The following is a 230,686-nucleotide window of genomic DNA, read 5'->3' as shown; positions in this document are numbered from 1 at the left end:
AATTTTTGATACTGGAAACTTTCCAAGCAGGTCTCAGTTGGATCACCGTTTTGCGAAAGCGGGACAATTTCAGGGAAGCCTTTGATTATTTTGATTATACCAAGATTGCCGAGTATGATCAGGATAAAATTGACGAACTTTTAAATGATGCGGGCATCATTAGAAACAAACTAAAAGTACACGCCACTGTTTCCAACGCCAAGGCCTTTATGGATGTCCAGAAAGAGTTTGGCAGTTTCAGTGCCTATATCTGGGGGTTTGTGGACGGTAAACCCATTAAAAATAGTTTGGAGAATTATAAAATGGCCCCTGCCACCACGCCTTTGTCCGACACCATTAGCAAAGACCTAAAAAAGCGAGGCTTCAAGTTTGTGGGCAGCACGGTCATTTATGCGCACATGCAGGCCACGGGCATGGTGAACGATCATGAAACGGCTTGTTTCAGGTACCATGAAGTATAGCTCGATCATATTGTTTTTTTTGTGCCTTTCCCATTTGGGTTGGGGACAGCAGAGCAAATACGAACAGGAATATAGGATAACGCAAGAACTATTTCCCCAGAAGGCCTATGCACTTCTATCAGAATATTTGGACCAAGCAAAACGAATTCGTTTTTACAAGGAAATAGACAGTACCAAGGAAAGTTATGAGGCCAAATTCAAAAAAGGCAGACTGAGGTACAGTGTTGAGTTTGACATTGACGGAACCTTGGAAGATGTGGAGTTTATCGTCAAAAAAGATGATGTACCAGAAGAAACATGGCATAATATCCTAACTCATCTTGATACACATTTTCCAAAATTTCGACTTAAAAAAATTCAACAGCAATATCCCTTAATCCATCAGGACCCCAAAAAGACCCTTCATGATGCCTTTCAAAATTTAATCCTGCCCCACGTTAATTACGAACTGGTTTTTTCCGCTAAAAAAGAAAACCGTTTTCAAACCTATGAGGCCTTGTTCAATTCAGAGGGCAAATTGGTCAAACTCCAAAAATCATTCCCCCCAAGTTATGACCATATCCAGTACTAAGTGGCTTTCCCTATTCTTTTTCTTTGGATTGGCAGTGGTGAGTGCCCAAGATAACTTTACAGGATATTGGCAGCCCCAGTTTGCCATAGATTATGATGTGACCCCACTCTATTCCCATAATTTTTCCGTGATCAACAGAAATTATGTGGTGCAGGAGGGTGAGTCCAAAATCAAAACCCGCCACTTGGATGTGGTCCATTTTTCCAAAATTAATGTGCAAAACAACCAGAGTATTGCATTGGGTGTCTTATACAGGTTCAGGGAAGCTTTTGAGGATTCTGAAAATGAACTGCGCCTCACACAGCAATTCAATCTTACTTCAAAACCCTATGTGGTTCGTTTTGGACACCGGATACGTTCGGAACAGCGCATAACAAAATCTACCACCGTGCATCGATTTCGATACAGATTTGCCGTTGATTTTCCCTTGAAGGGTGAAAATCTGGATATAGGGGAACCTTATTTTGTGGGAACGCTTGAAAATTTATTGAGTGTCGCTAGAAGTGCCTCTCCCCAGTACGATACCCGACTTACCGGTTTTATAGGGTGGCAATTGGATGCGAATCTAAAGCTTCAATTTGGTCTGGAGTACCGATTGGAAGAGTACACCTCGGGCTTGCCCCAAAATGTGGTCTTTTTACTAACCACTGCGCAATTATCTCTTTAAGATTTCCACAAATTGTTTTCTAGGGATCAATTCTGCGCCCAGGCTTTCCAGATGGTCGGTATGGACTTGGCAATCGATGAGATGATAATTTTTTTCCTGAAGTTCTTGCGCCATTTTCACAAAGGCAAACTTAGAGGCATTTGGTTTTAAGCTGAACATGCTTTCGCCACAGAACACATGTCCCAAATCCACTCCGTACAATCCCCCTACAAGAACGCCCCCTTCCCACACCTCATAGGATTTGGCCCATCCCTTTTTATGCAAATCAACGTAGGCCGATTTCATTTTGGGGGTGATCCAAGTCCCTTCCTGTCCCTTTCTCTCCATGCTGGCGCAGCGCTCCAATACCTCTGAAAAACAGCTGTTCTGGGTCAATTGAAACCTTCCATCACGCAACACCTTGCGCATACTTTTAGACACATTGATTTTATTGGGAAAAAGCACCATACGGGGATCTGGGCTCCACCATAGAATAAGGGCATCATCATTGAACCATGGGAAAATTCCGCTTTTATAGGCAAGTAGCAATCGCTCAGTGGACAAGTCACCGCCCACGGCCAAAAGCCCATCTTCGTTTGCCATATGCACAGGAGGGAACTCCAAACGGTCTCCCAGAAATGCCAGGGGAAAGTTGTTTCCGTTATTTTCCAAAGCGCTCTTTTTACTAAGATACGCAATAGGTTAAAAAATAAGAAGTCCGGCTATATAGATAAGACTTCCAATTACCATGAACAATAAGGTATAGGGTAGTATTTCCTTGGCTTTGAGTTTGGTAATCCCCAATAGAGGCAAAGCCCAAAAAGGTTGTAACATGTTGGTTACTTGATCTCCATAGGCCAAGGCCATAATCACTTTTGGCAACGGAACATTCAACTGTATGGCAGACTGAAGTACCAAAGGTCCTTGAATGGCCCATTGCCCTCCTCCACTGGGCACAAAAATATTGACCAATCCGGCACTGAAAAATGTAAAAATGGGCAAGGTAGTATTGGTACTGATAGAGGTAAAAAAGTTGGAAACCTCATTGATCATACCACTTCCGGCCATAATTCCCATAATCCCGAAATAGAGTGGAAACTGAATCAGAATACCTGCGGTATCCCCAATGGCTTCCTCCACAGCGATCAAAAAACGCTTAAAGCTCCCGTGTAACAGAATGGCCAGTCCCAACATAAAAAAATTGAGCATATTGGGGGTAAGGTTCAATGTTTTGAGTGCCGGGAGGTACTGTACCAAAAAGGCTGCCAATACCAATACCCCAAACAGGGTGGAAACCCAAGGGGAATAGTCCAACCTCTCGGCACCTTCGCTATTTTTTCGCTCCAGTGATGCAAACTCATATCGTTTCAGGTTCAGTGGAGTAGATTCCGTTCTTTTGCTCAAGTAATAAGCCAGTGCCACAATGCACAAGGCCACCAGTGCAAATACAATCAAGTTCCAATAACTGAAAATGGTGTAGGCGGTGGATAGCGTCTCCGGCAGTGTTTCCAAAACCTTGGCATCGGCCACTCCTTCCAACAAGCCTTTTAGATGTCCGGCCTCGGCGACTTTAAGGGGAGCCGAGCCGCTAATCCCTCCATGCCACACCATCAAACCGGAATACCCACACGCCCCAATTAGGGGATAGTTGATGGGTATGTTCTTCATTTGGGCATATTCCCCTACTTTCCGGGCCAAAATGGCCCCAAAAATCAATCCCAATCCCCAATTGAAGAAAGAAACCAAAAGCGTGGGCAATACCACCAACACGGTAGCACTGGACGTATTGGTCACCCATCCCGTGATGCGCAGGATCAATTTTTCCATGGGTTTACTTAGAACCAAAACATGCCCCAATACCAAAATAAGCATCATCTGGTAGGCAAACACTAACAGTGCATTGTTCCAAATGCCGTTTTCCCAATAGGATAGGATGGCAAAAAAATGGTTTCCACCTGAAGTGTTCTCCGTAAAGACCAGAGCCAACACCATGGTCAGAAGGGTAAGTAAAACCGCAATGGTGAAAGGGGAGGGCAAATACCTCCTAAAAATATGTTCTATGACCTTGGTAAGGCCCAATTTGGATTAGAATGGAAGATCGTCGTGATCCTCTTCATTGAGGTCATCTGCAGGTTCAAAGGCTTCCATGGGTGGGACCGGTGGCATATTCTCCCCTTGGGCCTCGGACTGTAGGTTTTCTATCCTCCATCCTTGTATGGAGTTGAAGTATTTGGTTTCCCCTTGGGGGTTGGTCCACTCACGACCGCGAAGGTTAATACTGACCTTTACCGGCTGTCCTACGGAATAATTGTTCAGCAAATCGCACTTATCCTGTATAAACTCCACCAAAATATGTTGGGGATATTGTTCTTCCGTGGTAATGACCATTTCCCTTTTGCGGAACCCATTGTTCCCAAATGTCTTGGTCTCATCAATCATTTTGATTTTTCCCTGAACTTCCATGTATGTTAATTTTCAATGAAATTCAAATGTACATAAAATGAAACCCATAAGAAACCCGTTATTTCAACTAACTATCAACATATTTTTTCTTTTCCGCTATCTTTAATCACAATTCAGCCTAAAAATGAACTTCAATCCCAAACGGAAAGCTTCCAACATTATCTTGCTGATATCGGCATTTGTGATTGTTAGCCTTATCCTTTGGAATACCAATAGTTTCTTTAAAAAGTTCAAGGAGGAAGAGCGATTGAAAATGGAGATTTGGGCCACGGCCCAGTTGGAACTTATCCAATCTTCCGTAGACCAAGAACTGGGCAACCTCACCCTAAAGGTCATGGGCAACAATACCTCTACCCCCATGATCCTGGTCAATGAGGAGGGCTCGTTCAAAACACACAACATTCCCAAGGAAAAGGTCACGGACAGTGCCTATATCCAAAAAAAAATCAGGCAGTTTGAAAGTGAAAATGAGCCCATACAGATTATTCAGGATGGGGAGCTTTTGGAGACGCTCTACTACGGGAATTCCGAAGTCCTGAACAAACTCAAATATTATCCCCTGGCCCTGTTGTTGATTATTTTCCTGTTTGGTGCCGTGATCTTCTTTTTCTTTAGGACCAACAAAGCCTCGGAACAAAATAAGCTCTGGGCCGGGATGGCCAAGGAAACGGCACACCAGATAGGTACGCCGCTGACCTCCCTCTTGGGTTGGAACGAGCTATTGAAGTCAGAGGACATCAATCCGGATATCACCAAGGAAATTGCCAAGGACATTGATCGGTTGCATACCATAACGGAACGATTTTCCAAAATTGGGTCCATCCCTGAATTGGGCAACCATGATATTGTGGCAGAAACCAAAAAAGCATACGACTATCTAAAACAGCGTAGCTCCAAATTGGTGCATTTTTCATTCAGCACCAATATTGATGAACTCATTGTGCCGCTGAATCCCCCTTTATACAACTGGAGTATTGAAAATTTGGTGAAAAATGGCATCGATGCCATGAAGGGCAAGGGAAACATTGGTATCCAGATTGAAAAAAAGGGGCAAAACGTCCATATTTTGGTCACGGACACAGGGCAAGGCATCCCCAAAAGCGATTTTCAGAACATTTTCAATCCCGGAGTGACCACTAAAAAAAGAGGTTGGGGATTGGGGCTGTCCTTGGTAAAAAGAATCGTTGAGGAATACCACAAAGGAAAAATTAAAGTATTTTCGTCCAGTAAGGAAGGAACAATCATGCAAATTTCACTGCGAACAAATGCATTGTGAGTCATGTCAAAGGAAAAAAAGATCATACTAAAGGAAGCCGAAATCACAAACAACTGCCCAGAGTGTTTTAACCAAGAGCTGATGCTCACTTTCTACCAGAAACATACTTTTGGTACATTTTTCCACGTCACTACCAACGAAGTGACCCATGAAATTAAATGCAAAAAATGCCAATCCATTATTTACCCGGTAAGCTGGACGCCGGATATTGAACGCGTTTTTGATTACTACAATAAGCTGGTAACCCCCGAAAGGTCTTCCATACGCTTTACCACCTTGTTCTTTGTGGTCTTGATAGTGGCCATTGGGATTGTGGCCGCAACGATATATTTATATCTAGAAGGACTTATCTAGTGCATCGCCAATTTTCTCTGCCAAAGCTTCAAACTCTTCGGCACTAAGGCTTTCCTTGTGTTGAAACGTGGCGTTTTTCATACTTTGAAGAGGAATGAGGTGTACGTGCACATGGGGCACCTCCAACCCTATCACGGACATGCCCACCCGCTTGCAGGGAACAACGGCTTCAAGGGCCTTGCCCACCTTTCTGGAAAAGGCCATGAGTTTCATATAGGCTTCCTCATCCAGGTCCAGTAGTTTATCCACTTCCTTTTTGGGGACACATAAGGTATGCCCCTTGGCATTGGGGTTGATGTCCAAAAAAGCAAAATTGTCTGCGTCCTCTGCAATTTTATAACAGGGAATCTCCCCATTGATAATCTTGGTGAAAATACTGGCCATGTTGATTTTGGTTTAAAAAAAATCCCATCAAGGGATGGGATTAAATATAGGGATTTTAGTGTCTTTTAGTGTCTGGTGATTTCCAAAACCTCCAACTTTAACGTTCCGTTGGGCACCTTGATCTCGGCCACATCACCGACAGATTTTCCCAGCAATCCTTTTCCAATGGGAGAGGTCACCGATATTTTGCCCGATTTCAGGTCTGCTTCACTTTCGGCCACCAAAGTATATTTCATTTCCATGCCATTGGCTTGGTTCTTTAGTTTTACCGTGGAAAGCACCAATATTTTTGAGGTATCCAATTGCGATTCGTCTATCAACCTAGCATTGGCCAAGGTTTCCTCCATTTTGGAAATTTTCATTTCCAAGAGGCCTTGAGCTTCTTTGGCAGCATCATACTCGGCGTTTTCGGACAAATCTCCCTTGTCCCTTGCCTCAGCAATGGCTTGGGAAGCTTTGGGACGCTCAACATCTTTTAACTGGTTGAGTTCATCCCTCAATTTTTTTAATCCCTCAGCTGTATAATAAGATACTTTACTCATATCGTCACGTTTTAATGCATAAGAACATTGAAGAAAATAAAAAATTTCCCCAATGGTCTCTTCTCTACAAATACAAAAATCCTCAACGAATTCCATGCCCCTGCATGGTTTTTTGCGAGGATTTAACGCAAATATAGGTAAATTTTGTTCAACTTTGTTGCGCTAACATTTTGAATTCCATACTATGAGGCGCTTTTTCGGTTATGCCTTTCTTATTTTCATAATATCCTGTAGTTCAGACAGTACCAATCGAAATCCATACCTTCAAGAAGTGAGCTTCAGGTTTGATTTAAACTTGAATCTACCGCTCTACAGTAAATTGAACAACATTGGCAATCCTGTTCTTGTGGACAATGATGGAGTGGGTACCCGAGGCGTCTTTGTGATGCGTGCCGGATTGAGTGGCGCCCAATTTGTGGCATGGGAGGCCAGTTGCCCCAACCATGCCCCCAATAGCTGTTCCACCATGGCCATAGATGGGCAGAATGTGGTCTGTGATTGTGAGGGATACACCTATAATCTGTTTACAGGACAACAACTGGATAGGCCCGATGATGGGGGGAGGTACTACGATTTACTTTTTTACAGGGCCACACAAAGTGGAAACACCGTGGTCATCTCCAATTAAAGATTACCCAAGATAGCATCCATGACCCAACTGGTATGCAAGCCTGTTTTTCCTATTGAGGGGTGCTTCCCCTTTCCCAACAAATGGTTTTTGATGTTTTCCACATGAAACTGTTGCACATGCACTGGATGTGGGATTTCCAAAATTTTATGTCCCGAAGCGTTTTCCAGTTCAATAGGCGCTTCATCCAGAACCGCAAAGCGTATACTTCCTTCCGAACCGAAGATTTCTACCTTATCCACCCTATGATGGGTGCCAAAATTCCAAAATCCAGCTCCTGTCACCCCATTTTCGTGCAACCAACTTCCCGTAACCGCATCATGGGCTGTATACAAACCTTGTTGGTTCAAGGCCATTCCGTTTGCTGTTTTGATATCCCCAAATAGAAAGTTGAACAAATCCAGACCGTGACTGGCCAAATCATCAAAATACCCACCAGGAGCTACTTTTTCTTCCGTCCGCCAATTGGACCCGCCATTTAAATCGACCTCATTGGGCGAAGCGGATTTTTGCCAATTTACATGCCTTACCGCACCTATCGATCCTTCATCCAACCATTGCTTCACTTTAAGGAATCTGGGCAAGGAGCGACGGTAATACGCAATAAAAAGAGGTATCTTCTTGGTCTTGAATGCCTCACAAATAGCCAAACTATCCTGATAATTGGGTGCCATGGGCTTTTCAATACAACAAGGCTTTCCCGCGGCGGCCACTTGAAGGGCGTATAATTTATGGGTATCCGGAGGTGTGGCAATATAGATGGCATCGACCTCTGGATTCTGAATCACCTCATCGGCATGGGTGGTCCAATGGGCAATTTGGTGCCTTTGGGCATAATCTTGGACTTTTTCTGCATCGCGGCGCATTACCATGTGTACTTTAAACTCTGGGATGAGTTGGTATGCTGGAACGCTTTTCTTTTCGGCCACACTACCGCAACCGATAATACCCCATCGGAGGGGTTTTTCTTCAGAAAAATTTAAATGGGATTCTGTCATGGTGTATAAAAGTACAGAATCCCATTTACTATTTGGTCATTAAAAATTAACGGTGGCCCCTATCAGAAAGTTGATTCCTGCCTGAGGGTAATATCCCGCTCCCTCAATGGTGGTAATGGTCCCAGGATTGGAATAGTCGTCATCAAAGGTGTAGAAATACCCGTTGGAAACAATATCGGCATCAAAAATATTGTTCACCAGTCCGGAAAGCACAATACTTTTCACAAACGAATTGGCCTCGATCACGTATTGTACATTGAAATCGGTTTGGGTATAACTGTCCAAAGTTGAATTTTCGGAATCGATGTTCCCCATATATTGCTTGCCCACAAACTTTGAAAGCAACGATACTTGAAGGTTTGTATGGGGTTGAAACGCCAGGATGTTTCCAGCAATCACTTGTGGTGAATACGCAATTTTGGTGTTCCCCAAGTTTTGGAGTTCCCCATCGCGTTGGAAGAAGAAATCAACATTTCGGTTATCGCTCAAGGCCACATTGGGCTGTAACCTAAACTTGCGCCCCAATCGGATGTTGGCATCCACTTCCAACCCCAAGCGGTAGCTATCCCCTACATTGGCCCGTAGCGGCGCACCCACATCATTGAGTTCACCGGTGAGCACCAACTGATCTTTATAACGCATGTAGTACACATTGGTGTTCAACTGGATGTCAGGGGAGACAAAACGCCATCCTAACTCATAATCGTTCAATTGTTCAGGCTTGGGGCTTCCGTTCTCATAGTCATTCCGATTGGGTTCCCTATTGGCCCTGGCATAGGACAGATAAAAATTGTTGTTGGGGTTCAAATTGAACGTAATCCCTGCCTTTGGATTAAAGAAATTGAAGGTATCATCCACTAATCCCGTATCTTCTCCATTGGCTTCATAACCAACCCTTCGGTATTGCATATCCCCAAAAACCGACCATTGGCCATCCAACTGATAATTGACCTTTGCATAGGTATTGAAATCCGTTTTAGTGGAATTGTCATCATAGTACCTATCCCTAATTTCACTACCACTTGCATAACTTGCCCAGATGATTTCCCCAAAGTGGTCTCCCTTGTACTCATTATATCCTCCACCCAAGATCAATTTCAGGTTTTCCTTGTTATACGTGGCCGAAAAAACGGTACCATAAAAGTGATTGTCCAACCATCTTCTACGAATCAAGTCGGTAGTATTGATGGTCTCCCCTCCCAAGCTAATGGGTTCCAAGCCATAGTCTGAAAAGTCATCATCTTCCCTATACTGCTCAAAGTATCCTCTTCCACGTGTATAGTGCAAGGCCAAATTGGTACTCCATTCCGGACTTAGGGTCTGGTTCCAATGCAATTGCACATGGTTTTGTTTGTAATTGTCCTCTTCACGGTCATGAAACTGTACATTCCCATTCTCATCGGTATATCTTCCTGCAGAATTATAGGTTCTATTTTCTTCCAATTCTTCAGCGGTGATGCCGTTCCAGGCTTGATAAGTAACCTCATGCCCTCCAAAAAGCAATGCCTTTAACAATGTGTTGTCACTGCGATATGTTCCTTGCATAAAATAGCTGTCCAGTTCGGAGCTGGCCCGGTCCACATACCCATCAGAGGTGATGCGCGACAACCTTCCCGAAAATTCAAAATGGTCGTTCAACATCCCCGTACTGAACTTTACATTGTTTCGCAGGGTATTAAAACTCCCCACAGAAGAGGAAATCTTGGCGTAGGCCTCTTCGGAAAATGCATCCGTCAATACATTTAGGCTTGCGCCAAATGCCCCTGCACCATTGGTAGAGGTCCCTACCCCGCGCTGCAACTGCAAACTCTGGGTCGAGGAAGCAAAATCGGGCATGTTCACCCAAAAGGTCCCATGGGATTCCGCATCATTGTAGGGCACACCATTAATGGTGACATTTACCCCCCTTGAGTCGGTCCCCCTTACACGGAAACTGGTGTATCCCACGCCAGCACCCGCATCTGAAGTAGTGACCACGGCCGGTAAAAAGTTCATTAAAATGGGAACGTCCTGCCCTAGGTTTCGGGAGGTAAGCTCCTCTTTGTTCAAGTTGGAAAAAGTAATGGGAAATTCCTTGGTCACCCGTACAGCTTGGACCAAGACCTCGTCCAATACCACTTTTTTTCCCTCCAAAGAATCTGTTGGTTCCTGTTGCGCACTCATACTCAGCGCCAGCCCGGAAACGGCCAATGTTGTGAATAAAGTTTTCATTCGTAAAAAATGTTACGAATAAAAGGGGCCATTATTCTTGTTAATACTTGATTTTGTTTCTTTAAAGAAACGATGAAATTCCAAGATGCGCCTTGCGCAATCCCTTGGCAGCATTACCCGCCCAGGTTCATTGGGTATAATCTCAGCCTTGCCATGCAAAGCACCCCTTTGAGATGGGCGCAAATGTACTATGCCGCTTTCATTTTTCATAAGAAACCCCAGAAATTAACTTTTGATAACAACTATGTGGTATACCTGAATGCGTATATACAATATCAAAGAATTGTGTATGACCCGTAAACCCAAGAACAGATTCACTCTAAAAATCATTTTCAGTTATTTGATTTTGGGAGCATTGGGGGTCTTGGCCGCTTTTTTTATCTATACTGAATTTAAAAGCTACACTACATTCCAAGACAAAAATGACGACAATCTTAAGCTTTTAAAAACCAATAGATTGCTTGCCAGTCTTTATGAGGCCGAGAATCTGTCCAAACTTGCCTTACAGACCAAAAGTGCCAAGAACCTGAAGGTCTATGCGCAAAAAGTGGATTCCATAAACATCTTGATCGATTCCTTAAAGCCCATGGTTTTTGCCCGGGATGTCAACCAAGTTTTCAAGTTGGACAGTGTACAGAAGCTGCTTCAGCAAAAGATGTACAACAGTGCCGAACTCCGAAAATTAAAAGTTGAAAACGAGAACACGGCATCCATAGATTCCATTTTGCAAGCATTCCACAAAATGGAGGTGGAGATGGGCCGAATCACCCCGGAGACCTTTGCTCCCAATTTTGATCAACTGTCCCCGGCAACCCAAAAATCCATCAGGGAATATGTGGCCATTCTCAACAAAAATATTCCAGACCCCAATGGAAATACCAATGCCAAAAACATAGATTCCATCCTTGAGGTCTCCAAATCGATTTTACAGAAAGCCAAAACAGAAACCGCCGCTGCAGAACGCTCGGTATCCCAAAAAGAACTTCAAATCTATAGAACCGATCTGGAACTTTCCCAAAAAATACGCAGTATCATCTCATCGTTTGAACGCGAAATCATTCGAAATACCTATTTGGACAACCTTAAACAAAAGAGGGTGTTGCAACGAAGCATTCGTATGGCAGCGGCGGCCATTGCTTTGGGGCTCTTGGGCATAATTTTGTTCACTTTTTTTATCTCCAAGGATTTTTGGAAAGTACAGCAATACCGGGAACGCTTGGAAAAGGAGAAAAAATACTCGGAGTCGCTCTTAAAAAGTAGGGAACAATTGATTTCCACCGTAAGCCATGACCTAAGGACACCGTTGAATACCATCAGCGGATATACAGAGCTGATGGAACAAAGTGGCCTCAACCAAAAGCAATCAAAATATCTCCATAATGTGAAATCCGCATCAAACTATGTGGAGAACCTCGTGAACGACCTATTGGATTTTTCAAAACTGGAAGCAGGAAAAGTACATATCGAGAAAGCCTCTTTTGTTCTTTTCGACCTTATTGTGGAAACAGCTTCCCATTTTCAGGAAACATATTCCAAAAAAGGGGTTGAGTTACATTTGAATATAGCCGAGGAACTTAAGAATCCCATTATTGGTGATGCATTCCGCATACGACAAATCTTGACCAACCTTGTTGGAAATGCCTTTAAGTTTACCCATACAGGTTTTGTAAAAGTGGAAGCCACCGCCAAGAAAAGTAAGAACCATTCCTATTTGAACATTAAAGTAGTGGATACCGGCATCGGCATTGAGCCCGAAAAACAGGAAATGATCTTCAAGGAATTTACCCAAGCTGAAGATTCAACCGAAAAACACTACGGCGGATATGGGCTAGGGCTCACCATCTCCAAAAAACTGACCGAACTGTTGGGGGGAACCTTAACGCTAAACAGCAAAATAAATGAAGGGAGCACCTTTACCCTACAGCTCCCCTTTGAGTTTTCCAAGGAACCATTGACCCAGGTTGAAGAGACCTTTATCTCCCAGGAGGGTTTAATGGTTTATGTTTTGGATGATGATGAAATCCTGTTGGAACTCTTACGTGAAATCTGCCAGAGGAACCATATCCATGTCAAAACATTTTCCAGTTATCGTACTCTAGCACAAACGGAAAATCCGAACTACGACCTCCTCCTTACGGATATACAAATGCCAGATACCGATGGATTTGCCGTACTCCAGAAATTACGGGAAAGGGATAACCATCTTTACTCAGGTCAACCGATAATTGCCATGACAGGGCAAAAAATCGTGGACAAGGGGAAATACACCAAAATGGGTTTTACCGACGTGCTGCAAAAACCTTTTTCCAGTCATGTATTGCTAAAAACACTTGGAGTTGTATCCAAAATCGATGTAGAACCCCAAGTTGCTTTACTCAATAGCATACCGGAATCCAATTCCCCCCTGTTCCGGATTACACAGATTTCGGCTTTCCTGGACAGTCCGAATGCAGTACGCGAGGTATTGGAGGTTTTTATGGAAAATACGCAAAAGAGTATGGAATTGCTTTTCTCGGCCATTGGGGATGCTGATTTTTCCTGTATTCGTTCCGTTTCCCATAAAATGCTGCCCATGTTTCGGCAATTGGAGGCACAGGAGGCCATTGAAACTTTGAAAAGATTGGAGCATCTGCCTGATGACTCCAATGGAGAAAAGGTTTTTGAAGAGCTCTCCAACTTAAAAACCCGTATTGACCAACTTGAAAAGGCCATTTGCCAATACTTGGCTACACCTCCATTTGGTACAGATTGATTTTATTGTAAAGTGTCTTTCTTGTCATTTGCAGCAATTTGGCCGCCTTGCTCTTATTGAAATTGGTCTGTTTTAGGGCATTTAGAATCCGTTCCTTTTCATACTCGGATTTTGAAAACTTTGTGGTGGTGTTCTTTTCAGCGCCATGGATCAGCTCATCTGGGAAGGCACTTGACATTATGGAATCCCCTTCGGTAAAAAGAACCGCCCGTTTTATCACGTTCTTCATTTCCCTAAGATTTCCCGGCCAAGGGTAGGCTTCAATATATTCTTGGGCCTCTGTTGAAAAATGGGAAACGTTCTTCCCCAGTTCTTCATTGGCCCCATCTAAAAAATAATCTGCAAAAAGCATGATATCCCCAACCCGCTCCCGAAGTGGCGGAACAGTCATGGAAAACTCGTTCAATCTATGATAAAGATCTTCCCTGAAGCTTCCTTCCTGAACCGCTTGGGCCAAATCTTCATTGGTGGCGGCAATGATCCGCAAATCCAAATGGATTTCTTTGGTGCTTCCCACCCGTTTTATCTTTCGTTCTTGGATGGCCCTCAATAATTGTATCTGGTGCTCGTAGGATAGGTTTCCAATCTCGTCCAAAAAAAGGGTCCCTTCGTTGGCGGCCTCAAAATGTCCCATTTTATCTTCAATGGCCCCGGTAAAACTTCCTTTCACATGCCCAAAAAACTCGCTGGTGGCAATCTCCTTGGGAATGGCACCACAGTCAACGGCCACGAAGTTTTTCTCCCTTCTTTTACTGGCATCGTGGATGGATTTTGCGGTTACTTCCTTTCCCGTTCCACTTTCTCCAATAAGCAAAACCGACATATTGGTAGGGGCAACCAAATTGATATACTGCTGCAGTTTTTGGGAGCTTTCACTCTTACCTACCAAAAATTGATTCGGCGCATCCTTTTTTTTGATTGAACTTTCATTTGACTTTTGTGTGTTGCCGAAAGTTTGAGTGTTCAGCGCATTGGTGATGACAGACAGAATTTCATCTGGCGTAAAAGGCTTGGAAATATAATCAAATGCCCCTTTTTTCATGGCGTTTACCGCTGTTTTTACCTCGGCATATCCCGTCATCAGAATCACTTGGGTATTTGGCGAAGCTTTCTTAACAGTGGACAAGAGGGCCAGTCCGTTACCTTTTGGGAGCCTAACATCAGATAGAATCACATCAAAATTGGAAGCACTAAGGTTTTCTTGAGCTTCTTTTATGGTATAGCTTGAGGAAACAACATACCCATGCTTCGTCAAAAACTTGGATAGCATTTGACAAAAAGCAGTATCGTCCTCGATGATCAAGATTTTGGGCATATCTCAGTAATATATACGATGCCCATTGCTATGAAGATGATGGGAGTTTGGTAAAATTATCACAAAAAAAGGGTTGCCGTAGCAACCCCTTTTCATCAAACCAACTAACCTAACAAGGTCTCATAAACTATTTCATAGCTCTATCCAGTTCCCTTCAGAATCGGCATAGACGGTTCCCTTGGTACCATCTTCCAAAGACAGTTCCAATTTGTATTGGTCCTTCTCATTCTTATAGGCCTTGTCCACTTTGGCCGTAGGGTAGTTCTTTTTCACTGCTGCCGTTACAGCTTCAGGAAGGTCAGAGACGTTGATTTCCTCAAAGTTCTGAACAACAAATACTGTTGCTTCATCTGTTTTCAATTCTGGGGTGTTCTCATTGGCGATAGCTGTAAGTCCTACAAATGATAGTGCGGTTGCGATAACTAAATTTTTCATGGTATATGATTTTATAATGTTAAACTCACCTATAACCATGAAAATCCGATGCCAAGATTTTCTTCAACCACAGTTCTTATACAACCCTCTAAAAAACTGTTCATTAGAAATAACAAGCATTTCAAGCTATTGTGTAAATCTGTTTACCTGAAGCAAAAAATGTATCCTTTTTATACAAAGAAAGGCTGCCGAAGCAGCCTTTCAAAAGTGCCAAATCATAATCCCAAGGAAAAAATTATGAATAGGTTGGCAACAACGGATAATACAATGGATAGTGTTTATATAGCATCATCCTGATTTTTTTTGTGCACTATTTTCTTACGACTTCTTAGATATGATATCAAAAGATATAGGACCATAGCCAATGAAATTATATTTAAGAGCACTACAATTCCTAATAACATTATTTTTTCGTTTCCACAGTAAACATTGCGCTAAAGAATTTTAAAAGAAAGCCGTACATAGTGTACGGCCTTCCAACCAAATCAACCAACCTAAAATCCAGATGGCCTAACAAGACCACCTCTCTTCTACGGTTACGTTATAAGCCAAAATTCTTTTATCAGCGTATCCGTTTCCATTATATCTTTTTGACACTCTTTTTATTTGGGGGTCACATAAAAGGCAAAAAAAAATCCGTTTCGTGGATTTGAAACGGATCTCATACATTATTTTCTTTTATACTAAGCTTGATGTGTAGGCTTTAAAAGGTCGTTCACGGTCTTAACGGGATTAAATGTCACCAAAGGCACTTCAACAAACAAGGTGTTCCAAAAGGCCATGGCCCCGTTCCACAGTCCGGGAAGCTCCAGCGCCTTTAGTTCCTTGCCTTCTTGGGTCTTTCCCGTGATAAACCCCTGTTTTGGATCCACAAAATCCAAAAGGTCATACTTTTCTCCCTTGTGGTTCCTTACCCCACATACCAAATCCACCGGATTGAAGTGGGTTGAATTTTTGAGTATGGCCTCCTGTTCCTGATCGGATAGATCAATCTGGGCAGATTCAATGATTTGAAGGGAAATATTTCCTTCTACATCTTTCACCCAAAAAGGACCTCCTCCTGGTTCACCTTCATTCTTTACCATTCCACAAATACGTATGGGACGATTTAATTTATCCTTCAGAATGACTAGTTGTTCGTTAACATCCAAGTCATCATAATTCTTGGGCATCCGAACATTGAGTTCTCTTTCCAAAAAGGATTTTATTTCATCCGATTTCTCTGGCGACACCTCATTATCGTCCAAAAGTCTGGCATAGTCAAAAGCCTTGGCCTGCACTTTTCTTAATACTCCCGCCAACATCTTTTTGCTATTGGCCACTTTTTCCAAATTCTTGTCGACCACCACATTGTCTATGTTTTTGATGAAAATGATATCGGCATCCTGCTCGTTCAGGTTTTCAATGAGGGCTCCGTGCCCTCCGGGGCGGAACAGTATGGAACCATCCCCGTTCTTGAAAGGTTGGTTTTCCATATCTACCGCTATGGTATCCGTGGATGGTTTTTGATTGGAGTACGAAATTAAAAACTGCGTATCGGTTGCTTCGGATATTTTAGGACCCACTTTGGACTCTTCGTCCTTGAACATTTCGTCATGTTGCGGAGAAACGGTAAAGTGCAGATGGGCCTTGCCTTCTGTTTTGGCGTATAATGCCGCTTCTTTCAAATGTTCCTCAAAGGGTGTTGCACTACCCGAATCGTACGCATGGAATGGCAATAGTCCTTTGGGGTAGAATCCGTAGTTCAACCTATCTTCTCCCAACATTTCCTTTACAAAAAGATAGGCTTCTTCATCTTTATTGGATGCGTTATCCTTGATACGGTTCATAATCAACCCATAAAAGGGCAACTTATGCATTTGGTCGGTAAACTTTTTTGCATCGGAATCGCCTGTTCGGTCCAAATATTCGGAAAGGGTCTCTTTTTTGGGATCAAAGGCATCCAAAAAGTTGAACATGGCCTTGAACATCCGAGAAGCGGCCCCAGAGGCGGGAACAAATTTCAACAGATCTAAATGACCTCTGTTCTGTTCAAAATATTGTACAAGTCCTTCTTGTTCCTTTTCCGAAAATCTTAAGATCCCATTGGAAATTACCGCGGCCTTCATCAAATCCACAAAGGGTATCCCTTCTTTGAAAGTTTCTATCTGATTTGCTACTTTTTCTTTGGAAATCCCTTTGTTTTCCAATTGTTCCAAGTCTTTTGAACTTAAATCAATCATGCGCCTTAAAAAGTTTATCGATTTCTTGTATTGCCGTTGAAAGCCGGAACACTTTGTCCCCCTTTAAAATAACAAAATTTCGGTCATATTTTTCCAAAGCTTCCTTGAAATACCTGAACATTTCCTCACGTTCGTCGGGTTTGTCCCTAAGATCGTCCGCTTCCCATGGGATGTCAATATAGGTTAACAAGTATAAATCGTATGTATTTTGGATAGCATACTTCTCCAGAATTGGATCACAACTTCCTGTGTAATAGGTTTCTGAGTATACTTTAGTTTCCAAAAGGTCTGTATCGCAAACCAAAATCTTGTTCGCCTTTTTTGCCAGTTGGTTTTCCAAGCGCATCTGTCCATAAGCTATGGGAACAAGGTCTTTGGGCTCGCAGGTTTTTTGTTCCCGATCCCATTTATCTTGAAGATATTCCCGGGCATATTCTGGCACCCACTCGGTTTGGTAGTGTTGGGCCAATTGTTGGGCCAAGGTGGTCTTTCCAGTAGATTCCGGCCCAAATAGAACTACTTTTATGAGGTTTGAGGGCTCTTGCCCAAGTCTTTCTTCCATGCTACATATCCCTGAATGGCCAATACGGTAAAAATGAGGTATTGTAATGAAAACATGCCCCATCCCCTATAGGCGTACAAAGGTACGGTTATTAAATCCCCCAAGATCCAAAGGGTCCAGCTTTCCAATTTTTTGTTGGCCATATACCACATGGCCGTAAAGAAAATGCCCGAGGTTATGATATCTACATAGTTGGTTGCCTTTATTTCAGCCCCAAAAGCCTTGTATACTCCAAAAGTAACCAGCAAAGTAATGGAGAACAGTGCAACCCCTATCCATTTTTCCTTGGTATTGGTACGGGAAATCTTTACAATAAATTCCCGGTCCTGCTTTCTTCGGGCCCAGTTCCACCATCCATAAATGCTCATGATGGAAAAGTAGAAGTTCATCATCATATCGCCCAACAAGCGATCTACAAAAAAGATATACGTGGTAATGGCCGTGGCAACCAACCCCGTTGGATAGACCATAATGTCTTCCATCTTGGCATAGACCACACTGGCTATTCCAAAGAAGAAGGCAGTGGCTTCAAGAATGACCAAGGAAAGTTCCCTGTCTTCGTACGGACCGAGAAAAAAATCAAAAATGGGGCTCATAGTCACTCCTATCGGATTTTACAACCTTCATCCCCAATACCACATGATCAATATTTTCAAAAGCTTCTTTTATCTCATCGGTCAACAACCCCATAACCCTATCATACTCCCCAAAGACTTGTGTACTTAAAGGATTCTCCAGAACGGTAAGCCCAGAAGACCTCAACTTTTTTATGAAATTGATAATAGGGGGTTCAAAATTATCTTGTAATGGAGTCAAGGTAAGCTCAACGGATATCTTCATGGGGCACTTTTGTATTGCGAAACAAATCTAGTAAAAACTACCTGTCATCCCCCCATCATCTTTAGGGCATATACACAAGTGAATCCCTCAAACTCCAAAAACTCAATATCATAATGGGATTTTTGGCCCTTGTAGAGGATTTCGGCTACGGTACGTGCATCTTGAAAGGTAAAGTCCATCACATCAATATGCCGTAAAAAACTCAACCCCTGCTGGGCATAGATTTTATAAAGTGATTCCTTGGCGCCCCACACGATGGTAAGTTTTCTAATAATGGCCTCGACATTGGCCAAGGTCTTGTACTCTTGAATGGGGGTAAACTTGTGTGCAATTCTCAGGATTTTATCACGCTGCATCTCAATATCTATTCCCACTTCGTCCGTTTCGCTGATGATGACCCCCGTAAAATTATGCGAATGGGTAATGGAAATATGGTTGCCATCCTTTAAATGGGGTTTTCCAAAATCGTCATAGTATAGGTCCTTGTCCACATAACCCGCTTTGGCCATTAAGTGTCTGATACTCAAAAAAGCCCTCCGGTGTGCTTCGGATTTCATCCCATCCATCCTATTTTGGCAATGCGGGGTAAGCTCTATCCCCTTGGACAATTCCTTCTCAGCCTCGGTAACTTTCCAGATATAGACCGAGGTGGTTGGTGAAACTGTTATGGTTTTGTAAATGGGCACGACTAATAGTTAGGTGTTTTTGTATCTTTGCTGCACTATAAAAGCTAAGCTACGAAAGTAAATTTATATACGTATGAGCACAAAGACAATTCCCCATGTACCCTATAAGGTGAAAGATATTTCCCTAGCTGCTTGGGGAAGAAAAGAGATTGAGCTTGCCGAGGCCGAAATGCCAGGACTAATGGCATTGCGCGAGGAATACGGAAAAGAGCAGCCCTTGAAGGGAGCCCGTATTGCCGGTTGCCTACATATGACCATACAAACCGCGGTATTGATCGAAACTTTGGTGGCCCTTGGTGCCGAGGTGACCTGGAGTTCCTGCAACATCTTTTCCACCCAAGACCATGCCGCCGCTGCCATTGCCGCTGCAGGAATCCCGGTTTATGCCTGGAAAGGGATGAACGAAGAGGAGTTCGACTGGTGTATTGAGCAGACTTTGTTCTTTGGCGAGGACAGACAGCCCTTGAACATGATCTTGGACGATGGTGGTGACCTTACCAATATGGTATTGGACAAATATCCTGAACTGGCTTCAGGCGTAAAAGGCCTTTCCGAAGAGACCACCACAGGTGTGCACCGTTTGTACGAGCGTATGAAGAAAGGTACCTTGCCCATGCCAGCCATCAACGTGAACGATTCTGTGACCAAATCCAAATTCGATAATAAATACGGGTGTCGTGAAAGTGCCGTGGATGCGATTCGTAGGGCCACAGACACCATGTTGGCTGGAAAACGAGTGGTTGTTGCCGGATATGGTGATGTAGGAAAGGGAACTGCTGCCTCTTTCCGTGGTGCGGGCTCCATTGTTACCGTAACCGAAATTGATCCCATCTGTGCGCTTCAGGCTTGTATGGATGGTTATGAAGTGAAAAAACTGGAAACCGTTGTTTCCAATGCAGATATTGTAATTACCACTACGGGCAATAAGGACATCATCCGGGAAGAGCATTTCCGCGCCCTGAAGGACAAGGCCATTGTCTGTAACATTGGGCATTTTGACAATGAAATTGATATGGCTTGGTTGAATGGCGCTTATGGAAATACCAAGGACGAGATCAAGCCCCAAGTGGATAAGTATACCATTGATGGTAAAGACCTTATTATTTTGGCAGAAGGTAGATTGGTGAACTTGGGTTGCGCCACGGGCCACCCCAGTTTTGTGATGAGCAACTCATTTACCAACCAAACCTTGGCCCAAATAGAGCTTTGGAACCACAGTGATAAATACGAAAACGAAGTGTATATGCTTCCCAAGCATTTGGATGAGAAAGTGGCCCAATTGCATTTGGCCCGTTTGGGTGCCGAATTGACCCAATTGAATGAGGAGCAAGCAGAATATATCGGTGTGAAGGTGGAAGGACCCTTTAAACCTGATTATTACAGATATTAATTTTCTGGACAACCTATAAAAAAAGGCCCCGATCATGATCGGGGCCTTTTATATTTTGCGAAACCTGTGCCTAGCCTTTTAGCCACGCCTTTCGCAATTCTTTTTGGGCTTCCGTTGCCTCTGGGTTTTCCAATAGGGTAACGGCTTTGGTATACGTTGGTGTGGTTGTCGTATCAATGAGGATTTCCTCTTCTCCCCGCAACAACTCCACCTTTATTGCTTTTCCGGAACTCCATGCATACACTTCCGCTAGAATTTGATTGGCATTGGCCAAGGTAACCCCTGTTCCATTGATGGATTTTATAAAGTCATTGGGCTGTACCCCATTATCCTTCCAAAAGCTGTTGTTCACCACAAGGTCGTTGAACTTGACGCCTCCCCTTGCCGGGTCTGCGGATAAGATCAGTTCGCCCGCATTCTGAATGTAGTTGGTCTCCACTTCGGCCTCAGCAAAATACAATCCAACCTTATCCAACATTTGGCCATAATCTATAGGTGTGTTTCCTACCACATGGGTGTTTAAAAATTCTCCTACCGCAGGATAGGTCATTGCTGTAATCTCGGCAATCAAGGCATCATCTTCAAAAGGTTTATCCTTGCCATATTTTACGGACAACTCTCCCAACAACGATCGTAGACTGCGCTGTCCATCGCTATTTTCACGCATTAAAATGTCCACACACATACCGATCAACGCCCCTTTCATATATACATTGGCATAGTTGTCTTTATATGGGTTCTCCAAGATGTTTTCACTCATTTGGGTAAAACTCATGGCGTCATCGTAATTGGACCTTGAGGTGTTTATCTTTTCAGTGGTCCTGGCATAATATTCCGCTGGATCTATCAAGCCCTCATAAACCTGAAAATGCTGTGCAAAATATTCGGTGACCCCTTCGTAAAGCCATAGGTGCTTGCTGAAAGTTGGGTTGTTGTAGTCAAAATAATGTACATCTTCTGAATGTACCGAAAGTGGGGTTACGATATGAAAGAATTCGTGGGCCACCACATCGATCATAGATTCCGCCAAAGCTTCTGGATCCATTTGTTCCGGTAAGACCACCACAGTGGAAGTATGATGCTCCAAAGCTCCAAAACCTTTTGGGGAATCTGGTTTCTGTGTATCGGACAAATACAGTAGGATGTCATACCGCGGGGTGCTGTTCAAATCTCCCAGATATCTTTTTTGGGCCTGCATCATCTCCGCCATGACCTCTTTGATTTCGGAAGCCTTATGTACTCCATTGGGCGAAAAAACACTCAATACAATCTTGATGTTCCCCACCATGAACTCTTCCACCTCGGTCTCCCCATACATCATGGGATTGTCCGTCACCTCAAAATATCGATTGGCCAAGAACACTGAATTCTTAACAGCACCATCCGCACTCAATGTGGATTGTATTTCGGTTAGGGGAGAGGTATACGTAAAGCTGGTAGGGGATTTGATATCAATCTGGTAAGCATTTCGCTTTAAGGAATCAAAATACCCCACAAATCCGTGCAGGTTCAGCATCACCTGCTTAGGTTCTATATTGGTGCCCGAAGGCGAAAAGGGAACTTCCTCACCAATACCTCCCTGTACTTCCTGATCAAAGGTATCGTTTACGGCATATTCTATTCTATCCAAATTCTTGGCATTGACAAAGGTCCAAGTGTTGGTATCCACTTGGGTGGCCTGCATTGTGTTGCCTTCATAATCAAAAGCTGTAATATTCTCTATATACCTGCCAAAATCGGATACGGCGTAGGTTCCCTGGACCACTCTTGGCAATCTGTAAGTGATGGTATCTTGGATAAACCTCCCCGGATCTATGACCACATTTACTTTATCATCTTGGATGTTGACCAAATCCAATTGTGCCCTTATAGGATTATCGGAAGCTAGATCATTTGTTTGATTTTTGACACCGCAAGAAAAAACCGTTGCAAGTACCAATGCATGTAAGGTTACCTTTTTTATCATGATTTACTGATTGTTTTTTGATATTGCCGACTAATATAGGATTAAAATATTTTCAACAGCAATAGGTCACGGAAATTGTTGTTTTGTTACGGACAAAGGCGCTTTTCCCGGTAAAATCCCCGTTTTGGAATATATTGAAAGTTTATCGCAACAAAAAAGCCATAGTTCTTACCATGGCTTTTGATGAAGTGCAATATTTTTAATCTGCCAATAGGCTTTCCGAATAATAGCAGGTCTTGCTCTCTTGTAGAATGGCCAACCCCTCTTGTCTGGTACTCATAGGGTCGATTTTAACTTGTTCCCCATTGGGCATATACACAATGTAGAATCCTTCCTCGAAAGAAGATAACTTTATAATCTCTCCATTTGGGCGAACGGCGTTCCAAGATTTTTCATCTGGCTTGTACACCAAATCGATTTTCTTGCCTTGTTTGGGTCCTGCGACCACACTCACCTGCACTCGGTTCTTTGTGGCCACCATTTTAAAGGTATTACCATCATGTTCCACCATTTGGGTCTCGGATTCCCCTTCCTTCATGGCAATAGGGTTAGATCCGGACCAAAACTCGATCACATTGAAGATTATAGCATCCCCGAGAAGGAACAATTCATACACGGGGACAATCCACAACCCCCAAAAAATCAGGTTGTCTACAAATTTACTGTCGGTTGCCCCTTGGTTCCAGTCCTTCAAATTATTGAACGCCTTGAACGACCCCAAACAGCTTGAAAACAAGATGGTAGACGACAATAACAAACAGCTAATGACTTTTTTCATGATAAATGGGTTTATAGTTAATGTACTTAAAGCTACAAAAAGAATTCAACTTCCTTTCGCACATAAATGAGTACCTTGTTTCCCAATTCAAACTAATAGGAACATGGCCCAAAATTGGTATGAAATCAAAAATGTGGATACGGTAGATTCCCCATCCATTGCCCTGTATATAGATCATCTGGAATTCAACATCAAAGAAATGCTTTCCTTGGTCAATGGGGATACCCAAAGGTTGATGCCCCATATCAAGACCAATAAAATGCCCAAGGTCATGGAGCGCTTGTTGGATGCGGGCATTTCCAATTTTAAGGGTTCCACCATTGCGGAAGCGGAAATTGCCGCAGAGGCGGGTGCCGATTTTGTACTGATCGCCCATCAACTGGTAGGGCCCAAAGTGGACCGTTTCCTTGAATTGACCGCCCATTTTCCTTCTACCCGTTTTGCCACGCTGATTGATGCTGTGCCCATGGCCAGATTATTAAATGAAAAAGACAAAACCAAAGGCTTGATCATTCCAGTTTATATAGACATCAACAACGGGATGAACCGTTCCGGAATCAAAATAGGAAAGGAACTCGATACTTTGATCGCCTCTTTGGATGAATGCAAATCCCTTCAGTTTGAAGGGTTCCATGTGTACGACGGACATCTTCGCGACCCCGACTTTTCGGAGAGGAACCAAAAAATTGAAGAGGGGCTGGAGTCCGTCACCGACTACTTCAACGCCTTAAAAAATTCACATCCAAACCTGAGAATGATTTGCGGTGGAACCCCTTCCTTCACTTCACACCGTATGCAAGAACACAGGATTACCAGTCCGGGTACCTGCGTGTTGTGGGATTGGGGATATGGTGAAAAATTAACGGAACAAAACTTTAAACACGCGGCCCTCGTGGTGACCCGCGTTATCTCCAAACCCACCGAAGGTATTGTTACCGTGGATATGGGGCATAAATCCGTGGCCGCTGAAAATCCAATCGACAAACGGATACAATTCCTCAATCTTGAGGATTACGAGCTACTTTCACAAAGTGAGGAGCACGGCGTGATCAAGGTAGCGGATTGGGATGCCCTGAACATCGGTGATGTGCTTTACGGCATCCCCTACCATATTTGTCCTACCATTAACCTACATGATGAAGTTTCCGTAATCAAAAACGGTAAAAAAACCGACACTTGGGAGATTACCGCTCGAAAACGAAAACTTACTATTTGAATTTTATTCCAGGTCCAACGCTTTCTTCAAATCGTAAAAATAAAAGTCCTTTTGGTCGTTCATTGCAGCAAAAAGACCATTGGAGAAGTTATCGTTCAAGGGTACAGTGACCACATCGCAACCGTCAGTTTCAGTGGTTGACAAGTTTACGGCCTTGATAAAACTATTGTCTTTTCTGGAGAAGATATTGAACTGTCCGCGTTGCTGGTCAGATACAATGATGTACCCTTCTCCGTTGGGGTATCTAGCAATGGCAATCCCCTCGATATCCTCCAAAAAGTGTTCTCCTCCAAAGCAGGCCAATTCTTCATTGCCCATACTAGGTTCCGCATAATATTTTTTAACGCATTCGCCCTCATCGGAATAATATACGTAGCCCATTTCGTTGTCCACGGCAATGGCCTCAATTTCCTTTCCTCCCGTAAAGCTTCCGAACTTTCGCACCAAATTGGCGGAAATTCCCATGCTATCCGATTCAAATTTATATTGGTACAAATACGAACCACTTGGTCCTATCTTTCTGCCAACAATGGCATACAGGGATGAATCTTTTGGCGATTTGTACAAACTGATACCCATGGCCAGACGTTGTTCCATATTCGATTCGTCTTCAAAAACAGGGAAACCTCCATCATCGAGCGGCTTCATATCTGGTACGGAAAACAATCTTATTTGTTGCTTTTCCCTTTCCGTGAAAGCAATTACATCCACAGCAACCGAATCGTTCAACTGAAAACCGTATTCCAAATCCACATTGTTGGGTCTTTGGATGTTTTTGATGGACTTTTCTTGAATGATCTTTCCATTGAGGTCAAAGGCATAAATACCTCCGTTGGTCTCTTTATCGGTTCCAAAAACAATACTTTTTGATGCATCATCCGGATTGACCCAAATGGCGGGATCATCCGTATCGTTTGGTGTTTTTTCAGTAATAATGTCCGGTGCTATGGCTGGAAGCTCACTCCCTTGTTTACAGGAAACCATACCTAGCACAAGCATAAAGGGTATATAGATTTTTTTCATAAGAATAGTTTAAAAAAAGAAGGCGTCATTTGGAGCGCCTGCCCAAATGTTAGGACAGGCACTCGGCATGACATTGTTCAAAATAATACTAGCTGCTGAAATTATTTTTTGAACAAATCGTACTTCAATCCAAAAGTGAATCGAATATCGTAGAACTCCATTTGTTGGGTTCTATCCTTTACTCCTTGAAAATAGCGCAAAGGCTGATTGGTGATATTGTTTACGTCTGCATACAATCTCAAATTACTATTGATGGCATAGCTAGCGTTGAAATCCAGGAAAAACTGGGTATCATAGTACCTGTCCTCAAAGGCATTCCCTCCGATTTCATCCACATACGAATCCGAAAAATTGGCGGAAAGTCTTGCACTGAAACGTTTGTCGGCATACCCCAATGATCCGTTGAACATGTTGGGAGCGGTATTGGGCAGATCCAAATCGGTTCGTTCATCACCATCTTCGTTACGGATACCATCTGCACTTGAGGTCAAGTAGGTATAGTTTAGATAAATGCTGAAATTACGTGCAAACCCAGGCAAGAAATCCAATTGACGCTGGAAGGAGACCTCCGCACCAAAAATGGATGCAGAATCCCCGTTCAAGGGTTGAAAAATATCGTATCCTGTGGTTCCTGTTCCAAAAGAATCATCTTCAGATTCTGTGATGAAGGTATAGATAAAATCGTTTATCCTCTTATAAAAAAGCCCTCCTGAAACAATACCTACGCTCTCAAAATAATGCTCCGCGTTCAAATCAAAGTTCATGGACGTTGTTGGGTCCAACTCTGGATTCCCAACGATGACCTCTGCATCCTCGTTCACAATCTCGGCCCTTGGAATCAAATCAACATAGTTGGGTCTGGCCAAGGTGTTGGTCCATGCAAACCTAAGAATGGTATTATTGGTTGCATCATATTTAAAGTGAACGCCCGGCAAGATATTGGTATAAGAGTTTTCATCCGAAACTTGTTCCACTTCAATACCTTCCTCAATACCGGCATCCTCATCTTCCTCTATATAAATGACACGGTTTCCATCTGACTCCAATTTGGTATTCTCTACCCTAACCCCGGCCAACACACTCAATTTGTTGGAAAGTCTTTGGTTGACCATGGCATAAGCTCCCAGAACATTCTCCTTTACCTCAAAATTTCCTGGTAGGAACTCATCTGGAATGGCCTCCCCATTTGAACTGTTCAAATCCAAAGAGCCCAACCACTCCTCACTGGCAAAATTCCCAGCTTGATACTTGCTACCCGCCAAAAAGTCTGGATCCGTATAACTCTTAACAGGCATATCGGCCAAGGTTGGATATAGATCCTCCAAATCATATTCAAAAAAATCATTGTTTCTTTCCTTGGTCTTGAACCTGCCCCTTGCACCAAATTTTATGGTCCCATTACCTTGACCAAAAAAGTCCGCAGGCAATTCAAAGTTGGCAAAGAAGTTTATGTCTTCTTCTTCGGTATATTGATTTTCATTGGTAACCTCACCAAATTCAAAGTTGCCCAAATCATTAAAATCCGAAGCATTGGCAGCCGTCATGATGGGGTATTTGGGATTGCTGTTATCGTTGTTTACAATGTATTCAGATTCGTATTCCGCATAACGCTCGTTCAAACGTTCCTCTGAAGCCTTGGCATAAGATCCCATCCAATCCATCTTTAACGACCCCAACAAATGGTTACCTCCAAGCGTATAGTTTTGCATCCGTTGGTCTTCCAAACGTCTATTCTTGTTGCGTCCACCGGCAATACCTCCCTTGGTCTGTCTTTTGATCTCTGCCGGGAAACGGGTAAGTCTTCCACTGGAAACTGTGAAATCCCCAACTTCAATATCCTCTCCGTCCAAGATTTCCTGCTCCAATCGGAAACGGTTCTCCCGATCATCCCGCCAGTTGTACATGGTTTTCAGGAAAATATTGTTCCCTGAGTTGATTTGAAAATCAAAGTTGGCCGCAAAGCTTCTTCGCACCCGTTGTACCAAATAGGTACGTTGTTCCGTTACATTGGTATAGGGGTCAACATCCATTTCCTCCAAAATGGGTTCACCTTCATCATCCTCAGCTCCGGTATTGTACTCAAATTCATCGGTCCATTCCGCTTCAATATTGTCCGACCCAAAATCATTATCGTTGATGGTTGCGGAAAGCATATACCCAAATTTGCCATCATTGGTGCGGTCCCCAACTAGAATGGATCCGTTCCAAATTCTTTTATCGGTAATAAAGTTGACTCCCGACCCGGCTGTGGCTGAAACCCGGAACCCTTGGGGCGCGGTACGGGTAACCAAGTTTACCGAACCTCCCAAGGCATCGGCATCCATATCTGGGGTAACGGCCTTGTTCACCTCAATGGTCTGGATCATATCCGAAGGAATCAAATCCATCTGAATGTTTCGGTTATCTGCTTCCGCGGAAGGAATCCGGCTACCGTTCAAAGTCACGGAGTTTAATTGGGGGGATAGACCACGAACAATGATATTCCGGGCCTCCCCTTGGTCTACCTGCATGGTAATCCCGGGAATTCGTTTTACGGCATCCCCAATATTGGCATCTGGGAATTTTCCAATCTGGTCCGTTGAGACTACATTGGTAATGTTCAAATTGGTTTTTTGGGTATTCAGGGCTTTCGCCTGCCCACTAAGTCCATAGGCACTTACCTGCACTTCGTCCAATTCTACATTGGAAGGGTTCAGTACAATGCTCACAGCAGTGGTTTGCCCGCCGGATACGGTAACCTCTTGCTCCACATCGGCATAGCCCAAGTAAGAAATATTCAGTGTATAGGTCCCTGCGGCTATTCCCACCAAGGTAAATCTACCATCAAAGTCGGTGATAGCCCCTTTGGATAGCGATTCAATATATACATTGGCCCCGGGAACATAAATTCCGTTCTCATCGGTAATGGTTCCTTGTATATTGCCTGTTTGTGCTTGTGCATTTAGGAGACCAAGCATCAAAAAAAGCGTTACAAAAAGTAGTTTTTTCAAGTTCATCGATTTCATTTTGGTTTACGTTAGTATGCATTCCAAAACTATGTATATCAACTCATTAAGGTTTAAATTAAAGGGAAACAAAAAGGAAACAAATCCCTAACACTGCGGAAACAAGAAGGCAACAATTACATTTTTTTTACATGGGGCTAACCTTTTCTAAAAAGTGGGGTAAAAAAGGGGTCAAAGCTCTATCATAAAGTTTACCAGTTCATCTTTTTGGTCTATGGGGAGTTTCTTCCGGAGTCGATGGCGGGCCACCCGAACACTATCAGGAGTCACCCGTAAAATGGATGCGATTTCCTTGGACGTCAGGTTCAGTCTCAGTAGCATCCCCAACCGAAGCTCCGCCGGGGAGAGGTTGTCTTGGGACATGGTGGAGAGTTTTTTGATAAATTCTGGGTGGATCTCCTTAAAAAAATTCATGAACTCATCCCACTCGTGCTCCTGTTGCAGATTAAAATCGATTTCCTTGACCAAGGCTTTTATTTTTTCCGAAGTGTCCATGTTCCTTCGCGAAGCAATGTTTCTCAAAGTATTGGCCAAATCAAGTAAGATTTTGTTCTTCTGGGATAGGTGTAGGCTGTACCGGGACAAGGATGCAGTCTTTAACTGTACTTCACGTTGCAAATTCCTTTCCTCAATGGCTTTTTTGTCCAGTTCCGCCTTAAGCATCCGCTGTTTGTATTCCTGTATCTTGATCTTGGCCTTCCGTTTTCTCCCCAAATAGTTGTATAGGATAGTAAGAATGGCGGCAATCGCGAACAGGGCCACCCAAAGTAGATTTTGGTTGGCAGCACTTACCTTGTTCTGTTCCTTCAGCAATTGTATTTCGGCCTCCTTTTTATTGGTCTCGTAAATGGTCTGCAGCACATTGAGCTGATTGGTGTTTTGGGCCATGAGCATGGCCCTGTTGTATTTTTCCGATTGTATCAGTTCCGCGTGGGCCTTTTCATAATCCCCCATGAATGCATAGGTCTTGGAAAGGTCTTTATGGGCGCTTTCCAACTGATGGAAGTCATTGAGTTTTTGGGCAATCCCCAACGCCTTTTGGGTATGTGCCAATGCCAAATCATAGTCACCAGTTTTCCGAAAGGAATCTCCCAGATTATTGAGTACGTTTACCTCCTCTATGGTTTCGGAATCCTTTACGTACCCGTATGATTTATCAAAATATTGATGGGCAAGGTCAAACTGCTCCAAATCTTCGTAAATACTTCCTATATTTTCATTGGTGATGGCTACGCCATGTTTATCTTCCAGTTGTTCAAACAACAACAAGCTTTCTTTTTGATAGGCCAACGCCTTATCATATTCTCCCTGCTTTTCATAGCAAGCTCCCAATAGGGCCATGGAATTGGCCCGGCCAACACTATGGTTAAGCTCCAAGGAACGGTTCATGGTATCCGTAAAATGTTGCTCGGCCAAGTCAAAATTGTTTAGGGAGAGATAGACCCTTCCAATATTGTTGTTCAATGTGATATATAGCGTATCCGAAAGGTCGGTCCCCATTTGTTCCAAAGCGCCATTGTATTGGTCCATGGCTTCCGAATACAATCCCAAAGCGTGGTAGTACTCTCCCAATCCAATATGGCTTTGTACAATTTCCCGGGGTTGGTCGGGATGCTTTTTGGAAGCTTCCAATCTTTTTTGAAATTCCAGAAAAGTGGAGTCGGAGGTTTGTGTTGGGCTGAGATCGGTTTGGAATTCTTGTCCCAGACCTTTTGTGTGGATAAGAGCTATCCCCAAGACCAATGTACAAAAGGCGCCAAAATTTGCTTTCATGGAACGTGACCCAAATTAAGAAGGGAACAATAAAATCAATTACTGCCGGTCACATATCACCATTAGGTTATTAAACCATTAAAAAATAAGTTGGGGGCAAGGGTAAAAAATAAGGCCCCGCAAAGCGGGGCCTTATTTTAATCGTTTAAACGGTGGTGTTATTATGCTTGAAAAGGCTCGATGGAAACAAAAGATTTTCCTCCAGTTTTCTTTTCAAACTTAACAATGCCGTCTACCTTGGCATGCAAGGTATGATCTTTTCCGGCATAAACATTGTCTCCAGGGTTGTGCTTGGTACCACGTTGTCTTACAATGATGTTACCGGCTACAGCGGCCTGACCACCAAAAATCTTAACCCCTAAGCGTTTCGATTCTGATTCTCTACCGTTTTTTGAACTACCTACACCTTTCTTGTGAGCCATGATATATAAATTTTAGTTCTGTGTCTTATTTGCTTAACGCTTCAATCAACTCGGCTTTCTTCATGGAAGAATATCCGGTAATGTCCTTGGCTTTTGCCATATCCCTCAATTCAGCTACCGTTTTGGAGCTTAAATCCTCGGTTGCCTTTGGGGCTTCTTTTTTGGGAGCTGTTGCTTTTTTAGCTTCTGCCTTTTTAGGCTCTGCAGCTGGTTTTTCATCAGCTTTCGCCTTTGCAGGAGCAGCTTTCTTGGCACCTTTGGCCACGATACCTTCAACAACGATCTCAGTCAGGTATTGTCTGTGTCCGTTTTTCTTTTGGTAACCTTTACGTCTTTTCTTTTTAAAGACGATCACTTTATCACCTTTAAGGTGTTTTACAACTTTGGCCTCAACAGCCGCACCTTCTATGACTGGGGCGCCAATGGTAACGTTACCTCCATCTTCCAAAAGAAGAACTTTGTCAAAAACGACTTTTTTACCTTCTTCTTCCTGCAAACGGTGAACGTACACTTTCTGGTCTTTTGCAACTTTAAATTGCTGCCCTGCCATCTCTACTATTGCGTACATAATGCGTTAATTAAAATTAATTTAGGTTCGCTTTGTCAAATTAGCGGGTGCAAATATACTGCTAAATCCTTAATCCACAAGTATAATCCCAAGCTTTTCCCCTATTATTTTTTGGGATTGTTGGAAGATTTGAAGAGTTGCATGAAAGATAGCGTCAAAACCAAGGTGGTGGCAAAACCCATAACGGCCACAGTGAAGAAAACAATTCCTTGGAAATTTTTATAATCCTTGGCCCAGACCTTGGAAAGTTCATCCAAAAAATGACTGTTGAGTTCAGTCGCGTAGAACGCAAAGAAAATGGTAAATAGGAGCGATGCGACAAACCCCGTGGTTATGCCCGCCGTGAAACCACTCCCATAGCTAAAACCCTTGCCCTGCCTTATCCGGGTATACTTGATGGTCTCATAAATGCCAAATCCCGTTATGATGCCATTGAAAAGGCTATAAAAAACATTGGTATGTTTTCCCATAAGGGACAAAATCAAAAAATAAGCAATGAGGATGGCACTGGTGACAATCCCAAAACGGATAGGAAGGGTTAAATTTTTCATCTCATTTTAGTTTTGAAATGATGTTTAATTTACTGAATGTTTACGACATATGCCACAGTTATCCCCAAAGACTTGTGTCATATTTATCTGACTTTCAAATTTTATCCTATATTTAGCGTAACATCAATCAAAAAATCCATACCAACCTCATCGATTACATCAACATAAAATAGAACATTATGGAAAGATTTCTGCTATCAGCACTTTTCATACTCTCTAGCGGCCACTTCATTTCAGCACAGGAGGTAGCTTTTGAAGAGTATGATCTTAACAACGGATTGCATGTTGTCCTACACCAGGACAACACTGCACCCGTGGTGACCACATCGGTCATGTACCACGTGGGCTCAAAGGATGAAGACCCACAAAAAACAGGATTTGCCCATTTTTTTGAGCACCTTTTGTTTGAAGGGACCCAGAACATTCCCAAAGGCGAATGGGACAAGATTGTGACCAGCAATGGTGGTCGCGGAAATGCCAACACCTTCTTGGACCGTACCTACTACTACGAGACCTTCCCCTCCAACAGTTTGGAAGTTGGATTGTGGTTGGAATCTGAACGGATGATGCACCCTATCATAGGACAAGTGGGGGTGGATACCCAAAAGGAAGTGGTTCAGGAAGAACGACGCCTCCGCGTGGACAACTCCCCTTATGGGGCGTTTTTTGAGCAGATGCTTAAAAATCTATATGTGGAACACCCTTATCGTTGGGGCGTTATCGGTTCCTTGGATCACTTGGCGAGTGCCACCTTGGATGATTTTAAAAACTTCAACAAGACCTTTTATGTCCCCAACAATGCCGTATTGGTCATTGCCGGTGATATCGACATCAACAAGACCAAAAAAATGGTCTCCGATTATTTTGGACCTATCCCAAAAGGGGCTGAAATTCAGCGAAAGCACATAGAGGATACCCCTATCACAACTACCATTCAGGCTACCTATCACGACCCTAACATCCAAATTCCGGCCATATTCTTGGCCTACAGAACCCCGGGACAGGCCAAAAGGGATGCGTATGTCATCAACATGATATCTACCTACCTCAGTGATGGGGAGAGCTCCAAGCTCTACAAAAAGTTGGTGGATGAGGAGAAAAAAGCCCTTCAGATTTTTTCCTTCCCCATTGATGCCGAAGATTATGGTGCCTACTTGGTTGGCGGATTGCCCGTTGGGGACAACACCATACAGGATATCAAGGATGGGATTGATGCCGAAATCTTGAAAATCCAAACGGATTTGATTTCCGAAAAAGACTATCAAAAACTCCAGAACAAGTTCGAGAACAATTTTGTGAGCGCCAATAGTAGTGTTGAAGGAATCGCCAATTCCTTGGCAGAAAATTACATGTTGCGAGGCAACACCAACCTCATCAACACTGAAATTGACATTTACCGATCCATTACCCGGGAAGAAATCAGGGAAGCTGCCAAAAAGTACCTGAAAGTGAACCAACGGGTGGAACTTGAATATTTACCAGAACAAAAAGACGCCAATTAAGATGAAAAAGTATATCGTATTGACGGTACTGTCGCTCTTTATGGCAGTATCCCACGCACAGATAGATCGTACCAAACAGCCCCAAAGAGGACCTGCTCCCGAAATAAATTTGCAGGAACCTGCCCGGTTTGAACTCATGAACGGACTTAAGGTTATGGTGGTGGAAAACCATAAGCTACCGCGAGTATCCATCCATTTGACCATAGACAATCCACCTATTTTGCAAGGGGACAAGGCCGGGGTTTCCGATCTCACTTCAAGCCTAATGGGAAAAGGGTCCAAAACCATTTCCAAGGACGATTTCTATGAAGAAGTGGATTTCTTGGGGGCCTCCATCAGCGTGGGTAGTCAAAGTGCATCTGCGAGTTGCCTTTCCAAATATTTCCCAAGAATACTGGAGCTTATGGCCGATGTATCACTGAACCCCAACTTTACGCAGGAGGAATTTGACAAGGAAAAAGACCGTATCCTGACCGGACTCAAGTCCCAGGAAAAAGATGTTTCCGCGATAGCCAATCAGGTTCAATTGGCCCTTGCCTATGGCAAAAACCATCCTTTTGGCGAAATCACCAGCGAGGAGACGGTCAATAATGTATCCTTGGTCGATGTAGAACAGTTTTACCGCAATTATTTTGTACCTGCCAATGCCTATTTGGTGGTCATTGGTGATATTGAGTTTGACAATGTCAAGGAACTGGTCACCCAGTATTTTACTCCATGGTCCAAGGCGGTTCCGCCATCCTTTAGCTATACGGAGCCTACCGATGCCCAATACACGCAAATCAATTTTGTAGATGCCTCCAATGCTGTTCAATCCGAGGTGGCCGTGGAAAACATTACCCATTTAAAAATGAAGGATGCTGATTATTTGGCCTCTCTTTTGGCCAATAGAATCCTAGGTGGAGGGTCACAGGCCAGACTCTACCAAAATTTACGGGAAGACAAAGGATACACTTACGGATCGTACTCTGGTATTAGAGACAATAAATACAGCCCCATGCGTTTTGATGCGTATGCCCAAGTCCGCAACGCCGTGACCGATAGTTCGGTGGTACAAATCTTGGAAGAAATCGATAAAATGATCCAGGAGCCGGTCACCCAAGAGGAATTGACCAACACCAAGGCCCTCTATGCTGGAAGTTTCGTGATGGCGCTGGAAAATCCGGCAACCATTGCCAACTACGCCTTGAACATTGAAACCGAAGATCTTCCTTCGGATTTTTATAAAACCTATCTGGAGCGCATTGAAGCGGTTTCCATTGCTGATATACAAAATGCGGCCAAGAAACACTTTTCCACCTCCAATGCCAGGGTCGTGGTCACCGGAAAAGGAAGCGATGTCCTGGAAAACTTGGAAAAAGTCTCCTTTAAGGGCAAAAAAGTTCCCGTGCTCTACTATGATAAGTATGCCAACAAAGTGGAAAAACCCAATTATAATGAAGCTGTTCCGGAAGGGGTCACTGCTGAAACCGTTTTGGAGAAATATATTGAAGCTATCGGGGGAAAGACCAAATTGGAGGGCGTGGAATCCTATGCCATGGTAGCCGAAGCCGTAATGCAAGGCATGACTTTGGAACTGGAAATGAAAAAAACCTCCAAGGACCAGTTCATGCAAGACGTAAAGGTAATGGGCAATTCCATGCAAAAACAGGTTTTGGATGGCGACAAAGGGTATATGGTGGTACAAGGACAACGAAAAGATCTATCACCGGATGAATTGGAAAAAATCAAGGAAGAATCCGCTGCCTTTCCTGAACTAAACTATCTGGCTGCCGGCAACATTGATTTGGAAGGGATAGAACGTGTAGGTGATAGGAAAACATACCGATTAAAGATTACCGATAAGAAATCGGCCTTCTATGATGTGGAAACCGGACTTAAGCTCCAAGAAGTGACCTTAGAGGAGGTTCAGGGCCAAGAAATGCAGAACACCGTGGGATACGACAATTACCAAGAAGTATCCGGAATCAAGTTTCCATTTAAACTGACCCAAGAAATGGGTCCCCAGAATTTTGAGTTCATGGTCAAGGAAATCAAAGTGAATGAAGGCGTGACACCCTCTGACTTTAAGTGATCCTGACGAACTATCAATAAAAAAGGCGCCTTATAGGCGCCTTTTTTATTTTACGCTCTAAAAACTGTATTGAACAAAGGCAGATAGGTTTCTCCCCGGGTCATTAATGGGCACCCTACCATAATCCGCTTGGTTCACAAAGGAAAAGTTCAAGTGGTTGTTATAGGTCTCATCAAAAATATTGGAGGCCGCCACGCCAAGAGTGAGATGTTCAAAAGGTTTCACTCCAAAACTTAAATCCACAACACCATAGCCATCCGTTGTCCTTTCCCCGAAAGAGGCGGCAATGTCCGTTTGCTTGGAAGTTAAGGTATAGGTAGCCCTGGCCCATATTTTTTGTTTTTCAAAACTAAGGTTCAGACGCGTCACCAAAGGTGGTGTCAGTGGAAGGGATTCGTCCAAATCCTGATTCTTGGCGTACACGTAGGACAATTCCGTTTTAAATGCAAAGTCATTCAAAAAGGCTAATTCCCCGAAAATCTCAAATCCTGTTTTGTACGCCTTATCCAAATTAGTAAACCTTTTCACTTCGGGTGGTTCTTGCATGGGCATGTATTTCTTGTCCAATGTAGGATCTATCACGGCAACAATATAATTGTCGTAGATGGAATAATAGATGGATGCCCCATAATCCAAACGATTGAAAGCAAAGCCCTCAAAATTGGTCTTCGCCTTCACTCCCAATTCAAACTGATTGTTCACCTCGGCATCCAAATAGGGATTGCCCATATATTCATACGGGTCTTGACCTACGGTAAAATGGTTGATGAACCTTTCTATCATATTCGCGGAACGCACCCCTCTGCCATAAGCCAATTCGAACAAAAGATTGGAGGTTGCCATATATTTCACGGAAGCGGTAGTACTTACATTATGCTCCGTACGGCTTCCCAAATTGGGATATTCCGCAACAAAATCATCTGCTGGCGCATCTATTTTGGAACGCACCATATCATACCTAGCTCCTATATTCAACAAAAACTTTTCAGACAGCGGATATTTTCCCTCCACAAATGCCCCATAGTCATCTATTTGGGAATCTTGCCACACTTCATCAACAAGGGTCATGGGCATTGGCAGTAGCTCCCCGGTCATCATATTCCGTTTTACCAAGCGGGTCCTGTTACCGGTTCTTCCTACGGAAAATGCATCTACCCCAGTATATAGTTTAAAATTTTCAACGGGTCTCCATTCCAATTCAATCCTACCTCCCAAGGTTGTTGCGTCAACTTCCGATACGGCTTCCATCATCATAAACGATGGTCTTAGCCCATTGGTCATGACATGATCCACTTTGGAACGGTACACTTTTGCATTCAACGTTTTTAATCCGTCGGAAATATTGTCCAATTTATAATCCACAGAAAGCACGTTGCTATCGTCTATCTCGGTATCCATGGGCAATCCGGCGTGCAGTACATCCCTTCCAAACGATTGGCGAAACCCCAACTGTATCCGTTGGTTTTCCGTGGGGTTATACCCCACCTGAACACCATAATCGGTGCTTTTAAAGGACGATGGCACTTCATTACCGTCCCCATCTTCGTAATTGCCAAAGTCCCGGAACCCAAAATTGAAAGTGGCATCAAATTGTTCACCAACATACTTCACATTGGCAAAACTGGTAATGGCATTGCCATTGTTCTCACCTCCAAAGTTTACTTTGCCATGATATCCTTTCTCTTGTTTTTCCACCTCTTGGGTCACGAGGTTTACAATGCCACCAAAAGTGGGGCCATACCTAAACGTATAGGGTCCTTTGACTACTTCCACGCGTTCTATCTCTTCAGGAATTACGTGGGTGGTAATGGGGTCCATTCTATTGGGACATGCATGCATCACCTTGGTTCCGCCATTGAACTGAACATTGAGTTGCTCATATTGTGAAGCCCTGAAGGAAGGGTCTATGGCATAATTTCCTCTTTTGATCAAGGCAAACCCATTGATATCCTTAAAAAGGTCGGCCACATTCTTGGATTGGACAATTTTTTTCTCCGGTTCACTTGTAAAGGTTGAAAAAACTGGGTCGGACTTACTTTTTCCCTCTACCAGAACCTCATTCAACTGTATGGGTTGTCTGGTCAGGGAATCTTGCACGGTTGAAACCTGCGCTAAGGACACACTGGTCCCAAAAAGCAAAACACAGAGTTTTGCCATTGCTCTTTTACTCATTTTTGTTTTATGTTTAAGATTATACAAGGACGGCAAAGGGTATCTTGCCGTTTTTATGGTAAAATCCTAAACCATAGGCGGTTTAATGAGCATTTCACTAAAGCAGTAAGAGTATGGATTACTGTAAAAAAATGTGCTTCTTTTTTCTGTGCTGTCTATTTGTATGTCATATGTTGGTAAATCCATGAAATAGACCAAAACCTGCTCCCAACCTATTACAGGCATTGGTTGTTCATCATCGGTTTGGGCTTGGAGCATTTTGGCCAACATACATTTCCCATTGCAATTAAGCGCTGGTCTATCCTTGTTCTCGCAAAGTCGCTCAATAAAATCTTCCCTATCCAAGCTGTAATACACATACATGGACGAAAAACGGAGGTTGCCCATCAATATCAAAAAGACAAAAAGGCAAACAAAAACTCCTTTTGAATCAAATATGTACCGTATTTGTAGCAACATAATTTATTTGAGAAACAAAGATAAAATCCGGTTCCCGCTATTTTTATGAGAATTATCATCTATTAATTTATTCTTGGACCATAACCATATGATGGTATTTGCCATATGCTTATTTTTGTGGATAAATAAAAGCCCATGAGAAAAATAGTTTCCATCATTATATGTGCCATTTTGTTCGCAGGAATCTCTTGTAAACAAGAAAAAAAGACCCCTGAAGGTCCAACGCAAATGCAGCAGGTCATGGCCATCCATGACGAGGTGATGCCCAAAATGGGAACCTTGGGAAAGCTTGTGGGTGAACTCAAGGCAAAAGTGGACACCACGGAAGCAGGCCAGAAATATGAAAAAGCCATGAAAGACCTTCAAGAGGCCAATATGGCCATGATGGACTGGATGAGAGGTTTTGGAGATCGATTTGATTCCGATGAAATCTTGAATGGAAAAGAGCTTACCGAACAGAAACAACTATGGCTCAATGAGGAAGAAGAAAAGGTAGAAGCCCTCAAAGAGCAGATCAATGGCAGTATAGAAAGGGCACAAGCACTTTTGGCCCAAGAGTGATCATTCTTTCCATCTTAGGCTCTCCATAATCCTACGGATATCGTTTTGGAGATACATGGCGGCCGGTAAAATGGAGTCGTAATTGGGCTTGGCATAAAAGTACAATGAGCCCGTTACAAAGTGATTGGTGCTATCGGTCACATAAAATTGGGATTGGGAAGCGGCATTACCACTCACTTCGTAGAACATCCCGTATACCTTTGCTTCCGAATCCACATATTCCTTAGGGGCAATATTGTCCGCTTTCACTACATGTTCATAGGTGAGTTTTTGGGCATCGATGAGTAATTCCCTGATATTTCCGTTCACCTTTTTATAGGTTAAAAAAATGGACCCCTTCATCATGGGATAGTCCAACTCTAGGGAACAATCCTTGTTTTCCTTTATGGAGGAGAGGGTGTTTTGGTCAAAAGTATAGACACAATCGGTGCCCGCTTTGGTGTACACCGCTTTGGGGTATTCCAAACGCAGCATCGCTTTAGGCTTGGGCAACACATCTTTTTTGCAGCCCACAAATACTATTGCAATCAGAAAACAAACCAAAGGACTATACTTCATGGGGCAAGGTAACTTTTATACGTTTCAATCTTTTCTTATCCAGACTTTCCACGATGAATTGATACTTATTGAAGAGTACTTTCTCCCCTTGTTTGGGAAAGCTTCCAGAAATTTCCAGAACAAACCCGGCAATGGTCTCTGACTCTCCTTTTTTGGCCTCGAACTCCTCATCATCATCAATCTTGGTCACCCGATAAAAATCCTTTAATGCCGTTTTGCCATCAAAGACGTAGTTGAGGTCATCCAATTTTGAAAAAATAAGGTCCTCGTCATCAAACTCATCACTGATATCCCCAACAATCTCCTCGATAATGTCCTCCAAGGTCACAATTCCCGAGGTACCTCCATACTCATCCACCACAACGGCCAAATGGTTCTTTTTTTCCTGAAACTCCAACAAAAGATCATCCAACTTTTTGTTCTCAGGAACAAAATAGGGTTCCCTGATCAGGGACATCCAACTGAAACTTTTTCGATCTATGTAAGGCAACAGGTCTTTTACATACAGGACCCCCAACACATTGTCCATGTTTTCCGAAAATACAGGCACCCTGGAGTAGCCATTCTTTTTGATTTCCTCGAGAACCTCGGGGAATTTCATCTTCTCGTTCAGGGCAAAAATATCGATTCGGGGTCGCATCACCTGCTTGGTATCCGTATTGCCAAAGGTCACAATCCCCTCCAATATTTTCTGTTCCTCTTTGGTGGTATCCCCTTCCGAAGCCAGTTCCAATGCTTGCGATAAATGATTTATGCTGAGATTGGATTTTTGTTTGCCCAATTTATCCTCCAAGTACAACGTACTGGAACGCATTGGTGCGCTCAATGGGGTAAACAAGGTGCTCAATATCTTTAAGGGCACTGCCATAAAATAGGAGAACTGCACCCGGTTCCTGTTGGCATAAATCTTGGGTAAGATTTCCCCGAACATCAAAATGAGAAAGGTGGCCACCACTACTTCCAACAAAAAACGAAGGGTGCCATCTATCCCTGCAAAAATGGTCTCCCCAATGGAGCTGAACAAAAGGACAATCCCTATATTGATGGCATTGTTGGCAATCAAGATCGTGGCCAACAGTTTCTTGGGCCTGTCTAACAACTGCACGAGTATCTTGCCCCGGGAGCTGTCTTTTTCCTGCATTTCGTTCAAATCTGTCTGGGACAGACCAAAAAGGGCCACTTCGGCAGCAGAAATCAAGGCCGACCCTCCCAACAAAAACAAAAGCACGATAACTTTTATGGTGAAAATACCATTAAAGGTGGTAAAGAAAAACGCCAAACAATGGGGCTCGGGATCCAAATTGTATTGCTTTAACTTATATTCTTAGAATGGCAGGTCATCCTCTTCCTCGGTCTCATCCATAGGTGCCGCAGGCCCAGAGACCTTCTGCGTTTCTTGTCTGGGAGAATTGTCCGGCATCTGCTGTGCATTATTGGCCAAACTCTCTTTCTTGGTGGTTAGGAAGGTGAAGTCCTGCACATGTACCTCTGTGGAATATCTGGTGTTTCCATCCTCACCCTGCCACTGTCTGTTTTTGAGCCTTCCCTCAACATATACCTTATCCCCTTTGCTCAAATATTTTTCACAGATCTCGGCAGCCTTGTTCCGCACCACAATATTATGCCAATCCGTATTGGTCACCTTTTCACCGGTCTGTCTATTGGTATAGGTTTCATTGGTGGCCAAGGGGAAGCGGGCAATGCAATTTCCTCCTTCAAAATAGTGGATTTTCACTTCGTCTCCCAAATGCCCGATCAGCATTACTTTATTCAATGTTCCGCTCATAACTCTTTAATTAGTCAAAAGTACTAAATTTTAAATGTCTGGATGAAATCCGCAATCAAAACTGGTACGGGAAATTCCACTATTTGTTCCCATGAAATTCCATTAGGTAAAAGCTCCTTGGTTTCAACGATCCAGAATCTGGTGTATAAATGCTGATGCGATAATTTGTGGACAATAGGCCTTTCATTATAAACGGACAAGGAATCCCCGGACGGAAAACCATTTTCTATACTTTGGGCCAGTTCCTTTTCATTGATTTCCTTTTCGGATTCCACCAAAGGAAACTGATAGAGGTTCTGCCAAATGCCCTTGCCTTTTCGTTGCTCCAACAGTGTGTTTTTTTTGCTGTCCAAGAAGACCAGATAATTAAAATATCGTGTCCTGGTCTTGGTCTTGTTCAATTTTACGGGCAAAACATCCACTTTATTCTCTTTCAGGGCCACACAACTCTCCTGTAATGGACAAAGCATGCAATACGGTTTTTTGGGTGCGCATTGCATGGCTCCAAACTCCATGATGCCCTGATTGTAGTCCCGGATATCATCAACATCCATTACTTTTCGTGCCAATTCCTTAAAATACTTGACCCCTTCAGAACTGTTGATGGGCATATCCACGCCATAATACCTTGCCAAAACGCGGTATACATTACCATCCACAACAGGTTCAGGGATATTGAAACAGATGGAGGCTATGGCACTGGCGGTATAATCCCCTATCCCTTTTAGGGATTTTAGGCCTTTGTAGGTTTGGGGGAATTCCCCATTCCATTCACTGACCACCATTTGGGCGGTTGCATGCAAATTTCTCGCCCTGGAATAGTACCCCAATCCCTGCCATAACTTCAATACTTTTTCCTCTGGGGCATTTGCCAGATCATAAACCGTTGGAAAATCCTCCAAAAATTTGTGGTAATAGGGAGTTCCCTGCACTACCCTGGTCTGTTGAAGTATGATTTCGGACAGCCAGATTTTATAGGGGTCCTTAGTGTTCCTCCAAGGTAGTTGACGTTTGTTTTGGCGATACCATTTTAAAATTTCTTGGGAAAAAGACATGTAAAAAAATACGATTGTCGGAATGTGTTAGTTTATATACTTAAAATTAAAGGCTTTAAACGAAAGATTAATTTTAATGTTTATATTTGCAAGCCAAAAAAATAAGAAAAATAATCAAGAGAAATGACGAAAGCAGATATTGTAACTAGAATCTCAGAGAAGTTAGGTATTGAGAAAGGAGACGTTCAGGCAACAGTTGAATCATTTATGGAGGAGGTAAAATCGTCCTTGGAGAATGGAGACAATGTGTATTTAAGAGGTTTCGGAAGCTTTATCATCAAGACGAGAGCGGAAAAAACAGGTAGAAACATTTCAAAGAACACTACCATCAAAATTCCTGCGCACAATATTCCTGCCTTCAAACCTGCAAAGGTTTTTGTAGAAGGCGTAAAAAGTAATGTACAAGTAAAATAATATAACTAACACTAAAGCAAGAGCCCTATGCCAAGTGGTAAAAAAAGAAAAAGACATAAGGTAGCTACGCACAAGCGCAAGAAGCGCAGAAGAGCTAACCGACACAAGAAAAAGTAGTTGTTGCAACTACTTTTTCATTTTACAACAACACGTTCTTTGACATAGAGATTCAAGAAACGAATTTCAATCGGTTTGAAATAGAACCGATACCATATATTGTTTAATCATTTATCCCATAAACACTAACTATCGGGATAAATTTAAAATCGATTCAGGTGAATAGAGAATTAATTGTTCGATCTAGTCCTGAAGCAGTCGATTTTGCCTTATTAAAGGATGGAAAACTTATAGAATTACACAAAGAGGAAGACAACAACAACTTTTCCGTAGGGGATATCTTTCTAGCCAAGATCAGAAAACCCGTTACCGGCCTCAATGCGGCATTTGTCAATGTAGGTTATGAAAAAGATGCTTTTCTGCATTATCATGACCTTGGTCCGCAACTGTCTTCCATGTTGAAATTCATCAAAAAAGCAAGAACAGGGAAGGTAAAGGATTATACCCTGAAAGATTTTCCATTTGAAAAAGACATCGACAAGAATGGCAGCATCAATGATGTGATCAAAGCCAATCAGTCATTATTGGTACAAATTGTAAAAGAACCCATTTCCACCAAAGGCCCCAGGATCAGCTCCGAGCTTTCCATAGCCGGGCGCTATTTGGTCATGGTTCCATTTTCCGACCGTGTCTCGGTATCGCAAAAGATAGCGAGCAAGGAAGAAAAGGACAGGCTCATACGTTTGGTCAAGAGCATTAAGCCCAAAGGATTTGGTGTTATTATCCGTACCGTTGCAGAAGGCAAAAAGGTTGCAGAACTGGACAAAGATCTTCAGAACTTGGTATCCAAATGGATAGCAATGTGCAAGAAATTGCCAAGAGCACCGCACCCCTCAAAGGTTTTGGTAGAGGTCAATAGGGCCTCCTCCATTTTGAGGGATGTTTTCAACGATTCCTTTACCGGAATTCATGTTGATGACGAAACTCTTTATAATCAGATCAAGGATTATTTACACGAAATCGCACCCGAAAAGGAATCCATCGTAAAGCAGTATTCCGGTTCCGCCCCTATTTTTGAAAAATTTGGAATTGAACGTCAGATCAAGACCTCTTTTGGACGAACGGCCTCCATGAGCCGTGGGGCATATCTTGTCATAGAACATACCGAAGCGCTCCACGTTATAGACGTGAACAGCGGTAACCGTTCCAACAAGGCCAAGAACCAAGAAGATACCGCTTTGGAGGTGAACCTACTGGCCGCATCGGAAATTGCAAGACAATTACGCTTGCGCGACATGGGAGGAATCATCGTTGTGGACTTCATAGATATGACCAGAGGTGAACACAGAAGAAAGTTGTTTGATCACCTACGGGAAGAAATGAAGGACGATAGGGCAAAGCACAAAATTTTGCCCCCCAGTAAATTTGGCCTTGTCCAGATTACCAGACAAAGGGTCCGTCCCGAAATGAACATCAAGACCAGTGAAGAAAACCCCAATGGCAGTGGTGCCGAAGTGGAAGCTCCTATTGTCTTGATAGACAAAATCCAAGTAGATCTTGAGCGAGTATTGAAAAGCAAGCAAGGGAACAATGGCATTATTTTAAATACCCATCCGTTCATAGCAGCTTATCTAACCAAAGGATTTCCATCCATACGGTCCAAATGGTTTATGGACAACAAAAAATGGATAAAGATCCAGCCAAGGGATGCTTACAAATACCTTGAATACCGTTTTAAGGACAAAGACGGCAAAACATTACATATATAAATAAGAAGCGGCTCCGCAATGGGGCCGCTTTTTTGTTTTATGTACATTTGGCAAATGCATCATATCAAGAGTTATACCCTCCCTGAGGCTACAAAAAAATTGGAGCGCTATTGTGCTTATCAAGAGCGTTGTCATTACGAGGTCGTGGAGAAATTAAAAGGGATGCGCATGATCCCCGAAGCCATAGACCATATTGTTGCCCACCTTATCCAAGAGAACTACTTAAACGAGGAACGATTTGCCAAGAGTTTTGCCCGTGGAAAGTTCAATATCAAAAAATGGGGCAAAAAACGCATTGTAAGGGAATTGCAGCAACGCCAAATCTCCACATTCAACATTAAAAGCGCCCTCGCGGAAATCAATGAGGAAGACTACCTTACCACTTTGGATGAACTTGCCAAAAAACGTTTGGACCAAATCAAGGAAAGTAACCTTCAAAAAAGAAAAAAGAAGTTGGCCGACTACCTATTTTACAGAGGATGGGAAAGTCATTTGGTCTATGAAAAGCTCCATGAATTGATCTAGCCCCTTATTTCTGGGCCACCAAGCGTTGCGTTCTTGCAATGGCTCTTTCATTTTTCCAATCAATCCATTTTTGCCCTTTTATTTTCCGCATAACATTGTCAAAGTGGCGCATAAAGAAAATATTGTACACCGCCTTGCCAAAGTTTTTGGGTTTTCGGGCAATGGCTCGTAGGCTCATTGAAAATCCCGGGGTTATGTACTTCATATGGTGCCAATACCCTTCGGGTATGTACAGCACATTACCATGCTCCAACTGGGCCACATGGCCTTTGGCATGTTGCAATGCAGGCCATTTTTCCAGATCGGGGTCGGCAAAATCAATATCCTCCCTTGTGATTAGGGAATGTGGGATTTTGTACAAAAATTTGGTTTCGGATTGTGCGTATAGGATGCATTGTTTCTTCCCTTCAAAATGAAAATGGAAGATATTGGCCAAATCTATATCGTAGTGCATAAAGGTGTGCGAATCACTTCCCCCAAAAAACAACATGGGCAGTCCCTTCATTAAACGCAATCCAAAATCGGGATACGAAAAATCCTTTTGCAACTGGGGCACTTCCTTTAAGACGTTCCACAGAAAAATACGGTATTTGGTTGGCTCCCTTTTTAAAAGGTCCACGTACTCGGCCATCTTCATCTTGGCATGTGGTTCATTGAAACCCTCGTCGTGCTTTACGGGACGATCATCATAGAGGGGGACCGTCTTTTCACCTGCCACCTCTTTCATATAGTCCAGGTTCCATTTGGAATACGCAGGCCAATCCTCAATAAAGCGCTCAATGACCACGGGCTTTTGGGGCTTGAAATATTTACGGATAAACTCTTTCTTGGAAAGGGTTTCCTCCCTGGGAATCTGTTCAAGGTGCAGCTTCAAAATTTCAATGAGTTTGAAACAACTAAATTAGCAAAAAGGTTTTAATTTAATTCTGAAACCTTACTCCTTTGAAGTCAAAGCCGCTTTTTGCTTGGCTGTTTCGTTACGCTCAATGGTATGTCCCGGTCTGCTCCATTTTGGTTTTTCACCCAAAGATCGGTGTTCAGACTCCGAAGCCTCCAAGGTTTTGGGTTGCGGGGCCTTTACGAAAGCCTTTTGTGGATTTAGCCCCAACTGTTTGAACATTTCCATGTCCTCGTTCACATCGGGGTTAGGTGTGGTCAATAGTTTATCGCCTGCAAAAATGGAATTGGCCCCTGCAAAAAAGCACATGGCCTGTCCTTCCCTGGTCATCTGGGTCCTTCCCGCGGAGAGTCTCACTTGGGTCTGGGGCATAACAATACGGGTAGTGGCCACCATACGGATCATTTCCCATATCTCCACAGGTTTTTGGTCTTCCATTGGGGTGCCATCCACAGCCACTAAAGCATTGATGGGCACCGATTCTGGTTGCGGATTCAAGGTAGAAAGTGCCACCAACATACCGGCCCTATCTTCTTCGGACTCCCCCATACCAATAATACCACCGCTACAAACAGTGACATTGGTCTTACGGACATTTTCTATGGTCTGCAAACGGTCTTCATAGCCACGGGTGGAGATGACTTCCTTGTAATATTCCTCTGAAGTGTCCAAATTGTGATTGTACGCATAAAGCCCCGCTTCTGCCAATCGTTTGGCCTGGTTCTCTGTAACCATACCCAAGGTGCAGCATACTTCCATATCCAACTTGTTAATGGTACGAACCATTTCCAAGACTTGATCAAACTCGGGTCCATCTTTTACATTTCGCCATGCAGCTCCCATACAAACCCGCGAACTACCGGATGATTTTGCACGAAGGGCCTGAGCCTTTACCTGCTGAACCGACATTAGGTCATTCCCTTCCACATTGGTGTGGTATCTTGCCGCCTGCGGACAATATCCGCAGTCTTCCGGGCAACCTCCCGTTTTTATGGAAAGTAAGGTAGAAACCTGAACCGTATTTGGATCGTGATGCTGTCTATGTACACTAGCTGCTTCGTAAAGCAACTCCATTAAAGGTTTATTATAAATGGCAAGGATTTCTTCCTTGGTCCAGTTGTGTCTTGTCTCCATCATAGGTCAAAAATAGTCTTTAACGCAGAAAAACCGAAGTTTGCACTCCGGTTTTCTTTAATTTCAATTGTTAATTGTAGGCTATTCCTCTTCTGAAGAATTTGTAGATTCATCCTTTTTAGGACTATCTGACGTTTGGCTTTCCGTTTTTACATCCTTGCCTTTTAAATATTCCGGCAGTTCCATACCCGCCATATTAAACATTTCCTGCAAAGGCGGTACAGACTTGTACATGCCCGAAATAAAATTGGCAGTTGAGCTTTTACCATCGGCAGATTGACTTCCTGAATCCCATACGGTGACCTTATCAATTTTGATATTTTTGATGGCTTCGGCTTGTTTTTCAACCAATTCTGGTAATTTATCGGCAATCAATAAGAGAACGGCATCCTTTGGATCATTACCGGCGGCTTGAACAATTTTATCCAAACCTTCCGCTTGTTTGGTCAATACCTCAAAAATACCTTTTGCTTCTGCCTGTGCCTTAAATAGGATGGCATCGGCCTCACCTTTCGCTCTTCTACGAATCATTTCAGCTTCAGCCTCGGCTTCAATTTCCACTTTCTGCTTATCTATTTGCGCCGGAACCACAATATCTGCCATTTGGGAGCTACGTTCTCTTTCGGCCCTTGCGACTTCCGCATCGCGTTCTGCAGAATACGACTCTTCCAAAGCCTTTGCTGCTTGTACTTTTTCGGAAGCGATTGCAGTTCTTTCTGCTTCAGCTTCCCGTTGACGACGTAAAGATTCAGAATTGGCTATGTCGATTTTCGCCAAGTTTTCACCCTCAACAGCCTTGGCATTTGCTGCCGCTACCTGACTACGTTCGTCTTGCAAGGCATTGGCCTCACCAATGGAACCATCCCTGTTTTTCTCCGCAACGGATTTTCTTGCTGCGTTAATGGCGTGGGCTGCCGCTTCTTTACCCAAGGCTTCAATATACCCAGACTCATCAACAATATCGGTAATGTTTACGTTGATCAGTTTAAGACCCACTTTTTTCAATTCCGATTCCACACTCTGGGAAATATTGGTAAGAAACTTATCCCTATCGGCATTGATCTCTTCAATATCCATTGATGCGACCACCAAACGCAACTGACCGAAAATAATCTCTTTGGCCAATTCCTGCACTTCTTTTAATCCAAGACCCAGTAAACGCTCTGCTGCATTTTGCATAACTCCTGGCTCAGTAGAAATACCAATGGTAAAACGAGAAGGTACATTTACACGAATATTCTGTCTACTCAACGCGTTGGTAAGGTCCACCTCAATAGAAATCGGTGTCAAATCCAAAAACTCGTAATCTTGGATAACGGGCCAAACAAAGGCGGCCCCTCCATGAATACACTTCGCTGAATTTCCAGTGCCCACCTTTCCATAGACCACAAGAATACGGTCTGAAGGACATCTTTTATACCTCCGAATAAAGGAGATAATAATGATAAAGAAAAATAGAATGGCGAAGCCGATGGCCAGCAATGTGGCACCTCCGCCCATCTGTAATGGTAGTGTTAGCATATGGTTATTTATTTAAAAGATTAACGATCAATATTCCGGTATCGGTTACTTCCTGTACTTTTACCACGTTCCCCTGTACCAAATCATGGTCCTCGTCCGTTAGTGCCGAAAGCTCGCGTAAAGTTCCTTGTACATTGACGGATACTTTCCCAATTCGAGTACGATTGGCCCCGATGGTCAGGTAGACTTCCCCAATTTGATTTACCGCATTGGACAATTTTAGTGTGCCGCTGCTCTGTAGTTTGGCCAAATAATAAAACAAGGAGGCCATGGCAAGCATCATTAATAGTCCGCATATCACCGATATTAAAACAGTAAGTCCTGTGGATACTTCATTTTCAATGCAAGCAATTCCAGTCCAACCAAAAATGGTGAAAAAACCCATCAAGTTTTTAAAGGACAGAAATTGAAAATCTATTCCTGTATCGGTCTCAATGTCAGTGTCCACATCTCCCAAATCATCTACATCACCTCCAATTAAGGTCATTATTACAAGAACCAAAAGGATGGCTGAACCAGCAATGGCAACAATCCAGTAGACTTTTTCAAACACAGTCAAAGCGGCAAACCAATTTTCCATGGTAATAAAATTTAACGTTGGTACTAGGTGTAAGATAAGACTTTGTGCAGAATTCCTGATAGCACTAAGGTTATCTTTTGGAAAGTAAAATCGATACCGCATTTCCACCAAAGCCGACAGCATTGACCATGACTTTATTGATGGTTTTTGGAAGTGCTTGGTAAGTAACGAACGGAATGGATATCGGCCTCTGGTGGTTAAGCATCAACACTGCCAATTCTAGGCTGAGTGAACCAGAAGCTCCGAAGGTGTGCCCTACTTTCCATTTATTAGTAGTTAAAAATGGAGTTTTGTTACAAAACACCTTTTGAATGGCATTGTACTCCGATATATCTCCTTTTATGGTTCCTGGGGCATGCATGACTATCACATCGACTTCGGAGGGATCTAGTTTGCCCAACGCCATTTGCATGGAATCTTGAAAACACTCTGCATCGGCACTTACGGAAACACTGTGTTGCAAAGGTTCCGTGGCATACCCAACACCCTCGATAAAAGCCATGGTATTTTCTTTTTCGCCTTTTTCCAAGCACGCCATTCCTGCAGCCTCTCCCAGAACCATGGTATTCTTGGTTTTATCCAAATCCATGGTTTTGCAGGGAAAATCATCTTTCGCCTCTGCTCTTGATGGCACTTTGGAATATACTTTCAATGCCTGCATTTGTGCAATGGTGAAAGGCGTCAAAGGGGCCTCACTACCCCCTACCAAAAATTTATCCGTCATGCCACTTTGAATCCACGCTACACCATTTAAAACTGCATGCAGGGCTGTTGAACAGGTAATGGAATGCGAAATATCCGGCCCTTTGGTTTTTAAGTCATGCGCTACCCATGATGAAATATTCCCCAAAGTAGTAGTTGGGGATGATAAGGTTGAGGGTTTTCCATCAGCTAAAAATTCTTGGTGGTATTTTTCAAAAAGAGAGGTAGCGCCACGCGACGAACCTATATTGATACCAAAATTGGAGTCACTTCCCCATCCTGCTTGTTCAACAGCTTTTCGCGAAGCATAAATAGCAAACAACACTGAGGTATCCAAATATTTGTATTTGATATCCGATTGGCGCAACTGTTCAATCGCCAATTTCACCGCTTGAGGTAATCGCGATGCCCATACGGTTTGATCACCAATTTGAACCTCGGATAAAAAATGATTTTCTGTTGTGTACGCTTCCCATACCTCATCCAAAGTTTCCCCCAAAGCGGATATGGATGACAATGCGGTAATGGAAATAGGCTCTTTCAACATAGGTGATCTTTAAATCGATTCAACAGCGGACCTGATGGCATCATATATCCTTTCCATTTGCTCCCTTGAAGTAATGAACGGTGCCAAAATATAAATGGTGTTCCCCAACGGACGTAAAAAGACCCCATTATCCATAAAGTGCTTAAAAAGTCGGTCTCTCAGGTTTCCGTAGCGTTCCATCTTCACATTGAGGTCCAAGGCATAAATCACGCCCAATTGACGCGTACCGCCCACTTTGGGGTGGTTTCGCATTTCTTTGTCAAACTGTTGGTGCCAATCGATGATGTTCCCGATATTCTCCTGAATTTCATCTGTTTGGAGCAATTCCAAAGCTGCCAACGCTGCTGTGCAGGCCAAGGGATTTGCTGTATAGGTATGCCCGTGGAAAAGGCCTTTTGCCATATCATCACTATAGAACGCCCTGTACACTTTCTCGGTGCACGTAGTTAATCCCATGGGAATCAATCCAGCGGTCAGGGCCTTTGATAAGCACATGATATCCGGTTTGGTAGTAAGGTAATCCGAGGCAAAATGCTTTCCGGTTTTACCAAAACCCGTCATTACTTCATCCGCAATAGTGAGCACATGGTGCTCTTTCAACAAAGCCAATATTTGATCCAGTCCTTCTGCATGGTGCATCTTCATGGCGGCGGCACCTTGAACCAAAGGTTCATAGATAAATCCGGCCAAGTCATTCTTCTTTAAGCGCTCCTTAAGTTGACTTAAAATTTGGTCGATATTTTCCTCAGTGGGAACAGGAATCCGCTCCACTTCAATAAAGAAATCCTCAAATGGACCATTATAGACCGACAAGCCAGAAACGGACATGGCACCAAATGTATCCCCATGGAATCCTTCCTCAAAAGCGAGAAGCACATTACGCTTCTCCCCACGGTTAAAATGATATTGCAATGCCATTTTTATGCCTATCTCCGTAGATGTAGATCCATTGTCTGAAAAGAACAGTTTTTCTTGGTTCCCCGGAAGTATTTTAATGAGCTCTTCGGACAACCGAACCGCAGGTTCGTGGGTGAATCCACTAAAGACCACCTGGTCCAAACGTTGCATCTGCTCCATGACCTTTTCCAAAATATAAGGATGGCAATGCCCGTACATACAGGTATACCAAGATGAAATACCGTCTACATATTCCTTTCCGTCCTCATCATAGAGGAGTGCTCCCTCCGCCCTGGCAATGGCCAACATGGTGGGATGCACCTTATGTTGGGTCAATGGGTGCCATAGATGTTTTTTGTCCCGCTCCGATAATTTTTCCACTGGTACTGTCTTACTCAAACGCCTCAATTTATCTATCTTGCAAAGATGACAATTAATAGCCAAAAAACTTAATCGGGACCGTGCTTAAAAAAATTACCAGCCTTGCCTCGCCCAACTACAAAAACCTGGATTGGAAAACCGTTTTTTTGATTTTATTCCTCGTAGCTTTCTTTATACGGTTTCCCTTTTTCTTCAGAGACTATGTGGACCGGGATGAAAGCACTTTCATTATCATGGCGCAGTCTTGGGTAAACGGACACCTGCCCTATACCCAACTTTGGGACCTGAAACCACCTGTTACCTTTTTGTTTTTTGCGGTCATCATCAAAATATTTGGTAAGAGTTTTATGGCCATTCGATTGTTCGGGACCTTATTGGTGGCGCTCACGTCCCTGTTCACCTACGGAATGGCCACCAAAATCACATCCAAAAAAGTGGCTTTTTGGTCCTCTGTGTTCTGTGTGTTCTTCCAAAGCTTGTTTGGGAGCCTACAAGGGGTAATGTCTGAACATATCTGCACCTTTTTCTTTGCGGCTGGAACATATCTTTTGCTTACCAAAGATCATGTAAAATGGTATTTTTTGACCGGAACCCTTTTTGGATTGTCCGTAATGTCCAAATTGAACATGGTCTATCCCGTTTTGGGACTTGGAATCTATTTTTTGCGGGAAGGATTTGCCATTAAACAGTTTGCAATGGTCCTGAAAAAAATGGTTTTCATGGGAATGGGTTTTTTGTTTGTATTGGCCCTCACAGCATTGCCATATTATCTTGAAGGCCATTTACAAGTGTGGTGGCAATCCATATTTGAGGCGCCTTTGGCCTATTCCGATTCCAAATTCCATTCTCCTCTCAAAGCATTGCCTTTTATTATTGGAATCCTTGGCCTACTTACCGCAGGGTTTGCCTCAAAAAAAATCGACTTTAAGTCAAGACCTTTACAAATATTGATGGTTATCGTCATTGCCGTCCTTGTTTCGTTTATGCAAACGGGAAAGGTGAATGGCCATTACATGATCCAACTTTATCCTTTTGTGTTGATTCCTTTTGGAATTATGATCGGTAAACTCATCCCTCCAAAGAAAATTTTTAAACCATTGGCCATTGTACTTTTGTTGTTGCTCCCCATGGAAGCTTATTTGGAGTACGTAAACATCGTTGGGAACAAGATGGAAAAAGGGTCTTTTTTCAACGGGGAGGGAGTAGATGTTCCCAAATATATTGAAGCCCATCATCTGGACACCCAAAACATCTTTTTTACCGAGTACCATATTGGGTATTGGGTACTTGGCGTTGACCCTCCTACCAAAGCCGTCACTCACCCCAGCAATATTGCCCGGGAGGAGTTATATCCCTACATGGAAAATCCTAGAAAAACGGGTATGGAGGAACTACACTACATCATGGATATCCTAAAGCCCAAGATCATAGTAGCACGCAAGGGTAAAAAGATATTTGATAAAAAATTGGTGGAGTACAATTCGTATATTGATGCATATTTGGCCAATCATTACACTTTACTGGCCACTGTGGACCGAGGTCTCATCTATCAACGGTTAGAATGATTCCAAAGCTGACCTCAATTGACCTGCATATTTCTTTATAGTCCCTTTGTCAAACTTTTGTTCCTCATTGATCCTTCCCAAAAAGGTTGCTCCGGTTTTCTTTAGTATAATGCTTTCCGTGGTTGGATGCTCATCCCCGCTAAAGATAATACCGACTTTTACTGATTTCTCTTGAAGCTTTTCAAGGGTCAAAAGGGTATGGTTAATGCTTCCCAAATAATGTCTGGAGACCACAATCACTTTGTAATCGGGCTGTATCAGGTCAAAAATAGTATCGGAATCGTTCAACGGAACCAAAAGTCCACCTGCACCCTCGATTACCAAATGGTTATCGGTTTCAGGAGGGATAATTGTATCCAAATCAATGGTAATTCCATCAATTTCCGCAGCGGCATGCGGACTCATCGGTGTTTGTAGGGCATAGCTATTGGGGTGGATGACCGTTTTCTTGTTGGATATAAAATCTTTCACTTTATGACTATCGGAATGGTCCAGATCCCCGGCCTGTATAGGTTTCCAATAATCCGCCTCTAGCGCTTCCACCACTATGGCCGAGACCACTGTTTTTCCTACTTCAGTTGAAATTCCTGTAATAAATAGTTTCATGAATCTTGGGGTCTGGTAATAAAATTACACTGCATACATCGGTACTTTGCCGACTCGAAAAACGGAAAAAGTTTAAGGAAAATCCCTTTTCTGGAATAATACTTCTCAGACTTGGCAGCCTTGCAGTTTGGGCATATGATCAAATTCCCGTTTTCATCCCTTGCATAATTTTTGATCTCTTCATAAATCTCCAAGGCCTCGTCTTTTTGTGATTTGTACACCTGTAGACGAATCCGGGAATAGCTGGTGGCCGTATGATAATTAAGGTTCTCCTCCCATATAAAGGCAGGAATTCCTTCAGATTCGAGCTTTGCCTTGACCATTTGGGCATCTGACTCCAGAAAAAACGAGTCAATTGTGTAAAATTCCTTTTTCACCGAGTATACGTTGTACAATATGCAAAATTCGTGATATTTCTTCTTTTGTGTTATGGGCATGCAAACAAAATCGCAACCGTTCCTCTCTCTCTTTTACCGTTGGGGAAAGAATGGGCTTTACCTCAAAGCCTTCCTCTTGTAATGCTGCAGCGATGGTCTTCACTTTCTCATTTCCTGGCACCAAGGCACATTGAATGGCAGAGTTGCTTTCAATGAAACAGTCTTCCAAATCCAAAAGGGACACTTGCTTCTTGAAGTAAGTGATATTCTCCAACAATCTTTCCGACAGTTCAGTCCCATTATCCCTTATATATTGGTATGAAGCCAAAATAGTGGCTACTGTGTGCGGTGGTAATGCTGTCGTGTAAATAAAACTTCGGGCAAAATTGACCAAGTAAGTCTTCAGCTTTTCAGGACCTAAAATAGCGGCTCCATGACACCCAATGGCCTTTCCAAAAGTGATGATCCGCGCAAAAACCTCATGCTCCAGACCCAACTGGCAGATCAGGTCTCTTCCCTCACCCAATACTCCGGTGGCATGAGCCTCATCAACCACCAAAAAACAACCCTCCTCGGTACAAAAGTTAGCCAAGACCTTCAAATTGGGTGAATCGCCATCCATGGAAAATACCGACTCGGTGACGACATAAACATCTCCCTCACTCCCCAGCTGCACTCGAAGCGACCGAAGCTTTCGCTCCAAACTGTCCAAATTGTTATGGGCAAACTTGTACCCTTTGGCATGTCCCATCTGAATGCCATCCCGGATACTGGCATGAATCAATTCATCATATAAAACTATATCGCCACGTTGGGGAACAGATGAGAAAAAGCCAATATTGGCATCGTAGCCCGAGTTGAACACCAAAGCCGATTCAGCTCGGTGATGCTGGGTCAAAAAATCTTCCAACTCCTTATACAACCCATGATTTCCGGTCAGTAATCTGGAACCGGACGAACCGTTTACGGAACGCTTTCCTTCCAAAAATCCAGTAGCAATCTGGGTCAATCCCTCATTCATTGCCAGACCCAAATAATCATTCGATGAAAAGTCCACCAAACCCGCACTGGATGGCAGCTTTCTAAGGGCATTATTGCCCAATCGCTCGGTAAGTTTGGATTGTAGTTTCTCAGGTAATTTCCCCATAGAACAAATGTAGCACTTACTGTTTTTAAACAGTATATTCGTTTCCACTAAACCTATTGAAAATGAAACTTGTTCTCTCCCTTTTTGCAATACTTTCCGGTTTGTGGTCCATGGCACAGACCAATTCCTATACCATTTCGTTTGCGAATGCCGTGCACCACGAGGCATCCGTCCATGCTACTTTCCCAAATTTGGACGGGGATACCATTTCCTTTCGAATGAGCCGTACTTCCCCAGGGAGATATGCCTTGCATGAGTTTGCCAAAAACGTTTATGGATTCAAGGCTTTTGACAGTAAGGGAAAGATATTGTCCGTTCATCGACCCAATCCTTATGAATGGCAAGTGACCGGTCATGATGGCTCCATTCAGATCCAATATACCTTGTTTGCCAATCGTGGCGATGGGACCTACTCCCAAATTGATGAAACCCATGCCCATTTGAACATTCCCGCCACCTTTATGTATGCTCCTTCCCTCAGCGAACGCAACATTGAAGTGACCTTTGATGTCCGAGAGGATCTCAACTGGAAAGTGGCCACCCAATTGCCCTTGGTTTCCGGTACAACCTATTCCGCACCCAACCTCTATTATTTTATGGACAGCCCTACTGAGATCAGTAATTTTATGCTCCGTTCTTTTGAGGTTGATGGGAAGACCATTCAGCTAGCCCTTCATCACAATGGAACCGAAGAGGAGGCCCACACCTATTTTGAAAAGGTAAAAAAGGTGGTCTTGGCGGAAAAGGATGTTTTTGGTGAGCTCCCCAATTTTGATCATGGCTCCTATACCTTTTTGGCTTGTTACATTCCCAATGCCTCCGGGGATGGTATGGAACACAGAAATTCCACTATCCTAACGAGCACTCGAAGTTTGGCCGGTGGGGGAATGGAACGCAATATTGGTACGGTGTCCCACGAGTTTTTCCATGCATGGAACGTGGAACGTATCCGTCCAAAGTCCTTGGAGCCTTTTGATTTTGAAGCAGCCAACATGAGCGGTGCGCTTTGGTTCGCCGAAGGGTTTACCAGTTACTATACCAATCTGATTTTGTGCAGGGCGGGCCTGATTTCCCCCGCAGCATATGTGGAAGGTATTACAGGCACCTTCAACTATGTTTGGAATTCCCCGGCCCGGCAGTTTTTCAACCCTATTGAAATGAGCTATCAAGCGCCTTTTGTTGATGCGGCCACTTCGGTTGATCCCGTGAATAGGGACAACACCTTTATTTCGTACTATTCCTATGGCAGCGTCCTAGGTTTGGCCTTGGACCTTTCTTTGCGTGAAAATGGTCTTGATTTGGATGATTTTATGAAGTCTGTTTGGCAACAATACGGAAAACCTGAAGTACCCTACACCCTAGAAAACCTTCATGATGCCCTCAACGCATTTGCCGGCAAAAAGTTTGGGGATGATTTCTTCAACACCTACATCTATAAAAGTGGAATGCCCAATTATGTTTCTTTGCTGAACTCCGTCGGGGTGCACTTGGAACAGCCTAAAACGGAACCTTATTTTGGAGCCTATACGTCCATGAGTCCTGATAATTCCGGGTATAAAATATTGAGAAATCCTGTAATGGGTAGCCCTGCTTACCTAGCCGGATTGGATAATGGCGATGTAATTCTTAACATCAATGGCGCTTCTTTTTCTGAAGAGCAAGACTTTTTGGATTACCTGAAGCAATTCAACATAGGGGACTCCCTAGAAGTGAGCTTTACCCGTTACGGGGTTCCAAAAACAACTTCACTGGTCTTACGTCCAAGTCCAGATTATTCCATCCATCTTATGGAAGACATGGAGCAAACCCCATCCAAATCAATGCTCCAACAACGAAAAAGTTGGTTAAAACAGGAATAGATGATTTACTATAAACAGACAAGTTCCCCAAAAGAACTGGAACAGATCCTTTCCCTTCAGCAAAAAAACCTGGCCAAAAGCCTAACTGTGGACGAGTTGGAAAACGAGGGTTTTCTCACGGTGGAGCATTCCATGGATATACTACAGGCCATGAATGAGGAATGTGGACACATCATTGCTTTGGAAGATGGTGAGGTCATTGGATATGCCCTTTGCATGCATCCCAAGTTTGCCGACTCCATCGAAGTTTTAAAACCCATGTTTGTTGAAATCAACAAGGCCGTGGCTGGCAAAAGCAACTATATGGTCATGGGGCAAATCTGCGTTTCCAAGAGCCATAGGGGAAAAGGTATTTTTAGAAATCTATACCTCACCATGAAGAATAAGCTTCCCGAAGGTTTTGATACCATCATTACTGAAGTGGACGGCAAGAACAAACGATCGTTGAGCGCCCATGCCGCGGTTGGTTTTCAAACATTGAAAGTGTATCTAGCCGGGGAAAAAGAATGGCATTTGATCGAACTGAAATAAAAAAAGCCGCCCAATTGGGCGGCTTTTTGTTTCGTGAACTTATTTGTTAATCGGCCAAGACAATTATTTTGTTGTCCTTCATCTCTATTGTCCCACTGGTAATGGACAGTACAGTTTCGCCGTTTTTCCCTGTGGAAAATTTATCCTTAAAAGCTTCATCAATTTTGATGTCCCCTTTTACCCTAACGCTCCCAGCTTGCAACAAGGAAACGATCGGGGCGTGATTTTCCAACATTTGAAACTCTCCATTTACACCAGGTACGGTAACCGCAGTTACGTCGCCTGAGAATAAAGTCGCTTCGGGTGATACTATTTCTAAATACATGTTATCTAGTTATGAGTTATAAGTTACGAGCTATGAGCTACTCTGAACTCCACACTCTTAACTCTTAACCGGTTTATGCTTCCGCCAACATTTTCTCTCCAGCCTCGATAGCTTCCTCAATGGTTCCCTTAAGGTTGAAGGCAGATTCTGGCAAGTGATCCAACTCACCGTCCATGATCATGTTAAATCCTTTGATGGTATCTTTAATATCTACCAATACCCCAGGGATACCAGTAAACTGCTCCGCTACGTGGAAAGGCTGCGACAAGAAACGTTGTACACGTCTTGCTCTACCTACGGCCAATTTATCTTCTTCAGAAAGTTCTTCCATACCCAAGATGGCAATAATATCCTGAAGTTCTTTATATCGTTGCAACAGCTCTTTTACACGTTGCGCACATCCGTAGTGTTCTTTACCCAAAATGTCTGGGGTCAAAATCCTAGAAGTAGAATCCAAAGGATCCACAGCTGGGTAGATACCCAACTCAGCAATCTTACGGGAAAGTACGGTAGTTGCATCCAAGTGGGCAAAAGTTGTTGCAGGAGCAGGATCCGTCAAGTCATCCGCAGGAACGTAAACCGCCTGTACAGAGGTAATGGAACCTCTTTTGGTTGATGTAATCCTTTCCTGCATGGCCCCCATTTCTGTGGCCAAGGTTGGTTGGTAACCTACCGCAGATGGCATACGACCCAAAAGTGCGGATACCTCAGAACCTGCTTGGGTGAAACGGAAGATGTTATCCACGAAGAACAATACATCCTTTCCTTGTCCGTCTCCAGCACCATCACGGAAATATTCTGCAATGGTCAATCCAGAAAGGGCTACACGGGCACGGGCACCGGGAGGTTCGTTCATCTGACCGAACACAAAGGTTGCCTTGGATTCCTTCATGGCTTTCTTGTCCACTTTGGACAAGTCCCATCCGCCTTCTTCCATAGAATGCAAGAAAGCATCACCATACTTTATAATTCCAGACTCCAACATCTCACGAAGCAAGTCGTTTCCTTCACGGGTACGTTCACCAACACCAGCAAACACGGAAAGTCCACCGTGACCTTTTGCAATGTTGTTGATCAACTCCTGGATCAATACGGTTTTTCCAACACCAGCACCTCCGAACAATCCAATTTTACCTCCTTTTGCATAAGGTTCGATCAAATCGATAACCTTGATTCCTGTAAAAAGAACCTCGGTAGAAGTGGAAAGGTCTTCAAATTTTGGTGCTTCCCTGTGAATGGGCAGTCCGTTGTCTCCAGTTTTTGGCAGTTCTTCCAAACCATCAATGGCATCACCGATTACATTGAAAAGCCTTCCATATACGTCTTCCCCGATAGGCATTTGGATTGGATTTCCGGTAGCTACTACCTCAACCCCTCTGCTCAAACCGTCGGTAGAATCCATGGAAATGGTCCTTACGGTATTCTCACCAATGTGCGATTGAACCTCCAATACCAATCTGGAACCATCCGCTTTAGCGATTTCAAGGGAATCATAAATCTTGGGAATCTCAGTTCCCGACTCAAACTCAACATCAATGACCGGGCCAATAATCTGGGCAACCTTACCTGTAACTTTAGACATTACTGTGTTTATTTTTAATTGAATACGAGGAAAAAACCGTTTTTTTTCCGGCTGCAAAGATATACTTTTCCCTTTGTAATCAGAAACTAAAAATCTTCTTTTTTAGCAATAAAAAAGGCACTGAAAAAATCAGTGCCCTTGAATATTTTTTTTGGTATTGCCTTATGGGTTGATGGTCCATGAAACATAATAGATGGACCCTATGTTTCCTGTACCCACTGCTGTAAAGTACTCATCTCCCAATATATTGGAGCCTCCAACCTTGAAAATGGATTTTATACTGGGAACGGCGTAGTTCAACTGCGCATCCAATACCGTAAAGGAAGGAATGTCGCCATCCGCGAAAGATGCTTCCCAGAAATAGCTGTCGCTCCATCTGTAGTTCACATTAAATCCAAAATTTGTGAAAAGCTCTGGGTTTCCAAAAGATGCCTTCACCTTATGTTTTGGCGTGTTGAAGTTTGTTCTCAAATCCGGGAATTTCCCTTCATCAATATCCAATTCGGCAAACGTATAGTTTACCCCTAGATCAAAGTTACCGAGTTTGGTATCGACCCCTACCGTTGCCCCGTAGGAGTTAATATCCTGGTCTGAGTTGGTATAGGTTTGATACACTTGGTAGTCCCCATTTTGAATAGCCAACAAGGACAATCCTCCATCCCCAGCTTCTCCATAGAACGGAACTGCTGTAGTAGTATTGGCCAAGAAATTCTTGTACTTGTTGTAGTACCCGCTTAAATCAATGGTGAACTTCCCAATTTGGGCCCTATACCCAGCTTCGTAAGCGGTAATTTCTTCGGGCTGCACCAAAGGTGTATTGACAGCTTCGGGTGCTCCAGCTTGTAGTGAAGCGGTAGAATATGCATTTTCATAGGCCGCTCGACCCACAATTTCCACCGTGGCCGGCATTCCAAGATTATCCTGAGCGGCTTGACTCACATCAAATGTCCTCACATCCCTGTCCAAGTTAGCTGGAGCCGAACCTACCAAAATAGCACGCCCTGCATTCAATCCAATGAACAAATCCTGGGTGGTAGGGTTTCTGAAACCTTGTTGTACCGATACCCTAAAATTGTGGTTCCTGTTTTCACCTGCCGTATAGGCCAATGAAACCCTTGGCGAAAGGAAACCGTCAAAAAATTCATTTTTATCATAGCGTGCAGAACCTGTAAACTTTAAACGCTCATCCATAAACTTCTTCTGCAACTGTAAGTATGCCCCGTATTCATTATAGGTAATGGGCCCGTCGATATCTGTAAAAATGGTCCCGTTGGAGTTCAATTCATATTCCCGGAACGAACCTCCTATTTGAAGGTCGGCCCAATCATCAATCAAATGGGCCAAATTATAGTTCCCATTTACGTGACGGAACTTGGTTTGGTCCACGAACTTGGCTCCTGTACTAAGGTTACCATCATTAATTACCTTGTTGAAGACACTTTCAAAAGCTGGGGTTCCCGGAATCAACCTTCCTTGGTCAGCGGCTTGACGCCCTGCGATATGTGCTTGGGCAGAAGACTGCTCAGGGGTAAGTCCACCCTGCTGTATCCCCCCTAAATAGGTGGGGATGTATGCGGCGGCATAATCCGTGAACCATTGCGTATCCGATTTCCATGCCCTATTGACATTGATAGCGGCGAAACGGGTGTCATAAGCGTCTCCAGAATTTTCGGAAACGATATACCCTCTAAGGAAGAAGTTATCATTCTTTATTTCCAAACGATGCTGTTGCATGGTGAACCCTGCAACGGCATAACGGTTGGCCCCTTGATAAATCGTGGTGCCACGACCAATCCTGCTGTTCAAAATAACCTCCAGGTCATTACCGAAAGGCCTATAATGGAATGCGAAATCTGCTTTTACACTTTCCGCATTGTAATTGGCCAGATCCGCTTCATCATACCCTGTTCGGGAAATCAAGGCAGAACCAACTGTCCCCGTAGGCAGGCCTGCAGCAGCATCAAAATTCAAGGTAGTTGAGACTTCGTCCCCATAAACATTTAAACCGTCATAAGCTGGATTGGAACGATCTGCCCCAGGATTATTCAAGTCTATGGTTTGATTAGCGTGCCAATCCTCACCCGTCAAAACGGAAAGGTTTGCCTTAACGGCCACTTTATCACTGAAAGCATGGGCCGCCCTAATACCAAAATCCTTATAAAAGTTACTGCCCGCGGCATCTTGCACGGTAACTCCTCCCTTGGCATAGGCACTGATTCCTTGAAAATCAAATGGGTTTTTGCTCCTCATGAACAGAATACCATTAAAAGCACCTGCACCGTACAAAGCGGAAGAGGCTCCGGGCAGGATTTCCACGCTTTGCACATCCAACTCGGACATCCCCACCAAGTTCCCCAACACAAAGTTGAGTCCAGGTGCGGTATTGTCCATTCCATCCACAAGCTGTAGGAACCTATTGTTGGCAAAAGTGGCAAAACCCCTAGTGTTAATGGATTGAAAGGTTAAACTATTGGTATTGATGTCCACTCCTTTCAAATTTTGTAATCCGCCATAGAAAGATTCTGCCGTGGTATTCTTTATCTCCTTCAAACCAAAACGTTCCACGGAAACCGGGGATTCAAAAATCCGCTCCGGGGTACGGGAGGCCGAGACTACAATCTCGTCCAAGAGAGTAGAAACCTCACCCAATACAATTGAAAGTGTTTGGTTGTTGGCCGTAACATTGGCTATAAATTCAGAAAAACCAATACTACTGACCCGTAGTCTGAACGGGGGTTCCTCTGATGTATTAAAAGTAAAGTTTCCATCAAAATCGGTAGTGGTTCCTTCCGCCTTTCCCATCAACACCACATTGGCTCCCGGGATAGGCTCATTATTTTCATCAACCACCTTTCCTTGGACCGTTGTTTGTGCGTATGCGACAATTCCAAAGAGCATGAGGGAAATACTGAATAGTCTTCTCATTGGTTTTGAATTAGAGTTAGATAAGTTTTAAGTGCATATTAAATAATGTAAGTGGAAGATACATTTTTTTTTATTTGCATTCCACAAATATGAAAAAAATTATGCATGCATAATACTTATTTATCAAAAAACCCCTTTAAAGACTACATATTTCATAAAAATGGCGCCATTTACGGCGCCATTTTATATTAAATTATGAATTTGGAAAGTTACTCCACGGTAACCGATTTTGCCAAGTTTCTGGGTTGATCCACATTACATCCTCGCATCACCGCAATATGATAGGAGAGCAATTGCAATGGTATGGTGGTCAACAGCGGAGAAAGACTTTCAGACGTTTCGGGAATCTCTATGACATGGTCTGCCAATTGCTTTACGCTTTTATCCCCTTCGGTAACAATGGCAATGATTCTTCCTTTTCTCGACTTGATTTCCTGAATGTTGCTGACCACTTTTTCATAATGGCCTTTTTTTGTGGCAATGACCACTACGGGCATTTGCTCATCAATGAGGGCAATGGGTCCGTGTTTCATTTCGGCCGCTGGGTATCCTTCGGCATGTATATAACTGATTTCCTTGAGCTTCAACGCCCCTTCCAAGGCCACTGGAAAATTATAGCCCCTTCCCAAATACAAACAATTGGCAGAGTCTTTATAAATTTCCGAAATCTCCTTTACCAAGGCATTGGATTTTAGGGTTTTCTCCACTTTGGCCGGAATAGATTCCAACTCCGTAAGGTACTCATGGAACTTGGATTTCGAGAATGTTCCCTTTTCTTGGGCCAATCTCATGGCCAATAGGGTCAAAACCGTAATTTGGGTGGTAAATGCTTTTGTTGAGGCCACCCCGATTTCTGGTCCTGCATGGGTGTAGGCCCCGGCATGGGTTTCCCTTGCAATGGATGAGCCCACAACGTTACAGACCCCAAAGACAAAAGCTCCTTTTTCCTTGGCCAATTTAATCGCGGCCAAGGTATCGGCCGTTTCGCCGGATTGGGAAATGGCAATCAGCACATCCTTATCCGTGATTACAGGATTTCTATACCGGAATTCGGAGGCATACTCGACCTCTACAGGAATCCGGGCCATGTCCTCAAAAATATACTCAGCCACCAGGCCGGCATGCCATGAGGTTCCACAGGCCACTATAATAATCCTGTTGGCATTGAGGAATTTTTCCAGATTCTGGTCAATTCCTGCCATCTTTATAATACCCTTATCAGCCAATAATCTACCTCTGTAGGTGTCCATGATGGCCCTAGGCTGTTCATAGATTTCCTTGAGCATGAAATGCTCGTACCCCCCTTTTTCAATTTCTTCAAGATTCAATTGAAGTTCAAGGATATTGGGGTAGGCAATGGCATCGTCTTTGATTTTGCGCATCTTGATTTCCTTCCCGATACGGACAATCGCCATTTCTTCATCTTCCAAATACACTGCGTTATTGGTGAATTCTATAAATGGAGAGGCGTCAGATGCAATAAAATATTCATTTTCCCCAATCCCGATGGCCAAAGGACTTCCCAGTTTGGCCACAACGATCTCGTCTGGCTTGGTGCGATCAAATACCGCAATGGCATATGCTCCCACCACTTGGTTCAAAGCTATTTGCACCGCTTTACCCAGCTTTACGCCTTCTTTCTTCTTCACCTCTTCTATAAGGTTTACCAACACTTCGGTATCGGTATCCGATGTAAAGGTGTAGCCCCTTTTGGTAAGTGCTGTCTTTATGGATTCGTAGTTTTCGATGATTCCGTTATGGATAATCACCAAATCCCCTGAATTTGAACAATGGGGATGGGAGTTTACATCGTTTGGAACACCATGGGTGGCCCACCTTGTGTGGCCCAAGCCCAATTTTCCTTTTGTTGGAATGGTGGCTTCCGTTCTGTTCTTTAGATCCTCAACCTTTCCTTTGGTCTTGGAAAGGCTTAGGTTTTCACCGTCGAAAAGTACCACACCGGCACTATCGTAGCCTCTATATTCAAGTCTTTGTAAGCCTTTTATCAATACAGGATAGGCATCTCTATGGCCTATGTATCCTACTATTCCACACATAAGATTGTTTTTGGGTTAATGATTATTTTGGGTTTAGGCCCATAAAATTATAATCTATTGCCCAAAAATAGATAAAACGACATCGCTAAACCGATGAACGACCCAAAATAAGCCACAAGAAGTTGTTTTTAATTGGCCTCGGTGTAGAAAATCTCCAATTTTAACCTTTTATCGCTTTCGGAACCCTCTACATTGCTTCCATAAAGCACTGTTCCCAAGGGGCTTATACTAGCTCTAATAGGAACGTCAATTGCTTGGCCGCCTTCTCCCATTCCTTCCTGAACTCCAGTGAAGAATATATTTGAAGTAGTGGTCAAGGCCAAAACGGCATTGGTGGAATCCCTGACGATGATATCATTTAAATGTTCGGTTATCCTAACTGTATACTGTACTCCCTTGCCGTTCTCCTTTTTGAGGATTCCGTCGTAATTAAGGAACAATCCCAATGGAGCACTGTTGGCATCCACTACATTAATGGCGTTCCTCTCCGTGTTGGGGTCCAATATGGGCAGATTGGTCTCCGCGTTGTACAAATACAATCTTGGTGGTTCCACTGCATCGTCTCCCAATGTTTCCCGATCTACATAAAAGACCAGATTGGCTTCGTTGATAATCCAGTTATTTGCCTTGATTTCGTTAATGACACTCGCCCCACCATTTACAACATCATCAAAAAGTCGTATTTCGGTAAGGGTCTTTGCCCCTTTCACATAGATCCTTGAAGCGTTTTCACCATTATCAAGTGCACCAGCAATATCCGGGGTAAGTTCCTCATCCTGAAAAACATTGACCGCATTGCCCAATGTAATTCCATTACTGCTCAGCAATAACCCCAATACAAAATCCCTTTCCGCAGTGACCACCTCTTCCTCATCGCTGTCGTAATCCTGATATTCGTAGGTAATGGTGATGTTGGCTTCGGTAAGGTCCAAAAGGAACATAAGTTCATCCATTCCCGTTCCCGTAATATATATCCCCCTTAAAAAGTCATTGAAGTTGGATTGGCTCAACAGCTCGGACTGCCCTTCTTTATCCAATATATTTTCTTGAAAAAAAGTAGGGTTGAGCGGTACGCGTATGCCCGGAGGGCGACGCGAAGCGACCACGGTTTCGGACTCATCAACATCATCGGTATCAGGGTCATCTTCAGCAAAAATGAGCACCTCCTTATTGTCAATGGTAATGGTTTTGTTATCTGCCATGGTCAGTTCTTCCCCTATAAAACTGGAAAAATCCTGATTGGAAAAATACTCTTGCGCCTCTTGAAAACCGGTATTGGGATCCAAATCCCTCAAAAAATAATTGGATCGGTATACCGAAATCTCAAAACTTGCGTCCCTGTCCCCATAAATACTGTCCAAATCAAAAGTCCTGCTAAAAATATTGGGTATAAAATCATCTGCCGTACCGTCTTCATCAGCATTAAATGGATCCGACCCAATATTAGTTTCTTCAATATCACTGACACCATCCCCATCCCAATCGGATGTTGGGTCATAAATATCTTCTTCGGTCCTTTCCAACGAATTGTCCACCCCATCTGCATCAGAATCCTTTGTTGTTGAAGGCGGAATCTGGAACGGGATGTTCAGATATACCTCTTTTACGGTTTCTTCCTCCGGTACAGTGGAAGCACTGCTATCAGAATCTGCAGTGTCTTCCGTTGCTTGGGACGAATCCCCAAAAACTGGATCACCCACCCTGTTGGGCAAGGATAGCTGCGAAAGAATACTGGCATTTCTTTTTCCATATATGGGATCGTTAAAGGTTCCCAATTGGTATAGGGGCAGCCTATTGGTCTGCACCGCGGTGATACCTTTATTATATGCAAAAACCTCAAAGGTCCTCTTGCCCGTTGTAAAGGGCTCCCCACCAACAACACCTTCACCTATGGTGTCCAGTTCGTCTTCACAAGAAGCGACCAGTAGAAACAAAGTTCCAACCCAAGCTGAAACCTTTACGATCTTGGAAAATCTCATGCAATTTATTTTAAAACTTCTGTTTTATAGAAATTTGTGTATGCTTCCTCCGCTTCCTGAAGTGAAACGTAGGGCAATACGGGTTTGGAAAGATTGGCAATGTGGTCTTTTATCTCCTCAGACACCTCTTCCGCGGCTAAAATAATGGCATCGGAATGATCTACGGCAACCTTTAACAAATTATTATAGTCGGGTTTGGCCAGTGCAGAAACGGTTTCTTTGTCTATCCCGTCAAAGGCAACTTTGTTGATCATTTCACCGTCCAGCTCCCCCTCAAATCCTTTGTTATAAATGGAGGTTATTATTTTACTGTCCGCAAATAAGGGCTCATCTGCGTAGTATTCCCTGAGGTATAATGGAACCATGGAAGCCATCCAACCATGAACGTGGATAATATCCGGGCTCCAATTCAATTTTTTAACGGTTTCCACCACGCCTTTGGCAAAGAAGATGGCCCGCTCATCGTTGTCGGGGAACAAATTTCCATCAGCGTCCGCGAAAGTCGCCTTTCTTTTAAAGTATTCTTCGTTGTCGATAAAATATACTTGGATCCGTTCCCTTGGGATGGATGCCACTTTAATGATCAAGGGCATATCCATATCATTGATCACCAAGTTCATCCCAGATAAGCGTATCACCTCATGCAATTGATGCCTTCTCTCGTTGATGTTCCCATATCTCGGCATAAATATGCGTATTTGACCGCCATTGCTGTTGACCATGCGGGGCGCTTCGTACGACATTGAGGAAACTGGATTCTCTGGGAGGTAGGGAACTAATTCAGAAGATACGAACAATATCTTTTTGCCATTCATAAACACTTTCTTTTGTTTATCCGAAAAACGTAGCTGCAAAAGTACAAAAATTATGCTGATTACCAGTATTTATAGTATTTTTGCACGCTTTTGATCCTTGTGATGCACCTATTTGACCGCAAAAAAGAACTGATTTCCTTTCTACAGGAAGAACGCGACAAAAACCGTACCGTTGGTCTGGTACCCACCATGGGCGCCCTTCACCAAGGCCATATTTCCTTGGTAAAAAAGGCACTTTTGGAAAATGACCTGGTGGTGGTGAGCATCTTTGTAAATCCAACCCAATTTGACAAAAAGGACGATCTTGACAAGTATCCCAGGAACCTTAATCAGGATATACGGATTTTAAAGGATGTTTCGGAAAAGATCATCGTCTTTGTTCCCTCAGTAGATGAAATATATGGCTCCAATATAGCATCCAAGCACTATGAGTTTGATGGTTTGGACAAGGTCATGGAAGGTGAGTTCCGGGAAGGCCATTTTAACGGTGTGGGCACCATTGTGGAAACCTTTTTAAGAACGGTCTCCCCCAACAAGGCATATTTTGGGGAAAAGGATTTTCAGCAGTTGCAGATCATTCGCAAAATGGCTGAATTGAGAAAACTGTCCTTTCAGATCATTGGCTGTCCCATAGAGCGCGAACCCCACGGTCTGGCCATGAGCTCCCGTAATGAACGCCTGTCAAAACCGACTAGAAAAGAAGCCGGTTTCATTTATGAAACCCTCCAAACTGCCAAATCTAAATTTGGCACGGAAAGTGCGCAAGATATTATGGATTGGGTAAAAGAGGAATTTCAAAAAAATCCCCTGTTTACATTGGAATATTTTCAAATAGCGGACGAAGACACCCTCACACCCATCCTAAAAAAACAGGAAAACAAAAAATATAGGGCGTTCATAGCCGTTTATGCCGATGATGTCCGCCTTATAGATAATCTAAGATTGAATTGATACATTTGCACCATGCAAGTAGAAGTTGTAAAGTCTAAAATTCACAGGGTAAAAGTAACCGGGGCCGATCTCAATTATATCGGTAGTATCACCATTGATGAAGATCTCATGGATGCCGCAAACATTATCCGTGGTGAAAAAGTACAGATCGTGAACAACAACAATGGCGAACGATTGGAAACCTATGCCATTCCTGGGCCGCGAGGCTCAGGGGAACTGACCCTTAACGGTGCCGCAGCCCGAAAAGTGGCGGTGGGTGACGTACTGATTCTGATCACCTATGCATGGATGGATATTGAAGAGGCCAAATCCTTCAATCCGGCATTGGTCTTCCCCAATGAAGCCACCAATCTACTGAACTAGTTTTGGGCACCTCCCTGAAAAAATTCCTAAAGATTTTTATTCCCATTGCCTTTGGGCTCTTTTTGGTTTGGTATTCCTACAATTCCACTTCCCCGGAGGAGCGCAGGCAAATCATTCATTATATTTCCAATGCCAACCCTTTTTGGGTTTCCATTTCCGTTCTCATTGGTATTCTCAGTCATATCTCAAGGGCTATTCGGTGGAAGTATCTACTGCAACCCATGGGGTACAATCCAAAGTTCGTCAACAGTGTTTTGATCGTGCTCATTTCCTATTTTGCCAATCTGGGCATCCCAAGATCAGGGGAATTTCTCAGGGCCACTGCCCTCACCACCTATGAAAAGGTCCCTTTTGAAAAAGGATTTGGGACCATTGTTACCGAAAGGGTGGTGGATTTGCTGATGCTTCTGGGCATTATCATGATCACCTTGGTGCTACAGACCGATTTTATTTTAGGCTTTTTGGAAGAAAAAGGGGTCAATATCATCGGGGCAGCCGGAATTTTAATTGTAGGAATCGTAGGGCTATTCGTGGGAACCTATATCATCCGAAAATCCAACTCGCCTTTTGCCCTTAAATTGAAAGGGTTTCTGACCGGCCTGCAAGATGGGGTGCTCAGTGTTTTCAAAATGAAGAACAAATGGCCGTTCATCTTTCACACCCTTTTTATCTGGGCAGCCTATTTTGGCATGTTCTGGGTCATAAAACACACCGTTGAAGAAACCATTACCCTAAGCTTGGGACAATTGTTGGTGGCTTTTGTGGGTGGCGCCTTTGCCATGTCCACAACCAATGGTGGAATTGGCCTATATCCCATTGCCGTAAGTGCCGCCTTGGGTATTTATGGAATCAGCTCCGTATCGGGCGATGCCTTCGGATGGATCATGTGGATTGCACAGACCCTAATGGTGGTGGTTTTTGGCACAATATCCTTTATTGTATTACCGTTATTGAATAGGAATCGGTAAACCCCAGCCACCAAATTCTTTTTTCATGAAAAACCGTCTACTATTTGTGTTGATAGGCCTCGTTTGCCTGAACCTTGGCGCTCAGGTAAAACACGAGATTTTCGAATCCTTCAAACTACAGGAAAGAAGAAACGTCTCCTATTATTTTCCCGAAGACTATACCGAAGAAAAAAAGTATCCCTTGATAGTGGTATTGGATGCCGAGTACCTGTTCGACCTAGTGGTATCCAATGTAAAGTTCCAAAGCCGATTGGGGCGTATGCCGCAGGCCATTGTGGTGGGCATCGGTCAAGGAGAAAATGATATTCGTTGGGACGATTGTGACTACGAAGAAGTCTCTGGTCTCCCTACGGATAAAGGAAAGATGTTCTACGAATTTTTGGGCACCGAGATCATTCCTTATTTGGCGACCACATACAAAATTGCCCCCTTTAAAATGTTCATTGGCTATGACATCACTGCCAATTTTGGGAATTATTTCCTTTTCAAGGATCGTTCACTTTTTAATTCCTACATAAGCATTTCACCCGTATTGGCCACCGAAATGGAAAACCGGGTCCCTGAACGACTATCTGCCTTGGACCAAGTGATCTTTTATAATGTCATTGTGGAAAAGGAAGCTTCGGACGATAGACAGCGTATCCTTCAGATGAACCACAGTGTCAATTCCATAACCAAGGAGTCCCTGCACTATTTCTTTGATGAATATGACAATGCAGACCATGTTTCCATCATCCCATATGGCATTGGGAAAGCGTTTGACAATGTCTTTAAAATATTCCGCCCCATCAGTCCCAAGGAGTATAAGACCGAAATACTTACTTCCACGGATCCTGCCTTTACTTATCTTGAGGACAGATATACCATGATCGAGCAATTGTTCGGTTTTGAAAAACCTGTGGAACTCAACGACATTATGGCCATTTATGCCGCCTGTAGAAAAAAGGAGGATGTTGAATCCTTAAAGCCCTTGGCCGAACTTTGCAAGAAGCAATATCCGGAAACCATGATGGGATTCTACTTTGAGGGTGAATATTACGAAGAGCTCGGCGAACCCAAAAAAGCCTTCAAAACCTTTGAGAAAGCGTTCCAAATGGAGGAAATCGACTTTTTGACCAAGGATATGGCCCTAGAAAAAATCGATGCCCTCAAGGCTGACTTCGGGTATTAGATTTGTAGATGGTTGGATTATTGGATTGATGGACGCCATCCATCCAAAAATCCATTTATCCAAGAGTCAAACAATCCATAATTCCATATCTTTAGGCCCCTCATTTAGTTGGAATGGCCAAGACCAAAACTGCTTTTTTTTGCCAAAACTGTGGCACCCAATATGCAAAATGGGTAGGACAATGTTCCGCCTGTAAGGAATGGAACACCATTGTGGAAGAGGTGGTCCAAAAAGAGGACAAAAGAAGCTGGAAGGCCAGCAGTGTTTCGGACAAAAAAGCCAACAAACCCCTTCGCGTTTCTGAGATTACCCATGAAAGTGAACTACGCCTCGACACAAAAGACCAGGAGTTCAATAGGGTATTGGGAGGAGGCCTGGTCCCCGGTTCCTTGACCTTGTTGGGTGGGGAACCCGGCATTGGAAAAAGCACGCTTTTACTCCAGATTGCCCTAAAACTCCCCTTTAAAATCCTATATGTTTCTGGAGAGGAAAGTCAACGGCAGATCAAAATGCGGGCAGACCGCATCCAACCCAATAGTGAAAACTGCTATATCCTTACTGAAACCAAGACCCAGAACATTTTTCAGCAAATTGCTTCGTTGGAACCGGATTTAGTGGTCATCGACTCCATCCAGACCTTACATACGGACTATATAGAATCAGCCGCGGGAAGCATTTCCCAAATCCGGGAGTGCACCGCCGAACTGATCAAATTTGCCAAGGAAAGCCATACCCCTGTTATTTTGGTGGGACACATCACCAAGGACGGTACCATTGCAGGACCCAAAATCTTGGAGCACATGGTGGACACCGTCCTGCAATTTGAAGGAGATCGGAACTATGTGTACCGCATCCTCCGTTCCTTGAAGAACCGTTTTGGCTCTACCGCTGAGCTGGGCATTTATGAAATGCAGGGCAGTGGTTTACGTGAAGTGAACAACCCATCGGAAGTGCTCATTTCCAAAAATGACGAAGACCTCAGCGGAACGGCCATTGCCGCCACCGTGGAGGGTATGCGTCCCCTCCTCATAGAAATCCAAGCCTTGGTGAGCACAGCGGTCTACGGAACACCTCAACGCTCTGCCACGGGATTCAATGCCAAACGCCTGAACATGCTCTTGGCCGTATTGGAAAAACGGGCGGGCTTTAAATTGGCCGCCAAAGATGTGTTTTTGAATATCACTGGAGGGATTTCGGTGGACGACCCCGCCATTGACTTGGCCGTTTTGGCCGCCATTCTGTCCAGCAATGCCGATATTCCCATTGAAAAAGGCATCTGCTTTGCAGCGGAAGTAGGTCTGGCCGGTGAAATTAGGCCGGTACAACGGGTGGACCAGCGTATTTTGGAGGCTGAAAAATTAGGTTTCTCAACCATTTTTGTCTCCAAAAGCAATAAAATCGGACTAAAAAATACCTCGATCCAAATACATAAAGTATCCAAGATCGAGGATATCGTCTCTTCTTTATTCGATTGATTTTTATGGAGAAGGATTGGGGATGGAATTGTGGATCTCATCAATCCCTTTCAATACCTCATCCGAAAGATCTAGCTCAATACTTTCAATATTTTCCTTGAGTTGTTCCATGGTGGTGGCCCCAATGATATTGCTCGTTACAAAAGGTCTCGAATTCACAAATGCCAAGGCCATTTGGGCCATGTTCAAATTGTGTTCCTTGGCCAACTCGGCATATTTTTTCGTGGCCTCAACCGCAGAAGGATTGCTATATCTATCGTATTGGGGGAATAGCGTTACCCTTGCCTTTCTGGGCGGGACATCCCCTAAATATTTTCCACTCAACACACCAAATGCCATGGGTGAGTAGGCCAAAAGCCCTATCTGTTCCCGCATGGATATCTCGGAAAGTCCAACCTCAAATAATCGGTTCAGCAAACTGTATGGGTTTTGGATCGTGAGCATACGGGGTAGGCCTTGATGGACTTTGCTCTCTTCCAAATATCGCATGGTGCCCCAAGGGGTTTCATTGGAAATCCCAACATGCCGTATTTTTCCTTCTGCCTTCAAATCCCGAAGGGTTTCCAATACCTGATGGATATTGTCCTCCCAACCATCAATGGCATGGGCATTAAACCCACGCTGACCGAAAAAATTGGTGTTCCGTTCCGGCCAATGCAATTGGTACAGATCAATATGATCCGTTTGTAATCGCTTTAAGCTTCCTTCCACAGCACCAATCAAAGACTCTTTGCTAAAACCTGTATCCCTGATTTCTTTCGCTGCATACCCCGGACCGGCAATCTTGGTGGCCAAAACCACCTTGTCGCGGTTTCCGGTTTTCTTGAACCAATTTCCAATAAGTTCCTCGGTCACGGCATACAGTTCCTTTTTTGGGGGAACAGGATACATCTCGGCCGTATCAAAAAAATTGACCCCTTGATCTAGGGCATAATCCATTTGTTCATGGGCTTCTTCTTCATTGTTCTGTCTCCCCCAGGTCATGGTGCCCAAACAGATTTTACTGATACGAATATCGGTATGCGGAATTCTCGTGTATTTCATCAAACTGAATTATTTAAAGGTCTAAGGTACGTAATCCGTATTTTAAGCTTTTAAGGGAATTGTTATGTTTCCAACTCCAAAAGAATGGGGCAATGGTCGCTATGCTTTGCATCGGCCAGAATCACCGAACGTTTTAAACGGTCTGCCAATGATTCGTTCACCATACCATAATCCAAACGCCAGCCTTTGTTATTGGCCCTCGCATTGGCTCGGTAGCTCCACCACGTATAATTGTCAGGTTCCTTGTTGAAATGCCGGAAACTGTCTATAAAGCCACTCTTGATAAAATTGCCGATCCATTCCCGTTCCACGGGCAAAAACCCCGAAACATTCTTGTTCCGTACCGGATCATGGATGTCGATGGCTTCATGACAGATATTGTAATCCCCACAAACCACCAAATTGGGGCGTTCTTTTCGAAGTTGGTCCGCATACTTTTGAAAATCGGCCATGTACGTCAATTTAAAATCCAAACGATCCATATTGGTCCCGGAGGGCAAATACATACTCATGATGGAAACATCGCCATAATCCACCCTGAGGTTACGGCCCTCATGGTCCATATAATCGATTCCCGTTCCGTACTCCACATGGTCCGGCTCTTTTTTGCAAAGCAAGGCCACCCCACTATACCCTTTCTTTTGGGCACTATACCAATAGTGGAAAGGGTATCCGGCTTCCTCCAAAAGGGCTGTATCCACCTGTTCCTCCATGGCCTTGGTCTCCTGCAGGCACACCACATCCGGATTTGCGGTCTTGAGCCAATCCACAAAACCCTTGTTCATGGCCGCCCTGATACCGTTTACGTTGTACGAAACTATCTTCATCTTTAAATTTTCCTTAAAAATAGCCATTGTGGTCGGCTCCTTAAAATTGAATTTATCAATATCCCCATTGATGAAAAGAATTGTGCCATAATAGCCTTCTTATCCGTAATTTCACCCTAAAACTTTTTGGTATGACGGCCTTGCTCTTGATCGATATACAAACGGGACTTCAGGAAATTGAATTTTACGGCACCGAGCGCAACAATCCCGAGGCGGAAACCAATGCCCAAAAAATATTGAATGCCTTCCGAAAGAAAGATTGGCCCATCTTCCACGTTCAGCATTGTTCCACAAACCCGGATTCACCCTTGCACCCATCTAAAAAGGGGCATGCCCTCCATCCCTTGGTGGCTCCCATTGAGGGGGAGCCTGTCATCCAAAAAAATGTGAACAGTGCCTTTATCTGCACCGATTTGGAATCCCGCCTCAAGGCCCAAAACATTTCAAATCTGGTCATTGTGGGGCTCACTACGGAGCATTGCGTGTCCACTTCGGTACGGATGGCCGCCAATCTGGGCTTCAATGTTACTTTGATTTCCGATGCCACTGCTGCCTTTGACAAAATTGGGGCGGACGGGATACGGTATTCCGCCGAAACCATCCACCAGACCAACTTGGCCGTCCTTAAGGACGAGTTTGCCCAAGTGGTCACTACAGCCACTTTATTGGAAAAGCTAGCGGATTAGTTCTTACTTTTAAGGCTAAACCCTTTTTTATTGCCTTATGTTACGTTCCGGATTTCTTTTGTTATTGTGTCTTGCTTTAAATGCCATTCCCACCTTCGCCCAAGAAAAACCGGTGCGGATCGGGGTGGCCGGACTCTCCCATGCCCACGTGCATTGGATCTTGGGCCGTGAAGATCTGGGCGATATTGAACTTGTGGGCATTGCCGAACCCAACCGGGAACTGGCCCAACGCTATGCGGAACAACATGGTTTTTCCATGGATCTGGTGTACAATACGCTGGAAGAAATGATCAACGCCACCCAACCCGAGGCCGTGACCGCCTTTGGATCTATTTTTGAACATCTGGCCGTCGTACAGACCTGCGCGCCCAAGGGCATCCATGTGATGGTGGAAAAACCCCTAGCTGTGAGCTTGGACCACGCCCAAAAAATGAAGGCATTGGCTGAAAAGCACAACATACATCTACTCACCAATTACGAGACCACGTGGTACCCTACCAATCATAAAGCCAAGGAATTGTTGGACGAAGGAAAAATAGGCGACCTGCGAAAGGTCATCGTACGCGATGGCCACAAAGGGCCCGTGAAGATTGGCGTCAACAAAGAATTTTTGGATTGGTTACAAGACCCCATCCTCAATGGTGGGGGCGCCATTACCGATTTTGGCTGTTACGGGGCCAACCTCATGACCTGGCTCAAAAAAGGGGCAAGGCCCAATACCGTTACAGCCGTGACCCAACAATTTCAGCCGGGGAACAACCCCAAGGTGGACGATGATGCCACCATTATCCTTACCTATGACGATTGCCAAGCCATTTTGGAACCTTCGTGGAACTGGCCCATTGGACGAAAGGACATGGAACTCTACGGCCTTACCGGGGCCATTTATGCCGATAACCGAAACGACCTCCGCATACGTATAGCCGAGGGATACGATGGCTACCATGAAGAAAAAATGACCTTGGAGGAGCGCCCTGCACCCAACAACGATCCTTTTTCCGTGCTGGCCGCCGTGGTGAGGGGCAAAATGAGCCTACAACCCTCCGATCTCACCGCATTGGAGAACAATATGGTGGTCATGGAAATCTTGGATGCCGCCCGCCAAAGTGCCAAAAAAGGGAGAACCATCCATCTAAAAAAATAAGTCGCCAAAATGGCATATGGACAAGGAGGGTTTAAAGGAGTAAGGTGCCAATAAACACATCCTATCAACTATCAACAACATTATAAGTAGAAATGAATACAATTGAATTTAAAAAACAATGGAATCCCGATGAATTTGACACATGGACAGAGTTTAATTCTGAGCAATTTAAAAGGACCCCGCTGACAAAATCGACAACCGAGTTTCTTACCGGTGGATTCCCCTATTCGGCTGCTCCATTTCTAGATTTTGGTTTAGAGCGTTATGACGGTGTGCTATATAACATAGCAGAATATTATTCTGGGACGGATGTCGTCAAAGGAGCAGAAAACTATTGGATTTTTGGTTCGGATAGTTCTGGAAATCCGATCTGTATGGACTGTTCCGCAAATGATAAAATAGTCTTGCTAGATCATGAGCTAGGTTTTGAACCTATTCAGGACATAAATAAAAATGTAATTGAACTAGCTTTATGCCTGTTGGAATTCAAGAGGTTTGTTGCCCAAATACAACTAGAATTTGGGGAAGACGGGTTTATGGACTCCAAATTCACAAAAAATCATCTTGAGGAACTTAAAAACAAACTTCAATCCATAAATCCAAACATTTTTATCGAATCGGACTTTTGGAAGAGTGAAATTGAAAACCTGTTTTCAGAAATCGAATAAAAACCGTCTAGGCATTTATTAAAGCTAACTAAAAACACCTAACAAATGACAACCAAGGACTTTTTTAGGCTTATCATAAAAGCATTTGGGATATATTGTTTTATCAACGCACTTTTTACATTGATTCCCAATCTATCTTATTCCGGTGGGTTTTTCACCTTTCACTTTGCAATGAACTTCGTTTATTTCATTGTAACCGGAGTCATTGTTTATATCCTCTTGTTCCAAACAGACCGAACAATAAATCTCTTTCACCTAACCAAGGGTTTTGACCATGAAAAAATTGAAGCCAAGGATTTAAACGCAAATGGTCTTTTCAAATTTTCGGTAATCCTGATCGGGCTTCTTTTGATCACCAATAATTTGGCCCAATTTTTAGACTATTGCTATTTGGCCTTTAAAAAACAGGTTTCTGCATATGGTTTGGGAGAGATTGAAGGTGCCATGTTGGACCAACATTTGGATTACAACTGGTGGGCCATCTCTGGATTGAATATCCTGATAGGAATCCTAATGTTGTTGAACTATGAATGGATCGCAAAACTATTCACTCCAAAAGGCAAATTGGATAAGGGTTGATTTCTCCCCTCCAAACAAAACAACATCACTATAATCACATTTATTCAAAAGCAAAAACTCCGGACAGCTTTGCCATAAGTCGTGCTTAACTCCTATATTTAAGGAAGATAGACATTACCCCTCCTCTATTTTACGCAAAAAGCACCTTCATGAATACAGCAGAGCATCGTATGGGAACACCGTTTGCAAGCCGGCTTGTTTTGCTGCCCAAAAAAATAGCCAAGGCGCTTTACGTGATCAAACTGCAGCTTGCCGGAATCTATTTTACGTTCTTTTTAAAGGCCTACAAAAAGGAAGGCATAACGCTCTACGTACCCTTTCATTTAACGGATTTGAAATTCCGGGGCAGGTTCCCCTTGAACCTTTATGAGGTGGAAGAGACCAAACACCTAAAAAAACATTTGTCCCCCCATGCCAAAGTTTTGGAATTGGGCTCCTGCCTGGGGTACACTTCGTGCATGATCAACACCATATTGCTAAACAAAAACGCCCATGTTGCCTTGGAGGCAAATCCGAACCTTATCCAATGGATCAAGAAAAACAAGCAAACCAACCATTGTGGTTTTTCTGTGGAAAATGCCATTGTCTCTCACAACAAGGAAAACACCTTCTACATCCATAAACTGATTGTTGGCGGTAGCACCGTGCGGAAAACACCTAAAAAAGTTACCGTTAGGGGATGGACCATAGATGAACTGAAAGAAAGGTACAACATGGACTTTGATACCCTGATCATGGATATTGAAGGAGGCGAACTGAACCTTTTTAGGGATTTTAAGGAGAGCCTATCCAGCTTTAAAACTATTTTTTTGGAGGTCCATCCGTTTGCCGGAATCTTGACAGAGGAGGAAGCCAAAGAATGTGAGGACCTCTTAAGTGAACTCCATTTTAAACTGGTGGTCAGGGATGGGCACTTTCAAATTTGGGAAAAATAACCTCCCACCACCATGGTAAAGGCTTGCCGCACTAGCCAGGAATTTTCCGCATTACCCGCTCCATGCCCTTTAAGGCGGTGACCACGTTCTGTATCTCCATTTGTTCAAAGGAATCCTTTTCCAGATAAAACAACATTTCCACGGCAAGGTCCAGATAGTGGGCCAAGATCGCCGGGCTGCCGTAGGTGTCGGTGATCCATGCATTGAGCTGGGCCATTTGTATTTGGTTCATATTTGGGACAACTTGGTTATGTTCAAATATAGAAAAGATTTTAAAATAACTACTAATTAGTAGTTACTTATTAATAGCGCACTTGATTTCTTTACTTTATGGACAAATCCAAAGAGATCAAGAAGCTAGCCAAGCGTATCAAATCCTTACGACTTCAAAAAGGATATTCAAGCTATGAAAGTTTTGCCTACGACAATGGCATCCATCGTGCCCAATATGGTCGTTATGAAACGGGTACAGATATGCAATACACCAGCCTTCTTAAAATTGCCCAAGCTTTTGACATGACCCTAGAGGAATTTTTCAGTGAGGGTTTTGATTAAACACAAGAACCGTCACCCTGAACTTGTTTCAGGGTCTCATAAACATGTTCAAAAATAATGGGATGTAAAAAAAGGGGTGTTCTGGCAGTGTCTACATTTCGACTGCGCTCAATGTGACATAGAAAACCCGGTTCTCGATACTTTTCCTTTGGAAAAACGCAAACTGACGCATTCATAAAATGTACTATTCCGTATCTTAGTCAAACTAGAACATTTTGTATGCCCAAGTTGGTCTTGATCCTATTGTCCTTGCTTATCTTGTCCTGTGCCGAAAAAGCACCGGAGGATGTCAGTTCCGTGGACCCCATAAACTGGAGTGCCCGTACCGTGACCCTATCCGCCAGTGATTCTTTGGTGAACGGGAGCAGTTATCTTTCGGTCTACTCGCAGGTGTACAGCGAAACGGAGCACCGCACGCACAACCTCACGGCGACCATAAGCATGCGCAACACCAACCTCATGGATACCATTTACATTCGCAAGGCGGAGTATTTTGACACCCACGGTGATGCCATCCGCATCTATTTTGATGCCCCCATCTACATAAAACCCATGGAGACGGTGGAAATCGTCATAGACGAAAAGGACCCAGCGGGGGGGACAGGGGCCAATTTCCTTTTCGATTGGAGCATTAAGCCCTCCTCACACGAGCCTTATTTTGAGGGGGTCATGATCTCCACATCCGGGCAACAGGGGTTGTCCTTTACCACAAAAGGCATTCGGGTGGAGTAGCAAATAAAATCATTTGTTTCCTATCCCTGTAAACTCAAACGGGGCATTCGTTAACCCAAACAGGGCATCCATCAAAGTTTGGGCAAAAATTCCGGAATATTTAGAATCTTAGAGGGCCCATGCACCAAACTTGACCCTTATGCACAAGATTCTTAACGTCTTTCTGTTGGTATTTTTATTGGGGTATGCACAATCCAATCAAGCACAGGCCATCAAAAAATATACGAATAGGCTAGAAAATACGCTTGTGAAAGTAGAAAAAGATGGAAAACCCGTCAATACCGTTGCAAATGGGGCCCATTACCTTAGAGAAGGTTCCTATAAGACCTCTTCTTCCTACTTTACCGAGGTAACATTGGCCAATTTCATTTCTGGGAACCTTACCCATACCATGGAGGTACATTTCAAGAACAAGGAAGGAAAAATTTATACAGGTGTGCTCAGTTATCCCTCCAATACTGATGGGCCACCACCAAAAAAGGTCAGAGGGAAAATGGATGTCATCAGCGACATATCCTTTTTAATCCACGAGCAAGATCAAAGTATGGTAATCGAGTTTTACCATCAAGGGGATTTTGCCGGAGTGCTGTTCATTGGACATAAGGATAAAGCGGTCCTAAAAAAGGAAGCCAATGACTTTGAAATTCCAGGTTCCGAAAGCAATGGCATGTACTTGGGCGAGGTACAGCGCCGAGAGGCAGGAAGGATCGTGCTATCTAAAACTGACCATCTATTCCACAACAACAAAGGCCCTTTTGCCCTAAAGGAATTTACCATAGGCGACAAATTGTATGCAAGGGCTTTTTACACCAGAATAAAGCCTCCTGTAGAAATATTACAAATTGAAGGCTTCCGAATCAGACGAGGTAGCAGCAGGGCAAAAATCATAAACGAATTTTATTTGGATGGAAAACTGGCCGTATACAACGAAGAAGGCCCTTTTCATGATAAGGACAAGGATATGATCAACAGTTGCACTTCAAATAGAGAGCCTGTTTTTATTTTAAAAAATGAAGGGATAGAAGGAAAATTTATGGAATATGTACTTAAAAACAACCTCCCCTCAAAGAAATATGGGTTTGAGTGGAAAAAATATGTAGCCCTCCCAGATTCTTCCCATACAGCATCCGCCAAAGTGCTTTTGGCAACTACCGGGCCAATAGCATTCAACATTACTGATGAAGGGTTAAAAAAACTGTGCTCCACTGAATTTGGCCCTCCAGTGGAACCCATCTATACCGATCGCAAAGCAAGAAAGTTACTGAATGTGCTAAAAAAATACGCCAAATCACAGGGTTGGATGCAGACTTTCACAAAAAATACCATAAGCAACAAAACCATATGGACCAAAGTATATGATGCATTTAATAACTATACCCACTCCAAATGCTCAGCTACGTTTAGAACGGAACATCCTTTGGAGGGCGACAGAAAATCCTATGGTATGATTTCGGCCTTGTTCCACAAATATCCCAATGGCTCCATAGAGGTGTTCAGCACATATGGTCAAAAATACATTCCTAGGGTCTGTAAACAGGATTTCTCCGATGAAAGACACCCATAAAGATTACAGTTTCTGCAACCAGTACCGCATATCCACTTCCTTGGAGATGATTTCCTTGACCTCGGAAAGCTTTACCCGGCTCTGTTCCATGGTGTCCCTATGGCGAATGGTCACGGTATCGTCTTCCAAAGTTTGATGGTCCACAGTAACACAGAATGGTGTCCCCGCAGCATCTTGACGACGGTAACGGCGGCCTACGGCATCTTTTTCATCATAGTCCACATTGAAGTCCCATTTTAGCTCATCAACAAGTTTTTGGGCCACCTCAGGTAGACCATCCCGTTTGAGCAATGGCAAAACAGCCACTTTGTTGGGGGCCAACACCGCTGGAATTTTCAGTACGGTCCGGGTGGAGCCGTTTTCAAGCTCTTCTTCTTGTAGTGAGTTGGAGAATACGGCCAAGAACATACGGTCCAATCCTATTGAGGTTTCCAGCACGTAGGGTACATAGCTCTTGTTTTCCTCCGGGTCGAAATATTGTAGTTTTTTTCCTGAATATTCCTCATGCTTGCCCAAATCGAAATCGGTACGGGAGTGGATGCCTTCCAACTCCTTGAACCCAAATGGGAACTTGAATTCGATATCAGCGGCCGCATCAGCGTAGTGGGCCAATTTTTCGTGGTCGTGAAAACGGTAGTTATCTGCTCCCATTCCCAAGGAAAGGTGCCATTTCATACGTTTTTCCTTCCAAGCTTCGTACCACTCCATTTGGGTTCCCGGCTTAATGAAGTATTGCATTTCCATCTGTTCAAATTCCCGCATACGGAAAATGAACTGGCGGGCCACAATCTCGTTACGGAAGGCTTTTCCGGTTTGGGCAATCCCGAACGGAATTTTCATCCTTCCGGTTTTCTGTACATTCAAAAAGTTGACAAAAATACCTTGTGCAGTCTCAGGACGAAGGTAGAGGTCCATGGCACTATCCGCAGAGGCACCCAACTTGGTCCCGAACATAAGGTTGAACTGCTTCACGTCCGTCCAGTTTTTGGACCCAGAAAGTGGACAGGCAATTTCCAATTCCTCAATAAGAGCTTTGACATCGGCCAAATCCTCGTTTTCCAAAGATTTTGCCATTCGTTTTAGGATTTCATCGGCCTTAGCCTGATAATCCATAACGCGTTGGTTAGTGGACAGGAACTGCTCCTTGTCAAAACTATCCCCAAAACGTTTGGCGGCCTTGGTGACCTCCTTGTCTATCTTGGCTTCTATCTTGGCCACATAATCTTCGATCAAGACGTCGGCCCTATATCTTTTTTTGGAATCTTTGTTGTCTATCAACGGGTCATTGAAGGCATCCACGTGGCCAGAGGCCTTCCAAGTGGTGGGGTGCATAAATATGGCGGCATCTATGCCCACAATGTTCTCATTGAGCTGCACCATGGCCTTCCACCAATATTCGCGGATGTTCTTCTTTAGTTCAGCGCCATTCTGACCGTAGTCATAAACTGCGCTAAGTCCATCATAAATCTCACTGGATTGAAATACATAGCCGTATTCCTTTGCGTGAGAGATAACCTTCTTAAAAATGTCTTCCTGATTTGCCATTGGGCAAAAATAGAATTTTACCCAAAAAGAAGTGTGTTATTTCAGCTGAAATTCTGTGGAAGCGAGCAATCTTTCGTCCTCAAAAACATTAAGGGTGTAAATTCCTTCGGCCAAGGAGCCTTCGGGTACGGTAATGGCATCACAAATACTGATTTCCTTTCCCGTATACACAATCTCCACTTTTTTGCTGTAGATGTTTCCACTGACCGATATGGTATTGGCATTATCCTCTATCACGGCCATATTGGGGTCCAAAAACTGTAGGTATACCACTTTTACATCGCCACGTTCGTTAGGGTCGCTCAAAATGGTAACACATCCCCGTAATTTTTCAATAGTGGAGGCCTTATTGGTCTTTATGGGTCTTCCGGCCCGCAATCGGAACCCACTTCCCTCGGCATCCTGCAATTTCAGATAGCTTTTAATGCGTAATTCCCGGGTCAGTTCCCGATTGGTCTCCCTAAGCAAGGATTCGGTCTGTTCCATGGAATTGGCCCTGCCCCTTAGATCTTCCAACTGCTTACGGGTTTCCTCATACTTACTGGCCAAAAGGCTATTGTTGTACCGCAGAAAGTTGTTCTTCAATTTAAGACTGTCAAAGCGTACCTCCAATTTGCGCAGCTCCTTTCGGGTTTCCTTGAGCTTGGTAATGCTAAAATTGAGCCTTCCCACAGAATCCAAGAGCTGTTGTACCCTGAACCTAGAGGTCTGCAGTTCAATATCGTTCACTTCGTTAAGTCCCGAAAGTCTGTCCACTTCGGCCTTCATCAAAGTAAGGTCCTTCACCAAAAGTGATTTTTCCTGCTCCAAGAACGACATTTGGTTCTTGGATTGGGCGTAACTATAGTAGAAAGCAATGAGAATCCCCACAATGACCGCAACCAGCGCGGCAAATATGATCTTGTAGTTGAAATGATTATCTTGGGGGCTCATGGGTTGACAGACTACTCTAACGCGTATAAGATTTGATACCAAAAAGGTTGGCTAAGATAATAAACGAGATTAACAACATCCTATTGCCACAGGTATGTTTTGGATGTAATGCCCAATTATTCAGAGGAGAAAGCATTTTGTGTGCCGTTTGTCGACATGAGATGCCACTCACCGATCATAACTTCTTGGATGAAAACACCGTAGATCGTATATTTTATGGACGAATTGCCATAAAAAAAGCAGCTGCCTTTGTTTTTTTCACCAAAAATGGGATTGTTAAAAATTTGCTGCATTCGTTAAAATACAAAAATCAAGAACAAATTGGCGGCTTTTTTGGGGATTGGTATGGTGCCCAATTAAGAAAAGAAATGGGTCTGGAAAAAATTGATGTTGTCATCCCGGTACCCTTGCATCCAAAAAAATTGAAAAAGAGAGGGTATAACCAAGTAGCTCTTTTTGCACAAAAAATTGCCGAGGCCATTGGTGCTGAATACAGGGACGATTTACTTCTGAAGACCTTAAACACCAAAACCCAGACGAAAAAGGATAGGCTGTTGCGCTGGGAAAATTCAAAAGAAGCTTTTCTGGTAAACCCTGTGGTAAAAACACATTTTGGGCATGTGCTGCTGGTAGACGACGTTATAACCACGGGAGCCACCATAGAATCTTGTGCCAAAGCCCTTCAGCAGCTCAAGCCCAAGGATATCTCAGTCCTCAGTATGGCTGTGGTTCCCTAGGGTTAAATTTTATTAATGCGTACCTTCAATTTTTAAATTAGTTGTTTCTTTGCCCCACATGGATTTTGGCATGGCGTACGTAAAAAAATTGTTGGGTTTTCTTTTTTTCGCCCTGATGGGCCTTGCCCTATGGCAATGTGCCAGAAGAGGTTCTCCTTCCGGTGGACCAGAGGATGTTACCCCACCAAAGCTTGTACGCGCAGAACCGGATAACTTCAGCATCAGTTTTGAGGGCCAAAAAATCCGACTTTATTTTGATGAGCTCATAAAACTCCAGGACGTACAGAACCAACTGGTGGTTTCACCTCCCTTGAAGTATCCCCCAGAAATAACGCCACAAGGCGGACCCAGAAAGTATATTGAGGTCATCATCAAAGACACCCTTCGTGAAAATACCACCTATACTTTCAATTTTGGGCAAAGTATTGTTGATAATAACGAGGGCAACCCCAACAGCTTTCTCACTTATGTTTTCTCCACGGGGACCTATATAGACTCTTTGACTTTATCTGGTGCAGTAAAAGATGCTTTCAATAAAAAGGCCGATCAGTTCATCAGTGTGATGCTGTATGAAATAGATACCGCTTATACCGATTCCACCATTTATAAAACCCCTCCCAATTATATTGCCAGTACGGGGGATAGCCTTCCGCTGTTTGAGCTTAAAAATTTGAGGGCCGGGAAATATGCCCTCTTTGCCCTAAAAGATGTGAACAAAAACAATCTGTTTAACCAAAAGCAGGACAAAATTGGATTTCTTGAGGACACCATCAGCATTCCAACGGATTCCACCTACTTGCTCAACCTGTTTTTGGAAGAACCGGATTATAGTGTTTCCGTACCCAGTTATTCGGCCAAGAACCGTATCATTTTTGGGTATCAAGGCAACCATGAGGACATAGAAATCCAAACCTTGACCCAATTGCCCGATTCGGTGCAAACCAAAATATTGAAAGACCGCGAAAAGGACACCTTGAACTATTGGATCACGCCTACAGATTTGGATTCCATCATTTTCACGGTCACCAATGACAAATTGGAGCGTATTGACACGTTTACCGTAAAGACCAGAAAACTGCCTTTGGATTCCTTGTCCCTAACCTCTGGCATTCGAGGAAAATTCAATTTTGAGGATACCTTCAGCATACTTGCCAATACCCCAATTGCCAATGTGGACACCACAAAAATTGGTTTGGTGGTAAGTGATTCCCTGTTGGCTCCCTTTAGTCATGTTTTGGATACCTTGGAAAACAAGGTTGAGTTTGATTTTGAGATAGAACCTAACCAGAGATACCGATTTTCACTGCTCCCAGGTGCCATTTCGGATTTCTTTGGTATGCAGAACGACACCCTGGACTATGCTATTTCAACCAGTGGTTATGCCGATTATGGCAATCTAAGAATGACCCTTGGTGGTGCCGTCCAATACCCCCTTGTATTGCAATTGACCAATGAGCAGGGAGAAATCCAACGTGAAATCATTGCTCCTGAATCAAGGATTTTTGAGTTCAGCAACCTGGACCCTGGAAATTATGTGGTACGGGTTATTTTTGATGACAATGGCAATGGTAAATGGGACACGGGAAGTTTTCTCAAAAAACTACAACCCGAACGGATCAGTTATTATCCTGATGTCATAGAAGTGCGGGCCAATTGGGAATTGGAGCAGAATTTCATTATTTCAGAGTAAAGTCGTCCCTATCCTCTAAAAATTTAAGTTTCTCCCTAGTGGATTCTATATGCGCTTTATCCAAGGTGGTATAAATAATCTCTTCCTTTTCTGAATATGCAATAGGGTTTCCCAGTGCATCATAAACTGCAGAATGCCCCGAGTATTCATGCCCCAGATTGTCCTGCCCGATCCTGTTCACCCCTATGGCATAAGCCATGTTTTCTATGGCCCTCGCCTTAAGAAGTGTGTCCCATGCTTCAATTCGAGGTTTCGGCCAATTGGCCACATAGATCAAAACATCATAATTTTCGGCATTACGGGCCCATACCGGAAACCGAAGATCATAACAGATCAATGGACACGTCTTGAATCCCCGAAAATCAACAAGTACTTTTTTATTGCCTGCGGTATAGACCTTATCTTCTCCCGCAAGGGTAAAAGTGTGTTTTTTGTCATAGGTTGAAAGATTTCCATTTGGCTGAACAAACCACAACCGATTGAAAAACTTGTCGTCTTCTTGAAATACCATACTGCCCACAATTGCCGCATCCTTCTTTTTGGCCTGATTTTGCATCCACTCCACTGTTTTGATGCCCTCTGATGTATCCAAATTGCCAGGATTCATGGTAAATCCAGAGGTAAACATCTCAGGAAGCACAATGACATCCACATCATTGGAAATGGAATCCATTTTCTCCTCGAACATAGTTCGGTTCTGCTGCGGAGCTTCCCAATGCAGTTGGGATTGAATCAAAGCAATTGTAAGGTGTTGTGACATTGGTTTGCTTTTTAATCAAAATACACTTTGGATTCCGTGGACTTTGCATTTTTAAACAATGCGTGTATCTGCTCTTCCAAAATCCGTTCCTCGGAAAGTTCGGGAAGTTGATCCAAAGGAAAAAAGCCAGTATCCAGCATATCGAACCCTGCTTGGAGCTCCCCTCCTCTCATTTGGCAAAGAAAAATCAGTTTATACACATAAATGGGGGCCGGAGGATGCGGGTGCGCTTGTTTGTCATAAACGGCCAATAAACGTATCGCCTCGACCTCAATCCCGGTTTCCTCCTTTACTTCCCTTACCGCCGTTTCCGAGGGTGTACTGCCAATATCTGCCCAACCTCCGGGAATGGTCCATTTACCATCAATACTTTCCCTAGCCATCAAGATTTCATCCTTTTCGTTCAACACAAAAGCACGCACATCCACTTTAGGGGTAGGGTAATCTTCTTGGGGCAGAAAAAAATCCTCCAAGGCTTCCATGGGCATGTTGCCCAACTGCGCCATCAATTTCAGGCTTATGACTTTTAGTTCTTCATACCGTTCACGGTCATAGAGGTCTTGGGCATACACCAATCCGGTTTCTGAAATGGCCTTGATGCGTTTGGCGAGATTGAGCTGCTCTTTGGAATCCATATAACATCTATGTGTTTTCTTGCAATAGGTTCGCCAATGGCTGATTCCCTTGCTCTTTGGCATGATCCAAGGCCGTATTTCCTCTGGCATCTTTCACAGTAATATCAGCGCCGTGCTCCACAAGTAGCTCTGCTATTTCCGGCCTGTTAAAGGTAACGGCATAAATAAGGCAGGTGGCACCCATGGCATTTTTTTGATTGACATTGGCCCCAGCATTGATCAATTGCTTGGCAATATCCACATATCCTTTGAAACACACCCCCATCAAAGCTGTATTTCCCGAACCGTCCTTGGCATCTACCTGAGCTCCTTTTTCCAAAAGAAATTGGGACAGCTCACCATGGCCATAATAGGTGGCGAGCAATAATGGGGTAGAGCCTCTTTGGTCCTTTACTTCCAACAATTTGGGATTGGAGGCAAGAAGCTGTGCAACTGCTTTGGCATCGCCACTTCTGATGTGATTAAAAAAAGATTCCACTTGATTCATACGTGAATGAAATTTATAAAAAAAACTGCCACAACCGTGAGGGTCATGGCAGCTTTGGCAATTAATTTTCCTTTTCTTCTAATTTTGTTACGCCAGATCAAAACGATCTAGGTTCATAACCTTGGTCCACGCCGCCACAAAATCCTTTACAAATTTTGTTTCTGACCCAGACTCTGCATATACTTCTGAAAGGGCACGCAAGATGGAGTTGGAACCAAATACAAGGTCGACCCGAGTACCGGACCATTTAAAATCGCCTGTTTTGCGATCAACCCCTTCATAAAGTGATTTCTCCTCATTGGCGGCTTTCCATTCAGTGGACATATCGAGCAAGTTCACAAAGAAATCGTTGCTCAACACTCCGATATTGTCTGTAAACACCCCATGCCTTGAACCGTCAAAATTGGCACCTAGTACCCGTAAACCACCTACAAGAGCAGTCATTTCTGGGGTAGTAAGCGTTAATAATTGTGCTTTATCCACCAACAAATGCTCTGCAGGAACTTTTACTCCTTTTACCACATAGTTTCTGAATCCATCATAAGGCGTGTTCAAATAGTCCACAGAATCAACTTCGGTTTGCTCCTGGGTCGCGTCATTACGTCCTGGGGTAAATGGCACTTCCGTAGGTACACCGGCATCACTAGCTGCTTTTTCAACCGCGGCACTACCTGCCAATACAATCATATCGGCCAAGGAGATTTTCTTACCTCCACTGGTATTGCCATTGAATTCATCTTTAATACCTTCAAGGACCTTTATGGTCTTATCAGTACCTTTATTTACTTCCCAACTTTTCATGGGCTCCAAGTTGATACGGGCACCGTTGGCACCACCACGCTTATCCCCACCACGGAAAGTGGCGGCAGATGACCAAGCGGTATACACCAAATCAGAAACGGAAACCCCGGAATCCAATACTTTAGTTTTCAAAGCTTTTATGTCAGAAGCATCCACCAAGGTATAATCCACTGCTGGAATGGGGTCTTGCCAAATCAACTCTTCTTTGGGCACTTCTGGACCTAGATATCTGGAAACAGGTCCCATATCACGGTGTGTCAATTTGAACCAAGCTCGGGCATACGCTTCGGCGAAGGCCTGAGGATCGTTATAGAATTTACGGGATATTTTTTCGTAAGCGGGATCAAAACGCAAGGATAGATCGGTTGTCAGCATCGTTGGCTTTCTGTTAGGGCCGCCAAAAGGGTCTGGAATAATGGCCTCTGCATTTGAAGCTACCCATTGGTGTGCTCCCGCTGGAGATTTGGTCAATTCCCATTCATATTCAAACAAGAACTTAAAGAAGTCATTGCTCCATTGTACAGGGGTAGAGGTCCAAATTACTTCCAATCCAGAAGTAAAGGCATCTGGACCTTTTCCTGAACCATTTTTATTCTCCCAACCAAAGCCTTGCGTTGCCAAATCTGCTGCTTCTGGATCTGCATCCATTTCGACTTTTGCGCCATCGCCATTACCGTGTGTTTTACCAATGGTGTGTCCTCCTGCAATCAATGCAACAGTTTCTTCATCGTTCATTGCCATACGCTCAAAGGTATCTCGGATATCATGCGCTGCGGCTACTGGGTCAGGGTTACCATCCGGACCTTCCGGGTTTACGTAGATCAATCCCATTTGCACTGCAGCCAAAGGATTCTCAAGATCACGTTCTTCCTTATTATGTGAGTATCGGCTATTGGGCGTATCACTCGTAGCCAACCATTCGGTTTCGTTACCCCAATATACATCTTGGTCTGGTTCCCAGACATCTTCACGACCACCTGCAAAACCAAAGGTGCGGAAGCCCGTTGATTCCAAGGCAACGTTTCCGGCCAAAATCATAAGGTCTGCCCAAGATATTTTCTGACCATACTTTTGTTTGATGGGCCATAACAAGCGACGGGCCTTATCCAAACTTACGTTGTCTGGCCAAGAGTTTAGAGGTGCAAAACGTTGTTGACCACGGCCACCACCCCCACGGCCATCTTGAACACGATAGGTTCCTGCACTGTGCCATGCCATGCGGATGAACAGTCCGGCATAACTGCCAAAATCAGCAGGCCACCAATCCTGTGAATCGGTCATAACATCCAAAAGATCCTTCTTCAGTGCTGAATAATCCAGTTTTTTGAATTCTTCGGCATAGTTAAAACCTTCTCCCAACGGATTTGATTTTTCCGAATGCTGGTTCAACAGTTCCAGCTTAAGTCGATTGGGCCACCAATCTTCATTTTGTGTACCCCCACCGGCAACTTCACTCAAAAAAGGGCACTGACTTGCATCTGCCCCGTTTGCCATTTCTTTACTCATGATAGTATGTTGTTTAAGTTATTTTTTATCCTTTATAAATTTACGAAAATGACCTCCATCGATATAGATAATTGATATTAAAATACTATTAAAACATAAACATTATCTATTTATGGCCATTCTGATCTTGCCGCTTCTTTTTACGGAAATAACCCCTTGATTTGGCATATTCACCCCCTTTAAGGGGCGTTATCATACCTTATCTTTATACTGTGGCTGCTTTTGTGCTCCGTAGCCACATACCATAAAAACATCATGACAACACCTTTAACCCTATAGATTATGAAAAAGTTGATTTTACCTTTTGCAGCATTGATACTTTTCAGTTTCAGTGCTGATACCACAAAGCTGAATGAGCAAGATCGTGAGTGGATGTTGAAGCATCTTACCGAGACCCGTAACCACATGATCCAGGTTTTGGAAGGTCTAACCAATGCCCAACTAAATTTTAAACCTGATGAAAACTCCTGGTCTATTGCCGAATGTGTTGAACACTTGGCCGTTACTGAAAATGGCTTTGGGGGATTGATACAGAAAACAGTTGGAGCTGGCCCAAATCCAGTCCTTAAGGATTCGCTGGTATTTAAGGATGAAGACATAATGACCAATATCAGTGACCGGAGCAATAAGGTAAAAACATCGGAAGCCTTTGAACCTAGTGGACAGTTTGAGTCTTTTGAAAATACCCTACAGGCCTTTTTGGAAAAAAGGAACGCCCATATTGAATATGTAAAAACCACCGAGGACGATCTTAGAAACCGGTATAGCAAGGATCTTCCGTTTGGCCCTGTGGATGGGGTACAATTGATCATCTTTGCCGCTGGCCACACCGAACGCCACGTATTGCAAATGGAGGAAGTTATGGCACACACCAAGTTTCCAAAATAGGTAAAAACAATAGGTTTTCCTTAACACTAATTGGCAAACCCTTTCCAAAATGGAGAGGGTTTGTTTTTTAACTTTGAGGAAACACTACAAAATGAACACTATGAAGACTTTAAAATCTATTGTACTGGTCGCTTTTTTAATGATTGGCACCAGTTTGCTTGCACAGAATAAAAAGGACCAGAAAATCATGGCCGATGCCAAGAAGGCAAAAACCGCCCTTTTGGAGGCTGCCCCCAACCTTGACGGCTTTTTTGACAATTCGGCGGGTTATGTGATCTTTCCCAATGTGGGAAAAGGGGGCTTTATCATTGGTGGGGCTTCAGGTAATGGAGTGGTCTATGAAAATGGCAATCCTATTGGAATGGCTGACCTTAAAAAGTTAAACATAGGTCTACAAGCAGGTGGACAGGCCATAATCGAGGTTATCTTTTTTGAGACAGACACAGATTTGGACCGCTTTAAGGAAGGGAAATTTCAATTTGCGGCAGAAACCTCGGCGGTTGCCCTGAAATCGGGAATTGCCTTTAACGCCAAATACAAAGATGGTGTGGCCGTTTTTGCCCTCCCCAAGGCCGGTCTTATGGCCGATGCCTCGGTAGGGGGACAGAAGTTTGGCTATAAAGCATTTTAAAAAAGCAACGCCCCTTTAAAGGGGCGTTTTTAGTTTACTTCCTAAAACTGGTATCGGATCCCGAGTCCCAGATCAAAATCGAAGCCATCTCCATAGGCATCCTCTTCGCCAAAACCAATTTCCGGTCTTACGTCCAACGACAAAAGCAGCGGGATCTTAAAATTATACTCCAGTCCAATATTACCGGCCAACAGGCCAAACGAGGCCGAACCTCCACCATCATAATCCACATTGCCCAAGCCTCCCCCTGCACCAACGTACCAGTGAAAGGATTCGTCCAAAGGCATCACCCACTGAAAAAGACCGACCACCTTGAACGCGTCGTACACATCTTTTTCTCCTCGGATTCCAAGATTTAGCTCAAGCCTATTGTTTTCTAAAAGGGCCCGTTGATAACTGATTTCCGCTCCAAAGGAATCAAAACCATCGTCATCGCCAATCCGTACCCCAATTGCATTTTTGGATATGCGCTGTGCCTCACAATGAAACCCAAGGGCAAATACTAATAACAAGGTCAGTACCAGTGTTCTCATAGTTGTAGTTTTTAAGGTTGTTGTTCAATTTACATCTTTTTTGCCAAAAAAACATTCGTAATAGATTGTATGTCAACTTCTTATTAGATACATCACAGGGCATTGTGGCTTACTCCTAATTCCCAGGTGTAAAATCCTCTGGGGCGTTTTGGGGTAAATCGGTGGTTCCTGAATCTCCGGTATCATTAAAAATGGTCCACTCACCAAAGGTGTAACTGGGATTTCCTTCCAAAATGTCCGGGTTACGCAAAGCCCTGCCGTCCTCAAACTCATGGTTGGTACCTGAACCGTCTTCTCCAACCACACCAAAAACATCTATGACCGTTCCAAAGGGGTCTACTAACTCTAAATTATCATCGCCGTTGGAATCTGCCGGACTGTTGGTGGAAACCCCTAGGTCGGGAGCAAATCCATACACCAACTCAAACTCCGCGGCGTTTGGCGAAATGACCAAGGTACTTTCCGCACCAATAATCAATCCCGATAAATCTATAGTTGAGCTTACCTCAGTATTGTCGTTGGTATAGCGGCGAAGGGTCCACAGATTTAAATCCAAGGGTTCCGATGCGGAATTATAGAGTTCCACAAAGCGTGCTCCGGCGTTGTTGTCCGGGTCTGCCAATTCTGAAATAAAGATTTGGGTCGATGTGAATTCCGTAATAATCTCTGGACAACGCTCTTGGGTAAAATCAATATCCTCCAAATCCCGGATGACCAATTGCAACTGTTTTCCATCTTTTACAAGAATCCCCGTAATGGAGCCATTGCCTTCAGGCAGGATTTCTGCCTGAAAATCGGCATACCCACTATTGAGCAATGTGAGTTCATTTTCAGCACAATCTTTTAGGATGTGTCCGGTCTCTTCTTCTGGAAGCGCAAAAGTCTGTCCCAGTTCTTCTTGCAAAAATTCAACCTCTTCCAATTGAACCAAGGTGTTCACCCTAGCATTTTCAATCTCGGGGATGATAATTTTTGTAGGCTGCATCTCGGTCAAATCATCACATGAAAGGAAAACATGCTCCATCACTTTCAAACCGGGCAATCTCCCTACAGAAACATTTCCGAAGGAAGTAAAGGTGCCTCCGAGTTTAAGGGTCTCACCACTTTTACCGAGATACAGTCCCTTCAGCTTTACCAAAACCCTGCTTCCTACATCAAAAAACAAATGGGATTCCCTAAAATCCATCTCAATAACAAGCCCGTGAACGGGATTTACCGGAGCATCTTGTATATGTAGCACTCCAAAAAAATTTCCTGATTTATCCGATGAGATCACATACCCCTCCAACACCAAATCTTCTTGGATTTGCACAGCTCCTTCTCCCAATAACCCTTCAAGTTCTGCAAAGCTGATATTTGCCTTGAGCCCTGAATTGCATGCTGTTTTTGGTTGATTAAATTCTGTGTTCTTTACGCAGGCCACAACCATGATCAATAGCAATAGCCCACTTATCTTGTTTGAATTTTTCATGTTTTTTGATTTAGACGCTTACGGCGAGATTTAAAAAATAGGTTCTCCCGTAGCCGTACCAGTATTTGGGCCCAAAGGATGGGGTGCCGCTTAGATTATCTTGCTGCAATTGGCCAAAATTGCCATTTCGGCTTTGTTCGTATCCCCCTGTTCTGAAAACACCATCAAAAAGATTACTGACACTGGCAAACAGACTGATGTATTTTTTGTTGACCAACCAAGATTTTCCGCCAATGAGGTTGAGCAAATAGATGTCTTCCAATTTTTTTTGCCTTAAAATTTTGGCCACATTTTCATCGGTGGCATCTGGAAAACGTTCCCCGGTTTCTGGGTCCAACAAAAAACTGGAGGTACGGGAAATAGTAGAGATGTTGATATAGTTATGGGTAAGGTAGTTGGCCGTTGCCCCAAACCACCAATAGTTGGGATTGCGGTACTCCACGCCCAAGGCAAGGGCCGTTTGCGGGCCTTGGGCCAGTTTTAGACCCTTTACCTTGGCAATCCCCAAATCTATATCCCCTTCTGGGTCGATAAGGTCCTCATCGGCTCCTGCGGTATCAAAATTGATTTGCACCGAAGGGTCACTGGCATACACATAATCGCCCAGATTCCCAACCAAAGTCAGCTTTACACTGGAGGAGGCTTCATATTCCAAACCCAGTTCCAGCCCTTTGTGCAATCTATCCAAACCCGTAATGACTTCTTGAACAAAGTCCGAGCCTAGCCCCGAGTCCACAAAAAAGAAGTTAATGTCCGTAGTATTCATGAACCTTGTATAAAAGGCTGTCAAACGCCCCGTCAAGTTGGGTAACCGCACAAAATAGCTTACATCTGTCGTGGTAATGGTCTCTTTTTGAAGCTCGGAAACGACTTCATTGTTCTCCCTTGGGTTTATAAAAATGTTCTGAAGTGTTGGCGACCGTTCCACCTTTGCCGCATTGGCAGTAAACCAATGGCGTCCTGAAAGAAAATAGGTGAGCCCACCCTTAAATGACATATGGGAAAAGTTGACTTTTGGACTTTCCCCCATTGAGTTTTCCAAAAAACGTTCATTGGCAAACAAACCATTTCGCTTGGCTTTATGTCCAGAAATGGATGCAGCGACAAAACCGCTCCACTTTTTCAGTGTGGTGGAAAGCTGGCCAAAGGCTTCAAATTGTGATGCATCCAAGGTGTAGTTGTAATTGAATTTATCGCCTGTTGACTTCTCCAGTTCCCCATTGACATCATTCAAGGTATTGGAGAAGGAATCCTTGTCTTCATGAAATTCCGCCCCCAACAAATCTTGGATTTCAGCATAGTTGTCTGAGGAAAGTGTTTTAAAGTTCCCTCCAAAACCCAGGTTTATGTTTTCATTGATATTGTACTCCATGCTGGTTGCCATGGTTGTCTGGGTGTCATCGGCAATATCGTTATAAAACACATAGGCCGCCTTGCCTTGGCTATTGCCATTTGTATTTGCTGTGTACAACTGTTCCCATGAAAGTTGTGGGTTCCTTAAAAAACCTTCGCGAGCCAAATCGGCATTTATAAAATCGGCACCAATGGAACTGTTGATAAAATAGCTGGGCAAATATCTGTAGTAGGTAGGATCTGGATTGGGTGCATTAAAGTACCCTAAACGGCTTCTGGTATTGGTTCCAAATTGATGGGCTACGCCCACGTTCCAACTAAATTTTTCTCTTTGGAGTTTGTAATTCAACAAGAAAATAGGTTCAAAAATTTCACGTTCCCGAGAATTTCGTAGTTCTCCATCCTGATTTCCCCAATAGGGATTGTATTGGTTTCCCTTGAGGTCAAACACCTCTTCGGTAAGTGCAGCGGAGCGTCCTCTTCGGTTACGGGCCAAAATTGTGGTGAGTGATAAACTACTCTTGGTATTGGGTTGAAACTCCAAAGCGCCAAAGAAAGAATAAGCGTCGTACAACGTTCCCTGTACATATCCTTCTTGGGCCCACCTGCGTGAAGCTGAAAATGAATAGGCCCATCCTTTTTGGGACGGTCCAGAATTGTAGGTTGCCATTAGCCTTCCCCTATAAGTTCTATTGGATGCGGAACTGGACAAACGAATCCCAGGCCGCATACCCGAAGGACGGACATTGATTTGGGTATTCCCCAAAATACCCCCAAAGGTATAGGCGTTTACCTCCAATCCGTGGGTATACTCCTGATTACGCTGCACATCATTGAGTCCGCCCCAATTGTTCCACTGGGGCCTCCCATCAAAGAATTTGTTCATGGGAATGCCATTGATCATCACCGTGCCATTACGGGAATCATAGCCCCGCACCTTAAAAAAGGCCTGTCCAAAATCAAAGGCAGCCCGGTTTAAAAAAACGTCCTTGGTGGATTGCAGCAGGCCCAGAGCCCCGGATACGGCTTCCCCGTCATCCAAAAGGTCTCCATCGGTAAGTGTGATCAGGTTGTCCGATTTTTCTTGGGTAATGTCTTTCTCCAAAAAAATGTTCCCTAAATCTATTGGTTCTCCATCACAAATGATTGCAAAGCGTTTTGGCAAAAAATCTGGGAAAGAAATCGCCAAAACGTGTTCTCCGTTTTCAAAAATCTGGATTTTAAAACGTCCGTTTGCATCCGTAAAAAAGGTTTGTGAAAGGGTTTCAATGGCAATGGCAGCATTCTGAACAGGGGTGTTGAGACCCATTGCTTGAACGCTACCCGAAATGACTGTTTCTTGTTGGCCGTATTGGGGGTTGACGCAACAGAACACAGCCAAGAGCAAAGTTGTCCTCATAGCTATTGGTAGGTTAATTAAACAAAATTGGGGCTATACTTCGCTCAGGTCTGTAAGATAAGTACACAATCTTATCCAATTTTAATGTAAAATCAAAGTATTTCAATAGCTATTGCCAGATCAAGATCAAATTATAAGAGTTTTCCTGTCCTAAAGGGACCACATAAAAATCATTCCATAAAAAAGCCAAGTGTTCCCCACACTTGGCTTTTCATCAAAAGTGAACTATTCAGTTATTTAAGTGCCCCTCCCCAGACATCCCGTTGTTTTCCGGTACCATCATATCTAAGAGGGCCATATTCATCATCTCCCTTATAGGCCTGGTATATTTTAAAGAATTGACTTGTCCATCTTCCATCCGGCCATTCCCCAACTAAGGCAAAAACAATTGTCCTTCCTGTTATTAACCCCGCAAAACTGCGTTTTACGTTATAATCACTGGTAATAATCGCTTTATGATATTTTTCTTTCCAGCCTTGGTTACGGGCATAATTCTGCATAAGCTTGAGCGCTTCTTCTTCCAGCTTTTTGTTTTTCATAAAGGGTTCTGGAATACCGTATTTGGGGATATGCTTGTTGATCAGTTCCAAGCCTTTATCAACATTGGTCAATAAAAACTGGCCTGAAGCCAACTCAAAGGCTTTCTTTTTCTCTTTTCTGCCCGGGGAGCTTCCGTCCACCACAGAAAACTTCAATCCTACTAGTATCGTATGGTCATCCTTGGTATTCACATATTTTTGATTGTTGAGCAAGGCTTCAATGATTTTTTCCTGTGTTAGGCTCATGTCAACACCCAATTCGTCGCCTTCGGGAATTACTTCTGATTCAAATATTGGGTACCTGGTCGATTCCCAAGTAATTTCATCTTCGGTAGGCTTATCCTTATAATAAAATCCAGCATGTATACTATCTAAATAATAATCATAACGTAAATGTAAATTCCTTTTGGACCTTGGGTTCTTTGCAAAGTTCTCATAGACTTTGTCCGGACCCGAATTCTGATTTACAAACAGCCGGCAAAATAGGTTTTCTTTAGCCAGCTCGGACATATCATAAGCTGTAACAAAATTATCTTCATCATCCCAATCCCTTTCAATGTTCTCATTGGCAAATACGTACTTTCCTAAATTGTTCTCATGAACGCTGCTAAAAAAAGTTGTACTCGCCAAATTACTTTTATCCACTTGGACGGGTGTCCAATAAAATGATGATTTTGAGATATCTTTTTTCGAACTATTGGAACATCCGTATAAGAGAAAAAAAACGATGATACATGCATAGGGTAATGTCTTCATGGTTAAGAATTTAGATTATTAAAAGATTTAATTGTTGCCAGTCTACAAAGGGCTGGTCATTCTGTAAATGTGAGGTTGAAATTTGATGTTTGGGCCCATACTCTTTCTGGCAAAAGAGTGATCAATACTATGGCCTAAAAACACAAATAGCCCATGCGATATCGCAGAGGCTATTTGTACAATACATTGCAATAATAATGAAATTTTAATTTCTGGGCAATGGCTAAACCCATCTAAACACCTAAAAGAGAACGGGTTTTGATTTTCCCATCACTTTTCTGGCAAACATTAATAAAAGGTTTATTACATTTAACCATGGTGAAATTACCATTGGTTTTTTTGCCTAGACCCCAAGTCAATAAAAATTATACCCATGCGATCATTAATATGCCTACTTGTATTAATATCGACCTCACTACATGGACAAAAGTCCAACACATATGCCCTAAGAACCATTGCGTTCTACAATGTTGAGAATCTTTTTGACATCAAAAATGATTCGCTCATCTTTGATGATGACCGTACGCCCGAAGGTAGTTACCATTGGACCCATGAGCGGTACAAGACAAAGGTTGACCACATTTCCAAAGTGCTTTCCAAGATTGGAGAGGAGACCTCCAAAACTTCCCCTGATGTCATTGGTCTGTGCGAAGTAGAGAACAGGCAAGTAATCGAAGATCTTATCCAACATCCCAACCTTTCTGGTAAGGGTTATGGAATTGTTCATTTTGATTCCCCTGATGCCCGTGGGATTGATGTGGCCCTCCTCTTTAAAAAGGAATCATACCTGCCTACTTCCTTTAAGAGCCATAGACTCCTTTTGTTTGATGAATTGGGCGAACGAGTCTACACCAGGGACCAATTGGTGGTAGGTGGCCTTTTGGACCAAGAAGACGTATATTTTATTGTAAACCACTGGCCCTCCAGAAGGGGTGGGGAAGCCATAAGCGGCCCCAAGCGGGTGCGGGCCGCCTTACTGAACAAGCGTATTATTGATTCCATACAAGAGCTGAACAGGAAAGCGAAGATCATTTCCATGGGGGACCTCAATGATGACCCAACGGACAACAGCTTGAAAAATATCCTGAAGACCAAGGGCAAACCACAGCAATTGGATAGTTTGGGGCTGTACAACCCCATGGAAAAATTGTATCGGAAAGGAATTGGTTCCCTGGCCTATCGAGACAAATGGAATCTTTTTGATCAGTTTTTTATGACCTCAAACCTCATCAATGCCGATAAAACGGAATTAACCTTTTGGAAAGCGGGTATTTATGCCCCTGCCTTTATTCGCACCCAAAAGGGCAAATACAAAGGCTATCCCCTACGGACCTATTCGGGGGGGAGCTATACCGGTGGGTACAGCGACCACTTTCCGTCCTATATCTTTTTGATAAAACAGATGACCCCATAGTAAATGATCATACCATGGGCTTAGATATATCCAAAGACAGGAAAACACATATTTCGGACACAGGAGATATTGCCCGAATCATGCAAAAGATATTGTGGCGACAAAACAGGCTTCATCGAAAAAAAGAATATTTCTGGACCATAGGTCTGAACACCGGTAACGATATTGAATATATTGAGTTGGTCACTATTGGTACCAGTAACAGGAACATCATAAAACCCGCGGAAGTATTGAGGATGCCCGTATCCAAAAATTGCAAGAAAATCATCCTTTGCCACAACCATCCTTCCGGAAAATTGGAACCCAGCGAAGCGGACCTTGAATTCACCGAAAAGATGAAACTTGCCGCAGCAATTATGGAAATTGAGGTGCTGGATCACATTATCATCACAGAGGTCAACTATGTGACCATTTGAGAAAAAGTATTCTTATTTAAGGAGAAAGAATGAGATTCCCGCCTACGCGGGAATGACACCTTATAGTATTATCCAAACCACTGTCCCCAAGGAATACGACTTAAGATGAGCACAAGACCAATGCCGTAGAAAATGGCAATGCTCTTGAACTTCTTTTCGCTTTCCATGAACTTTTTGTGACGGGACCAGCCTATGGTAATCAATACGATGGCTATAATGTTGGTAAAGGGGTGTTCCACGGCCAAGAGGCGTGCTGCGGAGTTCAACCCGCCCATACCCAAGGTCTGGATGGCCTTAAGACCACTGCCCGAGATAAAATACAGTACAAGCCCCACCAACAACTGAATATGGCTCAAGATCAAGGCAAATAGACTTATGCGAAGGTCTTTGTGCATGGTAAAGTCCTTTTTGCCCATCCAACCCATTAGGGCGTTGGCCACTGCAAAAATGAGCATCGCCAACACAAAATAGGCGAGGTACGAGTGTAATGCTTGAATCCATTGATAGGCGAGTCCTGAGTTGTCCATAGTTTTTGTTTTGGTGCCTAAAAATACGGATTTTGGAAATAAAAAACCCTGCCAATCGGCAGGGTCTTCCATCTATTTTTCAGCTTTGATTAAAAATCATAGCGAAGGGTAACGTTCCATGTTCTTCCCAATCCAAAATATCCTTGGTTGGAAACGGCGATACCATCATAGGTTTCAACGCCACCTTCAACAAAATCGGCAGTAGTCAACCTAGAAATGTATTCCTTGTCCAAAACATTGTTCATGTTGGCTCTAATCTTTAGGTTCTTGGTCTTGTCAATACCCACAGGGAAGTTAAAGGTAACCCCTGCATCCAATAGGTGAAAGGATGGCAATTCCAAGTTTTCCTTAATCGCACCTACATCGGAATACAGATTATCATAATATCTGAAATCGGAATCCACGGAAATCATATCCGTAATCCTGTAGGCAACCCCTAGTCCACCAGAGAGTTGGGCGGCACCACCTACTTTACCTCCATCAACATCCTCTGTCTCTGTGCCAATTACATTGCGTTCCTCATCAGTGACTTGGGTAACTACTTCACCCTTGTACTGCCAATCCCCAATGGAAGCAAAGCCGTTAAAGGAAAGTCCTCTGGTCGGTCTTACCTTAACATCCAACTCTACCCCAGAGTGCAACTGCTCCGTACCGAAGTTAGAGGTGTAGGTAACCACATCATCAACAACGTCGGAAGTGGTTTCCACACGATCCTTCCAAGAGGTTCTGTATAAGTTGATACTACCAGAGAATATAGAACTAGAGTAGCTATATCCAGCCTCAAGACCAAAAATCTTTTCATTTTCAGTCAACGGGTTCACCTGATTGGTAAAGTTCAGGTAAATGTTATCGTGGTACGGTTGACGGTTATAATAGCCTGTGTTGAAATAAAAGCTGTGCTCAGCAGTTGGATTATAGCTGAAACCGGCTTTGGCATTGTATCCAAAATTGTTCACTTTTTCGGAATCCACCCCATCGGTTATCCCCGCAGGTATAGGCTCATCCGTTCCTTGGGAAGAAGTCCCATTGATCAATGCTTGATCTGCATATTGGTAAGGGTCAAACCTTTGGTGGTACTGGTTGGATACCGATCCCTGGAAGAACGCGGAGAACTGGTCCGTGGCATACTCCAATTGGGTGAACAATCCACCATAGGAGATACGTTCATCATTGCTATAGGCAATCTTTTGATCCTCTGGGTAACTATTAAAAGCTGCTGCCCATCCGGAAGGTCTAAACGACTCGGTGGCAATCACTCTTTTATAGGTTCCGTAAGTACCATAGATTTCGTGGTTGTTGTTCTGATCCCGTAGCCTGATATCTTCTTGCCAAGACTTAAGTCCATGGAAATCTGAAACCACTCTAAAGTGTTTCCCGTAGTAGGTTCTCAAGTCGAATCCAACATTCCAGCTTAGATTGTCAGAAAGTTGCTTTTCAAAGTTGGAAATCAATCCATACCAGTTGTGCAAGTTCATGGATGCCCTGGTAACATAACCATTACCAGCGGCAAAATACCCTCCTGCTCCATTGGGCACACTATTGTTAAAGGCATAGATGGCATCATAATCTATACGCCCTTCAGCTGTTCTGATACGATTTCCACGATTACCGGTACCTCCACCATTACCCCAAGAGGCATACAAAACGGTAGATAGACTAGACGTATCATCAATAATCCAGTCCCAGTTCAAGTTGGCCACTGGCTTATGATAGAAATTCCTTCTCTCGGTCATGTATTGACCATTATATGTTCCCCAGTTGTTGTTATAACGCATACCATACTCCAAGTAATCTTCAATGGGCTTGGTAAAGTTCTGATCGTGGAACTGAGGAGCGCCGGTAATCAAAAAGTTAAAGTTATGGCTTGTATTGGGTCGGTAACCCAATGAGATAAAGTAGGTCTGGCCTTCACCAAACATTCCTTCATTGTAACCATCACCTTGCCAGTGGGAAAGCATAACGCTCAATCCCCATCCTTTATCGGACACCCCTGTATTGTACCCTGCTGAAGTTTTAATGTAGTTATTGTTGGCAACAGTGGCGTATCCAAATCCGCCTGCATCCATTTCAGTGGCCTTGGTCACAAAGTTCACAGTACCTCCAACAGAGGAAATGGCCAATTTGGAAGAACCTAGACCCCTTTGGATCTGAACCCCTGAAGCAATATCGTTAAGACCGGACCAGTTGGACCAATACATCAATCCGTCCTCCATTCCGTTGATAGGCTGACCATTTAAAAGGAAGGCCGTGTTATCTTGATCAAAACCACGCACCCTCATATTGGTATCCCCAAAACCTCCGGCTTGTCCTGATACATATACGGAAGGAGTGTTCACCAATGTCATGGTAACATCTTGGGTACCTATCTTTTCTTGAATAATTTTTACAGGAATGGAAGAAACCGCAATAGGTGTCTTTCTGTCGGCGGCAAGGTCAATAATCCCTGTACCAACAACCACTACCCCTTCCAATTCCTCTGCATCTGGCAATAGCGAAATTGAACCTACACTACCGGTAGTGCTGAACGCAATATTTTTAGTAACAAATCCAATGTAGGAAACAACCAATGTTCCTGAAGCTTGGTTGACTTCCAAAGTAAAGTTTCCATCAAAATCCGTTGAAGTACCAACTGAGGTTCCCTTTACCATAACGCTGGCTCCTGGAAGCGGGCCTCCAAGCTCGCCATCCACTACGGTACCAGTAATAGTTCCTTGTGAAAAAGCCATTGTGGTCATAAAAAGCGCCACAAAAGCGAAGTAGATTTTTTTCATCTTTTCAGTGTTTTAGTGTTTAATTTGCCCTGCAAAAGTGATGTATTTTTAAAACATCACGATTAAGTCAAGGTTAAATGAAGCTAATATAGTTAACACAAATTTAACAAGCAAAATCTGTTGACACGCAATTGGTTAGAGGAATTTTCAATTAATGTTAACTCTCTAATTTATCCCTTAAAAAACTGTAAAAGATTTAGTGTTGAGCTGTCATGTTTGCCAATTTCCGAATTCTCGATATCACTCAGGATAGTTTTGGCCAACTGTTTGCCCAATTCTACACCCCATTGATCATAACTATATATGTTCCAGATGATTCCCTGAACAAAGATCTTATGTTCGTAGAGGGCAATGAGGGCGCCCAAACTTTTGGGGGTAAGTTTCTGTATTAAAATGGTATTGGTGGGTTTATTGCCCTCAAATACCTTGAAAGGAAGTAAAAGCTCAAGTTCTTGATCGGACAATCCTTGGGCCTGCAGTTCATTTTTCACCTCATTGGGCGTCTTACCGTTCATCAATGCCTCGGTCTGGGCAAAGAAATTGGCCATAAGCTTGTTGTGGTGGTCCACATCGCCATGCAGTGATTCCTTAAATCCAATAAAATCCGTTGGGATAAGCTTTGTGCCTTGGTGCATCAATTGAAAAAAGGCGTGTTGTGAGTTGGTCCCGGGCTCTCCCCAGATAATGGTCCCGGTTTCGTGATCTACCTGCTTTCCAGCCCTATCCATACTCTTCCCATTGCTTTCCATGATCCCTTGTTGCAAATAGGCCGAAAAACGACTTAAATATTGGGTATAGGGGATAATGGCCTCGGTTTCGGCACCAAAGAAGTTATTGTACCAGACACTCAAAAGGGCCAAGACCACAGGTATGTTTTCTATAAAGGGCGCTTCCTTAAAATGTACATCCATTTCATGGGCCCCTGATAAAAGATCGTCAAAGTTTTGGTATCCTACTGAAAGGGCAATGGACAGTCCTACGGCACTCCAAAGGGAAAATCTTCCCCCTACCCAGTCCCACATAGGGAATACATTGTCGTCCGTGATACCAAATTCCTTGATTTTTTCAAGGTTGGTGGAGACGGCCACAAAATGTTGCGCAATATCCTTTTCCGAAGCTTTCCTTAAAAACCATTTTTTAATAGTGAGGGCATTGCTCAAGGTTTCTTGCGTAGTAAACGATTTGGAAACAATGACAAAAAGAGTGGTCTCTGGATCCAGTTCCTTTAGCACTTCATACACATGGTCCCCATCCACGTTGCTTACAAAATGTGTTTTTAGATGGTTCTTGTAGAATTTTAGGGCCTCGGTGACCATTACCGGTCCCAAATCCGAGCCGCCGATACCAATATTGACCACATCGGTGAATGCCTTGCCCGTATATCCTTTTCTGTCTCCCAAAATCACGGATTCGGAAAACAATCTGATTTTTTCCTTAACCGCTTGGACTTCCTCAACAATGTTTTCACCATCCACAAAGACCTCATCTCCTTTTTTGGCCCTGAGTGCAGTGTGCAATACGGCCCTACCTTCGGTCTGGTTGATCAGTTCTCCCCCAAAATAGGCATCCATGGCCTCTTTGAGCTTAACCTCCTCTGCCAACTCCTGCAAAAGTGAGAGGGTTTCATCAGTCACCCGATTTTTGGAATAATCCACCAAAAAATCTTCCCATAGCAAGGAAAACTTCTTCCCTCGATCAACATCTTGGGCAAAAAGTTCTCTAAGATGTGTGTCCTTGTTTTCTTGGTAGTGCGCTAAAAGTTTTTTCCAGGATTGGGTCGTTGTCGGGTCGATTTTGGGCAGTGCCATTACGGGTTGTATGAGATTAGGGTTTCTTCGGGTTCTGGGTTGGGGTTCACGAATTCTATGCAGTCCAACTGTTCTTTCAGTGGGTCAATGTGGGTCATATAATCGGTACGCAAGGAATCTGCAATGGGTTCCGCGGTGGGCAATTTTTCACGCAAGGGGTCTACCTGTCTTCCATTTTTCCAAAAGCGATAGCATACATGGGGACCGCCGGTGTTTCCGGTCATTCCGATCCATCCAATTACATCGCCCTGGCGAACAAAATCCCCTTTCCTTACTTTTTGGTTCTTCATGTGGAGGTACTGGGTGCTGTAAACACTATTGTGCTTGATCTTTACGTACTTTCCATTACCTCCCCTTCGGGTAGATTCGGTCACGGTACCATCTGCCGTGGCAATGATCGGAGTGCCAATGGGCGCAGCATAATCCGTGCCTTTGTGTGGCCTCACTTTATACCCATAATAAGCAATCCTTCGCTTTAGGTTGTAACGGGACGAAAGTCGGTACCCGAACTTGATAGGGGCTCTTAAGAAGGTACTTCTGAGGTTATTCGCTTCTTGATCATAGTAATCCAAAATATTCTTCAAGGAATCGGTTACATACGGAAACGCATAAATAGTCCTTCCCTTATGCTCAAACAAAGCGGCCTTGATGGGGCCACGGCCGGCATAAATACTGTCGTTGATGTACCGTTCGTCATAAATGACCTTGAATTTGTCCCCTTTCTCCAACCTGAAGAAATCTATGGTCCATGCATAGATTTCGGAAAGGTCTATGGTTACGTTATAGTCCACTCCAAGGTTGTCCAAGGTCTCGGAAAGGTTATTGGTGATCACACCTCCTACCTCGCGTTCCCTCAATTTTACCTTTTTCTGGCTTTTATAAGCGGTTACACTATCGCGAAGATCCACCACGGTATAATTGATCTTGTCATTCTGATAGATGAAAATCTCCGCTACTTCCGAAGTGTCCTTTGATTTAAGGATGGTATAGGGTTTTCCCACTTTGATTTTACGCACGTCAAAAGTGTCCCTAAAATTTTCTGAAATTGTGGCAATCTTAGGGTAGTCCACCTTGTTCCGAAGCATGAGTTCCCCAAAACTGTCCCCTCGTTTTACGGTATCATGGACCACATTGAATTCCTCAAGATTGAATCCAAAATGAGTGATGGGTGGCTTTTCAATGGTTTCAACCTTTACCAACTCATCCACTAAAACTTTATCCTGTTTGCATGACACCAAAACAATCATCAGTGCCAAGATTGCCCCAAAAAACTTTTGCATTTTATTTTTCCTTGTATTCTTTGTTTGCAGGGTTAAAAATATGATCCACCCATTGTTTTCCCCATGCATCCAACTCATTTTCTGAATACAAAGTTGGGAAAAATATTATTTTTTGAAAACTGGGTGGTAAAAACTGCTTCCAATTGGTGCCTCCCGTGGCATCCACTTCTTGGTTTTCCTTTCCCAAATACCGGTATGCGGAGCCCATGTGCATCAAGGGCCAATTTACATTGGCATTGACGTCCAAGTCCTTCAACGCCTTGATCAACGCTTCATTGTTCCTTGATGCTTCCGGCAGTTGAAGGTATTTTTGGTATATGGTGCTATCCTTTACTTGGTTGGCGATCCTGAGCAGTCTCGGGGTATACCGTATCTCAAATTGTTTCAAGGTCAAGGTCTTTTCCCCTGTGGCCTTGTCGGTGGCCCCTTTTTTCCAATAGATGTGCTCAAAGAGTTCCTCTATGCCATCTTCGGCCGAAAAGGAATCCCTTTCGGTATGGTGCACCAAATACTCCAATGGGGTGGCATAGATCTCTATCATCCTGTATTGGGCCGATTGGAATCCACTGGCAGGAAGCAATGCCATGCGATAACGAAGGAACTGTTCCCGCTCCATCCCTTTGATCATAATACTGAAGGATGATATCAGGGCCTTGAAATAATTGTTCATCCGGTTGACCTTTTCAATAAAGAATTTAAGGTCTTGGGACTTATCTTCGGTAATCTGTTTTTGTTCGTGGAGAATGAGCTTAAAATAGAGCTCGGTAATCTGGTGGTACATGATGAAGATTTCTTCATCGGGGAAATGGGTGCGTGGCACCTGGATGCTCAATAAGGTATCCAAGTGAATGTAATCCCAATACGTAAGATATCGTTGATAGAGAAGTCCGTCCAAATAAGAGCTCAGGTCCTGCCCCGAGTTTTTATACTTTTCCTCAAGCTTGTTGATCTGGGACTGAATTAGCTCATCATTCTTCATCAATGCTAGTCCATTATAATTTTAAACTGGTTTCTTAGTCCATTGTACCCATCCAAATCGGCTTTTAAGGAGCCTACGGCCAAATCGGCCTTGATCCGTATGGGAATTTTGTTCAGATCGTTGGATACCCAAAGGGTAAGACTCTCTTTTTCCTTAAAGACACGACCCGACTGAACCAATGGTCTAAATTTAAGACATTCCACCTTCCCAAACTTGGTTCGGATGATTTCTTTTCCCAAATATTTCAGTTTAAACTTAAAAACCCCGTCATCATCGAACAAAAGGTCCAAATCAATGGATTCGCCTTCCTTAAAATGATCAAGATCGTAGGCACTTCTTAAAAAATAGGATGCCGATATAAGATCCTGTATATCGTTATGGACAGGGATATCTTTTTGTGTACCATTCTTGTTGTCCTTTAGAATGGCTTTCTTTTTTTCGTAATCAAAGTCTATTTCAATATCCTTGGTATAGCCTCCTTCATCTATTTTACGGACAAATCTGTGCGGTTTTCCATCTTTACGACCAAAATAGCTTTCATAGGTATCGTCCACCTTAAAAAATATGCTGGCAAACCCTGTGGTCTTTCCCTCTCCCACCACATGGTACACCGGAACACTGTTCAGGGTTTCCGAAGTCAAATGCAAGGTGGCATAACTGGCATTGAGAAATCCGTAGTGTATGCGAAACTTCAACCATTCCCCAGGCTTGTACGCCGGCACCGATTTTTGGGAAATTCCAGGAAGTGCATATAGTGCGAAAAGTATAATAAGTATCTTTTTCATAAGCAGTTAGTTCAATGTAAAATTACTAAAAACGTCATCGAGGCTAATATCTTTACAATTACTTAAACAAAACTTGTTCCAAAATAGTATGTAAAAAAAAAGCCCAGTCTTAAAACTGGGCTTTTCCTAAATAACCAACCAAACTTTAAATTATGAAAAACCAATACTTAAAGTTATAAGGGAACCACCCCTTATTGGGTGTAAAGATACATTAAGCTTTTGTAGGAAAATCGGTTTTTAACGGACTTTAACTATACCTGCATCAGAATGGTGCGCAAACGCGTGTTTTTTTGCAAATTCTTAAGAAAAATGCTGGTTTTCATACATCTTCCTTCATCAGAACCAATAGCCCACACTAAAGAAAATACTGTCATTATTTATCTCTGGACTCCATGAATAATAAATTTGGATGGGGCCAATGAAAGATTCAAAACCGTAGCCCACCCCGTATCCGGAAAATGATGGCTCCGTAAACCAGTTCCCCGTTCTGAAAAGATCATCTTCCACATTGGCAAAATTGGCAGAGAGGAGCAAGTGGTTCTTAGGGGCAAACCTGTAATCCAACCTTCCATGCGCTTTCACAAAACTGTTTCCAATAAGGCTTAGAAAATCATACCCGAAAAAGGGAACAAAATTGTTCACAAAGTCATTCCCAAATCCTCCTAGCACAAAATCAAAGGAGGTTACTGCCGAAGTTCCCAGTTTCAAGCCTCCTTCGGCCTCAACATTGAAGCTAAGATTATGCGTTATGGGAACAACTGTTCCCAAACGGGCCTTACCCACGGAAAATTCCCTGAAATTGTTATTGAAATCCGAAGAAAAGAGATACAGATGAAAGTCACCGTCGAACAATAGCCCTTTGGTTGGGAAGTACTTATCATCATAAGTATCCAAGGTCAGCTTTCCAAATGCACTGAAATAATGGGAGTCTTCAAAATAGGTCCTTTTCGGAGAGGCCAACAAATCTTCTGAATTATCTGCCTCCACTTGGTTGATGGTGCGGGTACTGAGCCGAAGAAAACGATGTTCCACTCCCAATGTCCCGGCAAACTCTTCCTGTACAACGGTTTGCAGGTATATTTGGTTGGTCAAATCCGATACATCCAAATTGATTTCCCTGATGTTTGAGACTTCGGGCACATCAAAATTGGAGCGGATCAACGCAAAATTGATTTCCTCATCAAAATCGGTGAACTTGGAATTGATGCCAAAGCTCCAATAATAGCCCTTGTCCAGATAGTACTGCATATTGTAACGGATATGGTCCCCAAGTATAAAATCGAAAGAGGCCACATCGTCCCGCATTAAAAAGTTCTTCTTGGTGAGGTTGATCAATGCCGCGCTTTTGTACAGATCGTCATAGTGGGCGGACATTTTTATGAACATTTTGGTCGGATTCTCCTTGAGTTTTAGAACCAAGTCCGTTCCCAATCCATTGGAAATCAACTCATAACGTATAGCCTTGAAGTTGCCTGTGGCAGAAAGATTGTTGATTCCTTGTTTGAGTTTGTCGAATGCAATCTTTTCGGCCAGGTTAAACCTGAGCTTTCCTTTTATATACCCTCTTGTGTACTTATCATTTCCCCGTATGATCAGTCTATTCACAGTAAGACTGTCCATGGCATGAATCCTCTCCTTCTTTGGCTCAGGCACATAGTTTTGTTCCGATGCCAAGCTCTGTAGGGCATCCATCTTGGTTCTTGCCGCGGCTTCGCCACTGGCCACGATTTCCTTGCTCCGCCCAAAATCAATTACCGAGAACTCGTCAATATCTGGTCTTATGTAGATATCGGTCTCTTCGGATTTCTTCTTCATATCATTGACCGTTCGGTAATTGTTGATCTGAAGTAAAATCTCCGTGGCCGAGGACAGGGATTCCCTTGTGGAAAGATTGTGCTGTACATCCACCCCAATGATTACATCCGCCCCCAAGGCCTTGATCTTGTCAATGGGGTAATTGTTGACCACCCCACCATCAATTAAAATATCCCCATCGATTTCCGAAGGCTCAAACAAGGAAGGAAAGGTTCCACTGGCCATAATGGCCTCCGGAAGATAACCATGGTCCAAAAGAATCTCCTCCCCGGTTTCCACATTGGTGCCAATACACAAAAAAGGAATGGGCAACTTTTTAAAATCATGGACGTCCTTCACATGAAAAAGCAGCCGCACCAGTTCATTGTAAATGTTCTGTCCGCCAGAAATGGCCTGCGGAAAGGTCACACTAAAATTGGTGAAGGGCAAGCTCAGTGCATACCGTTCCGAATCTTCTTTTTCATAAAATGTTTTGGCTCCCCTGGGAACATTGTCTTGGATAAGTTTCGTAAAATCAGTGACCCTGAAAATGGAATCCAGTTCTTTGGCCGAATACCCAGAAGCATATAACGCCCCGACTATGGCCCCCATACTGGTGCCTCCTATATAGTCCACCTTGACCCCTGCTTCCTCCAATACTTTCAATGCCCCGATATGGGCCAATCCCTTAGCGCCACCCCCACTGAGCACCAGTCCAACCTTGGGAGGCACTTTCCTGTCATCGGTCTGGGACCAACCCAAAACTCCGATCAAAATAAATACCAGGGTAACCGTTATGCTCTTTATTCCTGTTTTCACTAGTGAAAGGATTTATAGATTTTCTGCGCTTTGGCCATTCCAACGGATGCTGCAAGACTCTCAACAGAGGCTTCCTTGATCCGCTTTACCGACTTAAAGCTCTTCAATAGCTGTTCTGCCGTTTTTTTTCCAATTCCCTCTATGCTTTCCAATTCCGTCCCAATGGCTCCCTTGCTCCTTTTGTTCCTGTGATGGGTAATGCCAAATCGGTGGGCCTCGTTCCTTAGTTGCTGTATGATCTTAAGGGTTTCGGACCTTTTGTCCAAGTACAAAGGTACCGGGTCATCAGGAAAATAAATTTCCTCCAAGCGCTTGGCTATGCCAACAATGGCAATCCTCCCCCGAAGGCCCAATAATTCCAAACTCTTCAGGGCCGATGACAACTGCCCCTTGCCCCCATCGATCACAATAAGTTGTGGCAAGGACTCTTCTTCATTAAGCAGTCTCTTATATCTTCTGAACACCACTTCTTCCATACTGGCAAAGTCATCTGGACCTTCCACGGTTTTAATATTGAAATGCCGATAATCCTTTTTGGAGGGCTTTCCATTCTTAAAGACAACACAAGCGGCCACAGGGTTGCTTCCCTGTATGTTGGAGTTGTCAAAACACTCTATATGGACGGGCTCTTCGGAAAGACGCAAATCCGCCTTCATCTGGGCCATGATCCGTTTGGTATGCCGGTCGGGGTCCGTGATCTTTATCTGTTTTAGCTTGTCTTGCCTGAAAAAGCGTGCATTGCGTTCGGACAACTCCAAAATTCTGCGTTTGTCCCCCAACTTTGGCAAGACCACCTTTAGATTTTCTTCCACCATTACTGGAAATGGCAGGTATATTTCTTTGGATGTTGAGTTGAACCGCTGGCGAATCTCCGTTATGGCCAATTGCAGCAATTCCTCATCCGTTTCATCCAATTTCTTTTTGATCTCCAGGGTATGTGACCGCACAATGGCCCCGTGGGAAAGCTGTAGAAAATTCACATAGGCATAGGTCTCATCGGAAATTATGGAGAATACATCCACATTGTTGATCTTTGGATTGACCACCGTGGATTTGACCTGGTAATTTTCCAAAATATCTATTTTATCCTTGACTCGTTGCGCCTTTTCAAATTCCATGTTTTCCGCAAAGTCCTTCATTTGTTGTTTAAAGGTCTGGAGCGAATCCTTGAAGTTTCCCTTGATGATTTCCCTGATATCCGCAATTTGCCCGTGATACTCCCCTTCGCTCTGGAAGCCTTCACAAGGTCCCAAACAATTTCCCAAATGGTATTCCAGGCAGACCTTGTATTTTCCCGACTCAACCTTTTCCCTTGACAAATCGTAATTGCAGGTTCGCAAAGGATAAAGTCCCTTGATCAAATCCAATAATGTCCTTACGGTCTTCATGCTGGTATACGGCCCATAATATTCCGAACCGTCCTTAATCAATTTCCGGGTGGAAAAAACCCTTGGGAAGCGTTCATTCTTAATACAGATCCAAGGGTACGATTTATCGTCCTTGAGCAGTACGTTGTACCTAGGCAGCAGTTTTTTGATCAGGTTGTTCTCCAACAGCAGGGCGTCGGACTCCGTGGCAACAACAATATGCTTTATGGAGTGGATTTTTTTTACCAAGACCCGCGTCTTGCCATACTCTTGTTTTTTATTGAAATAGGAGGAAACCCGTTTTTTTAGGTTCTTGGCCTTGCCTACATACAAAATCTTCCCATCGGAATCATAAAACTGGTACACTCCCGGATTATTGGGCAGCACACTTATTTGTACACTTATGGATGGGTTGGACATAGAGTTCTGGAAAATTGGCCCTTAACTGATCTTACCAACAAAGTTATATTTTAATTATAGTGTTTTTTGTTAAACTTGATCATTTCCTGTTCTGCATTGATCGATACGTACTTTCATTCCATGGAAATAAAAATACAATGGATTTTGGTCCATTATAATTACACACAAACCAAACTGGGGTTTTCCTATAAAATAACTATGGGAAATCTGCAATACTTTGGTTGAGGAATTCTCAAAAATGTTAAACTGTTACAAAAAACTGTGCATTTCATCGATAAAAAATGCATTTCGTGGTGAACTTATCAATTCTTTTACCTACATTTAACGGTATAAATACAATCCTATGGAAAACTATGTAATCGTTTTGGGAATGTACTTGATTTTGATGCTTTTCTTCAAAATCTTCTTCTCGGTTTCCACCAGAGGAGAGTAGGAATGTATTGCCCCAGAACACTACCCCAAATTTTCAGCATCTAGATGTTGAAACATGAACTAAGAAAAAAATACAAAAAAATGAGGGCCGAACTATCTGATGTATCGGCCTCTGATTTTAGTATACTTTTAGCAAATCATGTACTACAAATCCCTATTTGGGATTTTTTTTATTTCCATACGTTTTTGGGCATAGAAGAAAATAAAGAAGTGGACACTTTGCCCTTGATCACTCTTCTACAAGGAAAAGATAAAAACGTGGTGATTCCCAAGGTAAGTGGAGAACATTCCATGGAAAACTATCTGTTGACCGATAATACGGTCTTCCGGAAAAATAAATGGCATATTCCCGAGCCTGTGGATGGAATAGTGGTACCCGAGGACAAAATCGATGTGGTCTTTTTACCCTTGTTGGCTTTTGACGCACATGGCAATCGTGTGGGCTATGGAAAAGGGTATTACGATACTTTTTTGCACAAATGTCGAAAAGAAACCATCAAAATCGGACTTTCTTTCTTTAAGGCCGAGGAAACCCTGATCACTGATGTGCACGAAAATGACGTAACGCTGGACTATTGCGTTACCCCTGAAAAGGTCTATACATTTTAACTGGCGACTTCTTCGCCCGTCTCTTCCTGTTTTGGAAACGCTTTTTTATTGAAGACGATCAAAATCCCGACCCCCGTACTGATTGCGGTATCGGCAATATTGAATACAGGTTCAAAAAACCGGAACCTATTGCCCCCAATGGACGGAACCCAATCGGGCCATGTAGTATCTATCATGGGAAAGTAAAGCATATCCACCACCTTTCCGTGCAATAAACTTCCATAGGGTTCGTCAGAAAACAATGTGGCCACCTGTCCGCTGCTATGATCAAAAATGACCCCGTAAAAAACAGAATCGATAATATTGCCCAAGGCTCCCGCGAAAATCAGCGATACAGCCAAAATCAAAGTCCTTGGGGATTGTTTTTTAGTGATGTCCCAAAGCCAATAACCAATTCCAAAAACAGCGAAAATCCGGAAAACAGTCAAAACCAATTTTCCGGCAGATTCAGAAATGGGCAACAGATCGCTCAACTTGGTGCCCCAAGCCGCTCCCTCGTTTTCAATAAAAAGTATTTTGAACCATCCCAACACGTCCACCGATTCGCCTAAGACAAAACTGGTCTTAATGTAGATTTTGCTTATTTGATCCACGAGCAGGATCAAAACAATGATGAACAAGGATTTTTTTAAACTCATGTCTTTTAACGAAGTTGCAAAAATATGGATATTATTTTGTTTTCCTAAGATGGATGTTCCCTTCCACCGTCTTTAACACATATTGATGGTTCCCTTTGGGAATCTGGTTTTGTTCCACCTCACCATAAGCACTTTCTGCCATCACATTCCCGCTAAGGGCCGTCAACCAAATATCCCCGTTTTGGGTGTTGACCTGCACTATCTCCGAGACATTTTTCAGAATGCACCGCCCATCGGACAACTTTATGTTCAAATCACTGTACCTGCCCTCTACCTGTACCTCGCTATGGGTACCAAAAACCGATACATTTTTATACTCGGGAACGGTAATCTCCAAAGCAATGGAAATGACCTTGTGCGCACTCAATTTATCGTTTGGGTTTATAAAGTTGGGGTGAAAGCCTGAACTGACCCGTACTGTGGCCCCTTCTTCCTCAATGGAAACCAAAAGATCCTTGGCATACTCTCCCTCAATACTGGCGCTTACGTTGACCTCATTGATTGGTGCTGTATTCAAGGTAAGGGTGTAACAATTGGCAGCATCTATCTGGATGTAATCCGTTCGAGGTCCAACAAAGGCTTTCTTTACCAATTTCTGTCCTTGAAGCTGTACAAGGAAAAAGAAGCCCAACAAAAATACCGTTGCCCTCATAAACAAAAAACGCCCTAAGGCGTTTTATTATTTCTGCATGTTCTTCGCCTCAATGCTCAATGTAGCATGCGGAACCAGTTTCAAGCGCTCCTTGTTGATGAGCTTTCCAGTGACCCTACAAATGCCGTAGGTCTTGTTCTCTATCCTTAAAAGAGCGTTCTTCAGGTCCCGGATAAATTTCTCCTGACGGATGGCCAGCTGGGTGTTGGCCTCTTTGCTCATGGTCTCGGAGCCCTCCTCAAACGCCTTAAAGGTAGGAGAGGTATCATCCGTTCCATTGTTTCCATCATTCATATAGGAACTTTTCAAAAGCTCCAGATGGCTCTTGGCCTTTTCTATTTTTTCCTCGATCAAAGTTCTAAACTCCTCAAGGTCTTTATCCGAATAACGTACTTTAAGTTCTTCTGCCATTTTCTAATGCTTTTGGATAAACAATTTTGTATTGACTTCGTCAAAGGCTATTGCAACACCTTCGTCTAGTTGTTCCTCTAAATTGAGCTCTGCGGTCAGGGTCTCCGTTTTGATGTAATCCTCATTGCTGGAAACCGCACTTTCCACAAAACCGTCTTTCAGTATTTTAATATCGATCTTGTCGGTCACCTCAAATCCAGACTCCTTGCGTATGTTCTGGATCCTATTCACCAATTCCCTTGCAATCCCCTCTTTTTTAAGGGCCTCATCTATGGTAATGTCCAAGGCCACCGTCAATGGACCTGAACTTGCAACCAACCAACCTTCAATATCTTGGGAGGTGATTTCTACATCGGTTAACTGTAAAGTAACGCTTTTATTATCCAACTCCAGCATTAATTCTCCCTCTCTTTCTATTTTTTGGATATCCTCTTGACCCAATTGCCCCACTGCTGCGGCGATAGCTTTCATGTCCTTGCCAAATCTAGGGCCTAAAACCTTAAAATTGGGTTTTATTTGCTTTACCAGGATGTCCGAAGCATCATCCAGCAGTTCAATTTCCTTGACATTCACCTCGGATTTGATCAAGGTCGATACCGCCTCAATATCCTCCTTTTGGGTATGGTCCAGAACCGGGATCATTATTTTTTGCAGGGGCTGGCGCACCTTTATCTTTTCTTTTTGTCGGATGGACAACACTAAGGATGACACCTTCTGGGCCAATTGCATCTTACGCTCCAGTTTTTTGTTCACCATAGCGGGGTCATGCACTGGAAATTCTGCCAAATGCACACTTTCAAATCCTTCTTTTTGTGTTGTCGCGTTCAAATCCTTGTACAACTGTTCCATAAAAAATGGAGCCACGGGAGCCGATAGCTTGGCCACGGTATTTAAACAGGTATACAGGGTTTGATAGGCAGAGATCTTATCTTGTTGGTAATCTCCTTTCCAGAACCGCCTTCTGCTCAAACGCACATACCAATTGCTCAGGTTTTCCTGTACAAAATCCGAAATCATCCTCGTAGCCCTCGTAGCCTCGTAATCCGCATAGGCCTCATCCACATTTTGGATCAAGGTATGCAGTTCGGACAAGATCCACTGATCGATCTCCGGCCTATCCTTCAACGGAATATCAGCCTCGGCATAAGTGAACCCATCAATATTGGCGTAGAGCGACATAAAGGAATAGGTGTTGTAAAGTGTTCCGAAGAACTTTCGCTTCACCTCAACAATTCCATCAATATCAAATTTTAGGTTGTCCCATGGGTTGGCATTGGAAATCATGTACCAACGCGTGGCATCGGGGCCATGTTCCGGTAACACTTCAAAGGGATCTACGGCATTGCCTAGACGTTTGGACATTTTCTTGCCCTCCTTGTCCAGCACCAGTCCGTTGGAAACCACATTCTTGTAGGAAACCGTATCAAAGACCATTGTGGCAATGGCATGGAGTGTATAGAACCACCCTCGGGTCTGATCTACACCTTCGGCGATAAAATTGGCCGGAAACGCCACACCATCATCTATCAATTCCTTGTTTTCAAAGGGGTAGTGCCATTGGGCATAAGGCATGGAACCACTGTCGAACCATACGTCGATAAGGTCCAATTCCCGTTTCATGGGTTGCCCTGACGGAGACACCAAGGTAATTCCGTCCACAATATTTTTATGCAGGTCGATCTTGTCATAATTTGCCTCGCTCATATCGCCCACCACAAAATCGGCAAAAACATCTTTGTCCAGCACCCCAGCTTCAACGGCTTTGGCCATCTCGGCCTTGAGCTCTTGCACCGAACCAATGATCAATTCTTCCTTGCCATCCTCGGTTCTCCAGATGGGTAATGGAATGCCCCAATATCTAGAGCGGGAAAGGTTCCAGTCGTTGGCATTGGCCAACCAGTTGCCAAAACGCCCTTCACCGGTTGCCTTGGGCTTCCAGTTGATGGTCTGGTTCAACTCGAACATGCGATCCTTGACATCGGTGACCTTGATGAACCAAGAGTTCAACGGGTAATATAAAATGGGTTTATCGGTACGCCAACAGTTGGGGTAGCTGTGGACGTATTTTTCCACCTTGAAAGCCTTGTTCTCTTCCTTTAGTTTGATGGCAATCTCCACATCAACTGACTTATCGGGAGCCTCACCATCTTCATAATATTCATTTTTGACGTACTTGCCGCCAAATTCCTTCATCTCCGGTCTGAACCTTCCCTGTAGATCCACCAAGGGAACGGGGTTGTTGTTATCATCCAAGACAAGCATGGGGGGTACCTCCGGTTGGGCCTGTTTAGCCACCAAGGCATCATCCGCACCAAAGGTGGGCGCGGTGTGCACAATTCCGGTACCATCTTCCGTGGTTACAAAATCGCCAGAAATTACACGGAATGCATTTTCAGGATTTTGGTAGGGAAGTGCATACGGCAATAGTTGTTCGTATTGAATACCGACCAAATCCTTGCCCACAAAACTTTCTCCAACCCAATATGGAACTTTTTTGTCGCCTTCGCTGAAATCGGCCAATTCCGATTCGGTTTCCACTTGGGTGAATTTCCCTGCAAATTGTTTTCCCACCAAACCTTTGGCCAACACCACGGTTATGGGTTTAAACGTATACTGGTTGAAGGTCTTTACAGTAACATATTCAATTTTTGGTCCTACGGTCAATGCGGTGTTGGAAGGCAACGTCCAAGGTGTGGTCGTCCATGCCAAGAAATACAAGTCGCCCCCGATTCCTTTCAGAAAATCGGGAAGGGTTTCCTTTTTAGCTTTAAACTGGGCCGTAACCGTGGTATCCGTAACATCCTGATAGGTCCCTGGCTGGTTTAGCTCATGGGAACTCAATCCGGTACCCGCCTTTGGCGAATAGGGCTGAATGGTGTAACCTTTGTACAGCAAACCCTTGTCATAAATTTGCTTCAACAACCACCAAACAGATTCCATGTACTTGGGCTTGTAGGTGATGTAAGGGTCATCCATATCTACCCAATACCCAATCTTCTCGGTCATCTCGTTCCAGACATCCGTGTAGCGCATTACCGCTTTTTTACAAGCAGCGTTATATTCTTCAACAGAGATTTTCTTGCCGATATCCTCTTTGGTGATCCCGAGTTCCTTTTCCACCCCGATCTCAATGGGGAGGCCGTGGGTATCCCAACCGGCTTTACGTTTTACCTGAAAGCCTTTCATGGTCTTGTACCTCGGGAAAATATCTTTGATGGTACGGGCCATTACGTGGTGAATGCCCGGCATACCGTTTGCGGAAGGAGGCCCTTCATAAAACACATAGCTTTCCTTGCCCTCCCTAGTGGAAACACTCTTTTCAAAAATCTCTTTGTCTTTCCAAAAGTCCAGAACTTTTTCCGATACTTTAGGCAAATCCAATCCCTTATATTCCGCAAACTTCATATCTACTGCTACTCTTCTAGAATTCCAAGTTTGCAAAATTATAAATTTAGATGGAATTATACCCCTCCAAAGGAGGCATTAGTATTTCCTTAATATGCTTAATGTAAATATGATATGGTTTAAATCCCCATTTATGCCAAATTCCATATCTTAACCGGATTAACACTAAACCATGTAAACATGAAAAAAGTCTTTATTACCGTTATGGCCCTGTCCTTATCGATGTCTGTGTTGACTTCCTGCAAAGATGCGTCCGAAAAGGCTAAAGAAGCTTCTGAAGAAGCCACCGAAGCCCTTGAAGATGCTGGCGAAAGCCTTGAGGATGCCGCCAAAGATGCCGGCGATGCCATCAAGGAAGCAGGGGAAGAGGCCCAAGAAATGGGTGAAAAAGCCCTGGATAGCATTAAAAAAGCTGGAGAGGAAGCTATGGACAAAACCAAAGAAGCGGCCAAAAAAGCCATTGACAGTGTAAAAATCTAGTCAACAGCAACACCCATGAAAAAGGCACGGAATTCCGTGCCTTTTTGTTTTTAGAATACATACCCCAAACCCAAGATAAGATTGGTCCCTGGGGCCACAATACCCGAGGAATACATTCGGTACCGCTGGTTGGTCATGTTTTCCAGACCCAAGGTTGCCTTGAACGCATTGGATATTTGATATTGGGATTTAAAGTTCAGCGTGTACCATGAGGGAGCATACGGATTTCCGTTGGCATCACTGGCGTAGATATAGGTTTTGCCCTGTTCGGAAAGGGCCAAATCTTCATTACTGATCTCACCATTGTAATTTAAAAAGACATCCGCTTTTAGTTTTTGGTTCTGCCAAACCACATGCACGTCCCCAAAAGTAGGGGCGGCATGCCTCGCTGGACTATCGGTGCCATCATCATCTTCCTCGACTCCCTCGGTAAGGGTCAGGTTGGACACCAAAGACCAATGGTCATCCAAATAGGCTTCCACACCAAATTCAAAACCATACACATAGGCCTTGGCGGCATTTTGTATGGCTTGCACATTACTAGGTTCCCCATTGTATTCAATTTCTGTTTGCCCATTGAAGGTAAAATCCCTTCGGACCAAAGCATCCACCAAATAGGTATAAAAAGCGGCACCTTTCAAGACCAGTTTATCCTGAAAATTTTTCCGGATACCTATCTCCCCATTATAGGCATATTCCGGTTCCAAATCGGGATTGGGCACCACCACGGAGCCCGGTTCGGAGTCAAATATCTTTCCAATATCGTCAATGTTCGGGGCCCTAAACCCAGTTGAACCATTGAGGGTGACCTGCCAATCGGCCTTGGGAAACCAACTGATTCCCAAACTTCCGGTAAGTGCTCCCGTGATCAAATCGGCCTCATCAAACGGAAATGGGTAGAAGGTTTTTTCGAACTGGGCATCCACCCAAACCTGACTATACCTGATTCCCGACAATATCGTGACATTGGGCTTTAATTGATACTCGCCATTGACATACCCGGCAGCGGTCTGCCATGTGGCCCCATCCGGATATCGGGATGCTGTACGTTCGACCTCATCCGTCTGGATATTCCTTTGACTTCCTTTGGAATTTACCTTGTTGAGCACATATTCGCCGCCATAATATAGGTGCAGTTTGCCCATTTTTTTGTTCTCAAAATCCAAGTTCATCGAGAGGGCATCCACTTTCTCCTTGGTTGAAAACAACTCTACATCGCCAAAACCCCTATCGTGTCGGCTCTCTTCAAAAAATTGGTAGGCCGCGGTGAGCTTTACCCCATCATAGAATTTGTTGTTCCCCTTTTTAGTGACCTGAAAATTTCCCATAAACCATTTTTGGGGACCGTAGTACCATTCCGCAGAGCGTAGACCCTGCCCATCCCCTGTGGGACGAATCAATCTGTCGTACCTTGGGTAATCCGAAGTTTCCGAATAGTATAGTCCTAAATCGTAGTTCCAGTCATTGTTCGGCTTAAAGGTAAATTTTTGCAACATATTGATTTGATTATATCCTGATGCAATCTGTTTCTCGGGATTCTCATTGACCATCAAAACATCTGCCCCATTACGGCGCACCACATAATTATTGCGTAAATAGGAGTCCTGCCCATGTTTCCCCATCTTAAGGTCCCCGAAACTATTATAACTGATACTGGTATAGGATGCCCATTTGCGCTGTCCCAAATTGAAGTCCACATGGGCTGTGTTTTCGTTGTTTGCCGATGCGAACCTATATTGGGCCCCTCCCGAAAAGGCCAGGCTGTCCGTATATGAAAAGTGCGGATTCTGGGTATAAAAGTTCATTACACCCCCTATGGCATCACTACCATAAATTACCGAACCCGGGCCAAATACCACCTCGGTCTTTTTTATGGTGAATGGATCAATGGATATTACATTTTGAAGATTGCCCCCTCTAAATATGGCGTTGTTCATTCGCACACCGTCCACGGACAATAGCAGCCTATTGGTTGCAAACCCCCTGATCATTGGGCTTCCCCCGCCAAGCTGACTTTTCTGCACAAAAACCTTTCCGCTGTTCTGCAACAAATCCGCAGAGGTTTGTGGCGTGCTAAATGCAATGCTTCGGGCATCCAAGGTCTCTATCTTTTGGGGAATGTTCTTCTTCTGCTGTTCCCATTTGGAAACGGACAAGATCACTTCCTGCAATTCTTCTGACTTGAGGTACAAATACACCCGATTCCCTTTTTTGGCAATCTGGGATTTTGTGGTCACATACCGCTCATAACTGATGTGCTGAAAGGTGATTTTTTCGGTTTTGGAGAACATCCCCAAATCGCACTTGCCATTGGAATCTGAAACGGTTGCTTTTGACCGGTCTTTGTTGTAGATGGCAATGTTGTCCACCGGCACTCCGGTATCGGCATCCAAAACAGTGACTTCTTGGGCATAAAATGTAATGGAAAACAATACAAAAAATAGAATCAAGGTTGGTTTCCCCATATTATTGAAAAACTGCATTTAGTACGGCAAGAGACTTTGGTTCCCTGAATCCGTGCACGTGCAACTGGAAATAGAGAATGATGGTTTTTAAGAGTTCCCGCCTGTTGGACTTAGTTAGTTGTATTCCGTGTAATGCATCAAAATTCGTGCCTAAAAATTTCTTAAAACCCACCATTTTATCACTGTGAATCAAAGGGTTAAGAGATGGCTCCAAACAGAAACTCCCTTCCAAAAGATCAAAATACGGTTCATTGCCATACGATGTATCTGGGTAAAAGCCCAAATATTTGGTAAGGTTGATCAAAAAGAGGATATGGAAATTGGGCGAAAGCGGGTGTTCGTCCAACCAATGAAGACTGTATTCCAAATAATTGAAAAGCCCTTGGTCCTGTTCCTGTTCCTGAATGCTGTTGCCCAGCATTTCCGCCAAGAAAAGCACCACACTGTTCTTCAAAATATCCGTATGCAAAGTCTTGTAGGGCATGGCCACCTTTACTTCCCGGATACTTTCCAGTGTTCCTTTATTCTTATGGTAAGCCACCATTTCCAAAGGCATCAACGGTTGAAAATAGGCTGGTTTCAACTTTCCTCTTTTAGAGGACAGCACTCCTTTCAACAGATAGGATTTAAGACCATCGGATTCGGTAAACGCCCGAACTATAAGACTGGTGTCCCCATATTTTAGGGATGAAAGAACTATGGCCTTGGTGGTCACTTGCATGGGCTATAAAAAAAGAGGCAGTTACCGAAAGTATAAAAATAAATACTCCCTATGGTAACTGCCAACCAAAAACTATAGTCGATTGTACGGACTATATCACACCTTGGGCCAACATAGCGTCTGCAACTTTCACAAAACCGGCAATATTGGCGCCTTTTACATAGTTACAATACCCATTTTCCTCTTTTCCGTATTCTATACAGGCATTGTGTATATCTTCCATGATTCCCTTAAGTCTTTCATCAACTTCTTCACGGGTCCAGCTGATACGCAAAGAGTTTTGTGACATTTCCAATCCTGAAGTGGCCACACCTCCTGCATTGGAGGCCTTTCCCGGTGCAAATAAAATCTGTGCATCATGGAATGCATGGATGGCTTCTGGCGTAGAGGGCATGTTGGCCCCTTCAGCCACGGCAATACAGCCATTTTTGATCAGTATAGCGGCATCATCCCCATTTAGTTCGTTTTGGGTGGCACACGGAAGGGCCACATCACATTTCACTTTCCATGGGGTTTCTCCTTTATGGAACTCCGCTGATGGGTATTTGTCCACATATTCGGAAATTCGACCTCTCTTGTTGTTCTTCAGGTCCATGACAAAGGCCAGCTTTTCATTATCAATACCATCCTTGTCATAAATAAATCCGCCTGAGTCGGAAAGGGTAAGCACCTTACCACCCAATTGCAATACTTTTTCAGCTGCAAATTGCGCCACATTCCCTGAACCTGAGATTACCACATCCTTGCCTTCAAAAGATTCATTGCGGGTCTTGAGCATGCTATCGGCAAAGTACACGGTACCATATCCAGTAGCCTCGGGACGGATGAGGGAACCTCCCCAAGAACGTCCTTTTCCGGTAAGTACCCCGGTAAACTCGTTGCGTATCTTTTTATACATTCCAAAAAGGAACCCGATCTCACGAGATCCCACTCCAATATCCCCAGCAGGAACATCTGTATTGGGACCAATATGTCTGCACAGCTCGGTCATAAATGCATGGCAAAAACGCATGACCTCATCATCTGACTTTCCTTTGGGGTCAAAATCCGACCCTCCTTTTCCACCTCCCATGGGCAAAGTGGTCAAACTGTTCTTGAACACCTGCTCAAAAGCCAAGAACTTCAATACACTGGCATTAACGGTAGGGTGAAAACGAAGTCCACCCTTGTAAGGTCCAATGGCGGAATTCATCTGGATGCGGTATCCACGGTTCACATGGATCTCTCCCTCATCGTCTACCCAAGCCACACGGAAAGAAATCAATCGCTCTGGCTCTACCATACGCAATAGAATGTTCTTTCCATTATAAATATCATGTTTGGCAATGTAGGGAATTACCGTTTCGGCAACTTCTTGAACCGCTTGGATGAACTCGGGCTCATGGCCATTTCTGGCAATGATCTCATCCATAAATGCTTTGATTTTTGCTTCCATATAACGGATTAAAATTTGTTGTCCCTTAGAATTGTCTCAGGGTTGTTTTTTAGTGAATTTGTAATTTGAAGGCAAAATTATTGTTTTTCAATAATTTGAAATACGTTTTTTTAAAAATTTTTCAATATTGATCACCCAATGGCCTGCTCCAAGTCCGCTATAAGATCCTTCACGTCCTCTATTCCCACACTCAAACGGACCAAGGCATCCACCACTCCGCTTTTTTCCCGTTCCTCTTTTGGGATACTGGCATGGGTCATGCTGGCCGGATGTCCTGCCAAGCTCTCCACGCCTCCCAACGATTCGGCCAAGGTGAAGACTTCAAGTTTTTCCACAATTTGAATCGCATCGGCATAGCTAGCGCCCTTGGGAACAAATGAGATCATTCCGCCAAAATCATCCATTTGGGCCTTGGCCACCCCGTGGTTGGGATGGGTCTCAAATCCGGGCCAATATACCTTTTCAATCTTGGGGTGGTTGGCCAAATATTCCGCAATGGCCTTCCCGTTCTCGCAATGCCGTTGCATACGCACATGCAATGTTTTTATCCCACGGAGCGTCAGGAAACTATCCATGGGACCACATACCGCCCCGCTCGCATTTTGGATGAAGTATAATTTATCTGCCAATTCCTTGTCCTTGACCACCAAGGCCCCGACCACCACATCGCTATGGCCTCCCAGATATTTGGTGGCGGAATGCATCACAATATCCGCACCCAAATCCAACGGGCGCTGTAGATAAGGGGTAGCAAAGGTATTGTCCACTGCCAATAACAGTCCATGTTTTTTGGCCAGTGCGGATACCGTCTTTATATCAATAATGTTCATCATGGGATTGGTAGGGGTCTCCACCCAGACCAACTTGGTCTTGTCATTGATGTGCTCCTCAATGGCACCTGCCCCCTGCATCCCCACAAAATGAAAAGTGATTCCATATTTTTCAAAAATCTGTTTGAAGAGCCTGTAGCTTCCGCCATACAGATCGTTGGTGGAAACCACTTCATCCCCAGGGGAAAGCAGCTTAATGACCGCATCGATGGCCGAAAGACCACTGGCAAAGGCCAGACCGTAGTTTCCATTTTCTATACTGGCCAAGGAATTCTCCAAAGCGGTCCGGGTAGGGTTGGCACTTCGAGAATACTCAAAACCCTTGTGCCCTCCGGGAGTGGTCTGGGCATAGGTAGAGGTTTGATAAATAGGTGGCATGACGGCCCCATAAGCCTCATCGGGAAACTGTCCACCGTGAATGGTCTTGCTATTGAATCGTAAATCTTTCTTGCTCATTTTGTTAATATCTATACACAAATGTATCGTTATCTTTTGGAGTAGTCAATGAAGTCTTATTTTTGGAAAAGCATAATACCCCTTTTATGAAAAAGACCCCATACCTGATATTCCTACTTCTTATAGCCCTTGGTTGCGAAAATGAAAGCAACCTTACTTTTGAGCCCATGGAACTACAGGGCGAAAACTGCAAGGATTGCCCCACTATTGAAATCAATGTCCCCAAGGCTCTGGATGATACCGCTGTGGCCAAAACCATCAACCGGTCCTTGGAAGAGGAAATGATCTCCCTGCTTTCTTTTGGTGATGGGGAGGAGGAGATTACCGGAATCCAATCGGCCATGACTTCCTTTACCGATAGCTTTAAGGAACTGAACGAGCGGTTTCCCGATGAAACCCCAGGTTGGGAGGCCAAAATCGATGGAACCATTGTGTACGAAGACCCCCAAATGATCACCATACAGGTTGAATCGTATACCTATACCGGGGGAGCACATGGCTATGGCTCTACCTCCTACTTGAATTTTGACAAACAGAGTGGTACCGAACTGGAAAACTGGGAACTTTTTGACGATCTGGAAGGATTTCAAAAGTTTGCGGAGACCAAGTTCAGGATACAAGAGGATATTCCCCAGGACGAAAACATCAATGCCACAGGGTTTATGTTCGATGGTGATGTCTTCCACTTATCAAACAACATGGGCTATACCAAGGATGGTCTTCAACTGATCTACAACCAATATGAAGTGGCCTCCTATGCCGACGGCCCCATTGTATTGGTGTTGCCGTACAATGAGATCAATCTCTATCTCAAACAAAAAGTGAAGTCCTAGGAATCCCTTTCCAATACCTTTTTCAATGCGGTGATGGTACCCAAATGGATTCCTTCGTGCAGCAAATCATAGGCAATGGCGTCTTCCACCGAATTGAGTTCAATCTTGAGTGATGTCGCATAGGGCTTAAACGAATCAAAAACACCCGCTTTATAATCTTCCGCGGTCTTTTTGGGCAGTGAGAACATCAACTCGGAAACCTGTTCAATTTCAGCATCGCTTGGAATGCCATTGGGCTTGGTGCCTTTCCTATATTTTTCCACCAAGTCTTGGGGAGCCACCAATTGCTGGCCACTGAGGCCATAGATCAACAGCTGCTCGGAAACGACAATATGGGCAATGTTCCACCAAATGTTATTGTTGAAACCTTCAGGTATTTCGAACAATTTTTCCTTTGGGGTATTTTGTAAATGGTTGTGAAGTATACTTCTGTTCTTTAAAATAAGGTCGAATAGTTTTTCCATTCCCGGATTTAGTTGAAATTTAATTTAACATATCTATTTTTTTAGATATGTAGATATTTTATTTATATTTGCTGTATGGATGTGATTGAAATCAGCAAAGTTTTATCCAATAAAACTAGGGTTAATATTTTGAAATGGCTGAAAAATCCAGAGGTAAATTTTCCGCCCCACCAAGATATCGACCATTTTGATGATGGGGTATGTGTAGGGTATATCCAAGACAAGACAGGATTGTCGCAATCCACGGTTTCTACCTATTTGAATAGCATGCAAAATGCCAATTTGGTCATCCCTACCCGTCATGGGAAATGGACGTATTACAAAAGGAACGAAGCGGTGATCCAGGCCTTTGTTGAAACCCTGAAAAATGAATTGTAATTTTTTTGGAACACATATTGAGATTTAGCGAAATGTAAATATTATGGAAAACTGCATCAACTACAATTGCTGCCCCGAAACCCCAGTTTCAATGGGCACATCACAAATGATTGCCAAAAGAATCCGGAAATGGCTTACCTCTATTCGAGTGGAAGGGGCAGAGTATATGTCAAAAATCAAATAACAGATACATGAAAACTATTGGAATGATCGGGGGAATGAGCTGGGAATCCTCAAAAATGTACTATCAATTCGTCAATGAAATCATTCGTGAAAAACTGGGAGGTTCGCACTCTGCCAAAACCCTACTCTCTTCGGTGGATTTTGAGGAGATTGAACGATATTCCTTTTCGGGCGACTGGGACAAAATTGGTAATATCATGGCCCTTCATGCCAAAAAATTGGAAACTGCCGGGTCCGACATCGTACTGCTTTGCACGAATACCATCCATTTGGTAAGTCAGGCCATTACACAGGCCATTGACGTGCCCTTTTTACACATTGCCGATGCCACTGGGGAGGCCATCCGTGAAAAAGGAATGAAAAAAGTGGCCCTATTGGGTACAAAATTCACGATGGAAAAGGATTTTTACACCAAAAAACTGCGGGAAGACTATGGTCTTGAGGTTTTGACTCCCAATGAAGCGGATAGGGAACTTCTCCAATCCATGATCTATAATGAGTTGGTCAAGGGCGTCTTTACCGATGCCTCCAAGGCCGTTTGTCTGGACATTATCAACAAAATGAAAGCGCAAGGAGCCGAGGGGGCCATTTTGGGCTGCACCGAGTTGCCCATCCTTGTGCCGGACCATGAAGCCTCTATACCCACATTTGATACCGCCAAGATCCATGTCCAAAAAGCCGTTGAATTTGCATTGGCTTAATACCGGTTTGATCAAAAATCGGTTCCTTTGCACATACAGAGACCTATAGCATGAAAAAAATTTACCATTTGGGCAGCTGCTCAACCTGTAAGCGTATTTTAAAGGAATTGGAACCTCTACAGGGCGTACAGCTCCAAGAAATAAAGTCGGAGCCCATGACCTCCACCCAATTGGAGGAAATGGCGGCCTTATCGGGAAGTTATGAGTCCCTCTTCAGTAAAAGGGCCATGCTCTACCGTGAAAAGGGATTGCATGAAAAGCAACTTTCTGAAGACGATTACAAAAGTCTCATCCTTGAACATTATACCTTTTTAAAAAGACCTGTTGTCCTAGTTGATGGGCAAATCTTTGTTGGTAACTCCAAAAAAGTGGTCCAGGCCGCAAAAGAGGCCCTGCATCCATGAGTAAAAGAACCTTAGCCATTTTAGCCGCCCTAGGGGCTACTGCCATCTATGGCATTAACCATACCTTGGCAAAAGGGGTGATGCCCATGCACGTAAAACCCTTCGGGTTTATTATGTTGCGTGTTGGTGGGGCGGCGATCCTGTTTTGGGCCATCTCTTTTTTTGGCCCCAAGGAGAAAGTTGAAAAAAAAGATTGGGGCCGACTCTTGATCTGTGCCATCTGTGGAATGTCCGTGAACATGCTCTCCTTTTTTAAGGGGCTTCAACTCTCCACGCCTATCAACAGTGCCGTATTGATTACGATCACACCAATTATTGTGGTGGTGCTTTCGTCTCTTTTTTTGAAGGAAAAAATTACCCTCAATAAAAGTTTGGGCATCCTCATGGGATTTATTGGTGCCGTCGGATTGATTCTTTTCGGTGCCGAAATACGTCAGGATGCGCCAAACATTCCTCTCGGGAATTTTCTTTTTATCGTCAATGCCACATTTTATGGAATGTATCTTATCGTGGTAAAGACCCTTATTGAAAAATACCACCCCTTTACCTTGATGAAGTGGCTCTTTTCTTTGGCCTTGATCATCAATATTCCCATTACTTTACCAGAATTTTTGGAAATTGAATGGTCTTCCATGCCTCTTTGGGTCTATGGGTCCATCGCATTTGTGGTGGTGGGCACCACTTTCCTTACCTATCTGTTCAATGTATTTGCATTGACGCAGCTCAAGGCATCCACCGTTGGGGCCTTCATTTATGTGCAACCCCTGATTGGGATATTGTTTGCTTTAACGCTGGGGAAAGATCATTTGTCCTGGATAAAAATCCTCGCCACGGGATTGGTATTGGCAGGGGTATATTTGGCCAGTATGCGTCCTAAGCACACATAGTTATTTGCTGAAACATCCCATTCATCAACTCGTTCGTATCATCCGTCAATCGGAAACCTCCAAACCAAAAGTTTAGACCTTTTTTTGTTATGGATATGAAAAATTGGAACAGTCATGAACTTACTTTTAGGTATTATCGTTGGGGTACTTCTTTTTGCACTATTTCTTTGGATCAATAGAAAGCTTATAGAACTTTATAGGTTGAACCCCCTGTTGGGATTAGGGGGAATTTATTTTGCATTCTACATGGTAACGGAAAAAGCACATCAGCACCTTCCCCAATTTTTAACGACAAAACAAATTGACACTCCTTTTCAACTACAAGGCACATTAGGATTCTTCTTTCACCTAAAAGAGCCTAAAATGTCTCTTCTTGAGTTAATTTTATGTGTTTTTTATATGTGCCTGGTCGGTTATTTCATCTATGCATTCGGAATCAAAAAATCCAAATGGGGGGCACCCTAAAAAAGGCGGTCCCTACCAAAACAAATCAGGACAAAACGAGACTTAAAATAACCAGTTTCTATAAAATCATCCCAAATCTTTGGGCAACTGCACAAACTTTCGGGTGTCCTCTTTGGTCAAGGTCTTGAATCCTTCGGATTTTTCCATTTGGTTGAACGCATCCAGGAATTGTTGGGGCAGCCCTATGAGTTTTCGTTCCTTAAGGTCGATCCAAGCTCCCATCATCTGGCATCGGGCAAAGTTTCTTCCCTTGCTGTCATAAAAATCGTGATGGAACTCAAAGAACATCCCATCTTCACTCATCCCTTCAAAGCCCAATGAAACCTTTACGGGTTTTCCAGCAAACACCTCCTTAAAATAGTACATGTGCTCGTAAAAGACCACCGGACCTATATTGTGCTCGGCCATCCCTTTTTGGTCAAATCCCAATTGGCCCAAGTAAGCCATCCGGGTATGGCTCATAAAATTGATGTAGGCTGAATTGGCCAAATGCCGGTTGGCATCCAAATCGCTCCATCTAATATCAAATTCCTTAAAAAACATAGTGGGTTATTTTGTTATGCATGCATAATAATTGTAAAATTACCATAGTTTTCAGAACTGAGTCCCATAAAGTGCGATTATAAATCCTATTTTTAAACATAGTTTAACACAAACCTCATGAGTGAAAAAGCCGAATTTATCAAAGATCTTTCCTTACCCGTTATAGCCGCCCCCATGTTTCTAATCTCCGGTCCCAAATTGGTGGTGGAATGTTGCAAAAACGGTATTGTGGGAACCTTCCCGGCCCTTAACCAACGTACCAGTGAAGGTTTTGAGGAATGGCTCATCCAGATAAAATCGGAACTCGAACAATTTGAGAAAGAAACGGGCAAAAAGCCGGCCCCTTTTGGGGTGAACCTTATTGTGCATCCCACCAACCCAAGATTGGAGGCCGATGTAAAACTCTGTATGAAACACAAAGTCCCTTTGGTCATCACCTCCTTGGGTGCCGTGAGCCAAGTGGTCAATGCCATTCATAGTTATGGTGGTTTGGTGTTTCATGACATCATTAAAAAACGACATGCCGAAAAAGCGGCCGAGGCGGGTGTGGACGGACTTATTTTGGTCTCCGCCGGAGCAGGGGGACATGCAGGGAACATCAACCCCATGAGTTTGGTACACGAAGTCAAGAAGTTTTTCCACAAGACCATCATCCTCTCAGGTTGCATCAGTACGGGAAGGGATATCGCCACGGCCCTGCAAATGGGGGCCGATCTGGCCTATATGGGTACCCGTTTTATCAATGCTGAGGAGAGCAAGGCTCCCGAGGACTATCGGAAAATGATCATTGAAGCCGGTGCCAGTGATGTTGTTTACACCGCTGCCATTTCCGGGGTACATGCCAATTTTTTGGCAGCAAGCCTAAAGGCTGCCGGGATTTCGGAGGAAGATTTGAAAAAAGACCGAAAGATAGATTTTGGCAAGGAACTGAACACCGAGGCCAAGGCCTGGAAGACCATCTGGTCCGCAGGACAAGGGGTTACTTCTATTGATGACATACTACCTGTTTCGCAACTGGTGAAAAATTTAAAGCAGGAATTCAAAGAATCCATTGAAGCGCAATACCGGTTATTGGATACCTTTCCAAAGGAATGACCCCAGTAACTTTTCTTTTGTATTTTGGTAAGGCATAACCAACAATGACACTACCATGTACATCAAAAGAAACATCAGCTGGCATATCATTTTACTTTACGCTTGGAAAAATCTCATTTTCTTCATCTTATATGCTGGTATCATTTTTTATCTATATCATGCTTTGGGGTGGACCCATATTGATATTCCTTTTCAACCCCTATCGGTAATCGGTATTGCCGTTGCTTTCTACATTGGGTTTAAGAACAGTCAAAGTTATGATCGCTTCTGGGAAGGCAGGAAGATTTGGGGCGGTATTGTTAATTACTCCCGCACTTGGGCCAACAATGTGCTGAACTTGGTGGAGAATGACCGAAAAGCACAGGTTACCCTGATTTACAGACATATTGCTTGGATCAATGCACTGCGCATCCAATTGCGGCAGCCCAATAGTTTTTCATTAAGGGAAAACAGGGTCCTTGAACGCATTTTTGACAGACACGGGGAAAGGAACCCGGCTTGCGATGCAGCAGAACAGTTTTTGTCCATAGAGGAATTGACAGATTTAGAAAGTCGGAAGAATGTGGCCACACACCTCATTAAAAATCAAGGAAAACAATTAAAGCAGCTTTTAAAAGAGGGAAAAATAACAGAGTTCGACAAGCAAATCTTTCATCATGATTTGGAGGAAATGTACAACCTCCAAGGAATGTGCGAGCGCATCAAAAACACACCGTTCCCTAGGCAATATGCCTATTTTAGCACGGTCTTCACTTGGATATTTATCCTTTTATTGCCTTTCGGACTCCTCAACGTTTTTGAGACTCAGCTCCTAAGCGTGGATACGGCCCTTAACTGGTGGTATCTTGGACTTATGGTCTTCTTTTCGGTATTGATTTCCTGGATGTTCACCACCATGGAAAAGGTGGGCAGTAATAGTGAAGATCCCTTTGAGGGGCGTATCAATGATGTTCCCATGACCGCCTTGTGTCGCACCATAGAAATAGACCTTAAGGACATGTTGGATGAACAAGATCTTCCTGGGAAAGTAGAACCCCAACAAAATATTTTGTACTAATGTCCCAAGTTCCCGCCCACTATTCCCCTCCCATATTCTTCAAGAGCGGGCATTTGTCCACCATTTATTGCGGTCTTGTCCGTAAGGTGGATGGTGTGGTCCAAAAAAGGGAGCGAATCCGCTTATCGGACGGTGATTTTTTAGATCTGGATTGGAGCGATTCCAACACCCCAACAAGAAAATTGGTCATCCTGTTACATGGCCTCGAAGGCGATGGGCAACGCCCCTATATTACCGGTAGCGCCAAGCTGTTCAACCAAAACGGGTTCGATGCCTGTGCCGTGAATTTCAGAGGGTGTAGTGGCGAACCCAATACGTTGTTTCGTTCCTATCATTCAGGGGCTACCGAAGATCTGGAGGAAGTGATCACTCATATCCTCAACACCTATTCCTACTCGGAAATCTATCTGAATGGATTTAGTCTGGGCGGTAATCTTTTGCTCAAATATTTAGGTGAACGCAATACAGTTCCGAAAGAAATCAAGGGAGCGGTGGCCATATCTGTCCCCTGTAACCTGCGGAGTTCCTGCGAACAATTGCTTACCCCAAAGAACATACTATATGCCCAGCGTTTCAAAAAGCATTTGATTGCCAAACTCAGACAGAAACAACCCCTTTTCCCTGAACGTATCACGGATTCCGATATCAAAAACATTAAGACCCTTAAGGATTTTGACGACATCTACACCAGTAGGGCGCACCATTTTAAGGATGCGTTGGATTACTATACCCAATGCAGTTCGCTTCAATTTCTGCCAAATATTACGGTTCCCAGTCTCATCATCAACGCAAAAAATGATTCATTTTTAGGAGAGGAATGTTATCCTATTTTCGAGGCGGGGCAAAATGAGAACCTGTTCTTGGAAATCCCAAAATATGGAGGACATGTAGGTTTCTGGGGTAAGAATAATTGTACATATACTGAAAAAAGAAGCTTGGATTTTTTCAATTCCCACTAGATAAATCACATTCTTGGGAAAGATTGTAGCGGTAACTCCAAAAACCCATAAAAATTAGACCTTAAATGCCTATCTTAGTAGCTGCATTTACACAAACTACAATTACGTTCAGAATGAAAAAAATACTTGTATTTCTAGCATTGGGGGCCTTCGTGGCAAGCTGCGGTGGTAAAAAGGAAGAAAAAAAGGATGGTTTTGAAGTAAGCAGGACCAAAACTGAAGAGAAAAAAGTACAAGCCAGTGAAGGGGTTCCAATTGATATGGACAACAAAGGGGTTGGGCCAATAAAAAATGTTGATTTCGCAGCCGAGATCAACCAAGAAATGGCCGAACGAGGAAAAGCCACGTTCGAATCCATTTGTGTTGCCTGCCATATGGTCGATCAAAAGATGATCGGTCCGGCCATGAAAGGCATCTATGATCGTAGAAGCCCTGAGTGGGTCATGAACATGATCTTGAATCCTGATGGAATGCTTAAGGAAGATCCTATTGCCAAGGCCTTGCTCAAGGAAAACAACAATGCCATCATGCTCAATCAAAACCTTACGGAAGAAGAGGCAAGGGACGTTGCAGAATATCTTAGGACTCTGTAAGTACCCAACATACATCTTTGAAATGCTGTTGTTTTATTCCTAAGACAACAGCATTTTTGTTTTTATACCAAACTATGGATTCAGCATCAAATAAAAATAATGCAATAGCCTTTTATAAAATGGCGTATGAAGGAAACCCTAGGGCAGCCGTCCAAAAATATGTGGGGGATGTTTATATTCAACATAACCCAGATGTGGCCGATGGCATAGAAGGCTTTATTTCTTATTTTGAGAGAATGCAAAAGGAATACCCCCATAAATCCATCGAATTTGTACGATGTATTTCAGAAGGAAATTTGGTTGCCCTGCACACCCATCAAATCTGGCCAGACAATGATGAGTATGTCACCATGGATTTTTTCCGTTTTGATGAAAAAGGTAAAATATGCGAACATTGGGATGCCATCCAACAAATCCCAAAAAAATCTGCCCACACCAATAAAATGTATTGATCATGAAAAAAAACGTCTCATTTTTAATTCTAGGTATCTTTTTCTTCACCGCCGGCCTTGCCCAAAATCTAAATGGGGCATGGCAGACCACCCTCACCAACGATGATGGTGTTGAGGTGCAATATGTGGCCATTATTACCCATGGCTTTTTTTCTGAAGCTTTCTTTGAAAAAGAGAATGGAAAGTTCTTGGGCACCAAGGGAGGTCAATTTTCTTCCAACGATGACACGCTGACCTATACCTTGGAATTTGCCTCTTTTGACCCGCAGATGGTCGGTTCAACAAATTCGTTTCCCTACACCTACAAAGATGGAAAGCTTTATGTTGGGGAAAAAATCTGGAGCCGTGTGGATGACGGCACCCCCGGTGATCTACAGGGAGCATGGCTGATTTCGGGCCGTAAGCAGGATGGAGAAATTACTAAACGTGATACCTCAGGACCCAGAAAGACCATGAAAATTTTATCCGGCACCCGATTTCAATGGATTGCCTATAACACAGAGACCAAAGCTTTTATGGGAACCGGAGGGGGCACCTATACCACTGTTGATGGCAAATACACTGAAAATATCGGGTTTTTCTCTAGGGACGACTCACGCGTAGGGGCCAGTTTAGGTTTCGATTATGAGCTGAAGGATGGAGATTGGCATCACTCCGGGTTGAGCAGTAAAGGGCAGCCCATCTATGAAATTTGGAGTATCCGAAAAGAGTAAGAGTGCTTCTTATCATTTAATTAACCCTAGGGTTAGGGGTATTTAAGGCATTTTTTTAGTATTTTTCTTTGCATTAACCATTAATTTCCCACAAATGAAACGCTCAAGTATTCTTTGTTCCCTTGTTTTGATTTTAACCATTTCCTGTAATCCAAAATCGGATGCTCCCGCTGAATTGTTCGGTTCCACATGGGAATTGGAGTACATATCCGGCCCCCGTATTGCCTTTGACGGACTCTTTCCCAACAAAAAACCGCAGATCAGCTTTGATCAAGAATCTGGCAAGGTCTTAGGAAACGATAGCTGTAATGGCTATTCGGCAGAATATACTTTGGACGGGAATACCATTTCCTTTGGGGAACCCGGACCTACTACCATGATGTTCTGCGGTGGTGGTGAAAGACAATTTCTAACTATGATGCAAAAAATAGATGGGTTTGCCTTGGAGGAAGGAAAACTCAATTTATTGATCGGTGAAGTTCCCATGATGCGTTTTACAAAAGTTGAGCCATGAAAAAAATAATGATATCACTTTGTTTTGCACTGCTCCTTTCCAGCTGTGTGGAGAAGAAAAAAGAGGACAACACCAATAAGGAGGAAGTCACACAGGAAGATACCCTGCAAATAAAGACCGTTGAACCCGTTGCCATAAAAATGGACGATAGCTATTTCAAAGCCACTGGTACGGAACCCTTTTGGGGCCTTAAGGTAAAAGAGAACCGAGTGGAACTGAACATGATGGAGGATACCATCATCACACCGCATACCACGCCCATTAAGGCCCAAGATGCCAACATAAGTATGTACCGCATACAAACCGAGGCCGTTTCCATGGATGTGATCATTGCCCATAAGGAATGTACCAATGCCATGTCCGGTGAAAAATCGCCCTATACCGTCACCATTGCCTATAAATATACGGGCGAAGAGGAAACCCATGCCCTTGAGGGTTGTGGTTCCTATATTACGGACTATCGACTTCATGATATTTGGGTTTTGGAAGAAATGGATGGACAAGCTGTAACCAAAGATGACTTTAACGGAAGGGATGTTCCCAATATGGAAATCGACATTAAAACCAATCGCTTTTCGGGCTTTGCCGGGTGCAATAGGATGACCGGAGGGCTTTTCTTTGAAAAAGATCTGCTCCGATTTACCAATGCGGCCTCCACCAAAATGGCCTGCCCTAATATGGAGGCGGAGTCTACCTTCCTCAAAAACCTTCAAAGCGGTACTACCTACAAGATTGAAAACAATCGATTATATCTGTCCAATGGCAGCCAAGAAAATCTTCTCATTTTCAAAAAAATCGACTGAACATGAAAAAAATAGCATATATATTTCTTACCGCTATTTTGGTTTTTGGCTGTAAAACCAAAACGGAAAAAGAAAACAGCAATGGTCAGCCAGAGATCACTACGGTTGTTGAAGAGAAGCCAGCTCCATCTTTGGAAATAGGATGTTATATCTATGATGCCAACGGAAACCGCATTGTTTTTGAAATTACCGATGTCTCCACAACCGTACTTGGCAATCTCAGCTATGCCTTAAAGGAAAAAGATGGTAACAAGGGAACCTTTGCCGGTGTCATGAACGACAGCGTCCTTTTGGGCAAGTATACCTTTATATCAGAAGGAAAGGAAAGCACCCGTGAAATGGCTTTTTTGGTAGAGGATGCCCAACTCATTGAGGGGTTTGGCGAACTGGACAGTACCGGCACAGCTTTCAAGGATGTTGCTGTTCTTAGTTTCAGCTCATCCATGCCCTTGAGCAAAACAGAGTGCGACCTTGAGCCCTAAAATATCCTGATTCCCTTCTGCAAAATGTCACTTTTCCAAATTTGATGATAGGCTATTAATTTCTACACTATGAAAAACCTTTCTTTTGCCCAATTCGTTGGTTTTACCTTCTTTTTTATTTTCGCATTGAAACTACAAGCCCAAGACATGGAACTACCGTACCATCAAATTCCCGATCATGCCAAAACCTACAGCGCCGGCAATATTGTGTCACGAATGATCGATGGTTTAGGCTATCGCTATTATTGGGCCACAGAGGGTTTGACCGAAAAAGACCTGCAATACAAACCTTCGGCAGATGGACGCAGCCTCATGGAAACCATGGAACACATCTATACCATGTCCAACAATATTGTGTTGGCCCCAGATGCAAAGCCTTATGAAAGGCCCAAGGCCCCACTTAACTATTCTTATGAAGAGCTTCGTGAACTCACCCTTAAAAACCTACAACTGGCAAGCCGCAAGGTGTTGGGCAAAAACTCAGAAGACATGGAAGATTTTAAGGTGATCTTTAAACAAGGTGATAAACAATCCGAATTCCCATATTGGAACATGATCAACGGGATGCTTTCCGATTGCATTTACCATACCGGCCAAATTGTACTGATGCGAAGGGCCAGTGGAAATCCCCAAAATCCCAATGTGAATGTATTTCTAGGGAAAACCAAGGAATAAATCCCTATTTATCCACCACAACCTTATAGGTTGGGTCTTCCAGCACATTTACCTCGATAATATCATCGGCGTTGGCCAATAATCTTCTACAGTCCCGGCTCAGGTGTTTCAAGTGAAGTTTCTTTCCCACCTTGTTGTAGCGTTCGGTGATTTTGTTCACTGCCTCAATGGCGGACATATCCACCAAACGGCTTTCGGCAAAATCAATGACCACCTCATCAGGGTCATTGAGCACATCAAACTTTTCGGCAAACAAGGTGGTGCTCCCAAAGAAAAGAGGGCCATAAATTTCATAGTGCTTCACTCCTTCTTCATCTATATACTTTCTGGCACGGATGCGCTTTGCATTGTCCCAAGCAAACACCAAGGCCGAAATAATGACGCCTACCAAAACGGCCAACGCTAAATTGTGTAGGAAGATGGTCACCAATGTTACCAGTACCATGACCAACACATCGGATTTTGGCATACGGCGGAAGGTTTTTAAGCTCGCCCATTCAAAAGTTCCCAATGCCACCATGATCATAAGCCCCGTCAATGCGGCCATAGGGACTTTTTCAATGAGGCTTGAGCCGAACATGATGAACACCAATAACATCAAGGCAGCAACTATCCCGGATAACCTTGCCCTGGCACCATTGGAGGTATTGATCAAACTCTGCCCGATCATGGCACAACCACCCATTCCGGAAAAGAAGCCGGAAAGAATGTTTGCCGTACCTTGGGCCACGGCCTCTTTGTTGCCCCTACCACGCGTTTCGGTAATTTCATCCACAATATTCAAGGTAAGGAGGCTCTCAATCAACCCTACCCCTGCCACAATAGCCGCATAGGGAAATATGATCTGCAAGGTTTCCAACGTAAAGGGCAGATCAGGAATATGAAAAGGAGGAAAGGTTCCTTCAATGGAGGCAATATCCCCAATGGTACGGGTATCCAGACCCAAGAAAAACACAATGCCGAACACCAAAAGAATCGCTGCCAGGGACGCAGGAACCGCCTTGGTCAATTTGGGAAGTCCCCAAATAACCAACATGGTCAACAGTACCAATCCAAGAAAAATGAACAAGGTGCTCCCGGTCAGCCATTCGCCATCCACAGTTTTAAACTGACTCATTTGCGACATAAAAATGATGACGGCCAAGCCATTCACAAACCCAAAGATTACGGGATGGGGCACCAAACGCATCAATTTACCCAACCGGAGCAATCCGGCGGTCATTTGTAAAATTCCCGCAAGGACCACCGTTGCAAAAACGTATTCAACCCCATATTGTTTGGCCAAGCTCACAATAACCACGGCAACGGCACCTGTTGCACCGGAGATCATACCTGGTCTACCTCCCAAAATGGAAGTGACCAAGCCCATTACAAATGCGGCATATAATCCGGTCAATGGTGATAATCCTGCAATAAAGGCAAAGGCAATGGCTTCGGGCACCAAGGCAAGAGCAACGGTCAAGCCCGATAAAATTTCCGTGCGATAGTTTACTTTTTGGGAAAAATCAAAAAGGTTGAGATACTTTTTCATGGCTTCTTTCTTGAAGCGGGCAAAAGTAGTGTTATTAAACGCAAGACCCTAATAAGCTCCTTATTTTTAAGGATTTGATGATTTCTTGTTGGTCCGCCTTAAGACCTTTTCAGTCAATGGGTCTAATTTTGCAGTATCTTTTTTGGTCTGTTGACATTTCTCACACATTTTAGACTTCTAACCTTAATGTGATAGCTGTGGGAATAGCAGATATTTGAGCTATCTTGTTTTTCTTAAGAACCATGAAAACCAACCTTAAATTTATATCGATGAAACGATGGTCCATAGGAGCGGCTTTGGCAGCCGTACTATTTTTTGGGTGTAAGCCACAAGAACCCGCGGTACATACGTCGAGAGACACGATAATCTTTACTGAAATCCGAACCGATACGCTGTATAACAGCAAACAGGTCATCAATATTTTGGAGATTCCCGATCAGATGTTCAAGGACTATGAACTTCAAATGGCCTATGTGAAGAAAGGTCTTGAAAACACCAGTGTCCTTGCACAAAGGGCCAACGCCAAAGCAGCCATAAACGGTGGGTTTTTTAATGTTGATGAAGGAGGTTCGGTCACCTATTCCGAACGGAATGACAGCATAGTGAGTTTGACCTGCCCACCAGATGTTAAGTGGTGCATGCCAGAAGCCATGATCAATGGCGCCATTGTATTTACCAAGGATAATCAATTGATCGTTGAGCCTTTCAAATCGGAAACGTATTACCAAAACTCCAATAAGGAGGCCTTTGTGCTAAGATCTGGCCCTTTTTTGATAAAGGACTCGAAAAAATATATCCCAGAAAGTCCGTTTTCCGAAAAGCGCCATCCGAGAAGCTGTCTGGGCAAAACAAAAAACTCGGTTTTGTTGATTGCCATTAATGGACGGTCCGAAGAGGCCGATGGAATGAACTTTACCGAAGTCCAAGATTTCCTGTTGCAACTTGGGTGCACAGATGCCATAAACCTTGACGGTGGTGGCTCAACCACACTCTGGAGCAAAGAAAAGGGAATTGTGAACCATCCCACGGACAAAACGGGGGAACGACCTGTGGCAAATGCCTTGTTACTGGTGACAAAAAAATAAAAAAACCGCCCCTAGTTTACTACGCTAGAGGCGGTCCTTAACTAAATAACCAACCAAAAAACTTTTTTATATAGTCGAATACTATGTTTAGTCCTTACATTTTTCTTTGACGAACCACGTTCATTATGGGATTTTTAACTTTTGTCCGTTTTTTTCCAGTGTCATTCCCCGACTTCAAGTACTGCATATATCCCCTTCCGGAGAATTCATAAATCGTTCCACTGGACACATGGTACAACTCGATCGTGCTATCATCAATAACGTAAAGTTCAAAGTAATCATTGCCCAAATAGTCGTAATCCAGGGTTAAGGTCTTGAGCATGGCATCGTCTTGCACATCATAGACTTCGTAGTTTCCTTGGTAATCCCATTCCAAAGTATTCAACGGGATTCCAGGAGCATCAATGGAAGACCTAAAAGACCCATCGTAGTTTACTGGAAACTGCAGGTAGTTTTCCTCATCAAACTCATTGATGGCACCTACCTCACTGGTATAGGTCTTTTCCCATACCTGATATTCCTGCAGAAAATAATGGATGTTGTCATAGAATACCTGATCATAATCAAAATTCCTACTTTGGTATCCCCGTACCACATAAGAGGTATCGGAATAGGGGTTGTAAAGTTCCAGGGTGTTGCTGTTCAAGGCATACACTTCCAACAACCAAAGCCCGTCCGCATCATGGTCCACCTCAACCGCTCCGGAAAGTGTTCCATAAGACCCTACATCAATACCCATTCCATTTCCTGTCTTTCCCATCCCTACCAAGTTGTTGTTGGCATAAACCACCCCTCTGTCAAAGGAAATGGTAAACGCTCGTTGTAAAAAGGGAACTTCGCCGCTACCTTTGGTAGCGTTTATATCGATATACCATAAATCGTAGCTTTCCAAAACCAAGGCTGTGTTAATGGGAGATTCCGTGATATAATCATCTTCCACAATAACCTCGGTGTAACAAGAACTGGCCAAAAGGCCTATCAACACTATTCCAAAAAGTAGTTTTCCAATTTTCATAATCGAGGTTTTAAGATTCAACCTATATAGACCAAGCACTGTGCCAAAAATTATAATAATTTGATAATCAGCGGTTAATGTCTGCTCTGATATATTTTTTAGCTTTGCCCCATAAATGTTATCCATGGATAGTAGATTGAAATTTGGGGTTTTTGGTGGAGGAAGCTGGGGAACCGCCTTGGTTAAGATGTTATCGGAAAACCACGAAAAGGTAGGTTGGTATATGCGGAACCAATCCGCCATAAGGCATATCCGCAAAGAAGGCCACAATCCCAACTACATCAGTTCTGTGGAATTTGATGTGGACCAACTTGTGCTGAGCCATGATATCAACGAAATTGCCGAAGCTTCCGATGTGCTCATCTTCGCGATTCCTTCTGCTTTTTTGGATGGGGAACTCAAGAATCTCCATGTTGACATAAAGGACAAAATCATCTTTTCTGCCATAAAAGGGATTGTACCCGAAAGCGGTCTTATTGTGGGGGAGCATTTTCATAATCAATACGACATTCCATTCGAGAACATTGGGGTGATCACAGGGCCCTGCCATGCCGAAGAGGTGGCCTTGGAACGCCTTTCGTACCTTACCATTGCCTGCGCCGATGCCAACAATGCCAAGCTGGTGGCACAAGGGTTGAAGAGTGATTACATCCGCACCAAGATATCCGATGACATCATTGGAACGGAATACGCCGCCATGCTCAAGAACATTTATGCCATTGCTGCCGGTATTGCGCATGGATTGGGCTATGGCGATAATTTCCAGAGCGTTCTGATGAGCAACGCCATCCGGGAAATGAAACGCTTTATAGATCGGGTGTACAAAATGAAACGCAACATCAACAACTCCGCCTATCTGGGCGATCTGTTGGTAACCGGATATTCCACCTTTAGCCGAAATCGCCTGTTCGGCAATATGATCGGGAAAGGCTATACCGTAAAAAGCGCCATGATGGAAATGAACATGGTGGCCGAAGGATATTATGCCACCAAAAGTGCACACTTGCTCATGGACAAACTGGAGAAAAAATCCAAAACACCCATCATCAACGCAGTATATCAAGTGCTCTACAAGGAAAAGAACCCTAAAAAGGTCTTTGAGAAGTTAACCGAGAAGTTGGATTAATCCCTATCCAATGAAAAGTTGGAATGTTCCTCCAACTCTTCTTCCAAGGTTTTGTGGAATCCTGCTATTTGGTCATCCGTATACCCAAAAGCCTTTTGGAACTCATCCAGTACCGCATCCCTGTATTGGCGGACACTTTCAATATCAAAATACAACCGCCCGGTCCGTCTAATGAAAAAATCCATGGGATTCAGGGCCATTTCATGGGCAATAGCGAACTGGGCCTCTGCCCTGATCATGCGTTCATGCACATCAGGATTGGTGAGGGCTGCGTAGTGCTCTAGAACAGTTTCGGTCTGTTTGCCATAGGTAGTGACCAGATACCACGCGTCGTATTCAGAAAAACCACTGTCTTGGATACGATCAAAAATCAGCTTGATGTATTTTTTTACGTGCTTGAACTTTTTAAAATCGCTCCCGCAAAGCGGAATTTTATCCGTCATGCAAGGGTCCAATAAAACCCCATGGTCCTCTTCCACTTGCTTGGCGATGAGGTTCACGGTGCGTTCCGCCATTTTTCGATACCCAGTGAGCTTGCCTCCCGCTATGCTTACCAAGCCTGTATCCGACGTAAAGATCTCATCCTTTCGGGAAAGCTCCGAGGCCGACTTGCCTTCTTCATGGATCAAAGGCCTCAGCCCCGCCCATGACGAAATGATATCGTCCAACTCCAGATTGATGTCCGGGAACATATTATTTACGGCAGAAATCAAATAAATGGCATCGGCAATATCCGTGGTCACATGGTCTTTGTCCGAGTTATAATTGGTATCCGTAGTACCAATGTAGGTCACTTTTCCCCTTGGAATGGCGAACATCATCCTACCATCGGGGATGTCAAAATACACCGACTGTTTTACGGGAAGTTTTTCTTGGGGAAACACCAAATGCACCCCTTTGGTCAAATGCAGCCGTTTTCCTTTCTTGGAGTGGTTCATGCTCCTCAACTCATCTACCCAAGGTCCCGCCGCATTGATCACGTATTTAGATTTTATGTTGATTTCCTTTCCAGCCACTTCATCCTTTAGGGTTACCCCGGCCACTTTTTCATCATTATAGATAAAATCCGTGACCTTGGCATAGTTGAGCACTTGCGTTCCATAATGAAGACTGGTCTTGATGTTCTCCAAGGTCAATCTGGCATCATCGGTACGGTATTCGGCATAGTACCCAGCCCCGTTCAGTATCTTTTTCGGTAACAGGGGCTCCAGCTTCATGGCTTCCTTTTTTTCCAACATTTGCCGCTTGTCATCCCCTGTGACTTGGGCCAAGATATCGTAGACTTTTAGACCGATGGAGGTCAACCATTTTCCATAGGAACCGCCCTCGATCAGGGGCAGCAACATTTTCTCGGGAATGACCAAATGGGGGGCCAATTTATGTACAATGGCCCTTTCGGAGCCTACTTCTTTCACCAGCCAAAAATCAAATTGTTTTAAATAGCGAAGTCCCCCATGAATCAATTTGGTGGATTTGCTACTGGTGCCCGATGCAAAGTCGCCCTTTTCCACCAAAACCGTCTTCAATCCACGTGAAGAAGCATCCAAGGCTATTCCCGCCCCGGTAATTCCACCACCGATTACCACGAGATCAAAGGGCTCTTTGGCCAGTTTCTTTAGGATTTTATCCCTGTCCAGATTTGAAAAAGCAATGCTTCCCTCCATATCCTATTTGGTGAATTCATATTCGCGCTCCACTTTACAAATTCGGACTTTGTACCAAGAATACCAAGTTCTGATTCCTTTCCTTTGTGCTTCGCGATGTTCCATTTGGGCCTTCCAATGGGCAATGGCCTCCAAACTTTCCCAATAACTGATGGTCACGCCCAATCCATCACGGGCGCTTTCAAAGTCCAAAAAACCGGGTTGCTTTCGGGCCAATTCCTCCATGGCCACGGCCATTTCTCCATAACCGTTATCGCCATCGGTGCGCAAGCTTGTGAAGATAACTGCATAGTAAGGTTTCTGTAGTTCCATATTGGAAATCAATCAATATATTCCTTCTCCAAAAAATAGTTCACCAAAGCCTCTTTCATTAAAATGGCCTGTTCTCCCGATTTTAAGGGAGGTAGTTGTTCCTTGACCTTATAGTGGGGCCATCCATCGTCATCAAAAAAATCAAAATCGTAGTAGCCATAGGGTTCCAACAATCTGCAGATGGCAATATGCATAAGATTGATCTTTTCATCCTTTTTGAAACCTCTATGGAAACTGCCCAACTCCTGCACCCCCACCAAGTAAATCATCCCATCGATTTCCAAAGGGTCGCCATCGGAAAATTGCTGTGACAATCGTTCCACCAGAAGCTCCCATCTTTCCTTTAATTTCTCGTCCCTGGACATATCATTTGTGTGAATTCCAAAGGTACAAATCAATATTCTATATTTGTTAAAACCCGCGTATGAGCTTTTTGGATATTGTTATTGGGATTTTATTGGTTTGGGGCCTCTACAAAGGTCTTAGAAATGGTCTTTTTGTGGAGATTGCCTCTTTGGTAGCGTTGATTGCGGGAATATATGGGGCCATCCATTTCTCTTACATTACTGGGAATTATTTGGCCCAACACATGAACTGGAGCGAACAGTACATGAACATCGCGGCATTTTTGATCACTTTTTTTGCCATTATCCTATTGGTCAATTTTGCGGGTAAGTTTCTGACCAAAATTGCGGATTTTGCCATGTTAGGCCTTCTGAACAAGGTTGCAGGAGGCATTTTTGGTGCGCTCAAAGTCGCTGTTATCCTAGGTGCCATGCTCATCTTCTTTGAACGGCTTGCCACGCCCTTGAACCTGATCAATGAGGACACCAAAAAAGAATCTGTTTTTTATAGCCCCATAAAAGAAATCGGGGCATTTGTGTTTGCTTTGGTCCTGCCGGATGAAAAACCGGCGGAAGAACCGGAGTTCAACGGACAGACCATTTAAAAATCCAAACCTTATTTTTTTACTCCTTTCTTACCTGCTTTTTGCAATTCAACGTAAGAATCTGCCATCTGTGGAGAATTTATGGCCAGAGCGACTTGCTCCATTAGATTAGCTCACAGAACACTAGGGATTGTAGAACCGGTCCCCGAAAGTACCCCGAGGATGAAAAAATTGTATAGCGCAATGTTGCTTCTTGCAACGGTTGCCTTGTTGACCATGTGTAACTCCACATCAATTGAAGATGAGATTGAATATACCGAGGCTTCCATCGGAAATGAAAAAATTTCCATAGACCCCAATGGCATTGAAAGTAAGCTCATTGATATGGTGAACGAGCACCGGGCTTCCATTGGGAAGAATACTCTCCAAAATAGTCCATCTTCCTACAAATACGCCGAGGAGCATAACGATTACATGATTGCAAAAAACAAATTGAGCCACGATAATTTTGAATCAAGAGCTGAAAAGATAGCGGAAGAAACCCATGCTACCGGGATTTCCGAAAATGTGGCCCGATACTATACCTCCGCAGAGCAGACCATAGAGGCTTGGTTGGATAGTGATTCCCACAAAAAGGCCATGGAGGGAGACTATACGCACACCACGTTGAGCGTGCAGTTGGACAAGGAGGGCAGACCTTATTATACCCAGATTTTCATTAAAGTGGAATAGCATTTTTCCACATACATTTATATTAGTGCTGAAGACCTGTTTGCCAAGCAGGTCTTTTTTATGAAACACTATGTTCCCTCTCAGGTTTTTTTTACCTTTCCTGAAATCTTGAGATATGGCGATACAGGCTCCTTTCAACCTGAACAAGTGGATTGAGGAAAATAGGGATACCTTAAAACCTCCGGTCGGCAATAGAAATCTTTATAAGGAAGCTGACGATTATATTGTTATGATCGTTGCGGGGCCCAACGCCCGAAAGGACTATCATTATAACGAAACCGAAGAGCTTTTCTATCAACTGGAAGGCCATATTGAAGTCCATATCCAGGAAGGTGGCCAAAAAAAGACCATGAAACTGGGGCCCGGTGATATGTACTTGCATCCCGCCAAAGTCCCCCATTCCCCGGTACGCCATGAAGGGTCCATTGGACTGGTGGTGGAACGAAAAAGAAAAGACATGAAAGTAGATGATGGGTTGCTTTGGTTCTGTGACCACTGCAACAACAAACTGTATGAGGTCTACTTTACCTTGAACGATATTGAAAAAGACTTTTTGGCCCATTTTAAGTACTTCTACAGTTCTGAGGAACTGCGCACCTGTGACCAATGTGGAACGGTCATGCCCGTTGACGAACGCTTTATTGCCCAAGAAGAATGATACTCCTATTAGCTAAAATCGTAGTGGTCATTGTGGCTTTGCTCCACGTATATTTTTTATGGTTGGAGATGTTCGCATGGACCACAAAGGCAAAAAAGGTTTTTCGCCAATTCCCTGAAGATCTGTTCGAACCTACCAAAACCCTGGCCGCCAACCAAGGACTGTACAATGGTTTTTTGGCTGCAGGACTTTTGTGGTCATTGTTCATCCAAGACCCCATTTGGCAGATAAATATTGCCCTTTTCTTTTTGGGTTGCGTTGCCGTTGCCGGCATCTATGGTGCCCTTACGGCTTCCAAGAAAATATTGGTGGTACAGGGGTTTCCCGCCCTATTGGGAATTGCTCTATTCCTACTGCATCTTTTCCTTTGAAAATCTTCATTTTCCCTCCTAGATTATTCGTATTTTTGAAAAATATAACAATTCACGATTAAAAAGTTATAAATGTCAAACGTAGCAACTGCTTTTGGAATGGATGAAGCCCTAAAGGAACTGGGCCTAAGTGAAATAAATAATGGGACCTCCACAGGAAAAGATTGGTTTTCCAACGGACAGATCATCGAATCCTATTCACCAGTGGATGGCGCCCTTATTGGAAAGGTAAAAGCCACCACCCGGGAAGATTATGAAAAAGTGATCAGCACTGCACAAAAAGGTTTTAAGACGTGGAGAACAATGCCTGCTCCCCAACGAGGCGAAGTGGTTCGCCAGTTCAATGATGAACTTAGACGTTTAAAAGAACCCTTGGGCAAGTTGGTTTCCTACGAAATGGGAAAAAGCTACCAAGAAGGCCTGGGAGAAGTACAGGAAATGATAGACATCTGTGATTTTGCAGTGGGGCTATCCAGGCAATTGCACGGCCTTACCATGCACAGTGAACGTCCAGGTCACCGTATGTATGAACAATATCATCCGCTTGGCGTAGTCGGAATTATTTCAGCATTCAATTTCCCGGTTGCCGTTTGGTCATGGAACACGGCCTTGGCATGGGTCTGTGGTGATGCTTGCATTTGGAAAGGCTCCGAAAAAACCCCAATGACCTCCGTTGCCTGCCAAAATATTGCTGCACGGGTTTTTGCCAAAAATGGTGTGCCCGAAGGGATTTCCTGTTTGATTACCGGCGATTACACTGTGGGTGAATTGATGACCAAGGATGAGCGCATTCCATTGATTTCCGCTACCGGCTCTACCCGTATGGGGAAAATAGTGGCCAGAACGGTTGGGGAACGATTGGGAAAAACCCTGTTGGAACTGGGTGGAAACAATGCCATTATCGTTACCCCCGATGCCAACATAAAAAATACCGTGATCGGTGCCGTATTTGGTGCCGTAGGTACCTGTGGACAACGTTGTACCTCCACACGTAGATTGATTGTTCACGAAGATGTATACGACAAGGTGAAAAATGCCATTGTGGATGCCTATAAACAAATACGCATCGGAAACCCCTTGGATGAAAACAACCATGTGGGACCACTTATCGACAAAGATGCCGTGAAGAACTATTTGAATGCCTTGGAAAAAGTCAAGCAGGAAGGTGGGAAAGTTTTGGTGGAAGGTGGAGTACTCGATGGCGAAGGTTATGAAAGTGGATGCTATGTAAAACCCGCAATCGCAGAGGCCAAAAACCACTTCGAAATTGTCCAGCATGAAACCTTTGGCCCAGTTCTGTACCTCCTTAAATACAACGGCGACCTTGAAAACGCCTTGGAAATGCAAAATGGGGTTAGACAAGGGTTGTCCTCGGCCATCATGACCAATAATCTACGTGAGGCTGAACGTTTCCTTTCGGTGGAAGGATCAGATTGTGGAATTGCCAATGTGAACATCGGAACTTCCGGTGCGGAAATCGGTGGTGCCTTCGGAGGGGAAAAAGAGACGGGCGGTGGTCGTGAAAGCGGCTCGGATGCTTGGAAAATATACATGAGACGTCAGACCAATACCATTAACTATACCACAGAACTTCCTTTGGCGCAAGGCATTAAATTCGATTTGTAATGCGCTGGCAGTTCAACACATAAAAAAAGCCCGGAGGATATCCGGGCTTTTCTTTTTTATTGGGTCATCATTCTTTTGGCGCGATTTATAAAGGGTTTGAATTTCCTTTGCCATTATAAACAAAGTCGCCCATTTAGGATGAACACTAAACGGGCGATCTTAAAAAACCAACTTAACTAACTCAAACTTAGTTTGATTAAACCCTATTCCAATGCCGGAGCTTTGTCGGGAGAAATAGGGTTCCTTACCTAATATTTGTTGCAAATTTCCAACTATTCGGCCTATCCTTTTCAAGCTATCGTATCAGTGGTAGGAAAAAATGTGTGATTGGTTCTTTTAAACCTGTTTTCAGCTTCCTGATTCTATCAACTTTTTCCAGATAGTCTCCAAATAGCTCAAATTCTTGCCATTATCATAAAAAAATTAAGATTTTTTTAATATTTTGGATAGGACGTTTACAAACCATTACAACCTCAAAAAATGGATTTCCAAGATTCAAATACATGGTACTGGATCATCTTGGCACTAACGGGGATCATCTCGGGTATTTTGGGATACTTGTTTGGAAAGTCGGATATTCCATCTGCTCCCGACAATTTTAATGAACTGAGTAAGCTAGACATAGAAAACGCCAAACTCAGGGCCGATTTGAAGACCTGCAAGGAGCACTTGTCTGCCTTTAGTACTCCAAAGGCAAGCTCAAAATCATCTGTTAAACCTCAAAAAACCATTTCTGAATCGTTCAACCCTGTTGCCGCAAAGAGCGCATTGGGTAAAAAAGTAAACTTGGACGACCTTAAAATTGTCGAGGGTATTGGTCCCAAAATAGAGGGTCTTTTCCATAATTTCGACATTAAGACATGGAAGGCGCTTTCCGAAACATCGGCGGACACCTGCCAAGAAGTACTTGATTCCGGTGGAAAACGCTACAGAATCCACGACCCTGCATCTTGGCCCATGCAGGCCAAAATGGCCCACGAAGGACACTGGGAACAGCTTGCCCAATGGCAAGAAAAACATAGGGCCGGAAAATTCTAAGCTGCCTGATATTGTGTTAAAGCATTCCGTTGGCAGTGACCCACTTGAAGGTGTGTTGCTCTTCAGAAAATTTCATCCTTTCGGAGATACGCTGCAACCGTTCCGGAAGTTTCATGAGATAGTCCCGAGCTTTTTCAGCTGTGTCTGAAAGGGATTGCAAGCTGCCCAATTGCCAATAATCGTTCAACTTTTGTAGAATGTCAATGTAATCCTGGGCCGTATACACGCCCAATCGCTGTGCACAATCCGAAAATTGCTCAAAAGCCAAGCCTATACTACCTCCAGATTCGCGGAGAAAGTGTGCGGGCATCACTATTTTTCGTTTCATCATATCGGCAAAGGCCAAAACCATATTATTGGGATCATGCTCCAATATAATTTTCACAAATTCCCTATAGGCCAAATGGTGTCGCATTTCGTCACCTGCAATAATATTGCACATTTTGGCCAAGGATTTATTGCCCTTTTGCCGGGCCAACTTTCCTACACGCTTGTGGGAAATGTTGGTGGCCAGCTCTTGAAACGAGGTGTATACAAAATTCTTGTAGGGATCTCTGTCTGTTCCAATGTCAAATCCATCAGAGATCAAATGTTGGGTGGTTATTTCCACTTCCCGCATATTTACCCGACCAGACAGGTATAAATACTTGTTGAGCACATCGCCATGTCTGTTCTCTTCAGCAGTCCATGCCCTTACCCATTTGCTCCATCCATTTTCCTTGCCGTTGTGCTGATCGATCCCTTCAACATCCATCAACCACGATTCATAGGTGGGCAAGGCCTCTTCGGTAATGGTATCCGCAACCAAGGTCACCCAAAAATCGTATCCCAATTCTTTGGCTTCACCACGGATTTCCTCCACTTCATCAAAAAATTTGTCGCTTTGGGAATCTGGCAAGAAGTCTGTGGGTTGCCATATTTCTTCCGTAGGAATGAGAAACTCCTTCATAAATCCTTCCACTTTCGGTTCGATGGCTTGCATCACCTCCAACCGAATATTCTTTTCTGGCATAACCTAAATTTTTACAAAGATCTCCATTAAAATTTAAAAACGGATGGAATAGTTTTAATTTCTTCCCCTTTCCCCGGGATAAAATGTATGTACGGGATCACTTTGCCAAAACTCCTTGGTTTCCACATCCATCATAGTCAGGGCTCCCATAAATGCCGCTCCGGTATCCACATTCCATACATTTCCCCCATTTTTGGGCACCACTTCCTCTTTTTTGGAAATGGGGGTATGGCCAATGAAGACTTCTTTGTAATGGTTCAAGCGTTTGGGGAAATTTAAATCGTCTGGAGTAAGCTTGGGGTCCACGGCCATGGCAAGTTCCCATAGGGTCCGGTCCCAATAGAACGATTGTTCAAAATATTCAAAATCCACCCCTTTAAGATTGGTATATCCTGCATGGAGATAGAGCCTATTGTCCTCGGCCAAATAGTAATTCTCCAAGGTGGCGTAAAATTCAAGGTGGGTGTCCCAATTGTTCCTATTATCCCCCAAATACGAATCCCTTGTGGCGGTTCCTCCATGGGCCAACCATTGCGGGTTCTCCTTTTTGGTCAATAACCACTCCCTGCAGAGCTCATCGTGGTTGCCCCTGATAAACGTGCACTTATATTCCTCCTTCAAGGCCAATAGAAAATCCACGGTTTCCACAGCTGTGCTCCATGAATCCACATAATCCCCCAAAAAGATAAGATGGTCCGTTGGTGAAACTTTGGCACGTTGAAGAAGTTGTTCCAACGCCCTTACTCCTGAATGGATATCCCCCACAACCAATGTCCGCATACAAAAAAACTTTTGGCAATATTACACACAAAAGGCACGGTTCGTACTAAATTAAGGTAAAGTTTTGGGGCATATCTGACACAGATCTCCACAAAACCGTTATAATTTTTGGACAAGGCGCTTTTTTATATGTACATTGGGGATAGTACAAGGAAAAATGAAAAAAGTATTTTGTGTTGGGGAACTACTGATAGATTTTGTGGCTGAAAATCAGGGAAGCGATCTTTCCAAAGCCATAAAATTCTCCAAAAAGGCTGGAGGGGCCCCGGCCAATGTTGCTTGTGCCATTTCCAAACTTGGCGGAAGAGGTATTTTTATAGGTTGTGTTGGCGACGATCCCTTTGGGCGTTTTTTGCTCGATGTGCTCAAAGCCGAAAGTGTAGATATCTCATTGACCCAACTTTCCGATACGTTTACCACACTGGCCTTTGTCTCCTTGGCGGAAGATGGCGAACGCGATTTTGTCTTCAGCAGGGGCGCTGATCGGGAATTGGATTATGACCCCCTATTACGAAAGACCTTTAAAGACAATATTTTGCATTTGGGTGCGGCTACGGCATTATTGGGCGGTCCCTTGGAAAAGACCTATAGCAAATACCTGTTTGATGCCCTCACCAAGGAAATGTTCATCTCCTTTGACCCCAATTTTAGGGTAGATCTATGGAAAGATGAAGAAGAAACCTTCATTAAAAAATGTATGCCTTTTGTGGAAAAATCCCATTTGTGCAAGTTCAGTTTGGAGGAAGCCCAACTTATATCGGGCAAAACGGACCCTGAACAAGCTTGTGATTTTATGCACGAGGCAGGTGCCAAGATCATAACCATAACCCTTGGTGCAGAGGGTACTTTACTCAGTGCCCAAGGCACTAAAAAAGTTATTCCGAGCATATCCGTACAGCCCGTGGATACTACTGGTGCAGGGGATGCGTTCATGGGTTGTCTTTTGCACCAAATTTCGGACTTGGGCAATTTTGATCCTGTTTTTGAACAGTTTGACCTATTGGAAAAAATGGTCGAGAAGGCCAACAGGGCCGGTGCCCTGACCACCACCCAATATGGGGCCATTGCGGCATTGCCCACCAAGGAACAGTTGGAACTTTAAAAAATGACCCAAGCCCAATTACATCAACTTTTGCGTTCCCAATTAAAGGAAAACGACCCAAAGATCTTGTTCGACCTGAGATTGGCCACCAATGTAAGCTTGATCCAACAGCTTTTCTTTTCCCTTTACCCTGAGCAAACCCATCAACTCCATTTTGAAAAGTTGTTGAAACTGCTTCCCAAATTATTTGCTTCCCGTCCAGAAGCGTTGAAAAAACAGGATCTGCGGCGTTTAAAAGCAGGGAATTGGTATCAGTCCGAACAAATGGTCGGTATGCAACTCTACGTAGAGCATTTCAACAAAGACCTGAAAGGACTTCAAGAAAAAATACCCTATTTTAAAGAACTGGGCATCAACTTTATCCATATCATGCCCATCACCACAAGACCCAAAGGAGAAAATGATGGGGGATACGCTGTAAACAGCTACCATGAGGTGGATAAAAGGTACGGCACCAAGAAAGACCTGCTGGCCTTGACCGCTGAATTCAGAAAGCAGGGGATTTTCCTAATGCTGGATTTTGTGGTCAACCACACCTCCAATGAATTCCCTTGGGCCAAAAAAGCTGTTCAGGGCGATAAAAAGTATCAAGGCTACTATTACATCTATGAGGATGACACGATTCCGTTGGAGTTTGAAAAAAACTTGCCGGAAGTGTTCCCAGAAACCTCCCCGGGCAACTTTACCTATGTTCCAGAAATGGAAAAATGGGTAATGACCGTTTTCAACAGTTACCAATGGGACCTCAACTATACCAACCCCGAAGTCTTTCTGGAGATGCTCACCAATCTGGTGAAACTGGCGGATATGGGGGTGGATGTGGTCCGGTTCGATGCCCTCGCGTTCCTTTGGAAAAAAATGGGGACCATCTCGCAAAACCTTCCAGAGGCACATGACCTAATTTCACTTTTTAGAATGTGCCTGCAGGTGGTGGCTCCCGGCACCATTCTGCTAGCCGAAGCCATTGTGGCCCCAACGGACATCATTAAATATTTTGGGGAAGGGCCTACAAAAGGGAATGAATGTGAAATGGCCTACAATGCCTCTTTAATGGCTCTTTTATGGAATTCCATTGCCACCAAAAAAACTTCCTTGCTCTATAAAAGTTGGGGGCATGTTCCTCCAAAACCCAAAGATTGTACTTGGATCAATTATATCCGTTGTCATGACGATATTGGTCTGGGCTATGAAAACCATTTGATCCAAGAACTGGGATGGAACCCATCGCAGCACCGAAAATTTTTACTGGATTACTATTGCCAACGGTTGGATTGGTCCCCTGCAACGGGGCGTCTCTTTATGTACAACCCAAAGACCGGGGATGGTAGGATCACTGGAAGTGCTGCATCACTCCTGGGCCTGGAAAAAGGTCTTTCCCAAAAAAACGATTCCCTGATCGATCGGTCCATATCCAAAATCATCATGATGCATGGCATTATCTTGGCATTTGGCGGAATTCCACTTATCTACGCCGGGGATGAGATTGCCACCTTGAACGATTACAGCTTCCAAAATGACCCTTCCAAAAAAGACGATAGTCGCTGGTTAAACCGTCCTCTACAGGATTGGGAAACCATTTCAAAACTGGAAAATATTCAACTACCCTCTTCCAAAGTATTCCATGAGCTTCAACGATTGATTGCCATCCGAAAGGAAAATGTGGTTTTTGCAGACCAAAATGATGTGGCCCTCTACCATACCGGAAACGAGCACATCCTTGTTTTTGAAAGGACCAACAAAAAAGAAGGACTACTGGTGATCTGCAATTTTGATGAAAGCCCACAGGTTATGGAGACCTCTTGGGTAAAAAAGTTGGGGTATTTTGCCCAAGGAGACCCCAAAGATTTAGTGTCCGATTCAAAAATTAAAGTCAATAGCGGCCTACTGGAGGTAATGCCCTACCAAATCATCTGGTTGAAAAAAAATTAATTGTATCGCACCTTTCTGAGAATCCGTTGGGATTCTTTCAGGGATAGATACACACTCTGATCATACTCCTTCAACAAAGGCCGTGCCTGATCCATTTGTTCTTTGGCCTCTTCAAAACCGTTCAAGTAGCAAATAAGATACGTGGCCGGCAAATGGGTCAGGTCAATTTGTTCGGCATTGGTCAGCGCTATTTTCTTTTCCAGTTTTTGTAGGAGCGCGTTGTTGGAATTGTACACATGGTACAAAGTTTTTTTGTCGTATTGAGGGGGCTCAAAAATCAATTTGCTATTGATGGTGTATTTTCCATTATCGGAAAATGTGATGACCACTTCTTCCAAGGGATAGTACTTCTGCTGCACACCCAATCCCAACTGTACAAACTCCAAGGTGCTGAACGAATCATCATCATACGCAATGGTAATCTCATCCAAAGCGGAATAGAACAGTTTTACCTGCTCATTGATCAATTCTATATCCACTCGGGAATAGTATGTCTTGTTCTTGACTTTTTTCTTGTTTCCTGCCCAACAGACCACAAACTGTTCCTTAAAGACTTTGTAATTGCTCGTCAGATCAGGATGTCTGGTGTTCATGAAGTTGATGACAGCATCCAAGGTCAATTCAATATTGTTACGAGCGTGCTGTTCTATGGTGGCCACGACCTCGGAATTGATGTCCTTCAACTCAATATCAAAAGCCTTGGGCAAACTAATGCTCCCTTCCCTAAAGAAAACGGCTCCACCATAATACTTCCAAATATTCTTTCGAAGGGCACAGACCTTCCCATTAGATCGGATGGTGACCAACCCCACCACCTTACCTTCGGGTAAATGGGGAAACGGAATGTTCTCGTAAGAAATGATGGGTGGATTGTCCAAATAGGCATTCACCAAGTTCTGAATCTTGCTGTCATCGAAAAAATCGACCCCCACAATCTCATTGTCGGCATCCTCCACTCCAACCACAATAAAGGAATTGTTCTTGGGGTTACTGTTGGCCAAAGCACAAACATGCTTTAAAAATTTGGCCTTCCCTTCTTTTTCGCCTATGGATATAAAACGCTTCTTGTCGTAAAAACTGTTTTCGTCGTTGTGCGCTAAAAGATTCTTTACCAGTAGGCGTTTATTGATCATAGCTCCTTTTTCACGATGGTGCTGCTCGCTTGGGCCGTAGGCATCACCACCAAATCTGCAATGTTCACGTGATAGGGCCGGGTGACTACAAAAAGAATAATATCCGCAATATCTTGTGGCTTTAAGGGTTGAAAACCTTGATAGACTTTAGAGGCCTTATCGGCATCTCCCTTAAACCGCACATCGCTGAATTCTGTCTGGACCAAACCAGGATTGACTGCACCAACCCGAATACCGTAGGCATTGAGATCTATCCGCATCCCTTGGTTAATGGCATCCACGGCATGCTTGCTGGCGCAATACACATTCCCGTTGGGATACACTTCCTTGCCTGCCGTTGATCCAATATTGATGATATGTCCGGCCTTGCGTTCCACCATTTGGGGCAATATGGCCTTGGACATGTATAACAAGCCTTTTACATTGATGTCCAACATGGCTTCCCAATCATCAATACTTCCCTTGTCTATAGGGTCCAACCCGTGTGCATTTCCGGCATTATTGACCAAGATATCAATTTGGGCGAAAGCTTTGGGTAAACTTTCAACAGCTGCAAAAACAGCCTCCCTGTCCCTCACATCAAAGTTCAACGTATGGATTTCAACATTTTGCCCAAGCTTTTCCTTAAGTTCATCCAAGCGATCTTGTCTACGCCCGCACAAGACTAAATTAAATCCTTGCTTTGCAAAAATCTCCGCCGTTGCCTTTCCAATACCACTGGTAGCTCCAGTGATCAATGCCGTTTTCATCATTCTGTATTTTGGTTTACGGAACACCATGGCCTTGGCTTGCTTCCAAAAGAACAAACCAATCCTGTAGTTCCAAATCTATGTTTAGGGCCTTTTTGGCCAAGGTTATTCTCTCTTTGTTCGTAGTACCTATGACGGGGTATACAACAGCCGGATGCTTGAGGAGCCACGCCAAAAGCAATTGACTTTCATCCGCTCCATATTTTTCCATCAAGGGCACCATGGTCTTTTTGATTCGTTGGGTCTGTTCCGTTTCTTCCCGGAACAAACTTCCCAAAGGGCTCCAAGCCATGGCCATCCGATCATTGGCTATGCATTCATCAAATGTCCCATCGTACATGGGAGAATCACACGTCAGTGAAAACTCCACTTGGTTCCCGGAAACAGGGATGGTCTTTTCCAACATGGCTACTTGAGATGGAGTAAAGTTTGACACCCCAAACTGTTTGATCTTGCCACTTTGCAATAAAGAATCAATGGCTTCCGCTATTTCATGGGGTTCCATCAACGGACTGGGGCGATGCAACAAGAGCAAATCCAGATATTCCGTATTCAACTTTTTAAGGGATTGCTCGGCAGACCAAATGATGTAATCCTTACTGTATTCATAATGGTTAATGCGATTCTCCCTACCACGGGTTATCTGTATACCACACTTGGAAATCAGTTGGATATCCTCCCGTTTCACTCCACTTTCGGCATAGGCCTGGCCAAAATCGGCCTCGGTGGAATAGCTCCCATAAATATCGGCATGGTCAAAGGTGGTAAGTCCCAATTCAATGCAATGCTGCATCAAATCAATCATTTCGCTTTTGGAAAGTTTTTTGCCCCAACTTCCCCATGTCATGGTTCCAGCAATGATCCTGGAATACGTATCTCTCTCTTTCATATGGGATGAAAGTATAAAATTAAACCCTTAAATCCTTCATAAAACTAGGGGTTTACCGTTTTTTTTAACCATTAATTAACAGGTCAATTTTAAATAAATTTTCATTTTGCACCTCTTAGCATACACACTGACTTAAACATCTAACAATAAAGGTTTATATGGAAGAAAACACTACTATAGATATTAGTGCTGTGAATGAGAAAATTGCCCAAGAAAGTGCTTTTATTGACCTGCTTACCGGTGAAATGAACAAGGCCATTGTAGGCCAAAAACACATGGTGGAGCGGTTGCTCATTGGTCTTTTGGGTCAGGGCCACATTCTTTTGGAGGGGGTTCCCGGGCTTGCCAAGACATTGGCTATCAACACCTTGTCCAAGGCTGTCAAAGGTAGTTTTAGCCGTATCCAATTTACTCCCGACCTTTTGCCCGCAGATGTCATCGGGACGCTCATTTACAATATCAAGGAAAACGATTTCTCCATTAAAAAAGGACCCATCTTTGCCAACTTCGTCCTTGCGGATGAGATCAACAGGGCGCCGGCCAAAGTACAATCCGCTTTGCTGGAGGCCATGCAGGAAAAACAGGTGACCATTGGGGATGAAACCTTTAAACTGGACGCTCCCTTTTTGGTTATGGCCACCCAAAACCCCGTGGAACAAGAAGGTACCTATCCGCTTCCCGAAGCGCAGGTGGACCGTTTTATGTTGAAAACGGTAATAGACTACCCCAAGCTCAACGAAGAACAACTAATCATCCGCCAAAACCTCAAGGGTTCCTATGAGGAAGTAAAGCCCGTGGTAAGCATTAAGCAGATTCTTAGTGCCCAACAGGCAGTACGGGAGGTTTATATGGATGAAAAAATTGAAAAATACATTCTGGATCTGGTGTTTGCCACCCGATATCCTGAAAAATATAACCTTGAAAGCCTAAAACCCCTGATAAGTTTTGGTGCTTCCCCAAGGGGAAGTATCAACTTGGCCAACGCTTCCAAGTGCTATGCCTTTATCAAAAGACGCGGTTACGTGGTCCCAGAAGATGTAAGGGCCGTTGTACATGACGTGCTTCGTCACCGTATTGGCATCACCTATGAAGCAGAGGCAGAAAACATTACCTCGGAAGAAATCATAAACAAAATTGTAAACGAGGTAGAAGTACCGTAACGGTTCAATGTTTCTCGGTCAAAGTAGCCCTACTTTTAACCAACCCGAAAACCTATTTCTTGAACCCAATGGATACAAAGGAATTACTTAAGAAGGTACGTAAAATTGAGATAAAGACCCGGCGTCTTTCCGACCATATTTTTGGTGGGGAGTACCATTCTACCTTTAAAGGTAGGGGTATGACCTTCAGTGAGGTGCGCCAGTACCAATTTGGGGATGATGTAAGATCCATTGATTGGAACGTGACCGCCCGTTACAATGAGCCCTATGTAAAAGTTTTTGAGGAAGAACGCGAACTCACCATGATGTTGATGGTGGATGTGAGTGGATCGGAACTTTTTGGAACGGCCAACCAGTTCAAGAAAGAGATCATTACCGAAATTTCTGCAACTTTGGCTTTCTCGGCCCTGCAGAACAACGATAAGGTAGGAGTGATTTTGTTCTCCGATGAGGTAGAACTCTTTATCCCGCCCAAAAAGGGAAAAAGCCACGTGTTGCGCATTATACGTGAGTTGTTGGAATTCACTCCAAAAAGTAGCGAGACCAATATTGCGGAAGCCTTGAAATTCCTCACCAACGTGATGAAGAAAAAGGCCATTGTTTTTGTACTGTCGGACTTTATTGCCGATGATTATAACAATACCCTTCGCATAGTGGGGAACAAACACGATGTTACCGGCATCCGTGTCTTTGATGAACGGGAAGAAACCATTCCCAATCTGGGGATGGTCCAAATGATGGATGCGGAGACCGGGACCATGCAGTTGGTGAACACCCAATCCAAAAAAGTACGTAATGCCTATGGCCAGTTCCATAAAGACAAAGTCTCCTATTTCATGGATTCCTTTACCAAAAGTGGTTGTGGCGTCATCCATTGTAGGGTGGATGAAAGCTATGTGCGAAAATTGTTGGGTTATTTTAAACGAAGAGGATAATGCAAGTTGAAAATTCAAAATTGAAAATTCAAAATGTCCCGACACCGTTTGTGTTGATGACACTGCTATGCCTTTTTGTATTGCCCTTTACGGGATGGTCACAAACCGATTCCAAAATCTCCACTGATGTGGATACCCTTTCCATAAAAATTGGGGAGCAAATAAAATACACCATAACCGTGGAAACCGATTCCACCAATGTGGTCCACTTTCCAGAAGGACAGACTTTTTCTCCTTTGGAAACCGTGGAGGCCATCATTGGGGATACCATCAAAAACAACAATAGGGTTATCCTCCAACGCATATATGCCCTTACCCAGTTTGATAGTGGGGCCTATACCATTCCCCCGCAACGTATCGCCATCAATGAGCAACCTTTTTTCACGGACTCTTTTAATATAAAAGTGGCCGATGTGGCCGTGGATACCACCAAACAGAAAATGTACGACATCAAACCCTTGATGCAGGTAGAGCGCAGCAATGCCGAGCTCTGGAAAACCTTGCTTTGGGTTCTTTTGGGACTGCTTATTGTTGGTGGATTGGTATACTGGTTCTTCCTTAGGAAGAAACCCCTCACCGAAGAGGAAAAAGTAGCCTTGTTGCCCCCCTATGATCGTGCCCTACTAGAACTGAAAAACTTGGAAAATTCCCGATACCTCATCCAGGATGAATACAAGAAATACTATTCTGAACTGACGGATATCGTTCGATTGTATTTGGAGGACGAAGTACATGTGTCCGCCATGGAAAGTACCACCGCACAGTTGATGACCAAACTGGAAATGTTGAAAGATGCTGGGGAACTCAAATTGGACGATGAGACGCTGCGTCAGTTCCAAAACATATTGCAGACTGCGGATTTAGTGAAATTTGCCAAATCCAAACCCGCAACCGCGGAACAAGACCGGAAAATAGTAGAGCAAATTGTGGTCAAGACCCATGATGCCCTTCCCGAACCCACTGAGGAAGAGTTGTTGCTCAATGAAGAATACTTGGAAGAGCTTGCCAAGAAAAAACAACGCAAACGCATCTATTGGGCCGCGGCCATTTTTGCCGGACTGGTCTTTTTGGGAACAGGGGCCTCCATTGCCTACTACGGCTTTAAACAAGTGAGGGATACGGTTTTTGGCTATCCCACCAAAGATCTTTTGGAAGGGGAATGGGTGTCCAGTTCGTACGGATTTCCCCCTGTTGAACTGGAAACACCGGATGTGCTGGTACGCCAAGAGGTAAAACTGCCCCCAGAGACCGAAGAATTGGTCAAGGAACTTCAATCGTTTTCCTACGGAAGTTATGTTGGTATCTTCTCCGTATCTGCCAGTTCCGCCATCTATAAAGAAGAGAAAGACCCCGACTTTTCAGCGGCCGTGGGTGCCACCTTGGCCACATTTGAAGGGCTTGGACTTAAAAATATCATCACCAAACAAGAAGAGTTCACCACAAAATCTGGCGTACAAGGCCTAAAGACCTTTGGCACAGGAACCATTATGGGACCAAGTGAAAATCAATCCAAAAAGGCCAAGTACACTATCCTTTCCTTTGGCGGAAAAGGCTTTATGCAGCAGGTGGTCATCACATGGGAAGATGGGGATGCCTATGCTGAGCAGATCGTAGACCGAATATTGAACACGTTGGACGTAAAAACACAAGCATAAATGTTTGAGAATATAGAATTTGCAAATCCTCAGTTTTTCTGGTTGCTTTTATTGCTGCCACTGGCTTTACTATGGTATTTTTTCAAGCATAGGAATCAAACTGCAGCCTTGAGGATTTCAAGCATTAAAGGGTTTTCCATAAGCAGTTGGACTTCTAAATTGAGACCTATTCTATTTGTAATGCGGCTTTTGGCCTTGGCTGCCATTATAACCGCCTTGGCCCGTCCACAAACCGAGGATATTTCCACCCGTACCAAGACCACCAAGGGTATAGACATTGTCATGGCCATAGACGTTTCTTCCAGTATGTTGGCCCGGGACTTGAAACCCAACAGGCTTTCGGCCTTGAAAGAGGTGGCCGCGGATTTCATAAAACAACGTCCCAACGATCGCATTGGCTTGGTAGGCTATGCAGGGGAAAGTTATACCAAAACACCCATTACCAGTGACAAGGCCATTGTGTTGAATGCCTTAAGGGAAATCACCTATGGTGAATTGGAAGATGGAACGGCCATTGGCATGGGATTGGCCACCTCCGTAAATCGATTGAAGGAGAGCAAGGCCATCAGTAAGGTCATCATCCTACTGACCGATGGGGTGAACAATTCCGGTTTCATTGAACCCCAAACCGCGGCAGATCTGGCCGTTGAATTTGGCATCAAGACCTACACCATTGGACTGGGAACCAATGGAAATGCCCTTTCACCCGTGGCCTACAACCCCGATGGCACTTTCCGCTATGGGATGCGCCAAGTGGAGATTGATGAGGAGTTGCTGAAGGAAATCGCCCAAGTGACCGGTGGACAATATTTTAGGGCCACGGACAACGAGAAGTTGGAAGAAATCTATGATGAGATCAATAAGTTGGAAAAAACCGAAATAGAGGAGTTCAAATATTACAAGTACGAGGAAAAATTCCGGCCATTGATTTTTTTGGCAGGAGTATTGCTCTTATTGGAATGGGCCTTGCGCAATTCCATATTTAAAAGCTTTATCTAGCATATGGTTCAGTTTGATGAAAAAACATATTTCTATCTCTTGGGCATTATTCCCGTAATGGTCCTGGCGTTCTTTTTTCTTCAAATTTGGAAAAAACGGACCCAGCGTAATTTTGCGGACAACAAATTGCTGAGGCGACTGGCCCCCAATAAATCGAGTTTTAAATCTGCGGTGAAATTGGTTTTCCTTTTGGCAGGTTTGTCCCTTTTGGTTTTGGGATTGGTAAATCCTAAAATCGGAACAAAGTTGGAAACCGTGAAAAGGGAGGGTGTGGATATTGTTTTCGCAGTAGATGTTTCCAAAAGTATGCTGGCCGAGGACATTGCCCCCAACCGGTTGGAAAAGGCAAAGCGCTTGGTCTCGGAGATTATCAACCAATTGGCAAGTGACCGTATCGGTATCATTGCCTATGCAGGGCAAGCCTACCCCCAGTTGCCCATTACCACGGATTACGGGGCGGCCAAAATGTTCTTGCAGAGCATGAACACCGATATGCTGTCCTCCCAAGGAACCGCCATCGATGCCGCCATCGACTTGGCCACCACCTATTATGATGATTCGGAGCAGACCAACCGGGTACTCTTTATTGTTTCCGATGGGGAAGACCATTCGGAAGGAAATACCATCAACGCAGTGGAAAGTGCCGTTCAAAATGGCATCCGTGTATTCACCATTGGGGTGGGAAAACCCAAAGGCGCACCCATTCCCATCAAAAGAAATGGTGTGGTGGAAAGCCTAAAAAAGGACAATCAAGGTGAAGTGGTCATTACCAAACTTAATGAAGCTGTCCTAGCGGAAGTGGCGGATCGCGGCAATGGGGAATATATTGATGGCTCCAACACGGAACAGGCAGTCGACTACATCAAGGAACTCTTGAACCAGATGGATAAAACAGAATTTGAGGCCACACAGTTTGCCGAATACCAGGACCAGTTCCAATGGTTCCTTGGGGCGGCCTTTTTATGTCTATTTTTGGACATCTTCATTCTGGATAGAAAAACACAATGGTTAAAAAAACTAAATCTTTTCAATGAGCACGATGATGAATAAGATAAGATGGACGTTTACCCTGCTGCTTTGTACTGGCATTGCCTTGGCACAGGACGGAATAAGAGAAGCGGAAAAAGTGGCCGAAAAGGCCCTCAAGAGCTCAACCAACCTCACTTATGAGGCCAATGAAGAGCTTTCTTCCAATGATTTTGTTACTGCGGAAGCCAATTACCGCAGGGCCATTTCCAAGAGTGAAAAGAATGTGGCCGCTCCCTTCAATTTGGGAAATGCCTATTACAATCGGGAAAGTTTTGGAGAAGCCTTTGGTCGGTATAAGCAAGCAGGCGAAACTGCGGAAGACAAGTCTGGGAAGCATAAGGCCTTTCACAACATGGGCAATGTGTTCATGAAGAACAAGGAATACGAAAAGGCCGTTGGAGCCTACAAGGAAGCCCTGCGGAGCAATCCCAATGACGATGAGACCCGTTACAATTTGGCCTTGGCCAAAAAAATGTTGGAGAAACAGCAAGACGAGCAACAAAACGACCAGAACCAAGATAATCAGGACAAGCAAGATCAGCAAGACCAAAATCAGGATCAGAACCAAGACCAGAACAACGAGGGGGACAACGACAAGCAGGACGAAGGAAAGCAAAACGAAGACGAGAACAAGGACGAGGGCGATCAAGGAGATAATGGCAATGACAAGCCTGAGGAAAATCAAGAGGGGGACGGCGACAAGAAAAAGGAGCAGGAGAAAAAACCCAATCAAGGAGACCAACCTGAGGATCAAAAACAACAACCACGACCCAATCAGCTATCCGAACAACAGATTCAAAACCTTTTAGAGGCCATGCAGAACGAGGAGAAAAAGGTGCAGGAGAAAATGGAGGAAAGGAAAGTGAGGGGCAAGAAAATCAAAAACGAAAAAGACTGGTAATGTATAGGTTGAGGGGCAAAATTTTACTTTTTACCATCATCTCCCTTTTTGTGGGGATATCTTCCTATGCCCAAGATGAGGAGGTTACTTTTCAGATGAACCTCAGTAAGGAAAAGTTGGGCATCAACGAACGTCTTAGGGTAGAGTTCAGCATGAACAAGGACGGGGATAATTTCAGCCCCCCTCCCTTTGAAGGTTTCAAGGTTGTCATGGGGCCATCGCAATCCATCAGTTCATCCTGGGTCAACGGAAAACGAAGCTTTTCAAAAACCTACTCCTATATTTTGGTCCCAACGGCAAGGGGAAACTTCACCATCAAGCAGGCCACTATTGACATTGGTGGAGAAACCTACAAAACCCTTCCCAAAACTGTGGAGGTGACCGCTGCCGTGGATAAGCCCAGTGACCAAAAAACCGTGGATGACGTGGCGGACGAGAGTCTACACTTGGTGGCAGAGGTTTCCAAAGGAAATCCTTATCTCAATGAGGCGGTGACCGTGATCTACAAGCTTTACGTAAGTCCAGATATCAGTGTTACCAACTACCGCCCTTTGGACAATCCCACGTACAACAATTTTTGGAGTCAGGATATCCCTGTGACCCGACACACGGCCCAAAATGGCACTTATGAAGGCAAGCCCTATCGCTATGTGGTGTTGAAAAGAGTAGTACTGTATCCCCAAAAAACGGGAAGGTTGGAAATAGAACCGCTGTCCTTGGAAATCTTTGTGGACGTACCCACCAACCGAAGGGATTTCTTTGGCGGACGTATCTACACCCAGACCAGTAAAACGGTTTCGGCCGGAAAAAGGACCATAAATGTAAAATCTTTGCCCGAGGCAGGAAAACCTGCCAATTTTGGTGGTGCCGTGGGAGATTTTGAGTTTTCAGTGACCGCAACCAAAAAACAATTGAACGCCTCCGAGTCGCTACAGGCCATCGTAGAAGTTTCGGGCAAGGGCAACCTAAAGCTCTTTCAACTTCCTGAACCTGAGCTGCCAAGCGCCCTCGAAGTCTATGACCCCGAGCATGAAGAAAATATACAGACCTATAGTTCCGGAATGGAAGGGAAGGTTTCCAATAATTACACCATTGTTCCCTCATTTCGGGGAAAATATCCCATCCCCAGCATTTCGTTCAGCTATTTCAACCCAAGTACGGCAAAATATGTCACCCTTAATTCGGAGGAAATCAATATTGAGGTCTTGGAAGGACCGACCAGTGCTTTGGCAAACGATGCCATAGGAACGAACCCCAACAAGCAATTGGTGGTCCCAACGGGAAAACAGTTCCATTTTATAAAGATCAATCCCAACCTCAGCCCTATTGGTGTGAACTATTTTTTTGGTTCCAACACGTTTTACCTTTTGCTGTTCGGTCCGCTGTTGTTGATTCCGATCGCCATCTTTTCTTTTAAGAAGAGGGAGGCCATTGCACAGGATGTGGTAGGAAACAAAATCAAGAAGGCCAATAAATTGGCCAGAAAATACCTCTCCACAGCCAAAAAGGAGCTGGGCAACAAAGAAGCCTTCTATGTGGCTTTGGAAAAAGGATTACATAACTACCTAAAGGCCAAACTCAAAATTGAGACCTCCGAGTTCAGCAAGGAAAAGATAACCTCCATCCTATTGGACAAAAAAGTGGACCCTGTAGATGTAGATGGCTTTATTGATTTGTTGAAAAGTTGCGAAATGGCCCGTTACAGTCCCTTTTCAGATGTGCAGATGCAGAATGATTATGAAAAGGCCAGTGCGGTAATCTCTAATTTGGACAAGCAGTTATGAGTATGAAAAAATTAGTGCTTTACCTCTGTTTCCTTTCTTTTTCCTTTGGGTTTTCCCAAAACAAGACCCTTTTTGAAGAAGCCACCGAACTGTACAACAAAGGGGAATATTCCAAGGCCATTGAAAATTATGATCAAATCCTAAAGAATGGGGAGCATTCCGCCCAACTCTACTTTAATATGGGCAATTGCTACTATAAGTTGAATGCCATCGGGCCGAGTATCTATTACTATGAAAAGGCTCTATTATTAGATCCCAATGATGATGAAATCCTGAACAATCTGGGCTATGCCCAAAACATGAGGTTGGATGCCATAGAAAATATGCCCAAAACAGAAATAGCCCAATTCTATGAAAGTGTGGTAAGTCTATTTTCCTTTGATCAATGGGCCTATTTGGCCATTGCTTTCATAATCCTTTTTGTTCTGGGTTATTTGGCCTATTTTTTTCTTCGCTTTGCCAATCAAAAACGACTGGCTTTTATTGTGGGCATCTTTGCATTGGCACTAGGCGTCCTGTCGGTTCTTATGGCTTATCTGCAACGGCAGGAATTCAAAAGGGACAACCCCGCCATTGTCTTTAGTAAAGAGGTTAAGGTGTCCTCTGAACCCAATAACAACAGTGAAATGGTCTTTACCCTGCACGAAGGCACCAAAGTGAATGTTCTGGACCAATTGGACGATTGGAAGAAAATACGGATTTCAGATGGACAGACAGGATGGTTGTTAGGAGACAGCATTAAGCTGTTGAAAGACTTTTAAACATTATTTAACAAAAAAAAGTCCGTATCCTTATATTTTTGCAAAAAAAGAGTATAGTGCTAAGACTGTTGGCTTTTCCTTTTGTCTCGGTGATGTTGGTCACAATCCTTATGACCTCGCCCCTTGTCCCTTTATTGGGTAAGGAGTACTGTACCGCTATAATTCTTGGTTCCTCCGAGGAGGAAAACAACAGCAACGAAACCACGGGTAGTAAAAGTTTTGAGAGCAAGTATTTTTTGCTTCGGAATTTTTTTCCTGTGGACACTTCCTTTAATCAAGAACAAGACTTTAATTCTTTAGGGTATATATTCCCTGTTTTGGATTATACCGTTGAAATTCTTGACCCCCCTCCCAGAAGATTGATTTAATTCTCCGGAAAACACATCAAAAATCAATTTCTAACTGTCTTCAGCAAGCCTTAGATCCTGAAGGCAATCTTATTCTTTATTATTATGTTCAAGTATATTAAAAATGACTTGCCAGCCAGTATTGTGGTCTTTTTTGTGGCACTCCCCCTTTGTTTGGGAATTGCACTGGCCAGTGGCGCCCCTCTTTTTTCAGGCCTTATCGCTGGAATTATTGGGGGTATTGTTGTTGGCGCGCTCAGTGGTTCACAAATTGGCGTGAGTGGTCCTGCAGCAGGTCTTGCTGCCATTGTATTGACCGCCATAGGCACCTTGGGAGGTTACGAAAATTTCTTGGTGGCCGTAGTTTTGGGAGGTATCATCCAAATGGTATTTGGAATGCTAAAAGCAGGGGTGATCGCCTATTATTTTCCTTCATCGGTAATCAAGGGAATGCTAACGGGAATCGGAATCATCATCATTCTAAAACAGATTCCACACTTTTTTGGATACGATGCCGATCCAGAAGGGGATTGGGCCTTCTTTCAAGTGGATGGGGAAAACACATTCAGTGAAATTATAAATGCCATTAACTTTATTAGCCCTGGCGCTACCTTGATCGCAATAGTGGCTTTGGCCATCCTTATTCTTTGGGACAGGGTCTTGAGTAAAAAATCCAAAGTTTTCCAATTGGTCCAAGGACCTCTAGTGGCCGTGGTTTTGGGAATCCTATATTTTTCATTCACCTCAGGTGATGCCAAATGGGGCATTTCTGCCGAGCACTTGGTAAGTGTTCCCATTCCGGATGGTCTGGAATCCTTTGCCGGATTGTTCAGTTTTCCCAATTTTTCGGCCATAACCAATCCCGAAATTTGGATCACAGCCTTTACCATTGCATTGGTGGCCAGTCTGGAAACTTTGCTTTGTGTTGAAGCAACGGATAAGCTAGATCCACACAAACGCGTTACCCCTACCAATAGGGAATTACTTGCCCAAGGGGTGGGGAACAGCCTTTCCGGTTTGGTCGGTGGACTTCCCGTGACCCAGGTAATTGTCCGTAGTTCGGCCAATATTCAATCTGGCGGTAGAACAAAGGCCTCGGCCATTATCCATGGATTTTTATTGTTGGCCTCGGTAATCCTGATTCCCAAACTTCTCAACATGATACCTCTGTCCGTCTTGGCGGCAATCCTCTTTGTTGTAGGGTATAAATTGGCCAAGCCAAGTCTTTTCAAAACCATGTACAATTCGGGTTGGAAACAGTTTGTTCCCTTCATTGTAACCGTGGTGGGAATTGTTTTTACCGATCTATTGGTTGGAATTTCACTAGGTTTGGGGGTTGGAATTGTGGTCATTCTGATCAAGAGTTACCAAAACTCCCACTTCCTTCATATAGAGGATAAAAGCAATGGGGTCCACAAAATAAAAATGACCTTGGCCGAAGAGGTCACCTTTATCAATAAAGGAGCCATTTTAAAAGAGCTGGACCGACTTCCTGAAAATTCTTATCTTGAATTGGATGTTAGAAAGACGCGGTTCTTGGACAATGACATTGTTGAGATTTTGGAAGACTTCTCGAGCAAGGCAAAAACACGGAAAATAGACATTAAGATTATTTCCGAGAGAGGGGTTGTTGAAAACCCAAAAAGTTATATTGAATTTTTTAATCTAAGACCGAAAAAAACGGCATAGCCCTAATACTATGAAAGCACACACTAAAGAAACACAGGCCACAATGACGCCCAAGAAAGCCTTGCAGTTCTTGCAAGAAGGGAACGAGCGTTTTCAAAAAAATCTAAAGGCCAATAGAAACTTGCTACAACAAGTGAACGAAACCAAGGATGGGCAGTTTCCCTTTGCCACCATCCTTAGCTGTATTGATTCCAGGGTTTCTGCTGAATTGGTCTTTGACCAAGGTCTAGGAGACATTTTCAGCGTAAGGATTGCCGGGAATTTCGTCAATGACGATATCCTTGGAAGTATGGAATTTGCCTGTAAATTGGCAGGCACCAAACTCCTTGTTGTTCTCGGGCACACCAGCTGTGGGGCGGTAAAAGGTGCATGTGACCATGCGCGTTTGGGGAACCTTACCACCTTAATCAATAAAATTGAGCCAGCTGTAGAAGCGGTTTCCGAACCAAAAGACGAATCTTTGAGAAACTCAAAGAACTTGGATTTTGTGGATGCCGTTGCCGTTAAAAATGTGGAGTTGACTTTGGACAACATCAGACAGCAAAGCCCTATTTTGAAAGAAATGGAAGAGAAAGGTGAAATTGCCATTGTTGGTGCCATGTATGACCTTTCAGATGGCAAAGTATCCTTTTTATAACAAGATTTAAATCAAATTAATAAAAGGCCGATGATCTTGGGATCATCGGCCTTTTTTGTTTTCCAAAATTACTATCTTAATGCTGTATAATCTAATCCCGCTATATGTTCAAACATCTAAGAGGAGACCTTTTTGGTGGAATTACCGCGGGTATTGTGGCACTTCCCTTGGCCCTTGCCTTTGGCGTTAGTTCCGGGCTTGGTCCCAGTGCCGGACTATATGGTGCCATTTTCATAAGTTTTTTTGCCGCCCTCTTTGGTGGGACCAATACCCAGATTTCCGGTCCAACAGCGCCAATGACCGCAGTGAGCATGGTGGTCATTGCCGGTATTGTGGCCGTTAACGATGGGGATATCAACAAAGCGCTCCCGTCCATCCTGACCATTTTTCTTTTGGCAGGCTTCATGCAGATCGGATTAGGACTGGTTGGCTTGGGAAAATATATAAAATATATCCCCTATCCTGTGGTCTCTGGTTTTATGACTGCCATCGGGGTCATTATCCTGGTTACACAAATACTGCCTGCCGTAGGCTATTATCCCAAAGAAGATGAACAATTTGTAAATCAATATATGCCTGAATCCGAGGAAAAAATCTTGGAGAACATCCTGAGGGAGGAGGCCGGTGAGGGCATTTTGGTCCTAGAAGATTTTGAAGAGACCATAAAACGGGCAGAAGCTATCACGGAGGCAGATATGCTCAAGGAAGCCAGTACCTTGGCCGCCAAAGACGCTTCAGGTGTTTTGGGGACCTTTAAAGTGTTACCCAGAGCTGTTCGCAACATAAACTGGATGGAATTGGGGCTGGCCTTGGCCACCATTTTCATTATTTATGGTTTTAAACGCATTACCACTGCAATTCCCAGTACTTTGGTAGCCTTGGTAGTTGTATCAGGGATTGCATTTGGTTTTGGGCTGGATTATCGCCCCATTGAACAAATCCCAAGTGGACTGCCCATTCCAAATCTGGAAATATTTACCGATTTTAATTTGAGTTATATAACACCTTATATCTTCACAGCATTGACACTGGCTTTACTTGGGGCCATAGATTCTTTGCTCACCTCTGTCGTGGCCGATAATATGACACAGACCAAGCACAAGCCCAATAAAGAATTGGTAGGGCAAGGCATTGGCAATAGCATCGCGGCCATATTTGGAGGAATTCCCGGCGCCGGAGCAACCATCCGGACCGTGGTCAATATCAATTCTGGTGGTAAAACCAGACTTTCAGGTATGGTTGCCGGAGTGCTCTTACTGATTGTCTTGCTTGCCCTTGGCCCTGTGGCCTCGCAAATACCAGCTGCGGTATTGGCCGGTATCTTGGTCACTGTAGGTATCGGTGTAATGGATTACAGAGGTCTAAAAGCCATTCCCCACCTTCCCAAGGATATTAAGTTAGGACCGTTGAAATTGAGTTCGGAGGTAATCATTATGCTGGTAGTGATGGTTCTTTCCTCCATTTGGAACCTAGTATATGCCGTAGGTATTGGTTTGGTAATCGCATCATTGATGTTCATGAAAAAAATTGGGGATATAACCGCCCAAAGGTCTGATGTAAAACCCCTTAGGGAAGAAGCTTGGTCCGATGAAAAAAACCTGCCTGAAAATATTAAGGAAGAAATCTTTATCAAACATATAAAGGGTCCTCTCTTTTTTGGCTCAACCACTGAGTTTCAGCAGTTGGCCTCACAAATTCCAAATACGGCCTCTACCGTGGTCATTAGAATGGGACGCATGCAGTACATGGACCAATCCGGCCTATATGCCATGGAAGATGTCCTTCAAGATCTGAAACGAAAGAACGTAACGGTACTCTTGGTGGGGATACTGGACCAACCCAAATACATGATGGAACGTATTGATATTATCCCAGATTTAATTCCTCCAGAGCATATTTTTGACACCTTTAAGTCCTGTATGAATTGGGTGGGCAAAGGCTCCAAAAGTATCAATCCATAATCTTGAACTTTTCACCAACCCATGCTTTTTCTAAAATTTCCAAACGATTCCGGACCTATTTACCTAGAAACGTTGGATGGTAGATGGCCAGTGGAACCTTTTAACACCTATAGCAATCTTATCTTTTTGCTTATCATTATATATTGGGGCATACGGGTTTACAAGCATCCCAAGGAACATCTTTTTTTGGCCTGGGTACTTCCGGTGATCGCCATAAGTTATATTGGAGGCACCATTTATCACGCCACGCGTAGTCATGAGTTTTGGCTTAAATTGGATTGGATGCCCATTATGCTTCTTTGCGCTGCCTTGGTCATCTATTTCATTTTTAAGGTGGTCAGGACTTGGTGGCAAAGGCTTCTCCTTGTTTTTCTCCTCTTGGGAACCTCTTATATGTTGCGCATACTGCCCATTCCCCCTGGATGGCGGATTTCATTGGGTTATGTGATCACGGCAGCCACCATTCTGTTGCCCTTGGTTGGCTACCTCATTAAAACCCAAGGCAAGAATGCCATTCTTGTGATTACGGCCTTCACCATCTTTTCGGTGGCCATTCTGTTCAGGAGCATAGATAAGAGTCAATCTTTTTTTCCAATGGGCACGCATTGGCTATGGCATTTTTTTGGCGGTGTAGCAGTACATTTTCTTATTGCCTACATATTCAAGGACAATTTGCTAAATTTGTCGGCCAATACTGCCAGTAAAAATGATTGAGACCATAAAGGAGCACTTGGCTGAAGTAGAAAAATTCACTTCAACCTCAACAGAAGAGATAGAGAATTTCCGAATCAAGTATTTGGGAAAAAAGGGCTTGTTGAACAGTTTCTTTGCCGAGTTCAAAAATGTTCCCAATGAAGAAAAGAAAGAGTTTGGGCAGGTCATCAATCAATTGAAAAATTCGGCAACGGAGAAAGTCAACGAACTTAAGGCCGCCCTTGAGAACCAAGCGGAAACGGTTGGCAAGTTCGGAGATTTGACCCGTCCCGGTGAACCCATAGAAATTGGGGCCAGACATCCTATTTCCATAGTAAAAAACCAAATCATCGATATTTTCTCCAGAATTGGTTTCAATGTTTCGGAAGGCCCTGAAATAGAGGATGATTGGCACAACTTTACGGCTTTGAACCTCCCGGAGTACCATCCTGCCAGGGACATGCAGGACACCTTCTTTATCCAAACCGATCCAGATATCCTGCTGCGCACCCATACCTCATCCGTACAGGTTAGGTATATGGAAAGTAACCAACCGCCCATCCGGACTATTTCCCCCGGAAGGGTGTATCGAAATGAGGCCATTTCTGCTCGTTCGCACTGTTTTTTCCATCAGGTGGAAGGATTGTATGTGGACAAAAATGTATCCTTTGCCGACTTAAAACAGACCTTGCAATATTTTACTTCGGAGATGTTCGGAAAATCCAAAATCCGACTAAGACCTTCCTATTTCCCATTCACCGAACCCAGTGCAGAGGTGGATGTATACTGGGGACTTGAAACCGAAACCGATTACCGGATGACCAAGGGTACCGGCTGGTTGGAGATTATGGGATGTGGTATGGTAGACCCCAATGTGCTCCGCAATTGTGGTATAGATCCCGAAGTTTATTCAGGATTTGCCTTTGGTATGGGAATAGACCGTATTGCTTTGTTATTGCATCAAATCTCGGACATTAGGTTGTTGAGTGAGAACGATGTACGATTCTTGGAGCAGTTCAAAAGCGCTCTTTAACTATCTTATTTTCATTGTGTTAAATATAAATTTTATCTCTTGATGGTTTTTTAACACAAGTTTAAGTTCGTTTAGTTTGGTAACTTCCGAACCAACTGTAATTTTGCGGCGTTAAATCCATTTTATGGTAACTGCAAATCAACAACTTATAGAAACATTAGGCGTTCATCTGGAAGGGGAGTACAATTTACCTCCTTTAGCTGCTAGAATCTACGCCATACTTATTTTAACCGATGAGGACGGACTTACTTTTGAAGACTGTCTGGAAAAAAGAGGGGCCAGCAAAAGTTCAACCTCTACCTCGTTGAACCTCCTCCTAAACATGGGGATCATTACCTACTTTACAAAGCCCGGTGATAGAAGACGTTATTTCTCCATCGCCAAGCAGAAGACTTTTTTCCTTGCCAAACTCCAGGAGAATCTTAAACGGGTGGAGAAGGAAAAATCCATCATCACCTTGGTCCTGGAGCACCACAAAAAAAGTAGTCCAAAAAAACTCAAGGAGGGTCAAGAAAGAACCCATATCTATTTGGACTATGTCAACAAAAATGAAAAGCTGTTAAGAGAGTCCATCGAAAAGCTTGAAAAAATACTAGACTGAAAAAACAATGTTCATCCAACTATTCAAAAACCTTAACACCAGAAATAAAGTCATGAAAACAACGCATATAGCCTTAACCCTAGTGACTGCCTTGATCCTGTCCTCTTGTGGGGAAAAAGCCCAACAACGAACCGCTCCCCCACCACCTAGCTTAAAGGTGAGCAATCTAAAAAAACAAGATATTACCATTTATAAGGTCTATGCTACTTCCATGGAAGGAAAGCAAAACGTGGAAATCTGGCCAAAGGTTTCCGGTTTTGTCCAAAAAATATATGTGGAAGAGGGCCAAAAAGTCAAAAAGGGCCAATTGCTCTTTAAATTGGAGACCCAGACCCTTACCCAAGATGCCAATGCCGCCAAAGCTGCCGTGAATGTGGCCCAAGTAGAAGTGGACAAGCTGGTTCCCTTGGTAGAAAAAGGAATTATCAGCAATGTGCAATTGGAAACGGCAAAGGCAAGATTGGCCCAAGCGAAAAGCAACTATCAAAGTATTTCGGCCAATATTGGCTATTCCAACATCAACAGTCCCGTGGACGGGTTCATTGGTGAAATTCCCTATAAGGAAGGTGCACTGGTAAGCAATGCCATGACACAGCCTCTGACCGTCGTTTCGGACATCAGCAGTGTACGGGCCTATTTCTCCATGAATGAAAAAGAACTATTGGACATGAAACAACGAATGGCCTCCAATGGCAATTCCCTTACCACAGACACTGCTCCAGAGGTGGAATTGGTCATGATCAATGGCCAGACCTATCCCCAAAAAGGAAAAATAGCCATGGTGAACAACATCATCAATGGTGCAACAGGAAGTGTGACCCTTAGGGCGGACTTTGACAATCCAGACCAATTGCTAAGTTCCGGGAGTACCGGACAGATACGGGTTCCTTCAACCTATCAGAATGTGTGGGTAATCCCACAATTTTCAACGGTTGATCTACAGGGGAACAAAATGGTCTACGTCCTCCATGATGGCGATACTGTTTCTACCAAGCCGCTTAACATTGTGGCGCAAACAGATACGGATTTTATTGTTTCTGAAGGTTTGGATGAGGGTACTACCATTGTTTCCGAGGGAGTATCCAAGCTCAGGGACGGACAGACCATAAATCCTGTCAAGTAATAATCATATTGCCAACGTTTTTAGAAAAAAAATATGTTCCAAAAATTTATAGAACGTCCCGTACTTTCCACAGTAATTTCCATAATAATCGTGATTTTGGGAATTTTGGGACTCGCCACTTTACCGGTTGAACAATATCCAGAGATTGCTCCTCCCACGGTCCAAGTTTCGGCAAACTACACAGGTGCCAATGCCGAAACAGTATTGAAAAGTGTGGTAATTCCGCTTGAAGAACAGATCAATGGGGTGGAAGGAATGACCTATATGACCTCATCAGCCAGTAATGATGGTGCCGCCAACATAAGTGTGTTCTTCGAACTTGGCGTAGACCCAGATATAGCTGCGGTAAACGTACAGAACCGAGTAGCTCGGGCCAACAGTCTATTGCCCCAAGAGGTAATCCAGACCGGGGTAACCACGCGGAAGGCACAAAACAGTGCCTTATTGTTCTTTTCTATTTTCTCCAATAACGATAATTACGATGCCACTTTTGTGGAAAACTACGCCAAAATCAATTTGGTGCCACGTTTACAACGGATCAAAGGGGTAGGTAATGTAAACGTATTTGGGGCCAAGGATTATTCCATGCGGATATGGATTTCCCCAGATAAAATGGCCGCCTACAATTTGGTACCTGCAGACATACAAGTAGCGCTTCAAGAACAAAACCGGGAAGCGGCAACAGGAAAGATCGGTGAAAATTCGGAAGGTATCTTTGAGTATGTCATGAAATACAAAGGTCGACTTTCCGAAGTGGCCGAATACGAAAACATCATCCTAAAAACAACAGATGATGGTGGTTTTCTTCGCTTAAAGGACGTTGCCGAGATAGAATTGGGTGCTTTTAACTATGCCCGAAAAAACTACGGTATGGGAAATCCAGGTGTGGCTGTCGGGGTATATCAAACATCAGGATCTAACGCCAAGGATATTATTGACGAAATTGAACAAATTTTGGTGGAAAGCAAATCGGAATTCCCCAAAGGACTGGATTATGTGATCCCCTTCAATACCAAGGACTTTTTGGATGCTTCCATTGATCACGTGGTCAAGACCTTGATCGAGGCCTTTATCTTGGTTTTCATTGTGGTATTCCTATTCTTGCAAGACTTTAGGTCTACTTTGATTCCAGCCATTGCCGTGCCTGTGGCCATTGTAGGAACCTTTTTCTTCCTGCAGTTGTTTGGCTATTCCATCAACATGTTGACGCTTTTTGCTATGATCTTGGCCATTGGTATTGTGGTGGATGATGCCATTGTGGTGGTCGAAGCTGTCCATGCCAAATTGGAAGAAGGGGCAGATTCGGCAAAGACCGCGACCAAAAAGGCCATGGGAGAAATTTCGGGGGCCATTATTTCGATTACCTTGGTGATGTCTGCCGTATTTATTCCGGTTTCCTTTATCCAAGGATCATCCGGGGTGTTCTACCAACAATTTGGAATTACCTTAGCTGTGGCCATTTTAATCTCTGCTGTAAATGCATTGACCCTCAGCCCTGCATTGGCCGCGCTCTTCCTAAAACCCCACAATCCGGATAAAGAGCATAAATCAGGATTAATGACCCGTTTTTTCAAGGCATTCAATGTTGGTTTTATGGCCATTACCAATAAATATACCGGCGCCGTAGGCAACTTGGTCAAACGTAAGTGGATCACTGTGGCCCTACTTTTAGGTTTTAGTGCACTGGCACTTTACTTGTTCCAATCCACTCCATCTGGGTTTGTGCCCGATGAAGATAGGGGTATCATCTTTGCCAATGTGAGCATGCCTCCAGGGACCACTTTGGAAAAAACCGAAGAAACCATCATGAAACTGGATTCCATTTATGAATCCATGGATGTGGTTGAAGCGCGGATGAGTGTGGCCGGATTCAGCCTTTTGAACCGGGTAAGTGCGGGATCATATGCCTTCTCCATCATGAAACTGAAGCATTGGAACGAAAGAAAGGAAGATTCCCTTTCCGTAAGTGCCACCATGCAACGTTTGAATGCCACTTCGGCCCAATTTAAAGATGCGCAGATCATATACTTTACCCCTCCCAGCATACAAGGTTTTGGTACCAACTCTGGTTTTGAAGTACAGCTTCAGAACAAGGGAACGGACAACTGGTTGGCCATAAATGAGGTGAAGAATCAATTCTTGGCAGCCATGAATGCCAGACCGGAAATTCAATATGCCATTTCACAATTTGATCCCGGTTTCCCACAATACGATTTGGAAATCGATGTGGAAAAACTAAAAATGGCAGGATTCTCCACCACCGATGTGTTCAATGCACTTCAAGGATATTACGGTGGAATCTATGCAACGGATTTCAACAAATTCGGAAAGCAATACCGTGTTATGATTCAAGCAAAACCCCAAGACAGGGCCAATGAAAATTCATTGAACCAAATCTTTGTTCGAAACAGCACTGGGGAATCCGTAGCAGTTAGTCAGTTTGTAAATCTTAAGAAGATTTACGGTCCAGAAGTGGTAGAACGATTCAACCTATTGAGTTCTGTAAAAGTAAGCGGTGTACCCAATCCCGGTTACAGTACCGGGGATGCCATCAATGCCATTGAGGAAGTGGCTGCCCAAGTGCTGCCAACTTCATACACTTATGACTATTCTGGACTTACCAGAGAAGAAAGTAACGCTAGTTCACAGACCGTTCTCATCTTTATCTTGAGTTTGATCTTTGTGTACTTCCTACTAAGTGCCCAGTATGAAAGTTACATCGTACCACTTTCTGTATTGTTGTCCTTGCCTATTGGTTTGGCCGGGGCTATACTCTTTGTGAATTTGGGTGGATTGGAAAACAACATCTACTTCCAGATTGCCTTGATCATGTTGATTGGTCTTTTGGCCAAAAACGCCATTTTGATCGTGGAGTTCGCCTTACAACGAAGAAAGGCAGGGTTCTCCCTGTTCAATGCGGCCATTGATGGGGCACGGGCCAGGCTACGTCCTATTTTGATGACTTCCTTTGCCTTCATATTTGGGCTGTTGCCTTTGGCACTCTCAACAGGAATCGGTGCCATTGGAAACCAATCCATAGGATTAAGTGCCGTTGGGGGAATGCTCATAGGGACCATATTTGGAGTGTTCGTGGTTCCTGTGCTATTTGTCATTTTCCAAGCACTTCAAGAGCGAATTTCAGGAAAGCCGGAACAACTCAATGAAGCAAGCCATGCCTAAACATTCAATGACCGAACAAAGCATATCACCCATGAAAATTAAATCTATATACAAAATCACCCTGCTGTTTTCAGCGACGCTATTGATGCAATCCTGCTTTGTCGCCAAAAACTATTCCCGACCAGAAATGGAAACGGAAAGTTTGTACAGGACCGATAACCTTCCTACAGACAGCACTTCCATGGCAACCATCTCATGGAAGGACCTGTTCAATGACGAGCATTTGAAATCTTATATTGAAAAAGGTCTGGAAAACAATCTGGATATACGTATTGCCCTGGAAAATGTTACTGCTGCCGAAGCCTATGTTAAGCAAGGTAAGGCAGGATATTTCCCAACTCTTACCGGCAAAGCTAGTTTTACCCGGACCAAAAACTCGGGAAACAGCCAATTTGGAAGCTTTTTCACAAGGCCTTTGGAACAATATGAACTTTCTGGCGCCCTTTCTTGGGAAGCAGATGTTTGGGGCAAGATCCGAAGCAATAAAAGAGCTGCGGGTGCCTCTTATCTACAGAGTGTGGCCGCACACCAAGCTGTAAAGACCAATTTGGTAGCTGCCATAGCCAATACCTACTACCAATTAATGGCGTTGGACAAGCAATACAGCATTGCGGAACAGACCTTGACTGCCCGAAAAGGAAGTTTGGAAACTACCATGGCCCTAAAGGATGCAGGGCAACTGACCGAAGTGGCCGTAAAACAGACCGAAGCCCAAGTCCATACTACGGAAATTATCCTTATTGACTTGGAGAACAACATTAAACTACTGGAAAACACCTTCTGTATTCTATTGGGTGAGCCGCCCCATGAAGTGGAACGATCTCGTTTGGATGATCAATCCATAGAAAGCGACTTGCAAACTGGGGTACCTTATTTGTTGTTGGCCAATCGCCCTGATGTAAAACAAGCCGAGTTCGGCCTTATCAATGCCTTTGAATTGACCAATGTGGCCCGTAGTAGCATGTATCCTTCCTTGAGCCTTACCGCATCAGGAGGGTTCCAAAGCTTGGAATTTGACAACTGGATCGATGCCAGCTCCCTGTTTTCCCAATTGGTAGGTTCGCTAACACAGCCTATTTTCAACGGCCGTAGGCTAAGGACCCAAATGGAAGTCGCCAAAGCACAGCAGGAGCAGGCCTTGTTGTCCTACAAGAAAACCTTGTTGACGGCAGGAAAAGAAGTTTCGGACGCACTCTACAGCTATGATGCCGAAGCCCAAAAATTAGAGGCCCGTGCCAAGGAACTGGAAGCCTATACCGTTGCAGAAGACTACTCGGAAGAATTGCTGAACAATGGTCTGGCCAACTATCTGGAAGTACTTACCGCCAGACAAAATGCCCTGAACTCAGAATTGAGCTATGTGGATTCCCAATACGGGCAATTGAACGCTATAGTGGAGCTATATAGGGCCTTGGGAGGAGGCTGGCAGTAAAAAATAGGCCATGGAAAATAAAAAAGAATTACTGGAGTGTGCTTTTTCCAATTTTTCAAAATTTGGGAGCAAACGCTTTTCCATGGACGAGTTGGCCCATGATCTGGGTATTTCAAAAAAAACCATATACAAACACTTTCAAAGTAAGGAAGAGCTGGTCATGGAGAGTCTACAATGCTTTTTACAAAAAGTACGAAGCACCATTGATGACCATATGCAGGAGAATCCCAATGAGGACCAGCCCTTGCTTACCATTGTGTATATATACAAGTTGGGGGTTGGCCACCTGCAAGGGATAAGCCCCACTTTCTTTTACGGCATCAACAAGTACTATACAAAGGCGGCTCGGGTCTATTCCGAATTTAGAAAGGATATTGTTTGGAACGTGGTACACCCGTTATTGGTCAAGGCCAAAAAATTGGGGCAAGTCAGGCCCAATGTCAATGTGGAATTGGTCTGCGACCTTTTTTTATTGAGACTGGAAGATACCTTATATTCAAGAGTCAATTTGTTTGAACAATACAGCGCCCAAGAATTGCTGGACCATATCATTGTCAATAATCTTCGAGGGATCCTTACGTTGGAATATCTTCAAAACTGCCCCCACGAAAGCTATTAGTCCACAGCTTCTCTCTAACCACAACCCAGAAACACTTCTCCATATAAATGTGTACCTTTCTAAAAAACAGAAAGCCATGCATTTTAAACACTTAACCTCAGTACTGTCTTTTGTGGTATTGTTGGTCGGCATCTCCACAAATGCCCAAAAAAAGTCCTTTACGGTCAATCAAGATCGCCTGGAACATCGAATCTTTGACCTTGCAAACTTTGGACTACAGAAAAATGGGGAAACGGAACGAGTTGCTTTCAGTGATGCCGATATTGCTGCCCGGGAATGGGTAATTCAAACCATGAAAAGTTTAGGCTTGACCGTTACCGTGGATGTTGCAGGAAACATCATTGGAAAACGCCAAGGCTCTGATACCTCAAAAAAGCCCATTTCCTTTGGCTCACACATAGATCGGGTTCCCCATGGTGGAAATTATGATGGTTGTGTGGGTTCCATGGCTGCTTTGGAGGTCATGGAGGTACTTAAGGAGAATAAGGTGAAGACCAAGCATCCCTTGGAAGTCATTGTTTTTCCGAATGAGGAAGGTGGTGTCATGGGAAGTAGGGCCATGTCCGGGAACCTAAGCACTGCGGCATTTGGAGTGGTCAATTCCACTGGTTTTTCCATGGGAGAGGGCATAATGCGATTGGGAGGAGATACCACAAGGATTATGGAAGCCATCCGTAAAAAAGGAAGTATGGCAGCCTTTTTGGAACTTCATATTGAACAGGGCGGTATCTTGGAAAAAGAAGGTCTTAACATTGGTGTTGTGGAAGGTATTGTGGGACTGAAATGGTGGGATGTGACCTTTACCGGATTTGCCAACCATGCGGGAACCACACCTATGGATGCCAGGCAGGATGCCTTGTTGGCCGCGGCCAAATTCATTGTTGCCGTAAATGAAGTCACCAATAGTTTTGAGGGCAGTCAAGTGGGTACCGTGGGACGCATAAAGGCTGAACCCGGTGCTCCCAACGTTATTCCCGGAAACGTAGTGGCCAGTTTGGAAATCCGGGACCTCTCTTCCCAAGTCATTGAAAACGTTTTTCAGGCCATTCAGGCCAAGGCCAAGGAAATTTCAACCGATTCCGGTGTGGAGATCAAATTCAATCCCTTGGACACTACTGCAGATCCCGCCTTGACCGACCAAGGCATTCAAAAAGAAATAGAGAACTCTGCCAAAGATTTGGGACTTACTTTTAAATATATGCCCAGCGGCGCAGGACACGATGCCCAAGACATGGCACGGATTGCACCAACCGGGATGATCTTTGTGCCCAGTAAGGGAGGTATCAGCCATTCACCAAAAGAGTTCACCTCAGCCAAAGACATGGCCAATGGTGCCAATGTCTTGCTCAATACTATTTTGGTGCTGGACAAAAAACTGGATTGATTCAAACTAAGATTTCTTCCCTAAAGCAATGTTGTAGGCCGCATTGGCAATCAAAGCAATACTAAGCCAATACGTTACCAAAATAAGAACACTGGCATAGTCAAAAGGTGCTTTGAATTTATTAATGGCCAGCATGGTATCCGAAAGCATGAAAAATAGCACCGCCAATGCTATCCATAGGTATGCTTTTCCTTTGTCCCTTAGATATAAGCCTATTCCTTGCCATGCCATTGAAGTGATCACTAAAACATAGAACAGGACCGGTATCATAAAATCTCCTAAATCTGGTTTTAACCAAAAGAAAATGACTCCTCCAATCACAAAAAGTACTACAAAGGATATCCAATGGAACCAAAATCCTTTATGTTGGATAAATGCCACAATGAATAGAAGGTGTGCCAGTAAAAAAGCGACCAATCCAAAGACAAAATAGGCTGGATCAAGCAAAAGTACATCCCCCAGTAGGCAAAAAACCAAGGCCACAAGGATAAGCTTGGTAAACTTGGTGGATAATCCCCTCGGGATAAAAAGTAAGAGCGATAGTATTGAAATGGTAGTCAGTGGCTTCAAGAACACATAGGCCATTCTATGTCCCAAATACTCGGTACACATGGCAAGTATGGCCAATACCAGGCTTACCAGATTAATTGTTCTTTGTCTTCTACGGTCTACCATTGTGCAAATGGTGTTTGACTCAGTTGCGAATTGTAATATTCCTTCTGGCCGGTGACCTCTTCCCCCAACCAGCTGGGTCTCTCAAAAAATTCGTCTTCATGCTGAAGTTCCACTTCGGCAACCACCAGTCCCTTATTTTCCCCCAAAAATTCATCCACCTCGAATACATGGTTGCCCAAAGGCACCGTATAACGTACTTTTTCCAAGATCACATCCTTGCACAGATCGATCAGATTGGTGGCCTCGGCCGGGCTGATTTCGGTTTCCCATTCAAATCGGGAGGTTCCGGATGCGTTACTGGCTCCTTTCACGGTCAAAAAACCTTGGCTTCCCATAATTCGTACTCGTACCGTTCTTTGGGGGTCCGTACTCAAAAAACCTTGTGCTATGCGGACGCTAGATGAGGCTTCTTGCCGGTATGCATCTGAGGTCACCAAAAACTTTCGCTCTATTTCCAAGTGTTCCATCAAACTAAATATACCCTAAATTTGAGTATGGATTTTGATTTTCCCTTAAGAAAAATCATTCATGTGGACATGGATGCGTTCTATGCCTCAGTGGAACAGCACGATAATCCCGAGCTGAAGGGAAAACCCATTGCCGTAGGCGGCGGCTCAAAGCGGGGGGTAGTGTCCGCTGCCAGCTATGAGGCGCGTAAATTTGGGGTACGTAGTGCCATGGCAGGATCCATTGCCCAAAGAAATTGTCCGGATTTGATTTTTGTAAAACCCCGGTTTGATCGCTACAAAGAGGTTTCCTATCAAATTCGGAGTATCTTTTTCGAATACACAGACCTCGTGGAACCCCTTTCCTTGGACGAAGCCTACTTGGACGTGACCGAAAACAAAAAAGGAAATCCCTCCGCTACCTTGATCGCCAAGGAAATCCGGCAAAAAATCTTGGAGAAAACCGGGCTTACGGCATCGGCCGGAATCTCCATCAATAAATTCATTGCCAAAGTGGCCAGTGATTACAACAAACCCAATGGCCAAAAAACGGTGAACCCCGAAGAGGTCATCCAGTTTTTGGAAGATCTGGACATTCGTAAATTCTATGGTGTGGGCAAGGTTACGGCAGAAAAAATGTACCGCTTGGGTATTTTTACTGGGAAGGACCTAAAACAAAGATCTCTGGAGTTTTTGGATGAAAAGTTCGGGAAAAGCGGCACATACTACTATCATGTGGTCCGAGGCATACACCACAGTGCCGTAAAGCCCCATCGAATCCCAAAATCGGTCGGGGCAGAGCGTACATTTTTTGAAAACTTAAGCAGTGAAATCTTCATGCTGGAAAAGTTGGAAAACATTGCTGCAGAGTTGGAAAGAAGACTTCAAAAATCCAAAATCGCCGGAAAAACCGTGACCCTAAAAATCAAATACAGTGATTTTACCCTTCAGACCAGAAGCAAGACCCTCCCCTATTATATTGCAAGCAAAGACCTTATTCTGGAAACGGCCAAAGAACTTCTGTATCAATCCTCCCTAGAGAATTCAGTGCGGTTATTGGGTATCTCATTGGCCAACCTCAATACCGAAAAACAAGAGAAGGTTTCAGAAAAAAAAGTAGTTTCCGTGCAGTTGAGGTTCGAGTTTTAACTCCTACCTCACCGAAACGACCGTGACCCCATAAATGATCAGTGATGACAAAAATATCCCCAGGGCATTTGCCAGAAAGGCTTTTTTCTTTTCAATCTTCAGTAGATAAGAGGCAATGCTCCCCGCATAGACACCAGTACCCGGCAACGGAATCATGACAAAAAGTACCAATCCAAAGAAGCCATACTTTTGCACTTTATCCGCTGTGCCCGTCTTTGCCCTTCGGGCCACGAAGAGTGCCGATTTTTTATAAGGCCTCCATTTCGCCAAATGCTTATTGACGTTCTCCAAGAAAAACATCATCATGGGGAACACGAGCAGGTTGGACAGGAAACAAGCCACAAAAACCACATGGCTGTTCACTCCCTTGCCTATCCCATACGGGATTCCCACCTTGGATTCCCCAAAGGGAGACAGGCTCCAAAACATGGCTATTATTAAATCGAAAATCATGTAATTCCAGTAAACCGCAAAATTACTGCTGAAAATGGGTTGTAGTATACCCCTTTATGCTAAAAAATGATTAAAAAACCACTAGACAGACCGGTCTTTTGTCTACTTTTATGGGATGAAGACATCCATCCACGAGAAAATCATTGATACGGCGAGCAATCTATTCTATATCCATGGATACCATTCCACGGGAATCAATGAGATCATAGCTAAAAGCGGCATTGCCAAAGCCACACTTTATGGTCATTTTAAATCCAAGGAAGATATTTGCATCGCTTATCTGAACCACAGGCATGATGGCTTCATGAAATCCCTTGAAGAGTTCGTAGGACGTAGAAAAAAAGGAAGAAACCAGCTTTTGGCCATTTTCGATTTTCTACAAGACCTATACCGGGAAGACCACTTTTGTGGTTGTTGGGGGCTTAAGACTTTAGGAGAGTTGTCCCCTAAAGAGAAAAAGATACTTGAAGTGATCCAAAAACAGAAAAAGGAACTTTTGCTTTTTCTGGGCGAAGTGGTTGGGGCCAATATCGCCAATCTCTCCAAGGCGGAAATTGAAAGGATTTCCAGTGGGCTTTATCTTTTATACGACAGTGCCATAACCGAAAGCCACCTTTTTAAAAACGACTGGCCCATTTTTATGGCCAAAAGTATAGCTCCCTCCCTTTTTGCCGATTTGGATGTAGAATGAAAAAACCCTTCCAAAAATTTGAAAGGGTCCTTCTTCCTAAAACTAGTTTTAAGCTTCCACTTCTTCCAAAGGCTGTGCCACTGGAAAATCGATAGGGGCGTCAAATGTATTGTTGATATAGTTGGAAATGGTCTTGTCTCCCACCAACAAAATAGTGTCGATCAAGTTTTCCTTGGTCCATCCGGCAGCAAAGAAATTGTCCAAAACATTGGAATCGGTAGTCCCTTTGTTCTCCGTAATGTTTTTGGCCAATCTTGCCAAGGCATCCAACTTGGCATCAAAAGAAGCTTTACCCGCTCTCAGTTCCAAAATTTGGGCCTCTGTAAAACCGTTCATTTTTCCAATGGCCGTATGGGCCGATAGACAATACAGACAGTTGTTCACTTCGCTAACAGCCAAGTTTACCACTTCCTTTTCCTTGGCTTTCAAGGAGGTCTTACCATTGGCAAAGGTTAAATAATTGCCTAATGCATTCTCGGAATGTGCATAGGTGGCGTATAGATTGGGAACAAAGCCCAATGCCTTTTCCAAGTTGTCAAAAATGGCCTGATTGGCCCCGCTTACTTCTTCTCTTTTGGGTACATTAAATGTGCTCATGATCTAAAAATTTTAAATGAATTATTATTTTGATTATCTATTTTGTACAAATGGTCTTTCCGTATCACAATAGAAATCGTGATGGTGGTTTTGCTCACAATGATCGTTGGCAATGACAGTCTGGACCACTCTTCTTTGTGGTGTCCTAAAAATTTCGATAAGATTGAAAAGGGTTTTTCCTGTATGCTTCATCTTTGGTTTGTTTTAAATTACAGTGCAAAGATGTTGCGAAATGGCAGGTAGGTGTTAGGAACAATTTCCCGACGACTTGCCCATTTTTCCCTTAGGCCGGGACCAGCTGGTTTTCCCTATACTCTGAAGGGGTCATTTGGGTCATTTTCTTGAAGAATCGGCTAAAATGGGCAGGATCATTGAACCCAAGATCATAGGCAATCTCCTGATTTTGTTTATCCGTATAGTTTATGAGACGCTTTGCCTCCAAGACAATACGGTCCAAGATAATCTGTTGGGGCGATTTTTGATTATAGATGGAAAAGAGGTTGGAAAGGGTTTTGGGGGATTTGTACAACATTTCGGCATACTCGCTCACCTTTCTTTTGGTCTTAAAATTCAGGTCCACCAGATAATTGAACCTTCGGATAATGTCTATTTGATCGTTGCCCAAGGTTTTTACAATGAGTTGTTCCTTGGCCAAGCGGGTGGTCATAATGATCAACCGCTTTAAGAGCATCTGAAGCATTTCTCCTTGGATGTTGTCCGGGGTTGAAAATTCTTCCACAAACATATCGTACAACAGATTGAACTTGCGAAGCTCTTCTTTTTGGATGGTTACAATGGGCAGATCTTGGGTGCCAAAAAACAATATCCCATTACAGGAAACCTCACTGTCATGATCAAAGACGCAATAGAACTCCCTGTTGAAAAAAATGGCGGAGAGCGGCAACTCAGTTTTGCTATAGGAAACATGTTGCAGGTAGGTGACCGTTACCATTTGGTTGGGCAATAGCTCCAACGCCATTCCATCTATCACAATGGTCAGGGGAGCCTCATTCCTATTCCATAAAAATTTAATGTTGTTGGGTATCGGAGAGTGTTTTGGACAATCGGTTTTAATGTCTTCCACCAGTCGGAGCATGGCCCCTAATCTTGCATCCTTGAATTCGTATACCATGGGTAAGGTTGGACTAAAATGAGGTTATACTCTTTTTAGTCCCCTTATTTGCAGCATACTTACAGACTGGAAAGCAAAAATCCCAGATTCGGTGGAATCTGGGATTTTTCAATAAATTTTTACTAGGGTATGGGAATCCTTGTATTAAAACGAGCAGGTTTCTATCTCGCTCACCCGAAGGGTGTTCACCATTCCCTTGTCCTTAATGGGCATGGCCGCCAAACTAATGAGCATATCCCCCACATCCAAAAATCCTTTTTTGCAGGCAATTCGGTTTACATCCTCGATGGTTTCATCCGTGGAAACAAACCGATCATAATAAAATGCCTTAACGCCCCACAATAGGTTCAACTGGGTGAGTATTCTTTTGTTGGAGGTAAACACCAAAATATGGGCACTAGGCCTCCATGCCGATATCTGAAAAGCGGTATACCCACTATTGGTCAAGGTTGAAATGGCCTTGGCCTGAATCTCATTGGCCATCAGTGCCGCATGATAACATACCGATTTGGTGATGTATCGCTTGGTACGGATATGGGGAGGGGTCTGGGGAACCTTTATCAAATCTGAGTTTTCAACACTGGTCAGAATACTGGCCATTTTCTCAATCACCTGAACGGGATAATTCCCAACCGAGGTTTCTCCGGACAACATTACTGCATCCGCTCCATCCATAACAGAGTTGGCCACATCGTTCACTTCCGCACGCGTTGGTGTAAGGCTGGTGATCATAGTTTCCATCATCTGTGTGGCAATGATCACGGGAATTCTGGCCTTTTTGGCCTGAAGAACCAATTTCTTCTGGATCAAGGGAACTTCCTGGGCCGGAACTTCCACACCCAAATCGCCACGGGCCACCATAAGTCCATCACAATAGGCCACAATCTTATCGATGTTTTCAACTGCCTCCGGCTTTTCTATCTTGGCAATAATTGGAATTTTATGATCGGTATGCTTACTGATCAAGTCCTGAAGGTCTATCAAATCTTGGCTGTGGCGCACAAAAGACAGGGCAATCCAATCCACTTTGTGCTCAATGGCGTAAATGGCGTCCTTGATATCTTTTTTGGTAAGGGCAGGCAATGAAATATTGGTATTGGGAAGGTTCACTCCTTTTTTGGATTTCAATGGTCCTCCTTGTATCACCGTGGCTGTTACCTCATCCTTTCCGTTGGTGGATTTTACTTCAAAAATCAACTTTCCATCATCCAAAAGGATACGCTCACCCGGTTTTACATCCTGTGGAAAGCTTTGGTAGTTCATATATACCCGTTGTGCCGTTCCCTCAAAAGGCTCACCCGTGGCAAAAGTGACCTCGTCCCCGGGGACAACCACGGCCTCACCACCCATGACCCCGACCCTGAGCTTAGGGCCTTGTAAATCTGCTAGTATAGATGTATGTACCTCCAATTCCTCATTCAACTCACGTATCATGTTGATACGTTCCGTAACATCGTCATAGGAAGCATGGGAAAAGTTTATCCTGAAAACATCCACCCCTGCCTCTATCATTGCTTTAAGGGTTTCCTTAGTGCTGGTTGCAGGTCCCAACGTTGCTACAATTTTCGTCTTCTTTCTAGTTGGCATTTTTAAAAGATTAAATTTCTTTTTGATTTTAATGTGTGTGTTTCCAATGGGTATGCTGTTACCACCTTGGAAATTTTGTTGATGGCCTTGACTTTCTCTTGCAAGGCAATTTCATCGGCGCCATCGACCTTTAAAAAATAGTCTATTTCTTTTCGTTCCTTGACCAAGTGATTGGTCCTAAAAGAGGAAGTGCCTCCAAACAGACCATCGGATGGAACAGTTTCCTCAATCGTACAGGTATTGGAAATCAAGGTCCAATACACATCATTTATTTCATCCTCCCAATCAAATACGGAAAAAAAGAAACTTCCGTCCAAATGAAGATCATTTTCCATTCTCTTCAGATACAGCGAACAATTAAAATTGATGCCATATGCCAAGGCATAGTCCTCCAAATTGCTGTGGATGGCAATAAGCCCAAAACTGTCATCAAAAAAGTCTGCCGATATCTTGTGCGTTGTCAACATGCCTTTAACACGAAATGTAAATATACTCTTAATCCCTTTGACTGCCTAGCTGAAACGGTACAATACGTTCAGAAACCAAACGAAAACGTTTGAATTTACCTTTATTTAATCTTGTTGATTTTCGATTTTGTTCTGAAGGGCAAAATAGGCCCTTTTGGAGGCCTTTTCTTCCGCCTTCTTTTTGGAGGTGGCCCTTGCCTTCGCCAAAATTCGGTCGCCAATGGTCAGTTTTACGGCGAAGTGTTTCAACTCATCGTTCCCGGTGTCTTCATAGACGTTGTAATGGAACGACTTTTTTTGTTTTTGGCACCATTCTATGACCAAACTCTTGTAACTGATCACTTTTCCTTCCAACTGATCAATGTCCACATAGGGTTCTATAACCCGTTCATTAATGAACTTTTCGCAATAGGGATAACCACGGTCCAAGTAAATGGCCCCTACCAGTGCTTCAAAAACATTACCGTGTATATTCTCCCCGAAATGGGACTTGGGGATTCGGCTTTCCACAAACTGCAAAAGTTCCAAATCTTTTCCCAGTTCGTTCAGGTGCTTTCTGCTCACTACTTTGGAGCGCATTTTGGTTAGGTAACCCTCGTCACCTTCGGGAACCTCATTGTAGAGATGCTTAGAGATGATGGTCCCCAGCATGGAATCACCCAAAAATTCCAAACGTTCATAATTCATGGGGTTTCCATCCGTGTCCTTTTTGTTCACGGACCGATGTAAGAACGCCCTTTTGTAAATCTCAATGTCCCTAGGTTTAAACCCAAGTATCCTTTTGATCCCCAAAAAAAAATCCCCATCCGTATCTGGATGGGAATTGAATATTTTGGAGGTGAATTTCATCTTGAAACTACCCTAATTTTTTAAACAAAACACATGCATTGTGGCCTCCAAACCCGAAGGTATTGCTCATGGCCACTTTAACCTCACGTTCTTGAGCCTTGTTCAAGGTAAGGTTCAGTGAAGGATCAATCTGTTCATCCACCACACTATGGTTGATGGTTGGAGGGACCAAACTGTGTTCCATGGCCAAAATGGAGGCAATGGCCTCAATGGCTCCCGCAGCTCCCAACAAGTGTCCGGTCATGGACTTGGTGGAATTGATGTTGATCTTTGGAGCATGGTCTCCAAATACTTTGGATATGGCCTTTAACTCGGCCACATCACCCAAAGGTGTAGAGGTTCCGTGCGTATTGATGGCGTCCACATCTTCCGGTTTGAGTCCGGCATTTTCCAAACAGTTCTCCATAACCTTGACCACGCCAATCCCTTCTGGATGTGGAGCAGTCATGTGGTGGGCATCACTGGAAAGTCCACCGCCCAATACCTCCGCATAGATTTTGGCACCTCTGGCCTTGGCATGCTCGTACTCCTCCAAAATAAGGGCACCAGCACCTTCACCGAGCACAAATCCGTCACGAGTGGCATCAAATGGTCTGGACGCAGTCTCAGGACTATCGTTTCTTGTAGATAGGGCATGCATGGCATTAAACCCTCCCATACCGGCAATGGTCACCGCAGCTTCACTTCCTCCAGTAACAATGACATCACAATGCCCCAATCTAATATAATTGAGCGCATCGATCATGGCATTGGCCGAAGAGGCACATGCAGATACCGTGGTATAGTTGGGACCCATGAACCCATGCTTTATGGAGATATTTCCCGGAGCAATGTCCGCAATCATCTTAGGAATAAAGAACGGATTGAATCTTGGGGTTCCATCACCATTGGCATAGCCAATTACTTCGTTCTGGAAAGTTTCCAAGCCACCGATCCCGGCTCCCCAAACAACACCGACCCTAAATTTGTCCACATTGTCCAAATCTATCCCTGAATCAGCGATGGCCTCATCGGATGAGACAAGGGCATATTGGGCAAACCTATCCAGTTTCCGAGCTTCTTTTCTATCAAAGAAATCTCCTGGGTCGTACCCTTTGAGCTCACAGGCGAAGTTGGTCTTGAACTTCTCCGTATCGAAATATGTTATGGGGGCAGAACCGCTCTTACCGGTCCGTAGTCCTTCCCAATAAGCTCCCAAATTGTTACCAATGGGGGTCAACGCTCCCATTCCTGTAACCACTACTCGCTTTAACTGCATTGAACTATTTTTTACCCTTTGAAACCTAAATTATAAAAAAATTATCCATGCGATCAAACACCACATGGATAATTTATACTCTCTAGTAATATATCATGTAATTACTTCGCTTCTTCTATGTAGCTAATGGCTTGACCAACAGTTGCAATGTTTTCTGCTTGATCATCAGGAATTTGGATGTCAAATTCTTTCTCAAACTCCATGATAAGCTCAACAGTGTCCAAGGAATCCGCTCCTAAATCGTTGGTAAAGCTAGCTTCTGCTACAACTTCATTCTCATCAACACCCAGTTTATCAACGATGATAGCCTTTACTCTTGATGCAATGTCTGACATAATTATAGTGGTTTTAAAAATTTAATCGTTGGCAAAAATAAAAAACTTTGGATTAAATACACCATTTGTCGATAAAATGTGCCTTAAATTAAACATCTTTAGCTTCAGTACATTACTTTAGCCCTGTAAAGTTAATCGAAAATCCCTTCCATTCCTTACTGGATGAAACGAATAGTTATACTGGCCTCGGGCAGCGGGTCAAATGCAGAAAATATAATCAATTACTTCAAGGAAAGCCCTAATGTGGAGGTGTCCGCCGTGCTCACCAACAAACATACCGCCAAAGTATTGGAGCGATGCGATAGATTGAATACACCCGGTTTCTACTTTAACAGGGCCGCCTTTACGGCTTCCGATACCGTGGTTCAATTTCTTCAAGGATTGGAGGTCGATTTAATCGTCCTTGCCGGGTTTTTATGGAAAATCCCTTCCAATATCATTGATGCCTTCCCCGATAAAATCATTAATATACACCCTGCCCTGTTGCCCAAATATGGTGGAAAGGGCATGTATGGTGAAAAAGTACATCAGGCCGTAAAGGGCAATCTGGAACCTGAAACGGGCATCACCATCCATTATGTGAACGAACATTACGATGAGGGTGCCATTATTTTTCAGGCCAAAACCTTTCTATCCACGGAGGATGACACAGCAACCATTGCCCAAAAAGTACACCAATTGGAGTACGAACACTTTCCAAAGGTGATTGAAAAACTCCTTTTGTAATGGCAAAGAAGGCGAAGTTTTATGTGGTCTGGAAAGGAAAGCGTCCGGGTATTTTTGAATCTTGGGACGATTGCAAGGCCCAAATTGAAGGTTTTAAAGGCGCCCAATACAAATCGTTCCCAACCTTTGCCGAGGCAAAAAAGGCCTTTAACGGGAACTATTTGGAATACAAGGGCACATCCAAAGGGAAATCTGAACTTTCCCCGGAAGAGCTTTTAAAAATCGGCGACCCCAACTACAACTCCATCGCCGTGGATGCGGCCTCCAGTGGAAATCCCGGAAAAATGGAATACCGCGGGGTGGATACCAAAAGTAAAAGGGTGCTGTTCCACCAAGGCCCCTTTGCCGAAGGAACCAGCAATGTGGGTGAGTTTTTAGCCCTCGTGCACGGCCTTGCCTTCCTTAAAAAACAAAACAGTGACCGAATCCTATATTCCGATTCCCGCATTGCCATAGGTTGGGTACGAAAAAAGAAATGCGGCACCAAACTCAAAAAAGGTCCAAAGAACGCCACTCTTTTTGAGCTAATTGAACGGGCCGAGGATTGGCTCAAAAAAAACCGCTACGCTACGCCCATCGTAAAATGGGAAACCAAGGCTTGGGGTGAAATCCCAGCGGATTTTGGTAGAAAATAGGTTCAAAAAACATCAAATCCCCCATTTTTTAAAATTGCGCCCACCATAGTTTAAAATGGAATTGCTATACCGTATATTTGCACCAAAATTCACTGAATGGGCAAATTACTGATTGTTGGGAGCGTGGCCTTTGATGCTATTGAGACCCCGTTTGGCAAAACCGGCAAGATTTTGGGGGGCGCCGCGCCTTTCATTGGATTGGCTGCATCACAGTTCAACGTAGACGCTGCCATAGTTTCAGTTGTGGGGGACGATTTTCCCCAAGCCTATCTGGATTTGCTCAAAGATCGTGATATCGATATTTCGGCCATAGAAGTGGTACAAGGAGGCAAGACTTTTTATTGGGAAGGCCGCTACCACAACGACCTCAATTCCAGGGATACCTTGGTCACCGAACTCAACACCTTGGGTACGTTCAGCCCTGTTGTTCCCGAAAATTTCAAGGAGGCCGATGTGGTCATGTTGGGCAATTTGCACCCCAGTACCCAACTGAGTGTAATCAATCAGATGGAAGAACGACCAAAACTCATAGTTCTGGATACCATGAATTTTTGGATGGACAATACTTGGGATGAGTTGATGGAAGTCGTTTCACAAATCGATGTGATCACCATAAATGATGAAGAGGCCAGGCAAATGACCAAAGAGTATTCGCTCGTTAAGGCCGCTGCCAAGATTCAGGAAATGGGACCTAAATATGTGGTCATAAAAAAAGGGGAGCACGGTGCACTGTTGTTCCATAAGGAAGATATTTTCTTTGCCCCCGCACTACCTTTGGAAGAGGTCTTTGATCCCACTGGGGCCGGAGATACCTTTGCAGGTGGATTTTCAGGATATTTGGCCCAAACGGGTAACATCTCTTTTGAAAACATGAAGAACGCCATCATCCAAGGATCCAATCTGGCTTCGTTTTGTGTTGAACGTTTTGGAACCGAACGGATGGCCAAACTGGAGAAACAAGAGATAGATGCCCGTTTGATGCAGTTTAAGGAATTGACACAGTTCAATATTGAATTAACATAAATACCCGCCCTGAAAATTTTTCGGGGCTTTTTATTTGCTTTATTATGAGTGATGCCATTAAGCACGAATGCGGAATATCTCTGATCCGCTTGCTTAAACCCCTTGAGTATTACAAGGAGAAGTACGGTACGGCTTTTTACGGAGTCAATAAAATGTACCTAATGATGGAGAAGCAGCACAACCGGGGACAGGATGGTGCCGGTTTTGCAAGCATAAAGCTGGACATGAAGGCCGGGGAGCGCTACATGAGCCGGGTACGGTCTGCGCAACAGCAACCCATACAGGACATCTTTGAGCAAATCAATTCCCGGATCAATACCGCATTCGCCGAACATCCCGAGTACGAAAATGATGTCGCGCTTCAAAAACGTCATATTCCCTACATTGGTGAGTTGCTCATGGGACACGTACGTTATGGTACTTTTGGGAAGAACAGTATAGAGAGTGTACATCCCTTCCTGAGACAGAACAACTGGATGCACCGAAACCTTATTGTGGCCGGGAACTTTAATCTTACCAATGTTGACGAGCTCTTTGGCAACTTGGTGGAGCTTGGGCAACATCCCAAGGAAATGGCAGATACGGTCACCGTTATGGAAAAAATTGGTCATTTTTTGGATGATGCCGTGGCCAAACTCTATAAGCAGATCAAAAAAGAAGGATATAGCAAACGGGAAGCCTCCCCATTGATCGCAGAGCGATTGAACGTCGCCAAAATATTGCGAAAAGCATCCAAAAACTGGGATGGCGGATATACCATGGGCGGATTGTTGGGCCATGGGGATGCCTTTGTGGTACGTGATCCCGCAGGTATCCGTCCTGCTTACTACTACAAGGACGATGAGATTGTTGTAGTGGCCTCGGAACGTCCAGTGATCCAAACCGTTTTCAATGTATCCTATGATGATGTGCATGAGTTGGACCCCGGACATGCCATCATTGTAAAAAAAGGAGGTACGGTAGACCTCAAGGAAATCTTGGAACCCACCGAACGCAAGGCCTGCTCTTTTGAGCGCATCTATTTTTCAAGGGGAAGTGACAAGGAAATCTATCAAGAACGAAAGATGTTGGGGAAACTCGTATTTCCACAAATCCTTAAGTCCATTGATGATGATCTCTCCAACACGGTCTTTTCCTATATTCCCAATACAGCCGAAACCTCTTTCTTTGGAATGGTAAAGGAAGCCCAGAGCTACCTCAACAAGAAAAAAGAACAACAGATCCTCGATTTGGGGCCCAATATAACAGGAGAAGAGCTTCACCAAATTTTGGATGTACGCCCACGTATTGAAAAAGTGGCCATCAAGGATGCCAAACTACGGACCTTTATTACCCAAGACAGTAGCCGGGATGATCTTGTGGCCCACGTTTATGACATTTCCTATGGCTCTGTCAAGATAAATGACAACTTGGTCATCATAGACGACAGTATCGTTAGGGGAACTACCTTAAAGCGCAGTATCCTAAAAATCTTGGACCGACTTTCTCCCAAAAAAATAATTGTGGTCTCTTCTGCACCACAAATCCGTTATCCGGATTGTTACGGTATTGATATGGCCAAACTGGAAGATTTTGTGGCCTTTAAAGCTGCCTTGGCCTTACATGAAGACCTAGGTACTATGGACAAGGTGAAAGAAATCTATGAAAAGTGCTTAACGCAGACCAAGAACAAGGACAAGGATGTGGTCAACTATGTGAAGGAGTTCTACGCACCTTTCACCAACGAACAGATTTCAAAAAAGATTGCCGAAATCCTCAGTCCGGAGGGTATAAAGGCCGAAGTGGACATTATTTACCAAACTGTTGACAATTTACATGAGGCCTGCCCCAAGAATTTGGGCGATTGGTATTTTACCGGTGATTACCCCACTCCAGGAGGGAACAGGGTAGTGAACAGGGCCTTTATCAATTTCTACGAAGGGAAAAACGAACGCGCCTATTGACCTATATGTTTTAAACCCCAGCCCAGCTATGCATTTCATCGATGAAATGAGTAGATTAGCGGGTTTTTATACGATAGGTAAGCTGCAAACCTACTTTAGTGTTGCCATAGCATAAGTAGGTTAAGTTCATGGTAAGATTTGGGGCAAAAAAGGTGGAAGTCATTCCACCTTTTTTATTTTCCATCCATCCCAGATCATAAAAAATCAGTCTTATTTTCTTGACATTTATCAATAGGGTACCCCGGTTGTACACTTCAACCAATTAAAGTGGGTTTCATCTAAAAGCTTGTTGGTCAAAAGACCCCTTGGCGTACATTTGGAGGACCATAGCATAAGTAGGTTAAGTTCATGGTAAGATTTGGGGAAAGAAGGCGGAGCGTGCTCCGCCTTCTTTATGTTTGACAACCAAGGATTTATCCATTTTATCGACGAACTGCACGTTTTCTTTTTTCTTGAAAAAGCAAAAATTTCTCCAAAACCCTTTGTTATTTTACACAATACCAGTATTTTAGTCTCGCCATAGCATAAGTAGGTTAAGTTTATGGTAAGATTTGGGACGAAAACGGCAGGAGCTTTCCTGCCGTTTTCTATTGGTAAAAATCCACAACTAAAAAAAGGACGCCAACGGCGCCCTTTTCCTATTATGTTGCAGCCTTCTTATTTTACAAACACGGAGAATGCCTCGGAGGAGACACCACTATTATTAGCCATTTGGATTTCTTCAACTAGGTTTCCTTGCAAATCCAATATCCATAACATCGGAGTATAAATAAACTCTCCTTGGGAATGGTCTTCATGACCAACGGCATAAATACTGTCATCATGCACATAGACTCCATTTACCACGCCCGAGATACCCTCTTCAGTAAGCTTAACATTGTATCCGTCCAATCCTTGAATCCATACCCAACTCTCAAAAAGATTACTCTCATTTCTTATGTATCCTCCAACGACCACTAAATCCTCTTCATTACCATGTACCGCCAAAGCCCTTGCATCTGTCATTCCATTACTAAATTCTACATCTGTGTTACCATTATTGGTCCACATTTTTGCCACTGTTTTACCTCCTTCGTTATACTCGAATCCTGCTATGTGCTTTCCAGTTTCATCAACATAAATAGCTCGTCCAAATGACCCATAGGGAAATTGCGGTGTTCCAATATCCATAGCTGTACCCCCAACTTCAAATACTTGGCAGTTGGCCACATTTTCTATCCATTTCTCACCGGTTGCATATATCTTATCTCCATAGCTGTAGGCTCCACTGACCTCAGAAGAAGCCGCATCTATAAGATAATTGCTAGTACCTTCGGTAGTCCAGTACCCCGCAGCACGGTAGTTTCCGAAGGTATCATAGCCCAAGAAATGCACCCCATCACTGTTCTCGGCAATAGCATGGGCAGCAGAATAATTCTCACTTACGAAGAGATTAACGTCATTCTTCCATCCGGCCGCCTTTTCGGTATCACCATCTGCTTCTGTTACCGCCACATAAACATCCTTTCCTGTTACATGAACGGATTTGGCAATAGCTGATGCTGAGTATTCCCAATTTCCCACTGCTTCATGTGAAAACAGTTTATTCCCATTGATCCAAACTATGGCTTCATCTCCATCATATCCTGCAATAAAGACACTGGGCTCCACGGTTACAGTACATTGCGCAGTGAGCTCACCTATGGTGACCGTAACGGTTGCCGTGCCTGCTTGTAATCCAAAAACTTGTCCTTCATCGTCCACCTCTATTACATCAGAATTGTCCACTTCCCATACAACTTGCGGGCTGTCAAATTCACCAAGGTTGGTTATCTGAAGTGAAGTTAAACTGAACGTACTTAATGTCAACTCAGTTTGGCCGAGCGTTATCGCATCTGGTCCTGTATTTTCTTCCGTGACCGTAAAAGCCGTTGCGCTCGTGGCCGTTTTGTCGCCCACCTTTACCGTAATGTTGCCCGTAGTGGCCCCTTCGGGAACCGTTACCGTCAACTTGGTAGTGGTGGCCAATTGTACCGAGGCTACCTGCCCGTTGAACTTTACGGTATTGTCCGTGGTAGTGGCGCTAAAATTCTTTCCGCTGATCTCCACCGTGGTACCCACCGGGCCACTAGTGGGTGAAAAGCTGGTAATCTCGGGAGATTGCGGTGTCGGGGTGTCGGGGCCATCGTCCTTGCCGCAGGAGAAGACCGTTATGGCCAATGTGAGCGCCAATACTTTTAAGTAAGATATCCTTTTCATATTTCCTTTTTTATGGTTAATCCCTTAAAGAAAATGGAACTCCCCGAAAAAAACAGGGGCCAATTGACGGATGCCCCTTTTGGGTTGACGGATACCTCTTTTGACTACATATGAAACAAAAAAACCGCGCAAGATGCGCGGCTTTTCAATATATAATATGAATGCGGTCTTATTTTGCCGCTTCGTAGTTTTCGGATACTTTGTCCCAATTGATCACATTAAAGAATGCCGAGATATAATCAGGTCTTCTGTTTTGGTAGTTCAAATAATAGGCATGCTCCCATACATCCAACCCTAAAATGGGCTGACCATCGCACCCTGTTCCGGGCATAATGGGATTATCTTGGTTAGGGGTGGAGCACACTTCCAGCTTTCCGCCTTTGTGCACGCACAACCAAGCCCATCCAGACCCAAAGCGCGTTCCCGCAGCAGCAGCAAATTTTTCCTTGAAACCATCAAATGATCCAAAAGCTGCATCAATGGCCGCGGCCAAATCGCCACTGGGGGCACCGCCACCATTGGGAGACATTACTTCCCAGAAAAGGGAGTGGTTGTAAAATCCACCACCATTGTTTCGTACGGCACCATTGTTCATGTCCAAATTGGACAAAATGTCCTCAATTCCCTTCCCTTCCAAATCTGTTCCTGCAATCGCATCGTTCAACTTGGTGGTATAGCCATTATGGTGCTTGGTATGGTGGATCTCCATGGTCCTAGCATCTATATGGGGTTCCAATGCATCATATGCATACGGTAGTTTTGGTAGTTCAAAAGCCATAATTCTTTGTTTTTGTGTTATTACTTAATTCTCGTAAAAATAAGGGTTTTAACAAACATATTCATTTAAATCCGTGTTAAGTTCAGATCGATAATCCGTATTTTGCAATAAAAGTTTTCTTGGCAGACACCAGCTTTAAAATATACAGTGCTTCGGCAGGTTCGGGCAAGACCTATGCCCTGACCAAGGAATATCTGAAACTGTTATTGGCCAACGATTCCCCTGCCAAGTTCAGACAGATTTTAGCCATTACCTTTACCAATAAGGCCGTGGATGAAATGAAGACCCGAATTTTGGACAACCTATTCGCTTTTGGTCAGAAAACCATCCCGAAAAAACAGCAACCCCTTTTCCATACACTGTGCCAAGAATTGGCATTAAGCGAAATGGAATTGCAGCAACGCTCGCAAAGGGCGTTAAAGCGAATCCTGCACAATTATTCGTTCTTTGAGATTTCCACTATTGACAAGTTCAACCACAAGATCATAAAGACCTTTGCGCGCGACCTGCACCTATCTCAAAATTTTGAGGTGGAACTGGACATTGAACTACTCTTGGAAGAAGCCGTGGGACGATTGTTGGAACGCGCCGGCAGTGATGCGGAACTCACCGAAGTGCTCATTGCCTTTTCCCTTGAAAAAATTGATGACGACAAAAGCTGGAACATTGCCTACGACCTCTTGGAAATTGGAAAACTACTCTTCCAAGAGAACCATGCCGCACATGTAGATCCCTTGCGTTCCAAGTCCATTGGTGATTTTAAGGAAATTCAAAAAAAGCTTGCTTCGGATGCGACCCTTTTGGAGGCCAAAATTGTTGAAATGGCCCAAAAATCGCTTCAGGAAATGGATCATCAAGGTTTTGAAGCTTCGGATTTTCCCAGACAGACCCTGCCTAATCATTTTAAAAAAATGGTGGCCGGGGAATTCGACCCAAAAAAAATCTATACAAGCAAAACCTTGGAACCCAATCTGGTTGAAGGCAAACTTCTAAAAGCCAATGACAAAAGGGACGTTTCTGAACTGGCCATGACCCTTCTCAATACTTTTTTGACCCTCAAACAACACATTTATCGCAGGGCCTACCTCAAGAACATTTATGGCAACATGGTTCCCTTGACCTTGCTCAACGAGATTGCCAAGGAAATCAGGAATATTGAGTTGGACCGGGACATTATCCCCATTTCATCCCTCAATGCCATTCTCTCCAAGGAAATCAAGGACCAGCCTGTTCCCTTTATCTATGAACGGATGGGCGAAAAATACCGCCACTACTTTATTGATGAGTTTCAGGATACCTCCCAAATGCAATGGGAAAATCTGGTACCGCTTATTGGCAATGCCTTGGAAAGTGAGGACGAAAAACACCAGCGTGGTTCCCTTTTCTTGGTGGGCGATGTAAAGCAGGCCATTTACCGTTGGCGGGGCGGACGGGCCGAACAGTTTCTGGACCTTTTGAATGGCACAACAAAACCCTTTGTGGTGGAACCCAGCATTAATTCATTGGACACCAACTGGCGGAGTTATGACGAAATCGTCCAGTTCAACAACCGCTTTTTCACCACCGTGGCCCCGGTCCTCCAAAACGATGCGTACAGAAATCTCTTTCTACAGGACAGCCATCAAAAAACCAACAATAGACCTGGCGGGTTTGTACAGCTGTCCTTTTTGGAAAATGGCATCGAAAATAAAGAAGAAACCTACTGCTCCAAGACCTTGGAGACCATCCAACACCTTACTTCCGAGGGATATCCCTATTCGGATATCTGCATCTTGGTGCGCGATAACAAGAACGGAATGCTATTGGCCGATTTTCTGTCCCAGAACCATGTGCCCATCATCTCTTCGGATGCCCTATTGCTCAACAACAACGACAAGGTTACTTTCCTAATGGCCCTGTTGCGCATTATGCAGAACCCCCAAGACCGAGAAGCGGCTTATATGGCATTGCTATTTTTGGTGAAGGATGAAACGGACAAACATGGGGTCATCTCCAAGTATCTGGACCAAGTCAGAATTTATCTTTTGGAGCACTACGGTTTTGATATGGAACGATTACGGGGGCAATCCGTGTTCACCATTCTGGAAAGTGCCATAGTACAGTTTGAACTGGCCCATGATTCCACCGCCTACCTTACCTTTTTAATGGACGAGGTTTTGCTGGTGGAGAAACGAATGGGGGCTAGCATTCATTCCTTTTTACAGTACTGGGAGCAGAAAAAGGATTCCCTATCCATTGCCGCACCGGACAATGTGAATGCCGTGCGGATCATGACCATCCACAAGGCCAAGGGACTGGAGTTTCCTTTTGTGATCTTCCCCTTTGCCAATGCCCTATTGGATGACAAACGGAAGAAAAAGAAGTCTTGGGTTCCAGCGACCGCGTCAGAAACAGACCTGGGATTGAACGAATTCCTTATCAACATGAACAAGGACATGCTGGAATACAATGTGGAATCGGCTCGAATATATACGGATGAGGAACAAAAGTCCTTCTTGGATGCCATGAACGTTCTGTACGTGGCCCTTACCCGACCCGTGAAAGGACTCTATGTATTCACGGAAACCGGAAAGGAGTTGGGTTCCTTGGAAAGTGTTTCTTCGTATGCGGACCTTTTCCAATGGTATCTTCATGATCAAGGCATTCCAAAGAACGAAACAGGGCAGTATACGTTTGGCACATTTCCGAAAAATGCTGCTCCTTTAGAACCAAAAAACGATACCCACATTGCCTACGTAACACGGCCCAAGGGTGACCAAGGCTTTCTCATTTCAACCGCTTCGGGTCGTTTATGGGATGACGACGGGCGTATGGAGGCCATTGAAATGGGCAACCTGATCCATTATGCGCTAAGCCAAATAAACACTGCGAAAGATGTCCCACAAGTAGTTGTAAAGCTTCAACTGGCCGGGCACTTTCAGAAAGATGCTTCAGGGGAAATTCAACAAAAATTGATGGATGTAGTAACCCATCCCGATCTAAAGACTTACTTTTCCACCGCATTTGAAATTTTGAACGAACAGGAAATCCTGACCGTGGATGGTTGGTCCCTGCGACCCGATCGTATCGTTGTTTCCAATGGAAAGGCAACGGTACTGGATTACAAAACGGGAAAACCTTCCGCATCGCACAAAGAACAGATCATGCAATATGCAGATGCCCTAAAAGTAATGGGCTACAAAATTGAACATACCATTATTGTTTATATTGATCAAAAAATTAACCCCATATACATTTAATCAAACAGTCATGTACGGAAACATAAAAGAACACTTGGCCCAAGAGCTGCAAACCATAAAGGAAGCGGGGCTGTTTAAAAAAGAACGCATCATCACCTCGGCCCAAGGAGCCGTCATCAAAATTTCCACAGGGCAGGAGGTCATAAATTTTTGCGCCAACAACTATTTGGGACTTTCCTCCCACTCAGATGTAATCCAAGCCGCGAAGGATGCCATGGACACCCACGGGTTTGGAATGTCGTCCGTACGGTTCATTTGTGGTACGCAGGACATCCATAAAGAGTTGGAACAAAAGATTGCGGATTTTTACGGCACAGAGGACACCATATTATACGCTGCCGCATTTGATGCCAATGGAGGGGTGTTTGAACCTTTGCTCACCGCAGAGGATGCCATCATATCCGATTCCCTCAACCATGCTTCCATCATAGATGGTGTGCGTCTTTGCAAGGCCAAGCGCTACCGATATGCCAACAGTGACATGGAAGACCTGGAGCAACAATTAAAACAAAGCATTGCGGATGGTGCCCGGTTCAAGATCATTGTCACGGATGGGGTCTTCTCCATGGATGGACTTTTGGCGCCTTTGGACAAAATCTGTGATCTGGCAGATAAGTACGATGCCATGGTCATGATCGATGAGTGCCACGCGGCTGGTTTCATTGGAGAAACGGGCAGGGGCACCCTGGAGGAAAAGGGGGTCATGGACCGTATCGATATCATTACCGGAACCTTGGGCAAGGCCCTTGGTGGTGCCATGGGTGGCTACACCACTGGAAAAAAAGAAATCATTGAAATACTGCGCCAACGCTCTAGACCTTATTTGTTCTCCAACTCTTTGGCTCCGGCCATTGTAGGGGCATCCATCAAGGTCTTTGATATGTTGGACAAGGACACATCCCTCAGGGACAAGCTCCAAGACAATACGGAATATTTCAAAAAAGGCATGAAAGCCGCTGGCTTTGATATTATAGATGGAGATTCTGCCATTGTGCCCGTTATGCTCTACGATGCCAAGCTTTCACAAAAAATGGCGGATATGCTCCTAGAAGAGGGTATTTATGTGATTGGTTTTTTCTACCCAGTGGTCCCAAAAGAAAAGGCAAGGATCAGGGTACAGCTTTCGGCAGCCCATGAAAAGCATCATCTTGATCGGGCCATAAACGCATTCATCAAGGTGGGCAAAGCCTTAAAAATCGTTTAACGGTATAAAAAGTTCCATGTAATGCGTTAAAAAAAAAGAAAAATTGATTTTGTTAATAGTTCTTAACAACTTACATTTGCAGCTGATAAACACTTAAACTTAAAAATTTTGAGCATGAAACATCTTAGCAAATTATTGGTTGTTGCCCTTGTGTTTGTAGGGATTAACAACATACAAGCGCAAGACGAGAATAATCCATGGCAGATCAGCTTTGGAGTGAATGCTATCGACGCTTATCCAACCAATGACGAAAATAACCCATTCTCAAGTACTACTTTGTTTGATGAGTACTTCAACGTTTCAGACCACTGGAACATTTTGCCTTCCGTTTCCTATGTAGGAGTTTCCAAGTACATCGGTGATGGTTTCTCTATTGGTGCTCGTGGTTCCTTGAACAGAATCGAGAAAATTGGTGATGTATCTGTAGACGACCTTTCTCACTACGCTGTAGATGGTACCATTAAGTACAACTTCCTAAAAAACACTACAATCGATCCTTTTGCTGAGATTGGTGGTGGTTATACTTGGGTTGATGAAATCGGTGCTGGTACTGTTAACGGTGGTGTTGGTCTTAACATCTGGTTCTCAGAGAACATCGGTCTTACTTTGCAGACCCAATATAAGCACGCTTTCGAAGATTACTTGGTAAAGCACTTCCAACACATGGCAGGTCTTAGCATCAAATTTGGTGGTACTGATACTGACGGTGATGGTATCTACGACAAAGACGATGCTTGTCCAGAAGTAGCTGGTTTGGAAGCTTTCAACGGTTGTCCTGATTCTGACGGTGATGGTATCGAAGATTCTAAAGATAGCTGCCCTAACGAAGCTGGTTCCAAAGAAATGAACGGATGTCCTGATTCTGACGGTGACGGTGTTGCCGATAAAGATGACGCTTGTCCTAGCACTCCTGGTCTTCCTGCTCTAGCTGGATGTCCTGATACAGATGGTGACGGTGTTGCCGATAAAGACGATGCTTGTCCTAACGAAGCTGGTCCTGCTGAAAACAAAGGATGCCCATGGCCTGATTCTGACGGTGACGGTGTACTTGACAAAGACGATCAATGTCCTGAAATTGCTGGTACTGTAGCCAACAACGGTTGTCCAGAAGTAACTGAAGAAGTTCAGAAGCAATTGAATGACTACGCTAGAACTATCTTGTTCGATACTGGTAAATCTTCCATCAAAGCAGAGTCTACTTCTGTAATGGTTGACATCATCCAAATCTTGAACGAGTATCCTAACGCTAAGTTTACTGTTGAAGGTCACACTGACAGCGTTGGTAGCGAGAAATTGAACCAAGAGCTTTCTGAGAAAAGAGCTAACTCTGTTCGTGACTTCTTGATCGACAAAGGAATCTCTTCTTCAAGATTGACTGCTATCGGTTACGGTGAGGCTAAGCCTATCGCCACTAACAACACAAGAGCTGGTAGAGCACAAAACAGACGAGTTGAAATCAACTTGGTAAAATAATGAAATAGAAACTCAGTTTTCTTTTCGAAAAGGCCCTGCAATTGCGGGGCCTTTTTTATTTTTAATCCATGCATCAAAGTTTTCTGGAACATGTATTGGACCGTTTGCAAGAGAAGGACATCAACCCCTCCCAATGTACCTTTGTGCTCCCAAGTAAACGATCGGGAACTTTTTTAAAAAAGTTCATTTCCCAAAGGCTGCAGCAAAACACCTTTGCCCCGAAGATTTTCTCTATTCAGGACTTTATCGCGGACATCTCCGGCATGGACAAGGCCCCGAATCTGGAACTACTCCTAACTCTGTTCGAGAGCTACCAAAAATCCAATCTGGAAGAACACGATGACTTTCCAACCTTCATGAAATGGGGGCAGGTCCTCTTACAGGATTTTGATGAAATAGACGGGTATCTAATTCCTCCCAAGGATATCCTCAATTATCTGTCCGCTATCAAGGAACTCAACCACTGGTCCTTACAGAAAGAGAAAACCGAGCTCGTTAAAAACTATCTGCAACTGTGGAACAATTTGGAGTCTCTATACAATGGCTTCACCAAGACCTTGTTGGAACAGAAAAGGGGCTACCAAGGGCTCATGTCTAGAATGGCCGTTGATAACCTTGAGGCCTATGGGACCCTAACCAAAAACAATCTTTTTGTCTTTGTGGGCTTCAACGCCTTGAACAATGCAGAATCCAACATTGTCCAATATTTTCTGGAACAGGGAAATGGACTCATTTTTTGGGATATTGACACACATTTTTTGAATGACCCCATCCATGACGCTGGACTTTTCATCCGAAAATACCAGCGGGAGTGGCCTTATTATAAAAACAAAGATGCCATAGAGCCCCAAGACCATTTTCTCGCTTCCAAAAGAATCGAAATAACCGGGGTTCCAAAAAGTATCTCGCAGACCAAATATGTGGGGCAACTGCTGCAAAATTTAAACGACCGCAAAGAGATTGATCTAGCCAAGACCGCCGTGGTACTAGCCGATGAGACTCTGCTCACACCAATGCTCAAAGCCGTTCCAGCCGCCATTGAGAGTACCAATATTACCATGGGGCTACCCTTGGACAAAACCGTGCTCCACTCCTTTTACCTCAGCTTTTTAGACCTCAGCAGCATCGTATCTGAACGGGGATGGCTCTATAAAAATGTATTGGAATTCCTCTCCAATCCCTATACCTCGGTATTGTCCAAAAATCAACAACTGGATTTCGCCAAGGTCATCTCCAATGACATCAAACAGAACAACTGGCTGTACTTGGATTACAACACCTTGTCCAACTATGCCGATGCCTCCGAGATTCTAAAGATTATTTTTCCCGGCACAGCCATCAGCCCAGCACAGTGGGTAGATTGCTGCCTTTTGCTCTCCCTGCGCCTAAAAGCGCTGTTTCAAAAAGAGGGAAATGCATTGGAACTGGAGCAGCTATACCGCTTTTACACGCTCTTCAACCAATTGAAGCAGCACTTGGGCAAATTGGGGCATATCAAAGAACTTAGGTCCATCAAAAGTCTGTTCAGACAGTTGGCGAATATGGAGAATTTGGATTTTGTTGGCGAACCGTTGACAGGCTTACAGATCATGGGGATGCTGGAAAGCCGAAACCTAGATTATGAAACCGTCATCATTACCTCGGTCAATGAGGGAATCCTACCTTCGGGAAAATCCAACAACTCCTTTATTCCCTTTGATGTAAAACGCGACTACGGTCTGCCCACCTACAAAGAAAAGGACGCCATTTACACCTACCACTTCTACCGACTCATCCAACGGGCTAAAAACGTGTTTGTCATCTACAACACAGAGCCCGATGTCTTGGAAGGTGGTGAAAAAAGTAGATTGGTCTCGCAACTGCTCACCGATAAGGACGTGGTTCCTTTTGTGACCCATACCATCAGCACGCCACAGACCCAGATCACGGCCGAAACCCTCTTGCAGATCACCAAGGGCGAACAACTGCACAGGGACATCGTGGTTTTTGCCGAAAACGGTTTTTCCCCAACCTCCCTGACCAATTACATTAGAAACCCCATCGACTTTTACACCCGTAATATTTTAAAGATCAACGATGTGGAGGAAGTGGAGGAGAACATCGCCGCCAATACTTTTGGGACCATTGTGCACGATAGTCTGGAGGACCTATACCAACCTTTATTGGGGCAAGTGCTCACTAAGGAAAACGTATCCGCCGTAAAGCCGCAGATTGCCCAAACGGTGCAGCGACATTTCCATAAAAATCTGTCGGGGGTCGATGTTTCCAAAGGAAAATATCTTCTGGTCTACAACGTCATCGTAAAATATCTGGAAAACTTCATCGGTTTGGAACTGCAACAACTCCAACGGCATGAGGTAAAACTCCTCGCTCTGGAAGAACGGTACGAGTGCCAACTGCAAGTGCCCGGTCTTGACTTTCCCATAAAATTGAAAGGCACCTTGGACCGCGTGGACCAAATAGACGGCATTATCCGGGTGGTGGACTACAAGACTGGAAAGGTGGAACCCAAAAACGTAAAAATCACGGATTGGGAGGAACTCATCACCAATTACGACAAGAGCAAGGCGTTCCAACTGCTGTGCTACGCCCTGCTGTACAACAAAAAACACGGGGAACAGCCCTTGCACGCAGGCATCTATTCCTTTAAAAACCTGGGACAGGGATTTTTTCCCTTTTCCGAGGACAAAAACCCCTTAATCGATGCCAAGGTGCTGGAAACGTTTAACAGCTATCTGGAACAACTCATCAAGGAAATCTGCTCCACGCAAATCCCACTTACGGAAAAGCCCGTGTAATTACTTTAGATCGGGGCGGGTGGGCCGCACCTCTATTTTGCTGGGCAATGTTCTGGGGTGCATGGTAAGTAAATCTACCACCAATTTTCCAATATCTTCCGGTTGGATTTTCCAAGCGTCCTTCTCCGAGGGTTCGTTGCTATTAAAGTGCGAAGCCACCGATCCCGGCATGATCGTGGTGACCTTGATGTTGTATTTCCTTAAATCGAGCATGGCGGCCTGTGTAAAGCCCACTACGCCAAACTTGGTGGCATTGTAGCCCGCTGCGGTGGCAAAAAAGTTTGTCCCGGCCAAGCTGGCCAAGGTCATGTAATAGCCTTCGGTAAGTTTTAGGGCCTCTACAGAAGCCTTTAGCGTATGGAACACCCCATTCAGGTTGGTGTTGATCATTTGGCTCCAATCTTCGGGGTACATTTCATCAATGGGGGCAAAATGGCCCACCCCGGCATTGGCCATGACCACATCCAATCGCTTCCACGTTTTTAGAATATGTTCAACAGCATCTATTTCATCCTGTAATTCAACCACGTCCGAAACCACACCCAAAACATTGGTGCCTCCATTAAGTTGGTTTACGGCCTTATCCACACTGTCTCGACTACGCCCGCTAATGGCCACTTTCATGCCTTGTTGCAAAAGACTCTTGGCAATGCCCAATCCTATTCCTTTGGTGCCTCCTGTGATGTAGGCTACTTTTCCTTCTAAATCCATATTGATTTTTTATCCCCTAAAGTTCAAAAAGGAAATGGGCAAAAACAAAAAATCCATCCTAAAAGGATGGTAAATTTTAGGGCGCATGGTCTACCTTCTCCATCAACCCATGTCCGACCATAATAAAGTGGTACATTTATTAACGTGTAACAAGAACAAAGAGGACTTTCAATAAAACCAACTGTTGTCTCACTTATCCATGAATCATCTATGTTTTGGAACAAAAAGAACAAATTACCGATTACCGATGAAGATAAAGTTTGGGTTGATGAAGAACTGAATTGGTTACGAAATGAATTTGGGGAAGAATATTTCATGGAGACCCGAACGGTAACCCCCACAAAAGACTTCTATGCCCGTACGTTTGACGGAACGGAAAAAGATGCCGAATTTATTCTAGAGCGCACCATAGAGCTAATGGATATTAGAGATGTAAAGATAACGCTCGACTTTTTCTCCGACTCTCCGATTGAAATGGCGGATGGAACGATTTTGACAACACCGGCTGACTTGGACGGTAGCTGGGACAGTGCGAGTGGAACCTATCAACAATCTGAGAACGAAACCATTGTTTCAATTGAAAGAGGACAGCTAAAAAATCCCATTTCCTTAATTGCCAACATTTCGCACGAATTGGCCCACCAAATTCTATTGGGAGAAAATCGAATAGAGGAAAATGATGAGTTTTTGACCGACTTTACCGCAATTTATCACGGATTTGGAATTTTTATTGGTAATTCCCGGTTTCAATTTGTTTCCCAAGGCTTTGGTTGGCAATCGAGCAGCCAAGGCTATTTGCCTGAACAGATAATAGCTTACGCCATGGCTTGGTTATCCAAGGAAAGAAATGAAAAAACCGGTTATAGTCAATTCTTAAACAAATCGTTGAAGAAATACTTTGATCAAAGTTTGGAATGGCTGATAAAAAACTAAACATGAAAATTGGAGATTCATACAATTTCGAAAACAATCAGATTCGAATAATACTTTTTGACGATAAGGAAGTGTTTTATCAAACCATTAATGACGATAATTCTTTCGTGTATTCCAACTACAGAACTATAAATTATTATCGCACGTCATTAAAACATTTCTATGAGAATTCTCATTTCATTGAATCATTGGAACTAACAGAAAAAGAGTACAAAACCCATAGACCAGATTTACCATTGCGGTTAAATTGTTTTTCAGGGGTTTTTTGGGTTGCAAGCGGCTATGAACATGAAAACAATCTTATTGATCTCTTAAAATCTAAAGGAATAGATAAAAAAAAGATTCAGGGATTGAATTGTTCAAAAGTTGCGATATACCCCACAGGTCAACAACAATCCAATAAAAAACCAATTTTGTTGGAAAATAAAAACGGTCACTTTTCTGGATTAAAGTTGATAATGGAATGTTTTCGAATTCAAAGCGAATACGTTAACCCTGACAAACCTTACTTCTCAAGGTATCGACTAATTCCAAATGGAAGGGAAGAAAAAAGACTTTCAGGAATTGGAATGTACAGACTCGGCATAAAAGGAAACATTCCTTCCTATTATCTTGGTGGAGAAATTAGTATGATGGAATTGGAGTCCCAAAAAAGTTGCTTGGTTCAAAAATAATTGCTCCCACTACCGCAATATCAAATCTTGCTCCCCCCAACCCCACACCAAATAATTTCTTACTTTGCAGAGGTGAACAAATCTTTAAACCATCTACCTAAAACCAAGCAAGATGAGCTGGGCCGCCTCACCAACCTGCTCTCCGCCTTTAAAGAGGTGGAAATGGTGCTGCTCTTTGGCAGCTACGCCCGCGGCAACTGGGTAGAGGACACCTATGTAGAAAAGGGCATCACCTACGAATACCGGAGCGATTATGACATGCTCGTGGTGCTCACCCACGAAGATCTGCAACAAAAATTCCGGATAGAGGACAAGGTAAAGGCCGAACTCACCAGTACGGGCCACGTGCGCACTCCCGTGAACCTCATCTTCCACGGTATAAAACACCTGAACCATGCCCTGCGACTGGGCAATTACTTTTTTAAGGACATTAAAAAAGAGGGCATTGTGCTGTACGATTCCGAAAAGTGTAAATTGGCCACGCCCAAACTCTTGACGCCCCAAGAAAGCCAACAAAAGGCACAGGACCATTTTGACCAGTGGTTTACGAGTGCGAACAACTTTTTACTAGGGTGCAACGATTTTATTGCGAAGGGTATACTAAATGAAGCTGCATTTATGCTCCACCAAGCCACGGAGCGCTACTACACCACCATATTATTGGTGTTCACGGATTACCGCCCCAAGGACCACAATCTGGAGACCTTGGGCATAAAAAGTGGAAATGTGCGACAAGCGTTTTGCGGTGTTCCCCACCCAAACCGAGGAAGAAAAACGCCTCTTTGAACTCTTAAAGCGCGCCTATATAGATGCCCGTTACAAAATGGAGGAGTACCACATCACCAAAGCTGATCTGGAGTATCTGTCGGCCCGAGTGGCGGAACTACAACAACTGACCAAGGACATCTACCTTGAAGAAAATTAAGGGGATTGGGGAGGGGTGAATTTGGATTGGCCCTTTGCGTTTGAAAATATCACTCAACAACTTCCAAATTTCTTTTGATGGATACCGGGTTGCCATTCTCGGTAAACCCTTCCAGGACCAACTCATAGGTCCCCGTAACATCCGAAGTATAAAAAACAACTTCTTGCTCCCTGCCCAACAGATCCACCTTGGGCAGCCAAAGCAATTGGTATCTGTAATCTGGAACACGGGACCGATCATGATCCCCAACATACATTTGTTTAAAGTAGTGTTTCCGTTCCTCTGGCCTGAACAGCTCAATGTTCATGAGGTCCGGTGAGTAAAACTCATTGAAAAAATCCCCTTTGATCGTTTTAAGGGAAAGCACTCCTTGGAACATCTGCGAACCGATCAATACATTTTCCCTGGAGAAATTTATGGACTTCACTCTTTTTGCATTATACCCTATAATATCCTCATGATCTTTAACAAATAGGCCATCCACAAAAACCGCTGCAAAAAGTTTGTCGTTGGGCAGACCCACATTTGGGCGTACCTCAAAAACCCTAGATCCATTGTTCAAGGTCTTAATGGAAAGATGGTCCGTTACCTCTACTATGGTTTCTTCCAAGGTATTGAACCGGGTATAGGCATCCAAATCGTACACAATGGGTAAATCCCTATAAAAAGGAGTGATCTGTTCAACTGGAATTACAGAATCCATGCGTACTTCCCCATATGCATTCTCAATCTGGTTGTGTACGCTTCTTTGCAGGATCGGATTCTCCATGGCCCTAGGGATGGTAAACCCCGGAAAGGCCAAATCACTATGATTACCTTCCTTGGCATCCAATTTAACTTCATATTTGTCAACTGCATCGGACATAAGCTGCACCGCGGCCACCGTATTGCTATACTTTCTATCTAAAATAAAGCTGAATCTCCCCTTATCATCAGAAGTTGCCACTTTAAAAAGAAAGGCTTCCCCGGGCAAAGACAGGGATATTCTTTGGTTTTCCACAGGCATATCGGTGCCTTTTTCCAAAACAATGCCCGAGATGACCTCTCCCCTGATCTCTGGAACATACAGATTTGTGGTAGCCGAACGGTTGGTCACACTCTTGTTCCGGTCCATTAAAAAAGCTTCTGAAGACATAGGGGTTCCAAAAGAAACGGAGCCCTTCTTCCTTATTGAAAGCGAATAACTACCCCCTGTTGCCGAATTACTTGTTCTTTCTATGGTAATTGCCACTCTTTCCCGTTTTCCTACAGCTGTCTTGTCCACGATAACATTTACAAATGGACTGCTGTTGGATCGTGAAATGGTGTTCGCACTTTTGTGTTCCCGTGGCGAATTATCTTGAATTGAGTCTGTGGGTTCCTCTAAATAGGCCTCTGGTATGGTTTTATATGGGTTGATGATATAAACATCGGCTTGAAAAAAGGTTTCCCTTCCAAAATTTCTCATCCATTCCGTATATCCCAGCAATTTATAGGTGCCCGTGGAAAGGGCAACCGGCAGAAAAAAATCGCCTTCACCTGAACCGGAATCCAACCATAGCTTGTGGGAGAAAACAACCGCCCCATTATTATCGATCAAGGAAACGTACCCTATTTTACTGATTTTGGTGGGCTTTTTGGTGGAATTGTCCAGGCCATAGAATTTGTATAAAAGTTTTTCGCCCGTAAACAGTGTGGACTCATTGAAGTGAACATAGGCACTTTCTTGGGGAATGGACCGTAATATTTGTGTATTGGATTGTCCAAATAGTACATTTTGGGTCATGCACAAGAGGAATACCATAAGGATATAGCTGCTTTTCATAATCTTTATTTTAATCTGTCCAAAATTCAGGGACCTCGGCAGTGCCCAATACACTACAGTCCCCACAGACCCTAGGTGCTATCAGGTACGGTCCCTCACCATCTCCTGGGGAGATGTTGTCCCCAACAAATACAGCGGTACCACTTTCTAAGATCGGTCTTAAGACACATCCTCCCAAATTTTGAATCACTGGAGTACCCGGCCTACAATTTTCTATATAGGGCGGCAAGGGTTCTCCCGGGTAAAAATCTTCATAATTGAAAAAAATACGTTGCTCATCAACAGTGGCCACATCAAAATAGCCCAATACGTTCTCGTTTCTGCCTTCCATAGAGAAAACATTTCCTTGTAAAAACCCTGTTTGAATCTGTGAGAAAAGATTCTCCGAACCTGTGATTTCATCAAGAGTCTCAAAAAACGTATACGCCTCATTGGACAGGACATACTGCCTAACCAATATGCTGTACCTATGGGATATACTATAGTTGTCCCTATTAATGAACCGAACCATAAAATTGTTGACCCGGTCTTCCGCCAAATCTTTTGTTGAGGTCAGGACAATTTTATTGGAAAATAGGGTTGGGTAGCAGATCCGTTCGTCCGTTCTATTGGGCACCTCCAACACATTACAACCCCCTTGGGGGTCACCGATCAAACTGGTTTGGTTCCAATCTGGGGCAATCACCCGGAAGGTTTCCTCATATTCATAGCGATAGTTCAAGGAGTTTCCCGTAGAGTCAAAGCTGTCTACAAAAATTGCCATGCCATCTTCGCCAAAATCATTGGTTATCCGCTCTGCCCTAACTTCATCAATGGTGGTTTCCGCAGTAAGTCGGGCAGTTTCCGAACCATAGTTTCTACCGTCCTCGGTAGTAATGGAAAGCTGGTAATCCAACCCTTGTTGGGCAGCAAAAGCGGTAGTGGAAAGGTACGTACCGTTGCCAATGTCGCTGAAGGTATAGGTGTTTCCTTGCGAATCGGTCACGGTAACATTGGCATTGGATTCGGCCAAAGGCCCTTCTTCTTCAAATTCATAAGTTCGTGAGAGAAAAACCCGTTGTTGTTTTAATTCATTGGTAATGGTCGCCTCTATGACCAAAGCACTTTCAAAATCAAGAAAAGTAGCTTCAAAAGGTTCTATACATGAAATCACGGAAAACATCCAAAAGAACACTGCCGACACCCAAAATTTTCGTATTAACTGCATAAGTCTCAAAATTTGAAGTTGTAGGTTATGGTGGGTACAGGAATAGAGAATATGGAGCTTTGGTATGCCTTGATATTGCCATCCTCCGTCACAAAAAACACCGAGTACGGGTTATTCCTTCCCAAAACGTTATATATGGAAAAGCTCCAAAAGCTATGGGCAAATTTCTTGATCTTATGGTTTCCTTCCATTTGAAAGCTCAAATCCAAACGGTAATAATCGGGAATCCGAAACTTGTTCCGATCACTGTAAAACACGAATTCTGAGTTGTTGAACGCGAAACTTCCAATGGGAAAAGTTACCGGCCGACCTGTTTGATACACAAAATTGGCCGATACACTGAACCTTCGTGTAAACTTGTAATTCGCCACCATACTTATATCATGGGGCTTATCATAGTTGGAAGGAAAAAACTGCCCATTATTGATCCGTTCCTCATTGAACTCACTATCCAATCTTACAAATGACCGCGAATAGGTATACCCCAACCAACCATTCAGTTTGCCCTCATTTTTCTTGATGAGGAATTCTACCCCATATGCTTTTCCATCACCTTGTATCACTTCGGCCTCAATGGTCTCATTGAGCAGCAACTTGGCCCCTACTTTGTAATCCAATAGATTCTTTTGCTTTTTGTAATACCCTTCCAAACTGAGTTCATACTTATTCCCCTCAAAATTCTTGTAAAAGCCAAGAGAGGCCTGATAGGCTTCCTGTGGTTTTATATTGATGTCGGACAACTTCCAAGTATCGGTTGGGGACACGGTGGTATTGTTGGATAGGGTATGGATATACTGGAACGCATTGTTCAAGCTCGCCTTTACCGAAAAACCCGGGGTGATGAAATAACGTGCAGAAACCCTTGCCTCAGGGCCACCGTAGGTTTCGATCACCTCATTTTTATCAAATTCCTGCGTTTCTTGCAACGTGCCATCATTGCGAGGGGCGTTTTCTTCATATATACGCTGTACGCCCTCCCCCAATGCGGCATAGAAAGAATACCGCAACCCCACATCTACCAAGAGCTTATCATTTACCTCATAGCTATCGGAGAGAAAAATGGCAGATTCCAGTCCGTGTTCTTTGGGTATGGTCAGAGGGGATACATCAGAATCCGAACCCATGGGCTCAATGCTTCCCGGGCTCACTTCGTAGTATTTGCTGGACAATCCAAAATCCAACGTATGCTTATCACTGTGCAAATATTTTATCTTGAATTTGAATTCGGTCTCGTTGTTTTGGTATCCCAAATCAAAATCATCATTGGCCTGCCCATCAAATTCAATCCCAAATTTATATTGACTGTTGGCAAGTATTAAGCTGCTCGCGGTCTTTTCACTGAACTTGTGGTCCCATCCCAAAGAAATAAGTCTGTTGCTGTAATCGTAAATGGAATCTGAGGTAATACTGAATGCATCATGGCTAAAATACCCCGTGGCCTTGACCTCATTGTTCTCATTGATGGTATGGCTATACTTGGCCAGTACATCGTAAAAAGAAGCGGTGCTATTGCTGAGTTCCTTGTTGTCCAAAGCTCCCAAAATCCAATCGGAATAGGTAGCCCTTCCCCCTAACATCAATGCCGATTTATCCTTGACCACAGGGGTTTCCAAAACTATATTGCTGGTCACCGGCCCAATGGAGGCTTCTCCTGAAAATTTTTGGTCATTGCCCTCCTTGCTTTTAATATCGAAAACGGAGGAAAGACGCCCCCCAAACTCAGCCGGGATGTTACCCTTATAGATCTCTGCAGAACCTACGGTAAAGGGATTAATGGCCGAAAAAATTCCGAAAAAGTGTGAAGGATTGTAGATTGCCCCATTATCCAACAGGATAAGGTTTTGGTCTGTTCTTCCGCCGCGCACATTATATCCTGCCGCCCCTTCTCCCGCCGTGGTGATTCCCGGTAATGTTATCGCGGCCTTTAAAATATCCTGTTCGCCAAGTACCAAGGGGATGTTCTTGATTTTCTCCACTTCAATAAGGGTTACTCCGGTAATGGCTGTTTCAACATTACGGTTTTGGTTTCCCTGTACCACCACTTCATCCAAGGCTTCCACACTCTCGTTCAATTGAAAATCATAGGTTCCATCATTGTAGAGAATGATCTTGGTCCGTGAGCTCTCAATACCCAATCCCCTTGTTTGGAGGACACTCTCACCTATAGGCAAATTTATGCTGTATCGCCCGTTGGAGTCCGTGGAAGTTCCTTCATTGCTCCCTTCAACAATAATGGCCATATCTGGAATAGGCTGTCCATTCAATGCAACCAAGGCCCTACCGCTCAGTATAAAGGTTCTTCTGCCGCTGTTCCTGTTTTCCCTTCCAATACGGACCACTTGCATTGCTCTGGAAGTATTTTCTTCTTCATTGACAAACACTGGGGAAATTTCTTCGATTTCATCATAATTTGGCACGTCTTCGGTAATCACTTCACGTCCAAAGAAATCCTCGGGCAAGGCGTCGTAAATTTGATTGTTTTGAAGTAGGTAAACCTCATTTGAACCACCCATATGATAATTGATGACGGTATCTTTTAGAAGACTGTCCAATACCTCATTGACAGGGGTGTCTTGAAAAGTTCCTGAAACCCTAATACCCTCAATCCAGTGATCAAGGTAAAAAAAATGGAGTCCGGTCTTACTTTCAATGGTAGTCAAGGCCTCTTCCAAGCCAACATTGGTAAAAGAAACCGAAATTTTTGGGACGCTGTTCTGCGCAAACAAATATTGTATGCTCCAAAGGAGCATACATACAATGATGATCTTTCTCATTCCACAATGTTTTCGTTGGATTGGGATAAAAGAATTTCAATTCGTTTTGCCAAACTGACCATAAACCCATCGGGGTCTGCCTTGCTCTGTCTTATGGCCAAAGCATAAAAAGCCTTGATTTCCTTTTTTAGCTCGGGAAACAAGCCAATAACTTCTTTCTTGGAGTTGAACGAATGGTAACGGCCTCTATAAAATAGTGCATGCTTACTGGGGCCGTCCAAAAACTCGTAGTAGAGGACTCTTCTATCTTTCTTATCGAATTTTCTTTTGGTGTATTTGGTGTGAAGGGTAAAATAGGGGCCCTCCATGGAAATTGCATAAAACCCATGCTCTTTCAACAATGGTGCCTCTTTCTCCAAAATTTTCACAAAGCGCTCGCCATCCAAAACAAAGCCTTCCAGGTATTTGTTCAACAGCTGCATGGTGCTGCCGCCCGCTTCCGTGACCAAGCGCAAGAGGACCGCATCGTCATAGACATCGTACTTTATGTCAAGGTTGTAATACCATTGCCCATCATAATGTACACTTCCCAAGAAAAAATCCACTCCCTTATAAAAATGTACCCTTTCATTGATCGTCCTGTATTTTTCAACATATACGGTTCCTTGATAAAGCCCCGTATTTTCTATTCCCACTTCTTCATCAAAGACATTGTACATCGGTGCTTGGGACATATCCTGACCATAAAATGAAATGGTTCCAATAAAAAACAGGAATTTAAAAACGTAGTTGAGGTTATGTACCATGTATATTCAGAATTGAATTTTGGGCATGGAATGCACGTTCGAAAATAAAATTTATGTGGGGGGAAATTCTTATGACTTTCTAAATTTAAACTATTCAATTAAATAAGCAAATTATATTGGAGGTTTTACAAGGTCCATTTTTTCGCGTATAAACAATGGTTCTCACTTTGAAGAAACCGCACCCCCCGACCCCCACACCAAATAATTTCTTACTTTGTGTAGGTGAACAAATCTTTGGACCATCTACCTAAAACTAAGCAAGATGAGCTGGGCCGCCTCACCACCCTGCTCTCCGCCTTTAAAGAGGTGGAAATGGTGCTGCTCTTTGGCAGCTACGCCCGCGGCAACTGGGTAGAGGATACCTATGTGGAAAAGGGCATCACCTACGAATACCGCAGCGATTATGACCTGCTGGTGGTCTTGACCCACGAAGATCTGCAACAAAAGTTCAGGATAGAGGACAAGGTAAAGGCCGACCTCACCAGTACAGGTTACGTGCGCACCCCCGTGAACCTCATCTTCCACGGTATAAAACATTTGAACCAAGCCCTGCGACTGGGCAACTATTTTTTTAAGGACATTAAAAAGGAGGGCATTGTGCTGTACGATTCCGAAAAGTACAAACTGGCCACGCCCAAACTCCTCACCCCCCAAGAGAGCCAACAAAAGGCACAAGAACATTTTGACCAGTGGTTTACGAGTGCGAATGAATTTATGATTGATTTCAAAAACGCATTTGGGAGAGAAAGTTATCATAAAGCTGCCTTTGAACTCCACCAAGCCACGGAGCGTTACTACACCACCATATTGTTGGTATTCACGGACTACCGCCCCAAGGACCACAATCTGGAGACCTTGGGCATTAAAGTGGAAATGTGCGACAAGCGTTTTGCGGTCTTCCCCACCCAGACCGAAGAAGAAAAGCGCCTCTTTGAGCTATTGAAGCGTGCCTATATAGATGCCCGTTACAAGATGGAGGAGTACCACATCACCAAAGGTGATCTGGAGTATCTGTCGGCCCGCGTGGCGGAGCTACAACAACTGACCGAGGGCATCTGCCTTGAAAAAATTAAGGAGATTGGGGAGGGGTAAAAATTATACAACTCAACAGATATATTTGGAAAAAGCATTCTAAAAATCAATGAAAGACTTTATTGAAAAAATACTTTTGAAAGAATCATTTGAACTTAACAGTTCAACATTAGAATTGAAAGAACAAATTCGTTTAAAAAAGGAAAGAAAGTTTAATCTTGATTGGATTTCTGACAACGAATTTAAATTTCTTTCTAAAGTTTCAATAGGTACAATAATGCTCAATTATAATCCCGGATATTTTGACGGAATAAAAGGTTATGCAGTATTAACTGAGCTAAATAATGGAAATACAAAAATCGAATTAAGTACAAAACTACGGTTCGAAATGTACTTTTTGGGGATTCTGTTTATTGTCTTCCTACTACTTTTTTTATTTAATAAAGAGAATTTACCTATTTGGACTCTCTTTCTATTCCCTGTAATGATTATTTGGTTTTGGTTTGTATATCGGTTTCAAGAAAAAAGGCTCTTTGAAAAAGTAAAAAAATACTTGAAAACGGAATTAAAGACGTAATAATGGAATACATGGCCTTTAGAAGAATGTATAAAACCAATCAATAAGGAAATCCCCTTGAAAAAATTAAGAGGGTTGTGGGAAAATAAAAAACGTCATGCTGAATTTATTTCAGCATCTTCTGCTTTTGGTCGGAAATACTTTATGGGAACCTGAAACAAGTTCAGGTTGACGAAAATCGCACTTGATACAAAAAGTGATACATTTATAAATGTGATATGAGGATGTGCGAAAGTTTCTTCATATCCTATAGTTGGCAACAAGCTGAAAACAAAATGGAACGACAAACGATTATTATTTTTGGGTTTATATTCTGCATTATCGGGATTTTTATTGCGCCATTTCTATATGAAAATTCACAATACGGTGAAATTTTCTTTCTTATCATGTTCTATTTTATACCTGCTCTGATTTTGGCATATGTAAACGGATATTTGTTAAGGTTAACCGAACAAAAATCTTGGAATTTGATTCTTAAGATAGGAATGGGTTTTATTCCACTTCTCATTTTGACAATACTTTCAACTAGAAAAGAATCACCAATTCAATTCATAGCGACTTTCGGAATTATAGGAATTGGTGCTACTAATCTGATCTGGATTATCAAACTAATAAAAGAAAAACTAGCTGGTAACATATAATCATTGGGACGCCCTCCGCTGCCGCAAGATTATATCTTCTGGCAAACAACTCCATAAAAAAAGCACCTCAATTGAGGTGCTTTTGTTTTCGTGGAGAATACCGGATTCGAACCGGTGACCTCTTGCCTGCCAGCAAGAGGATTACCATATCAATCCAATACAAATAAATACATAATAAATTGTTTTTCAGTATTTTAAATAATTTCGTATTCATTTAATTTCAAATAAAATCACCCATTTGCGTGCAAATTGCGTGCAAATTTTTTTTACCTTTGATTAGGATGAATACCAATATAAAACTTTCTTTAGATACGCGTAGGAAGAAAAAAGATGACTCCTATCCTATTATTTTACGGTTAACCCATTTTCGAAAAACAACTTCCATAAGCTTAGGGCAATCAATAAAAAAGGAATTTTGGGATAATAAAAACGAGAAAGTTAAAAGAGCATTCAAAGGAACTTCATCAGTTAGTAAACTCAATAATCAACTCTTAAAAGAAAAGACCAGAGCGGTCGACATAATTAATGACCTGAACGAAAAGGACGAGCTTAACTTTTTATCCATTTTGCAGCTGAAGAAGAAGATTGTAAAAACCGCATCATTGGATTCATTTTTTAAGTTTAGCGAGGATATTGTCGATGAGTTAAAAGCAGCTGAACGTTATGGTAATGCAAACACATACTACGCGGTAATTAAGGTATTGGAGAAATTCGCTGATGGAAATGATATCAAATTCAACGAAATCAATTATGATTTTCTCAAAAGATTTGAGAACTGGCACTTTTCCAAAGGTAATTCTGTTAACAGTCTATCGACGTATATGAGAACAATCAAAGCGGTCTTTAACAAGGCCATTAAGTCTGATGTTGTTTCTAGAGATGCTTATCCTTTTACACATTATAAGATTAAAACTACTCCTACAGAAAAAAGAGCGCTTGACATTAAAAGCATCAAATCAATTATGCTTTTAAAACTGGAAGAAACGGATAGTCTGTTTCACTATAGAAATTACTTCCTTGCCTCTTACATGCTTTATGGTATTTCCTTTATGGACTTGGCTTTTTTAAGGGTTCAAAATATCATTGACAACCGAATTAAATTCCAAAGAAAAAAAACGTCAAAGCCTTATGATATTAACATCACGCCTCAGTTAAAGGAAATCCTCTCGTTTTATCTTAAGGATAAAGAGAGGTCTGAATTTATATTTCCAATCATTAAAAGAGCCACATTTGAACTTCAATATAAAGACGTCTTATGGGCACGGAAGAGATATAATAAAGGGCTTAAAGAAATTGCAAAAAAATGCAAGATAGAGCAGCGGTTGACCTCATATGTATCTCGTCATAGTTTTGCAACCCAAGCTATGCTGCAGGACGTTCCCTTACAAGCTATTTCTTCCATGCTTGGCCATAATCGACTATCAACTACTCAAATATATCTGAAGTCCCTGCCGAATAATATACTAGACAATTATAATCAGAAATTGGTTAAACTGTAACCTTAACCCTTCCTAGTCCCAAATCCTTACTCACAACTTCAGCGCATGGATCCTGGCCTATTTTTGCAGTGTTTGGGAAGATAAGCGTAAAGCAAAAATAGGATAGGGCGCTGTCCTACTTTTGGCCATTATCCTCCAGCCATTTTTGATATAGTTCCTTTGCCTCTGGGCTTTCTTCAAAGAATGTCCTGTAGTGTTCAATTGCATCATCTTGACCTTCTACATATGCAACCTGTTCTTTCTTGGATATCCTTGACACCTTGTAGATTGAAAAACCAAGGACCAAAAGGACCGTGACCAACAACCCCCAAGTAAGTTTTATGGCCCAACTGGGCAAGAGAACGGACCGCTCTACTTTATGAAGAATCCTTTCCATCAGTCTTTGTTGTTCCTTAATGTCGTTTTTTTGTTTGTTGCCATACTCTTTTAGAAGAGCATTTAATTCGCTGGTATCTGGCCTTAATGGAAGGTTTTTGAAATCCTCATGAACCTTTTCCAATCGGCCGATACTCTTTTCAAATCCGTTGATCTCCTCAGTCAACAGTTCCGCTATCTCGTCCAGTTTTGCCATATTGTTTTGTTTAGATTCCTATTCCAGTGTCCCTGACCACTTTGATGGCCAGTTTGATGGTCTTTTTTATGATGGTCTGGGTCAAACTTTTTGGGACATTCACTGTCCTCCCCAAAAGCTGCATGCTCTTGTCCTTGGCAATCCGCTGTGCCATGTTCCTTTCAAAGTTCATTTGACGGGCGATCCTGCCCATGGACATGGACCGGTGCACCTCGCTTCCCTTTAGGTTCGTTCCCTTATGCTCAAAACGGAAGCCCTGCAACTGGTTCTGCCTGTTGATGCTCGGGATGACTTTTACATTGTTCTGCTCCATCGATTTGATATACTGGTCAAAATCCCTTGGCCGTTCCTTGGCCATGACCTTTTCATGGATCTTCTGTATTTCCGATCGGACATATTGCATCCGGTACAGTTTTTCCTGCTGAACTTCCCTTACCGTGGTCAGGTCCATTTGTTTGGCCACCCTTTCCGCCACTTGTTGGCTCCGCTTGCCGATGAAGCTGTCGTTATAGGCCTTCCCCTGAAAGTTTATCCGGTTGGCATACAGGTGGACGTGCACGTGCTCTTTGTCCCTATGGACAAAGGCAATGGCCTGGTGCTGCTTGAGGTTCATTTCCTTGAGGAACCGTTCGGTCATTTCCTTGAGTCGTTCGCTTTCCAGTTTCCTGCCGTCCTCGATGGTGGGGCTCAGCACAAAGCTGAGCGTGTTCTTCCGGCAGAGTTCATTCTGTTCTTGGATGACCTTGAACTCCTCGGTGATCTCCCTCGGGGTCTCCCCGGCCAGATATTGGCTGTGGATAATCTCCGATCCCTTCTCCTGGTTCATCCCGTAGCTCATGGAGGCCGATGTGTGCGATATGGATTTGCCCATGCCTATCATTTCTTGAAATTTAAAAAGTGTTGTCGTATCTCTTTGGCCAACTGGGCCGTTTCCTCGGCCAATCTAGGGTTACGCTTGCGGAACATGTTGGTGATCAGCTTGAAGTTCCGTTGGTATTTGACCAATAGCTTATAGGCCTCTATCTGTTCGTCCGTCATCCTTTCAACTATCCTATCATCGAATGCGGCACGGCGGCAGTACTCACTGATGGAAAGACCGCTCTTCCGGGCCTTGATCCTCAGCAGTTTCTTCTCGTAGACCGAGCACCGGAACTGTACGAACTCTTTCTTCATTTTCACATCATCTTTTGCGACCTACGGGAGCAAAAGCAAGATTTGTCATGACAATGACACATCTTGAATTCGTTTCCGAACTTCATCCTTCGCGCTTTTTACCTTCCATTCGTTTATATCTTTAAAACCTTCATAGAGGAAGGATATATCCCTACTGTTCGGGCACTTTTCCAGTAACAGTTCCGTCATCCCCAATCCCGTTTTGTCCCTATCAAGAAACAGTTTTACATTTTCATAATCCTCTATTTCTTTTATCATCCGTTTTACAAAGGCAGTTGTGTTCAATACCAGAAGGTCATGGCTGTTTACGATATCCGCCATCAGCTCAATTAGGGTGAGCATATCGAACATGCCTTCTGTAATCGCCAATTTCTTTGATTTGTTCCCCATCATCGAAACATCCTTTGGCGAGGTGGAGCCTTTCCAATAGCTGTTCCGCAGTTCCCAGCCTCCAGACCTGTTTTGGAGTCCGATGCCAAAGTATGTCCGTCCTCCTATTCGATAATGGATTTCCTTGCAAAGTATTCTTGCGGTTTTGATCGAGATACTTCTGGAGCTTAGATAGTTTTGCAGGGCCCTGTGCTCGATTTCCTTTTCCTCGATGATTTCAATCGGGTTGACTCTATGTTCCGCTTTGGTTGGATTCGGCCGCCGGTGAAAAGAAAAATGGTCCATGTTCCCGGACAATCGTTCCAATGCCTCCTTTACGGAACAGTTCTCCATTTTCATGACCAGGTCTATGGTACTTCCCCCCTCAAAGGTTCCGAAGTCTATCCAATAGTTCTGTTTCAATGATACCTTGAAAGAGGCTTGGGTCTCGATCCGGAACGGGCTGAGGAACCAAGCTTCTTTTTCCGTTTTCCGGACTGGAAAGTGCCCCAACTTGGCCAGCGTGGAAACGATGTCAATGTTGCGGGCTTTTTCGCAGTCCATTCTTTTTTCTTTCATGGTTCTGTTTTTAATCGATTTTTGATGATTTGATGACAAACCTCTGGGAGGCCCTTTAAATACTGGTAGTTTCCCCGTCATCATTTTGTCATCGTTTCATCGTTTTTGTTTTTTTCTTCATAGTACCTGTCATCATTTTTTATTTTGATGACAGAATGATGACAAAGTGATGACAGCCTAAACCCTTATAAATACTGGGCTTATATCAATCTGTCATCAAATCATCAAAATTTTGGACCAAAAAATTCTTTTTTATGGTAAAGTACCTCCCTTTTGCGTCCTCGGTGTTGATCTCACCGTTGTTCCAGATGGTGATCTTTTGGTACTTGTTGGAATTGGGCTGGTTGTCCAGTTTCCAATCATTTTTCAGCAACCGCCTCAATTGGGTCAGGTCGGTCTTGACCCTTGTGCGGTTGAGCATGTGCAGGGCATCGATGGGACAAAGGTCCACGGAGTCCATCTCGAACTTTTCCATGGCACTGAGCAGTAGACTGGCCAGTTCCTTCTCCACCCTGTTCCGGTTATTGTTTACCAGTTTCTTCAGCGCTGGTGTATGCACCTGTTTTGGAGTGAACCACATTCGTGTTCTTTGCTTGGTACTGTATTCCCTTTTTGAAAGGAAATCCAAAAAAGCGGGCACCTCCCGGGCCAGTTGGTCCAAGAAATCGGTGTCCTCCCTTTTAAGGGATGGGATCTTCCTCACCCAGAACCGTGTCTCATGGGCATCGATCTTGATAAAACTGTCCTCGTTGTTGCTGCAGAGAATAAATTTTCCGAAGAATTCCACTTCCCGTTTGTCCTTGCCCTTGGCCTCAAGCTTGTTCCGGTTGGTGGTGCTCAGGTACTTGATTCGCTCGGTGAGTTCCTCCTTGTTGAACAGTACCTCGTCGACGCATATCAGCAACTTGTTGGCCCAGTCCGCATTGAACTGGCTTGCAAAGCTGTCGTTGGTCAGATAGGTCAGGTTGTTGCCAAAGATTTCCTTGAGCCATTTGAGAAAGGTGCTTTTCCCGGTGTTTCTTTCGGTGGATACCAGACAGAGGATGGGGAGCACCTGCACCGGTCTTTGGTACAGGAGTTTCAGATAGTCCAGTCCCAGCTCCAGTTGATTTCCGAAGATATGCTTCAAAAAGCCCCGTGTCCTTATTATACATCCCTCTTTCGGTTCATGCGTCAAAGGGGAATAGGTATTGTAGAAACCATGGTGTTCCTTTTTAAAATTCACATGGCAAGGAATACAGGCGAACCCGTCATATTTGGGCACCTTGCCCAGATAGTCCTTGCCATGGTCCTGCTTGATGATATGCTCGTTCCACGGAACCAGCTGCTCGTTGAAATGTCCCGAAATGGTAGGATACTTTACAATTTTATAGAAAGACGTGCCCACCCTTATATAAGGTACTATTTTCATATTTTGAAATTTTTGAAATCTTAGGGTTTCTATGAAATTATCGTGAGTCCACAAATAATTTAAAGAGGAATTCGACTAGGGAATCGAATCCCCGATCGTTTTGCTTTCCGGTAAAGGCTTCTGTTGGTTCTGCAGCAGCCAACGCACTATCTTTTTCCTTTCGAAGAAAATCAGTTTTCCATTGGGCTTGGAGTGCGGGATATGCCCCGCAGCGGTAAGCTTGTACAGATAGCTTCTTGATATGCCGGTATAGTCACAGGTCTCATCGAAGGTCAGCACTTCTTTATTGGCGATCAATAGCCTTTCCAAACGGTCGAGCCGTTCCAGTATTAAAAAATTGTCCATTTTATTTCTTTTTAAAGATTAGAAATGAACAAAAGCGCTTTTGTTTTCTTTTGAAGAATTCTTTGGATAAAGATAAAAATAAGGAGGAGGGAAAGTAAGATTGACCGATTGATTTTATTCACAAATAATTGATATACAGTTTTTTATGTTAAAATAGTTCAAATATAATGGTATTGATAAACCCTTAGTTTTATTTGGTTTCATTTGATACCAAATGGAACTGTTCTTATTTTGGGCAAATAGGTGGTTTAATGGAAGAAAGCAGAGTTATCAACAATTAAGACTAGGGGAGTTAGAAAATAGGCACTTTAAAAAAGCATGTTTTAATCTTTGGATTGTCTTAATGAAGTCTGATACTTTGATACTACTTTAAGAAAGTCTAGTGCTTTTTTGAAAAATACTGTCTTGAAAATCGTTCCTTTTAAAAAACTACGCTCAAAGCCATTCTTTGCAACCCAATTGCACTATAATTCTTTTACCTTTGCAAGGTGAAATTTTTTGCGATTATATTATCCATCTACTTTCTGGCACTCAATTTCGTGCCTTGTAGCGATGCCAGCAGTGTTGATGAAGGCACACAGGTCGTTTCTGTAATGGATTTCGATGGCGAACACGGACAAGACTGTGAACTGTGTTCCCCATTCTGCCAGTGCCAATGCTGTCATTCACATACCATCGATTTCCGTTTGGCTATTTTTGAACCCATCGAGCCTATCGTTTCGCTAGAAAATTTTATCCACTTCGATAGTTTGGGCAAGGATATTTCACTTTCCCTTTTACAGCCACCTCGGGCATAATCCAGTTTTCATAGGATAGCTATATCCTGTTTTGACGTGTCCATCTATTGGATTCGTCAACATTGTGCATTGCTTTTTATTCAATGTGCTCAACAAGAATTTCAACTGAATTAACATCCTTATCTATGATTAACAAAATCATTGATTTTTCAATCAATAACAAATTTATAATCGGTCTGTTTACATTGACTCTTATAGGTGTCGGTATCTGGTCAATGGCAACGGTAAATCTTGGGTCTGTGCCAGATATTACCAATAATCAAGTGCAAGTCATCACACAATCGCCCAATTTGGGAACGGAAGATATTGAACAGTTCGTAACCTATCCCGTAGAACTATCTATGGGTAATTTACCAGGCGTTACAGAAATAAGATCTATCTCACGCTTTGGCCTTTCCGTAGTTACTATCGTTTTTGAAGACGATATGGGAACCTATCTTCCTCGACAGCTGGTACAGGAAAAACTAAACGAACTGGGCGAATCTATCCCTGAAAAATTTGGAAGTCCATCTATGGGTCCCATCTCTACTGGTTTAGGTCAGATCTATGAATACACTATAAAGCCAGAGGAGGGTTTTGAAAACAAGTATTCGCCTATGGAACTGCGCACCGTGCAAGATTGGGTTATCAAACGACAACTCACATTACTGGAAGGCGTGGTAGAGGTCAACTCTTATGGAGGCAGTATTAAACAGTATGAGGTCGCTGTCAACCCAGATAAGTTGAATAGTTTGGGTATTAGTATTTCACAAGTGTATGAGGCTCTCGCTCGGAACAATGTGAATACAGGCGGTGCTTACATAGAAAAAAATAAAATGTCAAATTTCATAAGAGGTGAAGGTCTTATTCGCTCTTTGGAAGACATTAAAGATATTTCGATTATTAACGAGGGCAACATTCCCGTAACTATTGGAGATGTTGCAACACGCGTCCATTTTGGGAATCAGGTACGTTATGGTGCTTTTACGCAAGACGGTAAGGAAGCCGTGGGAGGAATAATAATGATGCTAAAAGGTTCAAACCCTAATGCGGTTATTCAAAATGTTAAGAATCGTATGGCAGAAATTGAAAAATCCCTGCCAGAAGGTCTCACTATCGCCCCTATCATTGATCGTAGTGAGCTAATTGCCAGAACGACCGATACCGTTAAAACCAATTTACTGGAAGGTGCCCTAATCGTGATATTTGCCCTTGTTTTATTGTTGGGTAGTTTAAGAGGTGGCATCATAACGGCCACGACCATACCGTTGTCCTTGCTTTTTGCCTTTATCTTAATGAAGCAATTTAATGTATGGGCAAACTTAATGAGCTTGGGAGCTATAGACTTTGGGATTATTATAGATGGTGCCGTGATTATTATAGAAGGAACGGTGTATGAGATCCAAAAACGGATTAGGTCTGGAAAGCTAAAATTCAATCAAGGCGTAATGGATAAAGTAGCCTATGATGCCGGAACCACGATGATGGGTTCTGCTTTTTTCGGGCAGATCATTATACTTATAGTTTTTACACCTATACTTTTCCTTACAGGTGTAGAGGGTAAAATGTTCAAACCGATGGCATACACCTTTGGTTTTGCTATGATAGGTGCAATTATTCTGTGTCTTACGTATGTCCCAATGATGTCTGCGCTTTTTATGAAACCAGTTCAAAACACCAAAAGCTGGTTTGGCAAATTTGAGCGTTGGCTTGAAAAGATAAGTGATAAAATTATTGGTGCTATACATAATGCTTATAAGCCATTATTAAAAGGCGCACTACGGCTTAAGCTTATCGTGTTATCATCTGCTGCTGTTCTGCTTATTATTGCTGGATTTATATTTTCTAATATGGGTGGAGAATTTGTGCCGCAGCTCGATGAAGGAGATATAGCAATGCAGGCGTTTATAAGACCAGGAAGCTCGCTCACAGAATCCATTGAAGTTTCAAAGAAAATAGAAACTATCCTATTAGAAAATTTTCCTGAAATTAAAACGGTAACAGCACGTATGGGTGTGGCAGATATACCTACAGATCCTATGCCTATGGATATTGCAGATATGTATATCATCCTTAATAAGGATATGGACGAGTGGACAACTGCTTCTACTAAAGAAGGTTTGATTGAAGCCATAAGGGATAAACTGGATGATGAACTCGTCGGGGTTAATTTATCATTTACCCAACCGGTCGAATTAAGATTTAATGAGCTTTTAGAAGGCGTAAGAGAGGATATTGCAGTAAAGCTATATGGCGAAGATTTAGAGGTGTTATCAGACAAGGTTCAGGAAATGGCAGCTATTATAAAGACCGTTCCTGGCGCGGGCGATGTGAGTGCAGAACGTACAGCTGGACTACCACAAATGACCGTAAAGTTCAGACGAGATAAAATGGCGCAATATGGACTGGATATTCAAAAAGTAAATGATTACATAAGTACTGCTTTTGCAGGTGGTACCGCTGGCGTCATTTTTGAAGGCGAGAAACGATTTGATCTGGTGGTACGATTTGATGAAAGCCATAGAAAAAGTATTGATGACCTGCGCACGATGTACATCGATCTTAAGGATGGAAGCCAGGTACCCATTATTGAAATAGCAGAGATTGAATACGTGCCTGGACCTATGCAAATCTCACGTGACAATACGTATAGAAGAACCTATGTAGGTGTAAATGCACGAGGCAGAGATGTGGAGTCTGTTGTAAAAGATATACAACAAAAGTTAGATGAAGAACTGGACTTGCCATCAGGATATTATATTACCTATGGTGGAGAGTTTGAAAACCTACAAAGCGCTAAGGATCGTTTAACAATTGTTGTGCCCATCGCCCTGTTCTTGATATTTGTACTGTTATACTTTGCCTTAAAATCCTTTTCACAATCGCTAATGATTTACATCGCGATTCCCTTGGCGGCCATTGGTGGTGTGTTTGCTTTATGGCTTCGAGATATGCCATTTAGTATTTCGGCAGGTGTAGGATTTATTGTGCTATTTGGTGTCGCAGTTCTTAACGGGCTGGTACTTATTAACCGATTTAATTCTTTAAAGGAAGAAGGTGTTACAAGCATAAAGGATAGAATATTTCAAGGGACTAAAGAACGTATTCGCCCCATTATGCTCACGGCTACCACAGATATTTTTGGGTTTTTACCTATGGCATTTTCCACATCAGCCGGTGCAGAGGTGCAACAACCGCTCGCTACGGTAGTTATTGGTGGGATGCTTACGGCCACCCTACTCACGTTGATAGTACTTCCTGTACTCTATATCTTTATAGAAAAGCGACGTGAGCGCAAAGACCAGAACAAGATTGGTTCGTTTAATCCGCAAGCATTGACCACGATTTTAATACTTGGTTTTATGTTAGGTGGTACCGCTTTGGCGAAAGCGCAACAAACACAAGCACCTGTGCCAGACCTCATTGTTCAGGATAGCATTACACCCATTACCTTATCTCGGGCTGTAGAAATTGCCAAAGAGAATTATCCAGCACTCAAGACGAGCCAACTCGAAATAGAAAGACAGAGCGCACTCACGGGCAATGCCTATGACTTCGGTAATACTAAAGTATTTACAGGTGGCGAAGAAGTGGCAGATGGTCAGGGCATTTATACCTTGATAGGTATCGGGCAACAAAATATTGATCTATTGGGAATAGGTGCCAAAAAACGCTTGCAACAACAACGCATCCAGTTAGCCGAAACAGCTTTTGACCTATCTGAAATCCAGATAGAACTGGAAGTCAAAAAAGCCTGGTCAGAAGCTTTTCAGGCAAAGAAGAAATTTGTTCTTTATCGAGAACTGGACAGCATTTATGGTCAATTTGCACAATCTGTAGAACTCAATTTTGAAGTCGAAGCCATTTCGAGACTGGAATATGCTGCTGCGCGCAATCAAGCGTTACAGATAACCAACAGGTTTCAGCAGGCAGAAACAGATTATTTAATCGCATTACAAAAACTCAATCTTTGGTTGACACCAGATACGATGTACACCGTAGCTGATGAATTTGAAGCTACCGAAATTTCGGTGTTAGAGACTGATGATACATTGGATGAACATCCCGAGTTATCGCTTTCGCGAAAGCGTATAGACGAAGCACAAGCAAGCTATGATGCAGCAAGGGCAAGCTTACTGCCCCAGTTTAATCTGCAAGGTGGCCTGCAACGTGTAAATGGCGATAGTGGTTTCTACACCTATCAGGCAGGGATTTCCATACCGCTGTTTTCTGGCCCAGACCGCAGCCGCGCAAAAGCTGCTAAACTGGATGCACAGATTGCAGAAACCAATGCCGCATTCAAACAACGCGAGCTGCAATCCCAATATACACAAGCACAGCAAAATTATACACGATGGCGAGATACTTGGTTTTTCTATAAAACCGAAGCTCTGCCACTTGCCATAGACCAGCGCAAAGGCGCATTGCTCGCCTACAAAGAAGGTGCGCTTGATTATGCAGCATTCACGCAAATTATACGTGATGCCATACAGACCGAAATGGATGCGCTGGACGCACTCGATAATTATTTAGAAGCCTTGTTTAAACTACAATATTTCCAAAACTAAAAAAAGATGAAAAAATTAAAATATATACCGATTACCACAATGCTTATGGCATTGACATTATTCAGCTGTGGCGAGTCAAAAACTGAAGATGGCCACGATGAAGCCACCCATTCTGAAACAGAAGAAAATCACTCTGAAGGGGAAGATGAAGAAGATAATATGGAAGGCGAAACTAAGGAAGTAATGCTCACGGCACAGCAGTTTGAAGCCTTACAGATGGAAATTGACACGCTCTCACAACGTTATATGAGCGGTTATGTAGAAGCAAATGGCACGCTGGAAGTACCACCCCAAAACGAAGCATCCATTACCGCCATAACAGGAGCAAATGTGGCATCCATAGAAGTAATAGAAGGTGATGAAGTGAAAAAAAATCAAGCGGTTGCCTATCTCTCACATCCCAGCATCATACAGATACAGAGCGATTACTTAAATGCACACAGCAACAGTCGGTTTTTAAAACAAGAATACGAACGTCAAAAAAGGCTTTATGAAGCTGGTGTGGCATCTGGTATGAATTTCCAAAAGGCAACGGCAGACTATCAGTCATCTACCGCAATGGTAAACGGGCTGGAAGCACAATTGCGACAGTACAACATCAATGTGAATGGCGTGCGCAATGGCACTATCTACCAGCGTGTTGCATTGCGCAGTCCCATTGCAGGGGTTGTAGAAAAAGTTTTTATAAAAACTGGACAATATGTGGAGCCACAGACCAACCTAATGGAAATAGTAGATACAGACCACGTACACGCAGATTTAATGGTTTTCGAAAAAGATGTTGATAGGGTAAAGAAAGGTCAACAAGTACGATTTAGCGTTCAATCAAGACCAGGAACGGAACTCGTTGCCGAAATTTATTCAGTAGGAAAAACCTTCGAGCAAGATCCTAAAGCGGTGCACGTACACGCAGAAATTGAGAACAAAGGTGGTGGTCTTATCTCAGGAATGTACATTAAAGGTAGGATTGAAGTTGATAACGATGAAACCGCTGAAACCGCATTACCAGAAAGTGCCATTATTACAGAAGGTGGTAGGGATTATGTGTTTAAAGCGCAAAGGGAAGGCAACACTTGGAGTTTTATACCAGTAGAAGTCACTACGGGCGAGAAGGATGGTGACTGGATAGCCATACGTTTTTTTGAAACCCCAGACCCAAATACTCATTTTGCCTTTAATAATGCCTATTACCTTATGGGAGAGATGAAAAAAGGGGAACTTGGTGACGATGATTAAAATGGAATGAAAGAAAAAAGAAAGAAAAACTTAAAA

215 protein-coding genes (2 of these 215 cut by a window edge) are annotated in these 230,686 nt (G+C 43.6%); 107 read left to right on the top strand and 108 right to left on the bottom strand.

Features of this window, described 5'->3' with window-relative positions; translation table 11 throughout:
- The 3 genes in view from ACPD8L_RS12485 to ACPD8L_RS12475 are tightly spaced (each overlapping or abutting the next) and all read left to right on the top strand, a layout consistent with a single transcriptional unit that may run on beyond the window.
- On the top strand, positions 1-461 hold the 3' portion of the coding sequence (locus tag ACPD8L_RS12485) for a DNA-3-methyladenine glycosylase I (RefSeq protein ID WP_421810230.1). Its footprint begins 103 nt before the window's first position; only the last 461 of its 564 coding nucleotides appear in the window; its start codon lies beyond the left edge, outside the window; it ends in the stop codon at positions 459-461.
- The gene (locus ACPD8L_RS12480; RefSeq protein WP_421810231.1) at positions 427-1,032 is read left to right on the top strand and encodes a hypothetical protein; all 606 of its coding nucleotides are present in this window, start codon (positions 427-429) and stop codon (positions 1,030-1,032) included. The genes ACPD8L_RS12485 and ACPD8L_RS12480 overlap by 35 nt, the downstream gene beginning before the upstream one ends.
- Positions 1,013-1,699, top strand: coding sequence for a DUF2490 domain-containing protein (locus ACPD8L_RS12475; RefSeq protein WP_423943623.1), 687 nt, complete (start codon positions 1,013-1,015; stop codon positions 1,697-1,699). Before ACPD8L_RS12480 ends, ACPD8L_RS12475 begins: the two co-directional genes overlap by 20 nt.
- Here ACPD8L_RS12475 and aat read toward each other — a convergent pair.
- The 3 genes from aat to ACPD8L_RS12460 form a co-directional block, all read right to left on the bottom strand.
- Positions 1,688-2,281, bottom strand: a complete 594-nt coding sequence (gene aat / locus ACPD8L_RS12470) for a leucyl/phenylalanyl-tRNA--protein transferase (protein WP_423943868.1) — start codon at positions 2,279-2,281, stop codon at positions 1,688-1,690. The two genes, ACPD8L_RS12475 and aat, sit on opposite strands and share 12 nt — an antisense overlap.
- A gap of 99 nt (positions 2,282-2,380) precedes the next feature.
- Positions 2,381-3,757 carry a short-chain fatty acid transporter gene (locus ACPD8L_RS12465; RefSeq protein WP_421810233.1) on the bottom strand — a complete coding sequence of 459 codons (1,377 nt, stop codon included), beginning with the start codon at positions 3,755-3,757 and terminating at the stop codon, positions 2,381-2,383.
- Between the two features lie 6 nt (positions 3,758-3,763).
- Positions 3,764-4,141 carry a DUF3127 domain-containing protein gene (locus ACPD8L_RS12460; protein WP_116216371.1) on the bottom strand — a complete coding sequence of 126 codons (378 nt, stop codon included), beginning with the start codon at positions 4,139-4,141 and terminating at the stop codon, positions 3,764-3,766.
- Positions 4,142-4,265: 124 nt separating this feature from the next.
- On the opposite strand from ACPD8L_RS12460, the gene ACPD8L_RS12455 reads away from it, so the two are divergent.
- The gene (locus ACPD8L_RS12455) at positions 4,266-5,417 is read left to right on the top strand and encodes a sensor histidine kinase (RefSeq protein ID WP_423943621.1); all 1,152 of its coding nucleotides are present in this window, start codon (positions 4,266-4,268) and stop codon (positions 5,415-5,417) included.
- Positions 5,418-5,420: 3 nt separating this feature from the next.
- The gene (locus ACPD8L_RS12450; protein ID WP_116216373.1) at positions 5,421-5,771 is read left to right on the top strand and encodes a hypothetical protein; all 351 of its coding nucleotides are present in this window, start codon (positions 5,421-5,423) and stop codon (positions 5,769-5,771) included.
- Here the strand turns inward: ACPD8L_RS12450 and ACPD8L_RS12445 are convergent.
- Together ACPD8L_RS12445 and greA are read right to left on the bottom strand one after the other, a co-directional pair.
- Positions 5,754-6,155 carry an HIT family protein gene (locus ACPD8L_RS12445; protein ID WP_129653616.1) on the bottom strand — a complete coding sequence of 134 codons (402 nt, stop codon included), beginning with the start codon at positions 6,153-6,155 and terminating at the stop codon, positions 5,754-5,756. The two genes, ACPD8L_RS12450 and ACPD8L_RS12445, sit on opposite strands and share 18 nt — an antisense overlap.
- A 65-nt stretch (positions 6,156-6,220) precedes the next feature.
- A complete protein-coding gene (greA, locus tag ACPD8L_RS12440; protein ID WP_116217577.1) occupies positions 6,221-6,697 on the bottom strand; it encodes a transcription elongation factor GreA in 477 nt (158 codons plus the stop codon).
- Positions 6,698-6,881: 184 nt separating this feature from the next.
- Here greA and ACPD8L_RS12435 point away from each other — a divergent pair, with 184 nt between their 5' ends.
- Positions 6,882-7,325, top strand: a complete 444-nt coding sequence (locus ACPD8L_RS12435) for a Rieske (2Fe-2S) protein (RefSeq protein ID WP_293304163.1) — start codon at positions 6,882-6,884, stop codon at positions 7,323-7,325.
- On the opposite strand, the gene ACPD8L_RS12430 is transcribed toward ACPD8L_RS12435, so the two are convergent.
- Together ACPD8L_RS12430 and ACPD8L_RS12425 are read right to left on the bottom strand one after the other, a co-directional pair.
- On the bottom strand, positions 7,322-8,323 hold the full coding sequence (locus ACPD8L_RS12430) for a Gfo/Idh/MocA family protein (protein WP_423943618.1): 1,002 nt from the start codon (positions 8,321-8,323) through the stop codon (positions 7,322-7,324). The two genes, ACPD8L_RS12435 and ACPD8L_RS12430, sit on opposite strands and share 4 nt — an antisense overlap.
- 39 nt (positions 8,324-8,362) lie before the next feature.
- Positions 8,363-10,534 carry a TonB-dependent receptor gene (locus ACPD8L_RS12425; protein WP_423943616.1) on the bottom strand — a complete coding sequence of 724 codons (2,172 nt, stop codon included), beginning with the start codon at positions 10,532-10,534 and terminating at the stop codon, positions 8,363-8,365.
- A 289-nt stretch (positions 10,535-10,823) separates the two neighbouring features.
- On the opposite strand from ACPD8L_RS12425, the gene ACPD8L_RS12420 reads away from it, so the two are divergent.
- Positions 10,824-13,286, top strand: a complete 2,463-nt coding sequence (locus ACPD8L_RS12420; RefSeq protein WP_423943614.1) for a hybrid sensor histidine kinase/response regulator — start codon at positions 10,824-10,826, stop codon at positions 13,284-13,286.
- On the opposite strand, the gene ACPD8L_RS12415 is transcribed toward ACPD8L_RS12420, so the two are convergent.
- The 7 genes from ACPD8L_RS12415 to ACPD8L_RS12385 form a co-directional block, all read right to left on the bottom strand.
- The gene (locus ACPD8L_RS12415) at positions 13,261-14,601 is read right to left on the bottom strand and encodes a sigma-54-dependent transcriptional regulator (protein WP_423943613.1); all 1,341 of its coding nucleotides are present in this window, start codon (positions 14,599-14,601) and stop codon (positions 13,261-13,263) included. The two genes, ACPD8L_RS12420 and ACPD8L_RS12415, sit on opposite strands and share 26 nt — an antisense overlap.
- Positions 14,602-14,733: 132 nt before the next feature.
- Positions 14,734-15,036, bottom strand: coding sequence for a hypothetical protein (locus tag ACPD8L_RS12410; protein WP_423943612.1), 303 nt, complete (start codon positions 15,034-15,036; stop codon positions 14,734-14,736).
- Between the two features lie 683 nt (positions 15,037-15,719).
- Positions 15,720-17,258: a DUF4301 family protein gene (locus tag ACPD8L_RS12405; RefSeq protein ID WP_423943610.1), complete on the bottom strand. Its 1,539-nt coding sequence runs from the start codon at positions 17,256-17,258 to the stop codon at positions 15,720-15,722.
- Positions 17,251-17,820 (bottom strand): AAA family ATPase, encoded by a 570-nt coding sequence (locus tag ACPD8L_RS12400; RefSeq protein ID WP_116216381.1) that lies wholly within the window; start codon positions 17,818-17,820, stop codon positions 17,251-17,253. Before ACPD8L_RS12400 ends, ACPD8L_RS12405 begins: the two co-directional genes overlap by 8 nt.
- Entirely contained in the window at positions 17,781-18,416 is a 636-nt protein-coding gene (gene pnuC, locus ACPD8L_RS12395; RefSeq protein ID WP_116216382.1) for a nicotinamide riboside transporter PnuC, read from the bottom strand. The genes ACPD8L_RS12400 and pnuC overlap by 40 nt, the downstream gene beginning before the upstream one ends.
- On the bottom strand, positions 18,400-18,660 hold the full coding sequence (locus ACPD8L_RS12390) for a YkoF family thiamine-binding protein (protein WP_423943608.1): 261 nt from the start codon (positions 18,658-18,660) through the stop codon (positions 18,400-18,402). Before ACPD8L_RS12390 ends, pnuC begins: the two co-directional genes overlap by 17 nt.
- Positions 18,661-18,704: 44 nt before the next feature.
- Positions 18,705-19,346: a 4'-phosphopantetheinyl transferase family protein gene (locus tag ACPD8L_RS12385; RefSeq protein WP_116216384.1), complete on the bottom strand. Its 642-nt coding sequence runs from the start codon at positions 19,344-19,346 to the stop codon at positions 18,705-18,707.
- Positions 19,347-19,419: 73 nt separating this feature from the next.
- On the opposite strand from ACPD8L_RS12385, the gene ahcY reads away from it, so the two are divergent.
- A complete protein-coding gene (gene ahcY / locus ACPD8L_RS12380; RefSeq protein WP_423943606.1) occupies positions 19,420-20,736 on the top strand; it encodes an adenosylhomocysteinase in 1,317 nt (438 codons plus the stop codon).
- A 70-nt stretch (positions 20,737-20,806) separates the two neighbouring features.
- Here the strand turns inward: ahcY and ACPD8L_RS12375 are convergent, their stop codons facing one another.
- Both ACPD8L_RS12375 and ACPD8L_RS12370 read right to left on the bottom strand, forming a co-directional pair.
- A complete protein-coding gene (locus ACPD8L_RS12375) occupies positions 20,807-22,702 on the bottom strand; it encodes a M61 family metallopeptidase (RefSeq protein WP_423943604.1) in 1,896 nt (631 codons plus the stop codon).
- A gap of 199 nt (positions 22,703-22,901) precedes the next feature.
- Entirely contained in the window at positions 22,902-23,480 is a 579-nt protein-coding gene (locus ACPD8L_RS12370) for a DUF3332 domain-containing protein (RefSeq protein ID WP_116216387.1), read from the bottom strand.
- Between the two features lie 103 nt (positions 23,481-23,583).
- On the opposite strand from ACPD8L_RS12370, the gene ACPD8L_RS12365 reads away from it, so the two are divergent.
- Entirely contained in the window at positions 23,584-24,696 is a 1,113-nt protein-coding gene (locus tag ACPD8L_RS12365) for a D-TA family PLP-dependent enzyme (protein ID WP_423943602.1), read from the top strand.
- 3 nt (positions 24,697-24,699) lie between these two features.
- On the opposite strand, the gene ACPD8L_RS12360 is transcribed toward ACPD8L_RS12365, so the two are convergent.
- The 6 genes from ACPD8L_RS12360 to ACPD8L_RS12335 form a co-directional block, all read right to left on the bottom strand.
- Positions 24,700-25,719: a phytase gene (locus ACPD8L_RS12360; protein ID WP_423943600.1), complete on the bottom strand. Its 1,020-nt coding sequence runs from the start codon at positions 25,717-25,719 to the stop codon at positions 24,700-24,702.
- A 101-nt stretch (positions 25,720-25,820) separates the two neighbouring features.
- A complete protein-coding gene (locus ACPD8L_RS12355; protein ID WP_423943599.1) occupies positions 25,821-28,724 on the bottom strand; it encodes a TonB-dependent receptor in 2,904 nt (967 codons plus the stop codon).
- A gap of 171 nt (positions 28,725-28,895) precedes the next feature.
- Positions 28,896-30,497 carry a tetratricopeptide repeat protein gene (locus ACPD8L_RS12350; protein WP_423943597.1) on the bottom strand — a complete coding sequence of 534 codons (1,602 nt, stop codon included), beginning with the start codon at positions 30,495-30,497 and terminating at the stop codon, positions 28,896-28,898.
- Positions 30,498-30,658: 161 nt separating this feature from the next.
- Entirely contained in the window at positions 30,659-30,919 is a 261-nt protein-coding gene (rpmA, locus tag ACPD8L_RS12345) for a 50S ribosomal protein L27 (protein WP_090291918.1), read from the bottom strand.
- A gap of 25 nt (positions 30,920-30,944) precedes the next feature.
- Positions 30,945-31,487 carry a 50S ribosomal protein L21 gene (rplU, locus tag ACPD8L_RS12340; protein WP_116216392.1) on the bottom strand — a complete coding sequence of 181 codons (543 nt, stop codon included), beginning with the start codon at positions 31,485-31,487 and terminating at the stop codon, positions 30,945-30,947.
- 104 nt (positions 31,488-31,591) lie between these two features.
- Positions 31,592-32,038 (bottom strand): DUF4199 domain-containing protein, encoded by a 447-nt coding sequence (locus tag ACPD8L_RS12335; protein WP_116216393.1) that lies wholly within the window; start codon positions 32,036-32,038, stop codon positions 31,592-31,594.
- Between the two features lie 179 nt (positions 32,039-32,217).
- On the opposite strand from ACPD8L_RS12335, the gene ACPD8L_RS12330 reads away from it, so the two are divergent.
- Both ACPD8L_RS12330 and ACPD8L_RS12325 read left to right on the top strand, forming a co-directional pair.
- Complete coding sequence (locus ACPD8L_RS12330; RefSeq protein WP_116216394.1) at positions 32,218-33,540, top strand: M16 family metallopeptidase; 1,323 nt, start codon at positions 32,218-32,220, stop codon at positions 33,538-33,540.
- A gap of 1 nt (position 33,541) precedes the next feature.
- Positions 33,542-35,614 (top strand): M16 family metallopeptidase, encoded by a 2,073-nt coding sequence (locus tag ACPD8L_RS12325; RefSeq protein ID WP_423943595.1) that lies wholly within the window; start codon positions 33,542-33,544, stop codon positions 35,612-35,614.
- 57 nt (positions 35,615-35,671) lie between these two features.
- On the opposite strand, the gene ACPD8L_RS12320 is transcribed toward ACPD8L_RS12325, so the two are convergent.
- Together ACPD8L_RS12320 and ACPD8L_RS12315 are read right to left on the bottom strand one after the other, a co-directional pair.
- The gene (locus tag ACPD8L_RS12320) at positions 35,672-37,786 is read right to left on the bottom strand and encodes a TonB-dependent receptor domain-containing protein (protein ID WP_423943594.1); all 2,115 of its coding nucleotides are present in this window, start codon (positions 37,784-37,786) and stop codon (positions 35,672-35,674) included.
- Positions 37,787-37,852: 66 nt separating this feature from the next.
- Positions 37,853-38,245 (bottom strand): hypothetical protein, encoded by a 393-nt coding sequence (locus ACPD8L_RS12315; RefSeq protein WP_423943592.1) that lies wholly within the window; start codon positions 38,243-38,245, stop codon positions 37,853-37,855.
- Between the two features lie 135 nt (positions 38,246-38,380).
- Between ACPD8L_RS12315 and ACPD8L_RS12310 the strand changes: the two genes are divergently transcribed.
- Entirely contained in the window at positions 38,381-38,806 is a 426-nt protein-coding gene (locus tag ACPD8L_RS12310; protein WP_423943590.1) for a hypothetical protein, read from the top strand.
- Here the strand turns inward: ACPD8L_RS12310 and gldD are convergent, their stop codons facing one another.
- The 4 genes from gldD to mutY are packed head-to-tail and all read right to left on the bottom strand — an operon-like array spanning position 38,807 to position 42,205.
- Positions 38,807-39,364: a gliding motility lipoprotein GldD gene (gene gldD / locus ACPD8L_RS12305; protein WP_423943588.1), complete on the bottom strand. Its 558-nt coding sequence runs from the start codon at positions 39,362-39,364 to the stop codon at positions 38,807-38,809.
- A complete protein-coding gene (locus ACPD8L_RS12300; RefSeq protein WP_423943586.1) occupies positions 39,354-40,664 on the bottom strand; it encodes a gliding motility-associated protein GldE in 1,311 nt (436 codons plus the stop codon). Before ACPD8L_RS12300 ends, gldD begins: the two co-directional genes overlap by 11 nt.
- Positions 40,665-40,688: 24 nt before the next feature.
- Positions 40,689-41,150, bottom strand: coding sequence for a single-stranded DNA-binding protein (locus tag ACPD8L_RS12295; protein ID WP_423943584.1), 462 nt, complete (start codon positions 41,148-41,150; stop codon positions 40,689-40,691).
- Between the two features lie 23 nt (positions 41,151-41,173).
- Positions 41,174-42,205 (bottom strand): A/G-specific adenine glycosylase, encoded by a 1,032-nt coding sequence (gene mutY, locus ACPD8L_RS12290; RefSeq protein WP_423943583.1) that lies wholly within the window; start codon positions 42,203-42,205, stop codon positions 41,174-41,176.
- Positions 42,206-42,328: 123 nt separating this feature from the next.
- Between mutY and ACPD8L_RS12285 the strand changes: the two genes are divergently transcribed.
- The 3 genes from ACPD8L_RS12285 (at position 42,329) to ACPD8L_RS12275 (ending at position 44,970) form a co-directional block, all read left to right on the top strand.
- The gene (locus tag ACPD8L_RS12285; RefSeq protein ID WP_036380395.1) at positions 42,329-42,619 is read left to right on the top strand and encodes an HU family DNA-binding protein; all 291 of its coding nucleotides are present in this window, start codon (positions 42,329-42,331) and stop codon (positions 42,617-42,619) included.
- Between the two features lie 275 nt (positions 42,620-42,894).
- Positions 42,895-44,445, top strand: coding sequence for an Rne/Rng family ribonuclease (locus ACPD8L_RS12280; protein ID WP_116216402.1), 1,551 nt, complete (start codon positions 42,895-42,897; stop codon positions 44,443-44,445).
- A 54-nt stretch (positions 44,446-44,499) separates the two neighbouring features.
- Positions 44,500-44,970, top strand: coding sequence for a regulatory protein RecX (locus tag ACPD8L_RS12275; RefSeq protein WP_421810253.1), 471 nt, complete (start codon positions 44,500-44,502; stop codon positions 44,968-44,970).
- Positions 44,971-44,974: 4 nt separating this feature from the next.
- Here the strand turns inward: ACPD8L_RS12275 and ACPD8L_RS12270 are convergent, their stop codons facing one another.
- The 6 genes from ACPD8L_RS12270 to bioA all read right to left on the bottom strand — a co-directional run bounded on the left by ACPD8L_RS12270 (position 44,975) and on the right by bioA (position 51,648).
- Complete coding sequence (locus ACPD8L_RS12270) at positions 44,975-45,844, bottom strand: cupin-like domain-containing protein (RefSeq protein ID WP_293304102.1); 870 nt, start codon at positions 45,842-45,844, stop codon at positions 44,975-44,977.
- A 60-nt stretch (positions 45,845-45,904) separates the two neighbouring features.
- Positions 45,905-47,005, bottom strand: coding sequence for a biotin synthase BioB (bioB, locus tag ACPD8L_RS12265; protein ID WP_293304100.1), 1,101 nt, complete (start codon positions 47,003-47,005; stop codon positions 45,905-45,907).
- A 78-nt stretch (positions 47,006-47,083) separates the two neighbouring features.
- On the bottom strand, positions 47,084-48,523 hold the full coding sequence (locus ACPD8L_RS12260; protein WP_116216405.1) for a flotillin family protein: 1,440 nt from the start codon (positions 48,521-48,523) through the stop codon (positions 47,084-47,086).
- Positions 48,524-48,527: 4 nt separating this feature from the next.
- Positions 48,528-49,103 carry a hypothetical protein gene (locus ACPD8L_RS12255; RefSeq protein WP_421810254.1) on the bottom strand — a complete coding sequence of 192 codons (576 nt, stop codon included), beginning with the start codon at positions 49,101-49,103 and terminating at the stop codon, positions 48,528-48,530.
- 70 nt (positions 49,104-49,173) lie between these two features.
- Positions 49,174-50,352 carry a beta-ketoacyl synthase N-terminal-like domain-containing protein gene (locus ACPD8L_RS12250; RefSeq protein WP_423943581.1) on the bottom strand — a complete coding sequence of 393 codons (1,179 nt, stop codon included), beginning with the start codon at positions 50,350-50,352 and terminating at the stop codon, positions 49,174-49,176.
- A gap of 9 nt (positions 50,353-50,361) precedes the next feature.
- Entirely contained in the window at positions 50,362-51,648 is a 1,287-nt protein-coding gene (gene bioA / locus ACPD8L_RS12245) for an adenosylmethionine--8-amino-7-oxononanoate transaminase (protein WP_421810255.1), read from the bottom strand.
- Positions 51,649-51,776: 128 nt separating this feature from the next.
- Here bioA and ACPD8L_RS12240 point away from each other — a divergent pair, with 128 nt between their 5' ends.
- Positions 51,777-53,195, top strand: a complete 1,419-nt coding sequence (locus ACPD8L_RS12240; protein WP_423943579.1) for an ArnT family glycosyltransferase — start codon at positions 51,777-51,779, stop codon at positions 53,193-53,195.
- Here ACPD8L_RS12240 and bioD read toward each other — a convergent pair.
- Genes bioD through ACPD8L_RS12225 form a run of 3 tightly spaced genes read right to left on the bottom strand, consistent with a single transcriptional unit; the run spans position 53,187 to position 55,325 of the window.
- Positions 53,187-53,801 carry a dethiobiotin synthase gene (bioD, locus tag ACPD8L_RS12235; RefSeq protein WP_423943577.1) on the bottom strand — a complete coding sequence of 205 codons (615 nt, stop codon included), beginning with the start codon at positions 53,799-53,801 and terminating at the stop codon, positions 53,187-53,189. The genes ACPD8L_RS12240 and bioD overlap by 9 nt on opposite strands.
- Positions 53,798-54,178 carry a putative signal transducing protein gene (locus ACPD8L_RS12230; RefSeq protein ID WP_423943575.1) on the bottom strand — a complete coding sequence of 127 codons (381 nt, stop codon included), beginning with the start codon at positions 54,176-54,178 and terminating at the stop codon, positions 53,798-53,800. Before ACPD8L_RS12230 ends, bioD begins: the two co-directional genes overlap by 4 nt.
- Positions 54,153-55,325, bottom strand: coding sequence for an aminotransferase class I/II-fold pyridoxal phosphate-dependent enzyme (locus tag ACPD8L_RS12225; RefSeq protein WP_423943573.1), 1,173 nt, complete (start codon positions 55,323-55,325; stop codon positions 54,153-54,155). Before ACPD8L_RS12225 ends, ACPD8L_RS12230 begins: the two co-directional genes overlap by 26 nt.
- A gap of 62 nt (positions 55,326-55,387) precedes the next feature.
- On the opposite strand from ACPD8L_RS12225, the gene ACPD8L_RS12220 reads away from it, so the two are divergent.
- Positions 55,388-57,184: a M61 family metallopeptidase gene (locus tag ACPD8L_RS12220; protein ID WP_423943572.1), complete on the top strand. Its 1,797-nt coding sequence runs from the start codon at positions 55,388-55,390 to the stop codon at positions 57,182-57,184.
- Entirely contained in the window at positions 57,185-57,715 is a 531-nt protein-coding gene (locus ACPD8L_RS12215) for a GNAT family N-acetyltransferase (protein ID WP_423943571.1), read from the top strand.
- A 46-nt stretch (positions 57,716-57,761) separates the two neighbouring features.
- Here the strand turns inward: ACPD8L_RS12215 and ACPD8L_RS12210 are convergent, their stop codons facing one another.
- From ACPD8L_RS12210 to ACPD8L_RS12185, 6 genes are all read right to left on the bottom strand, one after another.
- Positions 57,762-58,040, bottom strand: a complete 279-nt coding sequence (locus ACPD8L_RS12210; RefSeq protein WP_293304082.1) for a F0F1 ATP synthase subunit delta/epsilon — start codon at positions 58,038-58,040, stop codon at positions 57,762-57,764.
- Between the two features lie 73 nt (positions 58,041-58,113).
- Positions 58,114-59,622: a F0F1 ATP synthase subunit beta gene (atpD, locus tag ACPD8L_RS12205; RefSeq protein WP_116216414.1), complete on the bottom strand. Its 1,509-nt coding sequence runs from the start codon at positions 59,620-59,622 to the stop codon at positions 58,114-58,116.
- Between the two features lie 162 nt (positions 59,623-59,784).
- Positions 59,785-62,547, bottom strand: coding sequence for a TonB-dependent receptor (locus tag ACPD8L_RS12200; RefSeq protein ID WP_423943569.1), 2,763 nt, complete (start codon positions 62,545-62,547; stop codon positions 59,785-59,787).
- A 209-nt stretch (positions 62,548-62,756) separates the two neighbouring features.
- The gene (gene glmS, locus ACPD8L_RS12195; protein ID WP_116216416.1) at positions 62,757-64,604 is read right to left on the bottom strand and encodes a glutamine--fructose-6-phosphate transaminase (isomerizing); all 1,848 of its coding nucleotides are present in this window, start codon (positions 64,602-64,604) and stop codon (positions 62,757-62,759) included.
- 128 nt (positions 64,605-64,732) lie between these two features.
- Positions 64,733-66,583 (bottom strand): DUF4270 family protein, encoded by a 1,851-nt coding sequence (locus ACPD8L_RS12190; protein WP_423943568.1) that lies wholly within the window; start codon positions 66,581-66,583, stop codon positions 64,733-64,735.
- A 5-nt stretch (positions 66,584-66,588) separates the two neighbouring features.
- Positions 66,589-67,398, bottom strand: coding sequence for a glycogen/starch synthase (locus ACPD8L_RS12185; RefSeq protein ID WP_116217583.1), 810 nt, complete (start codon positions 67,396-67,398; stop codon positions 66,589-66,591).
- A gap of 102 nt (positions 67,399-67,500) precedes the next feature.
- Between ACPD8L_RS12185 and panC the strand changes: the two genes are divergently transcribed.
- From panC to radA, 5 genes are all read left to right on the top strand, one after another.
- The gene (panC, locus tag ACPD8L_RS12180) at positions 67,501-68,349 is read left to right on the top strand and encodes a pantoate--beta-alanine ligase (RefSeq protein ID WP_423943566.1); all 849 of its coding nucleotides are present in this window, start codon (positions 67,501-67,503) and stop codon (positions 68,347-68,349) included.
- 12 nt (positions 68,350-68,361) lie between these two features.
- The gene (panD, locus tag ACPD8L_RS12175) at positions 68,362-68,712 is read left to right on the top strand and encodes an aspartate 1-decarboxylase (RefSeq protein ID WP_116216419.1); all 351 of its coding nucleotides are present in this window, start codon (positions 68,362-68,364) and stop codon (positions 68,710-68,712) included.
- 2 nt (positions 68,713-68,714) lie between these two features.
- The gene (locus tag ACPD8L_RS12170; RefSeq protein ID WP_116216420.1) at positions 68,715-69,680 is read left to right on the top strand and encodes a lysylphosphatidylglycerol synthase transmembrane domain-containing protein; all 966 of its coding nucleotides are present in this window, start codon (positions 68,715-68,717) and stop codon (positions 69,678-69,680) included.
- A gap of 25 nt (positions 69,681-69,705) precedes the next feature.
- Entirely contained in the window at positions 69,706-70,851 is a 1,146-nt protein-coding gene (locus tag ACPD8L_RS12165; protein WP_423943563.1) for an alpha/beta hydrolase, read from the top strand.
- 113 nt (positions 70,852-70,964) lie between these two features.
- Entirely contained in the window at positions 70,965-72,326 is a 1,362-nt protein-coding gene (radA, locus tag ACPD8L_RS12160) for a DNA repair protein RadA (RefSeq protein ID WP_293304069.1), read from the top strand.
- Positions 72,327-72,329: 3 nt separating this feature from the next.
- On the opposite strand, the gene ACPD8L_RS12155 is transcribed toward radA, so the two are convergent.
- Positions 72,330-73,370 carry an NADP(H)-dependent aldo-keto reductase gene (locus tag ACPD8L_RS12155; RefSeq protein WP_293304067.1) on the bottom strand — a complete coding sequence of 347 codons (1,041 nt, stop codon included), beginning with the start codon at positions 73,368-73,370 and terminating at the stop codon, positions 72,330-72,332.
- 62 nt (positions 73,371-73,432) lie between these two features.
- Positions 73,433-74,197, bottom strand: a complete 765-nt coding sequence (locus ACPD8L_RS12150) for an exodeoxyribonuclease III (protein ID WP_293304065.1) — start codon at positions 74,195-74,197, stop codon at positions 73,433-73,435.
- A 131-nt stretch (positions 74,198-74,328) separates the two neighbouring features.
- Here ACPD8L_RS12150 and ACPD8L_RS12145 point away from each other — a divergent pair, with 131 nt between their 5' ends.
- The 5 genes from ACPD8L_RS12145 (at position 74,329) to ACPD8L_RS12125 (ending at position 78,209) form a co-directional block, all read left to right on the top strand.
- Positions 74,329-74,883: a cysteine hydrolase family protein gene (locus ACPD8L_RS12145; protein WP_423943561.1), complete on the top strand. Its 555-nt coding sequence runs from the start codon at positions 74,329-74,331 to the stop codon at positions 74,881-74,883.
- 37 nt (positions 74,884-74,920) lie between these two features.
- A complete protein-coding gene (locus ACPD8L_RS12140; RefSeq protein WP_293304061.1) occupies positions 74,921-76,027 on the top strand; it encodes a Gfo/Idh/MocA family protein in 1,107 nt (368 codons plus the stop codon).
- Positions 76,028-76,119: 92 nt separating this feature from the next.
- Positions 76,120-76,695, top strand: coding sequence for an SUKH-4 family immunity protein (locus ACPD8L_RS12135; protein ID WP_116216426.1), 576 nt, complete (start codon positions 76,120-76,122; stop codon positions 76,693-76,695).
- A 45-nt stretch (positions 76,696-76,740) separates the two neighbouring features.
- Positions 76,741-77,274, top strand: a complete 534-nt coding sequence (locus tag ACPD8L_RS12130; RefSeq protein WP_293304057.1) for a hypothetical protein — start codon at positions 76,741-76,743, stop codon at positions 77,272-77,274.
- Positions 77,275-77,423: 149 nt separating this feature from the next.
- Complete coding sequence (locus tag ACPD8L_RS12125; RefSeq protein WP_423943560.1) at positions 77,424-78,209, top strand: FkbM family methyltransferase; 786 nt, start codon at positions 77,424-77,426, stop codon at positions 78,207-78,209.
- Between the two features lie 31 nt (positions 78,210-78,240).
- Here ACPD8L_RS12125 and ACPD8L_RS12120 read toward each other — a convergent pair whose 3' ends face one another.
- The gene (locus ACPD8L_RS12120) at positions 78,241-78,441 is read right to left on the bottom strand and encodes a hypothetical protein (RefSeq protein WP_293304053.1); all 201 of its coding nucleotides are present in this window, start codon (positions 78,439-78,441) and stop codon (positions 78,241-78,243) included.
- A gap of 98 nt (positions 78,442-78,539) precedes the next feature.
- On the opposite strand from ACPD8L_RS12120, the gene ACPD8L_RS12115 reads away from it, so the two are divergent.
- The 3 genes from ACPD8L_RS12115 (at position 78,540) to ACPD8L_RS12105 (ending at position 81,060) form a co-directional block, all read left to right on the top strand.
- Complete coding sequence (locus ACPD8L_RS12115; RefSeq protein WP_116216429.1) at positions 78,540-78,764, top strand: helix-turn-helix domain-containing protein; 225 nt, start codon at positions 78,540-78,542, stop codon at positions 78,762-78,764.
- A 219-nt stretch (positions 78,765-78,983) separates the two neighbouring features.
- The gene (locus tag ACPD8L_RS12110; protein ID WP_423943557.1) at positions 78,984-79,496 is read left to right on the top strand and encodes a DUF3124 domain-containing protein; all 513 of its coding nucleotides are present in this window, start codon (positions 78,984-78,986) and stop codon (positions 79,494-79,496) included.
- Positions 79,497-79,635: 139 nt separating this feature from the next.
- The gene (locus tag ACPD8L_RS12105; RefSeq protein WP_423943555.1) at positions 79,636-81,060 is read left to right on the top strand and encodes a hypothetical protein; all 1,425 of its coding nucleotides are present in this window, start codon (positions 79,636-79,638) and stop codon (positions 81,058-81,060) included.
- A 3-nt stretch (positions 81,061-81,063) separates the two neighbouring features.
- On the opposite strand, the gene ACPD8L_RS12100 is transcribed toward ACPD8L_RS12105, so the two are convergent.
- Both ACPD8L_RS12100 and ACPD8L_RS12095 read right to left on the bottom strand, forming a co-directional pair.
- Positions 81,064-82,605, bottom strand: coding sequence for a glycine--tRNA ligase (locus ACPD8L_RS12100; protein ID WP_423943554.1), 1,542 nt, complete (start codon positions 82,603-82,605; stop codon positions 81,064-81,066).
- 36 nt (positions 82,606-82,641) lie between these two features.
- Positions 82,642-83,538 (bottom strand): hypothetical protein, encoded by an 897-nt coding sequence (locus ACPD8L_RS12095; protein WP_116216433.1) that lies wholly within the window; start codon positions 83,536-83,538, stop codon positions 82,642-82,644.
- 161 nt (positions 83,539-83,699) lie between these two features.
- On the opposite strand from ACPD8L_RS12095, the gene ACPD8L_RS12090 reads away from it, so the two are divergent.
- Together ACPD8L_RS12090 and ACPD8L_RS12085 are read left to right on the top strand one after the other, a co-directional pair.
- Positions 83,700-84,275 (top strand): ComF family protein, encoded by a 576-nt coding sequence (locus ACPD8L_RS12090; RefSeq protein WP_423943552.1) that lies wholly within the window; start codon positions 83,700-83,702, stop codon positions 84,273-84,275.
- Positions 84,276-84,345: 70 nt separating this feature from the next.
- The gene (locus ACPD8L_RS12085) at positions 84,346-85,965 is read left to right on the top strand and encodes an Ig-like domain-containing protein (RefSeq protein WP_423943551.1); all 1,620 of its coding nucleotides are present in this window, start codon (positions 84,346-84,348) and stop codon (positions 85,963-85,965) included.
- Here the strand turns inward: ACPD8L_RS12085 and ACPD8L_RS12080 are convergent.
- From ACPD8L_RS12080 to katG, 4 genes are all read right to left on the bottom strand, one after another.
- A complete protein-coding gene (locus ACPD8L_RS12080; protein WP_423943549.1) occupies positions 85,952-86,725 on the bottom strand; it encodes an amidohydrolase in 774 nt (257 codons plus the stop codon). The genes ACPD8L_RS12085 and ACPD8L_RS12080 overlap by 14 nt on opposite strands.
- A gap of 11 nt (positions 86,726-86,736) precedes the next feature.
- The gene (locus ACPD8L_RS12075; protein WP_421810276.1) at positions 86,737-87,360 is read right to left on the bottom strand and encodes an NUDIX hydrolase; all 624 of its coding nucleotides are present in this window, start codon (positions 87,358-87,360) and stop codon (positions 86,737-86,739) included.
- 7 nt (positions 87,361-87,367) lie between these two features.
- A complete protein-coding gene (locus ACPD8L_RS12070; protein ID WP_423943547.1) occupies positions 87,368-87,847 on the bottom strand; it encodes an ankyrin repeat domain-containing protein in 480 nt (159 codons plus the stop codon).
- An 87-nt stretch (positions 87,848-87,934) separates the two neighbouring features.
- Positions 87,935-90,154, bottom strand: coding sequence for a catalase/peroxidase HPI (gene katG / locus ACPD8L_RS12065; protein WP_423943546.1), 2,220 nt, complete (start codon positions 90,152-90,154; stop codon positions 87,935-87,937).
- 282 nt (positions 90,155-90,436) lie between these two features.
- Between katG and ACPD8L_RS12060 the strand changes: the two genes are divergently transcribed.
- Positions 90,437-91,042 (top strand): DinB family protein, encoded by a 606-nt coding sequence (locus tag ACPD8L_RS12060; RefSeq protein WP_423943544.1) that lies wholly within the window; start codon positions 90,437-90,439, stop codon positions 91,040-91,042.
- Positions 91,043-91,142: 100 nt separating this feature from the next.
- A complete protein-coding gene (locus ACPD8L_RS12055) occupies positions 91,143-91,673 on the top strand; it encodes a lipid-binding SYLF domain-containing protein (RefSeq protein ID WP_293304031.1) in 531 nt (176 codons plus the stop codon).
- A gap of 41 nt (positions 91,674-91,714) precedes the next feature.
- Here ACPD8L_RS12055 and ACPD8L_RS12050 read toward each other — a convergent pair whose 3' ends face one another.
- The 4 genes from ACPD8L_RS12050 to ACPD8L_RS12035 all read right to left on the bottom strand — a co-directional run bounded on the left by ACPD8L_RS12050 (position 91,715) and on the right by ACPD8L_RS12035 (position 97,724).
- Positions 91,715-92,206 carry a hypothetical protein gene (locus ACPD8L_RS12050; protein WP_116216439.1) on the bottom strand — a complete coding sequence of 164 codons (492 nt, stop codon included), beginning with the start codon at positions 92,204-92,206 and terminating at the stop codon, positions 91,715-91,717.
- A 115-nt stretch (positions 92,207-92,321) separates the two neighbouring features.
- Positions 92,322-93,677 carry a DUF5689 domain-containing protein gene (locus ACPD8L_RS12045; RefSeq protein WP_423943542.1) on the bottom strand — a complete coding sequence of 452 codons (1,356 nt, stop codon included), beginning with the start codon at positions 93,675-93,677 and terminating at the stop codon, positions 92,322-92,324.
- A gap of 10 nt (positions 93,678-93,687) precedes the next feature.
- On the bottom strand, positions 93,688-96,429 hold the full coding sequence (locus tag ACPD8L_RS12040; RefSeq protein WP_423943540.1) for a TonB-dependent receptor: 2,742 nt from the start codon (positions 96,427-96,429) through the stop codon (positions 93,688-93,690).
- A gap of 233 nt (positions 96,430-96,662) precedes the next feature.
- Entirely contained in the window at positions 96,663-97,724 is a 1,062-nt protein-coding gene (locus ACPD8L_RS12035; RefSeq protein WP_423943538.1) for a hypothetical protein, read from the bottom strand.
- Between the two features lie 373 nt (positions 97,725-98,097).
- Here ACPD8L_RS12035 and ACPD8L_RS12030 point away from each other — a divergent pair, with 373 nt between their 5' ends.
- On the top strand, positions 98,098-99,138 hold the full coding sequence (locus tag ACPD8L_RS12030) for an endonuclease/exonuclease/phosphatase family protein (protein ID WP_423943536.1): 1,041 nt from the start codon (positions 98,098-98,100) through the stop codon (positions 99,136-99,138).
- A 14-nt stretch (positions 99,139-99,152) separates the two neighbouring features.
- Positions 99,153-99,554 carry a JAB domain-containing protein gene (locus ACPD8L_RS12025; protein WP_116216446.1) on the top strand — a complete coding sequence of 134 codons (402 nt, stop codon included), beginning with the start codon at positions 99,153-99,155 and terminating at the stop codon, positions 99,552-99,554.
- A gap of 68 nt (positions 99,555-99,622) precedes the next feature.
- On the opposite strand, the gene ACPD8L_RS12020 is transcribed toward ACPD8L_RS12025, so the two are convergent.
- The 8 genes from ACPD8L_RS12020 to uvrC all read right to left on the bottom strand — a co-directional run bounded on the left by ACPD8L_RS12020 (position 99,623) and on the right by uvrC (position 112,104).
- On the bottom strand, positions 99,623-100,081 hold the full coding sequence (locus ACPD8L_RS12020) for a hypothetical protein (protein WP_116217589.1): 459 nt from the start codon (positions 100,079-100,081) through the stop codon (positions 99,623-99,625).
- 89 nt (positions 100,082-100,170) lie between these two features.
- The gene (locus ACPD8L_RS12015) at positions 100,171-102,852 is read right to left on the bottom strand and encodes a TonB-dependent receptor (protein WP_423943535.1); all 2,682 of its coding nucleotides are present in this window, start codon (positions 102,850-102,852) and stop codon (positions 100,171-100,173) included.
- A 170-nt stretch (positions 102,853-103,022) separates the two neighbouring features.
- Positions 103,023-104,660: a glucose-6-phosphate isomerase gene (pgi, locus tag ACPD8L_RS12010; protein ID WP_293304009.1), complete on the bottom strand. Its 1,638-nt coding sequence runs from the start codon at positions 104,658-104,660 to the stop codon at positions 103,023-103,025.
- On the bottom strand, positions 104,660-105,940 hold the full coding sequence (locus ACPD8L_RS12005; RefSeq protein ID WP_116216449.1) for a peptidoglycan DD-metalloendopeptidase family protein: 1,281 nt from the start codon (positions 105,938-105,940) through the stop codon (positions 104,660-104,662). Before ACPD8L_RS12005 ends, pgi begins: the two co-directional genes overlap by 1 nt.
- Before the next feature lies 1 nt (position 105,941).
- Positions 105,942-106,919, bottom strand: coding sequence for a tryptophan 2,3-dioxygenase family protein (locus ACPD8L_RS12000; RefSeq protein WP_116216450.1), 978 nt, complete (start codon positions 106,917-106,919; stop codon positions 105,942-105,944).
- A gap of 5 nt (positions 106,920-106,924) precedes the next feature.
- A complete protein-coding gene (locus tag ACPD8L_RS11995; protein WP_421810286.1) occupies positions 106,925-107,704 on the bottom strand; it encodes a DUF3108 domain-containing protein in 780 nt (259 codons plus the stop codon).
- A gap of 336 nt (positions 107,705-108,040) precedes the next feature.
- On the bottom strand, positions 108,041-110,317 hold the full coding sequence (locus tag ACPD8L_RS11990; RefSeq protein ID WP_423943533.1) for a patatin-like phospholipase family protein: 2,277 nt from the start codon (positions 110,315-110,317) through the stop codon (positions 108,041-108,043).
- Positions 110,317-112,104 carry an excinuclease ABC subunit UvrC gene (gene uvrC / locus ACPD8L_RS11985; RefSeq protein WP_423943531.1) on the bottom strand — a complete coding sequence of 596 codons (1,788 nt, stop codon included), beginning with the start codon at positions 112,102-112,104 and terminating at the stop codon, positions 110,317-110,319. The genes ACPD8L_RS11990 and uvrC overlap by 1 nt, the downstream gene beginning before the upstream one ends.
- Positions 112,105-112,581: 477 nt before the next feature.
- On the opposite strand from uvrC, the gene ACPD8L_RS11980 reads away from it, so the two are divergent.
- Positions 112,582-113,145, top strand: coding sequence for a 5-formyltetrahydrofolate cyclo-ligase (locus tag ACPD8L_RS11980; protein ID WP_116216453.1), 564 nt, complete (start codon positions 112,582-112,584; stop codon positions 113,143-113,145).
- On the opposite strand, the gene ACPD8L_RS11975 is transcribed toward ACPD8L_RS11980, so the two are convergent.
- From ACPD8L_RS11975 to ileS, 4 genes are read right to left on the bottom strand one after another with little or no spacing between them, the layout of a single operon-like run.
- On the bottom strand, positions 113,142-113,783 hold the full coding sequence (locus ACPD8L_RS11975) for a lipoprotein signal peptidase (RefSeq protein WP_116216454.1): 642 nt from the start codon (positions 113,781-113,783) through the stop codon (positions 113,142-113,144). The genes ACPD8L_RS11980 and ACPD8L_RS11975 overlap by 4 nt on opposite strands.
- A gap of 31 nt (positions 113,784-113,814) precedes the next feature.
- On the bottom strand, positions 113,815-114,435 hold the full coding sequence (locus ACPD8L_RS11970; RefSeq protein ID WP_423943529.1) for a DUF4097 family beta strand repeat-containing protein: 621 nt from the start codon (positions 114,433-114,435) through the stop codon (positions 113,815-113,817).
- 27 nt (positions 114,436-114,462) lie between these two features.
- Positions 114,463-114,846 carry a TraR/DksA family transcriptional regulator gene (locus tag ACPD8L_RS11965; protein WP_116216456.1) on the bottom strand — a complete coding sequence of 128 codons (384 nt, stop codon included), beginning with the start codon at positions 114,844-114,846 and terminating at the stop codon, positions 114,463-114,465.
- A 3-nt stretch (positions 114,847-114,849) separates the two neighbouring features.
- The gene (gene ileS, locus ACPD8L_RS11960) at positions 114,850-118,251 is read right to left on the bottom strand and encodes an isoleucine--tRNA ligase (RefSeq protein ID WP_423943527.1); all 3,402 of its coding nucleotides are present in this window, start codon (positions 118,249-118,251) and stop codon (positions 114,850-114,852) included.
- Between the two features lie 180 nt (positions 118,252-118,431).
- On the opposite strand from ileS, the gene ACPD8L_RS11955 reads away from it, so the two are divergent.
- Positions 118,432-118,731, top strand: a complete 300-nt coding sequence (locus ACPD8L_RS11955) for a hypothetical protein (protein ID WP_147300798.1) — start codon at positions 118,432-118,434, stop codon at positions 118,729-118,731.
- A gap of 50 nt (positions 118,732-118,781) precedes the next feature.
- Here the strand turns inward: ACPD8L_RS11955 and ACPD8L_RS11950 are convergent, their stop codons facing one another.
- From ACPD8L_RS11950 to ACPD8L_RS11935, 4 genes are all read right to left on the bottom strand, one after another.
- Positions 118,782-121,214 (bottom strand): TonB-dependent receptor, encoded by a 2,433-nt coding sequence (locus tag ACPD8L_RS11950; protein ID WP_423943525.1) that lies wholly within the window; start codon positions 121,212-121,214, stop codon positions 118,782-118,784.
- Positions 121,198-121,917: a DNA repair protein RecO gene (gene recO / locus ACPD8L_RS11945; protein ID WP_421810291.1), complete on the bottom strand. Its 720-nt coding sequence runs from the start codon at positions 121,915-121,917 to the stop codon at positions 121,198-121,200. The genes ACPD8L_RS11950 and recO overlap by 17 nt, the downstream gene beginning before the upstream one ends.
- A gap of 91 nt (positions 121,918-122,008) precedes the next feature.
- Positions 122,009-123,352 carry an NADP-specific glutamate dehydrogenase gene (gene gdhA, locus ACPD8L_RS11940; RefSeq protein WP_423943524.1) on the bottom strand — a complete coding sequence of 448 codons (1,344 nt, stop codon included), beginning with the start codon at positions 123,350-123,352 and terminating at the stop codon, positions 122,009-122,011.
- A 131-nt stretch (positions 123,353-123,483) separates the two neighbouring features.
- Positions 123,484-124,638, bottom strand: coding sequence for a cystathionine gamma-synthase (locus ACPD8L_RS11935; RefSeq protein ID WP_423943522.1), 1,155 nt, complete (start codon positions 124,636-124,638; stop codon positions 123,484-123,486).
- Between the two features lie 86 nt (positions 124,639-124,724).
- On the opposite strand from ACPD8L_RS11935, the gene ACPD8L_RS11930 reads away from it, so the two are divergent.
- Positions 124,725-125,471, top strand: coding sequence for a DUF3298 and DUF4163 domain-containing protein (locus tag ACPD8L_RS11930; protein ID WP_423943521.1), 747 nt, complete (start codon positions 124,725-124,727; stop codon positions 125,469-125,471).
- On the opposite strand, the gene ACPD8L_RS11925 is transcribed toward ACPD8L_RS11930, so the two are convergent.
- Positions 125,468-125,935: a DinB family protein gene (locus tag ACPD8L_RS11925; RefSeq protein WP_293303980.1), complete on the bottom strand. Its 468-nt coding sequence runs from the start codon at positions 125,933-125,935 to the stop codon at positions 125,468-125,470. The genes ACPD8L_RS11930 and ACPD8L_RS11925 overlap by 4 nt on opposite strands.
- Positions 125,936-126,064: 129 nt before the next feature.
- Between ACPD8L_RS11925 and ACPD8L_RS11920 the strand changes: the two genes are divergently transcribed.
- The 5 genes from ACPD8L_RS11920 (at position 126,065) to ACPD8L_RS11900 (ending at position 128,953) form a co-directional block, all read left to right on the top strand.
- Entirely contained in the window at positions 126,065-126,313 is a 249-nt protein-coding gene (locus ACPD8L_RS11920; RefSeq protein WP_421810294.1) for an ArsR/SmtB family transcription factor, read from the top strand.
- A gap of 191 nt (positions 126,314-126,504) precedes the next feature.
- Entirely contained in the window at positions 126,505-127,197 is a 693-nt protein-coding gene (locus ACPD8L_RS11915; protein ID WP_423943519.1) for an aspartate/glutamate racemase family protein, read from the top strand.
- A gap of 50 nt (positions 127,198-127,247) precedes the next feature.
- Positions 127,248-127,601 carry an arsenate reductase family protein gene (locus tag ACPD8L_RS11910; protein WP_423943517.1) on the top strand — a complete coding sequence of 118 codons (354 nt, stop codon included), beginning with the start codon at positions 127,248-127,250 and terminating at the stop codon, positions 127,599-127,601.
- Positions 127,598-128,488, top strand: coding sequence for a DMT family transporter (locus tag ACPD8L_RS11905; protein WP_423943515.1), 891 nt, complete (start codon positions 127,598-127,600; stop codon positions 128,486-128,488). Before ACPD8L_RS11910 ends, ACPD8L_RS11905 begins: the two co-directional genes overlap by 4 nt.
- A gap of 114 nt (positions 128,489-128,602) precedes the next feature.
- Positions 128,603-128,953 carry a hypothetical protein gene (locus ACPD8L_RS11900; protein ID WP_423943513.1) on the top strand — a complete coding sequence of 117 codons (351 nt, stop codon included), beginning with the start codon at positions 128,603-128,605 and terminating at the stop codon, positions 128,951-128,953.
- 66 nt (positions 128,954-129,019) lie between these two features.
- Here ACPD8L_RS11900 and ACPD8L_RS11895 read toward each other — a convergent pair whose 3' ends face one another.
- Positions 129,020-129,496 (bottom strand): acyl-CoA thioesterase, encoded by a 477-nt coding sequence (locus ACPD8L_RS11895; protein ID WP_423943512.1) that lies wholly within the window; start codon positions 129,494-129,496, stop codon positions 129,020-129,022.
- 117 nt (positions 129,497-129,613) lie between these two features.
- Between ACPD8L_RS11895 and ACPD8L_RS11890 the strand changes: the two genes are divergently transcribed.
- The 10 genes from ACPD8L_RS11890 to ACPD8L_RS11845 all read left to right on the top strand — a co-directional run bounded on the left by ACPD8L_RS11890 (position 129,614) and on the right by ACPD8L_RS11845 (position 136,839).
- Complete coding sequence (locus tag ACPD8L_RS11890; protein ID WP_423943511.1) at positions 129,614-130,591, top strand: NAD(P)H-dependent flavin oxidoreductase; 978 nt, start codon at positions 129,614-129,616, stop codon at positions 130,589-130,591.
- A gap of 55 nt (positions 130,592-130,646) precedes the next feature.
- Positions 130,647-131,648, top strand: a complete 1,002-nt coding sequence (locus ACPD8L_RS11885) for a bestrophin family protein (RefSeq protein WP_423943509.1) — start codon at positions 130,647-130,649, stop codon at positions 131,646-131,648.
- Complete coding sequence (locus ACPD8L_RS11880; RefSeq protein WP_423943508.1) at positions 131,648-132,607, top strand: YheT family hydrolase; 960 nt, start codon at positions 131,648-131,650, stop codon at positions 132,605-132,607. Before ACPD8L_RS11885 ends, ACPD8L_RS11880 begins: the two co-directional genes overlap by 1 nt.
- A 113-nt stretch (positions 132,608-132,720) precedes the next feature.
- Positions 132,721-133,200 carry a c-type cytochrome gene (locus ACPD8L_RS11875; RefSeq protein ID WP_421810301.1) on the top strand — a complete coding sequence of 160 codons (480 nt, stop codon included), beginning with the start codon at positions 132,721-132,723 and terminating at the stop codon, positions 133,198-133,200.
- Positions 133,201-133,274: 74 nt separating this feature from the next.
- Entirely contained in the window at positions 133,275-133,652 is a 378-nt protein-coding gene (locus ACPD8L_RS11870) for a nuclear transport factor 2 family protein (protein ID WP_423943506.1), read from the top strand.
- Positions 133,653-133,654: 2 nt separating this feature from the next.
- Positions 133,655-134,365, top strand: a complete 711-nt coding sequence (locus ACPD8L_RS11865) for a membrane or secreted protein (RefSeq protein WP_423943504.1) — start codon at positions 133,655-133,657, stop codon at positions 134,363-134,365.
- 94 nt (positions 134,366-134,459) lie between these two features.
- Positions 134,460-134,879, top strand: a complete 420-nt coding sequence (locus ACPD8L_RS11860) for an META domain-containing protein (protein ID WP_423943502.1) — start codon at positions 134,460-134,462, stop codon at positions 134,877-134,879.
- The gene (locus ACPD8L_RS11855; protein ID WP_423943501.1) at positions 134,876-135,682 is read left to right on the top strand and encodes an META domain-containing protein; all 807 of its coding nucleotides are present in this window, start codon (positions 134,876-134,878) and stop codon (positions 135,680-135,682) included. The genes ACPD8L_RS11860 and ACPD8L_RS11855 overlap by 4 nt, the downstream gene beginning before the upstream one ends.
- A 2-nt stretch (positions 135,683-135,684) precedes the next feature.
- The gene (locus ACPD8L_RS11850; protein WP_423943499.1) at positions 135,685-136,164 is read left to right on the top strand and encodes a hypothetical protein; all 480 of its coding nucleotides are present in this window, start codon (positions 135,685-135,687) and stop codon (positions 136,162-136,164) included.
- A 69-nt stretch (positions 136,165-136,233) separates the two neighbouring features.
- Positions 136,234-136,839 (top strand): DinB family protein, encoded by a 606-nt coding sequence (locus ACPD8L_RS11845; protein WP_423943498.1) that lies wholly within the window; start codon positions 136,234-136,236, stop codon positions 136,837-136,839.
- Positions 136,840-136,843: 4 nt separating this feature from the next.
- Here the strand turns inward: ACPD8L_RS11845 and ACPD8L_RS11840 are convergent, their stop codons facing one another.
- Entirely contained in the window at positions 136,844-138,370 is a 1,527-nt protein-coding gene (locus tag ACPD8L_RS11840) for a SulP family inorganic anion transporter (protein WP_116216479.1), read from the bottom strand.
- A 269-nt stretch (positions 138,371-138,639) separates the two neighbouring features.
- Between ACPD8L_RS11840 and ACPD8L_RS11835 the strand changes: the two genes are divergently transcribed.
- The gene (locus ACPD8L_RS11835; protein ID WP_423943496.1) at positions 138,640-139,455 is read left to right on the top strand and encodes a phosphodiester glycosidase family protein; all 816 of its coding nucleotides are present in this window, start codon (positions 138,640-138,642) and stop codon (positions 139,453-139,455) included.
- A gap of 94 nt (positions 139,456-139,549) precedes the next feature.
- On the opposite strand, the gene ACPD8L_RS11830 is transcribed toward ACPD8L_RS11835, so the two are convergent.
- On the bottom strand, positions 139,550-140,470 hold the full coding sequence (locus ACPD8L_RS11830) for a nicotinic acid mononucleotide adenyltransferase (protein ID WP_293303953.1): 921 nt from the start codon (positions 140,468-140,470) through the stop codon (positions 139,550-139,552).
- 124 nt (positions 140,471-140,594) lie between these two features.
- Between ACPD8L_RS11830 and ACPD8L_RS11825 the strand changes: the two genes are divergently transcribed.
- Positions 140,595-141,596, top strand: a complete 1,002-nt coding sequence (locus ACPD8L_RS11825) for an NAD(P)H-dependent glycerol-3-phosphate dehydrogenase (protein ID WP_423943494.1) — start codon at positions 140,595-140,597, stop codon at positions 141,594-141,596.
- On the opposite strand, the gene ACPD8L_RS11820 is transcribed toward ACPD8L_RS11825, so the two are convergent.
- Genes ACPD8L_RS11820 through ACPD8L_RS11810 form a run of 3 tightly spaced genes read right to left on the bottom strand, consistent with a single transcriptional unit; the run spans position 141,593 to position 143,937 of the window.
- Positions 141,593-143,260: a glycerol-3-phosphate dehydrogenase/oxidase gene (locus ACPD8L_RS11820; protein ID WP_423943492.1), complete on the bottom strand. Its 1,668-nt coding sequence runs from the start codon at positions 143,258-143,260 to the stop codon at positions 141,593-141,595. The two genes, ACPD8L_RS11825 and ACPD8L_RS11820, sit on opposite strands and share 4 nt — an antisense overlap.
- A gap of 3 nt (positions 143,261-143,263) precedes the next feature.
- Positions 143,264-143,572 carry an antibiotic biosynthesis monooxygenase family protein gene (locus ACPD8L_RS11815; RefSeq protein ID WP_272609224.1) on the bottom strand — a complete coding sequence of 103 codons (309 nt, stop codon included), beginning with the start codon at positions 143,570-143,572 and terminating at the stop codon, positions 143,264-143,266.
- Positions 143,573-143,580: 8 nt separating this feature from the next.
- On the bottom strand, positions 143,581-143,937 hold the full coding sequence (locus ACPD8L_RS11810; RefSeq protein WP_293303951.1) for a hypothetical protein: 357 nt from the start codon (positions 143,935-143,937) through the stop codon (positions 143,581-143,583).
- A gap of 59 nt (positions 143,938-143,996) precedes the next feature.
- Here ACPD8L_RS11810 and ACPD8L_RS11805 point away from each other — a divergent pair, with 59 nt between their 5' ends.
- From ACPD8L_RS11805 to ACPD8L_RS11780, 6 genes are all read left to right on the top strand, one after another.
- Positions 143,997-144,521 (top strand): CvpA family protein, encoded by a 525-nt coding sequence (locus tag ACPD8L_RS11805; protein ID WP_116216482.1) that lies wholly within the window; start codon positions 143,997-143,999, stop codon positions 144,519-144,521.
- A 183-nt stretch (positions 144,522-144,704) separates the two neighbouring features.
- A complete protein-coding gene (locus tag ACPD8L_RS11800) occupies positions 144,705-145,193 on the top strand; it encodes a CAP domain-containing protein (protein ID WP_423943491.1) in 489 nt (162 codons plus the stop codon).
- Positions 145,194-145,308: 115 nt separating this feature from the next.
- Entirely contained in the window at positions 145,309-145,851 is a 543-nt protein-coding gene (locus tag ACPD8L_RS11795; RefSeq protein WP_423943490.1) for a 3-hydroxyanthranilate 3,4-dioxygenase, read from the top strand.
- On the top strand, positions 145,848-146,222 hold the full coding sequence (locus tag ACPD8L_RS11790; RefSeq protein ID WP_423943488.1) for a DUF1304 domain-containing protein: 375 nt from the start codon (positions 145,848-145,850) through the stop codon (positions 146,220-146,222). The genes ACPD8L_RS11795 and ACPD8L_RS11790 overlap by 4 nt, the downstream gene beginning before the upstream one ends.
- A gap of 72 nt (positions 146,223-146,294) precedes the next feature.
- Positions 146,295-147,848, top strand: a complete 1,554-nt coding sequence (gene amaB, locus ACPD8L_RS11785) for an L-piperidine-6-carboxylate dehydrogenase (protein WP_423943486.1) — start codon at positions 146,295-146,297, stop codon at positions 147,846-147,848.
- Positions 147,849-148,328: 480 nt separating this feature from the next.
- On the top strand, positions 148,329-148,886 hold the full coding sequence (locus ACPD8L_RS11780; protein WP_116216487.1) for a hypothetical protein: 558 nt from the start codon (positions 148,329-148,331) through the stop codon (positions 148,884-148,886).
- 16 nt (positions 148,887-148,902) lie between these two features.
- On the opposite strand, the gene ACPD8L_RS11775 is transcribed toward ACPD8L_RS11780, so the two are convergent.
- Together ACPD8L_RS11775 and ACPD8L_RS11770 are read right to left on the bottom strand one after the other, a co-directional pair.
- Positions 148,903-149,898 carry an acyl-ACP desaturase gene (locus ACPD8L_RS11775; RefSeq protein ID WP_116216488.1) on the bottom strand — a complete coding sequence of 332 codons (996 nt, stop codon included), beginning with the start codon at positions 149,896-149,898 and terminating at the stop codon, positions 148,903-148,905.
- A 54-nt stretch (positions 149,899-149,952) separates the two neighbouring features.
- Complete coding sequence (locus ACPD8L_RS11770; protein WP_423943485.1) at positions 149,953-150,678, bottom strand: metallophosphoesterase family protein; 726 nt, start codon at positions 150,676-150,678, stop codon at positions 149,953-149,955.
- Positions 150,679-150,835: 157 nt separating this feature from the next.
- On the opposite strand from ACPD8L_RS11770, the gene ACPD8L_RS11765 reads away from it, so the two are divergent.
- Positions 150,836-151,780: a carbohydrate kinase family protein gene (locus ACPD8L_RS11765; protein WP_423943484.1), complete on the top strand. Its 945-nt coding sequence runs from the start codon at positions 150,836-150,838 to the stop codon at positions 151,778-151,780.
- 3 nt (positions 151,781-151,783) lie between these two features.
- Entirely contained in the window at positions 151,784-153,709 is a 1,926-nt protein-coding gene (locus tag ACPD8L_RS11760; RefSeq protein ID WP_423943482.1) for an alpha-amylase family glycosyl hydrolase, read from the top strand.
- On the opposite strand, the gene ACPD8L_RS11755 is transcribed toward ACPD8L_RS11760, so the two are convergent.
- Genes ACPD8L_RS11755 through ACPD8L_RS11745 form a run of 3 tightly spaced genes read right to left on the bottom strand, consistent with a single transcriptional unit; the run spans position 153,706 to position 156,480 of the window.
- Positions 153,706-154,842, bottom strand: a complete 1,137-nt coding sequence (locus ACPD8L_RS11755) for an ATP-binding protein (protein WP_421810319.1) — start codon at positions 154,840-154,842, stop codon at positions 153,706-153,708. The two genes, ACPD8L_RS11760 and ACPD8L_RS11755, sit on opposite strands and share 4 nt — an antisense overlap.
- Complete coding sequence (locus tag ACPD8L_RS11750; protein WP_421810320.1) at positions 154,839-155,594, bottom strand: SDR family NAD(P)-dependent oxidoreductase; 756 nt, start codon at positions 155,592-155,594, stop codon at positions 154,839-154,841. Before ACPD8L_RS11750 ends, ACPD8L_RS11755 begins: the two co-directional genes overlap by 4 nt.
- A 13-nt stretch (positions 155,595-155,607) precedes the next feature.
- On the bottom strand, positions 155,608-156,480 hold the full coding sequence (locus ACPD8L_RS11745; protein WP_423943480.1) for an aldo/keto reductase: 873 nt from the start codon (positions 156,478-156,480) through the stop codon (positions 155,608-155,610).
- Positions 156,481-156,638: 158 nt separating this feature from the next.
- Here ACPD8L_RS11745 and ACPD8L_RS11740 point away from each other — a divergent pair, with 158 nt between their 5' ends.
- The 20 genes from ACPD8L_RS11740 to ACPD8L_RS11645 all read left to right on the top strand — a co-directional run bounded on the left by ACPD8L_RS11740 (position 156,639) and on the right by ACPD8L_RS11645 (position 180,403).
- A complete protein-coding gene (locus tag ACPD8L_RS11740) occupies positions 156,639-157,640 on the top strand; it encodes an AAA family ATPase (protein ID WP_421810322.1) in 1,002 nt (333 codons plus the stop codon).
- Between the two features lie 68 nt (positions 157,641-157,708).
- Positions 157,709-158,575, top strand: a complete 867-nt coding sequence (locus ACPD8L_RS11735) for a DUF58 domain-containing protein (protein WP_293303943.1) — start codon at positions 157,709-157,711, stop codon at positions 158,573-158,575.
- A gap of 56 nt (positions 158,576-158,631) precedes the next feature.
- Entirely contained in the window at positions 158,632-160,230 is a 1,599-nt protein-coding gene (locus tag ACPD8L_RS11730) for a BatD family protein (protein ID WP_423943867.1), read from the top strand.
- The gene (locus tag ACPD8L_RS11725; RefSeq protein ID WP_293303941.1) at positions 160,231-161,229 is read left to right on the top strand and encodes a vWA domain-containing protein; all 999 of its coding nucleotides are present in this window, start codon (positions 160,231-160,233) and stop codon (positions 161,227-161,229) included.
- Between the two features lie 3 nt (positions 161,230-161,232).
- On the top strand, positions 161,233-162,279 hold the full coding sequence (locus ACPD8L_RS11720) for a VWA domain-containing protein (RefSeq protein ID WP_116216498.1): 1,047 nt from the start codon (positions 161,233-161,235) through the stop codon (positions 162,277-162,279).
- Positions 162,260-163,159 (top strand): tetratricopeptide repeat protein, encoded by a 900-nt coding sequence (locus ACPD8L_RS11715; RefSeq protein WP_423943477.1) that lies wholly within the window; start codon positions 162,260-162,262, stop codon positions 163,157-163,159. Before ACPD8L_RS11720 ends, ACPD8L_RS11715 begins: the two co-directional genes overlap by 20 nt.
- Positions 163,159-164,943 (top strand): BatD family protein, encoded by a 1,785-nt coding sequence (locus tag ACPD8L_RS11710; RefSeq protein ID WP_116216500.1) that lies wholly within the window; start codon positions 163,159-163,161, stop codon positions 164,941-164,943. Before ACPD8L_RS11715 ends, ACPD8L_RS11710 begins: the two co-directional genes overlap by 1 nt.
- 2 nt (positions 164,944-164,945) lie before the next feature.
- The gene (locus ACPD8L_RS11705; protein WP_423943475.1) at positions 164,946-165,704 is read left to right on the top strand and encodes an SH3 domain-containing protein; all 759 of its coding nucleotides are present in this window, start codon (positions 164,946-164,948) and stop codon (positions 165,702-165,704) included.
- Between the two features lie 56 nt (positions 165,705-165,760).
- On the top strand, positions 165,761-166,072 hold the full coding sequence (locus ACPD8L_RS11700; protein WP_147300799.1) for a hypothetical protein: 312 nt from the start codon (positions 165,761-165,763) through the stop codon (positions 166,070-166,072).
- Positions 166,073-166,156: 84 nt separating this feature from the next.
- A complete protein-coding gene (locus ACPD8L_RS11695) occupies positions 166,157-167,740 on the top strand; it encodes a SulP family inorganic anion transporter (protein ID WP_293303936.1) in 1,584 nt (527 codons plus the stop codon).
- Positions 167,741-167,750: 10 nt separating this feature from the next.
- Positions 167,751-168,377 carry a carbonic anhydrase family protein gene (locus ACPD8L_RS11690; RefSeq protein ID WP_116216504.1) on the top strand — a complete coding sequence of 209 codons (627 nt, stop codon included), beginning with the start codon at positions 167,751-167,753 and terminating at the stop codon, positions 168,375-168,377.
- A gap of 104 nt (positions 168,378-168,481) precedes the next feature.
- Positions 168,482-170,338, top strand: coding sequence for a SulP family inorganic anion transporter (locus ACPD8L_RS11685; RefSeq protein ID WP_421810329.1), 1,857 nt, complete (start codon positions 168,482-168,484; stop codon positions 170,336-170,338).
- A 21-nt stretch (positions 170,339-170,359) separates the two neighbouring features.
- The gene (locus ACPD8L_RS11680) at positions 170,360-171,052 is read left to right on the top strand and encodes a hypothetical protein (RefSeq protein WP_423943474.1); all 693 of its coding nucleotides are present in this window, start codon (positions 170,360-170,362) and stop codon (positions 171,050-171,052) included.
- Positions 171,045-172,064, top strand: a complete 1,020-nt coding sequence (gene pheS, locus ACPD8L_RS11675) for a phenylalanine--tRNA ligase subunit alpha (protein WP_116216507.1) — start codon at positions 171,045-171,047, stop codon at positions 172,062-172,064. The genes ACPD8L_RS11680 and pheS overlap by 8 nt, the downstream gene beginning before the upstream one ends.
- A gap of 124 nt (positions 172,065-172,188) precedes the next feature.
- Positions 172,189-172,665: a GbsR/MarR family transcriptional regulator gene (locus tag ACPD8L_RS11670; protein ID WP_116216508.1), complete on the top strand. Its 477-nt coding sequence runs from the start codon at positions 172,189-172,191 to the stop codon at positions 172,663-172,665.
- 52 nt (positions 172,666-172,717) lie between these two features.
- Positions 172,718-173,788, top strand: coding sequence for an efflux RND transporter periplasmic adaptor subunit (locus ACPD8L_RS11665; RefSeq protein ID WP_421810331.1), 1,071 nt, complete (start codon positions 172,718-172,720; stop codon positions 173,786-173,788).
- 33 nt (positions 173,789-173,821) lie between these two features.
- Positions 173,822-176,968: an efflux RND transporter permease subunit gene (locus ACPD8L_RS11660; RefSeq protein ID WP_423943472.1), complete on the top strand. Its 3,147-nt coding sequence runs from the start codon at positions 173,822-173,824 to the stop codon at positions 176,966-176,968.
- Positions 176,969-176,999: 31 nt separating this feature from the next.
- Positions 177,000-178,400, top strand: coding sequence for an efflux transporter outer membrane subunit (locus ACPD8L_RS11655; protein WP_423943470.1), 1,401 nt, complete (start codon positions 177,000-177,002; stop codon positions 178,398-178,400).
- A 10-nt stretch (positions 178,401-178,410) separates the two neighbouring features.
- Positions 178,411-179,019, top strand: a complete 609-nt coding sequence (locus tag ACPD8L_RS11650) for a TetR/AcrR family transcriptional regulator (RefSeq protein ID WP_116216510.1) — start codon at positions 178,411-178,413, stop codon at positions 179,017-179,019.
- A gap of 76 nt (positions 179,020-179,095) precedes the next feature.
- Positions 179,096-180,403, top strand: a complete 1,308-nt coding sequence (locus ACPD8L_RS11645) for a Zn-dependent hydrolase (RefSeq protein ID WP_423943467.1) — start codon at positions 179,096-179,098, stop codon at positions 180,401-180,403.
- A 6-nt stretch (positions 180,404-180,409) separates the two neighbouring features.
- On the opposite strand, the gene ACPD8L_RS11640 is transcribed toward ACPD8L_RS11645, so the two are convergent.
- Positions 180,410-181,078: a lysoplasmalogenase gene (locus tag ACPD8L_RS11640; RefSeq protein WP_423943466.1), complete on the bottom strand. Its 669-nt coding sequence runs from the start codon at positions 181,076-181,078 to the stop codon at positions 180,410-180,412.
- A complete protein-coding gene (locus ACPD8L_RS11635; RefSeq protein ID WP_423943465.1) occupies positions 181,072-181,545 on the bottom strand; it encodes a CYTH domain-containing protein in 474 nt (157 codons plus the stop codon). The genes ACPD8L_RS11640 and ACPD8L_RS11635 overlap by 7 nt, the downstream gene beginning before the upstream one ends.
- Positions 181,546-181,572: 27 nt before the next feature.
- On the opposite strand from ACPD8L_RS11635, the gene dinB reads away from it, so the two are divergent.
- Positions 181,573-182,673 carry a DNA polymerase IV gene (gene dinB, locus ACPD8L_RS11630; protein WP_423943464.1) on the top strand — a complete coding sequence of 367 codons (1,101 nt, stop codon included), beginning with the start codon at positions 181,573-181,575 and terminating at the stop codon, positions 182,671-182,673.
- A 3-nt stretch (positions 182,674-182,676) separates the two neighbouring features.
- Here dinB and ACPD8L_RS11625 read toward each other — a convergent pair whose 3' ends face one another.
- Complete coding sequence (locus ACPD8L_RS11625; protein ID WP_116216515.1) at positions 182,677-183,126, bottom strand: COG2426 family protein; 450 nt, start codon at positions 183,124-183,126, stop codon at positions 182,677-182,679.
- Between the two features lie 115 nt (positions 183,127-183,241).
- Between ACPD8L_RS11625 and ACPD8L_RS11620 the strand changes: the two genes are divergently transcribed.
- The gene (locus tag ACPD8L_RS11620; RefSeq protein WP_116216516.1) at positions 183,242-183,817 is read left to right on the top strand and encodes a TetR/AcrR family transcriptional regulator; all 576 of its coding nucleotides are present in this window, start codon (positions 183,242-183,244) and stop codon (positions 183,815-183,817) included.
- Between the two features lie 48 nt (positions 183,818-183,865).
- On the opposite strand, the gene ACPD8L_RS11615 is transcribed toward ACPD8L_RS11620, so the two are convergent.
- From ACPD8L_RS11615 to ACPD8L_RS11580, 8 genes are all read right to left on the bottom strand, one after another.
- Entirely contained in the window at positions 183,866-184,414 is a 549-nt protein-coding gene (locus ACPD8L_RS11615) for a carboxymuconolactone decarboxylase family protein (RefSeq protein WP_116216517.1), read from the bottom strand.
- 33 nt (positions 184,415-184,447) lie between these two features.
- A complete protein-coding gene (locus ACPD8L_RS11610) occupies positions 184,448-184,606 on the bottom strand; it encodes a hypothetical protein (RefSeq protein WP_165357310.1) in 159 nt (52 codons plus the stop codon).
- A gap of 91 nt (positions 184,607-184,697) precedes the next feature.
- On the bottom strand, positions 184,698-185,546 hold the full coding sequence (locus ACPD8L_RS11605; RefSeq protein WP_421810337.1) for a helix-turn-helix domain-containing protein: 849 nt from the start codon (positions 185,544-185,546) through the stop codon (positions 184,698-184,700).
- 144 nt (positions 185,547-185,690) lie between these two features.
- Entirely contained in the window at positions 185,691-187,133 is a 1,443-nt protein-coding gene (gene pyk, locus ACPD8L_RS11600; protein WP_116216519.1) for a pyruvate kinase, read from the bottom strand.
- A 2-nt stretch (positions 187,134-187,135) separates the two neighbouring features.
- Positions 187,136-187,600, bottom strand: coding sequence for an IPExxxVDY family protein (locus tag ACPD8L_RS11595; protein ID WP_116216520.1), 465 nt, complete (start codon positions 187,598-187,600; stop codon positions 187,136-187,138).
- Between the two features lie 105 nt (positions 187,601-187,705).
- Complete coding sequence (rnc, locus tag ACPD8L_RS11590) at positions 187,706-188,449, bottom strand: ribonuclease III (protein WP_293303923.1); 744 nt, start codon at positions 188,447-188,449, stop codon at positions 187,706-187,708.
- A gap of 7 nt (positions 188,450-188,456) precedes the next feature.
- Complete coding sequence (gene fabF, locus ACPD8L_RS11585) at positions 188,457-189,707, bottom strand: beta-ketoacyl-ACP synthase II (protein ID WP_116216522.1); 1,251 nt, start codon at positions 189,705-189,707, stop codon at positions 188,457-188,459.
- Positions 189,708-189,808: 101 nt separating this feature from the next.
- Positions 189,809-190,042: an acyl carrier protein gene (locus ACPD8L_RS11580; protein WP_009778413.1), complete on the bottom strand. Its 234-nt coding sequence runs from the start codon at positions 190,040-190,042 to the stop codon at positions 189,809-189,811.
- 162 nt (positions 190,043-190,204) lie between these two features.
- Between ACPD8L_RS11580 and purN the strand changes: the two genes are divergently transcribed.
- From purN to ACPD8L_RS11560, 4 genes are all read left to right on the top strand, one after another.
- The gene (gene purN, locus ACPD8L_RS11575; RefSeq protein WP_423943461.1) at positions 190,205-190,768 is read left to right on the top strand and encodes a phosphoribosylglycinamide formyltransferase; all 564 of its coding nucleotides are present in this window, start codon (positions 190,205-190,207) and stop codon (positions 190,766-190,768) included.
- Complete coding sequence (locus ACPD8L_RS11570) at positions 190,768-191,403, top strand: ribonuclease H1 domain-containing protein (protein ID WP_116216524.1); 636 nt, start codon at positions 190,768-190,770, stop codon at positions 191,401-191,403. The genes purN and ACPD8L_RS11570 overlap by 1 nt, the downstream gene beginning before the upstream one ends.
- 96 nt (positions 191,404-191,499) lie before the next feature.
- A complete protein-coding gene (locus ACPD8L_RS11565; RefSeq protein ID WP_423943459.1) occupies positions 191,500-192,426 on the top strand; it encodes a PfkB family carbohydrate kinase in 927 nt (308 codons plus the stop codon).
- Between the two features lie 44 nt (positions 192,427-192,470).
- Complete coding sequence (locus ACPD8L_RS11560; RefSeq protein ID WP_293303915.1) at positions 192,471-194,369, top strand: amidophosphoribosyltransferase; 1,899 nt, start codon at positions 192,471-192,473, stop codon at positions 194,367-194,369.
- Positions 194,370-195,026: 657 nt separating this feature from the next.
- Here ACPD8L_RS11560 and ACPD8L_RS11555 read toward each other — a convergent pair.
- A complete protein-coding gene (locus ACPD8L_RS11555) occupies positions 195,027-196,607 on the bottom strand; it encodes an IPT/TIG domain-containing protein (RefSeq protein WP_421810342.1) in 1,581 nt (526 codons plus the stop codon).
- A 169-nt stretch (positions 196,608-196,776) separates the two neighbouring features.
- Entirely contained in the window at positions 196,777-197,385 is a 609-nt protein-coding gene (locus ACPD8L_RS11550; protein ID WP_116216528.1) for a superoxide dismutase, read from the bottom strand.
- 119 nt (positions 197,386-197,504) lie between these two features.
- Here ACPD8L_RS11550 and ACPD8L_RS11545 point away from each other — a divergent pair, with 119 nt between their 5' ends.
- From ACPD8L_RS11545 to ACPD8L_RS11530, 4 genes are all read left to right on the top strand, one after another.
- A complete protein-coding gene (locus ACPD8L_RS11545; protein WP_423943456.1) occupies positions 197,505-200,624 on the top strand; it encodes a UvrD-helicase domain-containing protein in 3,120 nt (1,039 codons plus the stop codon).
- Between the two features lie 10 nt (positions 200,625-200,634).
- Positions 200,635-201,828 carry a glycine C-acetyltransferase gene (kbl, locus tag ACPD8L_RS11540; RefSeq protein ID WP_293303913.1) on the top strand — a complete coding sequence of 398 codons (1,194 nt, stop codon included), beginning with the start codon at positions 200,635-200,637 and terminating at the stop codon, positions 201,826-201,828.
- Positions 201,829-201,942: 114 nt separating this feature from the next.
- Entirely contained in the window at positions 201,943-203,301 is a 1,359-nt protein-coding gene (locus ACPD8L_RS11535) for an OmpA family protein (protein ID WP_293303912.1), read from the top strand.
- Between the two features lie 68 nt (positions 203,302-203,369).
- The gene (locus ACPD8L_RS11530; RefSeq protein ID WP_423943455.1) at positions 203,370-206,099 is read left to right on the top strand and encodes a PD-(D/E)XK nuclease family protein; all 2,730 of its coding nucleotides are present in this window, start codon (positions 203,370-203,372) and stop codon (positions 206,097-206,099) included.
- Here the strand turns inward: ACPD8L_RS11530 and ACPD8L_RS11525 are convergent, their stop codons facing one another.
- Positions 206,100-206,810 carry an SDR family oxidoreductase gene (locus ACPD8L_RS11525; protein WP_423943454.1) on the bottom strand — a complete coding sequence of 237 codons (711 nt, stop codon included), beginning with the start codon at positions 206,808-206,810 and terminating at the stop codon, positions 206,100-206,102.
- A 210-nt stretch (positions 206,811-207,020) separates the two neighbouring features.
- Between ACPD8L_RS11525 and ACPD8L_RS11520 the strand changes: the two genes are divergently transcribed.
- The 4 genes from ACPD8L_RS11520 (at position 207,021) to ACPD8L_RS11505 (ending at position 209,342) form a co-directional block, all read left to right on the top strand.
- The gene (locus tag ACPD8L_RS11520; RefSeq protein WP_421810346.1) at positions 207,021-207,743 is read left to right on the top strand and encodes a hypothetical protein; all 723 of its coding nucleotides are present in this window, start codon (positions 207,021-207,023) and stop codon (positions 207,741-207,743) included.
- Positions 207,725-208,417 (top strand): hypothetical protein, encoded by a 693-nt coding sequence (locus ACPD8L_RS11515; protein ID WP_423943453.1) that lies wholly within the window; start codon positions 207,725-207,727, stop codon positions 208,415-208,417. Before ACPD8L_RS11520 ends, ACPD8L_RS11515 begins: the two co-directional genes overlap by 19 nt.
- 72 nt (positions 208,418-208,489) lie before the next feature.
- Positions 208,490-209,203 (top strand): hypothetical protein, encoded by a 714-nt coding sequence (locus ACPD8L_RS11510; protein ID WP_423943452.1) that lies wholly within the window; start codon positions 208,490-208,492, stop codon positions 209,201-209,203.
- Complete coding sequence (locus ACPD8L_RS11505; RefSeq protein ID WP_421810349.1) at positions 209,163-209,342, top strand: hypothetical protein; 180 nt, start codon at positions 209,163-209,165, stop codon at positions 209,340-209,342. Before ACPD8L_RS11510 ends, ACPD8L_RS11505 begins: the two co-directional genes overlap by 41 nt.
- Positions 209,343-209,391: 49 nt before the next feature.
- Here the strand turns inward: ACPD8L_RS11505 and ACPD8L_RS11500 are convergent, their stop codons facing one another.
- From ACPD8L_RS11500 to ACPD8L_RS11485, 4 genes are read right to left on the bottom strand one after another with little or no spacing between them, the layout of a single operon-like run.
- The gene (locus ACPD8L_RS11500; protein ID WP_423943450.1) at positions 209,392-211,146 is read right to left on the bottom strand and encodes a hypothetical protein; all 1,755 of its coding nucleotides are present in this window, start codon (positions 211,144-211,146) and stop codon (positions 209,392-209,394) included.
- 10 nt (positions 211,147-211,156) lie between these two features.
- The gene (locus ACPD8L_RS11495; protein ID WP_423943448.1) at positions 211,157-212,353 is read right to left on the bottom strand and encodes a DUF4249 domain-containing protein; all 1,197 of its coding nucleotides are present in this window, start codon (positions 212,351-212,353) and stop codon (positions 211,157-211,159) included.
- 5 nt (positions 212,354-212,358) lie between these two features.
- A complete protein-coding gene (locus ACPD8L_RS11490; RefSeq protein WP_423943446.1) occupies positions 212,359-215,127 on the bottom strand; it encodes a carboxypeptidase-like regulatory domain-containing protein in 2,769 nt (922 codons plus the stop codon).
- Complete coding sequence (locus ACPD8L_RS11485) at positions 215,124-215,873, bottom strand: hypothetical protein (RefSeq protein ID WP_293303897.1); 750 nt, start codon at positions 215,871-215,873, stop codon at positions 215,124-215,126. The genes ACPD8L_RS11490 and ACPD8L_RS11485 overlap by 4 nt, the downstream gene beginning before the upstream one ends.
- 222 nt (positions 215,874-216,095) lie before the next feature.
- Between ACPD8L_RS11485 and ACPD8L_RS11480 the strand changes: the two genes are divergently transcribed.
- The 4 genes from ACPD8L_RS11480 (at position 216,096) to ACPD8L_RS11465 (ending at position 219,622) form a co-directional block, all read left to right on the top strand.
- Positions 216,096-216,965 (top strand): HEPN domain-containing protein, encoded by an 870-nt coding sequence (locus ACPD8L_RS11480; RefSeq protein WP_421810353.1) that lies wholly within the window; start codon positions 216,096-216,098, stop codon positions 216,963-216,965.
- A gap of 49 nt (positions 216,966-217,014) precedes the next feature.
- Positions 217,015-217,482: a hypothetical protein gene (locus ACPD8L_RS11475; protein ID WP_423943444.1), complete on the top strand. Its 468-nt coding sequence runs from the start codon at positions 217,015-217,017 to the stop codon at positions 217,480-217,482.
- A gap of 275 nt (positions 217,483-217,757) precedes the next feature.
- On the top strand, positions 217,758-218,123 hold the full coding sequence (locus ACPD8L_RS11470) for a hypothetical protein (protein ID WP_423943443.1): 366 nt from the start codon (positions 217,758-217,760) through the stop codon (positions 218,121-218,123).
- Positions 218,124-218,404: 281 nt separating this feature from the next.
- Positions 218,405-219,622 carry a site-specific integrase gene (locus tag ACPD8L_RS11465; protein ID WP_090292201.1) on the top strand — a complete coding sequence of 406 codons (1,218 nt, stop codon included), beginning with the start codon at positions 218,405-218,407 and terminating at the stop codon, positions 219,620-219,622.
- Between the two features lie 115 nt (positions 219,623-219,737).
- On the opposite strand, the gene ACPD8L_RS11460 is transcribed toward ACPD8L_RS11465, so the two are convergent.
- The 6 genes from ACPD8L_RS11460 to ACPD8L_RS11435 form a co-directional block, all read right to left on the bottom strand.
- On the bottom strand, positions 219,738-220,193 hold the full coding sequence (locus ACPD8L_RS11460; RefSeq protein ID WP_116216542.1) for a DUF6730 family protein: 456 nt from the start codon (positions 220,191-220,193) through the stop codon (positions 219,738-219,740).
- 10 nt (positions 220,194-220,203) lie between these two features.
- Positions 220,204-221,064: a relaxase/mobilization nuclease domain-containing protein gene (locus tag ACPD8L_RS11455; protein ID WP_235856357.1), complete on the bottom strand. Its 861-nt coding sequence runs from the start codon at positions 221,062-221,064 to the stop codon at positions 220,204-220,206.
- Between the two features lie 5 nt (positions 221,065-221,069).
- Positions 221,070-221,366: a mobilization protein MbpA gene (gene mbpA, locus ACPD8L_RS11450; protein WP_116216544.1), complete on the bottom strand. Its 297-nt coding sequence runs from the start codon at positions 221,364-221,366 to the stop codon at positions 221,070-221,072.
- 45 nt (positions 221,367-221,411) lie between these two features.
- On the bottom strand, positions 221,412-222,314 hold the full coding sequence (locus ACPD8L_RS11445; RefSeq protein ID WP_116216545.1) for a toprim domain-containing protein: 903 nt from the start codon (positions 222,312-222,314) through the stop codon (positions 221,412-221,414).
- Positions 222,315-222,519: 205 nt separating this feature from the next.
- Positions 222,520-223,725 (bottom strand): primase-helicase family protein, encoded by a 1,206-nt coding sequence (locus ACPD8L_RS11440; protein ID WP_116216546.1) that lies wholly within the window; start codon positions 223,723-223,725, stop codon positions 222,520-222,522.
- A 75-nt stretch (positions 223,726-223,800) separates the two neighbouring features.
- The gene (locus ACPD8L_RS11435) at positions 223,801-224,070 is read right to left on the bottom strand and encodes a helix-turn-helix domain-containing protein (protein WP_090292211.1); all 270 of its coding nucleotides are present in this window, start codon (positions 224,068-224,070) and stop codon (positions 223,801-223,803) included.
- 488 nt (positions 224,071-224,558) lie between these two features.
- Between ACPD8L_RS11435 and ACPD8L_RS11430 the strand changes: the two genes are divergently transcribed.
- From ACPD8L_RS11430 to ACPD8L_RS11415, 4 genes are all read left to right on the top strand, one after another.
- On the top strand, positions 224,559-224,867 hold the full coding sequence (locus tag ACPD8L_RS11430; protein WP_099189899.1) for a DUF6660 family protein: 309 nt from the start codon (positions 224,559-224,561) through the stop codon (positions 224,865-224,867).
- A 125-nt stretch (positions 224,868-224,992) separates the two neighbouring features.
- The gene (locus tag ACPD8L_RS11425; RefSeq protein WP_116216547.1) at positions 224,993-229,414 is read left to right on the top strand and encodes a CusA/CzcA family heavy metal efflux RND transporter; all 4,422 of its coding nucleotides are present in this window, start codon (positions 224,993-224,995) and stop codon (positions 229,412-229,414) included.
- A 6-nt stretch (positions 229,415-229,420) separates the two neighbouring features.
- Positions 229,421-230,650 carry an efflux RND transporter periplasmic adaptor subunit gene (locus tag ACPD8L_RS11420; RefSeq protein WP_116216548.1) on the top strand — a complete coding sequence of 410 codons (1,230 nt, stop codon included), beginning with the start codon at positions 229,421-229,423 and terminating at the stop codon, positions 230,648-230,650.
- 6 nt (positions 230,651-230,656) lie between these two features.
- Positions 230,657-230,686, top strand: the start of a protein-coding gene (locus tag ACPD8L_RS11415) for a cation diffusion facilitator family transporter (RefSeq protein ID WP_116216549.1). The gene runs 612 nt beyond the window's last position; only the first 30 of its 642 coding nucleotides appear in the window; the start codon lies at positions 230,657-230,659; the stop codon falls past the right edge of the window.

This window comes from Flagellimonas algicida (assembly GCF_049629585.1).
Lineage (GTDB): Bacteria > Bacteroidota > Bacteroidia > Flavobacteriales > Flavobacteriaceae > Flagellimonas.
This window is presented reverse-complemented; position numbering and strand designations above follow the sequence as displayed.

Bases quoted from the DNA above. Each gene is read 5' to 3' on its own strand.
- ACPD8L_RS11435 (WP_090292211.1), bottom strand. From the start codon at position 224,070: ATGGACAATTTTTTAATACTGGAACGGCTCGACCGTTTGGAAAGGCTA.
- ACPD8L_RS12295 (WP_423943584.1), bottom strand. From the start codon at position 41,150: ATGAGCGGAACATTGAATAAAGTAATGCTGATCGGGCATTTGGGAGAC.
- ACPD8L_RS11685 (WP_421810329.1), top strand. From the start codon at position 168,482: ATGTTCAAACATCTAAGAGGAGACCTTTTTGGTGGAATTACCGCGGGT.
- ACPD8L_RS12480 (WP_421810231.1), top strand. From the start codon at position 427: ATGAAACGGCTTGTTTCAGGTACCATGAAGTATAGCTCGATCATATTG.
- ACPD8L_RS11460 (WP_116216542.1), bottom strand. From the start codon at position 220,193: ATGGCAAAACTGGACGAGATAGCGGAACTGTTGACTGAGGAGATCAAC.
- ACPD8L_RS12140 (WP_293304061.1), top strand. From the start codon at position 74,921: ATGTTACGTTCCGGATTTCTTTTGTTATTGTGTCTTGCTTTAAATGCC.
- amaB (WP_423943486.1), top strand. From the start codon at position 146,295: ATGTCAAACGTAGCAACTGCTTTTGGAATGGATGAAGCCCTAAAGGAA.
- ACPD8L_RS11810 (WP_293303951.1), bottom strand. From the start codon at position 143,937: ATGTCCAGGGACGAGAAATTAAAGGAAAGATGGGAGCTTCTGGTGGAA.
- ACPD8L_RS12090 (WP_423943552.1), top strand. From the start codon at position 83,700: ATGCCACTCACCGATCATAACTTCTTGGATGAAAACACCGTAGATCGT.
- ACPD8L_RS11425 (WP_116216547.1), top strand. From the start codon at position 224,993: ATGATTAACAAAATCATTGATTTTTCAATCAATAACAAATTTATAATC.
- ACPD8L_RS11740 (WP_421810322.1), top strand. From the start codon at position 156,639: ATGGAAGAAAACACTACTATAGATATTAGTGCTGTGAATGAGAAAATT.
- ACPD8L_RS11775 (WP_116216488.1), bottom strand. From the start codon at position 149,898: ATGCCAGAAAAGAATATTCGGTTGGAGGTGATGCAAGCCATCGAACCG.
- ACPD8L_RS11440 (WP_116216546.1), bottom strand. From the start codon at position 223,725: ATGAAAATAGTACCTTATATAAGGGTGGGCACGTCTTTCTATAAAATT.
- ACPD8L_RS12105 (WP_423943555.1), top strand. From the start codon at position 79,636: ATGCACAAGATTCTTAACGTCTTTCTGTTGGTATTTTTATTGGGGTAT.
- ACPD8L_RS11725 (WP_293303941.1), top strand. From the start codon at position 160,231: ATGTTTGAGAATATAGAATTTGCAAATCCTCAGTTTTTCTGGTTGCTT.
- ACPD8L_RS11980 (WP_116216453.1), top strand. From the start codon at position 112,582: ATGTTGAAACATGAACTAAGAAAAAAATACAAAAAAATGAGGGCCGAA.
- ACPD8L_RS11635 (WP_423943465.1), bottom strand. From the start codon at position 181,545: ATGGAACACTTGGAAATAGAGCGAAAGTTTTTGGTGACCTCAGATGCA.
- pgi (WP_293304009.1), bottom strand. From the start codon at position 104,660: ATGGCACTGCCCAAAATCGACCCGACAACGACCCAATCCTGGAAAAAA.
- mbpA (WP_116216544.1), bottom strand. From the start codon at position 221,366: ATGAAGAAAGAGTTCGTACAGTTCCGGTGCTCGGTCTACGAGAAGAAA.
- ACPD8L_RS12035 (WP_423943538.1), bottom strand. From the start codon at position 97,724: ATGAAGACATTACCCTATGCATGTATCATCGTTTTTTTTCTCTTATAC.
- ACPD8L_RS11955 (WP_147300798.1), top strand. From the start codon at position 118,432: ATGAAAAAAGTCTTTATTACCGTTATGGCCCTGTCCTTATCGATGTCT.
- ACPD8L_RS11605 (WP_421810337.1), bottom strand. From the start codon at position 185,546: ATGGTATACGAATTCAAGGATGCAAGATTAGGGGCCATGCTCCGACTG.
- recO (WP_421810291.1), bottom strand. From the start codon at position 121,917: ATGCAAGTGACCACCAAGGCCATAGTTCTTTCATCCCTAAAATATGGG.
- ACPD8L_RS11680 (WP_423943474.1), top strand. From the start codon at position 170,360: ATGCTTTTTCTAAAATTTCCAAACGATTCCGGACCTATTTACCTAGAA.
- ACPD8L_RS12110 (WP_423943557.1), top strand. From the start codon at position 78,984: ATGCCCAAGTTGGTCTTGATCCTATTGTCCTTGCTTATCTTGTCCTGT.
- ACPD8L_RS11595 (WP_116216520.1), bottom strand. From the start codon at position 187,600: ATGTTGACAACGCACAAGATATCGGCAGACTTTTTTGATGACAGTTTT.
- purN (WP_423943461.1), top strand. From the start codon at position 190,205: ATGAAACGAATAGTTATACTGGCCTCGGGCAGCGGGTCAAATGCAGAA.
- ACPD8L_RS12015 (WP_423943535.1), bottom strand. From the start codon at position 102,852: ATGAAAAAAATCTACTTCGCTTTTGTGGCGCTTTTTATGACCACAATG.
- ACPD8L_RS11465 (WP_090292201.1), top strand. From the start codon at position 218,405: ATGAATACCAATATAAAACTTTCTTTAGATACGCGTAGGAAGAAAAAA.
- ACPD8L_RS12040 (WP_423943540.1), bottom strand. From the start codon at position 96,429: ATGAGGACAACTTTGCTCTTGGCTGTGTTCTGTTGCGTCAACCCCCAA.
- ACPD8L_RS12145 (WP_423943561.1), top strand. From the start codon at position 74,329: ATGACGGCCTTGCTCTTGATCGATATACAAACGGGACTTCAGGAAATT.
- ACPD8L_RS12420 (WP_423943614.1), top strand. From the start codon at position 10,824: ATGACCCGTAAACCCAAGAACAGATTCACTCTAAAAATCATTTTCAGT.
- ACPD8L_RS12095 (WP_116216433.1), bottom strand. From the start codon at position 83,538: ATGAGCCCCCAAGATAATCATTTCAACTACAAGATCATATTTGCCGCG.
- ACPD8L_RS12320 (WP_423943594.1), bottom strand. From the start codon at position 37,786: ATGAGTAAAAGAGCAATGGCAAAACTCTGTGTTTTGCTTTTTGGGACC.
- ACPD8L_RS12275 (WP_421810253.1), top strand. From the start codon at position 44,500: ATGCATCATATCAAGAGTTATACCCTCCCTGAGGCTACAAAAAAATTG.
- ACPD8L_RS11550 (WP_116216528.1), bottom strand. From the start codon at position 197,385: ATGGCTTTTGAACTACCAAAACTACCGTATGCATATGATGCATTGGAA.
- ACPD8L_RS12255 (WP_421810254.1), bottom strand. From the start codon at position 49,103: ATGGAAAATTGGTTTGCCGCTTTGACTGTGTTTGAAAAAGTCTACTGG.
- ACPD8L_RS12085 (WP_423943551.1), top strand. From the start codon at position 84,346: ATGGCGTACGTAAAAAAATTGTTGGGTTTTCTTTTTTTCGCCCTGATG.
- ACPD8L_RS12125 (WP_423943560.1), top strand. From the start codon at position 77,424: ATGAATACAGCAGAGCATCGTATGGGAACACCGTTTGCAAGCCGGCTT.
- ACPD8L_RS11770 (WP_423943485.1), bottom strand. From the start codon at position 150,678: ATGCGGACATTGGTTGTGGGGGATATCCATTCAGGAGTAAGGGCGTTG.
- ACPD8L_RS12185 (WP_116217583.1), bottom strand. From the start codon at position 67,398: ATGAATGGCAAAAAGATATTGTTCGTATCTTCTGAATTAGTTCCCTAC.
- ACPD8L_RS11805 (WP_116216482.1), top strand. From the start codon at position 143,997: ATGAGCTTTTTGGATATTGTTATTGGGATTTTATTGGTTTGGGGCCTC.
- ACPD8L_RS11625 (WP_116216515.1), bottom strand. From the start codon at position 183,126: ATGATTTTCGATTTAATAATAGCCATGTTTTGGAGCCTGTCTCCCTTT.
- kbl (WP_293303913.1), top strand. From the start codon at position 200,635: ATGTACGGAAACATAAAAGAACACTTGGCCCAAGAGCTGCAAACCATA.
- ACPD8L_RS11515 (WP_423943453.1), top strand. From the start codon at position 207,725: ATGGCTGATAAAAAACTAAACATGAAAATTGGAGATTCATACAATTTC.
- ACPD8L_RS11445 (WP_116216545.1), bottom strand. From the start codon at position 222,314: ATGAAAGAAAAAAGAATGGACTGCGAAAAAGCCCGCAACATTGACATC.
- mutY (WP_423943583.1), bottom strand. From the start codon at position 42,205: ATGTCTTTTTCCCAAGAAATTTTAAAATGGTATCGCCAAAACAAACGT.
- glmS (WP_116216416.1), bottom strand. From the start codon at position 64,604: ATGTGTGGAATAGTAGGATACATAGGCCATAGAGATGCCTATCCTGTA.
- ACPD8L_RS11495 (WP_423943448.1), bottom strand. From the start codon at position 212,353: ATGCAGTTAATACGAAAATTTTGGGTGTCGGCAGTGTTCTTTTGGATG.
- ACPD8L_RS12315 (WP_423943592.1), bottom strand. From the start codon at position 38,245: ATGTTGCTACAAATACGGTACATATTTGATTCAAAAGGAGTTTTTGTT.
- ACPD8L_RS12400 (WP_116216381.1), bottom strand. From the start codon at position 17,820: ATGGAAGAAAGACTTGGGCAAGAGCCCTCAAACCTCATAAAAGTAGTT.
- ACPD8L_RS12150 (WP_293304065.1), bottom strand. From the start codon at position 74,197: ATGAAGATAGTTTCGTACAACGTAAACGGTATCAGGGCGGCCATGAAC.
- ACPD8L_RS11695 (WP_293303936.1), top strand. From the start codon at position 166,157: ATGTTCAAGTATATTAAAAATGACTTGCCAGCCAGTATTGTGGTCTTT.
- ACPD8L_RS12200 (WP_423943569.1), bottom strand. From the start codon at position 62,547: ATGAGAAGACTATTCAGTATTTCCCTCATGCTCTTTGGAATTGTCGCA.
- ACPD8L_RS11525 (WP_423943454.1), bottom strand. From the start codon at position 206,810: ATGGATTTAGAAGGAAAAGTAGCCTACATCACAGGAGGCACCAAAGGA.
- ACPD8L_RS11850 (WP_423943499.1), top strand. From the start codon at position 135,685: ATGAAAAAAATAGCATATATATTTCTTACCGCTATTTTGGTTTTTGGC.
- ACPD8L_RS12430 (WP_423943618.1), bottom strand. From the start codon at position 8,323: ATGACAGAATCCCATTTAAATTTTTCTGAAGAAAAACCCCTCCGATGG.
- greA (WP_116217577.1), bottom strand. From the start codon at position 6,697: ATGAGTAAAGTATCTTATTATACAGCTGAGGGATTAAAAAAATTGAGG.
- ACPD8L_RS11825 (WP_423943494.1), top strand. From the start codon at position 140,595: ATGGATAGTAGATTGAAATTTGGGGTTTTTGGTGGAGGAAGCTGGGGA.
- bioB (WP_293304100.1), bottom strand. From the start codon at position 47,005: ATGATGGAGACAAGACACAACTGGACCAAGGAAGAAATCCTTGCCATT.
- gldD (WP_423943588.1), bottom strand. From the start codon at position 39,364: ATGAAGTATAGTCCTTTGGTTTGTTTTCTGATTGCAATAGTATTTGTG.
- ACPD8L_RS12080 (WP_423943549.1), bottom strand. From the start codon at position 86,725: ATGTCACAACACCTTACAATTGCTTTGATTCAATCCCAACTGCATTGG.
- ACPD8L_RS11860 (WP_423943502.1), top strand. From the start codon at position 134,460: ATGAAACGCTCAAGTATTCTTTGTTCCCTTGTTTTGATTTTAACCATT.
- ACPD8L_RS11520 (WP_421810346.1), top strand. From the start codon at position 207,021: ATGTTTTGGAACAAAAAGAACAAATTACCGATTACCGATGAAGATAAA.
- uvrC (WP_423943531.1), bottom strand. From the start codon at position 112,104: ATGTCCAACCCATCCATAAGTGTACAAATAAGTGTGCTGCCCAATAAT.
- ACPD8L_RS12075 (WP_421810276.1), bottom strand. From the start codon at position 87,360: ATGGATTCCAAAGAGCAGCTCAATCTCGCCAAACGCATCAAGGCCATT.
- ACPD8L_RS11665 (WP_421810331.1), top strand. From the start codon at position 172,718: ATGAAAACAACGCATATAGCCTTAACCCTAGTGACTGCCTTGATCCTG.
- ACPD8L_RS11420 (WP_116216548.1), top strand. From the start codon at position 229,421: ATGAAAAAATTAAAATATATACCGATTACCACAATGCTTATGGCATTG.
- ACPD8L_RS11560 (WP_293303915.1), top strand. From the start codon at position 192,471: ATGAGTGATGCCATTAAGCACGAATGCGGAATATCTCTGATCCGCTTG.
- ACPD8L_RS11890 (WP_423943511.1), top strand. From the start codon at position 129,614: ATGAGTGAAAAAGCCGAATTTATCAAAGATCTTTCCTTACCCGTTATA.
- ACPD8L_RS12425 (WP_423943616.1), bottom strand. From the start codon at position 10,534: ATGAAAACTTTATTCACAACATTGGCCGTTTCCGGGCTGGCGCTGAGT.
- ACPD8L_RS12045 (WP_423943542.1), bottom strand. From the start codon at position 93,677: ATGAAAAATTCAAACAAGATAAGTGGGCTATTGCTATTGATCATGGTT.
- ACPD8L_RS12330 (WP_116216394.1), top strand. From the start codon at position 32,218: ATGGAAAGATTTCTGCTATCAGCACTTTTCATACTCTCTAGCGGCCAC.
- ACPD8L_RS12020 (WP_116217589.1), bottom strand. From the start codon at position 100,081: ATGGACAACTCAGGACTCGCCTATCAATGGATTCAAGCATTACACTCG.
- ACPD8L_RS11885 (WP_423943509.1), top strand. From the start codon at position 130,647: ATGTACATCAAAAGAAACATCAGCTGGCATATCATTTTACTTTACGCT.
- ACPD8L_RS11975 (WP_116216454.1), bottom strand. From the start codon at position 113,783: ATGAGTTTAAAAAAATCCTTGTTCATCATTGTTTTGATCCTGCTCGTG.
- ACPD8L_RS12435 (WP_293304163.1), top strand. From the start codon at position 6,882: ATGAGGCGCTTTTTCGGTTATGCCTTTCTTATTTTCATAATATCCTGT.
- panD (WP_116216419.1), top strand. From the start codon at position 68,362: ATGCAAGTAGAAGTTGTAAAGTCTAAAATTCACAGGGTAAAAGTAACC.
- ACPD8L_RS11535 (WP_293303912.1), top strand. From the start codon at position 201,943: ATGAAACATCTTAGCAAATTATTGGTTGTTGCCCTTGTGTTTGTAGGG.
- ACPD8L_RS11610 (WP_165357310.1), bottom strand. From the start codon at position 184,606: ATGAAGCATACAGGAAAAACCCTTTTCAATCTTATCGAAATTTTTAGG.
- ACPD8L_RS11995 (WP_421810286.1), bottom strand. From the start codon at position 107,704: ATGAAAAAGATACTTATTATACTTTTCGCACTATATGCACTTCCTGGA.
- ACPD8L_RS11815 (WP_272609224.1), bottom strand. From the start codon at position 143,572: ATGGAACTACAGAAACCTTACTATGCAGTTATCTTCACAAGCTTGCGC.
- ACPD8L_RS12100 (WP_423943554.1), bottom strand. From the start codon at position 82,605: ATGGCAAATCAGGAAGACATTTTTAAGAAGGTTATCTCTCACGCAAAG.
- ACPD8L_RS12070 (WP_423943547.1), bottom strand. From the start codon at position 87,847: ATGAATCAAGTGGAATCTTTTTTTAATCACATCAGAAGTGGCGATGCC.
- katG (WP_423943546.1), bottom strand. From the start codon at position 90,154: ATGAGTAAAGAAATGGCAAACGGGGCAGATGCAAGTCAGTGCCCTTTT.
- gdhA (WP_423943524.1), bottom strand. From the start codon at position 123,352: ATGGAAGCAAAAATCAAAGCATTTATGGATGAGATCATTGCCAGAAAT.
- ACPD8L_RS11965 (WP_116216456.1), bottom strand. From the start codon at position 114,846: ATGGCAGAAGAACTTAAAGTACGTTATTCGGATAAAGACCTTGAGGAG.
- ACPD8L_RS12355 (WP_423943599.1), bottom strand. From the start codon at position 28,724: ATGAAATCGATGAACTTGAAAAAACTACTTTTTGTAACGCTTTTTTTG.
- ACPD8L_RS11530 (WP_423943455.1), top strand. From the start codon at position 203,370: ATGCATCAAAGTTTTCTGGAACATGTATTGGACCGTTTGCAAGAGAAG.
- ACPD8L_RS12130 (WP_293304057.1), top strand. From the start codon at position 76,741: ATGACAACCAAGGACTTTTTTAGGCTTATCATAAAAGCATTTGGGATA.
- rplU (WP_116216392.1), bottom strand. From the start codon at position 31,487: ATGTACGCAATAGTAGAGATGGCAGGGCAGCAATTTAAAGTTGCAAAA.
- ACPD8L_RS11715 (WP_423943477.1), top strand. From the start codon at position 162,260: ATGAGCACGATGATGAATAAGATAAGATGGACGTTTACCCTGCTGCTT.
- ACPD8L_RS12155 (WP_293304067.1), bottom strand. From the start codon at position 73,370: ATGAAATACACGAGAATTCCGCATACCGATATTCGTATCAGTAAAATC.
- ACPD8L_RS12210 (WP_293304082.1), bottom strand. From the start codon at position 58,040: ATGTATTTAGAAATAGTATCACCCGAAGCGACTTTATTCTCAGGCGAC.
- ACPD8L_RS11870 (WP_423943506.1), top strand. From the start codon at position 133,275: ATGGATTCAGCATCAAATAAAAATAATGCAATAGCCTTTTATAAAATG.
- ileS (WP_423943527.1), bottom strand. From the start codon at position 118,251: ATGAAGTTTGCGGAATATAAGGGATTGGATTTGCCTAAAGTATCGGAA.
- pheS (WP_116216507.1), top strand. From the start codon at position 171,045: ATGATTGAGACCATAAAGGAGCACTTGGCTGAAGTAGAAAAATTCACT.
- ACPD8L_RS11875 (WP_421810301.1), top strand. From the start codon at position 132,721: ATGAAAAAAATACTTGTATTTCTAGCATTGGGGGCCTTCGTGGCAAGC.
- ACPD8L_RS12405 (WP_423943610.1), bottom strand. From the start codon at position 17,258: ATGATTGATTTAAGTTCAAAAGACTTGGAACAATTGGAAAACAAAGGG.
- ACPD8L_RS11760 (WP_423943482.1), top strand. From the start codon at position 151,784: ATGACCCAAGCCCAATTACATCAACTTTTGCGTTCCCAATTAAAGGAA.
- dinB (WP_423943464.1), top strand. From the start codon at position 181,573: ATGGATTTTGATTTTCCCTTAAGAAAAATCATTCATGTGGACATGGAT.
- ACPD8L_RS12005 (WP_116216449.1), bottom strand. From the start codon at position 105,940: ATGCAAAAGTTTTTTGGGGCAATCTTGGCACTGATGATTGTTTTGGTG.
- ahcY (WP_423943606.1), top strand. From the start codon at position 19,420: ATGAGCACAAAGACAATTCCCCATGTACCCTATAAGGTGAAAGATATT.
- ACPD8L_RS12350 (WP_423943597.1), bottom strand. From the start codon at position 30,497: ATGAAAGCAAATTTTGGCGCCTTTTGTACATTGGTCTTGGGGATAGCT.
- ACPD8L_RS12445 (WP_129653616.1), bottom strand. From the start codon at position 6,155: ATGGCCAGTATTTTCACCAAGATTATCAATGGGGAGATTCCCTGTTAT.
- atpD (WP_116216414.1), bottom strand. From the start codon at position 59,622: ATGTCTAAAGTTACAGGTAAGGTTGCCCAGATTATTGGCCCGGTCATT.
- ACPD8L_RS11745 (WP_423943480.1), bottom strand. From the start codon at position 156,480: ATGAAAGAGAGAGATACGTATTCCAGGATCATTGCTGGAACCATGACA.
- ACPD8L_RS12450 (WP_116216373.1), top strand. From the start codon at position 5,421: ATGTCAAAGGAAAAAAAGATCATACTAAAGGAAGCCGAAATCACAAAC.
- rnc (WP_293303923.1), bottom strand. From the start codon at position 188,449: ATGAAATTCACCTCCAAAATATTCAATTCCCATCCAGATACGGATGGG.
- ACPD8L_RS11820 (WP_423943492.1), bottom strand. From the start codon at position 143,260: ATGGAGGGAAGCATTGCTTTTTCAAATCTGGACAGGGATAAAATCCTA.
- ACPD8L_RS12360 (WP_423943600.1), bottom strand. From the start codon at position 25,719: ATGAAAAAAATCTATATACCCTTTATGCTTGTGCTAGGTATGGTTTCC.
- ACPD8L_RS12375 (WP_423943604.1), bottom strand. From the start codon at position 22,702: ATGATAAAAAAGGTAACCTTACATGCATTGGTACTTGCAACGGTTTTT.
- ACPD8L_RS12260 (WP_116216405.1), bottom strand. From the start codon at position 48,523: ATGCTAACACTACCATTACAGATGGGCGGAGGTGCCACATTGCTGGCC.
- ACPD8L_RS12220 (WP_423943572.1), top strand. From the start codon at position 55,388: ATGAAACTTGTTCTCTCCCTTTTTGCAATACTTTCCGGTTTGTGGTCC.
- rpmA (WP_090291918.1), bottom strand. From the start codon at position 30,919: ATGGCTCACAAGAAAGGTGTAGGTAGTTCAAAAAACGGTAGAGAATCA.
- bioD (WP_423943577.1), bottom strand. From the start codon at position 53,801: ATGAAACTATTTATTACAGGAATTTCAACTGAAGTAGGAAAAACAGTG.
- ACPD8L_RS12285 (WP_036380395.1), top strand. From the start codon at position 42,329: ATGACGAAAGCAGATATTGTAACTAGAATCTCAGAGAAGTTAGGTATT.
- ACPD8L_RS11970 (WP_423943529.1), bottom strand. From the start codon at position 114,435: ATGAGGGCAACGGTATTTTTGTTGGGCTTCTTTTTCCTTGTACAGCTT.
- ACPD8L_RS11735 (WP_293303943.1), top strand. From the start codon at position 157,709: ATGGATACAAAGGAATTACTTAAGAAGGTACGTAAAATTGAGATAAAG.
- ACPD8L_RS11640 (WP_423943466.1), bottom strand. From the start codon at position 181,078: ATGGTAGACCGTAGAAGACAAAGAACAATTAATCTGGTAAGCCTGGTA.
- ACPD8L_RS11475 (WP_423943444.1), top strand. From the start codon at position 217,015: ATGAAAGACTTTATTGAAAAAATACTTTTGAAAGAATCATTTGAACTT.
- pnuC (WP_116216382.1), bottom strand. From the start codon at position 18,416: ATGAGCCCCATTTTTGATTTTTTTCTCGGTCCGTACGAAGACAGGGAA.
- aat (WP_423943868.1), bottom strand. From the start codon at position 2,281: ATGGCAAACGAAGATGGGCTTTTGGCCGTGGGCGGTGACTTGTCCACT.
- ACPD8L_RS12455 (WP_423943621.1), top strand. From the start codon at position 4,266: ATGAACTTCAATCCCAAACGGAAAGCTTCCAACATTATCTTGCTGATA.
- radA (WP_293304069.1), top strand. From the start codon at position 70,965: ATGGCCAAGACCAAAACTGCTTTTTTTTGCCAAAACTGTGGCACCCAA.
- ACPD8L_RS12165 (WP_423943563.1), top strand. From the start codon at position 69,706: ATGAAAAACCGTCTACTATTTGTGTTGATAGGCCTCGTTTGCCTGAAC.
- ACPD8L_RS11690 (WP_116216504.1), top strand. From the start codon at position 167,751: ATGAAAGCACACACTAAAGAAACACAGGCCACAATGACGCCCAAGAAA.
- ACPD8L_RS11910 (WP_423943517.1), top strand. From the start codon at position 127,248: ATGAAAAAAATTTACCATTTGGGCAGCTGCTCAACCTGTAAGCGTATT.
- ACPD8L_RS12410 (WP_423943612.1), bottom strand. From the start codon at position 15,036: ATGAAAAATTTAGTTATCGCAACCGCACTATCATTTGTAGGACTTACA.
- ACPD8L_RS11795 (WP_423943490.1), top strand. From the start codon at position 145,309: ATGGCGATACAGGCTCCTTTCAACCTGAACAAGTGGATTGAGGAAAAT.
- ACPD8L_RS11925 (WP_293303980.1), bottom strand. From the start codon at position 125,935: ATGGAAAAACTATTCGACCTTATTTTAAAGAACAGAAGTATACTTCAC.
- ACPD8L_RS12390 (WP_423943608.1), bottom strand. From the start codon at position 18,660: ATGAAGATATCCGTTGAGCTTACCTTGACTCCATTACAAGATAATTTT.
- ACPD8L_RS11840 (WP_116216479.1), bottom strand. From the start codon at position 138,370: ATGAAAAAGTATCTCAACCTTTTTGATTTTTCCCAAAAAGTAAACTAT.
- ACPD8L_RS12030 (WP_423943536.1), top strand. From the start codon at position 98,098: ATGCGATCATTAATATGCCTACTTGTATTAATATCGACCTCACTACAT.
- ACPD8L_RS11565 (WP_423943459.1), top strand. From the start codon at position 191,500: ATGGGCAAATTACTGATTGTTGGGAGCGTGGCCTTTGATGCTATTGAG.
- ACPD8L_RS12365 (WP_423943602.1), top strand. From the start codon at position 23,584: ATGGCCCAAAATTGGTATGAAATCAAAAATGTGGATACGGTAGATTCC.
- ACPD8L_RS12475 (WP_423943623.1), top strand. From the start codon at position 1,013: ATGACCATATCCAGTACTAAGTGGCTTTCCCTATTCTTTTTCTTTGGA.
- ACPD8L_RS12000 (WP_116216450.1), bottom strand. From the start codon at position 106,919: ATGAAGAATGATGAGCTAATTCAGTCCCAGATCAACAAGCTTGAGGAA.
- ACPD8L_RS11935 (WP_423943522.1), bottom strand. From the start codon at position 124,638: ATGAGCAAGAAAGATTTACGATTCAATAGCAAGACCATTCACGGTGGA.
- ACPD8L_RS12120 (WP_293304053.1), bottom strand. From the start codon at position 78,441: ATGAACCAAATACAAATGGCCCAGCTCAATGCATGGATCACCGACACC.
- ACPD8L_RS11670 (WP_116216508.1), top strand. From the start codon at position 172,189: ATGGTAACTGCAAATCAACAACTTATAGAAACATTAGGCGTTCATCTG.
- ACPD8L_RS11720 (WP_116216498.1), top strand. From the start codon at position 161,233: ATGGTTCAGTTTGATGAAAAAACATATTTCTATCTCTTGGGCATTATT.
- ACPD8L_RS12370 (WP_116216387.1), bottom strand. From the start codon at position 23,480: ATGAAAAAAGTCATTAGCTGTTTGTTATTGTCGTCTACCATCTTGTTT.
- ACPD8L_RS11500 (WP_423943450.1), bottom strand. From the start codon at position 211,146: ATGAAAAGCAGCTATATCCTTATGGTATTCCTCTTGTGCATGACCCAA.
- ACPD8L_RS11650 (WP_116216510.1), top strand. From the start codon at position 178,411: ATGGAAAATAAAAAAGAATTACTGGAGTGTGCTTTTTCCAATTTTTCA.
- ACPD8L_RS11765 (WP_423943484.1), top strand. From the start codon at position 150,836: ATGAAAAAAGTATTTTGTGTTGGGGAACTACTGATAGATTTTGTGGCT.
- ACPD8L_RS11490 (WP_423943446.1), bottom strand. From the start codon at position 215,127: ATGAGAAAGATCATCATTGTATGTATGCTCCTTTGGAGCATACAATAT.
- ACPD8L_RS11845 (WP_423943498.1), top strand. From the start codon at position 136,234: ATGAAAAACCTTTCTTTTGCCCAATTCGTTGGTTTTACCTTCTTTTTT.
- ACPD8L_RS12025 (WP_116216446.1), top strand. From the start codon at position 99,153: ATGGGCTTAGATATATCCAAAGACAGGAAAACACATATTTCGGACACA.
- panC (WP_423943566.1), top strand. From the start codon at position 67,501: ATGCACCTATTTGACCGCAAAAAAGAACTGATTTCCTTTCTACAGGAA.
- ACPD8L_RS12135 (WP_116216426.1), top strand. From the start codon at position 76,120: ATGAATACAATTGAATTTAAAAAACAATGGAATCCCGATGAATTTGAC.
- ACPD8L_RS12310 (WP_423943590.1), top strand. From the start codon at position 38,381: ATGAGAAAAATAGTTTCCATCATTATATGTGCCATTTTGTTCGCAGGA.
- ACPD8L_RS12190 (WP_423943568.1), bottom strand. From the start codon at position 66,583: ATGAGATTTTCCAAGATCGTAAAGGTTTCAGCTTGGGTTGGAACTTTG.
- ACPD8L_RS12325 (WP_423943595.1), top strand. From the start codon at position 33,542: ATGAAAAAGTATATCGTATTGACGGTACTGTCGCTCTTTATGGCAGTA.
- ACPD8L_RS11895 (WP_423943512.1), bottom strand. From the start codon at position 129,496: ATGTTTTTTAAGGAATTTGATATTAGATGGAGCGATTTGGATGCCAAC.
- ACPD8L_RS11855 (WP_423943501.1), top strand. From the start codon at position 134,876: ATGAAAAAAATAATGATATCACTTTGTTTTGCACTGCTCCTTTCCAGC.
- ACPD8L_RS11750 (WP_421810320.1), bottom strand. From the start codon at position 155,594: ATGATGAAAACGGCATTGATCACTGGAGCTACCAGTGGTATTGGAAAG.
- ACPD8L_RS12050 (WP_116216439.1), bottom strand. From the start codon at position 92,206: ATGAGAACACTGGTACTGACCTTGTTATTAGTATTTGCCCTTGGGTTT.
- pyk (WP_116216519.1), bottom strand. From the start codon at position 187,133: ATGCCAACTAGAAAGAAGACGAAAATTGTAGCAACGTTGGGACCTGCA.
- ACPD8L_RS12415 (WP_423943613.1), bottom strand. From the start codon at position 14,601: ATGCCCAAAATCTTGATCATCGAGGACGATACTGCTTTTTGTCAAATG.
- ACPD8L_RS11930 (WP_423943521.1), top strand. From the start codon at position 124,725: ATGAAAAAGACCCCATACCTGATATTCCTACTTCTTATAGCCCTTGGT.
- ACPD8L_RS11705 (WP_423943475.1), top strand. From the start codon at position 164,946: ATGAAAAAATTAGTGCTTTACCTCTGTTTCCTTTCTTTTTCCTTTGGG.
- ACPD8L_RS11470 (WP_423943443.1), top strand. From the start codon at position 217,758: ATGGAACGACAAACGATTATTATTTTTGGGTTTATATTCTGCATTATC.
- ACPD8L_RS11615 (WP_116216517.1), bottom strand. From the start codon at position 184,414: ATGAGCACATTTAATGTACCCAAAAGAGAAGAAGTAAGCGGGGCCAAT.
- ACPD8L_RS11830 (WP_293303953.1), bottom strand. From the start codon at position 140,470: ATGAAAATTGGAAAACTACTTTTTGGAATAGTGTTGATAGGCCTTTTG.
- ACPD8L_RS11555 (WP_421810342.1), bottom strand. From the start codon at position 196,607: ATGAAAAGGATATCTTACTTAAAAGTATTGGCGCTCACATTGGCCATA.
- ACPD8L_RS11580 (WP_009778413.1), bottom strand. From the start codon at position 190,042: ATGTCAGACATTGCATCAAGAGTAAAGGCTATCATCGTTGATAAACTG.
- ACPD8L_RS12115 (WP_116216429.1), top strand. From the start codon at position 78,540: ATGGACAAATCCAAAGAGATCAAGAAGCTAGCCAAGCGTATCAAATCC.
- ACPD8L_RS11865 (WP_423943504.1), top strand. From the start codon at position 133,655: ATGAAAAAAAACGTCTCATTTTTAATTCTAGGTATCTTTTTCTTCACC.
- ACPD8L_RS11800 (WP_423943491.1), top strand. From the start codon at position 144,705: ATGTTGCTTCTTGCAACGGTTGCCTTGTTGACCATGTGTAACTCCACA.
- ACPD8L_RS12460 (WP_116216371.1), bottom strand. From the start codon at position 4,141: ATGGAAGTTCAGGGAAAAATCAAAATGATTGATGAGACCAAGACATTT.
- ACPD8L_RS11710 (WP_116216500.1), top strand. From the start codon at position 163,159: ATGTATAGGTTGAGGGGCAAAATTTTACTTTTTACCATCATCTCCCTT.
- fabF (WP_116216522.1), bottom strand. From the start codon at position 189,707: ATGCAGTTAAAGCGAGTAGTGGTTACAGGAATGGGAGCGTTGACCCCC.
- ACPD8L_RS11645 (WP_423943467.1), top strand. From the start codon at position 179,096: ATGCATTTTAAACACTTAACCTCAGTACTGTCTTTTGTGGTATTGTTG.
- ACPD8L_RS11905 (WP_423943515.1), top strand. From the start codon at position 127,598: ATGAGTAAAAGAACCTTAGCCATTTTAGCCGCCCTAGGGGCTACTGCC.
- ACPD8L_RS11570 (WP_116216524.1), top strand. From the start codon at position 190,768: ATGGCAAAGAAGGCGAAGTTTTATGTGGTCTGGAAAGGAAAGCGTCCG.
- ACPD8L_RS11915 (WP_423943519.1), top strand. From the start codon at position 126,505: ATGAAAACTATTGGAATGATCGGGGGAATGAGCTGGGAATCCTCAAAA.
- ACPD8L_RS12250 (WP_423943581.1), bottom strand. From the start codon at position 50,352: ATGTTGAAAGAGCCTATTTCCATTACCGCATTGTCATCCATATCCGCT.
- ACPD8L_RS11730 (WP_423943867.1), top strand. From the start codon at position 158,632: ATGACACTGCTATGCCTTTTTGTATTGCCCTTTACGGGATGGTCACAA.
- ACPD8L_RS11455 (WP_235856357.1), bottom strand. From the start codon at position 221,064: ATGGGCAAATCCATATCGCACACATCGGCCTCCATGAGCTACGGGATG.
- ACPD8L_RS11900 (WP_423943513.1), top strand. From the start codon at position 128,603: ATGAACTTACTTTTAGGTATTATCGTTGGGGTACTTCTTTTTGCACTA.
- ACPD8L_RS11485 (WP_293303897.1), bottom strand. From the start codon at position 215,873: ATGGTACATAACCTCAACTACGTTTTTAAATTCCTGTTTTTTATTGGA.
- ACPD8L_RS11835 (WP_423943496.1), top strand. From the start codon at position 138,640: ATGAAACGATGGTCCATAGGAGCGGCTTTGGCAGCCGTACTATTTTTT.
- ACPD8L_RS12060 (WP_423943544.1), top strand. From the start codon at position 90,437: ATGAAAAAGTTGATTTTACCTTTTGCAGCATTGATACTTTTCAGTTTC.
- ACPD8L_RS12215 (WP_423943571.1), top strand. From the start codon at position 57,185: ATGATTTACTATAAACAGACAAGTTCCCCAAAAGAACTGGAACAGATC.
- ACPD8L_RS12055 (WP_293304031.1), top strand. From the start codon at position 91,143: ATGAAGACTTTAAAATCTATTGTACTGGTCGCTTTTTTAATGATTGGC.
- ACPD8L_RS12225 (WP_423943573.1), bottom strand. From the start codon at position 55,325: ATGGGGAAATTACCTGAGAAACTACAATCCAAACTTACCGAGCGATTG.
- ACPD8L_RS11660 (WP_423943472.1), top strand. From the start codon at position 173,822: ATGTTCCAAAAATTTATAGAACGTCCCGTACTTTCCACAGTAATTTCC.
- ACPD8L_RS11880 (WP_423943508.1), top strand. From the start codon at position 131,648: ATGTCCCAAGTTCCCGCCCACTATTCCCCTCCCATATTCTTCAAGAGC.
- ACPD8L_RS11780 (WP_116216487.1), top strand. From the start codon at position 148,329: ATGGATTTCCAAGATTCAAATACATGGTACTGGATCATCTTGGCACTA.
- ACPD8L_RS12335 (WP_116216393.1), bottom strand. From the start codon at position 32,038: ATGAAAAATTTAACCCTTCCTATCCGTTTTGGGATTGTCACCAGTGCC.
- ACPD8L_RS11655 (WP_423943470.1), top strand. From the start codon at position 177,000: ATGAAAATTAAATCTATATACAAAATCACCCTGCTGTTTTCAGCGACG.
- ACPD8L_RS11790 (WP_423943488.1), top strand. From the start codon at position 145,848: ATGATACTCCTATTAGCTAAAATCGTAGTGGTCATTGTGGCTTTGCTC.
- ACPD8L_RS11755 (WP_421810319.1), bottom strand. From the start codon at position 154,842: ATGATCAATAAACGCCTACTGGTAAAGAATCTTTTAGCGCACAACGAC.
- ACPD8L_RS11620 (WP_116216516.1), top strand. From the start codon at position 183,242: ATGAAGACATCCATCCACGAGAAAATCATTGATACGGCGAGCAATCTA.
- ACPD8L_RS11950 (WP_423943525.1), bottom strand. From the start codon at position 121,214: ATGCAGTTTTTCAATAATATGGGGAAACCAACCTTGATTCTATTTTTT.